Below are 230,686 nucleotides of genomic sequence, written 5' to 3' on the forward strand. Positions count from 1 at the left end.
AAATTGTTCTGGAACTTACAAAGAAAGCCTTTGTGGTAACGCCTGTTCCAGAAAGTAATAAATTGTACCAACATTAGCTGTAACTGTTTATTCAAAAAATAGTTAACTTCTAAAAAAGAGGTGAATCTTGTTGAAGAGTGTAAAAGAAATCCGGAAATCACAAGTAAATAGTATGATTTCAGATCAATATGAGATCTTTCATGTAAAAGATATGGTTAGTCCAGAAAAAACCATCTATCATTACCACGATTTTTATGAAGTCCATTGTACGTTAAAAGGGGTAGCAACGTTCTTTTTAGATGGACATCAATTTGATGTTGAAGCAGGGACCGTTTTACTCATTCATTATCATGATTTACATCGAATTATTAAGCAGAGTACTGATGATTTTGAACGGATGTATATTTTTTTAACACCCGATTTTTTACAACAACGATCTAGTAAACGGACAAACTTGTCTGCTTGTTTTCAACATTTTGGTCAGCGTCGTAGTAAAGTTATCAAAGTGGATGTAGCAAAATTAGCAAACTACTTGACCCCGTTAGATCATTCTCCTTTGCCAGAAGAATATGGTGCGGATGTTCGTTATGAACAACAACTGTTAGACTTTTTAATTTACTTAAATCAATTAGTTCTGAAAGAAGAGAATGAGAGCCAACCAAAACAAATGATTGAAAATGAACGAATTGAAGCAATGATTACCTACATTTCTCAAAATTTGGATCAACCATTAACCTTAGAACAGATGGAAAAAAATTTTTTTGTGACTAAGTATTATGTAACGCGGGAATTTAAGAAACATACAGGATTTACTTTCCATCAATTTGTGCTGAAAAAGAAACTACTTTACGCTAAACAGTTATTAAAAGAATATCGCAGTGCTAGTGATGTTTACCTGAAATGTGGATTTAAATCATATCCACACTTTTTGAAATCTTTTAAAAAAGAGTTTAATATGACACCGAAAGAATTTTTGGTGCAACATAAGAATAATCAGATCATTCATTTTGATCATTACGAAGAATCTATCAAGAAAGTGAGGCTTGAATAAAATGTTGACACTTGCAGTACGTGCCCATGATGTTGGCACCCAAATATCTCCTGTGGAATTGGCTAAAAAAATTGCTGAAACGAACATAACTTCAATTCAATTTGCCTTAGGTATTTCTTATCCAGAATATGCAAGTGCTGCTGTTCTATCTCCAGGACTAGGAAGCCAATTGAAGAATATTTTCGAAGATGAAAAGATTACGATTAGTGTCCTAAGTTGTTATATTAATCTGATTCATCCAGATTTAGAAGAGCGAGAAAAACGACTGCATCAATTTGAAACATACATTCGTTACGCTTCAATGTTTGGGGCAAAAATCGTTGCAACTGAAACAGGCAGTATATATGAAACGATTTATTACACTGAAGATAATTATACAGAAGAAGCCTACGAAGAAGTTTTATTTTCTGTTAGAAGATTATGTCGAGAAGCTGAAAAGTATGGGATAATTGTTGGGATTGAACCAGGAATCAATCATCCAATTCATACAATTGAAAAAATGCAACGATTGATTGACGAGGTTGCTTCAACTAATTTAGGCATTATTTTGGATCCTACCAACTTAATTCGAGTAGATATAGATAAAACGTATTTGGAAATAGTAGAAGAAGCGTTTGAGTGTTTTGGTGAAAAAATCGTTGCTTTTCATTTGAAAGATTTCATTATAAGAAATCAGCAGATATTTCCGGTAGCCATTGGCGAAGGGCAGGTACCTCTTAAAGAAACCATTCAATTTTTGAATAAACATAAGCCCGGACTGTTCACTATTTTTGAGGAAACACCATTTGAAAAAATAGCAAGTGCCTATCAAAAAGTTTCGCAATATCATTCCATTTAGATAAAAATGTGCAACAAAAAACATCTCGATTTTTTGAGATGTTTTTCGTTGCTTAATAAGAAAAAATATAAAATATACTTGCCTTAAAAACTCACATAAAAGAAAGAAGCAATCGCCACAGCAAATGAAATAATAGCAAACACTAAGCTACTCCATAGTCCTAACAGAATAAATGGTGAGGTTCTTTTGCCACCCTCTTTCTTTAAGTAGGAAAATGTCCGTCCAGTAACAATGAATTGCCAGATACTAATCAATAAAAAAATACCGCCAATTAAGTAACGCATGTCCTCGTCCTCCTTCTATTTAGTATACCACTTGATGAAAACGTTATCAAAACGCTGTATAAAAAAGTTGCCTTTCAAAAAAGAGAAAGGCAACTTTTTTGACGGTTTAACGGACGTCACCCATTAAGTTTTGGATTGGTTTTTTCACAATGAATAAGAGAATCCCAGCAACGACAGCTACAAGTCCGACAATCCCAAAATATGCTGACTCTGTTCCAGGTGTATAGAAACGAGCAATTTGAGCGTTAATGGCTTGTGAAGCGGCATCTGCTAATAACCAAATAGCAACGGTTTGAGCTTCGAAAGCTTTCGGTGCTAATTTTGTAGTAATCGATAAGCCAACGGGAGATAAACACATTTCTCCGACAATCATAATGAAGAAACTAAAGAATAACCAAAGTGGACTCACCCGTCCTTCGGTACCATAAAGTAGACCTGGCAACATTAATAAGACGAAGGAAAGACCAGCAAAGACTAGCCCTAGTGAAAACTTCACAACTGTTGATGGTTGACGTTTACCTAGTTTTGTCCATAATGTAACAAAAATAGGGGTCAAAATAACTACGAATACAGGATTTAATGATTGGAACCAGCTAGCGGCAATCGGGAAGCCAAACAAACTCGTTTGCGTCCGTTCATTTGCAAATAGAGCAAGAATAGACGAACCTTGTTCTTCCAATGACCAGAAAACAATTGCTGCTAAGAATAATGGCAAGTAAGCCAGAACTTTTGGTTTTTCTTCAGCAGTGACATCTTTAGACGTTAACATTTTGCTGAAATAATAAACAGGTAACAGGATTCCTAACACGCTGATGGTATTAATAAAGAAATCAATTGTTAAATGTCCTGTGACATAGGCGCCACCAAAAATAAGTAAAGCAACGACAATTGCCAACATAAATGCTTTAGCAAATTTCTTTTGCTCTTCTTTAGACATTGGATTAGTTGGGGCCTGACCAATTCCAGCCAGAGATTTACGTCCTTGGAAATAATATTGTAGTAGCCCGAAGAACATCCCTACTGCGGCAACGGAAAAGCCTAAATGATAATTATATTCTTGTCCTAAAGTTCCGACAACAAGGGGAGCGATTAAGGCTCCGATATTAATCCCCATGTAAAAAATGGAGAAGCCTGCATCTCTACGTAAGTCAGTTTTTGAATAAAGATGGCCAACCATCCCTGAAACGTTTGGTTTTAACATCCCAGTCCCAAATACAATTAACATAATAGAAACGAATAAGGCGGGGACACCAAATGGGGTAGCGAGAACAATATGTCCAGCAATGATTAACAAACCACCAATAAAAACAGTTTTCCTTGAACCTAAGACACGGTCAGAGACCCAACCGCCAATGATACTGGACATGAAAACCATTGATCCATAAATGGACATGATGGCTAAGGCAGTTGCTTTGGGGAGACCTAAACCGCCATTGGCTACGGTATCGTAAATGTAATACATTAGAATAGCACGCATGCCGTAGTAACTGAAACGTTCCCACATTTCTGTGAAGAACAGTGTTGCTAGTCCTTTCGGTTGTCCCAGAAAGGATTTGTCTAATTTCTCAAGTTGTTCTTTGTCACTCATAGATAAAACTCCAATTCTTATAATATTCAGAATATTTGATAATAAAATGACTTAAATGTAGATTCATATATTTTATTACTCATAGATTGGAAAATAGAAAGAGAAAAAACTGATTACGTTTTTAAATAACAAGCATTCGAATGATTATTTATTTTTTATTCGTGAATTATGATAAAAATGAATATTTATTCTGCTTTATTTTCAATACTTTGTTTTCATAGTTGCTTTAGCTGTTCCTTTTTTGAATAAGATTAAAATGAATAAATAACAAGCAAAATATAAGATTTTTTTGTTTAACTCTTTTTGTTTCAATAGGAAGTGCTTAGTGTTTTTTCAGAATCGAAAAATGAATACGACAAAAAATTTATCTATATAATAGAAGGAAAAATAAAAATAGTGAATGATAAAAAAATTCAAAGAAAACACCTGTTCTTTTTAGGCGTGAGTTTTTGAAAAAAACATTCTCATGTCTAGTATATTTAACATTTTGTTACTTTTTGACTGAAACGAATGTAAAAAAACCGACATTTAAGGGCTAATCAAGGGTTAGAAAACGGTTTCTCAAAAATAAAATCCTGTTTTTTTAACTTTTTTTCGCAAAATATAAACAGGATAATATCAAGCTTCCAGCAGCTTTTTATTACAAAATGTAACAAAACCGACATTCTAGTAATAAATTGTCACGAGATATTCACCTACGGCCGGCCATTCGATGATAAAGTATGTGAAGTCGTTTCGATAAAGCGAAGCAGACGTGGTTGTTGCCGAGTGCTAAGAGCAACAATCAAATATTTTTAATTACAAAGGAGAAACATACATGAAATCAATCAAAACGATTTTACTTGGAACAACTTTGGCCGCAGGTTTAGGATTATTCTTAGGAACAGACGCAAACGCAGAAAGCTTATATACAGTTAAAGCAGGAGATACTTTATCAACAATTTCTCATCAATTTGCAGGAGACAATAGCTTAATTCAAAAAATTGCTTCTGATAACAAATTGCCAAACCTTGATTTAATTTTTGAAGGAGAACAATTAGTTATTCGTTCAGAAAAAGAAGTTGCTAATACTCCAGCACCAGCTGTAGAAGTTGCACCAGTGCAACAAGTAGTTGAACAACCTGTTGCACAACCAGTACAACAAGAAGTACAACAACCTGTTGCTCAAGAAGTAGCGCAACCAGCAGCACCTGCCGCAAGCAGTGATGCAAAAGAGTGGATCGCACAACGTGAATCTAGTGGTTCTTACGATGCAACAAACGGTCAGTATATCGGTCGTTACCAATTATCTGCCTCTTATTTAAATGGTGACTATTCACCTGCCAACCAAGAACGCGTGGCAGATCAGTACGTAGCAGGTCGCTATGGTTCATGGGATGCAGCTAAATCATTCTGGTTAGCAAATGGTTGGTACTAAAATTAAATAAACGAAGTAATCTAATTACTTATTAAAAACCATAAACAAAAAAACAGTAACCTGTAAAGATTACTGTTTTTTTTGTCGATTTGTTAAGGTACAACGCCCCACGCTCGTCAATTGGTGGTCTGCGTTATAAATTTTTGCTTCCCAAACTTGAAGGGTCTTTCCCGAGTGATTGGGCGTCGCAATCACGGTAAGGCTACCATCATGGACACTGCGAAGATGATTTACTTGTAAGTCTATGCCGACAGCAAAAGTGTTTTCAGGAACGTTTTCGTTCGCACCTAAACTACAGGCAGTTTCAATTAAGACGCCGTTTAAGCCCCCGTGGACAAGGCCATAGGGTTGTTTATGCACGTCTTTTACCGCTAAAGTAAGCTGACATTTCTCAGCAGAAACCTGTTGAATCGTGATGCCTAAATACTCTAAAAGATGAATAGTAATCAGTCCTTTCTAATAAAAGAGAGAATAAAAGGTTTTTTATTTATTATACAGGAATGAAGAAAATTTGAAATAGCCATGTTTTTTCTTAAAATTCAAGCGACTTTTTCTCTAAAGTGCCGATTCTTGTGTATAATAGAAAAGATGAGATTAATGAAGGAGGTTTCCTAATGAGAAACTGGACAACAATTAAAGAATATGATGAAATTTTATTTGAGCAAGAAGGCAAAGTAGCAAAAATTACTATCAACCGCCCGCATGTTCACAACGCATTCACACCAAAAACAGTCATGGAAATGATTGATGCATTCAACATTAGTCGTGATAAAGAAGATGTCGGGGTTATTATTTTAACAGGCGCAGGTGACCAAGCATTCTGTTCTGGTGGCGATCAAAAAGTTCGAGGTAATGGTGGTTACGTTGGCGAAGACAACATTCCACGTTTGAATGTGTTAGATTTACAACGGTTAATCCGTGTCATTCCCAAACCAGTCATCGCAATGGTGAAAGGCTGGTCCATTGGCGGCGGCAATGTTTTACAATTAGTTTGTGATTTAACAATTGCGGCTGAAAATGCTAAGTTTGGGCAAACAGGACCAAATGTCGGTAGCTTTGATGGTGGATACGGCTCAGGTTACTTGGCGCGCGTTATCGGCCATAAAAAAGCGAAAGAAGTTTGGTTTATGTGTAAACAGTATTCTGCTCAAGAAGCTTTAGATATGGGCTGGATTAATACCGTTGTTCCATTGGATCAAGTAGAAGATGTGACAATGGAGTGGGCAGAAGAAATGTTAACCAAAAGCCCGATTGCTTTACGGATGATTAAAGCCTCTTTAAATGCCGATACAGATGGCTTGGCTGGTGTGCAACAATTAGCTGGTGATGCGACACTTCTTTACTATACAATGGCTGAAGCACAAGAAGGCCGAGATGCATTTAAAGAAAAACGGACACCAGATTTCGATCAATTCCCTAAATTCCCATAAACCAATGACTTGGTTAAATAAACAAGTACAAAAACGTCCCGATCATCCTGCTTTTTATTTTCAGGATGAATCTTGGACGTTTTTAGAAGTGCAACAAGAAGTCAGCCATTGGGTAGCCACATATCAACAGGTGCTTGCACCAGAAGAAAAACGTGTGGCTTTATTCAGTAAGAACAGCAAAGAGTTGTATTTTTCAATTCTAGCCTTATGGGAATTGGGGAAAGAGTTATTATTTTTAAATACGCATTTGACACTTGCTGAACTGACTTTTCAGTTAAAAGATGCGCAAGTTAAAACGATTATTGGTGCGCCTGAAACGCAGGCTTTGTTAGAGGAGATTTCTTTTGTCGACGTTCAGCCAATGGTTAAAAAACAGCATAGTCTTTCACGTCAGGAGTTTCAACAGCCAAGTGACTTAGAGTCGGTGGCTTCTATTATGTATACATCTGGAACTACAGGACAACCTAAAGGGGTCTTGCAACGGTTTAAAAATCATTTGGCCAGTGCTAGAGGCACCCAAGAAAATATGGGGATTACTGCTGAAGATTGTTGGTTGTGTGCAGTCCCATTATTTCACATTAGCGGATTGTCGATTGTTGTTCGACAACTCGTCTTAGGTTGTAGTATTCGCCTTTACGATAAATTTGATGAACAGCAAGTGACACAAGATTTACAAGAAGGCCGTGGAACCGTCATTTCAGTGGTTGCGACAATGTTACAACAATTATTGTCTGTCTATCCTGAGGCTGGCTACAGCGCCAGCTTTAAAGGAATGCTATTGGGCGGCGGACCGATTGCACCGGATAAATTAGCGCAGTGTGAGGAAAAAGGGATTCCAGTCATTCAATCTTACGGGATGACGGAAACGTGTTCGCAAGTTGTTGCCTTGAAATTTGAAGATGCGGCACTGAAAATCGGCTCTGCTGGACAACCGTTAAAAGATATGCAGATCAAAATTGTTGATGAACTAGGACAAGAACAGCCAGAAAAGCAAGTCGGGGAAATTTTACTTAAGGGACCAAACGTTGTTTCAGGTTACCTTAACCAGCGTCAACCTGAAAAATGGACAGCAGATGGTTGGTTTAAAACAGGCGACATGGGCTATTTAGATGCACAAGGTTACCTGTATTTGGTTAGTCGTTTAAGTGAACTCATTATCTCTGGTGGTGAAAATATTTACCCCACTGAGGTTGAACAGGTGTTACAGGCGATAACAGGAATTAAAGCAGCGGCAGTTGTAGGAGAACCAGATGCGCAATGGGGAGCCGTCCCAGTTGCATATGTGATTAGTGACCAAGAAATCACCTTAGCGCAAATTCAAGACCAGTGTTCACGAAAACTGGCAAAATATAAACGACCGAAACGCATTTATTTTTGTCATTCTTTTCCGCAAACAGCAAGTGGAAAGATTGCCAAACATCGTTTCATGACAGAAGAAAGAGAGGCGTTTTTAATCAGATGAAATTGCCTGATGAATTACGACAAGCCTATCAGAAGAATGCCCGTCAGTTCAGTTGGGTTTTTCCATTAGAAACAGAACAAACAGCCTTGGCAATTTTTGCCGCTGGTGAAAAGGCATACCAAGGAGAACGTTTTTTTTGGCAAACGCCGAAAAAAGATTTTGCTTTGGTTGGCTTCGGATATGAAACTATCTTAAAAGGCGCAGAAACAGAAACGCATCAATTGAACAACTTTTTAAAAAAAGAGGCGGCAACTCGTTTTCAAAATATGTCTATTTCTGGTACGGGGGCCCTTCTGTTTGGCGGTTTGCCTTTTGATACAGAACAAACGCCTACTGAGGCCTGGGGAGAGTTAGGGGAAGGTTGGTTTTATCTACCAAGTATTCTATTTACTTTTTCAGGTTCACGTATTTATGGAACGCTGAACTTTTCAGGTTCTAGTGAACAAGAAGTCGAGGAACGTTGGTCGACTTTGGTGGCTCAGTTTGATCGCTTGTTAGCTACCTGTGAGGAGTTGCCAGCTGTAGCGGAAACAAAGATTGACAAGGAAGAAGTTGCCGTGACTGAATGGCTACAAGCTGTCAACGAAACCGTAGCAGTCTTAAGAGAAGATGGCCCTTTAAAAAAAGTGGTTTTGGCTCGACAACTTGCTGTGAGCAGTCCTGAAAAAATTCGAAGTAACCAAGTGCTCGTTAATTTAATGGCACAACAACAAAATACGTATTTGTTTGCTTTAGAAGCCAAAGACACAAGTTTCATTGGTGCAACACCAGAACGACTTCTGTTGGGTACTAAAGAAACGTTTGCGACCGCTTGTATTGCAGGAACCATTAAAACGGGTCAAACACCAGAAGAAACGAAAGCTTTAGGAGCACAACTTTTACAAGACCGCAAAAATACCGGAGAACACCAAATTGTGGTGGAACGTTTAGCGAAAGAGTTGGCAAAGATGACGACTTCTGAAAACAGTATTCAAGCACCCATTATTTTGGAAAATCGAGATGTACAACATCTTTATGTGCCAATCTCGGGTCAACGTAAACCGGGAATTTCGTTTTTGGAAAGTGTGATGCAGCTACACCCAACGCCAGCTTTAGGTGGTGAGCCCAAAGAGTTGGCAGTCGAATGGATTCGACAATATGAGCCAGGGAGTCGTGGGTTATATGGTGCGCCAATCGGTTGGATTTCAGGGAATGATGATAGTGGCGAGTTCGCTGTGGCCTTGCGTTCAGGTGTCTTTGCTGGTCAGCAAGGCGTTCTTTATGCAGGTTGTGGTATTGTTGCGGATTCCCAAGCAGAGCTAGAAAGAGAAGAAACGAAAATAAAATTTCAACCGATGTTACGAGGAATTGGAGGGCAGGTTTAATGAATCATCAAGAAACAATGACCGATTATTTAACGGCCTTTATTGAAGGCTTAAAAAATAGTGGGGTTGAACAAGCAGTCATTAGTCCAGGGTCCCGTTCCACACCACTGGCTTTATTACTTCATCGGGAAACCGCAATCCAAACTTTTGTCGATGTCGATGAACGTTCCGCTGCTTTTTTTGCTTTAGGATTAAGTAAAGCGAGTCAAAAACCAGTGGTCTTACTTTGTACCTCTGGAACAGCAGCTGCAAACTATTATCCAGCAATTTGCGAAGCCAATATTAGCCATGTACCCTTAGTTGTTTTAACAACGGATCGGCCGCATGAGTTACGTCAAGTTGGCGCGCCTCAAGCCATGGACCAATTACAAATGTATCAAAATCACGTGAAATTATTTGTTGAAATGGCTTTGCCAGAAGCAACAGAAGAGATGTTGAATTACGCCTATTGGCAAGGCGCTAAAGGAGCAGCATTCGCGCAACAAACGCCTGCAGCACCTGTTCATTTGAATTTTCCTTTGCGGGAACCATTATTACCTGACTTAGAGAGAAAAACAAAGAGTTCTCAACAAACGGCTTTATTCGCTGGTCAATCAATCCTTTCTACAGAACAAGTGCAACAGTTAGCGGATCAATGGTACCAGAAAAACGGCGTTTTGGTTGTCGGTGGCAGTCATACAGAGGAAGAAGCGGCGTTATTTATTCAATTAGCCGAAGCTTTGCAATGGCCGTTACTAGCGGATCCTTTAGCAAACATTGTGACACATGGGCAAAATAGTGAAGTTGTTATTGCACATAGTGATCTGTTTCTAAATGTGGCGACCTTGCCACAAGAACCAGAAGTGGTAGTGCGCTTTGGTTCGCTGCCAATTTCTAAAAACATCATGTTATGGTTGAAACGCTTAGCAACGACAGAGACTACTTTTTATTTTGTGGACGAAAATGGGCAATGGCAAGAGCAATTGAAAAAATCACAAACCGTTATTCAGGCAAAGGAAACCACGTTTGTAGAACAACTACTAACGGTTGTCAAATCAACAGAAGCGACTTGGTTAGCACAATGGCTCCTGCTGGAAAAAACGGTCTCTGAAGTTCTTCTAGAAACGCTGAACGCGACAGAATTAAATGAAACAACAGCCAGCTTAGCTGTTCACCAAACGATGAAAGAGAACGGTCAGTTATTTGTATCTAATAGTATGGCTATCCGCTACTTAGATCGATTTATGGATAGTCGCCCTTATCGGATGTTTGGAAATCGCGGCATCAACGGGATTGATGGGATTGTTTCAACTGCTTTAGGAATGAGTGCCATAGAACCGACACAGCAAAACGTTCTACTGATTGGTGATTTAGCGCTATATCATGATATGAATGGTTTATTTTTGGCTAAACGTTATCAGTTGCCGTTAACAATTGTTTTATTAAATAACAATGGTGGCGGGATTTTCTCTTTTCTATCTCAACGAACTTTACGTGAGGACGATTTCGAGCCTTTATTTGGAACACCGCTTGATTTAGATTTTTCGTTAGTTGCTGAACTTTACGGTGCTTCGTATCAAGAAGTCAAAACAATCGCGGAGCTCAAGCAAATTTTACAAACAGCGGCTGAAGAACCACAATTTCAAGTGATAGAAGTCAAAGGAAATCGCCAAGAGAATGTTCATTTGTACGAATCAATTTTAGCTGAAATTGGTAGACGAGTAGAAAGACAGGGGATTTCATGGAACGGTTAATTCGGGGGATGCAGTACCATTATCAATGGTTAACACCTTTTGATGCAAAGCGAACGACAGTAGTCTGTTTACACGGTTTCACAGGAACGTTAGCCACGTTTGCAGCCGTTTTTCCCAGTCAAACACCTTATAACGTTTTAGGCATTGATTTACCTGGGCATGGCGCAACTGCTAGTTTGGTAGCACCAGAGCGTTATACCATGAAACAGGTTTGCCATGATCTTGCTGAACTAACCGAATCGCTAAATTTGCCTTGCTTTTGTTTATTAGGCTATTCAATGGGCGCTCGAACAGCTTTAGGTTTTGCATTACATTATCCACAAAAGGTACAGCATCTTTTATTGGAAAGTGGGTCACCAGGTTTGGCCACCGTCGCAGAACGTCAGACTCGTATCTGTCAAGATCATCGTTTGGCGGAACGTCTCTTAGAGGAACCGCTGGTGGATTTTATTGATTTTTGGCAAGAATTACCGTTATTTCAAACGCAAAAAGCTTTGTCTGTGGCACAGCAAATGGCCATTCGTCAGGAACGTTTGAGCCAATCGGCCTTTGGATTGGCTAGTAGTTTGTGGTATATGGGCACAGGAGCGCAAGAGAGTTACTGGGAACGTCTAGCAGAATTGCAGCCGATTCCTACCGATTTATTGGTAGGCGGCGAAGATCAAAAATTTATTGGGATTGCGAAAAAAATGCAGGCACGTCAACCGTTGTTGAGGCTGACAATTTTTCCTGAAGCAGGACATTGTATCCATTTGGAACAACCAACGATTTTCTATGAAAAGGTGACAGCGTTATTGGAAGGAGCTATCTGAATGAACATTCAATCAATTGAAACCTATCAGGTTCGTTTGCCTTTAAAAACGCCGTTTGTCACGAGCTATGGTCGCCTGGAAGAAAAAGCGTTTGATCTATTTGTAATAACGGATGAGCAAGGAAATCAAGGGTTTGGCGAATTAGCGGCTTTTGAGCAACCTGATTATGTGCAAGAAACGTTGGTAACCGAACGCTTCATCATCCAACAGCATTTAATTCCGTTACTTTTAACAGAAGCGATTGAACAGCCGCAAGAGGTTTCAACAATTTTTGAAGAAGTTAAAGGGCATTGGATGGGAAAAGCTGCGTTAGAAACTGCCATCTGGGATTTATATGCCAAACGGCAACAGAAGAGTTTAACTGAATTTTTTGGACCAACGCGGAGGAAAATTCCTGTAGGGATTAGTTTAGGGATTCAAGAAGAGTTACCTCAATTGCTTAAACAAGTTCAGTTAGCTGTAGAAAAAGGGTATCAACGAGTGAAGCTGAAAATTCGTCCCGGTTATGATGTGGAACCCGTTGCTTTGATTCGTCAGCATTTTCCTAACTTGCCTTTAATGGTCGATGCCAATTCAGCGTATACATTGGCTGATTTGCCTCAATTGCAACGTTTAGATCACTATCAATTAGCGATGATTGAACAGCCTTTTGCTGCAGATGATTTTTTAGATCACGCACAATTACAAAGAGAACTGAAAACAAGAATTTGTTTGGATGAAAATATTCGTAGTCTCAAAGACTGCCAAGTGGCGTTAGCATTGGGCAGTTGCCGTAGTATCAATTTGAAGATTCCTCGTGTAGGTGGGATTCACGAGGCGTTGAAGATTGCCACATTTTGCCAAGAAAATGATTTATTGGTTTGGTTAGGTGGCATGTTTGAGTCTGGTGTTGGACGCGCATTGAATTTGCAATTTGCGTCACAGCCTACTTTTTCCTTTCCAGGTGATATTTCAGCAACGGAACGCTATTTTTATGAAGATATCATCACGGAACCTTTTATTTTAGAGCAAGGGACAATGACCGTGCCTCAGGGACTTGGTATTGGTGTTACACTTTCCCAGACGAATTTGCTAAAATACAGTCAGTATCAAAAAATCATGTAATGATAACAAAATTGCGCCTATGACTATGCAGAGAAGCATAATCTAGGCGCAATTTTTTATTTTTCTAATTGACTCGCTGCGGCTTCATCCAAGAGAACCGTTAAATTTGGATGGAGTTGAAGAATAGAAGCAGGATACGTTTCTGTGACAGGTCCTTGGAGCACTTGTTTGACCATCTGAGCTTTTTGTTCACCATTTACAATTAGGACAAGATGCTTAACTTTCATGATGCTGGCTGGCCCCATCGTAACAAAGGTCATGCCTGGCTGCATCATTTCAGGAACAAACCAAGGCTCTGAACCAGTGACGGTCACTTGATAGGTTTCATTTTTAAAATGAGTGGTAGTGGGCATGTTCCCGCAAAAATGACCATCTGCTCCTAAGCCAATTAACATCAAATCTAAGCCGCCTGCGTCAGCAATCCGTTGTTCTTGTTGTTGAAAGTTTTCAACAGTTAATGGATGGATGTTTTGCTCGGATATTTCCGCAGGTGTCAAATACAGCGTCCGCAAATCTGTCAGAGTAATGCCTTCCTTTTGATGAGGAACGGGGATTTCATCAAAGTTATAATAATGAACATTATCAAAGTCAGATGAATTTTTCACAATCGAGGCTAATTTTTGGTAAACAAGTGCTGGCGTTTTACCAGCGGTAATTGATAAATTCACTCGTTTATCTTGGCTCATCGTGCTTAGAAGTAACATTTTTGCCCATTCGCTCATCGTGTCGAAATCTTGTTTAATTAAAATTTTCATACTTGCTCACTCCATTCTTTGAATAAGCTAAGTATAATTTGTGGGAACCATCCCATGTCAAGCTCTTCACAAAAAGGATTTAATTAACGGTAGGCAAAAGAAAGAGGAGCAGCCGTCAAAACGATGGCTGCTCCTCTTTTTAAAACTTAAGATAACCTACAACGAGTTAACTTTTTAGCTTTCTGCTCCACTTGCTCCAACGCTGGTCTAAACGTTCTTTTGACCAACACTGTTTAACAAAGAATTTTATTTTATTGTTCTTTTAACCATTTTTCTAGTTGTAAACGTTGCACTTTCATAGTAGCTGTGTGAGGGATTTCGTCAAAAGCCATAATGATAGGTTCGTTTAAATGTGGTAAATCGGCTACTTGTGTCCACCAAGCGTCCCAATCCATTTCTTCCCCAGGGACAACCGCTAAAATTGGCTGAGGTTCATTTTCTTTGCCACGGACAATAATCACTTCTTCTAAGAAATCTAATGCATCCAATAAATGATCTTCAATAGCTAAATTACTGTCGATGTTTTCAATTAGATCTACTTGGCGATCTTTCAAGAATAAGTGGCCGCGTTCATCTAACATTCCGTAATCACCGCTGTCCCACCATTCGCCGTAGACATTTTCTGCAAAGCGGGCATCTTCTTTGTAATACGTTAAGGCCCGTCCTTTTGATAAGAATTGGATATGGCCATCCGTCATCACAGGTAAAACTTGTCCTTTTTCATCAGTAATTCGAGCTTGTGTTAAATCCTCTAAACCAACGCCCATGTCACGAGCATCTGAATCTTTTAGAGATTCTAAAGTATGCGCTCGTAAGATCATTGGCCCGCATTCACTTTGTCCATAAACTTGTAGGAAAATTGGTTCATTGGCAGCAGATGCTTTTAAGAAAGCCACCATTGTAGCGTTGTTAATTGCATCAAAAGTAGAATGATAATAATGGACACTAGCGAAAGCTTCAGGTTTTTCTTTGGCCAAACGAACCCATTGAACGAAGTTATTGGGGTGTGTTTCTACAGCGATTGGTTGATAGGTGCTGAACATTTCAGCGACTTTTTCGCTCGAAGCATTTGCTAAAGGCATCATAGGGAAGCCCATGGCCATTAAAGAAGACACGCCAATGTTAAAACGAGAATGAACTGGCGAAATATGAAAGCCAACTAATTTCTTTTCAGCAATTTTTGTAAAAATGGTTTTTTGCCATTTTGTACGCCAACCCATAGAGTGATTGGAATGACAGATAAGTTTAGGAATACCTGTTGTTCCAGAGGTGTGGGTCATGTAGGCAATTTCGTCTTTAGTCAGTTCGTCTTGAGGAACTTCCGTAGCATCAGCTTCTAAAAGAGAAGCAACCGAAAGTTTTTTATTGGCAGAGCTATTACGAACAGCTTGAACTTTTTCAGCAGTCACATCATCAAATAAAATATAAGGATCTTCTAAACGATCAACGAATACTTCAATTGTTTCAAAAGGTAAATGGTATGAAACCATTACAGGAACGGCTGCTAGATATGAGGCCGCAACAGCTAGTAAATACGTGTCGAATTTAGGACTTTTATAAATAATAATTTTGTCGCCTTTTTTTACACCTAAAGCGGCTAATTGATATGCCCGTTTCAAAATTTCTTGATGGCTTTCACCATAAGTTGTTTCTAAGCCAAGTGCAGGAAAAGCAGGCAAAGATTCATCAAAAATAATTGGAACAGTTGGTGTTTTTTCTGCGGCTTCTTGATAGTTTGTGTAGAGGTTTAATGGTTGATAATCAAGTAAGTGTGTCAAGGGAAAGTCTCCTTTGTAAAATAGTTTGTGTACAAATGTACAAGTTCACTTTATCCTATCATAGAATGGGTTCTTTTTCTACGTCAAAAATACAACGTTAAATGTTATTTTTTATTATTCACAAGCACAACGTTTGCTGTATCTGACAAAGTTTCCTACAATAATTATGTAAGTAACAAGTTCTCAGAAGTGTAAAACTTTACAAAGGAGAGGAATTTACATGAAAAAAATCTATGAAACAACTATCATTAATACTGGTGGACGTGCAGGAGAAGTTCACTCACCGGATAAATCATTTTCTTATGCGGTTGCTTCGCCAGGTGTCAAGAAAGAAAATACAACAAATCCAGAACAATTATTCGCAGCGGCTTACAGTGCTTGCTTTAACGGTGCATTAGAATTAGTGATGGATCAAGAAAAAGTCGAAGGTAAAAGTACAGTAACTGCACGTGTATCCTTATTCCAAGGAGAAGATGGGTTTAGCGTTGGTGCTGAATTAGAAGTTCACATTGATGGAGTAGATCAAGCTAAAGCAGAAGAACTTGTTAAAAAAGCCCACGAAATTTGCCCATATTCTAAAGCAACAAGAAATAATATAGATGTTAAATTAACAGTGATTTAATTAAAAAAGAAGCGCTTTGTCATATAGACAAAGCGCTTCTTTTTTAGATAACAGTCCACAAATTATACATATTTAACAAAATAACTAAAAAAACAACTAAACTATAAATTTGGGCGACCCGTTGTTGAGATAATTTTTTACTGAAAAGACCGCCGACATAACCACCGAATAAAGCGGCAGGAATAATAGCCCAAAGCATTGTTAAATCAAAAACCGCAAACCCTGTGGTCAAGCCGATATTGCCAAGTTTGGCGAGTTGGGAGAAAAAAATAGTAATGATGGAATAGACAGTTGCTGATTTGATATCCATTCCAAAAAAGAGAATAAGGCAAGCTACATTAATGGGACCGCCACCGATGCCTAAAAAGGTTGATAGAATCCCTAAGCCTAATCCGACAATCAGAAAAATGCTCAATCCGTTGAGGTGTAAGTGCCAGTTGGAAAATTGATTGTAGAGAAGAACCAAAACCAAGGTCACCAACATGATGATATATTGGATTAGTTGTACTTTTTCTTCATTTGGCGCTAGTGCAATCGCCTGATTAAGAAGTAAATCACCTAACATGCCGCCGACTAAGGAACCAAACGAAATACTCGCGGCTTTTTTCCATTCAATTTGGACACCATTTTGATACTGTTTATAAGTCGAAGAAATGGACATGACAAAAACAGCGACACTTGAATAGAACGCAATACTATTTAACGAATGGAACCCAAGAAAATCCAAAACAGGCTTAATAATGACGCCTCCACCCATCCCAGAGAGCGCCCCAACTGTATTGGATAGAAAAATAGTTATGAAATAAATCAGCAAAACCCGCACATAATCACTCCTAAACCGTTTTCTTTTAGTATAGCACAAAAATTATATAAGAAATGTAATTTCATTTAAAAATATTTTTAAAAAGAACTTGAAATAATATTTCTTTAATGGTATTCTACAAATACAAAAAAGAAAACGCATTCAAGGAGGATGAGAAAGCATGACAGTATCGATTGGTATTATTTTGATTTTATGTCTTTACACAGTTGTTGGTGTACTTGACCAAATTTCTATTCAGATTGGTCCATATACACCATTGTTTGCTGCAACGTTTACTGGCCTGGTCTTAGGGGATGTTCAAACAGGTTTGATGATTGGGGCAACGCTTCAATTGATGACATTAGGTGTAGCGACTTATGGAGGAGCAACAGTCCCAGACTTTCTTTCGGGGGCCATTATGGGAACGGCTTATGCAATCATTTCAGGGAAAGGGGCAGAGTATGGTATCGGAGTTGCGGTTCCGATTGGGTTATTATTAACACAACTAGATATTTTAGGCAGAATGGCTAATACGTTTTTCCAACACAAAGCAGATCGCTATGCGGAAGAAGGCAATTATAAAGGGGTCGAGCGCTGCAATGTTTTAGGAATTTTTCCTTGGACGATTTCTCGTGTCATCCCAGTTTTTATTGGCCTAGCTTTTGGTGAACAAGTTGTAAACGCTATCAACAATTGGATTCCTATTTGGGTGATGAATGGGCTAAAAGCAGCAGGCGCTATTTTACCAGCGATGGGGATTGCTATTTTAATGCGTTACTTACCAATTAAAACATACTGGCCCTATTTTATTATTGGGTTCGTGTTACTTGCTTATGGGGCCCAATTCTTCTCAGTTTTAGGTGTCGCACTGGTTGGCTTGGCTTTAGCAGCGATTTATGTGATGAATCATAACAAAGGCGGCGCAGCTACAACAAGTGGCACGGTTATTTACGAAGATGATGAGGAGGTTGAGATTGATGACTAACAAATTAACAAAAAAGGATATTAATAAAGTTTACGTCCGTAATCTTTTTGGCTATCAGTGGGGCTGGAACTATGAAAAAATGCAAGGACTTGGTTACGCTTGGGTGATGATGCCTGCATTAAAGCGACTATACAGTGAAGATCCAGTAGCTATGAAGAAAGCCTTGAAGACACATCTTGGCTTTATGAATACAACGCCAGCCATGTCGCATTTAATTGTCGGAGCTGATATGGCTTTGGAAGAAGAAGTCGGCATTGAAGATGAAACGGCCATTACTGGCTTGAAAACAGGTCTAATGGGTCCGTTTGCTGGTGTTGGTGATACCATTTTTATCGCGATTTATCGTGCGATTGTTTTTTCGATTGCAGCTTACATGGCGCAAGGGGGCCAGGTTGTTGGGTTACTGATCCCGTTAATTGCCGGAGCAGTGGTCCTATGGGTTCGCTATAAATTCACTTGGATTGGTTACCATCAAGGGAAAAAAATTGCGACAGAATTTGCGGATAAAATGAAATTGTTTACGCAAGGTGCAGCTATTTTAGGGTTAACGGTGGTCGGCGGTTTGATTCCTTCGGTAATTACTTACAAATTAGATTTAACTTATAAAATGGGAGATGTAACATTATCTGTTCAAGAAATGTTGGATAAAATTTTACCCGCATTAATTCCTTTAGGGATTGTTCTTTTATCCTATTGGTTACTAGGGAAAAAGAAAATGAATTCAACACGGCTAATCTTTGTTTTAATTTTAATTGGCATGGTTTTAGGCAATTTACAACCAATGTTGGCTTGGGTTGGCGGTTTATTTTAAAAAAATAGTATATAATAGGAGAGATTTATTATGACAATTGTACATGCAAGAGTAGATGAGCGTTTAATTCACGGACAAGTTGCAACCGTTTGGACGAATACGGTTGGCGCACAAAGAATCATGGTAGTAAATGATGCCGCTGTCAAAGATCAATTACAAATTGGTGCCTTAAAAATGGCTAAGCCTGCAGGAGTTAAATTATCCATTTTATCGAAACGTAAAGCGATTGAAAAAATTTTAGCAGGCAATTATGATGAAGAGAAAGTCTTTTTAATTACGAAAGACATTGCAGACATGGCGGCTTTAATTGATGGCGGTGTTCCGTTGCAGAGCTTCAATGTCGGCAATATTTCTCAAAAAGAAGGCAGTCGAGCAATTAAAAAATCTGTTGCATTAACCGATGAAGATATTCAAACCGTTCGTCGTTTAACAGATAATGGGGTGACTATTACCGCACAGATGATCCCTTCTGAACCAAACGAAGTAATTTTAACTTTCATAAAATAGAAATGGAGATGAGAAGATGGAGCCAATCCGTTCAATCAGACAAAAATATAAGGACTTTTCCAAAGTAAATAAGAGAATCGCAGACTATATACTGAAGGATCCGACCCGTCTTCTCTCATTAACAGCAAACGAAATTGCTAGCAATAGCGAAACTTCTCCAGCATCAGTTACCCGTTTTTCTAAACAATTAGGGTTTGACAGCTGGGAAGAGTTAAAACTATCCATTGCAGCTGTACAAGCTGCCAGTAACGGTAAAAAAGATATTGATCCAATTGTAGCGGCGGATGATTCGGTGGATACTATTTGTATGAAAGTGGAATCTTTATTAAATGCTACGATTGAGGATTTATTTTATACAGTGGATAAACAAGCCTTGGAACGAGCAATCGCGCATGTTAAAAAAGCGGAAAAAATTCATTTGGTTGGAATTGGTGCCTCTTCTTTAACGACTTATAATCTTTATCACAAGTTTAACCGCGCTGGTCGCCAAGCGATTTTTAATTATGATAGTCACATGATGTTGGAGTTTTTAAATTATGCAACGGCACAAGACATTTTGATCACGGTCTCCTATAGTGGTTTGACAAAAGAAGCCTTAATCGCCTGTGAAATTGCCAAAAATAGAGGCGCAACGGTTATTTTTATTACCAGTAACGATGGAGAAAACGTGCGATCATTGAGTGATGAAGTTCTTTTAGTCCCCAATAATGAGCACCTCATTCGAGTGGGGGCTATTTCATCGATTGCTTCGTCAATGGCAATTGGCGATGTTCTGTATTTAGGTTCAATTCAAGATGATTTAGACACAGAAATTGAACGTAATATGATTGAAACGAGTCAACTTGTCAGCCGTCTAAAAGAGAAGTAGGGGTGTGCAAGCAAATGAACTTAGAAGGATTAACGACAGAAGCCAGAAATGAAGCGACTAAAAAGATTGACCAAGTGTCAACATTAGAGATGGTGACTTTAATAAATCAAGAAGACCAAAAGGTAGCACAAGCAATTGAAAAGGTGCTTCCGCAGATTGCTGCAGCAATTGATGCAGCGGCAGAACGATTTAAAAAAGGGGGCCGTTTAATCTATTGTGGTGCAGGAACGTCTGGACGTTTAGGTGCTTTGGATGCGATTGAATTAACGCCCACATATAGTGTGTCGCCAGAACGCGCATTTGGTATTTTAGCTGGTGGTGAAAAAGCAATGTATCAAGCAATTGAAGGCGCTGAAGACTCGAAAGAATTAGCCATCGAAGATTTAACGCAACATCAATTGACCGCCCGAGATGTTGTAATTGCGATTGCTGCTAGCGGTCGGACACCATATGCTGTTTCCGCAATTGAATACGGAAAAAAAGTGGGTGCTCTAACCATCTCCGTGACCTGTAATAATCAAAGTCCGATGAATCAATTGGCGGAAATTGGGATTGCGCCAATTGTCGGACCGGAAGTCATTACAGGGTCAACTAGAATGAAAGCGGGTTCAGCACAGAAAATGGTGTTAAATATGTTTTCAACAGGAATTATGGTTAAAGTAGGGAATATCTATCAAAATTTGATGGTCAACGTACAACCAACGAACGAAAAATTAATGCAACGTGCCACGAATATCATTAAAGAAGCAGCAGAAATCGAGGAAGCACAAGCCAAAGAATACTTGGAGGCAGCACAGCTAGAAGTGGCACCAGCCATTGTAATGGCGAAAGCCCACGTTGATTTTCAAAAAGCCAAACAACTATTAGCAGAACATGACGGACGGATTTCAGAAGTTTTAGCATAGAAGTGGTGAACAATGAATCAAATCGCAATTCAAGAAACAATTCAGAGACTGATTAATCAGCAAGTCGTTCCGGGTGTCGCTTGGGGGACGATCACAGAAGATAGCTTATCAGAACAGTATACGGGCTTTTTAGGTAATACTGGTCCATTTGCAAGACAAAAGGTTTCATCAGCTAGCCTGTATGATTTAGCGTCCTTAACGAAAGTTATTGGGACAACAAATCGAATGTTACAATTAATCGATACAAATCAGCTTACTTTTTCAACCACTGTGGGGGAAATCCTACCTGATTATCAAGGACTATCTTGTTCGATTGGGGAGCTTCTACTGCATCAGAGCGGACTGCCAGTTGATGTTGTCGATAAGAAAAATGTCACAAAAAAAAGCTTGCAAGAAATCATTTTAACGCATTCGTTATCTGAACGAGGGAAAACCACTTATTCTGATTTAGGGTATTACTTATTGGGAGAAATTATTCAAGTATTGGATCGCTGCTCATTAGAAGAGAGCTTTCAAACATACTTATTTCAACCAATGAACCTACAGCATACAAGTTTTACGGTCAGCGATTTTGCTCAGGCAGTGCCCACGGAGATTACAAAACAACGCGGCGTTATTCAGGGGGTGGTCCACGATTCGAAAGCCTATCAACTGAAAGCGCCAATTGGCAGTGCAGGGTTATTTGCAACTTTACCAGATTTACTCACTTTTGTTCAGTGTTTTATGAACAATCGCTACCCGTCTGGCAAACCATTATTTTCTGAAAAAATGTTCACTGCTCTCTGGTCTATGAATCAAGAGGGACGTACATTTGGTTGGGAAGTGAAAAAGACGCAAGCTGGGGCAGACTATTTGTATCATACTGGCTTTACTGGAACGGCGATTGGTATGAAAAAAGAAACCAAAGAAGCCCTAATTTTGTTGACGAATCGGATTCATCCCACTCGTGAAGAACGTGGCTTTCTGAAAGCACGAACAAAAATTTATCAGCAGTATTTTTAGGAGGATATGATGAAACCAAAATTAATTTTAATGAGCCATGGACGGATGGCAGAAGAAACCTTAGCTTCTACTCAAATGATTGTCGGGGAATTAGCAGATGCTGCGATTGTGTCAATGACCGCAGAAGATGGCTTGAGCGGCACGCAAGCAAAACTGGCAGCAATCTTAAAAGAAGCTGGCAATGTCCCGACGCTTGTATTAGCTGATTTAAAAGGAGGAACACCTTGTAATGTGGCTATGATGGCCATGGGCACTTATCCGCAATTGCGAGTAGTCGCTGGACTTAATTTAGCAATGGCAATTGAAGCAACCGTCTCACCTGTGGAAAATGTGGATGAATTAGCTGCATATTTAACGCAAATTGGCCAATCTGCGGTGACCACGATTGACTTACCTGAATTAACAGATGAAGAAGAATTTGAAGAATAGAAAGAGGTCGGGACGGAACCGTTTAGCTCCGAGAAATAAGAAGGAATTTCCGAAAATTGCTTTTTAATTTTTGGAGAATTTCGGCTTATTTCCGAAGGAGTTGGTTCTGTTCCCGCCGTTTATCAGGTTTTGAGCCTGGAACAAAAATCCAAAGTGATTTTTGTCCCAGGCTCTTTTTTTAAGAACCAGGGATATTCCGCGGTTCGTTTTTGGTTGTGACAAAGAAAAAGAATAGACTCAGTAAAATAACTAGGATGCCATCGTTAAACATCGGATTTACGAAGTTTAAAATAGCACTTAAGATGACCGGCACGGTAGCACAATACGTAATAATTTTTAAACAATCAATCAAACGTAAAGAATAAAAACGTAATTTTGAATAGAGAGATGCACCGATAGCGGCAATCAGTAAGTCTAAAACTAAACCGATTAGAACAGGGTAGATAGCCACTAAAAAGACAATGAGTTTTGTCCACCAGGGGATCGCTGCTTCACTTAGCGCAGTCTTGATACTCTGAGCGTTAACGCCATCTAAGGTTCCTTTACTATAGGGGAAGATAAATTGGTCGGTGCCTAGAATTGATTCAGTTGCGCCTGAATTTGGTAAGGCGACTACAAATTCATCTTGTAAAAAAGCCAAACCAAACGCATTACCAATTAAATCTTTTTGGACATCAGCGGCTGTACGCTTTCCATCTGGATCAAACGTAAAAATAATCGAGTCGGTTTGATAAATAAAGCCAGATTCTTTGGCCTTTGTTTGCAACGTGCCATTTTCAATAGAAAAGTCAGGCAACTTTTCTGCAATTTTTTGGCCATCTTGTTGCACCTCTTGTAGCACAGAAAAGACTTGTTTGGTAATAGGTAGTGCTAAAATAGCACTTAAAAAAACAGCATAGAGAATTACTTTCCAAAACGCCATTTTTTTCGCATGCCGTAATTCTGAAACTGAAAAAAAGGCCTGCTTAAATAATTGCAATGTATTCATTTATTTACTCCTCACATCATTCTTCTACAGGTCATTCTAGCGAATTTATGAGGGAAACACAAGGTAATCTCCCTCTTTTGTAAAACTTTTCTTTTGGCAAGCAAACTATTTTGTAGAAAGCGGTTCACTCTGTTATCATAATAGTTGTATGAAAGACGTATGTTACATACTAAAAAATAGGGGGATTTAAAAAATGACTTACACATTACCAGAATTACCATATGCTTATGATGCATTAGAACCTTACATTGACGTGGAAACAATGCACTTACACCATGATAAACACCACAACACTTATGTGACTAACTTAAACGCAGCGATTGAAAAACATCCAGAATTAGGCGAAAAATCTGTAGAAGATCTAATTTCAGATATGAATGCTATTCCTGAAGATATCCGCACAGCCGTTCGTAACAATGGTGGCGGCCACGCAAACCATACATTCTTCTGGGAAATTATGGCACCAAATGCTGGTGGACAACCAACTGGCGCTATTAAAGAAGCAATCGATGAAACATTTGGTAGCTTTGATGAAATGAAAGCTGCTTTCAAAACAGCTGCAACTGGCCGCTTTGGTTCAGGTTGGGCTTGGTTAGTTGTGAATAACGGTAAATTAGAAATCACTTCAACACCAAACCAAGATTCACCATTAATGGATGGCCAAACACCTGTTTTAGGTCTTGACGTTTGGGAACATGCGTATTACTTAAAATATAAAAACGTTCGTCCAGATTACATTGAAGCATTCTGGAACGTTGTTAACTGGGATAAAGTAAACGAACTTTTTGCTGCAGCAAAATAAGTTTGCCAATTGTGAAGGAAAGAGTCAAATGACGGCTGTCATTTGACTCTTTCCTTTTACAAATCCAGGGTCGAAATAGTTGTTCGTTTATGGCATACTAAAGTAAGTAGGGAAAGATAACGGATACATAAAGAAGGAGCTAAAAAAATGAATGTTATGATGCAAAAAGTACACGGGTCAGAAAATGATTTCTTTTTATTGGATGAAACACAGTTTGAGCGTTCTTTAACCGCTGAGGAAATTGAGCAATTGCGCATCCAGTTATGTTCGCGGGAAACAGGATTATTGGCGGGAGCAGATGGGTTACTTTTGGTAGGAGAAGGGACTCACGGCACGTCCAATGCTAGAATGCGAGTGATTAACAGCGATGGTAGTGAAGCAAGCATGTGCGGGAACGGCTTGCGTACGGTTGCCCGTTATTTAGCTGAAAAAAACCAAGAAAAATCATTTACAGTTGAAACAATGTTTGCAGATTTGAAAGTACGTCAAGCCCCCAATTTAGCTGAAGAAGTAGCGACTTACCAAGTGGAAATTTCGCCAGTAAGTTTTGAAGCAGTCACTATCCCAATGCATTTAGGGGTCCAAACATTAATTGATGAAATCGTACCAGCCTTATCTAAAACCATTCGCTTTACAGCGGTAGCAGTGCCTAATCCGCACCTTGTAGCATTTGTGGATCACGAAACCTTAAATGGTCCAGAATTTGAACGAATCGCTACCTATGTAAATAATGAAAATCCATATTTTCCGGAAGGGATAAATGTGAGTTTTGTTGAAATTCTTGGCAAAAATCAACTATTTGTTCGAACGTATGAACGTGGTGTAGGTTTTACAAGTGCTTGTGGGACAGCTATGTGCGCAAGTAGTTTACTTTATACGTTATTGAAAGATGGTGTTTTTTATGAAGAAATAACCGTCAAAAATGCTGGAGGTATGGTGAAAACAGTCGTCCACGAAACGTCAGATGGCAGTTATTGGATGGAATTAATTGGGAATGCCACGATTACGCATTTGATTGAAGGATCACTGACTGATTTACTAAATGGTGCATTTGAGAAAATAACTATTACTGAAACGAATGAACAAAAATATTATCAAGAATTTCTGCAAACACTTTCTCAAAAATAACAATTGTTCCTTGGTAAAGCGCTCTTTTATTTTACAATTGTGTTAAGTTCTTGTTCCAAAAAATAAAAAATATTGCTTGAATAAGCAAACTATGAGAAAATAAAGGGCATGAATTAAGAATTATTCTTAGATAAACGAGGAAGTGTCTTATGAAACTATGGAAAAAAGTAGTACTGGGCTTCTTGAGCGTCTTGCTAGTGGCAGTAGCTGGGGTATGTGCTTACGGGATTAAGATGTATTCAGATGCCAATTCAACAATTAATGGGATCTATCAATCAGTTAACCGTAAGTCCAATAAAGGAGCCACGGCCAATATTGATGCGCAAGAACCATTCTCTGTTCTTTTAATGGGGATTGACACAGGCGATTTAGGTCGAACAGAACAAGGTCGTTCAGATACTACAATGGTTGTAACCATCAACCCGAAAGAAAACAAGTCCACAATGATCAGTTTGGATAGAGATATTCTAACAGATATTGTTGGAAATGACACACAAGACAAATTGAACCATGCCTATGCATTTGGTGGCGCCGAAATGGCGATTAATACAGTCCAAGAATTACTGGATATTCCCATCCATCACTATGTATCCATCAATATGAAAGGGTTAAAAGACCTGATTGATGCGGTAGGCGGTATTGAAGTAGATAATACGATTGGTGAATTTACGTTGGACGGTATTACTGTTCCAGCAGGTAAAATCAAGTTAGATGGCACGACAGGTTTGGCTTATGCGCGGATGCGTCACGAAGATCCTGAAGGAGATGTGGGTCGTCAACGCCGCCAACGAGAAGTTGTTGAGAAAATTGTGCGCAAAGTCATGAGTTTTGACGGTGTTTCAAAATATCGAAAAATTCTTGATGCTGTTGAAGCCAACGTAAAAACAGACTTAACTTGGGATGACATGATGGACATCCAATCAAAATATTTATCTGCCTTTAAAACAATTGACTCAGAACAATTACAAGGATACAGTGCAACCATTGATGATATTTATTATCAAGTCCTAGATCCAAATAGCTTATACAAAACACAAACAACGCTTAGAAAACAACTTGGTTTAAAAGAACATGCTTCTGAACGTGAAAAAGATTTAGCCTTTTATAATCAGTTTAGCTATGCTGTTACAGATACTGCACTGATTGGTGAATCTGGTGATTCAAGTGCCAATAGCTCTACTAGTTCGAGTAGCACAGCGGACACCACAGCCGGACAAACAGAATACAACGGCAATACGCAACAAGCAGCAGAAGGAGCCTACGATCCGAATACGTACGTTGACCCAAATGCGTACACAGATCCAAACGCTTATGCTGATCCAAATACGTATGTGGATCCCAACGCACCACAATATTAATCTGTTAAACAAGCTCGAAAACTTCTATTTCTGATGGAAATAGAAGTTTTTTTCTTTTATTCTAGAAATTTTTTTCAGAAGGTGTTATAATTGGACTATACCAAAATAAACCGTAAGGAGCGTGTCAAAATGCAAATTATCCGTGTAGCAAATGCAGAAGAAGGCGGCAAAAAAGCGTTTGAATTAATTAAAGAAGGTATGAACAATGGTGCGAAAGTTTTAGGCTTAGCAACAGGTAGTACACCAGAAACATTATATAAAGAAATGACAGCAAGTGATGTCGACTTTACAGAAATGACTTCTGTAAACTTAGATGAATATGTTGGTTTAGGTGGCGAAGATGAGCAAAGTTACCGTTATTTCATGAACAAACACTTATTTGACAAAAAACCATTTAAAGAAACATTTGTACCAAATGGTAAAGCAGAAGATTTAGATGCTGCTTCCGCAGAATATGAAAAAATTATCGATGCACATCCAGTAGATATCCAAATCTTAGGTATTGGTCAAAATGGACACATTGGTTTCAACGAACCAGGCACACCTCTAGATAGCTTAACACATGTCGTTGAGTTGACTGAATCAACAATCAACGCAAACAAACGTTATTTTGACAAAGTAGAAGATGTCCCAACACGTGCTGTTTCTATGGGGATTGGCTCAATCATGAAAGGTAAAAAAATGATTTTAATGGCTTATGGCGAAGCAAAAGCAGAGGCCATTAAAGGAATGATTGACGGACCAGTAACAACAGACATGCCAGCAAGTGCATTACAAAACCATCAAGATGTTGTTGTAATCATTGATGATGCAGCTGCAAGTAAATTATAATCGTTGATGAAAAAGAACTTGAAACATAAGGATTTCCTTATGTTTCAAGTTCTTTTTTTGTTATACTGGAAGTAATAGAAGAAGAGGTGAAAAGGATGTTACAGCTAACAATTCCAGAAATTATTTTACGGTTAGTCCTAGCGATGGTGATGGGTGGCGCAATTGGTTTTGAAAGACAATATAAGAATCGCCCAGCAGGGATGCGCACTCACATTTTAGTTTGTATGGGCGCGGCTATTATTGCGTTAATTCAGTCGCAAATTGCAATCAATGCATTGAAAGATGCGTTAGCTAATCCGGCTTTGACGGGGGTCATTCGTTCAGACCAAGCAAGGTTGATCGCACAAGTTGTAAGTGGAATCGGCTTTTTAGGTGCTGGAACCATCATTGTAACGAAACAAAGTGTCACCGGATTGACGACAGCAGCATCACTATGGACCGTTGCTGGTTTAGGGATCGCGGTGGGCATGGGCTACTATACGATTGCCTTAACAAGTTTTATCGGTGTATTATTTGCCTTAACCATTGTCAAACGAATTATTCACGTACCAACAATCAAAAAATTAGAAATTCGCTATCAACATAAACAAGAAACCAAAGAATTTATTAATCAGTATTTTGAAGAAAAACATATTGAAATTTATGATGTGAATTTCAATGTTTCTTGGGTGGATGATACAAAAATCTATACGAATATCTATACTATTGATTTGCCTAAAGGCCTAACGTATGCCGATGTTATCGAAGATCTATCTGTTTCAAATAATGTAACAAAATTACGATTGATTAATGTGTAGAAACATCTATTTATAATTAATGACAACCGCTATAAGTTAAAATGCTTATGGCGGTTTTCTTCTAGGACCTAGGACTGATTTTTTAAGTTTAATATTTCAAAAAGATTACAAAAGAGTTATGATTGTATTACGAGTTAGAAAGAAAGGTGATAAGTAAGATGAATAAAAAAAATAAATTTCTTAGTATTATTGTTGTTGTCGTTGTGATTATTGGTGCATTTGTGATGAAAGCTTATAATCAATTGATTACTTTAGATAATAAAGTCGAAGCAGAATGGTCACAAGTAGAGAATGTAATGCAAAGACGTGCTGATTTAATTCCGAATCTTGTCAGTAGTGTTCAAGGCAGTATGACTCAAGAAAAAGAAGTTTTAAAAGAAATAACGGAAGCACGTAAAGCATACGCAGGAGCAAAATCTTCTTCTGAAAAAGGGCAAGCAAATGAGCAAATTGAAAAAGGATTAGGTAATTTTGTTACAGTATTGAATGAAGATTACCCAAAGTTAGCTTCTTCTGAAAATGTCAAAACCTTAATGACTCAATTAGAAGGATCTGAAAATCGAATTTCTGTTGAACGCCGTAACTATATACAAGCTGTTGAAACATATAACCAACAGATTTCAAAATTCCCTGATAAAATAATTGCAAAACTTTTAGGATTTGAGAAGAAAACTAACTATGTTGCGACAGAGCAGGGAAAAGAAGTGCCGCAAGTAAAATTTAAATAAAAAAATTATAGAAAATTTGGGTTAAAAAGAAAGAAGTGAGGAAGGTTGGATAAAAAAGTCGAAAAAATTCAAGAAAAAGTTCGTTTGTTTTATAAAAAGCATCAGCGGAATACAACGATTGTTGTGGTAATTAGTTTAAGTATGATTTTAATATTAGGAATGGCTGCTTGGCATGAAGGAAAGGGAATCTCCTATGAAGCAAAACAAACTGCACTGAGAGAGAAGCAACAAGTCTTACAAAAAAAGAGAGACGATATTTTAGCAGGGAAAATGACTGAAGCGTCAACCCAGACAACAATAAATAACTTTTCTAAACAAGAAATAACTGGTGAAAATGAATTAGTGACAATTACTGGAACGAATGGGCAGTTGAACATTAATGATGCTAATATCTATGTTTCAGATAATGCGGGTATTGTCTCAAATCAACTTAAACAGAAAATGTTTCAATTGAATCAACAATTGTTGGAAAATGCGAATGGCGCACAATTTATGCTTATTACCGTTCCTGCGTTACCTAGTGGGGAATCTGTTGAATCTTACAGCAATAAGATTGCTAATCAATTAGGTGTAGGGGATCGTGAAAAAAATAATGGTGTGGTTTTTCTAATGGCAATTGAGGATCGCGAGTCTCGCTTGGAAGTTGGATATGGCTTAGAGAGTATTTTAACGGATAGCTATGCGGATGATATTATTAATAATGAAGAAGTAAAAGAGGCTTTTAGAGACGAGGATTATAATACAGGTCTCAATAAAATTATTGATCAAGTATCGGCTGCAATCAATTCAAAAACCGCACAAGTGGATAATGAATTAACAAATATACAAACAGAGTTAAACGCTAACACAACGAAAAGAAATGTTCTTTTAATGGCAAGTATTGCTGGGATGCTCATTTGTGCTGTTTATATTTTACAAATTTTAAGAACAAGAAAACTTGTTAAAAAAATGTATCAAGATTATTTGAATTGTTTACCAACAAAGGCTGTCCTAAATAACTCAGAACAGACAAAGGAAGTATTAAATAAGATGAAAAAGACTTCTTTTTATTGTTTATATCTTAATGGAGCAACGTTATTTGCCACAAAAGGGAAAATAAGACGTGCCACTAAGCGTGGTTCTTTACTAAGTATATATCCAAATGCAAAAAAACAATCTTTTGGGCGTTTATTAGTAGGAGATACTTTATATAGTTATGATGGTAGTGTTTTGACGTATGCTTATTTAAACTCACAATACAATCCGTCTAATCATAGTAGTTCTGGTAGCAGCAGTGGTGGTTCATTCGGTGGCGGCTCATTCGGCGGTGGCGGTGCCTCTGGAAGTTGGTAAAATAAAAAGCTAGAAACGTTAATCGTTTCTAGCTTTTTGCTATTTATCTAAACCGTAAAGATAGTCATCATCTTTCATGGCTTCAACTGTTCCTAGTAAATAGCCATTTCCTACTTGAGAGAAGAAGTCATGGTTGCTAGTTCCTGTCGAAATACCATTCATTACAATCGGGTTCACATCATTGGCTGTATCCGCAAATAAGGGATCCATACCTAAGTTCATTAAAGCTTTGTTGGCGTTGTAACGTAAAAAGGTTTTTACTTCTTCGGTCCAACCTAAGTCATCATATAATTCTTCTGTATAACGTTCTTCGTTTTCGTACAATTCGTAAAGTAAATTATACATCCAGTCTTTTAGTTTATCTTGCTCATCTTCTGGTAATTCATTAAATCCTAATTGGAATTTATAGCCAATATACGTGCCGTGCACTGATTCATCACGGATAATCAATTTAATAATTTCAGCGACGTTCGCTAGTTTATTGTTTCCTAAATAGTAAAGGGGAGTGTAGAACCCAGAATAGAATAAAAACGTTTCTAAAAATACACTAGCAATTTTTTTCTCTAACGGAGTACCGTTTTTATAAATTTCGTTAATCCGTTCTGCTTTATATTGCAGATGTTTGTTGGTATTTGTCCACTCAAAAATATCATCAATCTCTTTTTTTGTATTTAATGTACTGAAGATAGAAGAATAACTTTTGGCATGGACAGATTCCATGAATTGGATGTTATTTAAGACGGCTTCTTCATGGGGCGTCCGCACATCATTTCTCAGTTGATCCATGCCGCTTTCTGATTGAACAGTATCTAATAAAGTTAAACCGCCGAAAACGTAGCCGACAGTAGTTTTTTCTAAATCGGAAAGAGTCCGCCAATCATCTAAGTCATTGGATAACGGAATCCGTGTATCTAACCAAAATTGTTCGGTTAATTTTTCCCAAGTGGATTTATCAATGACGTCTTCAATGGCGTTCCAGTTAATTGCTTCATAATACGTTGCCATGGTTATTCCTCCTGTATGCTGGGACAGCAGTCTGTTTGACTAGTTGTCTCGTTTCTTCGCTTAAAACGTTCTACAGAGTCCAAATAGGAGCGTGCAGCCGTTCTTCTTTGTCCAGTATATCTGAAAATGTCCTGTTTAAAAAGAGAACATTCCTAAAAAATAAGACGCTCAAGCAGAACGCCTTATTTAAGTGCTTTTCATTAAATCACGCAAGACTCACATTGATTGCTGCCAATTTCTTCAGCATCATCTGTAAATGTACGAATATAGTAAATTGATTTAATCCCTTTGTTGAACGCATAATGACGTAAAATGTTCAAGTCACGGGTTGTTTGTTTTGGTGTTTCTTTCCATTCATACAAGCCTTCAGGGATTTCTGAACGCATAAACAAGGTTAAACTCATTCCTTGATCAACGTGTTGTTGCGCTGTTGCGTAGACATCAATCACTTTGCGCATATCCATATCGTAAGCAGAAGTATAGTAAGGGATTGTATCATTCGCTAAATAAGGCGCTGGATAGTAAATCTTACCAATTTTCTTCTCTTGACGTTCTTCAATCATGCGAGTAATTGGATGAATGCTGGCACTAGTATCATTAATATATGAAATTGAACCATTTGGCGCTACGGCTAAACGATTTTGATGATAAAGACCATCTTTTTTCACAGCATCGCGTAACGCAGCCCAATCTTCAGCTGTTGGAATCTGAATGTCTTTGAAGATTTCTTTCACTTTATCAAATTTTGGTGTAAAGTTGCCTTCAATATATTTATCGAAGTAAGCACCAGAAGCATAATCTGATTTTTCAAAATTGTGGAAGACTTGGTTACGTTCTCTCGCAATTTGGTTACTTTCCATTAAAGTCCAGTAATTTAATAACATGAAATAAATGTCTGTAAAGTCTAGTGATTCTTCAGAGCCGTATTCCATATGATTTTTAGCGAAGAAGGTGTGTAAGCCCATTGCGCCTAGTCCGATTGTATGGCTTAAACGATTTCCATTTTGGATAGTTGGCACGACATCAATTTCAGAAGCATCTGTTACAAAAGTTAACGCACGCGTCATAGCGCGGACAGATTTTCCAAAGTCAGGACTTTCCATTAAATTAACAATGTTAGTTGAACCTAAGTTACAACTAATATCTGTTCCTAAAACTTCATATTCTTGTTTCCCATTAATAACAGAAGGCGTTTGAACTTGAAGAATTTCAGAACATAAGTTACTCATGATAATCTTGCCATCAATCGGATTGTTTTTGTTAGCTGTATCAATATTGATGATATAAGGATAGCCAGATTCTTGTTGTAATTTAGAAATTTCATTTTCTAAGTCACGGGCTTTAATTTTACGTTTACGTATGTTTGGATTGGCCACTAGGTTATCATATTCTTTGGTGATATCTACATAGGAATAAGGCACACCATATTCGCGTTCCACACTATAAGGACTAAATAAATACATATCTTCGTTGTTACGCGTTAATTCGTAAAATTTATCTGGAACAATAACACCAAGAGACAACGTTTTTACACGGATTTTTTCATCAGCGTTTTCTTTTTTAGCAGATAAGAACATTTCAATATCTGGATGGAAGACGTTTAGATAAACCACACCAGCACCTTGACGTTGACCTAGTTGGTTAGAGTAGCTAAAGCTATCTTCAAATAATTTCATAACAGGGACAACACCACTTGCTGCGCCATCATAACCTTTGATTGGTGCGCCCGCTTCACGTAAGTTTGAAAGAGTAATCCCTACGCCACCGCCGATTCGTGATAATTGAAGGGCAGAATTAATTGAACGCCCAATGCTATTCATATCATCTGTTACTTGAACTAAGAAACAAGAAACCAATTCACCTCGACGTTTACGCCCAGCGTTTAAGAAAGAAGGTGTGGCTGGTTGATACCGTTGATGGATCATTTCATCCGCCAATGTTAAAGCCAACTCTTCATCGCCATCCGCAAAATACAAGGCATTAAAGGCAACCCGATCTTCATATGTTTCTAAATACTCTGTTCCGGCGTTGTTCTTTAAAGCGTATTGAGAATAAAATTTATAAGCCGCCATGAAAGACTTGAATTGGAAATGTTGTTCATCTAAGAAAGCATATAATTTTTCAATAAAGTCCATTGAATATTTTTCGATGAATTCAGTTTCAATAAAATCTTCTTTCATTAAAAAGTTGATTTTTTCTTCAGCAGAGCTGAATTTACGTGTATTCGGTTCTACATTTTCTTTAAAGAAGGCTGCGAGTGCTTCTTTATCTTTATTTAAAGGGATTTGACCATCAACAGGACGGTTAATCTCGTTATTCAGTTTGAAATAGCTGACATCTTTAATTTCTTTTAGACTCAATTTCTTCCACTACTTTCTTAAAGGTCTCCACGTCTTCGTCTGTTCCGCTAAACTCAAAGGAGTATAGAAGCGGAACGTGGTAATCGCGGGCAATATCTTTGGCGGTATAGACAAATAATTCAGCAAAATTACGGTTGCCCCCACCAGCTACACCAACTAACAGTTCTTGGTTACTTTTATAATCAAGAAAGTCATTCACTACCTCTGTAATTTCTGCATCATAGGTAGGAATGACAAGAATAAAAGGCTCATTTATTTCAAAAAAAGGATTCGCTGGCTCAAGTTCATAAGCAGGCAAATCCAATTTTTTAATAAAGCGCCTTGTTTGACCGGTGACTGAAAAATAAACAAGTTTCATCTTAGCTAGCCAATTGTTTTAATTGGTCTGGACGGAAGCCAACAACGGTTGTTGCTTCAGATGTGATTACCGGTACGCTTTGGAACCCTTGTTCTTTTAACCAGTCGATAGCATCTGGTTGTACGTCGATATTGATTTCTTCAAAAGCGATGTTATTTTCACTTAGGAAACGTTTCGCCATTTTACATTGGATACAGTTATTTTTTGAAAAGATTTTTACGTTCATTGAAAGTTCCTCCTCTTTTTTTCTACATAGACTAGTATAAATCTATGTAGAAAAAAGTCAACACTTTAACACTATATATTGTGGTGCGTTTTTCTCATAATACTAGTTTTTGTGTTTTTGAAAGAAAAATGAAAACACGTGAATCCTCGTTTTTGGGAGAAAAAACACATTGGTCAGTGTTTGACAAACAAAAAAATTAAAATTTTGAAAGAGAACATTTAGTGAAAAAACACTAAATATTGTGTTGACATTTGAGTTAGGCACAAGAAGAAAAAATAAGCGGATTTGTTATTGAATGAGTGGAATTTTATAGTAGCTAGTAACATAAAAAACAAGAGCTGACTTTTTTCAAAAATGGTAACCTGAAAAAAGTGTCTCTATATAGAAGGAAAATAGAAGAAAACAGGAGATACATCCAGAAATTCATTGACTTTCCGTGTAAGCAAGCGTATTCTTTTAATTGAGAACGATTCTCATTTTCGTTTGAAACTTTTTCACATGGAGGAAAGTAAATGATTACGTTAGCGCAGGCAGAAGTTGGGAAAGTCTATACAGTCGAAAGCGTCCAAGCAGATGTTCAGACAAAGAAACATCTGAACAATTTAGGTGTCGTTGCAGGCCAAGCAGTTGTCCTTGTCAATTATCAGAATCAAAATGGTATTGTTTTATTACATAATAGTCGAATTGCGCTGACAGATACGATTTTACAAGCGATTCATGTGGAGGAGCGCTCGGCGAATGAGAAAGTTTGGGTCTCCTTAGATACCTTGAAAGTTGGAGAACGCGCTACAATAGTAGGGATCCACGGACAAGGAGCGGTGAAACGTCGGTTGATGGACATGGGCTTAACAAAAGGAACAGTAATTTTTATTCGCAAAGTAGCTCCTTTAGCCGATCCAATTGAAATCAATGTACGTGGTTACGAACTAACGTTACGAAAAAGTGAAGCGGAACTAATCTTGGTTGAAAAGGAGGAAAGCGAATGACTCAGCAAATCGCACTAGCCGGCAACCCTAATAGCGGTAAAACGACAACGTTCAATATGTTAACAGGAGCCAACCAATATGTTGGAAACTGGCCAGGGGTGACTGTGGAACGCAAAGAGGGGGTGGCAAAGAAAGATAAGACACTCATTATTCAAGATTTGCCGGGGATTTACTCTCTTTCTCCTTATACGCCTGAAGAAATTGTGGCACGAGATTATCTTTTGGAGGACCAACCTTCAGTGATTTTGAATATTCTCGATGTGACCAATTTGGAACGGAATCTTTATTTAACAACACAATTAATTGAAACTGGATTACCGGTTGTTTGTGCGTTAAATATGATGGATTTGTTGGAAAAAAACGGCCAAACATTGAATAGTGAAAAGTTAAGTTATGGCTTAGGCGTGCCTGTCGTTGAGATTAGTGCTTTGAAGAATCGTGGGTTGGATCATGCTTTAAAACAAAGTAAGCAGCGAGCGAATGCCATAGAGACAGAGGTTATTTATCCTTCTTATGATAATCGCTTAGAAGCAGCACTTGCTGAAATTGTTGATATTTTAGGGAATACTGTTCCTGAAACGCAACAGCGTTGGTATAGTTTAAAACTTTTTGAACGAGATGTTCGAACCAAAGAGCAATTATTATTGAGTTCTTTTCAAGAAAAAGAAATTGAAGAAGTCATTCAAATTACTGAAAAAATCTTTCAAGATGAAAGTGAAGCGATTATCATCAATGAACGCTATGCCTTTATTGCTCGATTAATTGCTTTGTGTGCGACGAAAAAAACAGAAATGACATTTACTCACAGTGATAAGATTGACCGAGTGGTAACCAATCGGTGGTTGGCGTTGCCAATCTTTGCGTTTGTGATGTGGTTGGTCTATTACTTGTCTATTCAAACGGTTGGTACAATGGGGACAGACTGGTTAAATGATGTCTTTTTTGGGGAATGGGTTCCTCAATTTGTAGGAAATTGGTTGGCGCAATGGCAAGTAGCGCCATGGATGCAAAGTTTAATTTTAGATGGGATCATTGCAGGTGTTGGGGCTGTGTTAGGCTTTTTACCACAACTGGCCGTCCTGTTTTTATGTTTAGGTTTTTTAGAAGATTGTGGCTATATGGCACGGATTGCCTTTGTCATGGATCGCTTGTTTCGGAAATTCGGCCTATCTGGTAAGTCGTTTATTCCAATGTTAATTGCGACAGGTTGTGGGGTCCCAGGCGTGATGGCTAGTCGAACGATTGAAAATGAACGTGATCGGCGAATGACTATTATGGTCACGACTTTTATGCCGTGTTCGGCGAAGTTGCCAATTATCGCTCTGATTGCAGGTGCATTTTTTCCTAACCAAAGTTGGGTCTCGCCCTCTGCTTATTTCTTAGGGGTTGCTTCCATTGTGTTATCAGGAATTGCTTTAAAAAAGACCAAGCATTTTTCGGGAGATCCAGCACCATTTATTATGGAACTTCCCGCCTATCATTTGCCACAGCTTAGAAGTGTGGTTCGGCATGCCTATGAACGATGTCGCTCATTTGTAAAAAAAGCAGGAACGATTATTTTTGTTTCCAGTATTCTCATTTGGTTCATGTCCCATTATTCTGTGACGTTTCAACCCGTTCCAGAAAGTCAAAGTATTCTAGCATTTCTAGGTAAAGGGTTGGCGGTGCTATTTATCCCATTAGGCTGGGGGAATTGGCAAGGGGCAGTTGCCACAATTACAGGATTGATAGCGAAAGAAAATATTATTGGTACCTTAGGCATTTTATTTGGCAATGTGAAAGATGTTTCTGAAAACGGGGTAGAAGTCTGGGGCGCACTGCAACACACCTTTACGCCAGTCGCGGCCTATTCGTTCTTAACTTTTAACTTATTATGTGCACCTTGTTTTGCTGCAATTGGCGCAATTCGTCGTGAAATGGGAGACCTCAAATGGACATTAGGAGCCATTGGTTATCAATGCGGTTTGGCTTATATGGTTAGTTTTGTGATTTATCAATTGGGCCATGTGTTATTCGAAAAAGGCACACTAACTCTGGGGACTTTTTTAGCGATGGGTGTTGTTTTAGCTGGATTTTATTTCCTTATAAGAAAACCAAAGCCAGGCAAAGAAAGTGTCCAAGCAATCACTTCTTTAGAAAGAGGGTAATAACGGATGGCAACAATTATTTTATCCATTTTAATTTTTGGAACAGCAGGAATCATCACCTATCGACGAATCAAAAAAGGGGAAAGTTGTGAAGATTGTCAAACAGCTTGTCCTGTAAAAAAAGAACAATCTTCACAAGAATAACAACTGAAAAAAATTCCCTCTTGTATAAATAATAGCGGAGTGCTACAATATTGAGGTAGCTGAAAAGCTATTTTATACAACGGGGGCATAGCTCAGTTGGTTAGAGCATCTGACTCTTAATCAGAGGGTCTAGGGTTCGAATCCCTATGCCCCCATTGGGTGCCAAACCCACGAGAACGGTATTCTGTCGGCGTCTTAGGACGTTTCGAAGACGGAGTACGCGTTCTCTTTTTTTGCTCTTTGTCAAATAATGTTGGTAAAGAGAAATTGTAGAATCCTGTCGAGTCCAGAGGAGAAAATCCTCTGGATTTTTTTGTATGTATTGAAAACCACCGGCTATGCAGGTGGTTCAGGTACGATTGTTGTATTTTTTGTATGAAGCAGCGAGAATCCCTGCATGCTGAATGGTTGATATTAAATAATAGGCTGAGAGAAACAACAGTTTTTGTTGCATATCTACCTATTTGATAGGTCGTTTTTCTGTTGAGATTACGATAACTATTACAAATATGTTGTTCACGCTCGCTAAGAAAAGCGATAGGGAATAATAAGCTTTTTGGAAACTGGGTTGGACTCCAACTTTAGTGAAAGAATGTGTGAGTTAAGCAACGCTTTGTTTTCTCCTTGCTATTTTATGAACAGGTGTATCTCTAGACAAAATAATTTAAAAAAGTTGTAGGCATTTCATATTACCTGTTATTTTATAACATTTAAAGTGTAAACATTACTAAAAATTTGTCTATGGAGTCATAACAATTTTCCGCTTTTACTTATTTAATTTACATTCCTGTTCCTTTAAACTATATACATGGTATTTCATTATTTGTAAATTTAAAATGATTTTATGAAGCGAGTACTAATATATAAGGAGGAAAAGCATGCAGAATCAGGTGTATTTAATAAACAGTGATCAAGAGCAATTTAAAAAGGAAAATAGTTCGGATGTAGCTGTAGATAAAGTTCCAGGTAGAGGGACTGTTGTGTTGACATTTATGTCTGCTAGAATATGTAATTTCGGTTGTACATATTGCTTTGCTTAAGAAAGAAAAAATTGAAGAAGTAAAAGAATTTTTACATGAAAATAGTACGATTAGCTACGAAAAAATGAGAACCATATTAAGTAAGCATAATTTGTGTACATACCCAAATACAAATAGTCAAAGTAATATCGTGTTTGAGTTGAATAGTCGGAAACTATTTGAAATTCCTTTATTTGCTATTCAAAAAAGAATTGAGAGAGTGGCTAAAGGCATATATTATTTAAATTTATTGCTGATAGCTGTAATGTTAATTGGATTTCCAATTATTATTATTAAATTTCCAGTTCAACTAATAGATTCTTACATAAGCCAGATAAATTTTTCAATTTTAAATGTGACTAAAGTAGATATTATTGTTATTTTATTTGCTGGAAGCGGATCACTTGTCTTTCACGAATTAGGTCATTTATTATCGTCTAATTACTATAATGTTGGATGGAAAAGCTTAAACATTCGTTTGAAATGGGGATTTTCTCCAGTGATATATATTCGTTATTCAGATATGTATACGATCGATAGTTGGAAACGAGTTAAGATATTAGGTTTTGGCATGATAAACAACTGTATACTGATATTTTTCTCATTATGCTTATTTATCATTACAAATAATTGGTGGTTTGGTTATATAGCTCTTCTTAATATAGGGTATCTTTTTAGTAGTTTGTTACCGCTGTCAACGAGTGATGGATACCATATTTTTACAATCATATATGATTGTGAAGGGATAAGGTGGCAGTTATTGTTGCTTCTTGCAGGAGTACTAAAAAAAGATACCTCAATTTTAAAAAAATTTCAAAACAAAAAAATGATTGGATTATTTCTTTATTTTATTCTTTCATATGTTATTGGTATTGCAGGGATTTTTTCTATTATACGTATAACATTGAATTATCTAAACGTATTTGGATTTAGTTCAACAGTATTAAGCATTTTCGTCTATGTAATGGCATTTATAAGTCTAATACAAGTACTTCTTTCTTTTAAGAAAGCATTAAAATCTTTTTAAAGACATTATGAAGGATGTGAGAAATATGTGGATATATATTCGAGAAAATTTAAAAAAAAATAGTAGCAAGTTTCTTTTCATCATATTGATATCTTTTGTAACAATGTTGCTATTGACATTTTCTTTAGGAGTTATTTATACACTAAACTACAGAATTGAAAATGAGTTAGCAGACTATTTATTAAAAAAAGACTTTAAAAATATGAAATTATTTTTACAATTAGGGACGGGAGTTCTTGTAGGTTTTTCTTTATTTATTATTTATAATACGTACTCGATTGTTATTCAAGGGAGAAAGAAAGAATTCCAACTGCTATATAAGTTAGGTATGAAATACAAAAAAATTCAGCAGGTTTTAAGTATTGAAAGCTTTCTGATAAGTTCTGTTACAGCCGTTATGGGACTTTTCACAGGCATAGTGTTTTCAAGAATATTTTTGTCTAATTATCAAGACATGAAGGTCGAACATATTCCAAGTTATATTTATCTAATAGTTATTGCTTCTGCAATTTTATTTTTCATGTGGTGCGGTTCAAAAAATCTAAAAAGTATGAATATCGAAGTAGAAAGTAAACAGAAAGAAGCCAGCACGATCAAGTCTCAACCTACTAGTAAAGAAAAATTTTTATCTAGAATCAAGTTAACTTTAGGTATTATCCTGTTGATTGTTTCAATTGTTAGTGGATACTCAACTATGACAATAATTTTACTATTTACAGGTTTAATCTTGATTTTTGATCCATTAATAGCAGGGACATTGGTATCTCTTCGTTTTTTGTCTCTCCGTTTTAACAGACTTTCTTTGTTCGTTGCTGTGGAAGAAAACTGCTGGAATATTAAAAGAATCAGCTCATTAATATCTACATTGGCCTTTTCGGTTATGCTTCTAGTAGGAATGTTGACCTTTTTTCATTCTGTCAAGGAAGCTGTTGTACAAAAGGTAGATGAGACCTATAGATTTGAACATATACTTGTGATGAATGAATTATCTGAGGTCAAAGAAGAAAAAGTTAAGGCTTATTTGCAGAACTTATATCCACATGCAGCTTTTGAGATTGCTTTAAGTATGGAAATTGAAAAAGAAAATAATGAAAACACTTTGATTTTGACAGGCGTTTCTTCTAAATTCAAAAATATTCAAGTGCTAGAAATGGAAAAAGAGTTTAATATTAAAGATTTTGATTTAAATAATGATAGTTTGAATGTATTATTTCCGTCACAATTAGCTGAAAAATCAAAGATTAAACGTAATCAAGTCATAGATTATTCCTTTGATAAAGACAAATCTATAAAAATTAGTCCGAAAGATTTTTATCAGCCATTGGATTTACAACAAGTGTTTACATCAAAATCGGCTTTAACAGAGTATTTATTTGGAAAAGGTGTTAAAGGAATTTACAACACAATCTATTTGAATCGGCTGAGTGATGAGGAAATAAAAGAATTCACAAAGTATTTATCTGTTAAAAATTATGACTTAATGAACATTGGTGATCTGAAAGAGAAATACAAAAATCAAGCAATTAAACAAACTGAAATGATTGAAGCATTTATTTATGCGCTGATCTTTTTCAGTGGAGCAATCATATTAAATATGTTTATTCTTTCAATTAGTTCTAGACAAAGAATATACAAAGGATTATTAATTATAGGGATGAAAAGAAAAGCTTTGCTTATCAGCATGTTAATAGAAATGTCTATTATCTATATTTTAGGTGTCGTTTTAGGTTGGCTTTTCGGAATTATTTTTGCTGAAGGTGGGATTAAGATGATGGAAGAAGTCATTGTATTCAAACCTGCCATTAATATTCCTTACTTGCAAGTATGTTCAGTATTAGTTGTTATCTATTTGATACTTGTCTTGGGGATTATTTTAATTTCTAGAGTTATTTTAAAAGAAAAAAATAGTAAGTAAGAATCTGAATAGGGAGGTGAAAATATGATTGAACTAAAGTCTATCGAAAAGGAATACGGAATAAATGGGCACTCTCAGCAAGTTCTAAATGGTATAACAATTACTCTAGATAAAGGTAATATTTATGCTTTAGTGGGACCGTCTGGCTCAGGTAAATCTACTTTGCTGAACATTATTGGTGGGTTAATTCATCCTACTAAAGGGGAAGTGAAAATAGGGGATAAGAACATCACAGAATTTAATAGTAATCAATTAGCTGAATTACGTACTAATGATATTGGATTCATTTTCCAAGATTTTAATTTGATTCCCTTTTTAAATGTAAAAGAAAACATTCTTTTCTCGCTTCGTTTAAAAGGTGAAAAGATTGAAAATCATTCAGATAATTATGAACAGCTAGTCAATTGGTTAGGAATTAAGAAGATTGAAGAAAAATATATAAATGAAATTTCTGGTGGTGAGCAACAACGTACGGCAATTGCCCGTTGTTTACTAATGGAACCTAAAATTATTTTGGCTGATGAACCTACTGGAAATTTAGATAAAAAAAATACAGATGCATTCTTGAAACTGATTCGAACGCTTCCATTTATGGAAAACAAGGTTTTCATTATTGTAACACATGATGAATCTGTAGAGCGATTCTGTGATCAAGTTTTTAAATTGGAAGAAGGACAAATCATAACTTAGGATATTTTAATTTTTTATGAGATATCAAAAAAAGAAGGAAGTAGGGATAAAAAATGTTTTTACATGATTTTGATTTCGAAGATTTGGACAGTATTGAAGAAGTTATTACACCAAATAAAGGTTCAGTAACTTGTTGCTAAAAATTTGAATTTTTGCAAGGGCCTAGGAGCGTTCTTCTTGGCCCTTTTAACATTGTCTTTTTAAATAAAAAAAATGAAGTTATAGAAAAATAATCGACGAATAGTCTTTTCAAAGTTTTATCTATTCTTTAGACATAAAACTAAAAAAGATTATTTGTCAACTAATTAGTATTAAATTAATTAGTAATAAGCCTCAGTGTGTGTTAATATGTATAGTATAAATAAGACTTAGATTGAATTGCTAAGATGAATTAGAAATAGAATAATAGTAGAACTTAGCTTACTATGTATTCCTGTTTTATGATTTAGCTTGCAGAACGTTAGTGAGATTCTGGTCATTTTTTCAGGTGCACTACTTTTATCACTTAGATATTAGGATGATGATTTTTGAATAAGTTCGGTCTGATCTCTACTTCAAGTAAGAATAATTATCTTAGTTGAAGTAGAGAATGTTATTATAATTTGATGTAAGCGTTTTTTGGTGTAGAAGATTGGTCAATATGCTAAGTACTTAAAAAATATGTTATATCCGATTATTTTCTTGTAGTTTTTCTTATAATACATATTGCGTTTAGGATCAAATCTCTCCATGGACTTGGTTAGACTTAACTAATTAATGGTGGAGATAACGAGTAACTTGTTTGACTATAGGTGTGTTTCCGTATTCAGAGTTACTTAATTGATTTAGTCGTTAATAAAAACCAGCATATTTCGCTAACTTGGTTTTATCGGAAAAACGGTTAAAGGATCAACTTTTTTATTTGAATTGCGCCAATTTGATTATTTTAAAATGATACTTCTTTTAGCTCAGACAACGCTGGATTGTCTGTCATAAAGTGAATATCTAATTTCTCGGAATGTGCATAGGTACTGTAAGATACCTCGAAATTGTGTTGTTTAACGATATTTTTGCTCGAATTCATTGCGTTTCTCTCATTAAGCTAGCCATCTAATCTCTACTAGAGGTGGACTCAGCTAATTTGTTGGAGGCTATACCAATAATCTAGGCAAACTTTATATCACAGACTAGCTACAAGGAGAACTAACATCTTCTTGTAAGTCTTTTCTAAGACTTACTATTCAGGAATATTACACAGTATCTAAGTAAAAACCGTTATTTTTATTTAAAAAATTGGGGGATAGACCATAAGAATAGAATGAAGGGATAAACATTCTCTCAAAATATATATTACGAGGAGAAGGTACTTGGTGGATAAGCGAAAGAAAGTTGGAATTGGTTTGAAATGGTTGGTTACCATATCATATATTGTTATTTACTCAGCATTTATGGAAAAAGAAATGAGCTTCCTAAGTTTATTATGCAGTATATATATCATTTTTTTAGGAAGTTTTGTCTATATAAAGCTCCCCCAAAAACTATATTCATTATCTTTTTTTTCATTAACTTTCTATTTGGGTTGGACAGTGTTATTGGTTTACTCGGATATATGGGTTCTAAAGCTAGTAGGACTATTTCTTTTATGTTGCCATCCATTAACCCTTTATCTGTTTTTGTATTCCTTTATACATATAGATGATAAGAAAAAACTTAATAAAAATCGTATTCTTCTATGTTGTGTTTCACTATACAGCTATTTGGCTCTTTTACTTGATTTTTATGTAGGACCTACTTTGATCTTGTTAATGATTTCGTTAATTACTGTCAATTATTTAACAATTATTAAAGAAAAGAAATTTTTTTTTAGTGCACTAAAATATAAAGTTTTGATTACTTCATTACTACTCTCTTTTGTACTACTTATCTTATTTTATTTTATATGCCTGCTTTCCCCAGAGTTATCTTTTTATAACTGGGATAAAATTACCATACTAGTTACTATTTTACCAACTGGTGTAGTTTATATTCTCGTTAAGGAAAGAGAGATTATATTATCTGAAAAATTTCTGTTAGCGTTTTGTATCTTAGTATATAGTGCATTTTTCTTCTTAATTCTAGAAGTAATTGGTATTGTTCTCTGGAAAAGTTTCATTTTGACTATTCTTTTTACCCTAGTATGTTATTTGACTCATCTATCAATAAATGCAATACATTCAAATAAAGTAAAACAATTAAAAAATAATTTTAGGAATTTAAACAACGAAAAGTTAGAAGTACTAGATCAAGTTACATACTCGCAATTTCTCAATAATGTATCTGAATTATTGCTCGACAAATTAGAAGAATTAACTGCGAGCCAAAGACTAGCTGTATTTGTTGAATCAAAAGAAGGGTGTTATTTGCTATGTCAAAAAGGCGAAGCAGTTTTTAATTCACTAAAAAAAGAGATTCATTTACTAAAAAAACAAAAACAAAAAATTAAGTTTCGAAAAAAAGAATATACCTGTATACCCATAATAATCTCTGGATATACAGTTTGGATTTTCTTTGAAAACAATGACAATGATATTGATTTGAAATCTATACATAAAACTGTAGAACAACATGGAACCTTGATAATTACCGTAAGATTACTTCACTTAAATAGCAAAAGTTATGTGAAAGATCCAATAGAGGTCTGTCAATTGTTAAGAATCAAGCTATTTAATAGTATGGAGATTGAGAAGAAAAATTACGCTAATTATCTTCACGATAACATACTCCAGTCTGTTATTGGACTTCATACTTTAATATCAAATTTGTCAGGAGATGTCATGGTTATGGATTTAATTAATGAGGAGTTTTCAAAATTAGTTAGTTCCATACGTTCTGAAATCTTTAACACGTATCCATCAACGCTTTACCATCTTACTTTTAAAGAAAACTTACAAATATTAATTGATGATTTTAACAAAAAATATCCGAAGACAGAGTTTATATTGGATTATAGTATTGAGGAAATAATACCACAGCATGTTATTGCTCCACTATATCGGATCGTGAAAGAGTTAAATGAAAATATTGGAAAACATGCAGATGCTGAAATAGGAAAAGTAACAGTTGAAATAGACAACGCTGAGATTCAGTTGATAGTAGAAGACGATGGAGTAGGGGTTGGCAATATTTTAGAGTTTGAAAAATCGTTAATTCAGACGAATGATCACATCGGCCTACTTTCGATAAAAAATGACATTAATTGGTTGAATGGTTCATTTAAGATGTTGTCTTTACCAGGTCCAAATAGCGGTACGAAAGTTTGGGTCACTATTCCTTGTATGAAGGGAGAGCAATATGAAAATATTACTAGTTGATGACCATAAATTGATTGGGAAAAGTCTCGAGATGACTTTAAAAAACTATGCAGGTGTTAAAGAGTTTAGATATATTTCAGATCCAATCACGGTTTTTGAAATGATTGAAACATATCGACCATCGATAATTTTGATGGATATTCACATGGGTATGTTCAATGGCTTGGAATTGGGAGAAGAAGTGTTGAGAAAAACAAAAACAAAATTAGTTTTTTTATCTGGATTTGATTTAGCAGAGTATAGAGATAAAGCAATTGGTATCGGAGCTAATGGCTTTTTAGACAAACATATAGCGGTTGACTCTTTGATTGAGAATTTGAAAAAAATCAGCTATGAAGACAAAAAAATATTTCCTCAAACAAGTAGACATGATTTAAAGCATAACCTAATTACTCCTAGAGAAAAAGAAGTATTAAGAATTTTATCGCAAGGAGTAAAACAATCAGCAATAGCTTCCAAAATGAATATTACTGAGCGAACTCTTCGTAACTATGTTTATTCCATCAATGAAAAATTAGGAACAAATTCTGCAATTGCTTCAGTTGTCAAAGCAATTGAACTGGGTATTATAAATGTACGCCTTCAATAATAAATTTCGTCGGAAGAAATAGAATTTAGTGTGTTATATTCTTATAACCAATTTATTATTGTAATTTCAGATTATCTGTTAGAAGTAGATATTCAGAGAATTACAACTTTAAATTGTACTAATGTAGTAACTTCTTTTTTTATTTTTGAAAGCAAAGTCATTTTTAGCAATTATAGCTTCCTAGTTAGCGAAGCTGAAAGGTTCTTCTTTTTTGGATATTAAAAGAAGCCTATGGAAAGTTCCTCGAGGTAGGGATAGATTTTAACTATATGAAAAATTAATCAATGGAACTTCATTGGAGTTAAAAAATGGGTGAAGCTACCAAAATCAGTTAGTAACTTTATTGCTGATGCCTGAAAAAACTAATAAAAAACTAGTATATTTTGCTTCTGGCAGTTCAGGTAATAAAAAAGTTGAAAAATTTTTCAGGCTAAAAAAGCGAATTTACCAAAAAGCGCACTTTTTGGTTCCTATGAAACGAAAAAGTACGTACTATACAGCATGTACGGCACGGTATATGATGATATCAGAAAACGTTAAAGGAGCGAATCAAATGATTACATCACTAGCAGATACAGTAACATTAAACAACGGCACTAAAATTCCAGGAATGGGTCTCGGGGTATTCCAAATACCAGATGAAGAGACAGCAAAAGTGGTCGAAGAAGGGATTATCAATGGTTATCGTTTAATCGATACAGCGCAAATCTATGGCAATGAATCTGGCACAGGAGCGGGAATTAAAGCAGGCTTAGCGGTAACTGGTTTGAACCGTGAGGACTTATTTGTTACCTCGAAAGTTTGGAACGCGCATATTTCCTATGATGAAACAATTCAAGCTTTCAATGATAGTTTGGAACGTTTAGGTTTAGATTATTTAGATTTGTATTTAATTCATTGGCCAGGAAATAATTCTTACAAAGAATCATGGCAAGCTTTAGAAACTTTATATGCTGAAGGAAAAGTGAAAGCAATTGGTGTCAGCAACTTCCAAGTTCATCATTTAGAAGATTTACTTTCTTATGCAAAAGTTGTTCCGGTAATTAACCAAGTGGAACTACATCCAAAATTGGATCAAAAAGAAGTGCGTGATTTCTGTGAAAAACATGATATCAAAGTCCAAGCTTGGTCACCGTTGATGCAAGGTCAATTATTATCGAATGAAACCATTTTGGCGATTGCTGAGAACCATAATAAATCAGCAGCGCAAGTGATTTTACGTTGGGATATTCAACAAGATATCTTATTAGCCGTGAAATCTGTCCACAAAGAACGGATGATTAGCAATGCAGCGGTCTTTGATTTTGAACTAAGTGCAGAAGAAATGGCACAAATTAACCAATTGAATGAATCGTTACGTGTGGGACCAAATCCAGACACGTTTGATTTCTAAAAATTAACTAGGAGGAGATACAATGAGTGAAGCAGTTAAAGGTTTTTCAGTAGTCAACCACGTGGGGATTACAGTCAGTAATTTGGATGAATCAGTGAAGTTTTATGAAGCATTAACAGGAACAAAAATCGCAAATCGTGATGAAATTGGTGGAAAACGGATGGCCCAAACACAAGGGTTAGATGATACATTAATCAAGTATGCCAATGTGCATCTAGAAAACATCAATATTGATTTATTAGAATATGTTAAACCAAAATCAGAAAAAGCTTCTTATTCCAACGAACAAATTAGTGCAATGCATATGTGTTTCGAAGTGGAAGATATTGATGCAGCTGTTGCACGTTTAAGAGCGATTGGCGTAGAACCTGATGGAGAGCCGATTACATTCCAAGAAGAAGATGGCTTGAAGAGCGGTTTTGGTACAGGTGTCGCTTACTTTACAGATCCAGATGGTACAAATTTAGAATTGATTGCTCCTAAAGGTCCATTTACACGAAATTAAGTTAAAGGACTTTCAAACAAACATCAAAAAGAACCCCTCATTCTAGTATCACTAACTAGAATGGGGGCTCTTTTTATTTTTTGAGACAGAAGTCGCTAAAGAAAAGATATTCCAAATCCGTAATTGATGGTATACTAAAACGTAACAAATAAAGGAGGAAGACAATTGATTCTTAGCGTCTTAACAGTTATTTATTTTATTAATGCAATTATTGCGGGAATTACCATTTTGTTAAAACCTCGAGATGTAGCAGCAATTTGGGCATGGCTACTCGTACTGATTGCTCTACCCGTTTTTGGTTTTTTCTTATATTTATTCTTTGGTCGAGGGTTAACCGACAAAAAGAAATTTTATTTGCAACAAAGTGATTTACGGGAATTAGAGAATTTCCAGAATTTCCAAGAAGAAAGTTTTGAACTTTATAGTCAAAAGATGCCGACGGAGGAGCAACAACAGTTTACAGACTTTTTTTCCTCGTTAAATAGGATGCCCCTGACTAAGAAAAATGATGTTGAAATTTTTACGGATGGTACGGAAAAATTCAATGCGTTGATGGCGGACATAAAAAAAGCTCAGCATTCCATTCATATTGAATATTATGCCTTTGTAACGGATCATATCGGCACCAAAATTTTGAACTTATTAGAAGAAAAGGCGGCTGAAGGGGTTGAAGTGCGGTTGCTTTACGATGCCTTTGGCTCAAAGGGCACCAAGGTTCATCATTTGAATGAATTGAAAAAAAACGGTGGTTTTGTCCAAACGTTTATTACTTCTCAAAAAGCACTTTTGAAGTTTCGTTTGAATTATCATGATCACCGGAAAATTGTTGTTATTGACGGAAAAGTAGGCTACATTGGCGGCTTTAATGTTGCCGATCAATATGCCGGAACGACTAAAAAGTTTGGCTATTGGCGGGATACACATTTACGGATTCAAGGGCCAGCAGCCTCATTACTGCAAATGCGTTTTTTAATGGATTGGAACGTCTCTTCCCCCGAGAAAAATCGTGTGGCGTATCAATTGGATTATTTCTTTAAACTTGAAGCATTGGTGCCAGAGGCAAATACATCCATTCAGATGATTGCCAGTGGTCCTAACAGTGACCGTGAACAAATTAAATTGGCCTTTATTAAATTGATTACTTCTGCCAAGAAAAGAGTCTGGATTCAAACGCCGTATTTAGTTCCTGATGATAGTGTCTTGGCTGCTTTAAAGGTTGCTGCGGCTTCAGGAGTAGATGTTAAAATTATGATTCCAGATAAGCCCGACCATCCGTTTATTTATCGAGCAACACAGTATTATGGCCGCTTATTGATGAAAGAAAATATTGAAATTTTAATTTATAACGGTGGTTTCTTGCATGCGAAAACAATGATTATGGATGATGAAGTCTGCACAGTTGGTTCAGCCAATCAAGATATCCGAAGTTACAAATTAAACTTTGAAGCAAATGCTGTGTTATATGATAAAAAAATCATTGATCAATTAGAAGCAATTTTCTTAGAAGATCGAAAAAAATGTACAACAATGACTCCAGAAGTTGTTCGTGACATGTCAAAATGGTTGATTTTTAAACAACAAATTTCACGATTATTTTCACCAATTCTTTAAAACTGTTTTTCACAAAATGACGAACTTCTGATCCAAAGTTCGTCATTTTTCTTCGGGAATTTTATAAAAGTATAGAAAATCACAAAAAAAGTCAAAAAAATTTTAAAGAATATTTTTTAATTTTATTCGTTATTTTTTTATCTGTAGTTGCTGTTAAAACGAATAAATCTTATTGTTAATTTGTTATTTTATTTTTGTGAAAAAGGGACATCTTTTGTAAAAGTAAAAAAAATTAAGCAAAGAGTGTTGACAAAAAAAACGAAAAGGAATATGCTACATGTACAAGTTAAATACAAAGCAATGACAGAAAAGCAGTAGAGAAATAACCACTGTTACAGAAAGCTAGTGGCGCTGGAAACTAGTACACGTTATTTATCGAATTACATTCTTGAGCTTCTGCCTACAGGGCACGGGTAACAGCGTTATTTGTTAAGAGGTATATAGTATTTTAAATAAATTAAACTATGTATAAATTTGGGTGGTACCACGAGAAATTCGTCCCTAAGTCGTTTTGACGGCTTAGGGATTTTTTGTATTCTTTTTTTGAATACGTGGCAGACCAAAGAAAATTTCGTGAACCCGTGTATACATAGAAATAAACACGGGATATCGTGTAAAAACAAGTGTGTTAATCGTTTATTTCGTTAAATGAACGATTTCCTATAAAGAGATAATTATAAATATGGAGGGTGATAACATGAATATCATTGACGAGCTAGCATGGCGTGATGCAATCAATCAACAAACAAACGAAGAAGGACTAAGAGAACTTACAGAAAATACGAGCATTTCGCTATATTGCGGTGTCGATCCAACTGGAGATAGCATGCATATTGGACATTTAATTCCTTTTATGATGATGAAACGATTCCAATTAGCAGGTCATCACCCATACATTTTAATTGGTGGCGGAACTGGAACAATTGGTGACCCAAGTGGACGAACAACCGAACGTGTCTTACAAACGATGGAAGCTGTGCAACATAATGTGGACAGTCTTTCAAACCAAATGAAAAAATTATTTGGTAAAGATGCTGAGGTAACAATGGTGAACAACTACGATTGGTTATCAGAACTATCTTTATTAGATTTTTTAAGAGATTACGGGAAAAACTTTAATGTCAACACGATGTTGGCAAAAGACATTGTCGCTAGTCGTTTAGAAAGTGGCATTTCCTTTACAGAATTCACATACCAAATTCTTCAATCAATTGACTTTTACACATTGCATAAAAAACATAATATTCAATTGCAAATTGGTGGTGCTGATCAATGGGGCAATATCACTGCAGGATTAGATTTGATTCGTAAAAAAGAAGGACCAGAAGCCAAAGTATTCGGGTTAACTATTCCTTTAATGCTAAAAGCAGATGGTACAAAATTTGGGAAAACAGCGGGTGGCGCTATCTGGTTAGATCCTAAGAAAACCTCACCATTTGAATTCTACCAATTCTGGTTAAACCAAGATGATCGTGATGTCATCAAATACTTGAAATTCTTTACTTTCTTAGATAAAGAAGAAATCGATGCGTTAGCTGAAAAAGTTGAAAAAGAACCAGGTAAACGTGAAGCACAAAGACGCTTAGCTGAAGAAGTGACACGATTTGTTCACGATGATGCAGCATTAGAAGAAGCGCAAAAAATTTCAGAAGCTCTTTTCTCAGGCAATATTAAAGACTTAACGATTGAGGAAATTGAGCAAGGGTTAGAACATGTGCCAACTGTTGAAATTACCAAAGATGCTAAAAACATCGTAGATTGGTTAGTTGACACAGAAATCGAACCATCAAAACGTCAAGCTCGCGAAGATGTGAGCGGAGGAGCTATAAGTATTAACGGTGACCGAGTTACCGATTTAGATTTTGCAGTCGATCCAACACAACATTTCGATGGAAAATTCGTTGTTGTACGGAAAGGGAAGAAAAATTACTTTTTAGCAAAAGTAATGGATTAGAAATTGATAATAATTTCACGAAGAGAAGACGTGTGATTATTTGATCAAAGTTAAAATTCTATTTCTCCTTACAGGTAGTGGTGAAACCGTTAATACACCTAATAAGAGTGGGATTGTACACACAATCCCACTCTTATTTTTTTATATAATGGTTCTGACAAGACACCTTGTGAAAAAATTATAAAATTAAAGAGCTATGATAACCATTGTTATTTTTCTTCTTTACACTTTAGCCGTTTGGGTGTAAGTTGTGAATGCAAAATCTAATTCATTAAAATTTGTAAGGAGGAATTTTCGTATGAAAAACGAAAAATTAGCAAAAGGCGAAATGAACCTTAATGCACTATTCATTGGGGACAAAGCCGAAAACGGACAATTATATAAAGACTTGTTGATCGACTTAGTAGATGAACATTTAGGATGGCGTCAAAACTACATGCCACAAGACATGCCAGTTATCTCTTCTCAAGAACGCACATCTGAAAGCTACGAAAAAACTGTCAACCATATGAAAGATGTATTGAATGAAATCTCTTCTCGCATGCGTACACATTCAGTTCCATGGCATACAGCAGGTAGATATTGGGGACATATGAACTCAGAAACATTAATGCCTTCTCTATTAGCTTACAACTTTGCAATGCTATGGAACGGGAACAACGTTGCCTATGAATCTTCTCCAGCAACTTCTCAAATGGAAGAAGAAGTAGGACATGAATTTGCTCACTTAATGAGCTACAAAAATGGTTGGGGACACATCGTTGCTGATGGTTCTTTAGCTAACTTAGAAGGCTTATGGTATGCCCGTAACATTAAATCATTACCATTTGCTATGAAAGAAGTAAAACCAGAATTAGTTGCTGGCAAATCAGATTGGGAACTATTGAACATGCCAACAAAAGAAATTATGGACTTATTAGAATCAGCTGAAGATGAAATTGATGAAATCAAAGCTCATTCAGCTCGTTCAGGTAAACATTTACAAGCAATCGGTAAATGGTTAGTCCCACAAACTAAACACTATTCTTGGTTAAAAGCTGCTGATATTATCGGTATCGGTTTAGATCAAGTTATCCCAGTACCAGTTGACCATAACTACCGTATGGATATCAACGAATTAGAAAAAATCGTTCGTGGCTTAGCAGAAGAACAAATTCCAGTGCTAGGTGTTGTCGGTGTAGTTGGTTCTACTGAAGAAGGTGCCGTTGACTCAATCGATAAAATTATTGCTTTACGCGATGAATTAATGAAAGACGGTATTTACTATTATGTACACGTTGATGCTGCTTATGGTGGTTATGGACGTGCCATCTTCTTAGACGAAGACAACAACTTCATCCCTTACGAAGATTTACAAGATGTTCATGAAGAATACGGTGTCTTCAAAGAGAAAAAAGAACACATTTCAAGAGAAGTGTATGATGCATATAAAGCAATCGAATTAGCAGAATCAGTAACAATTGACCCTCATAAAATGGGTTATATCCCTTATTCAGCTGGTGGTATCGTTATCCAAGATATCCGTATGCGCGACGTTATTTCTTACTTCGCAACTTACGTATTTGAAAAAGGTGCCGATATTCCTGCGTTACTAGGTGCTTATATCCTTGAAGGTTCAAAAGCTGGTGCAACAGCTGCTTCTGTATGGGCTGCACATCACGTTTTACCTTTAAACGTTGCAGGTTATGGTAAATTAATTGGTGCTTCAATTGAAGGATCACATCATTTCTATAACTTCTTGAATGATTTAACATTCAAAGTTGGCGACAAAGAAATCGAAGTCCACACATTAACTCATCCAGACTTCAACATGGTTGACTATGTGTTTAAAGAAAAAGGCAACGATGATTTAGTAGCAATGAACAAATTAAACCATGATGTATATGACTATGCATCATACGTTAAAGGAAATATTTACAACAACGAATTCATTACTTCACATACTGACTTTGCTATTCCAGATTATGGCAACAGCCCATTAAAATTTGTAAACAGCTTAGGATTTAGTGACGAAGAATGGAACCGTGCAGGTAAAGTAACTGTGTTACGTGCTGCTGTAATGACTCCATACATGAACGATAAAGAAGAATTTGATGTTTACGCTCCTAAGATTCAAGCTGCTTTACAAGAAAAATTAGAACAAATTTACGACGTAAAATAATTGAATCTTAAACGGAAAAAAGAAATGGTAACCGAACGAGGGAACGTTCGTCTGGTTGACTTATTCAATAGATAAATCAACCAGACGGCTAACCTCTTAACCAATTCTTTGTCTGGGTAAGAGGCAGTCGAATGACTGTTTTACTCAGCGTATAACAGTCATTCATGCTCCTTATCCAAAATCTTATAAGGAGTGTACAAAATTGGATAAACAACAAGTTAAAAAAATTGAATTAGGTACTTTTATCGGTTTAACAATGGCATTGTGTGCAACTGTACGTAGTATCCCAACACTTGCTGCTGTTGGTTGGACATTAATTTCTTACACAATTTTCGCGGTCTTATTCTTTGCTGGTCCAATCGCATTGATATCTGGTGAATTATCTACGATGCTTCCTCAAGAAGGTGGCCCTCAACTTTGGGTTAAAACTGCCTTAGGTAGCAAATGGGGTTTTGTTGTCGCTTGGTTACTATGGGTGCAAATGTTCCCAGGAATGGTAATGGTTGCTTCTACATTAGGCCCTTTGCTAGGTAATACATTTGGTAATGTTCACTTAGGTGAAAATCATTGGTTCGTATTAGGTTGTATCTTAGTGATTTACTGGATTATTACAATCTTGAACTTGAAATTTGACATGGCGAAAGTTGGCGGAAATATTGGTGTTTGGCTAGGTGTTTACATCCCAGTATTAGTTATGTTTGTTTTAGGTCTTCTTTCAATGATTAAAGTAGGCTTAACACCTGGCGGCTATTTAGGTGCCTTCTCTTGGTCAAAAGTTTTACCAAACTTAGAAAATATGGACACATTTAAATATCTAGCAGGGATTGCATTTATCTTTGTTGGGATTGAAATGTCTTCTGTTTATATTCCTCGTTTGAAAGATGCAACAAAAAATTATACAAAAGGCGTTTTCATTTCATTAATTGGTTTAGTTTTATTAAACGTTATTAATGCAATGTTTGTTGCTAATATTGTTCCAAATGGCAAAATGGAATTGTCTAACATTACACAACCAATTTTGCTTTATTGTGACGTTTTAGGTTTACCAACAATTATTGGTAATATCTTTAGTTTCATGGTCTTCTTAGGTGTGTTATTACAATTATCTGCTTGGGTTACTGGACCATCAAAAACAATTATTCAAGTTGCTCGTGATGGCTTATTGCCACCAAAATTTGGTTTCCATCGCGAAAATAAATATGGCGTTTCTCGTAACGTTGTGTTAACACAATCTGTGGTTATCTCATTATTCGCTTTACTTTATGGGGTAATGGATGATGTCAACGCTGTATTCTTAACTTTAACAAATGCAACAACAATTATTTATAGTATTGTGTATGTATTGATTGCGATTTCCCTAATTAAATTACGTAAATCTCAACCAGATAGACTACGTCCTTACCGAATTGGTAAAAAAGGTAATGGCTTAGCTTATTTAGTGGCAGCAATGTTAATTTTTAGTGTTATCATTGTTATTTTCGCCACATTAGGTACAACAACCGTGACTGATGCAGTCTTAGTTGCATTAATCACTATTGTTATGTTTGTGATTCCGTTAATCATTAATCGCTTTAAAAAAGCAAGTTGGGCAACGGAAGTAAAAGAAGATTTAGGTGAATAAAAAGGCTAGCAATTATTTTGCTGAGTGCCTCTTCACCTGATGACTATAGTAAATTGTCGTTTGGAAACTGAAGCAAGTTCGATTATTGCTTCAGTTTTCGCTTTCCATAAAAGGAGGTTTTCATATGAAATCAACGAAACCCACTGTTTCGTTCGCTGAAAGTTTAGGCATTTTGATTGCCTTGTTAGCGATTCTCGGGTACTTAATTATTGGTCAAAAATTAACCCCTCACATACCGATTCTTTTTGTATTCATGTTGTTGTTGCTTTATGGCAAATGGAAAGGATTTTCTTGGGATGAGATCCACGAGGGCATTGTGGAAGGGATCAAACCAGGGATCATTCCGATTATTATTTTCTTGCTGATAGGTGTCTTAGTTGCTACTTGGATCTTGTCTGGGACGATTCCAACAATTATGGTCTATGGTTTTAAAATTATCTCAGTGAAGTTCTTCTTACCAACCGTTTTTGTGGTCTGTGCACTAGTTGGTGTGACGGTAGGGAGCTCCTTTACGACTGTTTCAACTATGGGGATTGCCTTTCTAGGTATTGGACATATTCTTGGATTCGACAATGCGATGACAGCTGGTGCAGTTGTTTCAGGTGCCTTTTTGGGGAACAACATTTCACCGTTATCTGATACAACAAACTTAGCTGCTGGAATTGGTGGCGTGAACCTTTTTGAACATATACTAAACATGATGTACACTGTTATTCCGGCGTTTATTATTTCGATTGTCGGCTATATCTTCTTGGGACATCAATCTGGTTCGGCGGATTTACAATCGGTTGATGCAATGGTCCAAACGTTACATCAAGGATTCTGGATTTCACCGATTACATTGTTGCCAGTAGCGGTTTTATTCTTATTCGCCTGGAAAAAGGTACCGGCTATTCCAACGTTACTAGTCGGCTCTACAGTGGCGGTCATCTTAGCTTTTATAAATGATCATCACCTAAGTTTAGCGAAAGTTTCTACCATTTTAATGAGTGGTTATGTGGCAGATACAGGGGACCAAAGTATTGATACACTTTTATCTCGTGGTGGGATTGAAAGCATGTTAGGTTCTGCTGCGTTGATTATTTTGGCATTAGGTTTGGGCGGCTTGTTGATTAAGTTTAACATCGTGGCTACTTTAATTGATAAAATTAAAGGCTATGTGAATAATCCAGCCAAATTAATCGCTTTAACTGCTTTAAGTTCTGTGGGAATTAACTTACTAGTTGGCGAACAATATTTGTCAATTATTTTACCAGGGGAAACATTTAAATCCTCATTTACTCGTTTAGGTATTGATAAAAAATATTTAACTCGTACTTTGGCAGATGCTGGGGCGGCAGTCAACTCGTTAATTCCTTGGGGAGTTAGTGGTACCTTCATTATGGGAACGTTAAAAGTTGGTGCACTAGAATACTTACCGTATGCCTTTTTCCCATTGCTTTGCCCTATTATCACTGTCATTTTGGGGATATTCTTAAAAAAACAACAAGGGGAAAACAAAAAAGCACCAGGGACTAACGTTGAATTGTGAGTTTTTTCAGATAATTAAACAATTGGTTACGATTGAACCTCAGTGTCTCTACTGATTGGTTCAATCGTTTTTTCGTCACAGATTTTTTACAATTCTTCATATAATCTTTGAAGCTCCTTAAAGGCAATTTAATTATTCTAAGTTATGATACAAAGGATCAATCAAATAGGTGGATGAACGTGGTGTTAAACTCATAGAGACTAACAGTAGTTTATTCTTGCTCAATGTTGAGGTGTAGGTTCGAATCCTACCGTCCACTTTCTGTTATTTAAACCAACTAGAACGAAACACAAACAAGTGACGGATACACATGATTAAGGTACAATAAGGGTAGGGAAAACAAGGAGGAATTCTTATGAAAAAGATAGGGCTTATTTCTAGTGCTTTTCTTTTAACCCTTGCTTTAGCAGCATGTGGCGGCGGAAAAAGTACAGAAAATACGGATAGTCGTTCCAGTGCTGCGGAAAGTACCACAGTCGAGAGTACAAAAGCATCTGCTATAAAAGAATCAAGTAGCAAAGCAGCAACAAAATCTAGTGATGCGAAATCGTCAGGAACAACAACAGCTGATTCGAAAGCAACAGCTTCTTCTACGAAGGAAGCGACAAATAATGGCTCAGCAGAGAAGCAATCACCAGCGAAAAATGCGAATCCAGATGACCAAGCCAACCAAGTGCTTAACCAGCTAGCAAACATGTTTCCTGGTCAAGGCTTACCGCAGGCAATTTTAACGAGTCAAACGAATAACTTTTTAACTGCAGCGACAACATCACAAGCGGATCAAAACAATTTCCGTGTTTTATATTATGCAGAAAAAGAAGCGATTCCAGTGAATGATGCACGTGTCAATCAGTTAACGCCAATTAGTTCTTTTGAGAAAAAAACATATGGCTCTGATGCCGAAGCAAAAAATGCAGTGAACCAAATCATTGACAATGGCGGTCAACCAGTAGATTTAGGTTACAATATCACTGGTTATAAACAAGGGGCGGCAGGTTCTAGTTACTTATCTTGGCAAGAAGGCAATTGGAGTTTAGTCGTACGGGCCTCAAATATCAATGGTGAATCGCCTGATGATTTAGCGAAAAATGTTGTCAATATTTTGGAACAAGAAACATTACCAGCACCGAATACCGTTGGTCAAATCACGCTGAACGTGGCAGGAACCACTGACTATAATCGAAACTCAGTAGTTTGGCAAGCCGGTACAGTCGTTTACTCTGTTCATCATTTTGACCCAATTCAAGCAGTGAAGATGGCAACATCGATGTAATTAATAAAAAGAAAGCGTGCGACAACGCCCATTGTCAAACGCTTTCTTTTATTATTTTTGTTCTGTATAACCTTGTGACTCCACCAATTCTTGGCTTTTCTTCATGCTAATTCCCTTAGAAGAATCTCCATCAATCTGGATACCATCTACTTTTTTTGCTTTATCATAATCAAGTTTTTCATAATTAATCGTCAATTTTTCGATGGCTTGTTTGTCCTCATAGGTCAGTTTGTAATCAAGCCCTTTGATGTCCTCATATTGTTTAGAAACGGGTTCCAACGCTGTTTTTGCCTCTTCTTTTGTAATCCCCAATTTGTCATAAGAAACAATGTTTTTAGCCGTTTGCGTTAAGACTTTATCTCCTTGGTACGTATAGGTTAAGGTGGAATCAATCCCATCTTGTGGCGAACCTACAAAGGTTTTTGTCTCTATTTTTGAACCGCAACTTGCAAGAAAAAATACCCCAATAAAAATTAAAAATACACGTAAAAACTTTTTCATTTCTAGATAACCTCCTTTAGCTGTTTATTCTTGACTGTAACATAACACGGCAAATAATTACTGTTAAGTAGAAAGCTTGTGAGAAGTCCAGCAAATAAAACTAAATAAAAAAACTTGCCTCTTCATTTTTATGAGAAGAGGCAAGTTTTTTTATTTAGTAATATCACTTAAATCTGGTTGTGAGTGAGCCAACCGACTGGCAGCCGCAGCCGCAATTGCGCCCACAATATCATCCAAGAATGTGTGGACATGTTCACCATCATGCGCATTTAACTCTTTTAAAATGCCTGGTTTTACCTTGTCGATATACCCATAGTTCGTAAAACCGATAGATCCATAAACATTTACAATGGAGAGCGCCATAATTTCATCAATGCCATAAAGCCCTTCATCTTCCGTTAAAATTTCTTGTAACGGTGAAAGTAGCTTGTTTTCTTCCGCCAGAATATCCAGTTGGACACCTGTAATAATCGCGTTGTGTACTTCACGCTTTGTTAACACGGCATCAACACTTTCTAAACAAGTATCTAATGTTAAATTGTCAATATAATCTTTTTGTAAAAATAACACAAGTTCAGCTAAATCATTCATTGTTACGCCACGTTCTTGCAATAAACGACGTGCGCTATTTTCTAACGTATCTCCTTGGATTACCATTTTTTGTCCTCCTAATTTCTGCTTTAGTTGAAGTTCTTCTTTCATGGTACCAAAAAGAACGATAAAGGGGAATTAGAATCTATTTTGGTAGAGAATAATTTAGTTGAAGTGTTATTTTTAGTTAAAAATTACTAAGCGTTCGGTTGTAACGATGCCATCACTTGTTTTAATTGTGTCACTGATTTTTGGAAGAGTTCTTTTTCAGAAGCATTCAGATTCAATTCAATAATGTCAGTCACACCTTGATTGCCAACGACTGCAGGAATCCCTGTAAATACATCTTGTTGCCCATATTGCCCATCTAAGTAAGCTGAGACAGGTAAAATAGCTTGTTCATTATTTAAAATGGCTTTAACAATGCGTGCAGTACTCATACCAATCCCATAATAGGTCGCTTGTTTGCGATCGATAATTTCATAAGCTGTATTTTTCACTTTATCAGAAATGATTGGTAAATCATCACTAGTTAAGCGCTCTGTCGTATCCACAATTTCTAAAATAGGTTTTGTTCCAATCATGGTATGAGACCAGACAGCCACTTCAGAATCCCCGTGTTCGCCAATAATATAGCCGTGAACATTGCGTGGATCAATCGCTAAACGTTGAGACAGTTCTTTGCGGAAACGAGTTGTGTCCAAAGTTGTACCAGTTCCAATTACTCTTGAAACAGGTAAACCAGAAGCTTGCCAAGCCACATAAGTCAGTACATCGACAGGATTTGAGGCAATCACTAAAATTCCATCAAAACCAGATTTCATGATATTGTTAACAATTGTTTTCATAATTTCTGCATTGATTGAAACCAAATCTAGACGACTTTGCCCAGGTTTTTGATTAGCGCCAGCTGTAATCACGACGATATCGGCATCTTGGCAGTCTTGATAGTCGCCAGCCCAGACGTTTACATTTTCTTGACCCCAAGACACACCATCTAATAAGTCAATTGCTTCGCCTTCAGATTTGGCTTTGTCAATATCAACTAAGATTAATTCATTCGCAATCCCTTGGTTGATCATGGAATAGGCAATACTTGTGCCAACAAAACCAGTACCAATAATTGCGACTTTTTTGTTAAATACTTTCATCGTTCATCTCTTCTTTCTGTAATATTTCTTTCTTAGTGAATTATATCACGAACTTTTTAGGTGTGGTTATACCAATCTGTAATAGTCTTTATTAACAATTTAAATAAGGGAAGCCTGCTTTTTTTGTTATGATAAGAGTAGGAAAATAGAGGAGATAAGGAGGCAAAATGACAACGACAACAGTGTATTATGCAAGCAATAATGAAAAACAGCCGAACCGTTTTCAACTAGTTATCGGTAGCTGTAGCTATGAACTTCCAAAAATAGAAATCTACGAAATCCTGGAATGTGTCGCTTCAGCATATGGCTATCAAAAAGAACCATTCATTGAAGAACAAACAGAATGTTTTGTTAAAGGCAACCGTTGTATACATGTTTCCCAACAAGCGACGACGTTGACTTTTGTTGTGAATGATCTGCGTTTAGTAATGGAAAAACAATGCCGAAATCACGAAGAAGTCTTTCAAGAAGTCAATCATATTTTATTGAATATTTTTGAGGAGACCCCTTGTGTTTTTCTCGAAAAGTAGGAAAGAAGGATTAAGATGAAACAGGTGAAAATAACAACTACCTCAGACTTGATTAATGGCGGCTGCAATGCCTGTCCGAATGTGAAGTGTACGAATTATCTTGTTCATGTAGAAGATGAAACAATTGCGTTAGAAACACTAACCGTTGCAGATTTAGTAACTTTATTAGCACTCAAAGAAGGGTTTCGTCAAAAATTAGTTATGGAAATGTTCGAAGAATATACGGTGTTTGAAAGGGAAACTCATCAAGTTGTATTCAAGGAAGAGGAAACGAGAATTCTTTTTCAATCAAAAAAACAGACCATTCAAAGCACTCTTTTGTCTAAAGAGCCACAACAAGTGTTCCAAGAAACCCAGCAAATTTTACACCAACTATTTGAGTTAGAACCTTTTGAATTTGAATTGGTAGAGGAAACTGATAAATAAAAAACAGGAAAACGATTTAGCGAAAGCTAAGTCGTTCTCCTGTTTTTTAGGCTTGTCGTTCACGAATTTTTTCAACGATTCGGTTATAAACTTCAGAGAAGGAAGTATTGGCATGGTGATCGGTCTGGACAATGAAAATTTTTCGAGAAGCAAAGGACTGATCAATTGGTTGCCAAGGGATCTCATCGGAAATAGATAATCGAGAAACAATTGATTGCCCAATGTTATTTTTTAGCAATTGTAACAGGACTTCGTTGTTGTTTAATTCGATAATTGGTAAGTTGATGCTGTGTTCGTTGAGATAAAGCTCATTGAAAAAACGTAAGCCAGAGTTCTTTTCTCTTAAGAGCCAAAATTTTGAAGCGGCATCTCCTGCTAGAACTAGTTGATCTTCATAAACAATTTCTTTGTGTAGATTTTTGGTTTCAATGGGTTTTTCAATTAGTCCAATGTGGGCATGATTATTTTGAACCATATCCACGACTTCGTTTGAATTCATCAGTTGAATCGAAAAGTTGATGAGTGGAAAAGCGGTAACCAAACTCTCCATAATATCTGGCAATAAATAAATAGCAACTGTATTTGAAGAGGCTATAATGCAGTCTTCTTTAAAATTCTCTTTTTCTGCAGCTTGCGCAAAAGAAGTAGTTAAGCTTTCAATAATCGAGAGCATTTTTGGATATAAAAAATCAGCTTCTTTGGTAGGAATAACCGATTGTTTTCCATTACGATAGAACAGCTTGATCGAAAAGTGTTGCTCTAATTTCTTGATTTGCAAAGAAACAGTTGGCTGAGAAATATACAATTGTTTGGCCGCCGCACTAAAATTTTTGGTTTCATACACAGCAATAAATGTTTTGATCCATTCGAACATAAAATCGCCTCTTTCTATTTACTATCTTAATAGTTGGTATTGCAAATATTTATTTTACAAATATAAATATTTCATTTAGTATAATAACATACTTTTGATTAATATCAATAATAATAAATAAAGACGGAGTGTGACTACATAATGGTAGAAAGTGCGAAAAAATTCTTGCGGAAAGTCCCGATTCCCATTTGTGGACTAATTTTAGGGATGGTTTCTTTGGGGAATTTACTTTATTCCTTGGGATATGCAACAATTGGGACCATTTATTGTGTACTTGGCAGTCTCTTAATGATTTTAGTTATTTTAAAAATTATTTTTACAATGAAACATGCATTAAGCACCTTAGATGATCCAATTATTGCTTCGGTATCACCAACATTTACAATGGCTTTAATGGTTATCTGTGTTTTCTTAGATCGGATATTTACCAATGCTGCTTGGATTAACGTGTTGTGGATTGGCGCAGTGGTTTTACATTTTATTTTAATGATTTATTTTGTAGCGGTGCATATTTTTCCAACAAAAATCGAACTGGAACATATTTATCCAAGCTGGTTTATTACGTTTGTCGGCATTGGCGTTATTCCTAATACTTCTCAATTGTTTATCAATGAGTTGGGAAAAATTGTTTTTTGGGTAGCGTTGTTCTTTTATTTACTCTTGTTACCAATTTTAATCAAGAGAATTACGAAGTCGAAAGAAATGCCTGAATCGACCATTCCTTTATTGACGATTATGACAGCGCCAGGTTCGTTATGTTTAGCTGGCTATATTTCAATGGGTGGTCATTTGTATATGCCATTAGTTGTTTTCTTGCTAATTTTATCTCAATGTATTTATGGGATTGTAGTAGTGAATCTATATAAAATTATGCAAGTGACATTCTATCCAAGTTATGCTGCCTTTACATTCCCATTAGTGATTTCTGCGACAGCATTAGTCAAAGTTAAACCTTTATTTGCAGAAAAGGTAGGCCTAACGAGTCTGCTAAATATTTTGTCTACTTTTGAACTTTTATTAGCTGTGGCTATTGTAAGTTATGTGTTCATTCGATATTGCATTTTTTTATTCCAAAGAGAAAATAACACGAAAAAAGTGGAATTAAATTAAAAAAGAGAGGAAGCAAAGAGGTGAAGAAACTATTAATTACTGGAGGAGCTGGCTTTATTGGTTCTAATTTGGCTAATTTTTATAGTCAACAGTATCAAGTTTTTGTGATTGATGATTTGTCCATGGGGCGAGTGTCAAATTTGCAACAAACTGAGCAGTTGGTTTTTATTAAAGGAAGTGTGACGGATCAGCAATTATTGGACGAAGTACTTTCAAAGCATTCGTTTGAGTATATCTTTCATCTTGCGGCCGTGGCAAGCGTGGCAAGTTCTGTGGCACAGCCTCTAGAGACCCACGAGGTCAATTTTTTAAGTGTATTGAAAATATTGGAATCAATAAAAAAATATCAAAAAGAGCTCAAACGTTTTGTTTTTGCTTCGTCGGCAGCCGTTTACGGTGCAGAGCCAACGTTGCCTAAAAGAGAAACTTCGGTGATTTGCCCTTTGAGTCCCTATGCTATTGATAAGTTTGCTGCTGAACGTTATGTTCTCAATGAATACCATTTACACGGGGTACCCACGAGCGCAGTTCGCTTCTTTAACGTCTATGGTCCCAATCAAAATCCTTCTTCACCCTATTCTGGTGTCCTGTCCATTTTGATGGATCGTTATATCCAGTTAGAACAAGGGCAAGCGAGCCAATTTCAAATATTTGGAGATGGTCAGCAAACACGTGACTTTATCTACATTGAGGATGTCCTAACTGCATTAGATTTAGTAGCAACCAAAAGTGAAGCGTTGGGACACGTTTATAATGTGGGTACCGAAGTTGCCATTTCCCTTAATCAATTAATTGAAGAAATGAACCAATTAGTGGGACTTCCTTTGCCAGTTTCTTATCAAAAGGAACGAGATGGCGATATAAAATATTCTCTTTCAGATAGTTCTGCTTTGAAAGGCTTAGGTTTTTCGCCCGTTTATTCAATTCAAGAAGGACTTCAAAAATATCTTAAGTTTACCCATAATACCCAAAATAGATAAAAAAAGAGCCTGGGACAAAAATCACTTTGGATTTTTGTCCCAGGCTTAAAAATTGATAAACGGCGGGAACAGAAGCAACTCCTTCGGAAATAAGCCGAAATTCTCCAAAAATTATAGAACAATTTTCGGAAATTCCTTCTTATTTCTCGGAGTTAAACACTTCTGTCCCGACCTCTTTTTTGTGCAAATGTTTCGCCCCAATGGCAAAGTGAAGAGAGGGCATCGTAAAGAGCATATCCTTCCGGAGTGAGCGTATATTCCACACGCGGGGGCAGTTCGTTAAAGGATTCTCGATGGACTAGGCCATCTTTTTCCATTTCTCTTAAGCGATCTGTCAGGACGCGCTGAGTGATTCCGTCGAGCGCACGCATCAATTCACCGTTGCGCTTGGTTCCTTGGAATAATTCATCCATTAATGATAATTTCCATTTGCCGTTAATGGTGGAAAGGGCTAAGTTGATACTGGTTTGTTTATCAGTTGTCATAGTTTCTCCTTGTGACACGTAATGGTTACTTTTTTCTTCCTAGGTGAATAAAAAGTGCGTACTTTTTTTCTCCATCATAGTGAGTAATAATAACTATGTCAAGTAAGGCAAGAGGAAGGAAGAAGAAATATGATGTATCAAGATGTTGTTCGCAGCCGCCGCTCAGTTCGGGATTTTATGCCAGATGTTGAGATTCCTAAAGAGGAATTAATGGCCATAATTGAGGAAGCGATGTTCGCGCCAAATAGTACCAATTTAAATTCATGGCGTTTTTTAATTGTCACAGAAAAAGAACAAAAAGAGGCCCTTTACGAAGTTTCGATGCAACAACCAGCAGTTAAAGGGGCAGCGGCGGTGATTATTTTATTAGGTGATTTGACTGCTTATACAGTGGCCAATGCAGATGAAATCAGTGCTAAAGCTGTCGCACAAGGAACGATGACGGAAGAAATTCGTCAAGGAATTAATGAAAATGTTTCTTGGTACTATGATGTTAGCGAAGAACAAAAAAGAGAGTGGCTAATGTTAGACCAAGGCTTAGTTGCGATGCAGCTGATGCTTTCTGCAAAAGATCGAGGCTATGATACTGTGGCGATGTCTGGTTTTGAAACAGAAGCGGTTCGCAAGTTATTTAATATTGAGGATCATTTAGTGAACGGACTGATTATTCCGATTGGCAAAGCTCAAACACCCGGCTTTGAAACAGTCCGACGAGATGTTTCAGAAGTAGTAACTTGGTTAGACTAAAAAGCTAAACAGTTCTGTAATTGCTGTTTATTAGATTTTGAGCGTGGAACAAACATCCAAAGTGATTGTTGTCCCACGTTCGTTTTTTTGTTGATCATCCGCTTTTGAGAATGGCCAGAGAAGACGTTTAGTGAACCAATTTTGAAAGAAAGTGATACACTAGAAGAAAAAGAAGTGGGGCGACCTTATGCGTTATGTCATAATGCAGTCACGAGATATTCGTGAAAATTTAGCAACGGAAGATTATCTATTAAACACTCTCTCTTTTGAAGAGCCCTTAGTGTTGTTTTATATTCAGGAACCCTGTGTTATTTTAGGCCGAAATCAAAATGCTTATGAAGAAATTGACTTAGCTTATGCTAGAGAGAAGGGAATCGTTATTACTCGCCGTTTATCGGGCGGTGGTGCTGTTTATGATGATCTCGGGAATGTCAGCTTTAGTTTTGTTGTTCAGGAAGGACATCAAGCTTTTGGGGATTTTAAAGCGTTCACTAAACCAATTATTGAAGCATTACATAAAATGGGCGCAACGGGGGCCGAGATTAGCGGTCGCAATGATTTATTAATTGATGGGAAAAAATTTTCTGGCAATGCCATGTATACAAAAAAGGGGAAGATGTATACTCATGGTACCTTGATGTATGATGTTGATTTGGCAGAAGTTCAACGTGTCTTAACTGTTTCTAAGAAAAAAATTGAATCAAAAGGGACAAAATCTGTTCGGGGACGCGTAACCAATTTACGGCCGTACTTAGACGAAAAATATCAACAATTAACCATTGAGGAATTTCGCAATCGTTTACTGATGGAGCTCTTTGATGTCGAATCTCTAACTGAAATTGCGGAGAAAGAATATGTCCTAACCAAAGCAGATCAACAGGAAATTAGGAAATTGGTCGCTGAAGTGTATGGCAATGAAGCTTGGATTTTTGGTGAAGCGCCTAAATTTACGATCAAAAAAGAAGAAAAGTTTAAAGGCGGCATTGTGGATGCACGTTTGACTGTTGAAAAAGGTAAAATAATTGAGTTAACGATTTATGGTGATTACTTTGCCAAAAAAGAAACAGCGGAAATCGTTGCGGCTTTATTAGGTGTGGACTATCAGTATTCATCAATTTGGCAAGCATTAGCAGCGTTTAACTTTGAAGACTACTTTGTAAATATCACCAAAGAAGAATTTGTTCATTTATTGGTGGATTAATAAACGTGCTGGGACAAAAGTTAAAGAATCTTTTGTCCCAGCACGTTTATTTAATGATGGTTGGCTCTTGCTAGAAAAATTTCCCATGAACGTCCCAATTGCCAGTATCTTTGGCTTTTTTCAATGTTTGCATTCGACGAAAGCCAACAGGATGATCGGATAAGAAGTTACTCAATTTAAGCCAGATGGTATCATCATGTAAATCAATACTGTGAAAGTATTCTTCTAAATCCACACGACTGCCCATGTATTTTCCTGAAAATAAATAAATCATGCTTAAAGCACCTTCTTCGGCGTAGTATAAACCTGCGCGATCAGCGGTATATTCTTGCGTTCTTGTAAAACTTTTATCTAACGCAACTGGTTTCAAAATAATGGATAACATTAGCCGCCATAAATTAGTGTGTCCACATTTATGGTGTCCTAGCTCGTGTGCCAAAATAAAGCGAATCAGCGAAAAATCGCCTGTATTGTACGCGATATCCAACAAATCACTGTGAATGACAACATAGCGTCTGTGTAAAGAGCATTTTGCCGCAAAAGCGTTTAAGACACCATTCCCGTTGATTAAATAAAGACGTGGCATCCTTAATTTTTTAGTGCCAAAGCCCATTTCTTTTGCTAAATCAATATACAAGGAATAAATTTCTGGTAATTGATTTTCTGTAATTTCCACTCCGTTAGAAGCAGTGTCCATGTACATATAACGAATGGTAAAAAAAGCAATGACTGGCGCAATTGGTGCAATTAAGACAATTAATAACCAGTCAGGAATCGGCAAATCACTCAATATTAATAAGGCAACTAACCCCAATGCGAAAAACAATAAAACAAAACCAATGATAATCATTGGTACTTCAAAACGATAACGTAACTTAGCAACAGAAATTTCTTTCTTTTTTTCCTGCGGTTGACACATAAACATTCCTCCCCAAACATTTCCCAAACACTTTTTCAAATAAAATGACTTACCTGTTACTTCTAATATACCATTGGTTAATCGATAATGACAATGGTGGGAACTTGAATAAAGGTAATTATATCAAGTGATTAATGAAAGGAACTCGTTGTACGCAGGGAATTGGTCTATCTTGATTAAATAAAATTTTAATAATCTAACTGTTTTAGACGTAATAAAGTAGTTTCTGGAGTTAATTTTTTAATAACATACAAACGCAAAATCGCATGTTCAATTTTTTGTTCTTCTGGCGATAGCTCCGAATTTATATAGGATAACTTCTCGATTAAATAGGTTAAAAATGAGCCAGCGCCTTGGCTACCCACTAAAAAGCCCATTTCTTCCGTTTCGGTTAATTGTTGTTTTTTTAAGTGGTATATTTCTTGTGCAAGTGCCCCCGAGATAATGATTTCATCTGTTTGCTTGTTCAAATTTGTTAGTAAGTCGCTTTTTGTTGCTACTGTAACAGTTTCCATTGCACTCATCCTTTGCTTTTATATGATACATCTAGTATAACATGGTCTCACTTTTTTTTATTTTTCCTCTTGCTCTGGTACGCGTTTCATAAGGTAAGCTAGGTGTATCAAAATATTGGAGGGTATGAAAATGAATGTTATAGTGGAGATAAGCGATAGACTTGGTATGGATTACTATTTTGTCTCGGTGACTACGACGGCCAAAAGTCTGCAGTTAAATAGTCCCAAAAAATACTATAAGATTTGGCATCAAGAAATTCCGTACCATCAGATAACGGAGTGGCACTTGACACAGCAGGAGGATATTCAGGAAATTTCTTTTGCTTGGCAGGAGACCTTTTATCGTTTTGTTGATTACGGGACAGGGATTGTGCCTTATTTAACTCAATTTTGTAAAGTAATGAGGTGAAAGTATGACAACAATTCGAGAAATTGCGCGCCTTTCAGGATCTTCAGTTACGACTGTTTCGCGTGTGATTAATCATCATCCGTATGTTTCTGAAGAAAAACGACTGAAAATCCAAGCAATTATCGATGAGTTGGGCTATAAGCCCAATATATTAGCGAGAAATCTTAGCTTTGGGAAAAGTAATACATTAGGTGTCATGGTTCCTTATACGAATCAACCTTATTTTGATGCTATTTTAAGTGGCATTATCCACCAAGCATTTCAACAAGGGATGATGGTCAGTTTATTACCAACGGATTATGATAAAGAAGTTGAAAAAAGTTACTTGGAAAAAATGGCCACGGGTGCGTTTGATGGCATGATTGTTTTGTCAAAGGCAAATCCTTTAAGTGTGTTTGCTCCGTATAAAGAGCAAGTTGTTTTTTGTGAAAAAATAGAAGACCCTAGTTATGCTAGTATCTATATCGATCGTTTAACCGTTTATCGGCGGGTCTTCCAAGCATTGAAACAACAAGGATGTAGTGAAGTGGCAATTACGATTAACCGTGCACCAGAAAAAAGTACAAGCGCACGCTATTTAGTTGACGCATATCAGGAAATTTATGGAGTGATTCCTGAAAATCGGTTATTTAAGGACTGTTTAACCTATGAAGATGGGTGTGAAGTAGGACGACACTGTGGGCAAGATCCAACGCTCCAAGCGGTTGTGACCAACGGTGATGAAATTGCCGCAGGGATTCAAGCCGTTATTGAAAGACCACTCTTTTTAGTGGGACAGGAACAAACTTTATTAAGTGAAATTTTAAATTTTTCAACAATCTGTCATCCATTAATGGAATTAGGGGAAAAAGCCACACATTTATTTCAAGAAAAACGGCCGAAAACGATTCAATTGACTTCTACATTTATTAATCGACAACCAGATTTTTCTTTTTCTTAGAAAAAAGCTGGTTGTTTTTTTCTTTGGTAGAATAAGGTTTTTCGCTAAAAAATAAAAAAACTTACAAAAAGTAAGACAAAAAGCTTTACTTACTTTTAGTAAGGTAGTATAGTAAGCATGTAAACAAAATTAAATGAATTTACTGAGGAAATTCGAAAGGATGAACATATTATGTCAAAATTTACTGAAATGATGAAAAACCGTCGTTCAATCTATGCTTTAGGAGAAAACTTACCAATTTCAAAAGAAGAAGTAACTGCTTTAGTAAAAGAAGTTGTTAGAGAAAGTCCAACAGCTTTTAACTCTCAAACACAACGCGTTGTGTTCTTATTCGGCGATGCTCACAAAAAATTATGGGCAATGACTGAAGATGCCTTAAAACCATTAACTCCAGCAGAAGCATTTCCAAACACACAATCTAAATTACAAGGTTTTGCAGCTGGTGCGGGCACAATTTTATTCTTTGAAGATACAGATATCGTGAAAAACTTACAAGATAGCTTCCCATTATATGCGGATAACTTTCCTGTTTGGTCTGAACAAGCAACTGGTTTAACACAAGCGAACGTTTGGACTGCCTTAGCGCAAGAAAATATCGGCGCAAACTTACAACACTACAACCCAGTCATTGACGAAGCGGTTGCTGCAGAATGGTCAATTCCTGCAAACTGGAATTTACGTGCACAAATGGTTATTGGTTCCATTGAAGCGCCAGCTGGCGAAAAAGAATACATGGAAGATAGTGCTCGTTTTAAAGAATTCAACTAAATCATTGCTTTAGTAAAACGAAGAGGAAAGGAGTGAAAGCAAATGGTTCAAGCATTACCAAGTAATATTGGGATTCAACAAGTCACTTTGAAAGTGGCTGATTTAGATAAAATGGTAAACTTTTATACGAAAACAATTGGCTTAAAACTTTTAAAACAAGGAGAGGGACGTGCTTGGCTAGCGCCACAAGGCACCAACGATGCAATTCTTGTCTTAAAAGAACTAACAGCTGGGGAAGAAAATCAGGGTACCACTGGCTTGTACCATATTGCTTTCCTGCTACCAACCCGCAAAGATTTAGGCAATATGTTGCTGTGGCTTTTGCAGGAAAATGTGCAAATTGGCGCAGCAGATCATGGCTATAGTGAAGCCCTTTACTTAAGTGATCCAGAAAATAATGGCATCGAAATTTATTGGGATAAACCAGAAGAAGTCTGGGATATTCGTCCAAATGGTGAAATTATCGGTGTGACAGAAGAATTAGACGGTGATAGTTTAGCTGCAGAAGCTGACGGTCACTGGCTAGGAATTTCCGAAGGTTCTAAAATTGGGCACATTCATTTGAAAGTGGCCGATTTAGATACCACTGAAACGTTCTATAAAAACTTAGGGTTTGGCTTAAAGTCTAACTTTGGTCAACAAGCGAAGTTTTTTGCAGCGGGTCAGTATCATCATCATATTGGGACAAATACATGGAGCGGCAAACAGCTTCCAACGATTCAAGAAAATCAATTTGGCTTAGAAAATTACACCTTCCGTTTACCAACTGCGGCAGATTTAGAGATCGTCCAAGCCAATGCGGAAGAAGCAAAGTTACATTTTATTGCCAAAGATCATTTACTTGCGTTAGAAGATCCTAGCGGCATGATTATTCAATTTACCTATTAAAACCACTCTCAAACTAGCCCTTCGTTAGAAAATGAAGGACTAGTTTTTTTTGTCTTGTTTGCATTATTTTGCATTTGTTTGCAAAATAATGCAAAAGATGCTATCTTTACTTAGAAGAGGTGAGGAAGCATGTTGATTGAAGAACGTTTAGCCAAGATTCAAAAAATAGTGAATGAACAAAAAAGTATTTCCATGGAAGCGTTAGCGGAGCAAGTCTCCGTTTCAAAAGATACTATTCGACGAGATTTAATTCGTTTAGAAAAGGAAGGACATTTAAAGAGAACGCACGGTGGCGCTATCTCAGTGCAGTCTGAAGCAACTATTTATGATTATGCTCAACGAATAATGAAGCATCCAGAGAAAAAACAAGCGATTGCCCAAAAAGTTTGGGCAAATATTCCCAAACAAGCGTCCATTTTTTTTGATTCATCAACCACGGTGGAAGCAGCTATTCGAGCGATGGAAAATAGTCCGATTCACGCGATCACGAACTCTCTCAGTCATGCGCTACTTCTAGCGCAAATGGATCAGACAAAAATTACAGTACTACCTGGGCAACTGCATAAACAACAACTTTTTTTGTTTGGGGCAGAAACAGTCGCTAAGGTTGGGGAATTTGTCCCCGACTATACATTATTAGGTGTGTTTGCGTTATCTGAACAAGGATTATTTATTCACACAGAAGAAGAAGGTCAAGTCAAACGGCGAATGATTCAACAAGGCAAACAAGTCATTGCCTTAGCCGACCAAACGAAATTAAACAAAACGGGTTTATTTAAAATTTGCGAATTAACAGAAATTGATTGTTTAGTGACAGATACACGACCTGATGAAAAATTCTGTGAGCAGTTAGCGCAAGCAGGCGTAACGTTGATTGTCGCAGATGAATAATGGAGGATAATAATGAAGCGAAAAATTAATTATACACATATTGCTGAACCTACTGTTTTTGAGAATGTTTTTCCAACGTATTTGACGAATGAAACGATGATGGCGCGCAAGCAGAAAGTATTACAACGAATGAAAACAGAAAAATTCGATCAATTGGTCTTCTATGCAGACAAAGAGCATGGCAGTAATTTTGAATACTTAACTGGCTTTATTCCGAGGTTTGAAGAAGGACTCCTTGTGTTAAATAAGGATGGTGCGGCGACACTTATTTTAGGCAATGAAAATTTAAAACTGTGCCAACATGCCCGCATCTCAGCCGATTTAATTCATTATCCAGCTTTTTCACTACCTAATCAACCAATGGCTGGGGAACAAAAGTTGTCGCAGATTTTTGAAACGCTTCTCGATGAAACTGCTCAAAAAATAGGTATCGTTGGGTGGAAAATGTTTACGACACAACAGCAAGAACCTGCTACTATGTTTGATGTGCCACATTTTATTGTCGAAGCACTGAAAAAAGCGCTGCCGAAAGAAGCTCGTTTACTAAATGGGACCCACTTATTGATTGGAGCAAAGGGGGCCCGCACAACAAATAATGCCAACGAATTGGCGCACTATGAATATGGGGCGAATTTGGCTTCTCGCAGTATGTTAAAGGCCTTAAATGCAATTGAAGTAGGACAGCGTGAAACGGACATTGGGGCTTTGTTAAATGATGAAGGTCAAACGCCGACGGTAGTAACCATTGCGGCAACTGGACAACGTTTTGAATATGCAAACATGTATCCGACTGCCAAAGAAATTCAGTTAGGTGATGCCTTATCATTAACTACAGGTTACAAAGGCGGATTGTCTAGCCGAACAGGTTTTGTTATTGAAAACGAGCAGCTATTGCCAGAAGCGCAACGTGATTATTTAGAACGCGTAGCAAAACCCTATTTTCAAGCTGTCGTTCACTGGCTTGAAACCATTCGAATCGGACTGTTAGGGCGAGAAATGTACCAAGCGATTGAAGAACAGTTACCAAAAGAAATCTATCACTGGCATTTGAATCCTGGGCATTTAGTTTCGGATGATGAATGGATGTCGTCGCCTATTTATCCAGATTCAGCCATTCGCTTGGAAAGTGGCATGCTCTTTCAAGTGGATATTATTCCTTCTGTACCTGGTTATACAGGGGTGAGTGCAGAAGAATGTGTGGCTTTGGCTGATGAAACACTGCAAAAAGAGATTCAGCAAACTTATCCAGACATGTGGCAACGGATTACGACACGCAAAGCCTATTTAAAGGAGACATTGAAGATTGACTTACCAACGGAGGTTTTACCAATGTCTAATTTAGTTGGTTACTTACGGCCTTTTTATTTAGCTAAAGACAAAGCTTTGTGTGTAGAAAAACCAGCGCTTAAATGAATAGGCTCCTTTTTTTGAGTTTCTTTTGGGCCTTATTTATAATCAATATAGCGAAGGAAGAATACCAGAAGAGAGGCGTGATGGTAAATGCACTATCCTGAACATCTGAAAAAAGCAGTTTTAGCTAAAGCGAAAGACTTACCATTAGAAGGTTTTGTGGAAGGTCAAGGTCCGCAACAGCCAAAAGTGATGCTGATTGGGGAAGCCCCTGGAAAAGAAGAAATTAAAGAAAACGTACCATTTATAGGGCGTTCAGGTCAATCGTTGATGGAACAATTACAACAAGTTGGCTTAAGTCGTGAAACGGTGTATATCACCAGTGCGGTTAGGAGTCGGCCTTTTTCTGTAAAAACGAAGCAGATTGCAAAAACGGGAGAAAGAGTAACCAAGTTTCCTAATCGAACGCCCACCAAAGAAGAAATCAAAATTTTTGCGCCTTTGCTTGATTGGGAAATCGCTGTTTGCCAACCTGAACTAATTTTGACACTGGGGAATATTGGGTTGCAACGACTTTTAGGACCAAAGCCAACAATCACTGCAGTGCACGGAACGGTCATTCAGTCGCCCATTCAAACATTTGATGAGCAATCACAAAACTATCATTGGACGCAGAAAACCTATCAAATCATTCCACTCTTCCATCCAGCGGCTGTCTTTTATAATTATCGTTTAAAAGAAGTCGTGAAAGAAGATTGGCAAGTGGTTCAAAAACAACTGCAACTGCTTAAGAAAGTTTAAAATGAGAAAAATAGAAGGATGGTTGTTTTTTCGAAGAGAGAATGCTACCCTAGAAGTATCAATAAATAGACAGATTATTTAATCGCTGGGTTGAATAATTGAAGGATTCTGATTTTTGCGTAAGCCTTGAAGCAAAAAGAATGAGTCCTTTTTTTGTTAGAAGGAGATTTGGGTATGGAGCAAACACAGCAAAACCATTTTACTGCGTTGTTTTATAAAAATGTTCTGTTAGGAATTTTAAGTATGGCGGCGCAATCAATTTTTATTTTGGCTGACACATTTTTCATTGCAAATGGGATTGGCACCGAGGCGTTGGCGGGGCTTAACATTGTCTTACCACTCGTTAATATTATTAATGGATTAGGTTGGATGTTTGGGGTTGGCGGCGCTACGTTATTTTCGACCACGGTTGCGCAAAAAGAAATCAAAAAAGCCAATCAGTATTTTAGTTTAACGATTGGGTTAGTTTTCGTTATAGGGAGTCTCTTTACTTTAGTGAGCTTGATTTTTTCCGATCAAATTATTCGGGGACTTCAGGGGACCGGTGTCTTGTTTGGTTTGGCAAAGGAATATTATATGATTTACCTTAGCTGTTCATTATTATTTATTTTAAACAATTGCCTGATTACTTTTTTAAGAAATGACCATAATCCTCGTTTGGCAACGATTGCTTTTGTCAGTGGGGGAATTGTCAATATTATTTTGGATTATGTCTTTATTTATCAATTTGGGTGGGGCATGGCAGGTGCGGCCATTGCAACGGTGATGTCACCTTTAACAAGCTTAATCCTGATTACGTTGCATAAGTGGTCGCCGCAACGAGTTTTACGTTTTGAAAAGTTTAAAGTGAAATTTCAGGATGTTCGAGAAATTATGTCGATTGGTTTTTCTTCCTTTTTAAATGAATTTTCTTCGGCCTTTGTCATGTTTTTATTTAATATTGTTTTGTTAAACTTAGTTGGTCATGTGGCGATTTCAGCTTATGCAATTGTTGCCAATCTCAATATTATTGTGATTGCCATTTTTACAGGGATTGGGCAAGGGGCGCAACCATTACTCAGCCGATACTATGGTTTAGGGGAAACGAAGGTGTTGCGTAAATTTGTTAAACTTAGCTTTATTACGTACTTGGTTGCCGGCTTCCTGTTTTTTTTAATCAGTCAAGTGTTTACGGGACAAATTATTGAGGTCTTTAATAGCGAAGGGAACGACCAGTTGGCGCAAATTGCTAGGACAGCCATCCGCTTATATGCGATTTCCTTCTTGTTTACAGGATTGAATTTTATGGGGATTTATTACTTTTCGGCAGTTCGTAAACCGAAAATGGCGCTAATGATTTCCTCTTTGCGTGGATTCTTTTTAATTGTGCCAGTTTTATTTATTTTGGTGAAATTACTAGGATTAACCGGTGTTTGGCTAGCCATGCCCGTAGTTGAATTTGTTACGTTTGGACTAATGCTTGTGGGCTACCTTGCATATCGAAACTATTTGAAAAAAAGAGAAGCAGTAACCTGATGTTGGTTACTGCTTCTTTTTTGCTTAGTTTACATAGTTTTCAGTTAAAGTCATGAATTGTTCCACATCTTTTAGGACTTGATCAATGCCGGCTTGCCAGAAATCAGGTTTTGTTAAGTCAACATTTAAATGTTTTTTCGCTAATTCTTCGCTTGTCATCGAAGCAGTGTCTCTTAATAACGCAATGTATTGGTCTTCAAAAGAGCTGCCTTGTTGATTGGCATACGCATAGATACCCATGCTGAATAGATAGCCAAAAGTATATGGGAAATTATAGAAAGGCACATCATCAATAAAGAAGTGCAATTTGCTCGCCCAGAAATGAGGATGATAACTGCCAAGACTATCTTTGTAGCTTTCTTTTTGCGCCGCTAACATTAATTCAGTAATATCTTCTTCCGCTACTAAACCTTTTTGGCGCGCTTGATAAAAATTATTTTCAAAGATAAAACGTGCATGAATGTTCATAAACATGGCAATGGCATTTTGCATTTTTGTGTCTAAAAGGTTAATCTTTTCAACGTCTGATTTGGCCTCTTTTAAGGTAGCGTCAGCAACAATCAATTCTGCAAAGGTACTAGCTGTTTCTGCTACGTTCATGGCATACTCTCGATTCAATGAAGGTAAATCCCACATCACGCTACTATGGAAAGCGTGACCTAATTCATGGGCTAAAGTAGCTACTTCGTTGATTGAATTGCCAAAGGTCATGAAAATCCGCGACTCTTGTGTTTCAGGTAATTCTGTACAATAACCCCCAGGACGTTTGCCTGGACGATCTTCAGCTTCAATCCAACTTTTTTCAAAAGCCATTTGGGCAAAATCGGCCATTTTCGGACTGAATTTACGGAAATTTTCTAAAATAAAGGCAGCGGCTTGATCAAAGGAATACGTTTTTTCTTCTAAATCACCTAAAATAATTGGTGCATCTTGGTCTTGCCAATCCATTTTTTCTTTGCCGAATAATTGCGCTTTGCGCGTTAAAAAGTCGACGAATGGTTGTTTATTTTTTTGGATGGTTTCCCACATAACCGTTAATGTTTCTTGACTCATTCGATTATAGTTTAAGGGATTTTCTAAATAATCTGTAGTGCCATGCAATTTGTAATCAGATAAACGGAACCCATCTAAGTGATTTAGGGTGTCTGCTAAAATTGAAGCTTTGCCACTCCAAGCTTTCTCCCATGCTGTAAACAAACGTTGACGAACCTCTTTGTCAGGATCTCCCATCATGCGGTTAAAGGCTTGGCCTGCAGATAGTTCTGTCACAGAGCCATCTTTTTCTTCAAAAGGAATCACGATGGAAGCAACAATCGTATCGTAATGTGTACTCCAAGCATTTAACCCATCTAGAGAAAGCGTATTGATGATATTTTCTTCTTGTTCGGAAAGCAGTTTTTTTCCATCACGGCGTAATTCATTTAAGCGAAAAGCCATTGTTTTAAACGGTTCTTCGGCTAACAGGTCTTGCCAATGTTCTGCTGAAATCTCGGTGATTTTTTTAGTAAAAATGGTTTCAGCTAATTGAATCGCTGGCAACAGATTGTATAAATCGCCTGATAAAATTTTGGCCTTGGTATCATTAGTATTAGCAGAAATTAAAGCAGTTAAAAAACTATTACATTGTGAAAAGCCATTTGAGATTTTCCCTTGTAACGTTAAGATTTCAGCAAATTGTTCTTTGCCTTGGGCACTTTCTGGTGTCCATTTTGTGATTAATTGATGGTACTCTTTTGTTTGTTCGGTTAATTGAGTCATTCGTTGGCTAAGTTCTTTGGACTCGCTCCCATTGGGGAAAATACTGTCTAAATCCCATGTAATAGAATAGGTCATATCCAATCCTTCTTTCATTTTTTTCTTTTCAGTATATCATAAGACCTAAGAGAAGTTGTTTCTTTTTCCCTCGAAACCGACTATAATAAAAAAGAATTTTCCGTGGCAGTCACGGGGCAACTTGAAACCAAGAAAAGAGGATTATATGAAAAATTATTTGAAAGATAGTAATTTATATTTAGTCATTGCGTTTGTTATTATGGCCATTTTATTTTTCAGTTCATCACAGACGTATGAACAGCAATCACAAGTTGGTCTTTTAGATAAACTTCTGAGCAGTCATCCTTTTGAAGAACAATTAAAAAATATTTCTTTTCAATATGCTGGCAGTGAAGTGAGCATTCAAGCTAGTGGTTATAGTAAATTTGTTGAATTTTTTATTCGTAAGGGAGCCCATTTTGGTACGTATTTTCTATTAGGTGGTAGTTGGTTTATTGGATTAGTACCAAGAATCAAAGGTCTGTTTTTAACAGCTGTTGTTTCCTGGCTAGCTGCTACTGGCTATGCAGGTTTAGATGAATTTCATCAAATGATCACAGGCGGAAGGACCCCTCTTTTTCAAGATGTTATGTTGGATGCCATGGGTGCTTTGACAGCCATCGTTATTTGTTTGGTGGTTCATGGTTTGAAGAAAAATAAAAAAAGAAGACGCTAATTTAGAAGAGCTTCGTTTATTCGTCAGAAAGGTGGATAAGCGAGGGTCTTTTTTTGGTAGCGCTTGTTCCTAACTGAAAAGAAGAGTAGAATAAAGGAGAATAGTAACGAAAAGTCAGGAGGAATCAAGGATGTCAGGACACAGCAAATGGAGCAACATTCAAGGGCGTAAAAATGCGCAAGATGCCAAACGTGGGAAAATTTTCCAAAAAGTTTCAAGGGAAATCTATATGGCGGCAAAAGCAGGTGGCCCTGACCCCGCAATGAATCCTGCTTTACGTTTAGCAGTCGATAAAGCTAAGTCAGCCAATATGCCCAATGATAATATTGCGCGCGCCATAAAAAAAGCCAGTAGTGCTGGTGAAGGGGAACATTATGACGAGGTAACTTATGAAGGATACGGGCCAGGTGGCGTGGCAGTTTTAGTTCATGCACTAACAGATAACCGCAACCGAACGGCCACCAATGTTCGCGTCGCGTTTACTCGAAATGGTGGCTCTTTAGGTGAAACGGGTTCGGTTAATTATATGTTTGATCGTAAAGGCTATATTGTCATTAAGCGAGAAGATCATGCAATTGAGGAAGACGACATGCTAGAAGTCGTTTTGGAAGCAGGCGGCGAGGATTTAGAAACATCACCAGAAGTATTTGAAATTTACACAGCACCAGAAGATTTTACAGCGGTTCGCGATGCTTTAGAACAAGCAGGTTATTCATTAGCACAAGCTGAATTAACAATGGTTCCGCAAACCTTACTAACCTTGAACGATGAACAAAAAGCGCAATTAGAGCGCTTGGTTGACAAGTTAGAAGACGATGATGATGTGTCAGAAGTATTTACCTCTGCAGAAAATCTATAAAATAAAGGGATGCTTGGCGTCCTTTTATTCATAAAATGAAAGCGAATACAGAATGGAGGGCATTTTGAAAAAGAGAATTTGTTTACAAGCAATCAGGGAAGAAGCGGAAGCCTATTATCGTAACGGTGATTTTTATTGCTCGGAAGCGATTGTGGCGACCATTCGGCAACACTTCGATGCGGAGATTCCCATTGAAGCTGTGGCCATGGCTTCTGGGTTTCCTGTAGGTGTTGGAGGAGCGAAGTGTATTTGTGGTGCTCTTTCAGGCGGGGTTATGTGTCTGGGCTACTTTTTTGGTCGGACAGAAGCCAAAGGAGAACAAGTAAATAAAACGATGGCTTTAGCCAACGAATTGCATCAAAGTTTTCGACAAAAGCATCGAGTGGTTTGCTGCAGTATTTTGACAAGTAAAATGATGATGGGTTCACCTGAGCATATGGAACAATGCATTGGCTTTACTGGGGAAATCGCTGAAACAACCGCAAAAATTATTGCACGAGAACTTGCTTACGAATTAGTCTAGTAAAAAATGAGAGAGGAGCAACCAGATTCGGTGAATGAATCTGGTTGCTCCTCTCTCATCTAATGCGTAATCAATTAACCAAGCACTTTTTCATAAGCTTCCACTTGAGATAAGACACGTTGGAGCTGTAATTCATTTTCAATATAGTTGATTGAATTACCTAAATCTTCTTGGCGGTTTGTTTCTAAACGATCGACTTCTTTTTTTGCTTCGTTCAATAAGTGTAGAACTTCTTCCTTAGATAACATGTACTCACCTCCTTGCGCAGTTCATCTACTATTAGTGTACTCCTTTTTTTCAAAAAAGGGCAATAATAGGATATTAAAAAACAAAAATAGCGGTTCTAACCGCTATTTTTGTTTACTCATGGCGTTGTTGTGCTAAAATCGCTTCGATTCGTTCTCTTTGATCTGCCAAAAAGTGAGGCAAATAAAGGGGGATTTCATCAAAGTTTGAACTTTGATTTTCATAGGCTTCGGCATCTAGCAGGCCTTTTTGTGTGGCTACTTCAAATAATAAGTGGTTCGGTTCTCTAAAATACAATGATTTGAAAAATTCACGGTCTTTAATTCCTGAGTTTGTAAAATTCTTTTCATCCAACAGGCTATCAACTTGCGTTAATTCTTGCGTATCTTCCACCCCAAAGGCGACGTGATGAACGCCACCAATTCCTTCAATGGCAAGCGGATTGGTTCGGTCATCAATGATGTGTACCTCTTGATAAAACTGTGGATGATGATTTTCCAGAACAGTTACTTCATGTGCAGTTTCAAAAAAAGGTACTGTTTCTTTTTCATGCCAATGTAAATAATCCACTAAAGGTTGTTTGGTAGCTGCGGCATATTGGACGCGTAATTGAATTGCATCAATGCCTAAAATTGCATGTTCTACTGGAATTTCAGCATGCTCAGCTGGAAAATAATCTTCCGCATTTTCAAATTCACGTAACGGAACAAGCGCCATTTGTGTATTATCGGGCGCTTCAAAACGCAAAATTGGGTGTTGGTTAAATGTTTCCACATCATAGTGGCAGATACCCGCTTGCTCAAGACGTTCTGCCCAAAAATCCAAAGAGGCGCGCGTTGGTACTTTTAAAATAGTTCGTTCAATTGTATTTGTCCCAAATGATTGATCTTGGCCATCATTCAATTCAAAAAAAGTTAATTCGGTACCTGTTCGTTGCTCATTATCTGAGAAAAATAAGTGATACATGGTGTGGTCATCTTGGTTGATCGTTTTCATTAGTAATTTTAATCCCAGTGTATTATGATAGAAGTCAAATGTAGGCTTTATCAATCGATTTAAAATAGAGATGTGATGAATTTGTGCATACATAGTAAAATTCCTTTCTTGGAGGTTTATTAAATGAAACAATTTTTTCAAAAAGGGTCGAAACCTAATCAACTAGTTGTCGCTTTCCATGGTACTGGTGGCAATGAATATCAATTATTAACGACCATCGCAACCCTTTATCCAGAAGCGAGTGTTCTAAGTTACTTAGGGACAGAAGGTGTAGGCGAACAGCGACGCTTTTTTGCGCCATTAGTCAATGGAGCCTTACCTCGTGCTAATTTTGATGAGCGAGTGACTGCGTTTCTAGAAGAAGTTTGGCAACCGCAAAAGTTATACGATGAAGTTATTTTTATAGGGTACTCTAACGGTGCCAATTTTATTTTAGGCCTGTTAGAAAAGAACCCGACTATTGCTAACACTGTTATTTTACTGCATCCAAGCAATTTAGGCTATCAATATGTATCTGGTGAGTTTGCGACAAAAGTGATTGTCACAACAGGGGCTCAGGATGAGTTGAGTATTCCGGGACAAGTTCTTTCTTTAGCTAATCAATTAAAGAAACATTTCCCAGTCGACTTTTTGCTCGTTGATGGCGGTCATGGCTTATCAGAAGAAGAAGTAACGAAAATAAAAGAAGTTCTTTAAAAACAAGCTGCAACCTCTGTTGATAAGTGGTTGCAGCTTGTTTTTTTCATGTGTGTTTAAATGATTTAGTTCTTTTTATTAATGAAAGCTTCCGCAAGGGCAAAGTCTCCTGCGTAAGGTTCATCTACGCCGTTTACTTTTTGATAAAGGTCGGCACCTTTACCAGCTAAGACAATCGCATCATCAGCCGTTGTGCTTAAAGATAATGCGTGAGCAATTGCTTCGCCACGATCTAAAACGGTGTAAACAGGCATTTCTTTGGTAATATGGGCTTGAATTTCTTGGCAAATTTTTGCTGGATCTTCACTGGCTGGGTCATCGGTTGTTAGGACTGCAACATCAGCCAATTCAGAAAGAACCGTACCAAAGTCTTTACGGCGAGAAATCGCTTTGTCTCCTGTGCTACCGACAAGAACAATTAAGCGGCCGTCAGGATGTTCTTCACGGACAAAGGTTAAAAGATTCTTCAAACTGTCATAGTTATGAGCGTAATCAACATAGACGGTTGCACCGTTGGTATTCGTTAAAGATTCCATCCGGCCAGGGACGGTGGTTGCTGCGATCCCTTGTTGACACTCTTCTTTTGAAGCTCCCACAAGGACACTAGCAATCGCCGCACTTAACGCATTACCTTTGTTAAAATCACCACCTAAACGAAGGTGATAAGAGCCGGCTAATCCTAACGCATCTGCAGGACTTTCAACGATAAAACGTAAGGAATCCTCTGAAGAAACAGCGAATGAATAGTCTACTTCTGGAGCCGGCTGACTGCCATAGACAATGGCTGGGACTTTTTGCTGTTGTGCAGTTTCTTTAAGTAATGGAAAATAATCAGCTTCGTGATTCAACACAATGACTTTAGAATGTGTAATCAATTGACGTTTGCAATAAAAGTAATCGTCAAAGGTTGGATGTTCAATTGGACTGATATGGTCGGGGGTAATGTTTAAAAAAATGCCGACATCAAAAAACAGCTTGTAGACACGATTAGTTTTGTAGGCTTGGGAAGAAACTTCCATAATAAAATGAGTCATCCCGTTAGCAACAGCGGTTGCCATCATTCGATACAAGTCCAAAGATTCGGGTGTAGTCAATGCAGATTTAAAGAATGTTTTGCCATCTAATGTCGAATTCATGGTAGAAAGCAAGGCTGTTTTTTGTTGTGTAGCAACATCTAAAATATATTTGGTGAAATAAGCCGCTGTTGTTTTACCTTTGGTTCCAGTAAAGCCAATCAGTTTTAATTTATTTTGTGGATAATCATAAAAAGCCATGCTTAACACAGCCATTGCTTTTTTAATGTCAGTCACGATAATTCCTAGTTGCGCCGGAACCTCATAAGGCACCTCAGAAACATAAATTTCTAGGCCGTCTTTTACAGCATTTTCTAAATAGATTTCTTTAAAGTTTAATCCTTTACAAAAAAAGAGTGTTTCTGCTGTTACGTCTCTCGAATCGTAAGAAAGAGCCGTTACTTCTCGTTGACCTAACGTGTCGGAAAGGGTCAAGTGCCAGCCTTCTGGTGAAATAAATTCTTTTAATAAATCTTCTTTTTCTAAGCAATCGCGAATTGCGAATAATGAAATCGTCACTTTTTTTGCCTCCAAACGTTTCAACGAAATTTCAAAACTGATGTCATTATAGCATTATTTTTCTTTTAAAAAAACCATCTCGTTAGCGTGAGAAAATCCATGAGAAATGTTAAAATAGGATAATTCTTCGAGAAAGTCGTTGCATATCCCAAGATGAACAATTAAAATAAAGAAAGCATACTCAAAGAATATTGGAGGACAAAATGATCAATCAACCAAATTCAGTTGATCAACCAATCCTGACGAACCAAGAAAAAATGGTCAAAGGCTCAGCTTGGATGACAGCTAGTAATATTATCTCCCGCATGTTAGGGGCGATTTACATCATCCCCTGGTACGCTTGGATGGGCGAGCACGGAAACGAAGCGAACAGTTTGTTTTCAATGGGGTATACGATTTATGCCTTATTCCTAATGATCTCTACCGCCGGAATTCCAGGTGCGATTGCCAAGCAGACCTCGCATTATAATTCATTGAATGAATATAAAATTAGTCGACAGCTTTTTTATCGTGCCTTACAACTAATGGGTGGCTTAGGTGTGGTTTTTGCTATTGTGATGTATTTGGCATCTCCGGCATTAGCAGCTTTGTCTGGCGGAGGTCCTGAATTAGTTCCAACAATGCGTTCATTAAGTTTAGCCGTTTTAGTTTTCCCAAGCATGAGTGTCATTCGCGGTTATTTCCAAGGAAATCAAGAAATGATGCCCTTTGCTTTATCACAAATTGTTGAACAAGTAGCACGAGTTTTTTACATGTTATTAACCGCCTTTATTATCATGAAAGTCTTTGAAGGTAATTACGTTACAGCGGTGACCCAAGCCACTTTTGCGGCATTTATTGGGATGCTCGCAAGTTTTGCGGTTTTAGGTTATTACATGTACAAACAAAAACCATTATTTGATTATTTAGAAGAACACAGCGCCAATGAACATGAAATTGCTCCAAAAGAGTTATTGATTGAAACTTTTAAAGAGGCGATTCCTTTTATCGTAGTTGGCTCAGGGGTAACGGTCTTTAAACTTGTCGATCAGTTTACTTTCTCAAACTTTATGCGTTTGTTTACGGATTATTCAGATACCCAATTACGAGAGCTTTTCGGTATTTTTAATGCCAATCCGGACAAATTAACCATGATTGTCGTGGCTTTAGCAACTTCGATTTCGGCTACTGGATTACCGTTGATTACAGAAGCGGTCACCTTAAAAAATCACCGTGAGTTAGCGCGTTTGATTAGTAATAATTTACAACTTTTTGTGTTTGTAATGTTGCCAGCAACGTTTGGTATGATTGTTTTAGCGCAACCACTATACACTGTTTTTTACATGCCAGATGCTTTAGGCACTTCTTTATTAGTGCAAGCTTGTTATGCTAGTTTATTCTTGGGCTTGTATATGTTAGTGTCAAATATGTTAATGGGGATGTATGAAAATCGTGACGCAATGCGTTATTTAGGAATTGGTTTAGCAGTGAAATTAATCGTGCAATTCCCCGCAATCCGTTTATTTGAAGTTTACGGTCCGTTATTAGCAACGATGATTGGCTTTACGGTTTCTTGCGTATTGATTCTAAGAAGAATTCGTCAAGTGACACGTTTTAATTACAAATTAACCTTACGGCGAACATTGTTAATGTTCTGTATTACAGTCATCATGATGATTATCGCTTTGATTTTCCGTCAGTTCTTGTATCTATTTTTAGATCCAACTAGACGTTTCCAAGCCTTCATTATCGTTGTAATTGTGGCTGCTGCAGGAGGCGCTTTTTATGGCTATTCGGTCTTGAAGATTCGCTTAGCTGATCGTTTATTAGGGAAAAATGCCGCAAAATTACGTGCAAAATTCAATATTAAATAATAGCTGATTGAACTCCTTTCAGCAGATTCTCTTAAGAGACAAGGCTTGAGACATCGATCGATTCGATTTATGTCCCAAGCTATTTTTTTAAAGGAAAGAGGAATGACGATGCGTTTAGATAAATTTTTAGCCGATGTTGGTATCGGTAGTCGTAAAGAAATCAAACAATTGTTAAAGAAAAAAGTCGTTACGGTGAATGGTGACGTCGTAAAAGAAGCCAAAACACAAGTAAATGAAGAAACAGATCAAATTGCCTTGATGGGAGAAATTCTTACGTATCAGAAATTCTTTTATTACATGTTGCATAAACCACAAGGTGTCATTTCTGCGACGGAAGATCAGCGAGATGAAACGGTAATTGACTTGTTAACTGATCAGGATTACCGTGCCGACTTGTTCCCAGTTGGTCGCTTGGATAAAGATACTGAAGGCTTGCTTCTGTTAACAAATGATGGCCAGTTAGCGCATCAATTATTATCACCCAAAAAGCATGTGGATAAAGAATATTTAGCTGAAGTTGAGGGACTTGTGACAGCGGAAGATTGTCAACTGTTTGCGCAAGGATTTGCCTTGAAAGATGGAGAAATGGTTAAACCAAGTCGCTTAGTCATTGAGACGATCAATGAGGAAGAAGGGACTTCCGTAGTCCGTTTAGTGATTCAAGAGGGAAAATTCCATCAAGTCAAACGGATGTTAGCCACTGTAGGCAAACCTGTGACGTATTTAAAACGATTACGAATGGGCGAACTATGGTTAGATGAAACGTTAGAACTAGGGGAATATCGGCCCTTAACAGAAGCCGAATTGCAACAACTACAACCTAAACAATCATACCTCAATTAAAATAAACAAAAACCCAGCCCTTTCTGCGGAAAAGATAAAAAATTTCTCGAAAAATAGTGTCGGGTTTCTTTCTTTTTCTGCATAAAATGGTATGATTGACTATGTAGAACTTTATGAATAGGAGTGACAACAAATGACAATTGATTGGACAAAAGAAGTCGAAGCACGTAAAGACGACTTATTAGAAGATTTACAAAACTTATTACGGATCAACAGTGAACGTGATGATGCACAAGCAACACCTGAAGCGCCCTTTGGACCTGGGCCAGTTGCTGGCTTAAAACACATGTTAGCGTATGGTGAACGTGATGGCTTTACGGTGAAAAATGTCGACAATTACGCTGGACACATTGAATATGGCGAAGGCGACGAAACGTTAGGGATTTTTGGTCATATGGACGTTGTTCCTGCTGGTGATGGTTGGGAAACAGATCCTTATGAACCAGTCATTAAAGATGGCAAAATTTATGCACGTGGCGCGAGCGATGATAAAGGCCCAAGTATGGCTGCTTATTACGCAATGAAAATTATCAAAGAATTAGGCTTACCCGTGTCTAAAAAAATTCGTTTCGTAGTAGGAAGTGACGAAGAAAGCGGCTGGGGCGATATGGATTACTATTTCCAACATGAAGAAGCGCCAGACTTTGGTTTCTCACCAGATGCTGAGTTCCCAATTATCAATGGGGAAAAAGGAAATGTGACTATTCGTTTAACTTTCCGAGGCGGTAACGGCGCTGATTATAAATTAGAAAGCTTCAAATCTGGCTTACGTGAAAACATGGTTCCGGGAACAGCAGATGCTGTTGTAACGGCTGCTTCAGCAGACGAAGCGGCTTCACTAGCTGCTAGCTTTGAAACATTCATCAAACAAGAAGCAAAAATTTCAGGTAACGCAGAACTTTCAGATAAAACAGTGACTTTCCATGTAGTTGGTAAAGGTGCTCACGGGGCTAGCCCACAATCTGGAATTAACGCAGCGACTTTCTTGGCAACTTTCTTAAATGATTACAGCTTTGCAGAAGGCGCATATAGCTTTATTAATACCATTGCTGAATTTATCCATGAAGATTTTTATGGTGAAAAATTAGGCGTGGCTTTTGAAGACGAAAAAATGGGTAAATTGACAATGAACGCTGGGATTGTTAACTTTGATCCAGAAAACCCTGAAAATAGCTTAGTAACATTAAACTTCCGCTATCCAAAAGGAACTTCAGCAGAAGAATTACAAGCAAAAGTTCAAACAACAGTCGGTGAAACGGTCACTGCAACACAAGGAGATCGCAACCAAGAACCGCATTATGTACCAGTTGATGATCCATTGGTGGCAACGTTACTACAAGTTTACGAAGACCATACAGGCGAAAAAGGCCAAGAACAAATCATTGGTGGCGGTACTTATGGCCGCTTATTAAAACGTGGTGTTGCCTATGGCGCAATGTTCCCTGGCTACACAGACACAATGCACCAAGCCAACGAATTTATGGAATTAGATGACTTATTCCGAGCAGCTGCTATTTATGCAGATGCGATTTATCGTTTAGCGAAGTAAAGTAAAAAAGCTGTTTTCGATTTTCGAAAACAGCTTTTTTTGCAATTTTTGCCTTTTAAAAACCCAAAATCAGAACCGTCAATTTACTGAAAATTTCTTGCAAATCAAAGGATCCCACGATACGATAAATAGGAGAAAACGCAATGAGTGAAACACTTATTGTTAACTATTTAATCAAAGGACGTGTGAAGATGAACGTAGAAGAATTAGTTCAAAAAGCAAAAGATTTAATTGGAGAAGGCAACGTGGAACATGCGCAACAATTCATTGAAGAACATAAAGATGAATTAGGCGAACACTATCATAAAATTACAGCGCTGTTAGCTGATACAACGACCGATGGTTTGTTTGATAAAATTAAAGGATTGTTTCAATAATCGTAATTAAAAAGGCAAAACACAGTTAACCACGCACTGTGTTTTGCCTTTTTTGCCGTGTAAAGTTTGACAACATCAACAAATAGTAAAAGATATTACCATACAATAAATATAGATTCGTTATTTTAAGGAAAGTAAAGAAATTAAGGTAAGAGATTCTTAATTAGATAATGTTATTTTTGTTATATATATAATTCTATTAGTTTACAAAAACTATAAATAACCCTTTTTTTAAGAAAATAAGAATGGTAAACTTTAAGTAGCGGTATTCAGTTTGATTAATTTGAAAGCGATCACTTTCTGATTGTAAATAAAAAAAGCGCCGAAACAGCGCCACTTTACAGTTGATTACGGTTAAAACCTTATTTTAACTTGCTATGTTGTTTAGAATAGTCCCAAAAGAACTTAACTAAATTATAGCATAGAATAAAAATCATTCAAGTAGTAATTTAAAAAAAGGAGTGGAAATAAAATGAAGAAAGACTACGTTATTGGTCTGGATATAGGAACTAATTCTGTCGGCTGGGCAGTTATGACAGAAGACTATCAGTTGGTGAAGAAAAAAATGCCTATTTATGGAAACACTGAAAAAAAGAAAATCAAGAAAAATTTTTGGGGTGTGCGTTTATTTGAAGAAGGGCATACAGCCGAAGATCGCCGATTAAAAAGAACAGCACGACGAAGAATTAGTCGTCGACGGAATCGTTTACGCTACTTACAAGCTTTTTTTGAAGAAGCGATGACAGCTTTGGATGAAAACTTTTTTGCTCGTTTACAAGAGAGTTTCTTGGTGCCTGAAGATAAGAAGTGGCACAGACATCCGATTTTTGCTAAGTTGGAAGATGAAGTAGCTTACCATGAAACGTATCCGACAATCTACCATTTACGCAAAAAATTAGCAGATTCATCTGAGCAAGCAGATTTACGACTAATTTATTTGGCGTTGGCACATATTGTCAAATATCGTGGACATTTTTTAATTGAAGGAAAATTAAGTACAGAAAATATTTCTGTTAAAGAACAATTTCAACAATTTATGATCATTTATAACCAAACCTTTGTGAATGGAGAGAGTCGCTTAGTTAGTGCGCCTTTACCTGAATCTGTCTTGATTGAGGAAGAGTTGACTGAAAAAGCTTCTCGGACTAAAAAATCTGAAAAAGTCTTACAACAATTTCCTCAAGAAAAAGCTAATGGCTTATTTGGTCAGTTCTTAAAGCTAATGGTAGGGAATAAAGCTGACTTTAAAAAAGTTTTTGGTTTGGAAGAAGAAGCCAAAATAACCTACGCTAGTGAAAGCTATGAAGAAGATTTAGAAGGCATTTTAGCAAAGGTTGGGGATGAATATAGTGACGTGTTTTTAGCTGCTAAAAATGTGTACGATGCAGTTGAATTATCAACGATTTTAGCAGATTCGGATAAAAAAAGTCACGCGAAATTATCTTCTAGCATGATTGTCCGTTTTACAGAACATCAAGAAGATTTAAAAAATTTCAAACGATTTATTCGTGAAAATTGTCCAGACGAATATGATAATCTCTTTAAAAATGAACAGAAAGACGGCTATGCAGGCTACATTGCACACGCGGGTAAGGTTTCACAGCTTAAATTTTACCAGTATGTTAAGAAAATCATTCAAGATATTGCTGGAGCAGAATATTTTTTAGAAAAAATTGCGCAAGAAAACTTTTTAAGAAAGCAACGGACCTTTGATAATGGGGTGATTCCTCATCAAATTCATTTGGCTGAGTTACAAGCAATCATTCATCGTCAAGCGGCCTATTATCCATTTTTAAAAGAAAATCAAAAAAAAATTGAACAACTGGTTACATTTCGAATTCCTTATTATGTCGGACCATTATCAAAAGGAGATGCAAGTACCTTCGCTTGGTTAAAACGTCAAAGTGAGGAACCAATTCGTCCTTGGAACCTTCAAGAAACCGTTGATTTGGACCAATCAGCGACAGCCTTTATTGAACGAATGACCAATTTTGATACGTATTTACCTTCTGAAAAAGTTTTACCGAAACATAGTTTGTTATATGAAAAGTTTATGGTATTTAATGAATTGACCAAGATTTCTTATACGGATGATCGAGGAATCAAAGCCAATTTTTCAGGTAAGGAAAAAGAAAAAATCTTTGATTATCTGTTTAAGACGCGTCGAAAAGTTAAGAAAAAGGATATCATTCAATTCTATCGAAACGAATATAATACGGAGATTGTCACGCTTAGTGGACTTGAAGAAGACCAATTTAATGCTAGTTTTAGCACGTATCAGGATTTACTGAAATGTGGTTTGACAAGAGCAGAATTAGACCACCCAGATAATGCCGAAAAATTGGAAGATATCATAAAAATTTTAACTATTTTTGAAGATCGGCAACGAATTCGGACGCAACTTTCCACATTCAAAGGGCAGTTCTCAGAAGAAGTACTAAAAAAATTAGAACGCAAGCACTACACTGGCTGGGGAAGATTGTCGAAGAAATTAATCAATGGTATCTACGATAAAGAATCGGGTAAAACAATTTTGGACTATTTAATTAAAGATGACGGGGTCTCAAAACACTATAATCGCAATTTTATGCAACTGATTAATGATTCACAATTATCTTTTAAAAATGCTATTCAAAAAGCACAGTCCAGTGAACATGAAGAAACATTAAGTGAAACTGTCAATGAATTAGCTGGTAGCCCAGCAATAAAAAAAGGAATTTATCAAAGTTTAAAAATTGTCGATGAACTAGTCGCGATTATGGGTTATGCGCCTAAGCGGATTGTTGTCGAAATGGCACGTGAAAATCAAACGACTAGCACTGGCAAAAGAAGATCCATCCAACGCTTGAAAATAGTTGAAAAAGCAATGGCCGAAATCGGCAGCAATTTATTAAAAGAACAACCAACGACTAATGAACAGTTACGAGATACCCGTCTTTTCCTTTACTATATGCAAAATGGTAAAGATATGTACACGGGAGATGAATTATCGCTTCATCGTTTATCTCACTATGATATTGATCATATTATCCCACAAAGTTTTATGAAAGACGATTCATTGGATAACCTAGTTTTAGTGGGCTCTACTGAAAATCGAGGGAAATCTGATGACGTCCCAAGTAAGGAAGTTGTTAAGAAGATGAAAGCTTATTGGGAGAAATTATATGCTGCTGGCTTAATTAGTCAACGGAAATTCCAACGTCTGACCAAGGGGGAGCAAGGTGGCTTGACTCTCGAAGACAAAGCGCATTTTATCCAACGACAATTAGTAGAAACTCGTCAAATTACCAAAAATGTTGCAGGGATCTTAGATCAACGCTACAATGCCAAGTCAAAAGAGAAAAAAGTCCAAATCATCACCTTGAAAGCTAGTTTAACGAGCCAATTTCGTTCGATTTTTGGCTTGTATAAAGTCCGTGAAGTGAATGATTATCACCATGGACAAGATGCTTATTTAAACTGTGTGGTCGCAACCACGTTATTAAAAGTTTATCCTAATTTAGCACCAGAATTTGTTTACGGAGAATATCCTAAATTCCAGGCCTTTAAAGAAAATAAAGCCACGGCGAAGGCTATAATTTATACAAATTTGCTGCGCTTTTTCACGGAAGATGAACCACGGTTCACGAAGGATGGCGAAATTCTTTGGAGTAACAGTTATTTAAAAACTATCAAAAAAGAATTAAATTACCATCAAATGAATATTGTCAAAAAAGTAGAAGTGCAAAAAGGCGGTTTTTCAAAAGAGTCGATTAAACCCAAAGGACCATCGAATAAATTGATTCCTGTCAAAAATGGTTTGGATCCCCAAAAATATGGCGGTTTTGATAGTCCTGTAGTTGCTTATACAGTGCTATTCACTCATGAAAAAGGTAAAAAACCTCTTATTAAACAGGAGATACTGGGCATTACGATTATGGAAAAAACAAGGTTTGAACAAAATCCTATTCTTTTTTTAGAGGAGAAAGGCTTCCTGCGGCCTCGTGTATTAATGAAATTGCCTAAGTATACACTGTATGAATTTCCAGAGGGGCGCCGGCGCTTATTAGCTAGCGCTAAAGAAGCGCAAAAAGGGAACCAGATGGTTTTACCCGAACATTTACTTACATTACTGTACCATGCGAAACAATGTTTGTTACCAAATCAATCAGAAAGTTTGGCTTATGTAGAACAACATCAACCAGAATTTCAAGAGATTTTAGAGAGAGTGGTTGACTTTGCTGAAGTGCATACATTAGCCAAGTCAAAAGTCCAGCAAATTGTGAAACTTTTTGAAGCAAATCAAACAGCAGATGTGAAAGAGATTGCGGCATCCTTTATCCAACTTATGCAGTTTAATGCGATGGGCGCACCAAGTACGTTTAAATTTTTCCAAAAAGATATTGAGCGAGCACGCTACACGTCAATCAAAGAAATTTTTGATGCCACTATCATTTACCAATCGACTACGGGCCTGTATGAAACACGCAGAAAGGTTGTCGACTAGATGGGCTGGCGAACGGTAGTGGTTAATAAGCATTCAAAATTATCCTATAAAAACAATCATCTTGTTTTTAAAGCAATTGATCACCAAGAATTAATTCATTTGTCTGAAATTGATGTTTTGTTGTTGGAAACAACGGACATTTCGTTAACCACGATGCTATTAAAACGATTAATTGATGAAAAAATATTAGTGTTATTTTGCGATGATAAGCGTTTGCCAATTGGTAAAATTTTGCCCTTTTATGGACGGCATGATAGTAGCTTGCAATTGACACGTCAGTTGGCTTGGACGGAAGAACGAAAAGGTCAAGTTTGGACAGCGATTATTGCACAAAAAATCACCAATCAGAGTTTACACTTAGCGCAACGAGACTATAGCCAAAAGGTTGCTGCTTTGTTAGCTATGCGCGCTGAATTACGTCTGTTTGATCCAGCCAATCGAGAAGGTCATGCAGCTCGAAGTTACTTTAATACTCTCTTCGGCAATGATTTTACACGTGAACAAGAAAATGACATTAATGCTGGTTTAAACTATGGTTATACGTTGTTATTAAGTATTTTTGCTCGAGAGTTAGTCCAGACAGGTTGTTTTACACAACTAGGACTAAAACATGCCAACCAATTTAATGACTTTAACTTAGCAAGTGATCTTATGGAGCCTTTTCGTCCATTGGTAGATCAAATCATTTATGAGAATAGAAAAGAAGCCTTTCCGATAATGAAACGTAAGTTATTTGCTTTGTTTATGAATACGTATATGTACAAGAAAAAACAAATGTTTTTAACCAATATTGCTACCGATTATACAAAACATGTAGTAAAAGTTCTGAATCAAGAGGAGGAAGGAGTTCCAGAGTTTGGGATATGAGTTATCGATATATGCGTCTATTATTAATGTTTGATATGCCAACGGACACAGCCAGTGACCGGAAAGCGTATCGGAAGTTCCGGAAATTTTTGATTAATGAAGGATTTATTATGCATCAATTTTCGGTTTACAGCAAAATTTTGTTGAATGATACTGCTAATAAAGCAATGTTGGCTCGCTTAAAGCAGAATAATCCGCAAAGAGGACTAATTACACTATTAAATGTAACAGAAAAACAATTTTCTCGAATGATTTATTTGCATGGAGAACAAGACGATCGAGTTGCTAATTCAGATGAACGGATTGTCTTTTTAGGAGAAGAATAGATGAGAGTTAATTTTTCTTTATTGGAAGAACCCATTGAAATTGAAAAAGCCACCTTTTTAACGATTAAAAACGTTCAAACCTTTGCCCATCTAGTGAAGTTAATTTATCAATATGATGGGGAAAATGAGTTGAAACTATTTGATGCGCAACAAAAAGGGCTGAAACCAACAGAATTATTTGTTGTTACGGATATTTTAGGCTATGACGTTAATTCGGCTGCCACGCTGAAATTAATCTATGGGGATTTAGAAGCACAATTAAATGATAAACCAGAAGTCAAATCAATGATTGAGAAGTTAACTGGAACAATTAGTCAATTAATTGGCTATGAATTGTTGGAACATGAAATGGATTTGGAAGAAGATGGCATCACCGTGCAGGAACTTTTCAAAGCTCTTGGAATCAAAATCGAAACAACGAGTGATACGATTTTTGAAAAAGTTATGGAAATTACACAAGTACATCGTTATTTATCAAAGAAAAAATTATTGATTTTTATTAATGCGTGTACGTATTTAACAGAGGATGAAGTGCAACAAGTGGTAGAATATATCTCTTTAAATAATGTGGATGTCCTGTTTTTAGAACAAAGGGTGGTCCAGAACAGATTCCAATATATTTTGGACGAAAACTTTTATTTGAGTTATGAAAAAGCTTAAATTGTTATTGATTAGTGGTTCATTCTAAACTGAAATCTAGCTATGGATAAGTGATGCGAGTACGGAACTTTGGAGAAAAAATAATTCTCCGAGGTTTTAGAGTCATGTTGTTTAGAATGGTACCAAAACCCAAACAGCAACCGGGTGCCAACTTATCGAGTTTTAGAGTCATGTTGTTTAGAATGGTACCAAAACAAACTGGAGCTAGAAAGGGGTGAATTTTAAGTTTTAGAGTCATGTTGTTTAGAATGGTACCAAAACTTAAAATTCCACCAGCGGAACTAAGAGATAGTTTTAGAGTCATGTTGTTTAGAATGGTACCAAAACACAGGTAGCTTGATACCATTTTTTGAATCGGTTTTAGAGTCATGTTGTTTAGAATGGTACCAAAACGGTCTCAGCTACATATGAATAAACTAGGTAGTTTTAGAGTCATGTTGTTTAGAATGGTACTAAAACATTAAACAAAGTACAAATCCATATATATCAGTTTTAGAGTCATGTTGTTTAGAATGGTACCAAAACAACCACAACTGTTGTTGTCACTACTGAAGAGTTTTAGAGTCATGTTGTTTAGAATGGTACCAAAACTTGCGGTATTATTCGTAGGTTTGCTTTTTTGTTTTAGAATCATGTTGTTTGGTTTTCGCAGATACGATATGATTGATGTAAAAATATCGTTGATATGTATAAATGTGATTGTTATATAAAAAATATAAGTAATAAATTGAAGCTTTGCTAGAGCAAGTGATGCGATTACGAAATTATTTAATTTTAGAGTCACGTTATTTATTACTTTACGAATAGAGAATACGATTATCTATAAATCAAGAACTAATCCCCAATTTATTGAAAATGACACTCCCTGTTTTATTAATATTTCATGCTTTTGTTGTACTATTTGATGATACAAAAAAGTAAAACTGAGGACCCAATTAAAGTCAAGTTAACCACATTGAAAGATAAACCTTTCAATGTGGTTAAAGATGCTTAATGAGATTCATGAAACATAGAGAGCGGATTAATTTCCTATGTTCTTTATTTGTATATTTTCTTGGGAATCATTATTGATTGTGGATTAAAAAGATAATCCGCTCCCCGTTTCACCACAGGCATATTCGTAATAGCTAAAATGAAGAGGGCTAAGAAGAAAAGTGCCAGGATTCGGAAAGTAAACCATTCTTTAAAGAGTGTGTCTAATTGTAAACCACTTTCCAACAGAATAATTAAGGGCATATGCAAGAGATAAGGGTAGAGGGTATCTTTCCCGAGGGCGCTTAAAGGTAACTTTCGTTTCGGCAATAATGCAAACCAAGAAAGAGACACCAATGCTGCAGCAACGTAAAAGAACAGCTGAATGAAACTACTGTATTCAAAGGCCGGACTAATTTCAGCGTAGGAAGCCCAACCAGTTAAGAAGCCCCAAAATTTCGTTGCCAATGACCATTGACTATTTACAAATAAAAAGGAGCTTAAAATTACGCCTATCGCTGCCCATTTGACTTTGCGATGATCTAAAAAGGTTTGCAGCTTTTGAATATCCATTAAGTAGCCACAATAGAAGAAAGGGAAGAAGCCCAGAGTCCGTCCTAAAGACAAGAAACCTTCCACAGGTAAATAGCCTGAGGCGCAGCCGATAACAACGATAATTGGCAACATGATTTTCGGCTGAACGCGCTGAAGAAAGATGGTAATTAAGTAGAAACTTGCTAAGGAAAGTAAGTACCAAGGAACGCCCGTTTCGTTCAGTAAATCAAAATTCATTTTATTTGCAAAGGCGAAATTAGCAAGCGTAATCAACAACTTCGCTAAGAGATAAAGCCAAACAAAGGAAAGTAAGCGTAGATATTTTCGTTGTTTAATGGCATGTTTACTAAAGAGTCCAGAGACAAAAATAAAGGCTGGCATATGGAATGAATAGATCCAAAAGTTGATCGTTTCCATGAGTCGTGAAGGAGAAGCTTCACGATCTAAAATATGCCCAAAAATCACTAAGAAAATTAAAAAAAGTTTCACGTTGTCCCATTTATAAATTCGCTTGTCGTTTTCCATAACGATCACTCCTTTTAGTAGAAAACAGTTCACTTTTGTTTAAGGCAGAAGAGGACAATTTTTCCATTCATTGAGTAGATAATTGTAGATACGAACTGGCAGCCGTTAAATGAGCCCCCACATACTTGCGCTTAAAACAAAAAATTAGGCAGGATGTTAGTCTTAAATTATACTGAAAGAGTGACGATCCTCCAAAGATTTTGTTTATTAAGAAGTGAAAGATGCGGTGAAAATAAATGATAAAATTTCAAAATGTTTCAAAAGTATATCAAGAAAATGCCGTTTTGTCCGATGTGAATTTAACAATCCAACAAGGCGAATTTTTTGTATTAGTAGGGCCGAGTGGTAGTGGAAAAACGACGACTTTGAAAATGATTAATCGGCTCATTGAGCCAACGACAGGTGAAGTGGCTCTCAATGAGCAAGCGGTAACCAACTACCCTTTACGTGAATTACGACTAAAAATTGGCTATGTTCTTCAGCAAATTGCCTTATTTCCTAACTTAACCGTGGCGGAAAATATTGAGTTGATTCCTGAAATGAAAAAATGGCCCAAAGAGCAACGCAGAGAGCGAACCATTGAACTATTGAAAAAAGTTCAGCTGGATCCTGAGGAATATCTGCATCGTAAGCCAGCAGCGCTTTCAGGAGGCGAACAACAACGTATCGGAATTTTACGCGCCATTGCAGCTGAACCAGAAGTGATTTTAATGGATGAACCTTTTAGCGCGCTAGATCCAATTTCAAGACATCATCTTCAACGTTTGGTGAAAGAACTTCATCAGGAATTAGCGAGTACCATTGTTTTTGTAACCCATGATATGAATGAAGCTTTATTGTTAGGGGAGCGCATCTGTATTATGGACGCTGGCAAAATTATTCAAGTCGATACGCCAGAAGCCATTCAAAAACATCCGAAAAATAATTTTGTCGGTCAATTTTTCAAACAATCTTCGCCAGAACTAGCGAACTATTGTGGCGCTGACTTGACTGCATTTTTAGAAGCCGCAGATGAGACGATTGAGCCAGTGCCGACTGTTTTCATGGAAACCAATTTAAAAGAGATTGTCCAACTCATTAATGCACAAGAGAAAGCAAATTTAGTAGAAAAACAACAAGTTTTAGGGTGTATCACCTCAAAAACGATTACTCGTTTTATGGAACAACTGCTGGAAAGCGAGGGACAGTAGATGCAAGCACTGATTGAAACTTTTTTCGCTCGAAAAGAAGAATATCTGCAAGCGTTAATCGAGCATATGCAATTGTCCTTTATTTCGTTATTATTCGCTGCATTGATTGCAATTCCTTTAGCCATTTATTTAACGAGTCATCGTAAGTTAGCGGAAAGTCTGTTACAAGTGACTGGGATTTTCCAAACCATCCCTTCTTTAGCCTTGCTAGGCTTACTGATTCCGTTAATTGGTATTGGTCGACCACCGGCAATTGTTGCGCTAGTGATTTATGCCTTATTCCCAATTTTACAAAACACCTATACTGGTTTGACGGAAATTGATCCTTCGTTAGAAGAAGCCGCAGAAGCATTTGGGATGAGTAAAAAAGAAAAACTGTTTAAGTTTGAGTTACAAATGGCGTTACCATTTATTATTTCTGGGATTCGAACGGCTACCGTTTTAATTATTGGTACGGCCACGTTGGCGGCGTTAATTGGAGCAGGTGGTTTAGGGACCTTCATTTTATTAGGAATTGATCGAAATAATTTATCGTTGATTTTTATTGGAGCTCTTTCATCAGCTGCACTAGCAGTCTTATTTAATTATGGAATTCATTGGTTGGAAAAAGCGAATGGGCGGCGACTAATCATTGGCGGTACTATTTTAGGCCTTTTGTTAGGTGGTTCATTTTTCTGGAATCAACAAACTTCTTCAAAGGAAAAACAGCTGACAATTGCTGGCAAATTAGGAGCGGAACCAGATATTATTATTAATATGTATAAAGCCTTAATTGAAGAAAATAGCGACATTCAGGTGACGTTAAAGCCAAACTTTGGCAAGACTACTTTTTTATATAATGCCTTGAAATCAGATGAAATCGATCTTTATCCAGAATTTACAGGAACAGTGATCGAGACCTTTTTAAAAAATCCTCCTCAGCTAGACAATCAACCTCAAGTAGTCTATGAAGCGGCACGCGCTGGCTTGAAAAAACAAGAAAACCTTACTTTGCTGAAACCGATGCGCTATGAAAATACGTATGCCGTCGCAGTTAAGCGCTCATTTGCAAAAGCGCATCAATTAAAAACGATTAGTGATTTACAGAAAATTAGCAATCAGTTGAAAGCAGGTTTTACGTTAGAATTTATTGATCGGCAAGATGGTTATAAGGGATTACAAGAAAAATATCATTTAAATCTGAATGTCCAATCGATGGAACCAGCATTACGCTACCAGGCGATTAATAATGGTGAGGTAAATGTGATTGATGCCTATTCAACGGATAGTGAATTGAGACAATACGATTTAGTAACGTTAGAAGATGATCAAGCACTATTTCCGCCTTATCAAGGAGCACCACTTATTAAAACAGCAACGTTGGAAAAATATCCAGAATTAGCAGAAATATTGAATAAATTGGCAGGAAAAATTAGCGAAGAAGAAATGAGTGAAATGAATTATCAAGTCAATGTGGAGGGGCAAGATCCTAGCATAGTGGCGAAAGACTATTTAAAAGAAAAGAATCTTCTTAAATAAGTATTTTTTACTGAAAAAGACTGGTATATAAACATTTATCCAGTCTTTTTCAGATAAATAAAGAGTTTAATGTGAAAAGTACCTGTATTTTTACTCATTTTTGGATATAATAAAAGAAATGAATGGAGAGGAGTGGTCTATATGAAAAAAGCAGAACGTCAACGTTTGATTAAACAATTAATTATGCAACAAGAAATTGAAACACAAGATGAATTAATCACTCGTTTGGAAGAACTTGGCGTCCGAGCCACTCAAGCGACTGTTTCAAGAGATATCCGTGAAATGAGTATTGTTAAAACACATGGTGCAGATGGTCGTGTCAAATATGCAATTTTTTCTCAAGCACAAGGCACAAGCAGTGAAGAGAAATTACGAGAATCAGTGAAAGATTCAGTTGTTCGAATGGAGCGAGTACAATTTATTGTCATCTTGCATACAGAGATGGGAAATGCCGATGTGGTGAGTAACTTTTTAGATGAAGTAGCTTATCCGGAAGTGGCGGGTACAGTGGCTGGTGCGGATACGATTATTGTGATTACACGTTCAGAAGAGGATGCGGAACACTTTATCGAACGCATCGAAAATATGATTTTTTAAAATTGAAAGCATCAATAGAAGGGAGTTTTTTTCTTGGTAGAATTGAAAGCGCTACAAAATGGTTCGGATATTCGGGGAATTGCTTTGGATACGGAAGAACAAACTGCAACATTAACCGTAACAGCAGTAGCCGAGATTGCGGTGGGCGTGGTTCGTTGGTTACAGGACAAAAAACAGCTGCCACGAAAGGCACAACAGCGCCTGACAATTGCAATCGGACATGATAGTCGTCTAACGGCGGAGCCGATTAAGCAAGCATTAGTAGATACGTTTCTTTCATTAGGTATTCAGGTGATTGACGTTGGTTTAGCTACGACGCCTGCTATGTTTATGGCTACTCAATTTCCAACGCTTCAATGTGATGCAGCGATTATGATTACAGCTAGCCATTTGCCTTACTATTTTAATGGCTTGAAGTTCTTCACAGCAGAAGGTGGAGCAGAAAAAGAAGATATTCGGTATATTTTATCTCATACTGATCCGCTGACGGCCAATGAAAATGGCACACTGATGAAGCAAGAGTTACTGCCAATTTATGCGGAGCATTTGGTGGCAAAAATCCGCCAAGGAATTCATTCGCCCGAAGAGAAACCTTTACAGGGCTTTCGAATTATCGTTGATGCGGGTAATGGGGCTGGGGGCTTCTTTGCGGAGCAGGTTCTTCAAGTTTTGGGCGCTGATACGACGGGATCACAGTTTTTAGAACCAGATGGGCATTTTCCTAATCATGTACCTAATCCAGATAATTCTGAAGCAATGAAAAGTATTCAAACAGCTGTTTTAGCTAATCAGGCAGATTTGGGCATTATTTTTGATACAGATGTAGATCGTTCGGCTGTGGTGGACCAATCAGGTGAGGTACTAAACCGAAATAATTTAATTGCTGTTTTAGCGGCAATCGTTTTAAAAGAAGCGCCTGGTAGTTATATTGTGACAAATTCGCCAACCTCAAGTCATTTAAAAACATTTATTGAAGAAAAAGGCGGCCAACAGATTCGTTATATTTCTGGTTACCGAAATGTCATTAATAAAATGATTGAATTGAATCATGGGGGCTTTCAGACACCGTTAGCCATTGAAACCAGTGGTCATGCAGCGTTTCAAGAAAACTACAATCTGGATGATGGTGCATATGTCGTGGCGAAAATTTTAATGTTGTTACCAGAATTGAAACAAAACAATCAAACGTTAGGAGATCTGATTGCTACATTGAAGCAACCGGCAGAAACCAACGAATTTCGCTTCAAAATTACTGCGGAGGATGTTACTTGTTATGGGCAACAAGTCTTGCGAGACTTTGAATTGTTTGTAGAAAATCAAGCAGACTTTGCTGTGGACCGTGAAAACCAAGAAGGTGTTCGGGGAAACGTGTCTGGTCAATATGGCAGTGGGTGGTTTTTGCTACGCTTAAGTCTGCATGAACCGTTGCTTGTTCTTCAGGTAGAGAATGACCAAAGCGATAAAAATGCGTGTGTCATCGAAAAAATTGCCACTTTTTTACAAAAATACGAGGAAATAGATAGTCAGCAAATAGAAAATAATCTAGGAAATTAAAGGTGTTCTTATGGAAAATGTTTTAAAAGGAAAACACATTGGCTTTTCTCATTTTAGAGAAGAATATATCGAACATATTGCAAAACAGCAATGGGATAATGAATTGCTTCGGCATTTGAGCTGGGATGCTTTACATCCGTGGGGGCTTGAAGAATGGAAAGATTTCACGATTAATAAAGGAGAAGATGATCGATTTCTATTTGCTATTTTAGAAAATACGACAGAGGAATTTATTGGTTGGGTTTCGTTGTCTGATGTACAGTTGAAAAATAGAGGGGCCAATTTAGGGATTGCTATTTTACAAAAAGAGCAACGTGGTCAAGGATATGGCTTTGAGGCGGTGTCTTTAATTTGTAAATTTGCTTTTTATGAATTGGGCTTGCACAAAATCAGATTAGCTGTCAATAGTAACAATCAAAAAGCGATTCATGTTTATGAAAAAGTAGGCTTCAAAAAAGAAGGAATTGATAGAGAAGCGTTATTTCAAGATGGCCAATGGCTAGATATCTACAATTACGGAATTTTACAAAAAGAGTGGCTACAAATGATTAAGGCTGAGAGTTAGCTCAGGAACTGTTTAACACCAAGACACTGAGCAAACGCAGATATGCCGTTCTCAGCAGTGAATGTGCGGTAAAATAAAAAAGCAGAAGAAATCGGCGGTTACCGTCCGATTTCTTCTGTTTTTTTACCATAGGCCAGGCGCTGCAGTCACAACGATTTGTTTTTTTGTAAACGGATGGAGTAAATGAAGTTGTGAAGCATGGAGCATTAAACGAGCTGCCTGCGATTTTGGGTTGTATAACGGATCACCAATAATTGGATGCCCTTCGCTAGCTAAATGGACCCGGATTTGGTGCGTCCGACCTGTTTCTAAAACACAGGTAACTGCGGTTTGATTATTAGAAAGAGCTTTGACCACTTGGACATGTGTAATCGCTGAATCCCCTTTTTGAGGATCAATCCGTCGTTTCCGGCGATCATGCCGATCACGACCAATCGGCTGATTGATTGTCTGTTCTTTTTGGTTAAAGTGACCAGCCGCAATCGCTTGATATTGACGGTAAATTTGTTTTGTTTCTAATAAACGCCCTAAAATAGGTAAGACAAAAGGATTTTTAGCAAAGACAATCGCACCACTGGTTTCTTTATCTAATCGATGAACGACATAAGGGACCTGATTTTTCTCAGCTAAATAGGCAGCAACATGATTTAACAAGGTGTTTGTTTCCTGTGGCTGATTTGGATGGGTTTTAATGCCATAAGGTTTATTTACAATCATTAAATGTTCGTCTTCATATAAAACCTTCACACGCGTTGCTTCCCCCAGATGAATAGTGGGACGCACATAATCGGTTTCTTCAAACGTTAAGGTGACACAATCGCCAGCTTGGACTGGAAAATGAAAAGCAGTTGTTTCTCCGTTGATTTTGACATTTTTTCGCGTGCGTAAAAAATGGCGCACTTTTCGAGGGACTAGCCACTCATTTTCTAATAGTTCTTTTACAGTCATTGTTGAAAAATTTTCAGGTAATCTCATTGAATATTCCACCAAATCCCACCTTTCACTGATTCGCTATTTAGTGTAACAAAGCTGCTCAAAAGGTCAAGTCAGAACGGAAAAAAAGCTGAAATTTGTTAGAAAGGCAGTTCCTTGAGAGATTCTTAAACAAATTTACATAAAAAACGAAGAAAAGCATGATAGAATAGAGGCTAAATAAAGACTCGTTTCTAAACGTAAGCAATTATTTACCTCTAGCGAAGGCAACATTTCCTTTGCTACAGCGAAAAGACCATTGAAATTGTTTTTCAAGAATTTTTCATGCTTTAGACCTAGGTCGTACCCACAAGAATATGGTAGACTTAGCCAAGAAACGTAAACAGAGGGAGTACTATGGACAATCTTAAACAATTTTTTAGTAAAGTCGGTGTCGGATTACGTCATTTTTGGACGTGGATAAAGCCTTATTTAATACAATTCCATCAAGCCAGAAAGCGGATTTGGAAAAAGTATCAAATCAATAAAATTTTCTTGTTAATTGGTTTGGTAGTCGCTTTAGGTGCCAGTATTTATTTATTTTACTTAGCCAAGTCCGCAAACGTTGAGACCCTAAAATCGGGGCTAAGTGAATCAACACGCGTTTATGACGAATCAGGAGAGGAAGTCGGAAAATTATTCGGGCAAAAAGGAACTTTTGTGGAACTGGATAATATTTCTCCTTATATTCAAGATGCGGTTATTTCAACTGAAGATCGCGCGTTTTATCAACATAAAGGGTATTCCATCAAAGGGATTGCCCGTGCGGTTGTTGGAAAATTGACCTTCGGGAAAATCGGTGGCGGTGGTGGCGGAAGTACAATTACGCAGCAATTAGCCAAAAATGCTTACTTAACGCAAGAGCAAACGCTAGATAGGAAAGCCAGAGAATTATTCTTAGCGATTGAAATCGAAAAGAAATATTCGAAAAAAGATATCTTAGCAATGTATTTAAATAATTCTTATTTTGGTAATGGTGTCTGGGGCGTGCAAGATGCAGCTCGTAAATATTTTGGCGTGGATGCGTCCCAAGTGACAGTGGGGGAAGCCGCAACGCTAGCGGGCATGTTAAAAGGGCCAGGAATTTATAACCCAATTGATTACATTGACAATGCCACAGCGCGACGGAATACCGTTTTACAACTAATGGTCGACAATAAAAAACTATCTCAAGAAGAAGCCAATCAAGAAGCGAGTGTTAACTTAGCGAGTCTATTAAATGACACCTATGTTGGCGACGAAAATAGTTACAAATATCCATATTATTTTGATGCGGTAATTGATGAAGCGGTCAATCGTTATAAATTTAAAGAAGAAGATATTTTAAATAAAGGCTACAAGATTTACACTTCTTTAAATCAAAAATATCAAGATGCGATGGATGCAACTTATAAAAATGATGCACTATTTCCACCCAATGCAGAAGACGGTGCCATGGTTCAAAGTGGCTCTGTAGCCATTGATCCGAAAACTGGCGGCGTGCAAGCACTGGTGGGCGGTCGAGGGGAACATGTTTATCGAGGCTTTAACTTTGCAACGCAAACAAAACGTTCACCAGGCTCGTCCTTAAAACCAATTTCTGTCTATACACCAGCTTTAGAGGCTGGCTATAAACCAGACTCTGTTTTAGAAGATAAACCACAAGATTATTATCCAGCGCAAAACTATAGCCGCACGTATAGTGGAGAAGTTCCTATGTATCAAGCCTTAGGAGAAAGCTTAAATTTACCAGCGGTGTGGTTATTACATCAAATTGGTTTAGATAAAGGCTATGAAAAAACAGAGAAATTTGGCATTCCGTTATCAGAAAAAGATCGGTACTATGGTTTAGCACTTGGAGGATTACAAACGGGTGTTTCGCCACTAACTATGGCGGGAGCTTATAGTGCCTTTGCCAATGAAGGCTATAAAACTGAAACGCATTTAATTACAAAAATCGTCGACTCAACTGGCGCAATTGTAGTTGATAATACTAAAGTCAAGAAAGAACAAGTCATTACCAAAGATGTTGCAGACGGGATTACAAGTATGTTACTAGGGGTCTTTAGTTCTGGGAGCGGGGTCAACGCACAACCAGCAGGCTACGTAATGGCTGGTAAAACAGGTACGACAGAAACCAACTTCGATAGTAGTAAAACGAACGATCAGTGGGTGATTGGTTATACACCAGAAGTTGTCATTGCTACTTGGCTAGGCTTCCAAGAAACCAGTAAAACCCATTATCTGGAAGGTAGTAGCGCCACATATGCTTCTCAGGTGTTCAACAGTCAAGCCAGTGGCATCTTGCCACAAGTCAAACAAGCACAATTTCCTGTCGCGGATGCTTATGCCACAGGTGGGAAAGTTGTTGATAGCAACGATAGTTTAACTGGTGGTGCCAATTCTAATTGGCGGGATAACTTGAAAGATTTTGGAAACTCTGTTCAAGATGGCGCTAGCAATTTCGGAGATACATTGAATGAAGTTGGGGGACAAATTAAAGACGGCGCGAAAAAAGTCAAAGACAAGATTGAAGGAATTTTCGGAGGCTTATTAGGAAATTAGTTGGGAAAACCTAAGAGAAATGGTACAATAAAGATGAAACTATTGAGAAAAGAGGGATTCCATTGAGTAACATTTATGATACAGCCAATCAGATTGAACGTGAACTACGTGAGTTAGATGAATTTAAAGCATTACAAGCAGCGTATGAAGAAGTAAAAGCAGACGAAGCAGCTTACACATTGTTTAAAGAATTCCAAGGATTCCAACAAGGACTTCAAGAAAAACAAATGCGCGGCGAAGAATTCACGGATGAAGATGCTGAAAAAGCACAAAGCATTGCAACGAAAGTGCAAGAAACAGCAGTTATCAACGAATTAATGCAAAAAGAACAAGCGTTTAGCTTAGTTGTCAATGATTTAAACCGAATTATCATGACTCCTGTGCGTGATATGTATAACGATTAATTTATGTAATTGAACTCTGACAAGTTGTCTATAAGACAATTTGTCAGAGTTTTTCTTTTACTGAAAATAAAAAAACGAACAAATTTTCGTATGTTTTTACTGACCAAGCTGGCAGAAAATGATATGATAAAGGGAGGAGAAAAGGAGGGGAAACGATGAAACTATTGCATACAGCTGATTTACACATGGATCGGTCTTTTGAAGGGTTAACTGGGATCCCGACAGCCTTAGCGAAGCGCTTAAGAGAAGCTAATCAACAATTGTTAATGAATATCGTAACAGTTGCCATTCGAGAAGCGGTGGACTTGGTTATTTTTGCAGGAGATACGTTTCATCAAAGTCAGACCTCTATTTCAATGCAAGCCCAATTGATGGCTGCATTAGAACAGTTGAAACAAGCAGAAATCCCTGTGATTCTAACATTTGGGAATCATGATTACTATAAAAAAGACCGCTATTGGTTTTCTTTTCCAGACAATGTCTTTTTATTTGAAAAAGAAATGGTTGAGACACTGTATTTTGAAACGAAAGCGGGCGAACAAGTGGCTGTTTCAGGGTTTAGTTATGAGCATCCCTGGATTGATGAAAATAAAGCACTAGAATTTCCTATCAAACAAGCAGAATCTGATATTCATATTGGGATTTATCATGGAGACACCAGTCGGAAAGCGCAACAAAATTATGCTCCGTTTACATGGAAGGATTTAAAAGCCACTGGCTATAATTATTGGGCATTGGGCCACATTCATCAGCCGCAAATTGTTAGTGAACAACCGCTAATTGTTTATCCTGGAACACCTCAAGGACACACGAAAAAAGAACAGTCTTTACAAGGGGTTGCAGTGGTCACACTTTCCCAAAATCAAGCGACTGTTCAATTTGAAAAAGTCGCAGAAATAGATTGGACGAATGAAGAAGTATCTCTTGCGCAATGCCGTGACACCCAAAGCGTTTTGTCTTATCTTGAAACCAGTTTGCTGACGAAGTGGCATGCGCATCAGCAACAGCAATTGATGGCGTTGACACTGAAAGAAACGCAACATTTGGATGTGACCGTGGTGCAAGCCATTGTCAATGGTGAACTATTAAGCTACTTACAGCAGCAGCTTTTACAAAAAACGCAAGGTGATTTTTTTGTTTATCGCCTAATACTGCAAGCAGAGGAACCAACGAAAGAACCGATCTATTTAGCCGCTAGTCCCAACTTATTAACGGCATTAGAAAAAACATACTTAGATCCAGTTATTTTTGAAGATACCACCAAGGAATTGTTACGTTATCCAGAATTTGCTGGAATTTTTTCAATGGATGAGCAGTGGCGATTAGAGAGCTTGCGCCTAGCACATGAGCAAATTAATGAAGACTTTACTATTCAGGAGGACCCACTATGAAATTACTCGCAGTAGAGATTGTGGGCTTTGGAAAATGGCAACAACAGAAAATTACATTTGAATCTGGTAATCAATTGCTGTACGGCGCAAATGAAGTTGGGAAGTCCACATTGTATCAATTCATTCAAGCAATGCTGTTTGGGTTTCCCACAAAGGGCAAAAGAAAACGCGATTACGCACCTAAAAATGGTGGCTCGTATGGTGGTCGTTTGTGGTTGGCACATCCTGTGTTTGGGGAAGTTCAAGTCGAGCGTTTTAAAGAAAAAAATAAAGGGCAAGCAATCATTTATTATCAACAACAAATGGGGGATGAAAAAACCTTACAGCAAATGTTACATCCGCTAACGAAAAAGTTATTTCAAGAGGTTTTTACTTTCCAACAAGAACAATTAATTACGAGTGACAAGTTGACAGAAGAGGAACTGCAAACATCCTTGTTAGCCATTGGTGTTTCTGGTAGTCAACAACTTTTGACTTACCGAAATGCGTACTTTAAAGAAGCACAAAAAATCTTTAAAGGTAAAGGACAGCAGCCATTACTCAATCAGAAGTTGGCGGCTTATCAAGAACTAAAAGAGCAAATTCAAGAGAAAGAAGCGCAGCAACAAACTTTTCAACAATTAGAAGAAACGATTCGCGAAACAGAACAACAGCGAGTGACACTGCAACAGCAATTAAAAGAAACGCAACAGGGCTTGTTACAGGTGGCGGAACAGCAACGTCACTTTCCCTTGTACGAAGAATGGCAGTCGCTGCCTGAAGAAACAGAGAACGTTGTTTTAGTAAAAGAAGACCAAGTTCAATTAGAAGAAACCTTTCAAGAATATATGTACCTAGACAAAGAACGACAACGTTTGACCAAAGAGTTATCTCTTCAGTCAGAAGCGCTCGATGTTCCAGAAGGCTATGCTTTTTACCTAGAACAAGAAGCATTGATTCAACAATTGTTGAATCAACGCTATGATATGCAACAATTGATGACGGAATCGGAATGGATGACCCAAACCTTTGATCAAAATCGTCAAGAAATGGTCCTTTTAGAGAACGAATGGTCATGGTCGCCTGAACGACCACCACAGCTTTTTTATGACAACGAAACCGTTCAAAAGTGGCGCCAACAACAAGTTGCGTATACGCAAGCTCTTCAAAAAGGACAAGAACAGAAAGCATTCTTGGCTTCTCAAATTGAAAATCTGGAATACCAGTTAACGGATTTTGAAAAAGCGCATGCCGCATTTTTTGGTGAAGCGACGCGTGCCCAAAAAGCGCAGAAAACAAGTCAACCACTTTGGTTATTGCTAGGAAGTATCCTTGCATTACTCGGTTTCTTTTTGCCAAGCCCTTTAAAATGGGGCCTAGTTCTCGTGGGAGTTAGTCTTATCGCAAAAGAAGTGCTTAGCTACGCCACTAGAAAAGAAGCTTCCTCTGATGAAGTGAAAGAAGAATGGCAGACGAAACTTTCGCAACTAGATTATCTAAATGAACAGTTCCAACAAGCGCTGAATCAAGAACGTGAGGCACAACTGCAAGTGGAACAACTTGAACAAGCAGTAGCGGAGCAAGCCCAAGTCCATCAATTAGGAAAAATGAATCAAATTGATACTTTAATGAATCAGCGGGAATTGATTACGCGCTATTTATTGCTTGTTCAAACAAATGAAGAACTCATGAGTCAATTGAAGGAAAATCAACAAAAACGCCAAGTATTTGAAGAACAAGTCTTCCCATTGATGACGCATTTACCCTTGCAAGGAAAGAGCCTTTCCGAAAAGTTACACTTTTTAGAAGGATTTGCTGAAGAAATGGAGAAAGTTCGCTTTGCTCAAGAGTATCAAGCAGATGGCTATCTCAAACAGCAGTTACGAGAGTTGAAAACTAAACAGCAAGAAGCGTTAACACGAATTCAGCCTTTACTAATTCGTTATCGGATTCTATCAATCGCTGATGTTCCAATGAGGATTCAACAGCTGACCACTCAGCAAGCTCAAGTTGGTCGTGGGCAAGAATTAGCGACACAATTAGGCAATCTGTTTCCAGAAGCGGTAACAGAGGCAACGTTAAAAGACCGTTCTTTACAACTGGCGCAGCAACAAGCACTGGTAGAAAGCCAGTTAAATAAAATACAAGAACAGTATCAAGCGCTGATTTATGAAAAACAACAATTAATGACGGATGGTACCTTAGATGAGTTGTATCAACGCCAAGCGATTTTAAAAGCGGAAATCAAAGAACTAGCTCAACGTTGGTCTGGGTATCAACTGGCGGGGCAACTGTTAATGGACCTATTAACAGAGCTTTCGGAACAACAATTGCCCAGCTTATTACAGTATGCATCAAGCTACTTTGCACTTTTAACAAGCCAGCGTTATCAATCAATCCAAGTAGCCGAAGGTCAACTAGTTGCGGTGACGAAAGAACAAGAAATGTTTTATTTACATGAATTATCAACTGGCACTAAAGATCAATTGATGATGGCTGTTCGTCTTGCCTTTTTAGCAGTCCAAGGCGAGCAACTGATTTGTCCAATTATCATTGATGATGGCTGGTTACACTATGATCATCAAAGAAAAGCCCAATTAGCTGAATTATTTACTAAATTTGGTCAAAAACAGCAAGTCATTTGTTTTTCTTCTGACCAAGAAATGGTAAGCTATTATCAGGACTTACAACAAAGAGTAATTGCGTTAGAAGGAGGAAGCGTCAAGTGAAAAAATTACGTGAATTAACAGTAGAAGAACTTTTTGAATCATTTGTTCTAATTAAAAATGCCGATGTACGTGTAGCTAAAAATGGGAAAAAGTTTATTGCCTTTACCTTTCAAGACACATCTGGCACGATTGACGGAAAATATTGGGACGCCTCTGAGGATGAAATTACACGATTTACTGCGGGAAACGTTGTTTTACTGAATGGGAAACGAGAAGTTTATCAAAACAAACCCCAAGTAAAAATTTTACACATGCGTTTAGCGACAGCAGAGGAACCAAGCCAGCCAAGTTTATATATGGAACGAGCGCCTTTGAAAAAAGAAGAGATGGTCGAGGAAATCAATCAAGTGATTTTTGAAATTACCAATGCTCATTGGAATCGTATTGTGCGCTATCTCATGACGAAATACCAACAAGAATTTTATGAATTTCCTGCAGCCAAACGGAACCATCATGCTTTTGCGAATGGCTTAGCTTACCACACTGTCTCAATGTTGCGCCTAGGCAAAGCAATTGCTAAGGAATATCCTGAAATTAACACGTCACTATTATACGCGGGGATTATTTTACATGACTTAGGAAAAGTTTTAGAGTTATCTGGCGCTATTACGACAGAATATACGGTGGCAGGGAACTTAATTGGTCATTTAGTTTTGGTGGATGAGGAAATTACCAAGGCGTGTTTGGCTTTAAAAATTGATGATCGAGAAGAAGACGTTGTCGTTCTTCGGCACATGGTCTTAGCCCACCATGGATTATTGGAGTATGGCTCACCTGTGCGGCCAAGAATTATGGAAGCGGAAATCTTACATCAAATTGATACCATGGATGCGTCCATTCAAATGATGCTAGGGGCCATTCGTCAAACACAGCCTGGGGAGTATACGGAACGAATCTTTGGTCTAGATAACCGCAGTTTCTATGTTCCAAAAGATAAATAAAAAAAGGGAGTGGTCAATCGACCACTCTCTTTTTTATGCTTATTTAGAAGAAGATTCTGTTGTTTTGCTTGAAGAATCTGTTGCTTTTTCAGAGTCGCTTGTTTTGGTATCACTTGTTTTAGAATCACTTGATTTTGATTCTTTTTTCTCTGAAGAAGAGCTTGAAGATTCAGTTTGCATGTAGCCTGCTAAAGCGTTCTTGAAGGCATCATCTTTAATTTTCACATTGGCCGCTTTTAATTCGTCACTAATAACTTTTGATTGGAATGTTGGGTCGGCTAATTTTGTATCTTCAGCAATTTTCTTGATCTCTTTTTCATAAGGTTTCATGTCATTGCCTTTTGCTTTGTTTTTCGTCATTTTCACTACATAGTAAGTTGTTTGGTACGTTTGTGCGTTTGTTGCAGCAATTGGTTCTGATACTTCGCCATCTTTTAGTTTGAAGGCTGCTTCTTTAACTTCGGCAGGAACAGTTGTTGATTGTGAATCAAATTTGATTTTACCGCCGTCTTTTTTCGTTGCAGCATCGGTTGATTTGTCTTTAGCAATTTTTGCGAAATCGCCGCCGTCAGTGATTTCTTTCTTGACAGCTTTTGCATCATCTTCTGAAGCAACTTGGATAATTTGTGCTTCTACTTCTGGATGGAAGCTTGCCCAAGCTGTTTTTAAGTCTTCATCTGTAATTTTCAAATGATCTTTCAAACCTACTTGCATTGCTTCGGCTTGTTTTAATTGTTTCTTGAATGATTTTTCAGTCAAACCAGCTTGTGTTAGTGCATCAGAGAATTTTCCGCCTTGCGCTTCCACTTGTTTTTTAGCGTCATCAAATTTCTTTTGAATGGCTTTGTCAGTTACTTTGTCGCCATATTTTTCTTCAAAGACTTTATAAATAACCATTTGGCTAAACGCTTGTTGGCTCGTGCTTTGTTCTTTAATTTGGTTATAAAAATCATCAACAGTAATTGTTGAACCTTTCATTGTTGCGATATCTTTTGAACCGCTTGAACACGCTGCTAAACTAAAAACGGCCATTGCGCCCGCTGCAGCTAAGATTAGTTTTTTCTTCATTCTCTTATGCACTCCTGTTTTTTTTAGTTTTATTTCTGTTATAACTATACCATACCTCATTTTGAAAAAGAAAGAGTCTCAGGCATAGTTTCAAACAAAATTCGTATTTACGTCACACTTTTTATTTTTTTAATAACAAAAGAAATAATTAACATCAAAGACTTTACTTTTGCTTGTTGGTTTGTGTGTCAGGTAATTCAGCCGTGATTTTGGCAATTTGTTCTTTAATTTGAGCAATCCGAGGTTCCGCTTGGAATTTGAAATCAGTGATTTCTTGTTGCAGGTCTTTTGAAAATTCAGTTGCCAGAGGAACGTTTTCTTCGACAACTGCCAAATTTCGTTGCACCTGATCCCAGTCATTCGTGACTTGATTTTTCAGTGAACGATAGTCCTCTAGCTCATTGATTAAATGTTGGCGTGTTTCTTTCCCGCTTCTTGGAGCAGCCAACAAGCCGCCAATGGTACCGGCAGCTGCGCCAAAAAAGAGACCTTTAATAAATTTTTTCATTTAGTTCACCTGCTTTGCAATGGTCTCAGCAATTTCTTGCATCGCTTCGGCGGAATAGTCCTCTTGATGGTTGCCAAAATGAATAGAGAAATCATCTTCTTTTGAATAACGGGGAATCAAATGAACGTGGGAATGGAAAACGGATTGATAAGCCACTTCCTTATTGTTATTTAAAATGTTTAATCCTTCCATTTCTGGAAAAGCTTTTTCTAATGCTCGTGCTACTTTAGGAATACGAGCAAAGACGTCACTTGCTAAAACGTCATTATATTCAAAAATATCAGCAACGTGTTGTTTTGGAATCATTAAGGTATGTCCTTTGGTCACTTGTGTGATGTCTAAAAACGCGTAGACTTTCTCGTCTTCATAGACTTTATAACTTGGGATTTCGCCGTTGATAATTTTACAAAAAATACAATCATTCATGAAAAATTCCTCTTTTCTCTAGGTTCTTTCCTTTACTTTACCACAAGTTGATTTCTCTGTGGATGAAAAAGTACGTGAGTTCGCTAAAAAGTTCGTTTCATTTCGTGTATAATAAGAGAAAGAAAAAAATCCATTTAATTAAGGGAGTAATTTTTGAATTCTTGGTTCGCTTAGGGTTTAATAATGGTAGAGAGAAAAGGTTGGAGGCAAAAGAAATGAGCTTAACAATTGAACATTTAACAGGAGGTTACGGCCATATTCCTGTCTTAAAAGATATTAATTTTGACGTCAAGTCTGGTGAAATGGTTGGTTTAATCGGCTTGAATGGTGCGGGGAAAAGTACCACCATCAAAAATATTATTGGGTTACTTACGCCGCAAAAAGGCAAAATTATGATTGACGGGGAAACATTGCAACAAGCCCCTGAAGAATATCGTAAAAAAATCGGGTATATTCCGGAAACACCTTCTTTATATGAAGAATTAACATTGAAAGAGCATATCGAAGTAACGGCCTTGGCTTATGATATTCCATTAGAAGAAGCATTCAAACGAGCAGAACCATTACTAAAAACGTTCCGTTTAGACAATAAATTGGAATGGTTTCCTGCTAATTTTTCAAAAGGCATGAAACAAAAAGTCATGGTACTTTGTGCATTCTTAATTGAACCGAGTTTATATATTATTGATGAACCTTTTCTAGGCTTAGATCCTTTAGCAATTCATGCTTTATTAGAATTAATGGATACGATGCGTAAGCAAGGGGCAGCGATTTTAATGTCCACGCATATTTTAGCAACAGCTGAAAAATATTGTGATCGTTTTGTGGTACTACACGAAGGGAAATTACGGGCAAACGGTACAATGGCTGAATTACGTGCAGAATTTAATTTACCAGAGTCTTCTTTAGATGATATTTATCTTGCCTTGACGAAGGAAGAAAAGGTGGGGTAACATGGGCGAATTTTTTAGTCAACGTTTGTCACGGCATTTCAAAAAAATGTCCAAGTACTTGCGCTATATTTTAAATGATCATTTTGTTTTAGTCTGTATGTTTTTATTAGGCGGATTAGGTCTGTACTATTCCCAGTTGTTAAAAGAATTACCTCGTGATTTTGTTTGGGGCAGACCGTTAATTCTATTGGGCTGGCTGCTACTCATTCAAGTTGGTAAGTTGGCTACTTTGACAGAAGAGCCAGACAAGGTTTTTTTATTACCAAAAGAAAAACAATTCGCTGCTTATCTGAAACGGGCGCTGCGCTACTCTTTAATTTTACCGATTGTGGTCAGCTTTCTAGGAAGTGGCCTATTGATGCCGTTGATTGTAGTCACAACAGGTTGGTCGTTTCAAACCTTCTTTTTATTTTTGGTCATGCTAGTTTGTATGATTTATACACATCTTAGTTTACAAAGCTATGGGCTCTATCATCTTTCGTCAACCACTTACCGTAGTTGGTGGTTCGTTTGGTTGATCAGTAGTCTCTTGATTATGACGGGAGCCATTTACTGGACGCCTTGGGTTGGTGTGATTGGTGGTATCATTCTGGCCGTTTGTTTATCGAGTATTTGGCAAAATAAGATGAAACAGAGTTTCTTGGATTGGGAAAAAATGATCCAAAAAGAACAAAACAGAATGCATAGAATTTATAAATTCATTCAGCTGTTTACAGATATTCCTGAAGTGAGTAGTACAGTGAAACGTCGTAAATACTTAGATCCTCTCCTCGGAGTAGTCAAAAAAACATCTGAGAACACGTATGCTTACTTATTCATTCGGAGCTTTTTACGAGGTAGCGAATATAGCGGCTTATTGTTTCGTTTGATTTTGGTTGGTGGCGTGCTACTCTTCTTTTTACAAGAATTCTGGATTGCGTTGGTAGTTGCTTTATTGTTTGTCTATTTAATCGGGTTCCAGTTGATTCCCATGTACACGCAATTTGATTATATGGTGATGACACAGCTATATCCAATTTCAATAGAAAAAAAACAAGCAGCAATTCGCCGGTTAATTGGCGGCGCATTGTCTGTTGCGGCCATTATTTTTGGTGGGATTGTCTGCCTTCGTTTAGGCAATTTGCAAAATAGCTTGATCATTCTGGGTGCCTTAATTGTAGAAGTTGTGATTTTCACTAAAATGTATGTTCCAATGCGCTTGAATAAGTTATAAAGATGAGAAAACCCAGCAAAATTTACAAAAGAACCACATAGAAGCTTGACGAAGCAAGGTTTGGCGACTAAAATGGTAATTGCTGTAAAAATTGCAATAAAATTGTGTTGAGATAGGAGATAATTTCCATGGAATTTCAGTTGGATAAAGACTGGCGTCTGCAGCCGATAAAGGGCGCAACTGGTCAAACATACATGGGAATAAAAGAAACAGAGAAAGTGTTCATTAAACGAAACACTTCTCCACTTCTTGCAGCATTGTCTAAAGAAGGGTTAGCCCCGAAGATGATTTGGACAAAGCGGACAGCGAATGGCGACGTACTAACAGCCCAAGAATGGCTGGAAGGACGTTTATTACATGCGGACGAAATTGGCAAACGCAATGACGTGATTGACGTGTTATACCAATTGCATCATTCCAATTTGCTGAAAGACATGTTGAAAAAAATTGGTGGCGAAGTTTGTACCCCGCTAACAATGTTGAAAGAGTATAAGCGTCAACTACCTAAAGAATTAAAACGAAACAGTTATTTAAAAGAAGTAATCACTTATTTATATAATCATTTACCAGAATATCCAGAGACTAGTTATGTAGCTGTCCACGGCGATGTGAATCATCGGAATTGGTTAGTCTCGAATAATTATCTCTATTTAGTAGATTGGGATTCTGTGATGGTCGCGGACCCAGCGGTAGATTTAGGAATGATTTTGAGTCATTATGTGCCTCGTTCCGGTTGGAATCAATGGTTACTATCTTATGGTTTAATTCCTAATGAAAGTACAGTTCAACGAATTTATTGGTATGGTTTATTTAGCTTTTTACAAGAGATTGTTCGTCATCACCAAGAGGGCGAAAGAAGAGCAATGACTGCAGAAATTTTACAATTAAAACGAATGTTTAGTAGTTAAACTAATTCATTTAACATCCACACAGGCTGGCGAATTTCACCAGTCTGTTTTTAAAAGAAAGGAATTTTAAATATGCGTGTAAGAAATAGACTCGGAGCAGCAGAATATATGGCAAAATATCCACAATATGTGGTAGAAGGTCCTGAAAAATGGCAAGGGAAATGGCAAGAACGTTTTGGCAATAATCATCCCATCCACATTGAAATTGGTTCAGGTAAAGGTCGTTTTATTTATGAAATGGCTAAAGCACATCCTGAAATTAATTATATTGGTATCGATATGCAATTAAGTATTTTATCGATTGCATTAGATAAGCTAGTGGCCGAGCCGTTACCTAATCTACAGTTATTGCGAGTAGACGGCGAAGCATTAACAGAATATTTTGCTGAAAATGAAGTAGATTTAATCTATTTAAATTTTTCAGATCCTTGGCCAAAGAAAAAACATGAAAAACGTCGTTTAACGTATAAAAACTTTTTAGCGACAGATGAAATTATCTTAAAACCAAATGGAGAAATTCATTTTAAAACGGATAATCAAGGGCTCTTCGAATACTCATTAAGTAGCTTTTCTAAATATGGCATGATTATTGAACGTGTATGGCTAGATTTGCATAATAGCGAGTTTGAAGGCAACATTATGACAGAATACGAAGAAAAATTTTCTAGTCGTGGTCAACGAATTTATCGAGTAGAAGCACGTTTTGTTGCAAAATAAAAACAAGCATTCCTTTATTTTAAGTGAAGGAATGCTTGTTTTTTATTATTTAAGAAAGCCTAAGTTGTCGTTCTTAAAGCATAGGCGTCCAATAAAATTCTGGCCAGAATGGATAGTGGTAACCGTGAACGCACTTCATAATCGGGGAAAAAGGAGCCTTCTGATTTGAAACCTACGAACGGAATTTCAATATATTTCATTAAACTAGAGTGTTTGCTTGCAGTTAAAAGGATAGTCCCAATTTCTGAGTCGTAACAGTTTTTACCAGCGACAACTAATTCTTGGGTTTCTCCATTTAAGGAAACAAAAAGAGCCACATCTTTTTTTGATAACTTTTTACTAATATTTTTAATAATTTCTGGGTCCGTATGCAGCTCACAGTATTTGCCAGCCAATTGAAACTTAACCATCATTTCCTGAGCAATTAATTCTGAAAAACCTCTAGCAAAGATAATAATCCGTCGAGAAGCTTTGATTTTTTGGATTGCATCTTCGATATTACCAATTTCAATCATGTTAATCGTGCGAGTTACTTCTTCTTCATTCTTTAAAATGGCCGTCCGAATTCCTCGGTCTACTTTTTCTAATGCTGAAAAATTTATATTTTGGTTTTCTTTATCTTTCAAGTGATGCTTGAAGGATGTGAAACCTTCATAGCCTTTCTTTTTCATGGTTCTTACAATCGTCGCAGTTGATACGTTGGCTCGTTCGCTTAATTTTACAATGGAATAATCAGGGATTTCTAAAATATGTGTTTCGATAAAATGCCAGAGATATTGCTCTGACTCACTCAATTTTTGTTCCATAATGGCCAGCCCTTCTTTCTTTCGCTAAAAAACATTTATAAGCCTATTTTTAATGAAAAAAAATAAAAAAGCTAGAGAAATTATGAAATTGTAAATGTTTTCTATATTTTTGCGAAAGAATGAAAACCTTTACATAGTATTTTGAGACATAATAAAGAGGAGAAAGGAGGAACTACAGTGACTATTTATACATGTACATTAAATTTAGCCATTGATTTATTTATCGAAACAGAAGAGCTAGTTCCTTTTGTCGTGAATCGCACGAAGGAAGATGATATTCAAGCAAACGGGAAAGGAGTCAATGTTTCCCTAATTTTAAAGATGTTAGGGATTGATAATACCGCTTTGGGAGTCAAAGCTGGTTTCACTGGGAACTATGTCGAGGATTATTTAAAAGAAAAAGAGATAACCACTGATTTTATCGAAGTCGCTGGCACAACGAGAATTAATGTGTTTACAAAAGTTACCCAAGATCAAAAGGAATACAAATTAGTCAATAAAGGACCAAAATTATCTGAAGAACATGTACGACGTTTTTTGAAAAAAATTTCAGAGTTACGTAAAGGGGATTATTTGTGTGTATCAGGAAGTTTACCACAAGGGGTTTCGCCAAGTATTTTGATTGAAATTAGCCGAATTTGTTTTGAAAAACAGGTGTTCTTAATCTTAGACAGTAGTTATGAAGAAATTTTAGATTGTTTGCCTTATCAACCATTTTTATTGAAACCAAATGAAGAAGAACTTCAAGAGTGGTTTCATACAGAAGTGCAGACTAAGGATGATTACATTTTTTACGGACAAGAATTACTGAAGCGGGGAGCCAAAAATATTTTACTTTCTTTAGGTAGTGAAGGGGCTTTATTTATGAACAATGAAAAGGTTCTTTCAGGTAATTCACCAACTGGAATGGTTGTGAATACAGCTTGTTCAGGGGATGCAATGTTAGGTACCTTTTTAGCTGGTTGGCATCAAGGACTTTCATTGGAAAAAAATTTAAAAAGAAGTATTGCAGCAGGTAGTTCAACAGCATTTCGCAAAGGATTGACAGATTTTTCAGATGTTCAGGAGTTAGAGCAACAAATAAAGATTCAAGAGGAGGAATAAACAGATGGCTACGTATCAATTAATAGCTGCTACAGGTTGTCCGACGGGAATAGCGCACACGTATATGGCACAGGAGGCATTGGAACAAGCGGCGAAACGTAAAGGTATTACGATTAAGGTTGAAACACATGGTCAGATTGGTATAGAAAACGAGTTAACACCTGCAGAAATCCAAGGAGCGGAGGCAGTCATTATTGCCGCCGACAAAGACGTTCAAGCAGAACGTTTTGCTGGGAAACGAATCATTGATGTCCCTGTCAGTGTGGGGATTAAAGAAGCAGATCGCTTAATTGAAGAAGCACTCGCAGGCAAAGGATCGATTGCAGCCGAAAACCAAGCAGTGGACGAACTTGAACAGGAGACACAAATTTCTTCAGGAAATGTTGGACATAGTATTTATAAAAACTTAATGAATGGCGTCTCTCACATGTTGCCGTTTGTAGTAGCAGGCGGCGTTTTAATTGCTCTTTCTTTTGCTATTTGGGGCATTTATTCATTTGATCCAGAAAGTAGTCAGTATAATGCTACCGCTGCTATGTTAAAAAGTATTGGTGATGCCTCAATGGGAATGATGGTGCCAATCTTATCTGCGTATATCGCAGAGGGGATTGCGAAACGACCTGGTTTGGTTGTGGGCTTTGTCGGTGGTTTGATTGCTAACACGGGTGGTACTGGCTTTTTAGGAGGGATATTATCTGGTTTCCTTGCTGGGTATTTCATTCTTTTATTACAAAGAGTATTTAAAGGTTTGCCTAAATCATTAGATGGTTTAAAAGCAATTTTCCTTTATCCAGTCATTGGCGTTGCAGTTATTGGTATCACTATGTCTTTATTAGCAGATCCGATGAAAGCTGTTAATGAAGGAATGATGAGCTTTTTAGCTAGTTTCCAAAACTCCAGTCCGTTGGTTTTAGGAATAATTGTGGGTTGTATGTGTGCCTTTGATATGGGAGGTCCAGTTAATAAAGCGGCCTATGTTACTGGGACGGCACTCTTAGCTCAAGGAAATACTTCTTTTATGGCAGGAGTTTCTGCTGCCTGCATAGCGCCACCTTTAATTACAGGCTTTGCTACATTATTCTTTGGAAAATACTTTGACACAAATGAACGCAATGCGGGGCTAGTGAACTTTATTTTAGGCTCCACACATATTACAGAAGGCGCTATTCCGTTTGCGGCAAAAGACCCATTAAAGGTTTTACCAATTATGATGCTCGGATCTTCAATTGCGGCAGTCCTAACGTATATGTTTGGGGTACAAGTGCCAGCACCTCATGGAGGATTTCTTGTTTTACCAGTTGTTACTCACGCTGTTCAATGGGTTCTGGCAATTTTAGCTGGTTCATTGGTAGGCGGTTTATTGCTAGGTTTTGTACAAAAAAGTAGAATCGCCAAACAAGAGCAATCGTTATCAAAAAAATGAAATAACAGGAATTAGGAGTGGATGGAATGGCTTTTATTAAAGAAAATCATATTTTTTTAAATCAACAGTTACAAACGCAAGAGGATGTTTTTCACTTTTTAGCAAAAAAATCAACAGAATTGGAAGTTGCTCAGGACGCACAGGAAGTTTTCAATAAGCTGAACGAGCGAGAACAAGAAGGAACAACGGGGATGATGAATGGGTTTGCGATACCTCATGCAAAAGCAGTAACGATTCAACAAGCGGCCATTATCATCGTTACCTTGGACCAAGGTGTTGAGTGGCAGAGCCTTGACAACCAATTAACGGAGTTTGTGATTGCGCTGTTTATTCCAGATGCCGAAGCTGGCACGACACATTTGAAATTACTCTCTTCTGTTGCGCGCCTCCTATTAAGAGAAGAAGTTACTTCTGGACTGAAACAAGCAAGTTCGCCAGCTGAAATTGCTACGTTACTAAATAATCAATTAGGAGAGGGAACAGAATGAAAAAAATTAGTGAACAAAAACGTAAACATTTAGAAAATCTGGTAGATGATCAAGGGATTATTGGCGCACTAGCCATTGATCAACGTGGGGCCTTAAAACGCATGATGGGAAAATACAAAGAGGTGACTGCGCAAGAAATCAGTGACTTTAAAGTATTAGTATCTCGTTGCTTAACACCAGAGACTTCAGCAATTTTGTTGGATCCAGAATATGGCCTAGCTGCTGCTGAAAATCGAGCACAGACTTCAGGTTTGTTACTTGCGTATGAAAAAACGGGCTACGATGCTTCGACACCAGGACGGTTACCCGATAGTCTTGATGTTTGGTCGGTTAAGCGTTTAAAAGAAGCGGGCGCAGACGCGTGTAAATTTTTACTTTACTACGATGTTGACGAAAGTGAAGCAATCAATGAACGAAAGAAAGCTTATATAGAACGGATTGGTTCAGAGTGTTTAGCCGAAGAAATTCCATTCTTTTTAGAAATTGTCTCTTATGATGCAAACAATTCGGATAGTGCTTCAAAAGAATACGCTAAAGTAAAACCGCACAAAGTAATTGAAGCGATGAAAGAATTTTCAAAGGATCGCTATAATGTTGATGTTTTAAAAGTAGAAGTCCCTGTGAATATGAATTTTGTAGAAGGTTTTGGCACTGAAAGTCTTTATAGCCAAGATGAAGCGCAGGCTTTTTTCAACATGCAAAGTGAAGCAACACAACTTCCATTTATTTTCTTGAGTGCAGGGGTTAGTGCTACGATGTTTCAGGAAACATTGAAATTTGCAAAAAAAGCAGGTTCCTCGTTTAATGGAGTCTTATGTGGTCGCGCAACTTGGGCAGACGGCGTGCTTCCATTTGTTCAACAAGGTGCTGAAGCAGCCGTTGCGTGGCTTGAAACAACTGGTAAAACAAATGTTGACGAATTAAATCAGGTTTTAAGAGAGAGCGCAGTATCAGTCTTTGAAAAAATCCAGTAATTAAGCTGAAAATACTTACTGAATTTGAACTAATTGGTCATCTGAATTAAATTTTTTCAGAAATCGTCTTCTTTAAGTGAACTCAATGTACGCAAACTCAAAAGATATGATATAATTATTTCGATATCGATGTATGAACACCCAAAAAGTAACAGTGCTTTACTTTATTTGGGGAAAGTTGGGGTATTATGGGAATTCCTAAAGAAGGCGAGTTTGTAACCATTCAGAGTTATAAACATGACGGACATTTACATCGAACGTGGCGTGATACGATGGTACTAAAAACGAGCGAGTATTCTTTAATTGGTGTGAACGATCACACGTTAGTAACGGAATCCGACGGACGTCGGTGGGTGACTCGTGAACCAGCCATTGTTTATTTTCACAAGAAATATTGGTTCAATATAATAGCAATGATTAGAGAAAAGGGGGTTTCGTATTACTGCAATCTGGCTTCGCCATATGTTTTAGATGACGAAGCGTTGAAGTATATTGATTATGATTTAGATATCAAGGTTTTTCCAGATGGTGAAAAACGTTTACTAGACGTTGATGAATATGAATTTCATAGCAAACTAATGGATTATCCAGAAGATATTGACTTCATTTTAAAAGAAAATGTCAAGACTTTAGTGGATTGGATTAATAACGAAAAAGGCCCCTTCTCGCCCGAATATGTAGATATCTGGTATCAACGTTATCAACAGCTATCAAAAAAATAGCCGATGTAAACAGCCCACAAAAGGAGCTTGGAGCATTAGCCAAAATGGCTAATGCTCCAAGCTCTAAATTTTCCGATTTAATTGGTGTTATAGTTCTTTATTCATTTCGTAGTGTTCAATGCCAGCATCCATAAAAGGTGCTCCTGTTTTTTGATAACCTAAACGTTCATAGAAGCCTACAGCGGTGACTTGTGCTCCTAGAGTAATCTTGTGGTAGCCTTGTTCTTTGGCAAAATTTTCCGCCGCTTCCATAATCACTCGTCCATAGTCGGCGCCACGGTAAGCTTTTTCAACGGCCATTCGTTGTAATTTCATAACGCCATTTTCTAGTGGAAGCAAGCGACAAGTTGCGACAGCTACATGATCCGTGTACAAAACAAAGTGAATACAATGTGCTTCATATTCATCGATTTCCATCTCTTCTGGTACCCCTTGTTCCGCTACGAATACGCGTTGACGAAGCCGGACAGCATCTAAATAAAGATCACTCATGGTATCTTTTGTTTGAGCTACATGCATAGAAAAACCCCCAAGTTCAGAATCTGTTTCTATTTTATTATACCACGAAAAAGTTCTAGCAATGAAGTATTCTCAATGACTGAGGGGGGAAGGTGTGATAAAATAAAACAGCAACAATTGAATAAAAATAAAGGAGGAGCCGCTGTGATTAATCGATTTAAAGAATCGAAATTATTTTTCTGGTCAGTTGAATTACTTGTCGTGGCCATGCTATTATTTATTGCTTCGAAAATTAATTTCTTATTTGCACCGATTGGGACATTCTTTTCAACGTTGTTTGCCCCAGTCTTAGTAGCAGGCTTTTTGTATTATTTACTAAATCCTGTGGTCAATCTACTAATGAAGACGAAAATGAAACGAATTTATGCCGTCTTACTGGTATTTTTATTACTAATCATCGCATTAGTTCTGATCTTATTAACAATTATCCCTAAGTTGGCAGATCAGCTAGCTAGTTTAGCATCAAGTATGCCGGATTTCTTTAAACAAGTGGAGACCTGGATTTATGAGATTGCGGAGTTACCTATTTTTAAACAAATTGATTTAACAAGCTATATTGAAAAAATGGATATTTCTTATGCAAATATTATCCAACAATTTTTAAGTAGTTTATCAAGTAGCTTAGGTTCAATCGTATCAACGGTGGCGTCAACCACCATTGTTTTGGTCACTGCGCCATTTATTTTATTTTATATGTTAAAAGATGGAGATAAGCTAGTACCAGCGATCCAACGCTTTTTATCTGAGAAAAGAAAAGATGATATTGTGGATCTTTTAGGACAATTGAACCAAACCTTATCCAGTTATATTAGTGGACAAGCGATTGAATGTTTATTTGTCGGTACATTTACGATTATTGGGTATTCATTGCTTGGCGTTCGTTATGCCTTTTTATTTGGTGTCATTGCCGGCTTTACGAATTTAATTCCCTATCTAGGCCCTTATCTAGGATTAGCGCCCGCTGTCTTAGTGACCATCTTTAATGAACCCGTCAAAGCAGCCTTATGTTGTTTAGTGGTGCTAGTGGTTCAACAATTGGACGGAAATATTATTTATCCAAACGTTATCGGAAAATCTCTAAAAATCCATCCATTAACGATTATTTTAATTTTATTGGTAGCAGGAAATTTAGCAGGTTTGCTAGGTATTTTCCTCGGCGTCCCATTTTACGCAATCTGCCGGACCATTATCTACTATGTTATTGATATGGTCAAAGCGGGTCGTAGTGAAAAAGTTACCAATGCCGTTCTTTTAGGGAATGAAACAAATACGAAAGAAAATAACGGTTAATGATTGAATCCGCTAATCTTTCGTGCTATGATTTTATGGATTAGGATAGAAAATAACCTGTCATAATACTGATTGTGTCTGTTTCTAAGCCTAACCATAAAAAGAGGAAGAACGTTAAAAGAGTACGAAAGTACAGCCTCGGAATTATCAACAATTAAGGAGAGAGAGAACATTATGAATAATGCTGACCCTGAGAGTCAGTCGCTAATTGCGCAACTTCTATTATTAGTCGTGTTGACGTTTATCAATGCCTTTTTGGCAGCGGCGGAAATTGCAGTCGTATCTGTTAACAAGAATCGTGTGGAACAAAAAGCGGAAGACGGCGACGCAAAAGCTCAAAAATTGCTTAAGGTATTGCAAGACCCCAATAACTTTTTATCCACAATCCAAGTAGGGATTACTTTGGTTAATATCCTATCTGGTGCTTCATTAGCAGAGACTTTATCTAGTCGTTTGGCCCCTGTATTAGGTGGCGGCGCCGCAGCTAAGAGTCTTGCCAGTATCATTATCTTAGCATTGTTAACGTACGTTTCTATTGTATTTGGTGAATTATACCCTAAACGAATTGCTATGAATAAATCAGAAGAAGTCGCTCAATTGACTTCTGGTGCAGTTCGCTTTTTAGGAGTTATCGCGCGTCCCTTCGTTTGGTTGCTATCGGCTTCGACCGATTTATTATCCAAAATCACACCAATGACTTTCGATGATGCTGATTCGAAGATGACACGAGATGAAATGCGCTATATGCTTGAAACAGAAGGTGTTTTGGAAAACGAAGAACTAGAAATGCTACAAGGTGTCTTTTCATTAGATACAAAAGTGGCACGAGAAGTAATGGTTCCTCGGACAGACGCATTCATGGTTGATATCCAAGATGATGTCCAAGAAAACATCAATTTAATTTTAGGAGAAAATTATTCTCGGATTCCTGTTTATAGTGAAGACAAAGATAAAATTGTTGGTATTTTACATACCAAAACGTTACTAAAAGCTGCACGTAATTTAGGCTTTGAAAACATTGAATTAGGCGCGATTATCCAAGAACCATTATTTGTCCCAGAAACCATTTTTATTGATGATTTACTTTATGAGTTAAAACGAACACAAAACCAAATGGCGATTTTACTAGATGAATATGGCGGTGTTGTCGGTTTAGCAACACTGGAAGATTTACTAGAAGAAATCGTTGGTGAAATTGACGATGAAACAGATGAAGTAGAAAATTTATATACACAAGTGGCTGACAATGAATATTTGGTTCAAGGACGCATGTTAATTGACGAATTTAATGAAGTATTTGAAACAGATTTACACATGAGCGATGTTGATACAATGGCAGGTTACTTAATTACAGCATTAGGAACCATTCCTGATGAAGGGGAAAAACCTTCTTTTGAAGTGGGCAATATTAAGTTAACTGCTGAAGAAATGGAAGGCACACGTTTGCTAGTCTTACGCGTTCATTTCTACGATGAAGAAACTGTCGATGAAGAACCAGAAGAAAATCGTCGTTTTTTCCGTAAAGAAATGGAAGATGACGAACCAAGACGTTAAAAATAACCTGTGACATCAGTCGTTTTGACTAATGTCGCAGGTTTTCCTTTTAAAAAACAGCTAACAGCAGCTCTTTATTCTCAAGGCTTGACATGATATACTAGCAAAGGTTAATCAAAAATTATGCTGAAGAAAATAAATAAATAAACATCACAAGTGATAAGGAGATTTTTATGACGATCAATCAAAAAGAAGCAGTCGATAGTCGCCGTACGTTTGCGATTATTTCCCATCCGGATGCTGGGAAAACAACGATTACTGAACAATTACTATTATTTGGGGGAGCCATCCGCCAAGCTGGAACCGTCAAAGGGAAAAAAACAGGGAACTTTGCCAAATCTGACTGGATGGAAATTGAAAAACAACGGGGAATTTCGGTAACGAGTTCTGTGATGCAATTTGACTATCAAGATAAACGGATTAATATCTTGGACACCCCAGGGCATGAGGATTTCTCAGAGGATACGTATCGGACATTGATGGCCGTAGATAGTGCTGTGATGGTTATTGACAGTGCCAAAGGGATTGAAGCACAAACGAAAAAACTTTTCCAAGTTGTTAAAAAACGTGGTATTCCAATTTTTACTTTTATTAACAAATTGGACCGTGACGGACGGGAACCATTGGAACTTTTAGAAGAATTGGAAGAACTATTGGATATTGAATCTTATCCAATGAACTGGCCAATTGGTATGGGAAAAGGCCTAGAAGGTCTATACGATATTTATAATGAACGTGTGGAATTATATCGTCCAGAAAATAATGGCGGGGAGCGTTTTATTCCTTTAAAAGATGGCGATATCCCAAGCAATTTACCATTGCACAATAACAGCGTTTATCAACAAGTGTTGGAAGATGTTGAGTTATTGGTAGAAGCAGGCGATGAATTTAGCGAGGAAAAAATCGCTCGTGGTGATCAAACGCCAGTCTTCTTCGGTTCTGCTTTGACAAACTTTGGGGTTCAAACATTTTTAGAAACCTTCTTACAATTTGCGCCTGCGCCACATGCGCATAAAACAGAAGAGGGTGGCGAAGTAAGTCCTTATGAAAAAGAATTTTCAGGCTTTGTCTTTAAAATTCAAGCGAATATGAACCCAGCCCATCGTGATCGAATTGCCTTTGTTCGAATTTGTTCAGGTGTTTTTGAAAGAGGCATGGACGTGACCTTAGGTAGAACAGGCAAAAAAGTCAAATTAAGTAACGTGACGCAATTTATGGCGGATGCCCGCGAAAACGTCACAGAAGCTGTTGCAGGCGATATTATCGGTGTGTATGACACAGGAAATTACCAAATTGGCGATACTTTGTATGAAGGGAAAATGAATGTTCAATACGAAGAGTTGCCGTCATTTACCCCTGAATTATTCATGAAAGTGACTGCCAAAAACGTGATGAAACAAAAATCTTTCCATAAAGGAATTTACCAACTGGTTCAAGAAGGAGCCATTCAATTATACAAAACATATTTAACAGAAGAATATATCATTGGCGCAGTAGGTCAATTGCAGTTTGAAGTTTTCCAATACCGAATGTCTAATGAATACAATGCTGAAGTAGTAATGACGCCAATGGGTTCTAAAATTGCCCGCTGGATTAATCCAGAAGATTTAGATGAACGCATGAGCTCTAGCCGAAACATTTTGGCACGGGACCGTTTCGACCAACCATTGTTCTTATTTGAAAACCAATTTGCGGAACGCTGGTTTGCGGATAAGTATCCAGATGTTGAACTGAAAAGTTTGATGTAAAATTAATTTGTAATCAATTAGTAGCTGAATCTTTAGAAGATTGAAGCTCGCATCTTCAGCAAAAATCCATTAAGATGCGTTGGTTTGCAAGAAGTCCTTTTTTATCAAAATTTGATAAGAAGGGACTTTTTTCTATGAATTGGGAGGATATTATTTTAGAATTTTGTATGGATATTACAGTGAGAGGTTTTTCAAAAATAACAATCAAAAATTATAAATCAAAATTGAGAAACACAGCAAATTTTTTCAAATCAATAAATGTTGAACCGCTACAGCTTGAAAGTAATCTAAGCTATAAGCAAGCTATTTTCACTTTGCTAGCATTGGATTCATTGTCTAACGATTGTGTAGGAAATCAGGTATATCGAGATACTGTGCAGAATATTATTCATCAAACAATAGATAGTTCAGAAATGGAATTGACTATTGTTGAAAGTGTTTCAGAAATTGAAGGAAGTCTGTATTGAAGTTGATAAAATTTTGAAGAAATTGAAAACTAGTCTGCTTTAGACTAGTTTTTTTTATATCCCTAATTAAGTTGAAAGCTGTTATAATTAAAATGAATATTTAACGAAGGATGTGTAAAAAATTGTTAGAAAAATTAAGAAAAACTTTTTGGACATCATACTTAATTGTTATAAATCAAATAATTGATTGGTTTAAAGCAAAGTCGAATAAAATTGAAGAAAAAAATAATGCTGGAAAATTTATTCAAAGTAGTTTATCTCCAAAGATTTTAAAAGGTATAGAGTTAGAACGAATAATGCCATATATTAAGCGAATTCATGATGGTGTTAAAAATCCTGATGTAACTAATATTGCTTTAATGGGTAGTTACGGTTCAGGAAAGAGTACGATAATAAAGAATTTTGAAATCCTTTATCCTAATTATAAAGTTTTGAATTTATCATTGGGTTCCTATTCTAAACAAGAATTGGAAAACCAAAATACGAATGTAGAGGAAATTGATAATATTGATGATTTGAACGAAAAATTAGAAAATAGTTTGGTAAAACAAATGATTTATAGAGAAAAAAATTCTAAGTTGCCATATTCACGTTTCAAAAAAATCAATCATATTTCGAGTAGAAAAAAGTTTTTATTATACTTACTATTTTTTGCATCGTTGGTAAGCTTTTTCTATTTAAAAGATTATCTAAATTTCAAAGAAATAATATTAAGTAATGTCGAAGGAATCGCCAGTAAAACAGAGTCTATTGATTTAATTTTGTATTGTGTCCTATTAGCCAGCATTAGTATTTTATTGTTTCAAATCTTTCAGACAGTTTTGAAACAATTCAAACTTTCAAAACTAAACTTTGCTAATGTTTCAATTGAAGAGGACAAAAATAATTTTTCTTATTTTAATAAATATATAGATGAAATTTTATATTATTTTGAAACGAATAAGTTCGATGTGGTGGTTATAGAAGATGTTGACAGATTTAAAAGTATTCGAGTATTCGAGCATTTAAAGGAACTTAATCTACTTCTAAACAATTCAAAACAAATCAGTCGGGAAATTACATTTATATATGCTGTGAAAGAGGATATATTTTCAAATTCAAAAGAAGATATTGAGGAACATGAATCAGAAATTAGAACGAAATTTTTTGAACTGATTATTCCGATAATACCAGTCGTAGATACGTTTAATTCAAGAGAATATCTAATACCTATGATGAAGGAGAAATCAGTGGGTGGTTTAGATGCAAACTTTGAGAAATTTTTAAAAGATATTTCCTTATATATTTCAGATTTGAGATTGTTGACAAATATCGTTAATGAGTTTTTTACTTATTTAGATATACATGGAAATTTATCAGGAAGTATGAATAAAGAATCTTTATTTGCAATAATAGCGTTAAAAAATCTAGTTCCTTCTGTATTTACAGAGTTACAGAAGTCACAAGGCTTTATCTATGAAATAATTGTTCAAGGGAAATTTGATGAGGAATTAATTAAAGGAGTAAACGAAGAGCTAGAAATAATTGACAATGACTTTCAGGAAATCGAGAAACAAATAAATGTTGATAAGTTATCGGAAATAAAGAAGTTCTTATTTGACCAAGGAATCTCGATAAGTGATAGTATATTGCTTGATGGTAAATATAGAAATCTAGAGGGTTTAGATATGACAATTATTGATAGTATTTTACAAAACCGAGAAGAAAATATTAATTTCAATTTGTGGAATCGTGGAGCCTCCAATATTTCAAAATCTAGATTTAAACAGATAGTACAAGAACAAGATTCAATTTTAATAGTAAGAAGAGAGAAGAAACAGGAAAAGTATGATTTAAAGAGAAACGAGTTAAATGCTTTCATCAGGGCATCTTTGAAACAAAAAATAAAAAAGTATCCTGAGTTAGTAAAATTAATATATGCAGAAATGCCAAAAGAAAAATACGACAATAAAGATAAGGATTTTATTCTGTATATTTTATCTAATGGTTATTTAGCCGAAGACTACTCATCGTATTTATCCATTTTTTATGAAAAAAGCATGACTATTGATGATAAAAATCTATTAGTTAAATTGAAGTCTAATCAAAGCGTTGAATTTAAAGAAAAACTTGATAATCCAGAAGGATTTGTTAGTGAACTTTTACCACAAGATTTTGAAAAGCAGGGAATACTTAACATCAATATTTTAAAATACCTATTTTCTAATAGCTATAAAGACCCACTTAAGATTCGTGATGTAGTTTTAGAAAAATTCTTTATTCGAGAAGAAGACATATATTTAGAAAATTTAAAGGTAATTTTAGATGAAAATAAATTGAATATTGCTAATTTAGTTTTTGAATTATTAAGAAAATATACGAATGATTTTATAGAAAAATGCAACGCTTCAGAAAAGAACCGATTGATTGACTTGATTTTTTATGTTTGTTTAGGGGACATAACTCTATATTATGGTGAAGATGATAGAAAGAAACTGTTATTACAGGTATTGAGTGAGCATAAGGCGGTTTATAAAGGTAATGAAGAGTTTGAAGGTAATGAAGATGTAGCTGACTATAAATTCTTAATAAGTGAAAACATTTTAAATAGACCTAATTTCTTTATAGAAATTGAAGAGTTTGTAGAGTCTAATACCATTATGGAAGTCTTATCTGAACATAATGAAGAGGCAATTGAATCTGCAAAAATCTATTTTAATGATATAGAATTAGATAACTTGTCTGAAGAACAATACAATAAATTCATTAAATATGATTTGTATAGATATGATAAAGATATGTTTTCTAAAATTTTAAACTACAAAAATTCAGATGAATTAAAAGCGGTCTCTTACGCAAATATATTAAATTCTAAGATAGATGATTTAATCAGAAATACGAATATGAACTTATATCATTTTGTAGATGAAGTTCTATTTTCATTAGACGAATTACTCGAAACTGAGAAAAGTTTTTTAAGTCTATTAAATTCCCAAAAACTTAATAAACCAGATATTAAGACAAACCTAATAGATAAATCGAATATTACAGTAGAAAAAATAAACCAAGTAACGGATTCTTCGCTTTGGACAACATTACTAGAGAAGAGAAAATGTAGTATCACATGGGAAAATATAGAAGACTATTATGAAAATGTAGAAATTGATTTGTCTGTTATGAACTCAATATTCACTAATCAGGATGAAGTGATTTCTCTTAAAAAACAATATGATAAATCTGATTCAAAAGATAAATTAAAAGCATTGCTTAAAAGGATGGTTGATAATAAAGCGATAGGTATTACAGAGGATAATATTGAACTACTAGAGATTACGACATATGATGCAGGCAATCTTTCAAGTCAAAGCACTCATATTTTAGCTAGAAATAATTTAATTGATTTTAATATAGAAAATGTTAGTAAGTTTAAGGAAGATGGTGTTATTGTAGAGGTAGTACTTAATCATCCTAATGACTTTCTAGAAAATTATTCTGAGATTGACTTGTCAGAAGATGAAATGTTTTCTCTCATAAAGAATTGGAAACTGGAATCAGTTAAAGAGTTACTAGATACTATTGTTGATGAAGAATCAGATGAGTTTTTCGAAAATACTAAATTAGTAGAAATTCTGTTCGAAAGAGGAATTTCTTGTGATGATACACTATTTGTAAAATTGCTTGAGAATATAAATGTTGAATGCTTAAAAGAATATTTTATCTTTAAATTAAAAGAGAGGACATTAAGTAAATCAACAATTGAACAAACGCTTAATTTGTTCTTAGAGAATAATATTACTGATTTTTCAATAGAAGAATATGATTGTATTTTTAACAATTTGTCAAATACGGAACTATTCGTTGACTTACTCAATAATCTTTTCAAAAATAAAAAGTTGAATGAGATTTCTATAAAAAATGTAACATATTGGCTGGGAACACAAAACAAACCAATCTCTGAATTGTATATTGATGAAAATGGAAAAAATAAAGTAGTTGAAATAGAGAATACTCCTCAAAATATTGAGTTATTAAATAATTTACAGGACATTAACATGGTATCTACTTTTAACGAAAAAGGAGATTCTACCATAAAAGTGAATATGCGAAGAAAAGTACCTAAAGAGCTAAAAACAGAATTATTATGACACAATTCAGCATAATGACTGGGAGAAAGAATTTGAATAATAATAAAAATAAAGAAGTAGAGAAGTTCATTGATTCAGGCATGAATGCGGATTTATCTAAAAGAGTAAAAACTTTAGAGGAATTGAAAGAAGTATTCTTGAAAACAGATTGGAGTAGATAAGTTTGAATATCCAGAAAGCTTTAATAGAACTAACAATAGATGAATCGGTCACATGTAAACAACTTGCCGATTTTTATGATACTTTTCATACTGATAAAGAATTTCCAGATGCAGTGGATTTTTTAAGTAGAAGTATTCATGTAGATATGTCTCAAATAAAAGAAGAACTCCGAAATTCCGAAGATAAGGGAAGTTTAGGTGTTTTGGAATATATACAGAAACACTATCCTTCAGCAATGTTGTTCATGAATCTACTCCCTCAAGAAAAACGCAGATTTATCCATTAAAATAGTTTGGATTAGGCACAATTGATAGAATAGAAAAGTCACATTAAATAACATATAATTTTCAACTTTTGTTTTGTGATACTTGTCTAATCAATTTTCCTACTAAAATTATTGATCAAGAAGTAATAGGTATATTGAGAAAAACAAAGGTTGAACATTGCGTTGGTTTGTAGCAGAAATGGATTGCTTTCTAAGATTATTTATTGTATGATGAAGCCTGATAAAAAGGGACTTTTACTTATTTGAAAACCAATTTGCGGAACGCTGGTTTGCGGATAAATATCCAGATGTTGAACTGAAAAGTTTGATGTAAAATTAATTTGTAATCAATCAGTAGCTGAATCTTTAGAAGATTGAAGCTCGGCGCAATCATTCTCAAGATGATTGCGCTGAGCTTTTTCTTCTTATAAGGTATTAAAGCAGGCGTGATTGTTTTTTTTGAGATAGAATACTTACTATAACGAACCTATCAAGGAGTGGACAAGAACATGAATTTTTATGGCATCGAGTATTTAAAAAGCCAATCTAATTTAAATGATTACTTAAAGTATTTTTTTATTTTTGCTTTGTTAATCGGGCTAGTCATTGTGTTTAGTTTTTATGTGCGACATCAAATTCAAACGAAATATCGTGAATTAAGTATTATTATTTTTTTATCATTATTATTTGTTTTAGGGGTTCAATATTCCAATTATCAACTGAACCAAAATCAGCATTCACAATCTTCTCAAATGGTACATTTTGTCGAACAAGTGGCACAGGAAAAAAAGGTTTCTCCAGAAAAAGTTTATGTCAATGGTACACAATTGGCTGACGGAACCATAGTTAAAATTGACGAAGTCTTTTATAAAATGAGTTTAAGTACGGATCAGCAGTCTTATACGTTACAAGAAACGTATTTATTAACACCAACAATTGAAATCATAAAGTAAAGTGAGGGAAAATTAATGCAGTTTTATAGTCCAATTATTATTAAATTTGCTTTAGGTATTATTTGTTTAATTGTCCAAATTAATTTGATGGGAAAAGGCAATTTGGCGCCCACATCGGCCATGGACCAAGTGCAAAACTATGTATTGGGGGGCATTATTGGTGGTGTTATTTATAATGATTCAATTACGGTGCTCCAATTTGTATTAGTGTTAATTTTGTGGACATTATTAGTCCTAATTTTAAAATTTGCAAAAGAACACAATCGCTATGTGAAGCAAATTGTGGATGGTAAACCCATTACTTTAATCAAGGATGGACAGGTTGTGGTGAAGGAATGTTTGAAAAATGGTATTTCTGCAAATGATCTAATGTTTAAATTACGAGCAAATGGTATTTATGAAGTCCAGCTTGTTAAACGGGCGGTTTTAGAACAAAATGGTCAATTAACAATCGTCGAATATGGCGATGAAAGTATTCGTTATCCGATTATTGTGGACGGTCAAGCCAACATGGATGTCCTAGAGTTAATCAAAAAAGATGAGCACTGGCTGTTAACGCAAATCCAAGAACAAGGATTTCAAAGATTACAGGAAATCTATTTAGGTGAGTATTTATCTGGACAGTTAAGTTTATCGCCGTATGAAGAAAAAACGATTTCTTAGCTATACTTTTCATCCTACTTATATTAAAATTAAATGGTAATTCAATGAGTTTCAAAAGGAGGAAAAATGAAAACTAAAAAGATAGTTGTCGGGTTATTTTGTTCAATGATTGTTTTAATGGGGTGCCAACCAGATCAACGAACTGAAAAAATGAAAGAAAGTACTGAAGCAGAAGCAGTCCAAGTAACGAGTGGTGCCTCGGCAGCCACTAATGCCACTTCTGTAAAGCAGGAGGAGCAGACAAACACGGAGGATCAACCGAAGGAGAGTGCTGCCAAAGTGAGTTATGAGCGTAATGGACATACCTTTGAAGTTGATGCTGTTTCTGGCGCTACAGTAGAAGCTAATAATGGACAATCAGGAATTAGTCCAGAAGAAAAAGCCCAGAAGATGTATTGGTCAGGTCGTCCAGAAATCGGAGAAGTTCAAGGGGATTATTATCATCATGAAGTCGTGTTTGATGGCGGCTATACGGCTTTAATTGATGTCGTTGTTAAGGATCAACAAATTCAGTTAGTGGAATTTGATGAACGTGGACCTAAAAACTATTATTCTGAAGAATGGGCAGGAGTGACAAAACGTTTATCCGGCTATGCAAATTTTCAAGCGAACAACGCCCGAACTGATCAATCGTTAGTGACCGTTGTTAATACGATGACTTTTCTAGAAAATCAAATGGTTGCTGAAAATCGCCTAGATGGCGCATTCCAGACAGCCAAAGGTCAATCCAATAGCGCTAATAATGGTTATCTTCCTGCTGCTAGGGCTTTAGCCAAGGAAATCAAAGAACCTTCAAAAGAACATTATACAAGTCTAACAGAAGATTTTGGAGAGGGGCTTTCTGGACGTTTAACGGTTATTACGTTAAAAGATTCAGGGAAAATAACCGATCTTCGTTATGATGAATATTTTGCAGATACAGAAGAAGAGATTAAAGATGCGAAACTGAAGGCTTATTCTCGCCAATCAAAATATTTTTCTAAAGATTATGCTCAAAAATCGGGGGAAAATTTCAAAAAAGAAGTAGATGACTTAAGAAAAAAAGCAATCGAGGAAAATAAATTAGTCAGTCCGACAAATGAGGAAGCCTGGTCGGAAAATTATCAAAGGCTTGTAAAAAAAATAACGTCACAATAAATTGAAAAAACTGCCGAAGTGGGGAAACTTCGGCAGTTTTTTTAGTTTTCCATGAGGGAAACTTTTAATGGAACAGACACTTCGGTCACATGGTTTAACTCAATGATAGAAATTTCATCTGGGTCATAAGCCTCTTTAGGTAATCGTTTTAACAGTTTTGCTAAAATTTCTTTTACTTCTGTCGGACGAATGCGACGATTTTTATTCATAATCAGAACTTCCACATGGTGAGCTGCTTCTGAATAGACAGCGGTCGTGTTTCCTGCTGAGTAGACTTTTACAAAGTAAGCATCCGTGTTTTCCAATTGTTTATTTACTAATTGTTTGTAGCTATTGGTCACATTCACTAATTTCATTTTATCACCTCATTATAGTTGTGTGCTGCAAAAGAGCGTTTCCAATTATGTACAGGAGTTCCAGATTGAATTTTTTCTATGAGGAACAAGTATACGAATATCTTTCTTCTATTATAGTTTTTTTTGATGAAAATAAAAAGTGAAAAGCATAAAAAAATCCGCACGCATTGTTATTAATGCGTGTGGATTTTTGATTATTCTGCTTGGTCAGATGTTGAAGTTTCTGTTTTAGTCACTTCTTGTGCGCCAGTTACGATAATTTTACCTTCGTTATCTAACGCTGCGACTAATTGATGATTTTCAGGATGATCTAGATAGTATTCAGCAATGCCGTCTTCAATTTGTTCTTGAATTGTTCGACGTAAAGGACGAGCGCCCATTGCAGGATCATAACCTAAATCAACGAGTTTTTCTTTGACTTCTGTTGGAACCTCAATGTGTAATTTTTGTTTAGCTAATAAGCCATTTACTTCTTCTAACATCAAGCTGACAATGTTCATCAGGTTTTCTTTGCTTAATGCTTTGAATTCGATAATACCATCGAAACGGTTAAGGAATTCGGGGGTGAAGAAGTTGTTCAATTGACCTAAAACGGATTTAGTCACACCTTCACGGGCAGCACCGAAGCCAACGTTGGCTTCCACAGCTCCTGTTCCAGCATTACTTGTCATGATAATGATGGTGTCTTTAAAGCTGACTGTACGACCTTGTGCATCTGTTAAACGGCCATCGTCGAGAATTTGTAAAAACATGTGTAAAACATCAGGATGCGCTTTTTCAATTTCATCCAATAAAATTAAACTATAAGGATTACGACGGACTTTTTCTGTGAGTTGTCCAGCTTCGTCATACCCAACATAGCCTGGAGGAGAACCAATCAGTTTAGAAACACTGTGTTTTTCCATATACTCACTCATATCAAAACGAACCATCGAATCTTCTGAACCGAATAGCTCAAAAGCTAATTGTTTTGCTAATTCTGTTTTACCAACGCCTGTTGGCCCAACAAATAAGAAGGAACCAATTGGGCGGTTTTGTTTGCCTAGGCCTACACGATTGCGACGAATCGCTTTAGCTACTTTATCGACGGCATCATCTTGTCCGACAACATGAGCTTTTAAGTCAACAGCTAAATTTTTCAATTGGGTTTGTTCTTTTTCTTTTAAGTCACCGACAGGAATGCCAGTTTTTTGTTCCACAATGGCTTCAATATCTTTTTCAGTGATGACGGGTGTTTCTTCATCGCTGATTTGTTTTTCTTTCATTGCTTGTAATTTATTGATTTGATCACGATAATAAGCCGCTTTTTCAAAATCTTCTTCTGCGGAAGCTTGTTGTTTTTGTTGTTCCGCTTCTGCTAATTTTTTATCAATTGTTTTTGGATCGACGAGTTGGATAGTTAGATTCATTTTTGAACCAGATTCATCTAACAAGTCAATCGCTTTATCTGGTAAAAAGCGATCTTGAATGTAACGATTGGATAAGTTTGCTGCTGCGTTAATCGCTTCATCTGTATATTTAACATGATGATAATCTTCATAACGTTTTTGCAAACCATGTAAAATCGTTATGGTTTCGGCAACGGTTGGCTCATCTACTTGGACTGGTTGCATCCGACGTTCTAAGGCAGCATCTTTTTCAATAATACGGTACTCATTTAAAGTTGTGGCACCGACTAATTGTAATTCACCACGTGCTAAGGCTGGTTTTAAAATATTGCCAGCATCCATATTGCCATCACCAGCAGCACCAGCACCCACAATTTCATGGACTTCATCAATAAATAAAATGACATTTTCAGCTTCAGTGATTTCTTCAATCAATTTTTGCATCCGTTCTTCAAATTGTCCGCGAATACCAGTTCCTTGAACAAGTGAAACCACATCTAAACGAATGACTTCTTTGTCCAATAATTTTTGGGGCACATCGCCATCGACAATTTTTTGGGCTAAACCTTCGACAACGGCTGTTTTACCAACACCTGGTTCACCGATTAAAACGGGGTTGTTTTTTGTGCGGCGATTTAAGATTTCAATGACACGCTTAATTTCTTGGTCACGTCCTACCACAGGATCGATATCTCCTTGGCGTGCCGCTTCGGTGATGTTAATCCCATACTCGCCTAGTAAACCTTGACCAGCGCCAGCGCCTCCGCGAGGGGGTTGACCTCCATTACCACCATCACCAAATTGAGTGGGTGGTGTTTGTTGTTCATAAGGATTACCTTGTTGCATTTGGCGAGAAAGAGAACGATATAAATCGTCTAAACTCCCAAAGCCAAAAGGGTCTTGTCCCATATTTTGAGGGGAATTATTTGCTTGATTTTTTAATTTTTGATAGCAGCTTTGGCAATAGTCCAGTTGTTTTCTTTGACCATTCACATTTGCATATAAATGAATTGTTGCTTCATTTTGTTGACAATTTTGACAAATCATTGAATGAAACACATCCTTTCAAAATAACTGAGGCCAGAAAAATAGCTGTTTGCTCTATTATTTCTAGTAAACAGACCATTTTTCCTCAAACCAGCCAAGTACTAGATAGCAGGAATAAATTCTGTCTATAAAACCACTTGACCATTTTTGACCTTTGAGGTTATTATAGCATTTTTTGTAAGAGAATCAAGTAAAAGACCTTGTTTAAAAAAAGGCAAAGATTCGATTTTTTTACAGACAATTGCGCCATTTTCAAGTAAACTATAAGAGTTGATATTTAAGAGAAAGAGTGGTGAAATCAATGGCTGAAAATCCTTTTGTAGAAAAAATTGCTTCATTAAAAGCTGGAGAAATCTCTGAATTAATCGTGGAGCAAAATGAATTTTTCCAATTTCGTGATGCTTGGATTTCTTTACCTGACCGCGCGGAAATTGTTGGAGAAGCGGGGTTAAATGGACGAATCATTTATCGTTACCAAAAAGAGGAAGAATAGTCAGTGCAAAACATCACGAAATTTAAGCAAAAAGTGTTGTGTAAGATAGAAAAAAATGGTAATCTTAGAAACTGAAAGGGTCTTTTTTCGAGTAGACGTTTGATTTTAGCGTATCAAGAAAGGAAAACCCTAACATAAAAATTTTTTATTTACGAAGGAGACCGATTTATATGGAAAAGAAAGAATTTCACATTGTAGCAGAAACAGGAATTCACGCACGTCCAGCTACTTTATTAGTACAAACTGCAAGCAAATTTAACTCAGATATTAACTTAGAATACAAAGGTAAATCTGTTAACTTAAAATCAATCATGGGCGTTATGTCTTTAGGCGTTGGTCAAGGTTCTGACGTAACAATCACTGTTGATGGTGCTGACGAAGCTGAAGGAATGGCAGCAATCGTTGAAACATTACAAAAAGAAGGATTGGCTGAATAATGTCTGAGATGCTAAAAGGGATTGCCGCAAGTGATGGCGTTGCTGTTGCTAAAGCTTACCTGCTAGTTCAACCTGACTTGTCTTTCAACAAAACTTCCGTAGAAGATACTGATGCAGAAGCAACTCGCTTAGACGATGCTTTAGCAAAATCTACTGAAGAGTTGCAAGCAATTCGCGACAAAGCAGCTCAAAGCCTTGGTGAAGCAGAAGCGCAAGTTTTCGATGCTCATTTAATGGTTTTATCTGACCCAGAAATGGTTGGTCAAATCAAACAAAATATCCAAGACAACAAAGTCAATGCAGAAGCTGCCTTGAAAGAAGTTACGGATATGTATATTGGTATGTTTGAAGCAATGGACGATAATGCTTACATGCAAGAGCGTGCAGCAGATATTCGTGACGTTGCCAAACGTATCTTAGCACATTTATTAGGTGTGACTCTTCCAAATCCTTCAATGATTAACGAAGAAGTAATCGTGGTTGCCCATGACTTAACACCTAGTGATACTGCACAATTAGACCGTACGTATGTTAAAGCCTTTGTGACAGACATCGGCGGACGTACTTCTCACTCAGCAATCATGGCTCGTTCGTTAGAAATCCCTGCAATCGTTGGTACAAAAGAAATTACTGACAAAGTAAAAGCAGGCGATATTTTAGCAGTGAACGGAATCATTGGGGATGTTATTATTGACCCAACAGATGCTGAAAAATCTGAATTTGAAGCAGAAGCAAAAGCTTATGCAGATCAAAAAGCAGAATGGGATAAACTAAAAAATGCAGAAACAGTGACAGCTGACGGCAAACATGTTGAGTTAGCTGCAAACATTGGTACACCAAAAGATTTAGAAGGCGTACACAAAAACGGCGGCGAAGCTGTTGGTTTATATCGTACAGAATTCTTATACATGGATTCATCTGACTTTCCAACTGAAGAGGACCAATACCAAGCGTATAAAGCAGTTCTTGAAGGAATGGAAGGAAAACCAGTTGTGGTTCGTACAATGGATATTGGTGGGGACAAAGAGCTTCCTTACCTAACATTACCACACGAAATGAACCCATTCTTAGGTTACCGTGCATTACGTATTAGCTTATCAGAACTAGGTGACGGCATGTTCCGTACACAAATGCGTGCATTATTACGTGCGTCTGTTCATGGTAACTTACGTATCATGTTCCCAATGGTTGCTACTTTGAAAGAATTTAGAGCAGCGAAAGCAATCTTTGAAGACGAAAAACAAAAATTAGTCAACGAAGGTGTTGAAGTTTCAAACGATATCCAAGTAGGTATTATGATTGAAATTCCAGCAGCTGCCGTATTAGCTGATAAATTTGCCAAAGAAGTAGACTTCTTTAGTGTTGGAACCAACGACTTAATCCAATACACAATGGCGGCAGACCGTATGAACGAACGCGTTTCTTACTTATACCAACCATACAACCCATCAATCTTACGTTTAATTAAAAATGTAATTGATGCAGCACACGCTGAAGGTAAATGGGCTGGTATGTGTGGTGAAATGGCGGGCGATCAAACAGCTGTTCCATTACTATTGGGTATGGGCTTAGATGAGTTCTCAATGAGTGCTACATCTATCCTTAAAACACGTAGCTTGATGAAACGTCTAGACACAACTAAAATGGCTGAACTTGCTGACCGCGCATTAAAAGAATGCGACACGATGGAAGAAGTCGTTGCATTAGTTGAAGAATATACAAAATAATTAAGCAACTGCAAAAAAACACCTCAATCTTTGATTGAGGTGTTTTTTAATACCTATTATAAGAAAATTGAATTTTTATTTTTTGATTAAATATATTTGGTGTCAAATATATTTAATCATTTTTTACTGAATACTTGGGAAGAAAATAGCTGTTTTAAAAGCTGTTTTAAAAATGTTTTTTTTAGAAAAATTATTTTATTTAGATGGGTGTTATTATTAAGTTACTTTATCCTGTTGAATATTTTACTTTATAAAAAAAATATTTACAGATAAATTTAAAACAAGTATAATTACTTTAAGGTTAAAGAAAGGAGTGTTTATGATGAAGAAAAAATTAGTTTTGTTGTTTGTTGCAGGAATGTTTTTGATCGGAAGTGCTTCAGCACTAGCAATGTCCTATAATACATTTTTTGGTGGAGTAACAGGAATGCCTAGTCGAGGAACGACCTACGCTCAATATTTACCAAGAGGTAAGCGAGCGTATGTTACAGCTTCTGGTAAAACTAAACTTACTCGTTATACATATTCTGGAGGCAACGCTTCTGCAACAGTCTCTAGAGCATTTAGTGGCAATAAAGCATGGTGGGGCGTTTGGTAGTTTGATTGTAGGTTGATTTAATGAAAGTAGCTAAGGAAGCTTAGCTACTTTCGTTTATTTGAAAAGGATAAACTAATGAAAAAAATATATAGGATACTTTTAATTATTTCTACTGTTTGCTTTTTATATACGTTATCAACTTTTATGATAGAAACGATTGATTTGGTTGTTCCAGATACAAAAACTACTGTTATAGTAGAAAACTGGGATAAAAAACGTACCTCCAATAAGATTTTTAAAGAGATAAAAAGCTATGCTCAGCAAAACCAGATTGATATTCATAAAATTAATTTTAGTGTCAATAACAAAGGTCAAACAGAGAAAAATATTTTTACGTTCTCACAAGGAAAAACAACTGAATTTTATTATGATAGTCAGCGTTTTCCTACCAAAACAAATTTTTATGATAGTAGCAAATTAACGAATGAAAATGTGTTAGGAATATATGTTTTAACAAGCATACCGCCTATTTCTATTAATCAGACCTTTGAAGAACTAGGCTTAGATGTTTCTATAGAACAATCTAATACAATCAAACTTTTATTTGGGATTTTAACAGATAACATAGGAATATTGTCCAGTGTTTTATTTTTATGTACAGCTTTATCAATTTTGGTTTATTATATCACTCAAATGAAAAAGGCAGGAATTTATCTGATTCATGGGCAAAGTATGTGGAAACATTTATTGAACAATTATTTTGTGGATATAGTTCTGACCACTATTGTCGTGAGTTTGTTTGTGATTCTTTATAACGTTCTATGGAAGTACTATTTGTTTGTTTGGCTTTTTATAGCATTGTTTTTATTTTTTATTTTGCTATTTGGCCATCTGTTTATTCAGACATCGTCGACTATTATGGAAAAATTAAAGGGAAAAAAACCATATCATTTGTTGTTAAATAGTAATTATATTTTAAAATTTTTACTTGTCTGTTTATTTGTAATATTGTTATTTACTTTGTTAAATGAACGAGAAACAGTAAAAGAACTACAAACAAGTTTGTCTAGATGGACACAAGTTGATGACTATTATACATTGACGATTGGAGCAGATAGTGACCTTTTACCAGGTAAACTGTTAACGCCAGAAAAGCAAAAACGTAAATCTCAAGAAATTAATCGACGAATGAAGCCTTTTATTGATTTTCTGGAAAATCATCAGGCTATTTTAGTTAATAATAATGAATGGCTACTGAAAGAAGGTTCGGGTGGTTCAGATTTATATCTAGATAAGGTTCCTTTTTTAGTGGTGAATAGTCATTTTCTAGATGTTGTAGAAGTAAAAGGTGACAAACATCAGCCAATTCAAAAATTATCTCAGGATAAAAATTATTTACTTGTCCCAGAGAACAGGAAGAATGAATTAGCTGTGATTCAATCAGAAGCAAAGGAACGAGTAGCTTTTTATCAAAACAAGAAGGTAGATTCGCTAAATGAAATAACAATCGAACAGCTCTTTTTGGCGAATAATCAAAAACTATTTAATTTTAATAGCTTAGAGCCTGAAGATACGTTATCTAAAAATCCAATTATTTTAGTTTTATCGCTTAAACAGTTAGGAGATGAATTGGATGTACTAATTTCGGAAATTTCGCAAGGACATTATCTATTTAAAGAACCTAAGTTAGTGAATCAAGAAATTAATTATCAAGGATTAACAAATGAATTTTCAGGTATTATTGCTTCTAAGGACACGGGCTTAGAAAAATTACAAAAGACTCAGTCGCAGATGCAGATTTTATCACTTTCATTAATAATACTAAGTATAGTCTTTGTTATTGTTGTTTTTTATACAAGTTTTACTTATCTAGAAGTAAATAAAAAGAAATTATTCTTACAGTACATTTTTGGGAAGTCTTTTGTTGAAAGGCATGGGCTTTATTTATTGGGGATGATATTAATTTCTTTTATTGCAATGATGATGATTACTTTTACTAATTTTCAAGTAATAAAAATTATTCCTTTCGTTTTATTTTTTGAATTGCTTTTTTTATTTCTTATTATTACAAGTGTCGAAAAAACAATTCGTCTAACGATTATAAAAAAGGAGAATTAATTTATGGAAATTCAAGCAACTAATATTAGTAAAAGATACAATCAATCTTGGGTTTTTGAATCGTTATCCTTTACAATATTTTCAGGTGAGATGGTCGCAATTGTTGGAGAAAGTGGTAGTGGAAAAACAACATTATTAAATTGTTTAGGTCAACTTGAAGAACTTTCTACCGGTGAACTATTAATTAATCGTGGAAAATTAACTAAGAAAAAGCGCCGTTATTTTTTTCAAAAGGATGCTGGTTTTTTATTTCAAAATTTTGCACTTATTGATAATGAAACAGTAAAAGAAAATTTGTATTTAGTGACGCAAGATGATGTAGCTATCGAAGAAGCATTAGAACAATTTAATATTGCTTCTTTACTCAATGAAAAAGTGTACACACTTAGTGGTGGTGAACAACAGAGAGTGGCTTTGGTTCGCCTTTTATTGAAACAACCTAAGATTATTTTTGCTGATGAACCAACAGCATCTTTAGATAAAGAGAATGGTATTTTAGTGATGAAAGCTTTAAAAGAGTTGAATAAACAAGGTAAGACAGTAATTGTTGTAACCCATGATCAAAATTTGCTAACTTATTTTGATCGTGTCCTTTATTTAACAGAATTAAAAAAACTTTGAGTTAGAAAATTTCAACTTTCAGCGCTTCTTCCCGCCTTAAATATTTACTTTTCCCCACAGATAGTGTACTATTTAAAGGTATGCATAAATAAAGTTTGATGTATAAAATTAAATGTTATTCGGAGGGAAACAAATGTCTGCGAAATGGGAAAAAAAAGGCACTAATGATGGTGTATTAACTTTTTCAATCGAACAAGCAGTAATCGAAAAAGGATTAACGCAAGCGTTCAATAAAGTGAAAAAAAACTTAAACGTACCTGGTTTCCGTAAAGGAAAAGTATCACGTACTGTTTTTAACCGTATGTATGGAGAAGAAGCGTTATACGAAGATGCGTTAAACGCTGTTTTACCAGAAGCATATGAAGCGGCTGTTTTAGAAGCAGGAATTGAACCAGTAGCACAACCAAAAATTGATGTTGAAAGCATGAATAAAGGGGAAGACTGGGTTATCACTGCTGAAGTAACTGTAAAACCTGAAGTAAAATTAGGCGAATACAAAAACTTAACAGTGTCTAAACAAGACCGTGAAGTAACAGATGAAGACGTGGAAGCACGTTTGAAACGCGAACAAGAATCTCAAGCTGAATTAGTAATCAAAGAAGATGCCGCTGCTGAAAATGGCGACACTGTAGTTATCGACTTTGAAGGCTTCTTAGGCGACGAAGCATTTGAAGGCGGCAAAGGCGAAAATTACTCATTAGAATTAGGTTCTAATTCATTTATTCCAGGCTTTGAAGACCAATTAGTTGGCAAAAAAGCTGGCGAAGAAGTAGAAGTAAACGTTACTTTCCCTGAAGATTACCAAGCAGAAGATTTAGCTGGTAAAGAAGCAGTCTTCAAAGTAACTGTTCATGAAGTAAAAGCAAAAGAATTACCAGAATTGGATGATGAATTTGCAAAAGACGTTGACGATTCAGTAGAATCATTAGACGAATTAAAAGAAAAATTCCGTAAAGAATTGACAGAAGCAAAAGAAGCAGCAGCTGAAGAAGCAAAAGACGAAGAAGCAATTCGTTTAGCTGTTGAAAATGCTGAAATCGTTGAATTACCACACGTAATGGTTCACGACGAAGTTCACCGTTCAATGGATGAATTCTTAAACAACATGCAACGCCAAGGAATTTCTCCTGAAATGTACTACCAATTAACTGGTTCTACAGAAGAAGATTTACACAAACAATTTGAAGGCGAAGCAGAAACACGCACAAAAACAAACTTAGTGATTGAAGCAGTTGCCAAAGCTGAAAACATCGAAGTAACACAAGAAGACATCGATGCTGAAGTGAAAGATTTAGCAGAACAATACAACATGCCTGAAGCGCAAGTACGTAAAGTATTAAACAACGACATGTTAGAACACGATATTCGTATGAAACGTGCTGTTGAAACAATTACTGAAACAGCTGTTGAAAAATAAACATTTTTAATAAGCTCTTCATTCGATAGAGTTTTCTAAAACTGTAGATGGAAGGTGTCTTTCATCTACAGTTTTTTTCATATAAAATAACTTTTGAAAGGGTGTGTCAAAATGGATAAAAATTATTCGAAAATTAAATATGGATTAGTGGTGTTTGGCATCTTATGCTTGACGTACAATCTCTGGGAATTTTTTACGGCTAAGTATTCAACAAAACAAGGTGTGACGTTCGTTATCGAATGTTTACTTGGAATTGGTCTAATCTTTTTACCGGATCTTGTCAATAAATTTTTAAAAATTATTATGCCACCGACTATCGTTTATTTTTACTGGTTTTTCTTATTTATTTCAGTATTCCTAGGAACCTCGTTGCATATGATTTCAATCATTTCGTTCTGGGATAAAATTTTACACTTTGTTAGTCCGATGCTTTTAACTGCTGTGGGTTATGGTATTGCTGCTTTCCTATTGAAGAAAACGAAGTACGCCGATGTTTCCCCGTGGTTATTTTTATTATTTGGGTTTGCATTTGCAGGGCTTTGTGGCGTCTTCTGGGAATTCTGGGAATTTATCTGCGATTCATTAGGAAACATGAACTTACAACGCTATAATATGTCCAACGGCCAACCATTTATTGGGCGTGCTGCTTTGATGGATACGATGGGGGATTTATTTACCAATACCCTTGGGGCCTTTGTGATGGGCGTGTACACGTATATCAGAAGCAAAGGAAATCCTGAGTATTTAGAAAATTATGCGATAAAGAGAAAATAATATAGGGAAGTAAAAAAACAAGTTCTTTTAAAAGAGCTTGTTTTTTTGTATTAAATTATTAAGAATATGCGAATTTGCATTTTTAACTAATAAAATAGTTTGGTAAAATTAGAATATAATGGTTATGTAATGATTTTTTTATGTGGATGCACCCCAGTGATATGTTCTAAATACTTATCAAAAGAACAAGTAACTAGAAAGATCAATACTTTGATGACTTATTATTCTTTAATACTATAAAATTGGAAGGGAGGAAGATTAGGGAAAATAACTGCCAAAGACAACGCAACGGGGAAGTGATAAAAAAACAAAATTGGTGTATTTAAGAAAGTGAAAAAAGCAGCATCTTATGAAAAATTGTATCTTAAAAATAATCTATTTGATTACATATACTTTTAATTTTTCAATGAGATACTTTACGAAAAAAAGAAGTGGAGTGTAGGTTGTATATGAAAGAAACTGTGAAAAAAGCAAAACAAGAAATGAAAGATAGAAGTAGACCGTATCAGATGTATGGGTTTTATTTAGCAATTCCAATAATCCTTATGGTCATTTTTATTTTTGGATTTTTAGGAATTGAGACCAATAAATCGTGGGGCTCGGTCTTATTTGTTACTACAGTTATTGCGAACATGGGAGTGAGCAAGTTAGAAAAATTACCTAAAAGAAAATATGTTGCACCTGTACTAGTCTATGTAACGGAGGCGATAGCTGTATTTCTTTTACTTGTTTTCTTTGGTGCAATTATAGCTGGAGGGGCAAATTTTGTGATAATTGAATTAATTTTGTATGTTGTATTAGTATTAAGGATTATTACAATCATTTTTTTCTTTATTACTGCTAATGATATAAGAAAAGTTTATCCAACCATGAAACAAGAGGCCAAAGATTCACGAGCAGAATATCTAAGAGTAAAGAAGTTAGCTCAAAAAAGAATATAGTATAGTTAGTAATTCTATAATAAAAAAGCGATTCAACCATGGTTGAATCGCTTTTTTGCTGTTTTTTTAAGCAGGTACTTCGACAGGTTTTTTCAAAAGTCCGTAGACAATTCCTGAAATAATCGCACCAATTAAGATGAACAATAGATATAGTAATGGATTACTTAATAGGAAGACGACGAAGATTCCTCCATGTGGTGCCAATAATTTGATACCAAACGCACCAACCAACGCACCAGTAAAGGCAGAACCTACCACGAAACTTGGAATCACACGTAATGGGTCAGCTGCTGCAAAAGGAATTGCCCCTTCAGTGACAAAAGAAAGGCCCATTACAATATTGGTTAAGCCGGCATCTTGTTGATCTTTTGTAAATTTATTTTTAAATAAACGAGTTGCTACGAAAATTGCTAATGGAGGAACCATTCCGCCAGCCATTACAGAAGCCATGACCACGCTGCCACCTTCTGCAACAGTACTTGCTAGCGTAGCTGTACCGAAAACATAAGCAGCTTTGTTAACTGGTCCACCTAAGTCGATGGCCATCATACCAGCTAATAAAGCACCAAGTAAAGCTGCATTTGTGCCATCTAAGCCAAGTAGGAAATGATTTAACGCATCATTAATTGCTTTCATTGGGATGTTAATGACTAACATTAATAAGCCCGTAATAATCAAACCAAAAACTGGATAGAATAAAATGGTTTTAATTCCATCTAATGATTTTGGCAAGCCTTTGAAGACTTTACGTAAAAGAACCACTACATAACCAGCTAAGAAACCACCGATTAGGGCCCCAAGGAACCCAGCGCCTCCAGCGTTTGCTAACGCACCAGCGGCGAAACCAGCAACTAAGCCTGGACGATCCCCAATACTAGAAGCAATAAAACCAGCTAAGACAGGTAACATAAAGCCAAATGCTGCGCCACCAATTTGGTTAAACCAGCTAGCTACGTCATTGTAATTCCCTAAATTGGCTAATTGATCTTGAGGAACCCCGATAAATTGATCAATCATAAAGGAAAGAGCAATGGCAATTCCGCCACCAATAACGAAAGGTAACATATGAGAAACACCATTCATTAAATCTTTATAGATACGAGAACCGATTGAACCTTCCGCTGAATCCTCTTGGTCGCTTGCAGCCGAGTCACTGCCATGGAAAGTAGGAGCTTCACCACTAATGGCTAAGTTAATTAGTTCTTCGGTTTTACGAATTCCATCACTGACGGGACGATTGACTAATTTTTTACCATCAAAACGATTCATTTCTACTTTTTTATCGGCTGCGACAATTACGCCATCAGCACGAGCAATATCTTCAGCAGTCAAACGATTTTTAATTCCTTCTGAACCGTTTGTTTCTACTTTAATGTCTACGCCCATTTCTTTTGCTTTTTTCTTCAGTGCATCTTCAGCCATGTAAGTGTGAGCAATTCCTGTAGGACAAGCAGTCACAGCAATAATATATTTACGATTGCTTTCTGGTGCTGGCGTTGTTTGTTCTTGTTCTGCTTTTTCTTCCGCTTCTTTTTGATCTTCTGCTGCTTTGAAAAGAGCTTGTACTGCTTCTGGAGTTTCCGCTTCTTTCAATTTGCCAACAAAGTCTGGATCGATAAGTAATCGAGAAAGGGCCGCAAGCGCTTGGAGATGTGTATCATTGGCGCCTTCTGGAGCAGCAATCATGAAGAATAGATAAGTAGGTTGTCCATCTAGTGCTTCATAATCAACACCTTTTTTACTTTTAGCGAAAAGAACTGTCGGTTCTTTTACGGCACTATTTTTTGCGTGAGGCATAGCGATGCCGTCGCCTAAACCAGTCGATGTTTGTGCTTCGCGTTTTAAAATTCCCTCTTTGTAAGTGTCAATGTCAGAGATGCGGCCACCATCGTATAATTTTTGGACCATTTCATCAATCGCGCCTTTTTTATCAGTAGCTTGTAAATCCATAATCATGACATCTTTTATTAATAAATCATTAATGTTCACTCTATTTTCCTCCCTTAGTGGATTTATTCTGAAATTTTTTCAATTGTTACTTCGTGAATAAGTTCTTGGATAAAATCTTCTGAGGCTAAATCATCAGAAAATGCGGTCGCGCTACCGCAAGCGACACCCCATTTGAAAGCCTCTAAAGGATCTTGTGTTTTTGAAAAGTTGCCAATAAAACCAGCAATCATTGAGTCGCCAGCGCCGACAGAATTTTTCAGTGGACGTTTTAAAACGTTGGAACGATAAACACCTTCTGTTGTGAAAAGTAATGCACCATCACCAGCCATTGAGATAATTACGTGTTGCGCTCCTTCTTCTAGTAACCGATGTCCATAAGGTAAAATGTCTTCAACACTTGTAAAGGTTGTATGATATAATTCTGCCAACTCATGATTATTTGGCTTGACCAATAAAGGCTTTTGTGACAAAGCGTTCATTAAATCTTCACCTGTTGTATCAATAACAAATTCTGCGCCTTTTTCCTTCACAATTTGGATTAACTCTTCGTAAAATCCTTTGCGTAGAGAAGCAGGTGTACTTCCTGAAAGAACAACAATATCACCAGCCTGAACACGACTAACTGCTTGTTTTAGTTCTTGAATTTCTTCGTTTGTTAGAGCAGGTCCTAAGCCGTTAATTTCTGTTTCAGTATCTGATTTCAATTTAATGTTGATTCGTGTATCAGCAGACACGGGAGTGAAATTCGTTTGGATTTCTTCTTTTTTCAACCAATCAGCAATGAATGAGCCTGTAAAACCACCTAAAAAACCTAAGGCAGTGGATTCTGTCTCCATACGTTTTAAAATACGTGAAACGTTGATTCCTTTGCCGCCAGGTAATTTAAAATCATTCGTCATCCGATTTAAATCACCAATTTGTAGATGATCGACATGAACGATAAAGTCGATAGAAGGGTTTAAAGTCACTGTGTAAATCATTTGTTTGCCTCCATTAAAATAGTTTTTTGCTGGAATCCTTGAAGTGATTCAGCAGGGCAGTAGTCAGTTAGTAAAGTAACTGACTCTAATTCTTCCACTTTGGTAAACGTTACTTCATTAAATTTTGTATGATCCAGTAAAACATAGGCTGTTTCTGCTTGATGAATAGCCAAGGCTTTTAGCGCTGCTTCTTCGGGATCAGGCGTTGTTAAACCAAATTCTAAATGTGCGCCGTTAGTTCCTAAAAAAGCTTTGTTAAAACGAAAATGTTGTAGCTGTTCCATACTAGTGGCACCAATGATTGCTTTAGTGGAGAGCTTCAAAGTACCACCGAGCATAATAGTGGGAATTTCCATATCGCTAAGTTTTGCAGCGTGATGCACGGAATTCGTCACTACATGGATTTGTTTCCCAACTAAAAAAGGGATCATTTCTAACGTGGTTGAACCAGCATCTAAATAGATCATATCGCCATCTTGTACACAACTAGCGGCTAAAGAAGCAATCTTTTGCTTTTCGTGCGTGTTTTTGATTGATTTTTCCGTCATGTTTTGTTCAAAGCCTAAATTAAGAATACGCTTAGCGCCGCCATGAATGCGTTCTAACAAATTGGCGTCTTCTAATTCTTGTAAATCGCGGCGGATTGTGGATTCTGAAGCATTGAACAAGCTAGCAAGTTCTTGCGATTTGACGACTGATTTTTGATCTAACAATTGTAAAATTTTTTGATGTCGTTCTTCCGTAAGCATTTTCATCCCTCATTTCATGGATATAATAGCACAAATGAAAACGCTAATCAATCTAAAACGGTCAAAAATATTCAAAAAAATTAAAAAACAGTCATAAGAAAAAAAGAAAGCTGCTGAACTCAGGTTCAGCAGCTTTCTTTAATTCACTAAATCATTCGGTAAAGTTTTTTGATAAATCTCTTTTTTGACTTGGTAAGCGAGTTTTTCATCGGTCAAAATAATGAGCACATCGCCAACATGCATAACAGTATCACCATGTGTTAAAATTTCCGATTCACCACGCCGAATGGAAGTGAGCAACATTTGTTTAGGCCAGACAAAATCACGTACCATCGTATCATCTAAGGAACTTTCTGCAGTGATAGGTAATTCAATAATCGTTTTGTGGCCACGAATATTACTTACTTTAGAAGGAACCAAACGTTCTAATAAGCTTTCATAAATTGGCTTGCCGCCAAGACTATCGATGGTAATATAACTAACTAAAGCGACAACCCCTAAAGACATTAAATGAGAAAAATTGCCGACCATTTCTGTTACTAAAATAATCGCTGTTAACGGTGCTTTACCAATCGCAGTAAAATAACCAGCCATGGCAAAAATTAAAAAGTTTTTCACAAAAATTGGATCCATCCCTACGTATTGGACAAGTAGACTGCCATACAATGTTCCGATAATGGCACCTAAAGTTAGAATAGGCAAGAAAATACCACCAGGGAGATTCGAACCGTAAGAAACCATTGAAAAAACAAAACGTAAAACCAGTAAGCCGACTAAAGCCCAAATCGTGGCCGGTTGATTGCCTAAAGCTAAAACAATTTGATTCCCACCGCCAAGTAAATGTGGAAAGAAATAACCAATCGGTAAAATCAAAATAAAAGGAATAAAACCATAATAATTAGAAGAAAGGCCTTTGATTTTTCCATATACTTTTGGTAAGGACAACAATGTTTTTTGATATATCCAACCTAATAATCCTAGCAAAACGCCCAGCAGGACTAATGTCCAATAGTACTCTAAAGGCAAAGATTTAACCGGACCAATATAAAGAACTGGTTGCAATCCGAAGAAATGCAAAGAAACAAAGTTAGCGGAAATGGCCGCAGAAAAAGAGGTTAACCAAACTAAAGGTGAAAAGGAATGGTGAACCTCTTCTAGAACAAATAAAAGGCCTGCGATTGGTGCATTAAAAGCGGCGGCTAAACCAGCACTGGCACCACTACTGATTAAAATTTTTTCTTCAGACTTGGTGCTTTGCCGCCATTGACTATAGCCTTGTCCAACCACTGCACCTAGTTGAATTGAAGGACCTTCACGTCCCAAAAATAGCCCAGGACTAATCGCTAAGATCCCACCGATAAATTTTTTCCAAAGCACTGGAAACCAGTGAATTTCTAATTGACCTTGAAGTTGTCCTTCCACTTGGGGAATGCCACTGCCTTTAATTGCTGGTTCGCTTTTGATCAGTCGTCCTAATAAATAAGCAAGCACGAGAGAAAATAAGAACCAAGGAATCATCCAAAAGGGTTTTTCGTGAAACGTTTGATACAGATGCACGACTTGTTCGCCAATTTTTTCAATGCCTAAGCGAAATAAGCTGACAACAAAGCCGACCAGGATTCCGACGACGATGCCTTTAAGGATAAAGCCGATTCGGGTACCATCTAATTGTTTAATTTCATGTACATCATTATTCATTTCATTTTTAGCCTCCATCACTACTTACTAATGTACTGCGGTTTGACTTGATTTACAAGAAAATTTCATATAAAAAGAAAAAGATTTTTTGTTCTTTTCTAAAGAACTTCAAAGGGATTTTTGGTATACTGTATAAGATTGAAAAAAGAGAGAGGACGTTTAATATGACACAAAAACATGCCTTGGTTCAGGGAATGAATCCTCGACAAGAAGAAGCCGTTTTGCATACAGAAGGACCACTGTTAGTCATGGCTGGTGCTGGTAGTGGAAAAACGCGGGTTTTAACACACCGAATTGCCTATCTAATTGAGGAAAAAGAAGTAAATCCATGGAATATTTTGGCGATTACGTTTACCAATAAAGCTGCTAAAGAAATGAAAGAGCGTGTAAATAAATTACTGGAAACGGGTGGCGAAGATGTATGGGTCTCCACTTTTCACTCCATGTGTGTAAGAATTTTACGTCGTGATGTGGATCAGATTGGTTACAACCGTAATTTTACAATCATTGACCCATCGGAACAAAAAACATTAATGAAACGCATCTTAAACGACTTAAATATTGATTCAAAAAAATATGATCCTCGCTCAATTTTAGGTACGATTAGCAATGCTAAAAATGAATTACAAACGCCTGAAAAAGTTGCTGAAATGCAAGGTTCCTTATATGAAGAAATTGTCGCAAAATGCTATGAAGCCTATCAAAAAGAATTACGCAAAAACCAATGTATGGATTTTGATGATTTGATTATGAATACGATTCGTTTATTCAATGAACAACCAGATACGTTAGCTTTCTACCAAAATAAATTTCACTATATTCATGTGGATGAATACCAAGATACCAATCATGCACAATATACCTTAGTCAATTTATTGGCTGCACGTTTCAAAAATCTGTGTGTCGTAGGTGATGCCGACCAAAGTATCTATGGTTGGCGCGGGGCGGATATGCAAAATATCTTGGATTTTGAAAAAGATTATCCAGATGCCAGTGTAATTTTGCTAGAACAAAATTATCGATCCACCAAAAACATTTTGGCGGCTGCGAATGATGTCATCAAAAATAACCGTAACCGCCGCGAGAAAGAACTGTGGACAGAAAATATAGACGGTGAAAAGATTGTCTATTATCGTGGAGACACAGAACGGGATGAAACACAATTTATTGTGAGCCAAATCCAAAAAGAAATGCGGGAAAATGACCGAATTTATGGTGATTTTGCGGTATTATATCGGACCAATGCCCAATCCCGTGTAGTGGAAGAAATGCTCTTGAAATCTAATATTCCGTATACCATGGTGGGCGGACATAAATTCTACGACCGTAAAGAAATTAAAGATATTTTGGCTTATTTAAGTTTGATTGCCAATCCAGATGATTCGATTAGTTTTGAACGAATTGTCAATGAACCAAAACGAGGAATCGGTAAAAGTTCAATTGAAAAATTACGACTATTTGCGGATACGCATGGTTGGGCTTTGCTGGAAGCTGCCCAAAATGTTGATTTGGCAAATATTTCAGGAAAAGCGGGTAAAGAGCTTGGTAATTTTGGCATGATGATTCAAGACTTAACGAAAACAGTGCCCTATTTAACGATTACAGAATTGGTGAAAGAAACTTTACAACGTAGTGGTTATCGGGAAGCTTTGATGGCGCAAAATAATTTAGAGTCTCAAGCTCGCTTAGAAAACTTGGACGAATTTTTATCTGTGACACAAGAATTTGATAAACGTTTTGAAGCGCAAAACAACGACGATCCAAATGGCGAAGAAACAAAATTGGCGGATTTTTTAACAGATTTAGCCTTGGTTTCTGATTTAGATAATTTAGAAGAGAGCTCTTCGCAGGTAACCTTAATGACGTTGCATGCGGCCAAAGGGCTGGAATTTCCAGTGGTCTTTTTAATGGGCTTAGAAGAAGGGGTTTTCCCATTATCACGTGCCATGCTAGAAGAAAGTGAACTGGAAGAAGAACGGCGCTTGGCTTATGTTGGTATCACCCGAGCGGAAGAAGCCCTGTTTTTAACGAATGCTTATTCGAGAACATTATATGGTCGCACGCAATATAATCGACCAAGTCGCTTTTTAGAAGAAATTGAGGCGGAGCGTTTAATGAAACAAGGGGCGGCGGCCAATTTACAGAAAGCTCCAGCGCGCACCTTTGATCCTAAAGTATTCAAGCCCAGCGCAAGTAAACCAGCTTATACACAGCCAGCTACAAAATCAGTTAGCAACAAAGTGGCAAGTGGTGGCGAAAAAGTTTCTTGGCAAGCAGGTGATAAGGTCCAACATAAAGCATGGGGCGTTGGTACAGTCGTTCGTGTAGGCGGTTCGGCCAAAGACTTAGAGTTGGACATTGCTTTCCCAGAAAAAGGCATAAAACGGTTGTTAGCGGCATTTGCACCAATTGAAAAAATTTAACATGCAAAATAGGTCAGCGATTTAATGAGAAATCATCATTAGATAAATTCTTTTTATTTTCTATCTTAGTGTAAATGTGTTAAAAAGACGATAAGAGCATTACACTTATGAGGAGGAGTTCTACGATGGAACAACAACCATTAACATTAACGGCGGCGACAACTCGTGCGCAAGAATTAAGAAAACAACTCAATCAATATTCCCATGAATATTATGTCAAAGATCAACCATCCGTAGAAGATTATGTTTACGATCGTTTGTATAAAGAGTTAGTCGATATTGAAACGGAGTTTCCTGATTTAATCACGCCAGATTCGCCGACACAACGTGTAGGTGGCAAAGTTTTATCTGGTTTTGAAAAAGCTCCGCATGACATTCCAATGTATAGTTTAAATGATGGGTTTAGCAAGGAAGACATTTTTGCTTTTGATGAACGTGTTCGTAAGGCGATTGGTAAACCCGTTGCTTACTGTTGTGAGTTAAAAATTGATGGGTTAGCAATTTCATTACGTTATGAAAACGGGGTGTTTGTACGCGGAGCAACACGAGGCGATGGAACGGTTGGTGAAAACATTACAGAGAACTTACGAACGGTTCGCTCTGTGCCAATGCGTTTAACGGAGCCCATTTCAGTGGAAGTTCGTGGCGAGTGCTACATGCCTAAACAATCCTTTGTCGCATTGAATGAAGAACGTGAAGAAAATGGCCAAGATATTTTTGCCAATCCTCGGAATGCAGCGGCGGGCAGCTTGCGCCAATTAGATACAAAAATTGTGGCGAAACGGAACTTAAATACGTTTTTATACACAGTTGCTGACTTTGGACCAATGAAAGCGAAGACGCAGTTTGAGGCATTAGAAGAGCTTTCTGCAATTGGTTTTAGAACCAATCCCGAACGGCAATTATGTCAGTCAATTGATGAAGTCTGGGCCTACATTGAAGAATACCATGAAAAGCGGAGCACTTTGCCATACGAAATCGATGGAATTGTGATTAAAGTGAACGAATTTGCGTTGCAAGATGAATTAGGTTTCACTGTCAAAGCACCTCGCTGGGCGATTGCCTACAAATTTCCACCAGAAGAAGCAGAAACAGTAGTGGAAGATATTGAATGGACAATTGGGCGCACGGGGGTGGTCACTCCTACTGCGGTCATGTCTCCTGTACGAGTCGCGGGAACCACGGTTAGTCGGGCAAGTTTGCATAATGCAGATTTTATTCAAATGAAAGATATCCGTTTAAATGATCATGTTATTATTTACAAAGCCGGCGATATTATCCCAGAAGTAGCGCAAGTCCTAGTTGAAAAACGTGCAGCCGATAGTCAGCCTTATGAAATGCCGACACATTGTCCAATTTGTCATAGTGAGTTGGTGCATTTAGATGAGGAAGTGGCGTTACGTTGTATTAATCCAAAATGCCCTGCGCAAATTAAAGAAGGGCTGAATCACTTTGTCTCACGAAACGCAATGAACATTGATGGCTTGGGGCCACGAGTGTTAGCACAAATGTATGACAAAGGATTAGTGAAAGACGTAGCGGATCTGTATTTCTTAACAGAAGAACAGTTAATGACTTTGGATAAAATCAAAGAAAAATCAGCAAACAACATTTATACTGCCATTCAAGGGAGTAAAGAAAACTCTGTCGAACGTTTGATTTTTGGCTTAGGGATTCGCCATGTGGGTGCGAAAGCGGCGAAAATTTTAGCGGAGCATTTTGGTGATTTATCAACCTTAAGTCGAGCAACTGCGGAAGAAATTGTGGCTTTGGATTCAATTGGCGAAACAATCGCCGACAGCGTTGTGACGTATTTTGAAAATGAGGAAGTTCATGAATTAATGGCTGAACTGGAAAAAGCCCAAGTGAACTTGACATATAAAGGTCTCCGGACAGAACAATTAGCAGAAGTGGAGTCACCTTTCAAAGACAAAACAGTTGTTTTAACAGGAAAATTAACGCAGTACACTCGCGAAGAAGCCAAAGAAAAAATTGAAAATCTTGGTGGAAAAGTTACAGGGAGTGTTTCGAAAAAAACTGACATTGTGGTTGCTGGCGAAGATGCTGGCAGTAAATTAACCAAAGCTGAAAGCTTAGGCGTGACCGTTTGGAATGAACAAGAAATGGTCGATGCGTTAGATGCAAGTCATTTTTAAGAAGAAAAATTAACGTTGTCAGATTTTATGTAGTAATTTGATGGTATGCTTATTTTAGTCATAAAAGTTATATGAACGAGGACTTTCTGAGTTGAGAAAGGAGGTTGATGCTTATGCGCAATTCTTCTTACTTTAACGAAAGGAGCAATGTTTTTGTCCGTTGAAGCAGCGCTAGGACTGATGATTGGTTTTGCAACACTTGTTGTGACCATTATCTTCGGTATCTTAGCGCTTGTCTTAGACAACAAAAATAACCGTTCATAAGCTTTGAGGAGCTGAACGGTTAAGCGTTTGAAATAAAACCAATAACTCAGTAAGCCGCTAGTTCTTATAACTAGTAGTGGCTACTAGAGAGGTATGTTCCTGCATATCTCTCTTTTCATTTTCATAATAACATGTTTCCATCATTTTTGCGAGCGACAAATTATCAATGAAATTCAAGGTTTCATCTAAAATATCCGACCATTTTATGGTAGAATAGGAACAGAGTGAACAGCTGTGCTAAGCTGTTTAAAGAAATACAATCCAATTGATTAATCTGAAAATGAAAATTTCAGTAAATGATAGAAAGAAGGGTATCTATGGCAATTACAGAAGAACAAGTCAAACATGTCGCTAAATTATCAAAATTATCTTTCTCCGAAGAAGAATTAGCGGACTTTACCAATCAACTAGATAAAATTATTGATATGGTGGAATTACTAGAAGAAGTAGATACAACAGGGGTTCCTTTTACTTCAAATGTGAATGAATCAATCAATGTCATGCGTGAAGACGTAGCGACACCAGGAATGGACCGTAAAGAATTAATGCGGAATGTTCCGGAATCAGAGAATGGTTACATTAAAGTGCCTGCAATTATGGATAACGGGGAGGCAGGAGCCTAATGGAAAAATTATACGACAAATCGTTAACAGAGTTACATGATTTATTGGTTTCAAAAGAAATCACAGCAGTTGATTTAACCGAAGAAACATTAAATCGTATTCAAGATACAGAAGAACAACTAGGTTCTTTTATCACAGTTAGTGAAGAAAAAGCAATGGCATTAGCCAAAGCGATTGACTTAAAAGGCATCACTGAAAGTAATCCATTAGCTGGGATTCCAATTGGGATTAAAGACAACATTGTCACAAAAGATATTTTAACAACAGCTGGCTCAAAAATGTTACACAATTTTGACCCAATTTATGATGCGACCGTGATGGATAAAGTCTATCAAGCAGATATGATTCCAGTCGGAAAATTGAACATGGATGAATTTGCCATGGGCGGAAGTACGGAAACGTCTTACTTCAAGAAAACAAAAAATGCTTGGGATCAAACCAAAGTTCCTGGCGGTTCTTCTGGTGGTTCAGCTTCTGCTGTCGCAGCCGGACAAGTCCCAGTTTCTTTAGGGAGCGATACAGGTGGTAGTATCCGCCAACCAGCCGCATTCAATGGTATTGTGGGCTTGAAACCAACGTATGGACGTGTGTCTCGTTTTGGTTTGATTGCTTTTGCTTCAAGTTTAGACCAAATTGGTCCATTGACACGAAATGTTAAAGACAATGCCTTAGCTTTAAATGCAATTAGTGGTTATGACGAAAAAGACGGCACTTCTGCAGGCGTTTCTGTTCCTGATTTTACGGCAGATTTAACTGGCGACATCAAAGGCATGAAAATTGCTTTACCAAAAGAATACTTAGGTGAAGGGGTACAACCTGATGTTCGTGAAGCGGTATTAAAAGCAGCAGAAACATTTAAATCTTTAGGAGCAACGGTGGAAGAAGTTAGTTTGCCACATTCTAAGTACGGCGTAGCGGTTTATTATATTATTGCCTCTTCAGAAGCAAGTTCAAACTTACAACGCTTTGATGGCATTCGTTATGGTTACCGTTCCGAAAATGTCCAAAATCTAGAAGATGTCTATGTTAATTCACGTTCTGAAGGTTTCGGAACAGAAGTTAAACGTCGGATTATGTTAGGAACATTCTCTTTAAGTGCTGGTTATTATGATGCGCACTTTAAAAAGGCTGGTCAAGTCCGTACACTAATCAAACAAGATTTTGAGAATGTCTTTGCGGATTATGACTTAATCATTGGCCCATCCACACCAACAGTTGCCTTTGGTCTAGGGGAAAACATCAATGATCCAATCACAATGTATATGAATGATATTTTAACCATTCCTGTCAACTTAGCAGGACTACCAGGCATGTCCATTCCAGCAGGATTCTCAGAAGGCTTGCCAGTTGGTTTACAAATTATTGGAAAACATTTTGACGAACATACAATGTATAAAGCAGCCTATGCTTTTGAACAAGCGACAGATTTCCATACGAAAAAACCAGTCATTTTAGGGGGGAACGATTAATGAACTTTGAAACTGTCATTGGATTAGAAGTCCACGTAGAATTGAAAACCAACTCTAAAATTTTCTCCTCTGCGCCAGCGCATTTCGGAGCAGAACCAAACAGCAACACAAATGTGGTTGACTGGAGTTACCCAGGTGTTTTGCCTGTCATGAATAAAGGTGCCTTAGAATTTGGCATGAAAGCAGCTCTTGCTTTGAACTGTGAAATTTCAAAAGAAACTCATTTTGATCGTAAAAACTATTTTTACCCAGATAACCCGAAAGCATACCAAATTTCTCAATTTGATCAACCAATCGGACATGATGGTTGGATTGAAATTGAAGTCGAAGGCAAAAAGAAAAAAATTCGCATTGAACGTGTACATTTAGAAGAAGATGCTGGGAAAAATATTCACGGCACAGATGGCTATTCTTATGTAGACTTGAATCGTCAAGGCACGCCTTTAATTGAAATCGTTTCTGAAGCAGACATGCGTTCACCAGAAGAAGCGTATGCTTATTTAGAAGCGTTGCGTTCAATTATCCAATTTACAGAAGTTTCTGATGTGAAAATGGAAGAAGGTTCTATGCGATGTGATGCCAATATTTCTTTACGTCCGTATGGTCAAGAAGAATTTGGTACTAAAGCGGAATTAAAGAACTTGAACTCTATGAACTTTGTAAAAAAAGGTTTAGCTTATGAAGAAAAACGCCAAGCCAAAGTCCTATTATCTGGTGGCGAAATTCAACAAGAAACACGCCGCTTTGATGAAGCAACTAGTACAACGTTGCTTATGCGTGTTAAAGAAGGCTCAAGTGACTACCGTTACTTCCCAGAGCCAGATGTTCCTCGTTTTTCAATTGATGATGAATGGATTGAAAAAGTTCGCGCTAGTTTGCCAGAAATGCCAGCCTCACGTCGTGCCCGTTATATCAGTGAATTAGGGTTACCTGAATACGACGCAATGGTCTTGACTTTAACGAAAGAAATGTCAGATTTCTTTGAAGCAACCTTAGCAAACGGTGCAGATGCGAAACAAGCATCAAACTGGTTAATGGGCGAAGTTTCTGCTTACTTAAACAGTGAAAAAGTTGAATTAGCCGATACTAAACTGACACCAGAAAATCTAGCGGGTATGATTACTTTGATTAACGATGGCACAATCAGCTCGAAAATTGCGAAGAAAGTGTTCAAAGAGTTAATTGAAAATGGTGGAGATGCTAAAGAAGTTGTCGAAGCAAAAGGCCTTGTTCAATTATCTGATCCAGCGCAATTATTACCAATGATTAACGAAGTTTTAGACAACAACCAACAATCAATTGATGACTTTAAAAACGGAAAAGACCGTGCAGTTGGTTTCCTTGTTGGACAAATTATGAAAGCAACTCGTGGACAAGCAAACCCAGGTGTGGTTAACAAGTTATTGCAAGAAGAGCTTTCAAAACGATAAGAAAGTAGCAGGCAAACCATGAAAAAAGCTAGAGTGATTTATAATCCAACGTCAGGAAAAGAGTTAATCAAAAAGAACTTAGCCGATATTTTATCTATTTTAGAAGAATGTGGTTATGAAGCCAGTGCATTTGCGACCACACCAGAAGAAAATTCAGCACGCAATGAAGCACATCGTGCTGCGCGTGCAGGATTTGATTTACTAGTAGCAGCAGGTGGAGATGGGACCATTAATGAAGTCGTGAATGGGATTGCTCCGTTGAAGCGGCGCCCTAAAATGGCCATTATTCCTGCTGGAACGACGAATGACTATGCACGGGCCTTGAAGATTCCTCGTGATAATATCGTTAAGGCAGCAGAAGTGATTAAAAAAAATCAAACTGTCAAAATGGATATTGGTCAAGCCGGCAAAAATTACTTTATCAATATTGCGGCGGGTGGTCATTTAACGGAACTGACTTATGAAGTTCCGTCAGAGTTGAAAAGTATTTTTGGTTACTTAGCGTACTTAGCCAAAGGAGCCGAAATGTTGCCGCGAGTGAAGCCGATTAAAATGCGCATGACGTATGATGAAGGTGTGTACGAAGGCAACGCATCAATGTTTTTCCTAGGGCTGACTAACTCGGTGGGTGGTTTCGAGCAAATCGTACCAGACGCTAAATTAGATGATGGTAAGTTTTCATTAATCATTGTAAAAACAGCCAATATTTTTGAGATTCTTCATTTAGTTGCGTTAATGTTAAATGGTGGAAAGCATGTTGAAGATCATCGACTAATCTATACAAAGACCAGCTATTTACATGCAGAAACGTTAGAAAAGAACAATAAAATGATGATTAATTTAGATGGTGAATATGGAGGCGATGCTCCAATGACCTTTAAAAATATGCATCAACACATTGAAATTTTTGCAAATGGTGATGCACTGCCGTCCAATGCAATTATGGGTTCTGTCTTAACTGGTAGCGATGAGATTGTCGTAGAATCAGAAGACGAAGAGGAAGAAGCATATAACGAAGCCAGCAAAGAATTTGTCAAAGAAGTTGAACGACTAACAGACGAAGATATTGATGGCGATGGAAAGATTGCCGAAAAAGAAAAGCACTAGGTAGTCCGTGAATAGCTAATGAAAGATTTAGTTGATAAGATCTTTCATTGGCTATTTTTTGACTAAGGGAAAGGGTCTCATTCTTTTATTTGCCTAAAAAGCTCAAACGGAAGTGCTAAATCGCCATGAAAATTCGTTGTTGCTTTTCTTAGGTATTTTCATTAGAATGAGTGAAGTGTATAAAAAGAAGGAGCGACTTATGAAAAATTATCCAGTAAAGAAAAATGACGTCATTGAAGTAGAAATCGTTGACTTGACGCATGAAGGTTTAGGCGTGGCAAAAGTGGACCATTATCCATTGTTTATTGAAAATGCCTTACCAGGTGAAAAACTTGAAATCAAAGTCTTAAAAACAGGCAAAAGTTTTGGTTACGGGAAAGTATTGACTGTCCTAAAAAGCAGTGAACAGCGTGTTCCCGTGAAAGATGAAAACTTTACAAAAGTCGGGATTAGTCCGTTGCAACATTTAGCGTACGGCGCCCAACTATCATTTAAAACGCAACAAGTCGAAAATGTTATGCAACGTGTCGCTAAATTGCCAGAAGTCCCTGTTTTACCAACAATTGGGATGAACGATCCGTGGCATTACCGGAACAAAGCACAAATTCCCGTGCGTAAAATTGACAACCAACTACAAACAGGTTTTTTCCGGAAAAATAGCCATGATTTAATTCCAATGGAACATTTTTATATTCAAGACCCAGAAATTGATACAGCAATTGTTAAAATCCGTGACATTATGCGTAAATATAGCGTAAAACCTTATAACGAATCTGATAATACAGGGAACTTACGCCATATTGTCGTTCGTCGTGGCTACCATACTGGGGAGATGATGGTTGTTCTAATTACGAGAACACCGAAATTATTCCCAATTAGTAAAATTGTGCCAGATATTTTGGAAGCTATTCCGGAAGTAGTCAGCATTGTACAAAATGTAAATCCAAAACGAACCAATGTCATTTTTGGCGACGAAACCATCTTATTACATGGGTCTGAAAAAATTACAGATACTATTTTTGATTTGAAATTTGAAATTTCCGCGCGTTCATTTTATCAAGTAAATCCACAACAAACAGAAGTGATGTATCAAAAAGTTAAAGAGTATGCGGCTTTAACAGGCAATGAAATTGTGGTGGATGCCTATTGCGGGATTGGAACGATTGGCTTAACTTTAGCCCAAGATGCAAAGCAAGTTTACGGTATTGAAGTAATTGAAGAAGCGGTCAAAGATGCAGAAAATAATGCTAAATTAAACAACATTGAGAATGCCACTTTCACGGCTGGTTTAGCGGAAGAATTATTGCCAAAATTAGTTGAAAATGGCTTGCAACCAGATGTTGTGGTGGTGGATCCACCACGGAAAGGGTTAGACGGTCAATTAGTAAACACATTAATTGAAACGCAACCTGAACGAATTGTTTATGTCAGCTGTAATCCAGCCACACTCGCTCGCGACATTGCATTATTAACAGAAGGTGGCTATGAAGCAAAAGAAATTCAACCGGTGGATAATTTCCCACAAACGACCCACATTGAATCTGTCACGTTATTAACAAAGGCGGTGGATTAAATGAATGAAAAAGAAAAAATGTTAGAATTAATTAAAAAGAAACAAGGTGGTGGCCGTTCTAAAAAAATGGAAACTCCCAAAAATGATCGTAAAAACATGCGCAAAGGGCCTAAAATTTTTAATAAATAAGCGGTTATCAGTAAAAAGTTGAGGTCGGGACAGAAGCGTTTAACTCCGAGAAATAAGAAGGAATTTCCGAAAATTGTTCTGTAATTTTTGGAGAATTCCGGCTTATTTCCGAAGGAGTTGCTTTTGTTCCCGCCGTTTATCAGTTTTTGAGCGTGGAGCAAAAATCCAAAGTGATTTTTGTCCCACGCTCAACTTTTTTGTTAAAGCATTCCTAGCCAAACAAATAAGTTGTTATTTTGCTAGTAAATCTGTTATTTTAGACAAAAGACAAGGAGGGCTATTCAGTGGAATATGTAACAACATTAGAAGAATTAGAAGAAAAAATTACAGACAATCGTCTACAAGCCGTCTTTTTGACAGCAAAAAATTGTAGTGTTTGTACAGTTGATAAACCGATTGTCGAAAAAATTGCAACAAAATATGAATTTCCTACATACATTGCAGAAGCTGATAAAAGTCCAGAAATAATTGGACAATTAAATGCTTTTTCTGCACCGACCATTATCTTATACTATGAAGGAAAAGAAATTCATCGCCAAGCTAAAATTATTAACTTTCAAGAAATTGAAAAGAGAGTTCGACAAGTACAAGAAAATAGTTAATCAAAAAGGAAGCCACCGATCACGGAGAGGCTTCCTTTTTAATTATCTCGCTAAATGTTCAGTTTGTTGTTGAGAAAAAAGTTGATAACTGACAAAAACTTCTGCTCTTTTGTTTACTTCTAATTTAACGAAAATATTGTGGATATGTGTTTTTACTGTCCCGATTGATAGGAATAGTTCGTTGGCTATATCTTGATTTGTTTTGCACTCTAAAAGTAACGAAAGCACTTCTCGTTCTCGCTGCGTTAATTGATAGGCATCACAAAAAGGCGCCAAAAGTACGGGTTCATCTGATTGATTTTCTTCCAATTTAGCAGCGTCTTTTTCAAGCACCGACAGAGGAAAATCACGATTACAGAAGTAGATAATGGCGATGGAGAGAATGATTGTATAAATATCTTCAGAAACGTTTCGGTTGTTAATTTTAAAGACAATATCAGAATATTGGTCAATGTTAAAAATAACGAAGGTATCTTCCAAAAGAATCGCCACACCGAAACCAATGCTTAGCCAACCAATAAAACGAAGATATTTTTTCGCAAGGGCTGATAAAGGATCTATTCGTAGTTGATAGAGCGCATAGCATCCAAGGTAAATTAAAAATAGCTGATTGGGTAAATAGTACAACCAAACTTTTAAGGCGGAATTTTGTGAAAATGGAATAGCTAGCATCCATAAACCAATTAAAAATAACCAGACAAATTGATAATTTTTAAAAGGACGACCACTAATAGTATTGATAATAGCCAGATAGGCAAAATTACAACAAATAAAAATGATGGTCTTTAAAAAAGGTGCGGTCATAAAGGTCTGATTATATTCGGTTGCAAACGAATTAATGAACTCAGTCATATAAACAATCACATTGTCACAAATAAAAATAACCATTAAAAAGAGAAGCAATAAAAAAATCGGTTGTTTATTTTTCAAGTAAAGATTTAAGGTAAAGGTTGAAGTAAACGAATATAAAATAATCAACAAGATGTTATAAATAAAAACAAATGTCACGATTGGAAACCCCTTTCATCTTTTATTTTAAGTGAATGATTTTTCAAAATAATTATACCATTTTCAAATCTATGATTGGTCAGAAATTAGAGAGAAATCCGCCTAAACTTTTATAAACCCCTGGTGTACCAACGGTTTATAACCATAAATAAACTTTTTTTAATGAAAAATCACGCCAAAAAAGAAAGCGTTTTCTAACTTTTGGCGGATAGTAAACTCTTCGCTAAACTTGGTAAAGTCAATGTGTAAACAAAAACAACTTTTAGGAGGAACACATCATGAAAAGAGATTACGTTACAACAGAAACATATACGAAAGAGGAAATGCACTACTTAGTCGATTTATCATTAAAAATTAAAGAAGCGATTAAAAATGGGTATTATCCGCAACTGTTAAAAAACAAATCTTTAGGAATGATTTTCCAACAATCTTCAACTCGAACACGAGTATCTTTTGAAACTGCAATGGAACAATTAGGTGGACATGGCGAATATTTAGCACCTGGTCAAATTCAATTAGGGGGACATGAAACGATTGAAGATACCAGCCGCGTATTGTCACGTTTAGTAGATATTTTGATGGCTCGTGTGGAACGTCACCATAGTATTGTTGATTTAGCTAATTGTGCTACCATCCCAGTCATTAACGGTATGTCTGATTACAATCATCCAACCCAAGAATTAGGTGATTTGTGTACCATGGTTGAGCATTTACCAGAAGGCAAAAAATTAGAAGATTGTAAAGTTGTCTTTGTCGGAGATGCGACACAAGTTTGTTTTTCTTTAGGATTAATCACAACAAAAATGGGCATGAATTTTGTTCACTTCGGTCCAGAAGGCTTCCAATTAAATGAAGAGCATCAAGCGAAATTAGCAAAAAATTGTGAAGTTTCAGGCGGTAGCTTTTTGGTCACAGATGATGCAAGTTCTGTTGAAGGCGCTGATTTCTTGTACACGGATGTTTGGTATGGCTTGTACGAAGCGGAATTATCTGAAGAAGAACGTATGAAGGTTTTCTATCCAAAATATCAAGTGAATCAAGAAATGATGGATCGAGCAGGCGCCAATTGTAAATTCATGCACTGTTTACCAGCAACACGTGGGGAAGAAGTAACTGATGAAGTAATTGACGGTAAAAATTCTATTTGTTTCGATGAAGCAGAAAACCGTTTAACATCTATTCGTGGCTTATTAGTATATCTTATGAATGATTATGAAGCAAAAAATCCTTATGATTTAATCAAACAAGCAGAAGCGAAAAAAGAACTAGAAGTTTTCTTAGACACTCAAAGCATTTAACGGCCAACTGTCCACTGATTGAAAAAATGAATCAGTGGACAGTTTATAAAGAGAGGAAGAGTCTTCATGGAGGGGAAAAAGAAATTTAGTTTAACGAGTGCCATTTTATCAGTCATCTGTGTGGTTTTCGTTGCTGAAGCAGCGGCGCCTGTTGCTGCAATTGGTAATTCTCAGTTTTTTTGGTGGATTTTCTTATTAATTGCATTCCTATTGCCATATGGGTTAATTTCATCAGAATTAGGAACAACTTATATTGGTGAAGGGGGCATCTATGATTGGGTGACCAAAGCATATGGTCATCGTTGGGGTGCCAGAGTTTCTTGGTATTATTGGATTAATTATCCATTGTGGCTAGCTTCATTAGCCGTTATGACGCCAGAACTATTAACGACAATTACAGGTATTAAGTTTTCAACACCGATGATGATTATTGTTGAATTAATTTTTACTTGGATTGTGGTTTGGATTAGTTTTTATCCAGTCAGCGACAGTATCTGGATTCTAAATGGAGCTGCCGTAATCAAGATGGTTTTAGCTGTCTTAATTGGTGGGCTAGGATTGTATGTAGCCTTGACGAAAGGTGTTGCCAATGAATTTACCTTGAAATCAATGCTACCAACGTTTGACTTAAGGAGTTTATCTTTTATTTCTGTAATCATTTTTAATTTGTTAGGGTTTGAAGTCATCTGTACGTTTGCAGATGATATGGAAAATCCTAAGAAGCAAATTCCACAAGCTATTGTAGCAGCGGGGTTAGTCATTGCGGCCATTTATATTTTTTCAGCCTTTGGAATTGGGGTAGCGATTCCCACCGATCAAATTAGTACCGGCAGTGGTATGATGGATAGCTTTAAACTATTGACAGGCTCGACAGAAGGTTGGTTCATTATGTTGATGGCTTTCCTATTCCTTCTTACGTTGTTCGGCAACATGATTTCTTGGTCATTAGGAGTCAATAATACAGCTTGTTATGCTGCTGAAAATGGTGACATGCCTAAATTTTTTGAAAAACGTAGTAAGAAAAATGACATGCCAATTGGGGCTGCTTTGATGAATGGCATTGTGGCATCGGTGGTCATTGTATTAGCACCAATTTTACCTAATCAAGATTTATTCTGGGCCTTTTTCTCCTTGAATGTCGTCCTATTCTTGTTATCGTATATCCCAGTTTTCCCAGCTTTTTATAAGCTTAGAAAAATTGATCCCGATACACCACGTCCGTTTAAAGTTAACGGAAAACCAGGATTTTTAAAAGTTTTAGTGGTTTTACCAATGATTATGATTATTATTTCACTGATTTTCACAGCAGTACCTTTAGACTTTAGTCCCGCAGCATTAAATGAAAAATTACCAATCACAATTGGGGCAATCATTTTTATTCTGTTTGGTGAAGTAATTATTTACGTGAAAAAAATTAAGAAGGGAACGAAAGAAAATGGCTAAACGAATTGTAGGAAGTACCCCTAAACAAGATGGCTTTAGAATGCCAGGAGAATTTGAACCACAAGAGAAAGTTTGGATGATTTGGCCAGAAAGACCGGATAATTGGCGTGATGGTGGTAAACCTGTCCAAGAAGCTTTTACTAATGTGGCCAAAGCAATTAGTCAGTTTACACCGATGAATGTGGTGGTTTCTCAACAACAATTTCAAAATTGCCGTCGCCAATTGCCGCCAGAAATTACGGTTTACGAAATGTCAAACAATGATGCCTGGGTCCGTGATTGTGGACCATCATTTGTCATTAACGACCATGGAGAAATCCGTGGTGTGGATTGGACATTCAATGCTTGGGGGGGATTAGTAGATGGATTATATTTCCCTTGGGATCAAGACGATTTGGTTGCACAAAAAATTTGTGAAATTGAGCATGTAGATTCTTATCGTACAGATGATTTTGTTTTAGAAGGCGGTTCATTCCACGTAGATGGACAAGGAACAGTCTTGACTACAGAAATGTGCTTATTAAGTGAAGGTCGAAATCCACAACTTTCAAAAGAAGCAATCGAACAAAAATTATGCGACTATTTAAATGTTGAAAAAGTTCTTTGGCTAGGTGATGGAATTGACCCAGAAGAAACCAATGGTCACGTGGATGATGTAGCTTGTTTTATTGCACCTGGTGAAGTGGCTTGTATTTACACTGAAGATCAAAATAGCCCATTTTATGCAGCGGCACAAGATGCGTATCAACGTTTGCTTAAAATGACTGATGCTAAAGGACGCCAATTAAAAGTCCACAAATTATGCTGTCCTGTCAAAAATGTAACCATTAAAGGCTCCTTCAAAATTGATTTCGTGGAAGGAACCATGCCACGAGAAGATGGCGATATTTGTATCGCATCCTATATGAACTTTTTAATTACAAATGATGGCGTGATTGTGCCACAGTATGGTGATGAAAATGATCGTTTGGCTTTAGAGCAAGTTCAAACGATGTTCCCAGATAAAAAAATTGTCGGCGTTAATACGGTAGAAGTTGTTTATGGGGGCGGCAATATTCACTGTATCACACAACAAGAACCAAAGCGCTAGGAGGGAAACAGATGTCAAAAATAGTGATTGCATTAGGTGGAAATGCGTTAGGAAATTCTTCGAAAGAACAATTGGCAAAAGCACAAACCGCTGCAAAATCGATTGTTGATTTAATTGAACAAGGCCATCAAGTGGTGATTGCTCATGGCAACGGGCCACAAGTTGGCAAAATTCGCTTAGCTTTTGAGGAAACGAGTCAATCTCCAGAAGATGTCGTGCCGTTTCCTGAATGCACAGCAATGAGCCAAGGCTATATTGGCTATCATTTACAACAAGCAATTGATGAAGAACTAGTAGCCAGAAATTTAGGGGAACAACCAGTTGTTACGTTAATTACACAAGTCGTGGTGGATCCAAAAGACCCAGCGTTTACAAAACCAACAAAACCAATTGGTGGTTATTATGACGAAGAAACAGCCAAGCAGTTGATGGCGAAAACTGGGAACGTCTATCAAGAAGATGCGGGTCGAGGCTGGCGACGGGTAGTTCCTTCGCCAAAACCAGTTGATATTTACGAAAAAGTTAGCTTGCGAACACTTGTTGATGCAGGACAAATCGTAATTGCTTGTGGTGGTGGCGGGGTTCCTATTGCCTATGATGGTCCAGTCTATCATGGTGTAGATGCAGTCATTGATAAAGACTTTGCGGCAGCAAAAATGGCTGAACTCATTGAAGCAGATGTTTTTGTGGTATTAACTGCAGTGGAACATGTTTTTGTTAACTTTGGTCAAGCAAATCAACAAGCTTTGACCGATGTTACGGTTACGGCAATGCAACAATATATAGAAGAAAATCAATTTGCGCCAGGTAGTATGTTACCTAAGGTGGAAGCGGCCATCAGTTTTGCAGAAAGTAAACCAAACCGCCAGGCGATTATCGGGCTTTTAGAATTAGCTTCGGAAGCAATCAAAGGAGAAAGTGGTACACGAATTACACAATAAATTCTCAGTATTTAACTTTCACAAAAGACTAAAACATACGCATTTAGCGGACTAACTTAATCGTTAGAGAGTAGGACATCGGTCGTTTTGACGGATGTCCTACTCTCTATTTTGTCTTTTTAACGAACAAAACTGTTAGTTGTCATGCAAAAATAAACATAGTAAGATAATCTTTAAATGGTATAGGAGGATAAAAATGTCTAAATTTTTAAAAGTAATCGGAATAATTGCTGTTTTGTTAGTCATAATAGGCGCTGCAGCGTATTGGTTTATACTCAAAAAGTTCACTCCTGAGGCAGAAACCCCAGCAATGTACAATCAAGAGAGAATCGTTAAAACGATTGAAGACCAATTAAAAGAAACGGATGTACAAAAAGCTCGGACCAAAGCACCGTTGATTATTGAAAAAAATATCACTGAATTACAGCAAGCGATTGCCAACGGAGCATTGACCTATGAAGAACTTACGGCGTTTTATTTGGACCGTATTTTACAGTTCGATCAAATAGATAATGGCATGAACAGCATCTCTGAAATCAATCCGCAAGCAATTAAGGAAGCAAAGGCATTTGACCAACAAGCCTCTCAAACACCGAAGAAGCCTTTGTATGGTATTCCTGTGACTTTGAAAGAAAATATAAATACGACCAACATGATTTCGAGTGCAGGAGCTTATGCCTTACGCACGTTCAAGCCTAAGGAAGATGCGGAAGTAGTTAAGAAGTTAACAGAGGCGCAAGCTTTGATTTTAGGAAAAGTAAACTTATCTGAACTAGCGAATTATATGTCAATGAAAGCACCAAGTGGCTATAGTTCCAAACATGGACAAACACTTAATCCTTATGGGCCACTCAAAATAACACCTTCAGGTTCAAGTTCTGGGAGTGCGGCTAGTGTGACGATGAATATCGGCGCCTTCTCTTTAGGCACTGAGACGATGGGATCGATTGTTTCCCCCGCTTCTCATCAATCAGTGGTTGGTTTTAAACCGACCCACAGTTCAGTAAGTGGCGAAGGTGTTTTACCATTGGCACCATCATTAGATACAGTTGGCCCGATTGCCCGAAGTGTCGTTGATGCTGCACAAGGCTATAATGCGTTTAAGAAAGACACGGTTCCGAGCATTGATTCAACGAAATTTACTAAAAATAACTTACAAGGTCAACGCATTGGGTTGCTAGAAATGCCAAGTGCTGAAGAAGAATTTGCGACTGCTAAAAAGGCCCTCCAAAAAGCTGGAGCAGAAGTGATTCCGGTAACGCCAGACATGGAAGGGATTGATGGCGGGGCAGTTATTTCCAATGAATTTAAGTTTGCATTGGAAGAATTTGCGAAACGTTATGACTTACCATTTAAAACACTGGAGGAACTAATTGCGTATAATCAACAAGATAAAAAGGTTCGTGCCAAGTATGGGCAAGATTTATTAGAAGCAGATGTTAAAAAGAAACAACCAGATAAAGAAATCATTCAAACAACTATTAAAAAAGCACAACAAACGTTTGATGCGTTGCTAAAAAAACAACAATTAGACGGATATGCCTTTATTGATTCTGAAGGTACGGGTTTAAGTGCTGTGGCAGGATATCCTGAATTGACGGTTCCTTTGGCGAAAAACAGTGAAGGACAACCTTATGGGCTGACTTTTACACAAACTGCCAATAAAGAGCAAACGTTATTTGAGCAAGCTTACAGCTTTGAACAAAGTACAAAAGGACGGATAGTACTTTCAGACAACGAGCTGTTGGCAAACAGTAAAAAAATAAATAGAGATGAGCAGTAAAGGGAAACTAGGAATGGCGAAACATCCGTATCAAACCTAATAAAGATAATCGACCTACAAATGAAAGGAATTGTTTGTAGGTCGATTATTTAGGTTAGTCATTTTTTTTGCTTTTTTAGGCGAATGTTTTCATGTAATAAGTTAATAAGTGGCCAGATTCGAGAAATACGGCCATCAATTTTTAAGCATTTCAATAAAAAGAGTGAACGATGGCTGTGTTTGAAGCATGAATATGTGTGGTTGCTTCCGCTTTCGCAACATTAATTTGGAGCGCTACCGTCGTAAAGGGTTCTGCCGCAGGAATCATTAGATGGAAACAAATCCATGAATACATAGAAGATTAAAGCAAGATGAAGAAAATATTGTGGCAATAAAGGATATCAGAATGCTTGTAGAATGACTATATGTAGTGTCTTTTTGTTTTTTTAATCAATATATAGTATTAAAATCTTCTTTTTATTCCGAAATCTGATTGACTTGTTTTTTAAAACGGAGTACTCTTATTGAGACGTCAACAGAGAAAAGTTTGGTTTTAGGAAGGTCGGAAATTTGTCGTGAATAAGAATTTTTTGGTGAATGATTTTAAAGGTTGGGAAACGAGAAGTTACTTGTTTTTAGCTTTGATGGTGGGGGTACAGTTGATTGCATTTGCTATCAATCCATCGAATTGGATTACGTTAGTAGGTGGTTTAGCCGGCATCATTTGTGTGAATTTAATTGCCCAAGGAAAAGTCAGCAATTACATTTTTGGGTTAATCAGTGCAGTGATTATTGGCTATTTTGGGTTAGTGACACGGGTATATGCCGAAGTTCTTTTACAAAGCTTCTATATTATTATGGACATTACAGGGCTTTATGCTTGGCTTCGGGCTAGCGAGGATGGCTCGGGTCAAGTAACCGACGTAAAAGTTTTAAAAGGTATTCAGTGGTTGTATGCCTTTTTCACGTGGCTGCTCATTGGCGTAGCTGCATATATTTTGTTAGGTTTTGTAAATGATGCGCAACAAACATTAGATGCAATCACGTTCAGTGTTTCAGCGACAGGGATGTTATTGATGATTAAACGTTATCAATCGCAATTCGTGTTTTGGCTACTAGGAAATATTTTTTCAATTTTGTTATGGTTCCGAGCAGGGACGCACGCTGGTGGTGATTATGCGATATTTGTTATGTATTGTATGTATACTTTTAACTCAATTTTTGGTATGTTTAATTGGTTGAAGATAAAAAATAAAATGGAAAAAAATAGGTAGGGAGTTCGATGGCAGTGATTGTTTTAGCAGGTACGATTGGCGCTGGTAAATCTAGTTTAACAGCTTTAATTGCAAACCGTTTAGGTTCAGAAGCCTTTTACGAATCAGTTGATGATAATGAGGTATTACCTTTATTTTATGCGGAACCGGAAAAGTACGCATTTTTATTACAAATTTATTTTTTAAATAAACGTTTTGATAGTATTAAACAAGCATTAACGCATGAAAATAATGTATTGGATCGCTCGATTTATGAAGATTCATTACTTTTTCATTTAAATGCAGATTTAGGTCGTGCCAACGAAACAGAGGTCAAAGTGTACGATGACTTATTACAAAACATGCTCCAAGAATTGCCTTATGCTGCGCATAAAAAAAGACCTGATTTGTTAGTTCACATTCGTATTTCATTTCCCAAAATGTTAGAACGCATCAAAAAACGTGGCCGTCCTTATGAACAAATTGAGACAGATCCAACGTTGTATGATTACTATCAAATGTTGAACGAGCGTTATGATCAATGGTACGAAGACTATGATGAAAGTCCTAAAATTCAAATTGATGGCGATAAATATGATTTTGTCGAAGATCCTGAAGCGTGTCAATATGTCTTGGCATTAATTGAGAAGAAAATTGAAGAATTAGAAAGATAAATAAAAAGAAGCAAGTCCGGACTTGCTTCTTTTTGACTTAAAATGTGGATAGATAGGCTAAAGTTGCTACTAAATAAAGGAGTGTAGTGCTAAATTATAGAATCGGATTTTAACCTTCCCCTAAGTTAAAATCGGATAATCTATCTATCGACAGTTTAAGTTTGTATAAAATAGCGGTAGCTATTATCAACGAAGTCATTCATCGGTTGACCTGACTTCTCTAGAAGTATACCATCGAAAATAACCGACAGTTGTTCAAAATTTGGACTTAGTAAGTGTAAATTTTGATTGAAAGTTTCTGTAAATCAATCATTTATTCAAAAAATAATGCTCGAAAGAAGGAAGATAAATGAGCCAAATTTGGTTTGAACGCATTCTACGTTGGCGCAAAAAAGCGCAACGATTTTTACAAGGACGTTATGCCCGGTTCGATGAATTGAATCGAACGCTGTTGCTAACAAGTGTCGTGCTGGCGCTTATCAATATTTTTACTGGCTATCTTTGGGTTCGGTTATTGATTTTAATCACAGTCGCCTACGTGTATTATCGCTTTTTTTCAAAACATATTCACCCGCGATTGAATGAAAATCAACGGTTTATTCTTCGAAAACAACGCCTAATGCAAAAGGTTCATGCTTTTCGCAAGCGACACATGACTCAGAAAGGATATCGTTATTTTAAATGTCCAAAATGTCAGCAGTCATTACGTGCGCCGAAAGGACGAGGAACAATCAAAGTCACTTGTTCAAACTGCCAAAATCAAGTTATCAAAAAAGTCTGATCTTCTGTGTTTTTTGGTCTAGGCAACTTTTGGACTTGTGGTATACTTGAGAAAAGAAACCATTGGATATTCTAAAAGGGGAATATCTTGTTAAAAAAGGAGAGAAAAAACAATGGAAATTAAACGCCAACAAGAAATTGTTGAAGCGTATCACTATGATATGCGAGTACCTGATTCAGAAGTAGAGACAGATTTACGTGTCAGTTTTTCACCAATTGAAGTAGAAGAAGAAAATTATCCAGAAAATAGCTCAGCACTTGTTGCTCGCTTAGAATTTCGAATTGTCTTTGACGAATTTGTTTTATCAGGGGCGATTAGCCAAATTAATCACATTATTGATCGTAAAATTGAAAAACAAGAAGATATTTCGCAAGAAGAAGTCGATGAACTTGTGCGTCCTTTATTTAGCATCGTCGAACGTTTATCTTATGAAGTAACTGAAATTGCTCTGGATCGTCCAGGTGTTCAATTGAATTTTCAACAATCAGAAGAAGCTTAAACTTTAAAAACAGCGTTTATAACGGATTCCGTTACAAACGCTGTTTTTATTCTTGTGAAGATTTAGCAACCAAAGCTTTTTTAAACTGTTCATAATTTTTTGTAGCGATATCCACATAAGCAATCGGCTGACCAACTTTGGTGATTTTTTCGGGAAGATAGGGAGCGAGCATTTCATTGTACAAAATGAACGCAGCTTCTGGTACTTCCTCTGAAAGAACATCATAACTGATAAAGTCAATTTCATAGGTTGGTTGAAAAAAGGCTTTGATGTTTTGCTGCTCTTTATTTGAAAAGAGCCAAGGACCCGCATTTGCAGGGCTTCCCACAAATAACGTCGCTCCATCACGGTTGACAGAAAGGATCCAACAAATTTTTTGCATACGCTTACACCTCCTAGAACTAAGTATACCACGTCAGCTTAAAAGAAAGAGGACAAAAAACAAATTATTTTTACAGTGACTAGTAAAACAACACTTGGTGATAGTTTTAAACTATCACAACGGTTATTTTCTATCAAAAAGTAAGCAAATTATCCCACTATTTGTTATAAAATAAGGTACAATAGAACTATCACTGGAAACAGTTTGCTGTTTTCAGGGTATTTACTGGAGAGTGAGTACCGGGAACCTTTACTTCCTTTGATGTACTTGTCATTAAAAACATAGGGAGGAACTAAAATGACAACATTCATCACTGTATTAGTGATCCTTGCATTTATTGCTGTGTTATTCGGTTTCTACCAAATGCAAAAGAAACATTTAAAATTCTCAACACGTGTCTTTTCAGCATTGGGCGTGGGGATTGTTTTAGGTGCAATTATTCAATTTGCTTTTGGTACAGACAGTAAAATTACTACGCAATCAATGGAATGGATCGGGATTGTAGGTAATGGTTATGTAGCGTTTCTACAAATGCTCGTAATTCCGTTAGTATTTGTATCTATCGTAGGTGCATTTACAAAAATGAAAGAATCCAATAAATTAGGAAAAATTAGCTTTAATGTGTTAGCCACCTTACTAGGAACAACAGCAGTAGCTGCCTTGGTGGGGATTGGAACAACCTTAGCGTTTGGTCTTCAAGGGGCAAAATTCACGCAAGGTGCTGCAGAAACGTCAAGAATTGCCGAGTTAGCGACGCGTCAAGATGCGATTCAAGATTTGACGATTCCCCAACAAATCGTTTCATTTATTCCTAAAAATGTCTTTGCTGACTTTGCGGGAACACGACCAATGAGTACCATTGGGGTGGTAATCTTTGCTGCGTTTGTTGGTGTCGCTTATTTAGGCGTTCGTCGTAAAGCGCCAAAAGAAGCTGAATTTTTTGCAAATTTAATTGATAGTTTATATAAAATTACCATGCGAATTGTTACCTTAGTTTTACGCTTAACCCCTTATGGCGTGTTAGCGTTAATGATTAATGTTGTAGCAACAAGTGATTTTGTTGCGATTATTAACTTAGGTAAATTTGTGTTGGCATCGTATGTGGCCTTAATTATTGTTTTTGCCATTCATATGTTGATTTTAATTACTTTAAAAGTCAATCCAGTTACGTATCTAAAAAAAGTTTTTCCAGTCTTGAGCTTTGCTTTTACTTCTCGTTCAAGTGCAGGAGCTTTACCATTAAATATTGAAACACAAACCAAAGCACTAGGTGTCGATGATGCCACAGCAAACTTTGCTGGTAGTTTCGGTTTATCTATTGGACAAAATGGTTGTGCCGGCGTTTATCCAGCTATGTTAGCAACCATCGTTGCACCAACTGTTGGAATTGATGTCTTTAGTTTACAATTTATTTTAATGTTAGTAGCAGTTGTCACAATCAGTTCATTTGGCGTAGCCGGTGTCGGCGGCGGAGCAACCTTTGCTTCTCTAATCGTTTTAGGCGCAATGAACTTGCCGGTTGCAATTGTTGGTTTAGTAATTTCGGTTGAACCACTTATTGACATGGCGCGGACAGCTGTTAACGTTAACGATAGTATGGTTGCAGGCGTGTTAACAAGTGCTCGTATTCATGAATTAGATCGTGATGTCTTAAATGATCGCGACGTTGTCTTAGATGCAAATATCTAAATCAATAAAACGAAAAGTGTTTGAGCAATGTCTTGCTCAAACACTTTTATTTTGATTTTAAGCGAAAGTGCAGTAATTATTTAAAAGAACGTATATAATAAGTTATTAACTAAATTCAAAAGGACGTGAAGGAATGTTTTCAAACCAAGTAAAGATTATGTTATATGTGAATAATGTTGAGGAATCTAGTCAATTTTGGCAAACGTTTGGCTTTGTTGAAAAGGAAAGAGAGGAAGTTGACGGCACATTGGTGGTAGAAATTGCGCCAAGTGAATCAGCAGAGACGATTATTGTTTTATATGATTTGGCCTTTATTCAAAAACATTCACCAGAAGTGGCGGGGAATACCCCTTCTCTAATGTTTGCTAGCGATGATATCATTGGTCTCTATAAAAAAATGCAAGAGGCTGGGGTTACTGTTGGTGAAATGGTTCAATTGCCAACAGGCTTAGTTTTTAATTTTGCAGATAACGATGATAATTACTTTGCTGTGATGGGGCAAGAAAGTAAATAAAAAACAGCTTGGCACCAGAATCTAGATTGATTCTGGTGCCAAGCTGTTTTTTATAAAAGTTGAAAGTTTTATAAATTTTACTAAAAACTGTAATTTTCATGAAAATATAGCGTATGATAATGCTGTTAATAGAATAGGCGGAGGTAAGCGGTATGCGTAAACGACATGCAAAGAAAAGACATGGAGGAGTGAATTGGCTTTTTATAGTATGTTTGTTGGTGGTGATTGGTGGTAGTGGTTATTTAATAAAAACGTTCTTTTTCACTAGAGATTCACAAGTTAGTCAAGAATCGAAAGTGGTCTTGGAAGAAGATCGCCGAAGTGATAATTATGCGAATTTAACGAAAGAAATAGTTGCACCAGATAGTGGCGAACTTGATCAAAAAATTCAAGAAACAAATTATATTGGTTCGGCTTTGATCATTAAAGATGATCAGGTTTTAGTAAATAAAGGATATGGCTTTGCCAATTTTGAAAAGCAACAAGCCAACACGCCAAACACAAGGTTTCAGATTGGCTCAATTCAAAAATCTTTTACCACAACCTTGATCTTAAAAGCAATTGAAGAAGGTAAACTTACATTAGATACAAAACTCGCTACGTTTTATCCGCAAGTACAAGGTGCTGAGGACATTACGATTAGCGATATGTTGAATATGACAAGCGGTTTAAAGTTATCAGCAATGCCTAATAATATCGTTACCGATGAAGAAATTATTCAATTTGTTAAACAAAATACCATTCAAGTCAATAAAGGAAAATACAATTATTCCCCAGTAAATTTTGTCCTTTTAGCAGGAATGTTAGAGAAAATGTATCAACGTACCTATCAAGAATTATTTAATAATCTTTATCACAAAACGGCTGGTTTAAAGAATTTTGGCTTCTATGAAACCTTATTGGAACAACCCAATAATTCAACAAGTTATAAATGGACAGAAGACAATTCGTATAATCAAGTGCTCTCAATTCCCGCAGCTAGTTTTGCCCATGAATTTGGGACTGGGAATGTGGATATGACGACAGGTGATTTGTATTGGTACTTACATCAATTAATGAGTGGACACTTAGTTTCCACCGCACTTTTGCAAAAATTATGGACGTCTTCTCAGCAAAGTTCTTATCATGGCGGCATCTATGTTCATGATAATTATTTACGCTTACACGGCGTTGAAGCGGGTCAACAAGCCCTGGTTTTATTTTCAAAAGATATGAAAACCGGGGTCATATTGCTAACTAATTGTGTGAATCCAGCGAAATACAAAGAATTAATTGGTTCGTTGTTCCATGATGTAACCAATTTAACTGTTAAATTTTAAAGCAGAAGCAACAACGATCACTCCAAAGCCTTTTTAGGTTTCTTCTGAGAGACTTTATATTAAAATAAAGGGAAGAACGATCAAAGGGAGTGACGAAGATGAAGCGATCAAAAAATAAACAAGTTGTTATTGGTGAATCAACGGAAAAAAACATTTATCTTCAAGATATAGAACAGGAAACGCAAGCTTTTATTCTCCAAAACAATCCACAATTGACAGCTGAATCGATGATTACATTGGCGGAGTTACTTAATTATCGTTTGGATTACATGAAACAATTGGTCGCAAATGATTCTGAAAAAATCCAACAACTGAATGAATTGGTGGTTCAACATATCAAAGAAGATAAGCTGATTTCCAATAATATGAATGAAAAGATGGAAAAGAAATTAACCTTTGGCCAACGAGCAGCGGATACCATTGCTAAATTTGGCGGTAGCTGGGTGTTTATTGGCTTCTTTTGCTTCGTGTTGATTGCTTGGATCGTGATTAACTCTACCACTTTATTGGGACAACCATTTGACAAATATCCTTATATTTTGCTAAATCTCGCCTTATCTTGTTTAGCAGCTATCCAAGCACCGATTATTATGATGAGTCAAAACAGACAAGAAGCCCGTGATAGAGAACAAGCGAATAATGATTATAAAATTAACTTAAAAGCAGAAGTAGAAATTAATTTATTACATGAGAAAATGGATTATATTATCAATAATCAACTAGAAAATTTGGTAAAAATCCAAAATATTCAAATTGAACTTTTAGGTGAATTGCAAGAACAACTCGCCGCGACTTCTGAAAAGGAGTAGTATATAGAAGAGGTCAGGACAGAACCGTTTAGCTCCGAGAACCAAGTAGGTACTGTTCAACATCTATTTGCTTTGCAAATAGTGTTTCTCAGCAATAAGAAGAAATTTCCGAAAATTGTCATAAAACACAACGAGGTACGAGTTGATGTTGCATGATACCTACCCGGTGCTCTTTAATTTTTGGAGACCAAGTAGGTATTGTTCATCATCGAATCACTACGTTCTTCGTGATTCTCAACACTTGGAAGGATTAAGATACACCGAACACTTGTGTGAGAAAGTCAATTTCGGCTTATTTCCGAAGGACCTTCACCAAGTAGGTACGATGATTTCATCTGTTCATGCTTCACAGTGAAACATCGCAACTCTTAGAGCTGTAGCTCTTTTGAAGGCTGTACTGTGACGAGACGCATGTCGAGAAAACACCTTAGAAGTTGTTGAGATCGGAGCAACGCGTAGTGTTGGTTCTGTTCCCGCCGTTTATCAGGCTTTTTTTATTGTGTGTAAATACACAAGCAAAATAATCGCTTTCCCTTTTTTATTCACCGTATAATGGGATAGAATGACTTTATACAAAAGGGGAAAACAAGATGAAATACCAAGTATTACTTTATTACAAATATACAACAATTGAAGATCCAGAAGCTTTTGCGAAAGAGCATCTAGCTTTTTGCAAATCATTAAATTTAAAAGGCCGTATTTTAGTAGCGACAGAAGGGATTAACGGAACGTTATCTGGTACTGTCGAAGAAACAGAAAAGTACATGGAAGCAATGCAAGCAGATGAGCGCTTTAAGGATACATTCTTTAAAATTGATCCAGCAGAAGAAATGGCGTTCCGCAAAATGTTTGTTCGCCCACGTTCTGAATTAGTGGCGTTGAACTTAGAAGAAGACGTTGATCCATTAGAAACGACGGGGAAATATTTGGAACCTGCAGAATTTAAAGAAGCCTTACTAGACGAAGACACTGTTGTAATCGATGCTCGTAACGATTATGAATATGATTTAGGTCATTTCCGTGGTGCCGTGCGCCCAGATATCCGTAGCTTCCGTGAGTTACCACAATGGATTCGCGAGAACAAAGAACAATTTATGGATAAAAAAATTGTTACCTATTGTACTGGCGGGATTCGCTGTGAAAAATTTTCTGGCTGGTTATTAAAAGAAGGATTTGAAGATGTTGCTCAATTGCATGGTGGTATCGCCAACTATGGAAAAAATCCAGAAACACGTGGCGAACTTTGGGACGGCAAAATGTATGTCTTTGATGACCGAATCAGTGTCGAAATTAATCATGTTGATAAAAAAGTTATTGGGAAAGACTGGTTTGATGGGACACCTTGCGAACGCTACATTAACTGTGCAAACCCAGAATGTAATCGTCAAATCTTAACTTCAGAAGAAAATGAATATAAACATTTAGGCGGCTGCTCATTAGAATGTAGCCAGCATCCTGCCAACCGTTATGTAAAAAAATATAATTTAACAGAAGCAGAAGTTGCTGAACGTTTAGCTTTGTTAGAAGCGGTTGAAGTATAAAAATAATAAAAAAATAAACAAAAAAAACTTCGAAAATTATTTTTTGAAGTTTTTTTGTTTATTTTTTTGTCTTTAAAAGTATTGATTTTAAAGCTTTCTTAGCTGAAACCATTTTATTTTTTAAAAGCGTCTGAAAAAAATAAAAAAATCTAATAAATATTTCTTTTATATAATGTTTATTGGCTGGGCCAGTCAATGTTGAAAATGGGGAAGGAGGAATTCAGATGAAAATCATAAAAAGGTTTAGTTTGGTATGTTTAGGGCTATTGATCATTGGGTTGCAAACAAAAAGCGTTATGGCTGAAGAAAATAATTATGAATCAAATGGTCAAGCGAGCTTCTATGGTACCTACGTTTATGAGAATGAAAAAGAGTCAAATGACGTAGCGTATACCCAACAATCAGAAGAACAGGGAAGAAACAATTTAGCTGCTTCTGGACAAGCAGTTTTACCTAAAACAGGCGAGTCTGAAAATCCACTGTATTCCTTGATAGGAGTTAGTTTGTTGGGGGTAGTCATTTATTTAATTAATAAAATGAAACGAGAGAAGGAGCTTATTTAATGAAAAAAACTGTTTTACTTACATCGGCAACCATACTTTTAGGCGTAGGGTTTCAAGCAATAAACGCATCAGCAGCAGAAACTTTTCCGAAAGAATACAATACGGAAGGCACAATTACTTTTGAAGCAGGCGATAACGAAATCACACCGCCAGTTGATCCAGAAAATCCCGATCCTACTGATCCAGTAGACCCAATTGATCCTCCAGGGCCAGGAACGGGTGGTGCCTTATCAATTGATTATGGGTCAAAATTTAAATTTGGTACACAAAAGATTTCTACGGCAGATCAAACGTATTATGCTGCGCCAGATGAAATGAAAGATGGTTCAAAAAAACCAACCTATGTACAAGTAACTGATAAAAGAGGAACGTTAGCAGGATGGAAACTAACGCTTTCCCAACCTGAACAATTTAAAACAGCTACTGGAGAGGAACTAGTCGGCGCTCAATTAACGTTTACAAAGGCAGAAGCTGCCTCAATGGTGGATGAAAAATATAAACCTACTGAAGTCAGTAGTACTATTTCCTTAACACCTGGTGTAAATAATAATCTAGCGATGAACGCTAAAAAAGAAACAGGTGTTGGGACTTGGGTTTATCGCTTTGGTTCAAATGAAGCAACAAATAAAGAAGCTGTCCAATTATTCGTTCCCGGAAAATCTGTAAAGCTTGCACAACAATATTCAACGAAGTTAGTTTGGGCATTAGAAGATACTCCCGTTAATAATTAAATAAAGGAGAAAAGCAATGAAAAAACAATTCACAGGAATCGTTCTATGCAGTACATTTGCAGTTGCTGGTTGGTCCTTACAAGCGAAGGCAGAGGAGCCAAAAGAGTATCGTTCGAATGGTTTAGTAGAATTTATTCCGAACGTAGATCCGACAGAGCCGGTTGATCCAGAAAATCCCGATCCAGAAAAGCCAGTCAAACCAATTGATCCAACAGACCCAGAAGGTCCCAATCCTGGTACCCAAGGACCACTGTCTATTGATTATGCTTCAAGTTTTGTCTTTGGGAAAAATCGTATTTCGAATAAAGACCAAGTATATTTTGCAAGAGCACAGCAATATCAAGAAAATCAAAAAGATACACCAAATTTTGTGCAAATTTCTGATAATAGAGGAACCAATAGTGGTTGGTCTTTAACGGTTACGCAAAAGGAGCAATTTAAAGCAACAAAGGCTACTTTAAATAGTCAGTTGACAGGTGCGCAAATTTCTTTAACTAACCCGACTGTTAATAGTAATGCGCAAAATGTTGTGAAACCAGAGGCAACAAATAAGATTGCCCTTGTTCCAGGGACCGCATCGCTAGTGGCAGCTGCGAAGCAAGGAACTGGTGCGGGAACTTGGGCTACTTATTGGGGCAAAGTAGAAGTGGTTGCAGAACGCGATGAAACCAATACGGTACACAATGTTAATGTTACAAAAGATGTCGCGCTATCAGTACCAGGGTCAACCCCTAAAGATGCCGTGAAATATCAAACAAAATTATTGTGGACGTTGACGGATGTACCAGGAATTTAAAAAGTAGAGGTGAAGAGAGATGCGAAACAAACAAAGCCTAGTCTTTTTGGCAAGTAGTTTATTCTTACTACTCCTTGCGCCTATTACTAGCGAAGCGATTAGTAATCCTTCGACAAATATCAACGAAGTCAATCGGGAAATAGTGGAGGAATCGGCCAATGATCAGGCAACTAGCGCTCCTTCTCACTCGGAAACATTAGAGCAAGAACCTTCCCTAGAAACGACAACAACAACCGATAATCATCCAGCAGAAACAGACCAATCAACGGCTACTTTAGAACCTAGCAAACAACAAAAGGATGACGATAACAGTGTAACGGAATCGGCGATAGTTGAACCACAGCCGCGCATGTTGGCTGCGCCATATGCTACTTCATTGCCTGATGATCCTAATATCATTCCAATCGACAAGGTATTTCAAGAGCCAATTGGAAATGCAACAAGTATTTTAGAAGGTGGGAAGTTATTACAACTAAACCCAGCTGTTAAATCACAAAAAGGAGCTATTTGGTCAAAAAAACCAATCAGTTTATTGTCGGATTTTACCTTTAAAAGTTATTTGTATTTAGGAAACGAGTATGCAAATGCTGGTGATGGTATGACCTTTACCTTAACGAATGATCCTAGAATGTCCACAACGCCTCAAGAAGTCATTGGTTCACCTGGGATGGGAATCGGTGCATACTCCACGAAAGCTGGTCAACCTTATGTTAGAAATGCCTTATCGATTGAGTTTGATACCTATAAAAATACTGGTAGTTCCAACCGAATGGACCGAGAAATTTCACAAGATAAGGGAAATGGGCATTTAGCTTTTGTCACTCCGAAAGCTAATAACAACAGCTATACAGGGGAGCATTCAGGCGTCACTGTTGCGCCAACCTATCTATCTAATGGAACCTGGCGCATGTTGACTGTTCATTGGAATGCCGCAACCAAAGCATTAACATATGATTTAGAAGGTGTGGGCACGAATACGTATGTAGTTTCAGATTTAAATGCACAATTTGGCGCAACAACGGTTTATTGGGGCTTTACATCTTCCACAGGTGGCAAATACCAAGAGAATGCTTTAGCAATGACACAAATTCCTACCAACGTTACGTCACAAGCAGCCCTTAGCGTGAACGGTCAGGAGTTTAGCTCAGCTGTTGAAGCAGTGAAAAATGATCAGGTGATACTACGGAATACATTGAATATTGACAATGACTTTATCGAAGATCGTCAACCGCAAGTAAGCATTGACTTACCTGATGAATTAGCATATGAAGAAAATTCATTAACGATTGATGGTAAAAAGGTAGCAGCCAAAGATCTGACACAAACAGGGAATCACTTAACAATTGCTTTAAATGACTACCTAGTTTTAAAGAAGGACATGATGATTGAATTAAAAACAACCCTTCAAGATAATACGCCCGAAAAAGTTTTAACTATGAACTTTGACTATTATGAAGAAGGAACCTTACTGCAAAAGTCAAATAATGTAACGATTACTATTCCTAAACCAACAGAAAAAACAGTAACCGTTTTTTATAAAGACGCGGAAGGTAAAGATATTGCCCCACCTAAAAGTGTTACAGGGAAAATTGGTGCACCCTATCAAGAAAAACCCCTAGATATTTCTGGCTATGTTTTTACAAAAGACTCGGGCAATACGGAAGGAATAATGACAGAGGAAACAAAAGATATTTATTTTTACTATCGTTTAGGGGAACTATATTTTAAAGAGGCACCAAAACAGATTACTTTTGGTACGGAAAAGATACGTAATCAACCACTAATTAAACTTGGGCATCCCACCGAAGGACTCAAAGTCGTGGATGAACGTAACGCAAATAATTGGCGCTTGCAACTAAAGCAAACGCAACCGTTAACAAATGATTCAATTGTAATGCCAGATGTTTTTTCTTTCGTTTCAACTGTTGGAAGCTCTCAGATTACAAATGAGGCAGTTACGCTTTTAGAAAGTAATCAGAAAGGTGAAACAGATTTAACAGCATTACTTGATGAATCAAAACAACAAGGAATTCAAATCAATGTTCCTGTAGCTTATCAAAGAGTTGGAACATTTAAAGCTCGTTTATCTTGGGCGTTAGAAGACGTACCAGGAAATTAAAGAAAAGAATGGAGAAAAGAAAATGAAAAAAGTAACAACAGTATGTTTATCCACATTTATTTTAGGGAGCTTAGGCATGACTTCTCAAGCCTTTGCAGAAGATGGCGGTAGTTATACATCTAATGGTATCGTAGAATTTACACCAAGTGAAGATCCAACTAATCCGGTTGACCCAACGGATCCAACTAATCCAGTTGATCCTATTGACCCAACAGATCCTGAAGGTCCTAATCCAGGAACAAACGGTCCGTTGTCAATTGATTATGCGTCAAGTCTAGACTTCGGTGTTCAAAAAATCACGTCGAAGGATCAGACTTATTTTGCTGCTACCCAAAAATACAAGACGGTAGGCGCAACCGATGAAGTCAAAGAAGGGCCTAACTATGTCCAAGTAACAGATAACCGTGGAACCGAAGCTGGCTGGTCATTAAAAGTGAAACAAGAAGGACAATTTAAATCAACTTCTGGTAAAGAATTGACTGGGGCAGCTATCACGTTTAAAAACGGAAATGTAGTGACTGCTTCAGATTCAGGTAAACCAACAGGCCCAGCCACAATCACGTTGAATTCAGATGGTAGTCAATCAGATGTAATGAGTGCAGCAAAAGGAAACGGTGCAGGAACTTATTTATTTGATTGGGGAACAGATGCAACTACAGCTGCTAAAAGTATTGAGTTAACTGTTCCAGGTTCTACAACCAAATACGCTGAAAAATACGCCACAAAATTAACATGGACGTTGACAGACGCTCCAGGAAATTAAACGAATTTTAAAAAGAAGAATAGCGGGGAACATGGTTACCTGCTATTCACTACATATAGAAAAGGAGTAAATAATTTGAACAGAAAAAAACAACGATTTCTTTTTTTTCCGATACTACTAATTCTTTTAGCGTTAGTACCTAGCAATGGTTTTGCCAGTGAATTTAATTTTGCGGTTACGCCTATTCCATCAGAAAAACAAGTAGATAAAGAAAAAACTTACTTTGATTTATTACTAGCACCAAATGAAGAAACTGAGTTGAAAGTGAACTTACGCAATGATACAGATAAAGAAGTAAAGGTAGGTATTTCCATCAATAGTGCCATTACCAATTCAAATGTAATCGTGGAGTATGGTGAAAATAAGGGAAAAAAAGATCAAAGTTTAGCGTTTGATATAAAAGACTATGTTCAATACCCTAGCTCAGTTCGTTTAAAACCGAAAAGTGAACAAACGGTTTCTATTAACGTCAAAATGCCTAATACACCCTTTGATGGAGTGTTAGCTAGTGGTATCACTTTTAAAGAAGAAATGTCGGATGAAGGCAAACGTCAAGACGATAAAAGTCAGGGGTTATCCATTAAAAATGAGTATTCGTATGTCGTCGCATTATTGATGCAACAAAACAAAAAAAAGGTTGAGCCAAATTTACTTTTGAAAAAAGTCTCACCAGGACAGATTAATGCTAGAAATGTGATTTTAGTCAATCTACAAAATGATCAAAAAACATATATTAACCAAGTTGCCTTTTCGGCAGAGATTACCAAAAAGGGGCATGAAGAAGTTTTATATAAAGAGGAAAAAGCAAACATGCAAATTGCACCAAATACCAATTTTTCTGTTCCCATTGCGCTAAAAGGGCAACCGCTTAAGCCAGGAGATTATCATTTGTCTATGACCGTTGTTGGGAATAAAGATGCTGCAGGCTCATTTAAAAAATCAATAAACAATGAATCGATATCTTTTAGAAATCAATGGCAATTTGAAAAAGACTTTACAATTAATGGCGAAGTTGCCAAAGAATTAAATGAAAAAGATGTGACCTTAAAAGAAAATCATTCAAATTTATATTTGCTGATTGGCTTACTACTATTATTGATAGTGATTTTAATCATTGCCTGGTTGATTTGGCGAAAAAAGAAACAGGAAAAAAACGAAAGAGAAATATAAAGAGTAGTTAATTTTTGATTTGATCATCGGCAACGTTTTTGTTTGTTTTTACTTATCAAACATGCAGTTTATTCAACAAACCTAACTCAAAAAAAGAAATAATAAGAAGGAGTATTGTTAAATATCGTCTGATACCACTTTACTAGTTATATTTTTTGTTTTGTTATGTAGCTAAAGTATTTGGCAATATATGTGAGAAAAATGGATAAATACAAACATTTACTATTATGGAGTACATTGTTACTCTCGTTTTTTCAAGTAACCACTGTGCAAGCAGCAGAAGAACGGAATCCAATTTATAATCCGACCAATCCAACAGAAGAAATTTATCCGATTGAGAATACTGGCACACCAGAAAAAATGGAAGAAACAAATGAAAGTACTATTACTAGCGAAACGCAAGCGGAAGAAAGTAGCGAAGACGTTAGTAAAAAAGAAGTGACAACCAATAATCCAAAAACAAATGAAGAAAGGCCTTCTTCCAAGAAAAGTCAGCATCAAGTATTTTTCACGGATGAATTATTTGATGCTAGCCATATCACCATTGTACCAAATAGCACAGGCGGTGCTGGAACGGAGGGGCAAAACACTTTTTACTTGAATTTCATACGGGAATTAGTAGGAACGGCTATTTATGGGAGAAAGAACTGATAAATGATGAATTATGAAATTTTTTTAAATAAAGAAGATCAACGAAGTTATTCCTTGCTAAGGCATTTAGAAGAAAGTCCCACGCTATCAGGTACTTTTATTGCACTTCGCGAAGAATTATCAATGTCGAATTTTTTAGTCAAAAAAACATTAGAAAAATTAAAAGCAGATATTGACAATCTAAAGTTAAGCGACAGCTTAACTTTAGTCGTTTCTGATGTAGATGTTACACTTGAAATTGATGGAAACTATTCAAGTAAACTTTTGCTCACGAAATACTTAACAGAATCGCTCTCTTTTAAATTAGTGTTGTCTTACTTTAGAGGAAATTATAGTTTGACAAAGTTTGCTGAATGTAATCATGTCAGCACCTCTGTGGCGTATAGTACCTTACAGCGGCTAAAAAAAGCCTTAAAGGAGTATCAGATCTATTTTAGTAAGCGGGAAATTGTCGGCAATCAAAAAGCAATTTCATTTTTTTTGTATAAATTGTTCACGCTTTCCAATCAACCGATTTCCGAATTATATTCGGTAAAAGTCTATAATGAAGCGAAACGTGTATTACAGTCTGTTGAGTTAAACTATACTTTCACCACCTATGAGCGACGCAATTTTTTCCATTATTTAGCTATTATGATTAACAACGAAGGACGTGCGGTGGAAGGGATCGATACGCGTGCACTGAATACATTTTCAGAGGAACTAATAAAAAAATCGCAAGTGGCATGGGCATTGGCCTCAAAATCATTAACGTATACGATTGTTTTTTTCTTGTATTTGCATGGCAAACTAGAGAAAAAATATGTTATTCACGAAGATCCTACGATTGAAAGCCTAACTCGTGTTTTCATTGGAAGTTTTGAAAAAGCATTTAATTGTTTAGAGGAGTCAACAAGGAATACTCTAGAAGAAGGGTTAGCAATTATTCATTTCAATGTTATTTACTTTCCGATTAATATGTTTGACGATTTTGAAATGGATTTACAGTTTTTTAAGCAAACATATCCGGAATTTTATTTTTATTTAATTGAATATATTCGTTGGTTAACAGCAAAACATAAAAAAATTGCGAAAGCCAATCACTGTTTGTTTTTTAACTATCTATTGTTGCTAATTAATCATGTTCCGGTTCATTTAATTGCAGAGCCAGCCAAGGTCCTAATTGATTTTTCTTATGGAAAAGAGTATAACCAATTCATCAAAAAAAATTTATCCGTCTATGTGAATTTAAATGTAGAAATTATTGACCCGTTATCAGATACCTTACCAGATGTGGTGATTACCAATTTAAATAACTTGTATCAAGAAGAACAGAGTAAAGTTATGGTTTGGCTGGATCCACCTCGTTCGATTGATTGGGTCAATTTAACGCAATCATTATTGACTATTCAAGAAGAAAAATATCAACAACAAAAAGAATCGACAAAGACAAGCGGTGATCCTATCGAATAGAATCATCGCTTGTCTTTGTGTTTAAGTCTTTACAAAACCACCCAAGTGTTTTATAATATGAATATACATTCATATGAATAGAAAAACATTAATGAGGAGGCGCATAACAATGTCAAAACAGACAGGTGCACACACACATGAAGAAAAAGGTAAAAACGTTCCAGTTATTCTCTTTTTTACAGGATTGGCTCTTTTCTTTATCGGTTTATTTTTAGGGAACATGCTCTTAATGAAAAATATTCTTTTCTCATTAGCTGCTATTTTAGCTGGTTATCATATTATTGGGGAAGGCTTTGGAGATACGTATCGGGATACGAAAAACAATCGAAAGTTTTCGCCTAATATTCATTTGTTAATGACCTTAGCTGCAGTTGGTTCAGCATTAATGGGAAGTTTTGAAGAATCAGCATTGTTGATTTTGATTTTTGCGGCGGCGCATTTCCTTGAAGATTATGCCCAAGGCAAAAGTCAACGTGAAATTACAAAACTATTAAATTTAAATCCAACAGAAGCTCGCCTGATAACAGACGACGGCTCAATTCAAACTGTGTCAGTTGAACAATTGAAGATTGGTGACCGCGTGCAAGTCCTCAATGGTGCGCAAATTCCGACAGATGGCGTCGTGATTGAAGGAAGTACCGCTGTGGATGAATCATCTATTAATGGGGAAAGTATTCCCAAAGAAAAAAATAGTGGGGACCCAGTTTTTGGTAGTACCATGAACGGTTCAGGCACAATTGTTGTTGAAGTAACGAAAGATAGTTCAGAAACAGTTTTTGCGAAAATCGTACAGCTCGTGAACCAATCACAAGAAAATCAATCGGAAATTGCAAGCAAAATTAAACGATTTGAACCAAAATATGTCACACTAGTTTTAGCAGTTTTTCCACTAATTGTTTTAGGTGGCGCATTACTTTTCCAATTGACTTGGGCTGAAAGTTTTTACAGAGGCTTGGTCTTCTTAATTGCTGCCTCCCCTTGTGCTTTAGCAGCGAGTGCCGTTCCGGCAACTTTATCAGGAATTTCCAATTTAGCGAAACAAGGCGTTTTGTTTAAAGGTGGCTCATTCTTATCAAATTTAGCTGAAGTGAAAGCACTCGCTTTTGATAAAACAGGCACACTAACAAAAGGCAAACCTGAGGTCACAGATTATCTTTTTGTTGATGGCTTAGAAGCTCGCCAAGACGAATTAGTAGCTGTTTTAACAAATATGGAGAAAAAATCCAATCATCCATTGGCGACGGCGATTGTTAATCGCTTTGAAGCAGAAACAACGGCTTTAAATTTAGAAGTAGAAAATATTGTCGGGGTGGGTTTAGTAACGACCATTGCAGACACAACTTTTAGAATTGGTAAACCATCTAGTTTCGAACAAGTGCCAACAATCATTGAGAAACAAACAACGAAATTAGCGAGTGAAGGCAAAACGGTAGTGTACTTTGCCGAAAATGAACAAGTGATTGGTTTGGTGGCATTGATGGATGTTCCTAATGAAGAAGCAATGAACGCCATTCACTATTTCAAGTCACAAAATATTGAAACAACAATGATTACAGGAGATGCAAAACTTACGGGTGAAGCAGTTGGTCGCTTAGTAGGCGTGGACCAAGTTTTTGCTAATGTTTTACCTGAGGAAAAATCAGCGATTGTTGATCAATTAAAACGCGAAGTAGGAATGACTGGGATGGTTGGTGATGGCATTAACGATGCGCCCGCTTTAGTGAATGCTGATATCGGAGTGGCGATGGGGGATGGTACAGACATTGCTATCGATGTTGCAGACGTGGTAGTGATGAAAAATGATCTTTCTAAATTAGGCTATGCTCACCGTGTCTCAAAACGCTTGAATAAAATTGTGCAGCAAAATATTATTTTTTCAATGTTAGTGGTAGCAACGTTAATTATCTTGAACTTTTTAGGTATTGCGAATATCGCATTTAGCGTACTTATTCATGAAGGAAGTACCTTAGTGGTCATTTTTAATGGCTTGCGTTTATTAGTTAATACAAAATAAGTCAAATAGTCATTTGCAAGAAAGGAGAGAAAGCGATGAATTCTTTAAAAATGATTGAACTTTCTCTCACCGACGTTGTCATTCGGATGGCTCTAGCCGTGGTTTTTGGAGCTTTGATTGGGTTAGAAAGAAGTATTAAAAGAAAAGGCTTCGGTATCAGTAGTAATGCCATTTTATGTTTGGCCTCCTGTACGATTTCCATTTTACAGATTCAATCGGTGGATATTTTAGTCGATGTGGTGAAACAAAATAGCGCCTTGGCATCCATTATTTCTATGGATATTACACGATATGGCGCCCAAGTGATTAGTGGTGTAGGCTTTCTCGGTGCGGGGATTATCGTTTTTAGAGAAAGGAAAGTTTCTGGGTTAACGACAGCAGTAATGATGTGGAATGTTACTATTATTGGTTTAGTCATTGGGATGGGCTTTTTAACCATTGCATTTATCAATCTCGTGGCAACTTTGCTAGTATTAGCTCTGGCCCATTTTAAACGAAAAACTCCTTTAAAACGATTGCAGCTTATCGTAAAAATGAAGGAACCCATGATTAAAGAAAGCCGACTGCATGAACAACTTCAAGCTTCTTTAGAAAAAGGGGAGCGCTTAGTAGAATTGACTTTGGAATCCGAACAAGAGGCAGTGACAGCAAAGATTTCTTATGTAGGCAAAGAAGATTTCTGGCATTCCAACTTGCACCATCTCTTAAAAGAAAAAGGGCACGTTCAATCTGTCTCTGTCACGGAAACAATTTAACCATAAAATAAAGCACTTGGGCGCTAGCGCGCGCCAAGTGCTTTTGTTTAAATATTTAATACTTTATCTAAGAAATCTTTTGTTCGAGGGTTTTGAGGATTTTCAAAGACTTGCTCTGGCGAACCATCTTCTAGGAAGTTACCGCCATCAATGAACATTACTCGGTTAGCCACTTCTTTTGCAAAGCCCATTTCGTGAGTAACTATGACCATTGTCATTCCTTGTTTTGCTAAATCTTTCATTACACCAAGAACATCGCCAACCATTTCTGGATCAAGAGCTGATGTTGGCTCATCGAAAAGCATAATATCAGGATTCATCGCTAACGCACGTGCAATTGCGACACGTTGTTTTTGACCACCAGATAAAGAATCTGGATAGGCATCTTTTTTATCTGCCAACCCAACACGTTCTAAAAGTTCTAACGCTTTTTTCTCCGCTTCGTCTTTTGACAAGCGACCTAAATCGGTTGGTGCTAAAACAATATTTTCTAAAATAGATAAATGTGGAAACAAATTGAAATGTTGGAAAACCATGCCGATATGTTGACGGACTTGGTTGATGTCCGTATTTTTATCTGTCAAGTTCGCACCATCAATAATAATGTCTCCGCTAGAAGCTTCTTCTAATTGATTCAAGCAACGTAAAAAAGTACTTTTACCAGAACCAGAAGGACCGATGACGCAGACTACGTCGCCTTCGTTAATAGAAACATTAATGTCGTTTAAGACCGTGTTGTCACCATATTTTTTTACTAAATGTTCAACTAAGATTTTTTCAGTCATATTAGTTCACCTTCTTTTCAAGGTTTTTCGCTAATTTAGTTAAGCTAGTAATTAAAATTAAGTAGATTAACGCAATAACGAAGTAAACCATTGTACTTTGTAATGTCCGAGCAACAATAATTTTTCCTGTTTGTAGTAGTTCGATTAAGCCAATTGCTGAAAGGATAGTTGTATCTTTCAATGAAATAACAAATTGGTTAATGAATGAAGGAATCATAATGCGAATCGCTTGTGGTAAAATAATTTTTTGCATTGTCCGATTATAGGAAAGACCTAAACTTCTTGAAGCTTCCATTTGGCCAACTGGAACAGCTTTGATTCCGCCGCGCACAATTTCAGAAATATAGGCACTGGCATTTAAAGTTAATGTGATAATCCCAGCAATGAAGACCGGGATATTAAAGCCAAGCACACCAGGTAATCCGAAATAGATGAAGAACGCTAAGACCATTAAAGGAATTCCGCGAATTAAATCAACATAAATGGTTGAAAGTACACGTAATGCTTTGATTGGTGAAACGCTGAATAGCCCAAAAATAACGCCGACAATTAAAGCAAGTACGAAGGAAATCAACGTTAATAGAATCGTCATCCATAAACCGTGTAACAATTGTTTCCAGTTGTTTTGCATGAAGCCAACAAATGTAGATTCGTCAGCTGTTTCTTCTTTGGCTTCGTTGCCATCTTTCACGTAAGTGCCGATAATTTTATCGTATTCACCTGTACGTTTCATTTCTTTTAAGCCTTCGTTAAACATTTCAAGTAGTTCAGGATTTTGCCCTTTTTTGACAGCAAAACCGTAAGAACCACCTTTTTCACGAGGAATTGGTGTCGCTAGTGGTTGATTTTGCGCAACCCCATAGCCAATGACAGGATAATCATCCATCATGGCATCAACTTCGCCAATTTCTAATGCACTGTATAATGCATCAGTTGTGTCTAAATACTTAATTGAGTAATCATATTTCTTTTTATTTTTTTCTAAGAAATCAGCACTTTCAGTACCAATTTTTACACCGACTTTTTTGCCTTTTAAATCATCATACGATTTAATTTTGTCATTGCCTTTTTTGACCGCAATTTGAATACCGCTATCAAAGTAAGGAACAGAGAAGTTGAAGGCTTTTTTACGATCATCCGTAATCGTCATGCCTGCAACCATCCCGTCTGCTTGACCAGATTCAACAGCTTGGACAGCAGAACTAAAGCCAATAAATTTAAATTCAACAGTAAAACCTTGCAATTCAGCTGCGCGTTTGACTAAATCTACATCAATTCCGACATAATCGCCTTGGGCATTTTGAAACTCAAACGGAGCAAATGTAGAATCACTAGCAATCACATATTTCTCTTTTTTAGGAGTGATTTTTTTCATCTGTTCGCCAGCGTCTTGTGTGTTTGTTTCATCGCCTGTCGCTAAGTAGTTGTTTAAAATTTTATCATAAGTACCATTGTCTTTAAGATTTTTCAAACCAGCGTTGAACTTTTTGATTAATTCAGGGTTTTGACCTTTTTTCACTGCGAAACCATAAGAACTGCCTGTTTCTTTATCGCCAACTAATTGTAATTTTTGACCATTTTTCACTGCGTAGCCCAATACAGGATAATCATCAACGATTGCATCCGCTTCGCCGTTTTCTAAGGCTTTATAAAGACCCGTTGCATCGTCAAAATTTTTGATGGTGTAGTCATATTTCTCTTTATTTTTTTCAAGGAAATTGGCACTTTCAGTTCCAACTTTAGCCGCAACCGTTTTGCCTTTTAAATCATCATATGATTTAATTTTGTCGTTTCCTTTTTTTACCGCTAATTGTAAACCGCTATCGAAGTATGGATCTGAAAAATCAAAGGATTTTTTTCGCTCATCCGTAATACTCATTCCAGCAATCATGCCATCAATTTGTTTAGACTGAATCGCTTGGACTGCACTATCGAAGCCTAATGGTTTTAAATCCACTTCAAAACCTTGATCTTTGGCAATCGCATCTAATAAATCAACGTCAATACCAATGTATTTTCCTTTTGAGTCTTGGAATTCAAAAGGGGCGAATGTTAAATCCGTTCCAATTGTATATTTCTTTCCTTCTGCATGTGCTGAAGTGCCACTAATGAATGTTAGCAGAGTTACCATCATCACAAAGAAAGAAAGTAAAAAGTGTTTCCTTTTCATAAAATACCTCCTAGTTTTGCATATTGAACAATTATATAGTAAGAAATAGGAAGCTGACAAGTATTTGAACGCTAAAAAGAGAAAAAAACTCTAATTTCCTTACATTACATGTTATAAAATGTGACATAGAAATTAAGAACAAAAGATTAAGATCAGTTGAAGTTCGAAACAGCAAAAGTGGCGAAAATATGTTCGGTATGTTAAACTAATAAGTGGACATTCTGCCAGAATGGGCCGATAATTTAAGAGAAATTAGACACTTTGAGGGGGAGTTATAAATGATCGAAAGAGAAACTTCCAATACCTTTCATTTGGCTTCTAAATATGAGCCTGCCGGAGATCAGCCAGCCGCTATTGCTGAACTAGTTGACGGTGTCAAAGGTGGAGAAAAAGCTCAAATTTTACTTGGAGCGACCGGAACAGGTAAAACATTTACAATCTCTAATGTGATTCAAGAAGTGAACAAACCAACATTAGTGATTGCACATAATAAAACACTAGCTGGACAATTATACGGGGAATTTAAAGAATTTTTCCCAGATAATGCGGTCGAGTATTTCGTCAGTTACTATGATTATTATCAACCAGAAGCATATGTACCCTCAAGTGATACATATATTGAAAAAGATTCCAGTATTAATGATGAAATTGATAAACTACGCCATTCAGCGACAAGTTCTTTATTGGAACGAAACGATGTCATCGTGGTAGCATCAGTTTCTTGTATTTTTGGTTTAGGGGATCCGCGGGAATACAGCCAACAAGTTGTTTCATTACGTGTGGGAATGGAAATGGATCGTAATGAGTTACTAAAAAGTTTAGTCGATATTCAATTCGAACGAAATGATATTGATTTTCAACGGGGGCGTTTTCGTGTCCGCGGTGATGTGGTTGAGATATTCCCAGCTTCACGGGATGAGCATGCGCTACGTGTTGAATTTTTCGGAGACGAAATTGATCGAATTCGTGAAGTAGATGCGTTAACTGGTGAAATTGTCGGCGAAACAGAGCATGTCGCTATTTTTCCGGCAACACACTTTGTGACGAACGAAGAACATATGGAACATGCCATATCGCAGATCCAAGAAGAATTAGAAGCACGTTTGAAAGTGCTTCGCAGTGAAAACAAATTATTGGAAGCCCAACGTTTGGAACAGCGAACCAACTATGATATTGAGATGATGAGAGAGATGGGCTATACGTCAGGGATTGAGAATTACTCTCGACATATGGATGGTCGCCAAGAAGGGGAGCCGCCATATACGCTGTTGGACTTTTTCCCAGATGACTTCTTACTTGTAATCGATGAGTCTCATGTAACAATGCCGCAAATTAGAGGAATGTATAATGGCGACCGAGCACGGAAACAAATGTTAGTGGACTATGGTTTCCGTTTACCAAGTGCACTTGATAACCGACCGCTTCGTTTAGAAGAATTTGAACAACATGTAAACCAAATTGTTTATGTATCGGCAACACCAGGCCCTTATGAAATGGAACAAACAGAGACGGTTGTTCAACAAATCATTCGACCAACAGGTTTACTAGATCCAGAAGTAGAAATCCGCCCAATTATGGGTCAAATTGATGACTTGGTGGGCGAAATTCATGAACGGATCGAAAAAGATCAGCGAGTGTTTGTCACAACCTTAACGAAGAAAATGGCCGAAGATTTAACCGACTATTTCAAAGAATTAGGCTTAAAAGTTAAATATTTGCATAGTGATATAAAAACACTGGAAAGAACGGAGATCATTCGCGATTTACGATTAGGCGAATTTGATATTCTAATAGGTATTAACTTATTACGTGAAGGAATCGATGTGCCAGAAGTTTCCTTAATTGCGATTCTAGATGCGGATAAAGAAGGCTTCTTACGTAGTGAACGCTCGTTAGTGCAAACGATGGGACGGGCTGCCCGGAACGCCGAAGGAAAAGTCATTATGTATGCAGATAAAATCACCGATTCGATGCAACGAGCTATGGATGAAACGGCACGACGTCGGGCAATCCAAGAAGCATATAATGAAGAACATGGCATTGAACCAAAAACAATTATTAAAGAAATTCGTGATTTGATTTCTATTTCCAAAACAGCTGATAAAGATGAAACAGTGGTTCAATTGGATAAATCATATGAAGATTTATCAAGACAAGAAAAAGCTGATTTATTAATGAAACTTGAAAGAGAAATGAAAGATGCGGCCAAAGCATTAGACTTCGAAACTGCAGCCACATTACGAGATACCATTCTTGAATTGAAAGCTGCCAAATAAGTCAACCAACGGATTAAGTAAAAGATACGATGAACCATCGTATCTTTTACTAATCTTTTCTCTATAGAATGACTTGAAATGATTTGACGTAAGAGATTTAGTAAAAGGAGAACATATATGGCAAATGATAAAATTGTGATTCATGGTGCACGCGCCCATAACTTAAAAAATATTGATGTCACGATTCCTCGTGACAAAATGGTTGTTGTAACTGGACTATCTGGTTCTGGTAAAAGTTCATTAGCATTTGATACGCTTTACGCAGAAGGGCAACGACGTTATGTAGAGAGTCTCTCTGCTTATGCGCGACAATTTTTGGGACAGATGGATAAACCAGATGTTGACAGCATCGATGGTTTAAGTCCAGCTATTTCAATTGATCAAAAGACGACAAGTAAGAACCCACGCTCAACAGTAGGGACGGTCACAGAAATCAATGATTATTTACGATTGTTATTTGCTCGGGTAGGTCATCCAATTTGTCCTAACGATCATATTGAAATTACCAGTCAGTCTGTTGAACAGATGGTTGATAAAGTCTTAGAGCTACCAGAGCGAACAAAAATTCAAATTTTGGCGCCTGTTGTGGTCAAGAAAAAAGGCCAACATAAAAAAGTGTTTGAAATGATCCAACGTGAAGGGTATGTCAGAATGCGGGTGGATGGTGAAACCTATGATGTTAGTGAGGCACCAGAACTTGAAAAAAATAAAAAACATGATATTGCGATTGTGATTGACCGTATCGTTGTGAAAGAAGGCATTCGCTCTCGCTTGTTTGATTCGTTTGAAGCGGCTTTGCGTTTAGCTGAAGGTTACGCAATTGTTGATGTGATTGGTCAAGAAGAAATGTTGTTTAGTGAACATTATGCTTGTCCTTATTGTGGGTTCACAGTCGGTGAATTGGAGCCGCGCTTGTTTTCATTTAATGCACCATTTGGCGCTTGTCCCGATTGTGATGGTTTAGGTGTTAAATTAGAAGTGGACAAAGACTTAGTGATTCCAGATCCCACTAAAACCTTGAGAGAAGGAGCCATTGTTCCGTGGAACCCTATTAGTTCCCAATATTATCCACAAATGTTGGAGCAAGCAGCCACCAGTTTTGGGATTGATATGGATACGCCGTTTGAAGAATTACCTGCAGAGCAACAAGAAATTATTTTAAATGGTTCTGGCGAGAAAAACTTTCATTTTCATTATGAAAATGACTTTGGTGGTGTTCGTGATGTGGAAGTGCCATTTGAAGGGATTTTAAAAAATATTAAACGACGTTACCATGAAACAAATAGCGATTTTACACGAGATCAAATGCGGTTATACATGACAGAATTGACTTGTCGAAGCTGTCATGGGTATCGTTTGAATCCGCAAGCTTTAGCTGTAAAAATCAATGGCACGCACATTGGTGAAGTCAGTGAATTAGCAATAAAAAATGCGGTCCAATTTTTTGAAGGTGTGTCTTTATCTGAACAAGAAACAACGATTGCTCGGCCAATTTTAAAAGAAGTCGAAGATCGGTTAACCTTCTTAAAAAATGTCGGGTTAGATTACTTAACCTTAAGTCGAGCTGCTGGTACACTTTCTGGCGGAGAAGCACAAAGAATTCGCTTAGCAACACAAATTGGATCAAACTTATCAGGCGTCCTTTACATTTTAGATGAACCATCAATTGGTTTGCATCAACGAGATAACGACCGCTTGATTGACTCATTGAAAAAAATGCGGGACTTAGGCAATACATTAATTGTGGTGGAACATGATGAAGATACAATGATGGCTTCGGATTACTTGATTGATGTGGGACCTGGCGCTGGACATCTGGGCGGTGAAATTGTAGCCGCTGGTACGCCGGAAGAGGTTGCTAAAAATCCGCATTCATTGACTGGACAATATCTTTCTGGGAAAAAAGTGATTCCTGTGCCAAAAGAACGTCGCAAAGGCAATGGCAAAGCGATCAAAGTCACTGGTGCCAGTGAAAATAATTTAAAAAATGTCAGTGTTGAATTTCCGCTAGGTGAATTTGTTGCTGTCACAGGTGTTTCAGGTTCAGGGAAAAGTACTTTAGTCAATCAAATTTTGAAAAAAGCGCTGGCCCAAAAATTAAATCGTAATTCCAATAAACCTGGGAAACACAAAAGTATCACTGGTTATGAAGCCATTGAAAAGATTGTTGACATTGATCAAAGTCCGATTGGTCGAACACCAAGAAGTAATCCAGCGACTTATACTAGTGTTTTTGATGACATTCGCGATTTGTTTGCCCAAACAAATGAAGCCAAGGTTCGTGGTTATAAAAAAGGCCGCTTTAGTTTTAACGTCAAAGGTGGCCGTTGTGAAGCTTGTCGCGGGGATGGTATCATCAAAATTGAAATGCACTTTTTACCTGATGTCTATGTGCCTTGCGAAGTTTGTCATGGCAAACGTTATAATTCTGAGACGTTAGAAGTTCATTATAAAGGCAAAAACATTTCTGATATTTTAGATATGACGGTGGAAGATGCCGTAGAATTTTTCAAACATATCCCTAAAATTCATCGTAAATTGCAAACAATTGTGGATGTAGGCTTAGGCTATGTGACATTGGGGCAGCCAGCAACTACTTTATCTGGTGGAGAAGCACAGCGGATGAAGCTAGCGAGTGAACTTCATAAAAATTCTAATGGGAAAAACTTTTATATTCTGGATGAACCAACAACAGGCTTGCATACCGATGATATTGCGCGATTGCTTCTAGTATTAGAGCGTTTAGTGGAAGCGGGCAATACCGTTTTAGTGATTGAACATAACTTGGATGTCATCAAATCTGCGGATCATGTGATTGATCTAGGGCCAGAAGGTGGCGACGGTGGTGGGACGATCGTGGCGACAGGAACACCAGAAGAAGTTGCTAAAGTCAAAGACAGTTACACAGGATATTATTTAAAACGTGTTCTGAAATAAACATTAATGATTAGATAAAGAACCTTGTTTTTATGGGAAACAAGGTTCTTTTATTATAAAATAACAAATATTTTTTAATTAAAATTAAAAATAAATGTTGACTTAATGTGTAATTAAAAGATATACTATGTTTGTTAACAAAATAACAATGAACACGAAGGGAAGTCTTAAATGAAAAACAAAAAAATAACAACAAGTTTATTAACAGCAGGAATGGTCTTAGCTATCGGAATCACACCTTTTGTACATAGTAACACAATGGAAGCAGCTACTTTAATTTCACAATCAGACCATGAAAAAGTAATGAGTTTTACCAAGAAAGACTTAAAAGAAGCAACGGGCATTCAATTGGAGCCGGCGACAGTACAAGCCGTTCATCAGGAATTAAAGCAACAAATCACCTGGGAAACATTAGGCTATTCCACAATTGATGCGCAAAATATTGCGACACGTTTTACACAAAATACATATCAGGCTCTGGGGATTTTAACAGATATCGCCAACCATTCAGACCTTCAATTGAAAGTCATTACCATTAATAATCCATATCTAGCAACAGCTAAAATTGGTACCTTTAAGTGGGAAACCGTAACTCCTGAAGTTGGCGGGGACCATGAAACAGCAGACAATGAACTAACCACACCGACACCGACTGTTGCCAGTCTTCAAGAGATTGACGTAGAAATCGAATACGATGAAAATGAAATTGAGTTCACCTATGAAATAAAATCGAACGGAACAATTGAAGCAACGTATGAAGATGAATTTGCTGATTTAGAATTAGAAGGTAAGGCAGCACAAGACAAAATCATGACTCTTTTAGATGGATTGTCAATCAAAACAGCTACAAATGAACAAATTAAAGAACACATTACGAAAAAGTTAGCCGTGAATGAACAAGTAAAACAATTTGATTTTGAAGCTAATTTTACTGATAAAACAGAAATTGAGTTTGTATTAAAATAACACAGAATTATATAGTATAATTCAGCAATTAAAACAGCATTGACAAAAATGTCAATGCTGTTTTTCTATGAAAGAATAGAAATCTTTATAAGAATGATTGAAAAGCTTTCTTTGATACGCCCGGGGTGTTATAATATAGTGATGCAAGTGAAGGGAGTGTTGAATATGCCAGAAAATTTACAACTGGTTATTATTACAGGAATGAGTGGCGCTGGAAAAACAGTCGCTGTTCAAAGCTTTGAAGACATGGGCTATTTCTGTATCGACAATTTACCACCAAGCTTAATCCCAAAATTTTGGGAATTAATTAAAGAATCTGGAAAAGTTACCAAGATTGCGTTAGTGATCGATTTACGTTCACGGACCTTCTTTAGAGAAATTCAGGATATGTTAGTCGAACTTGAAAATACTAATTTTATTGATACAACGATTTTATTTTTAGATGCCACCGATGAAGAGTTGGTTTCTCGTTATAAAGAGACCCGGCGTGCGCATCCAATGGCGATGGATGGTTTAGTGACAGAAGGTATTCGTAAAGAACGTGCAATGCTGGAAGAAATCAAGGCGGATGCTCAGTTGGTCATTGACACCACGGACTTGTCCCCTCGTCAATTGCGGGAACGTTTGAATAAAGAACTAGCAACGAGAGAGACACACGAATTTCGAGTGGAAATGGTGTCCTTCGGCTTTAAATATGGGTTGCCGATTGATGCAGATATCGTTATGGATGTTCGCTTTTTACCTAACCCCCATTATATTGATGAACTACGACCGTTAACTGGAATGGATCAACCTGTTTATGATTATGTGATGGGCTTCCCAGAAACAGATGAATTTTATACCAAATTTATCGATTTACTGCGAACAGTCTTACCTGGATATAAAAAAGAAGGTAAAAGTAGCGTCACCATTGCAATTGGCTGTACTGGCGGACAACATCGCTCTGTTGCATTGACAGAACGTGTTGGTGCTGAATTAAAAGAGGAAGATTACCATGTAAATATTACCCACCGCGACCGCTTAAAAAGAAAAGAAACGGTTAATCGCTCTTAATGAAAACCTATCGAATTCGTAAACCGAAGATCGTGGTTGTTGGTGGTGGAACAGGCTTGCCAGTAATTTTGAAAAGTTTAAGAAATCAAAGTGTTGATATTACTGCCGTCGTAACGGTCGCTGATGATGGCGGTAGTAGTGGCGAGCTTCGTTCCTCTATTAATAACATGACACCTCCGGGAGATTTAAGAAATGTTTTAGTGGCATTGTCAGATATGCCACAATTATATGAAGATATTTTTCAATATCGTTTTGATAAATCAGATAGTCATTTTGCCAATCATGCAATCGGTAATTTAATCATTGCTGCTGTCTCAGAAATGAGAGGAAGTACGTATGAAGCGATTCAATTGCTTTCAAAAATGATGCATGTTGATGGACGGATTTATCCATCATCAGAACGGCCATTAACGTTACATGCCGTATTTAAGGATGGCTCAGTGGCGGTGGGAGAATCAAAAATTGCACTGGATCGCAAGACGATTGACCATGTGTTTGTAACAAATACACACGGAGAAGAACAGCCAAGAGCTGCGCGTAAAGTCGTCAAAGCAATTGAAGAAGCAGACATGGTCGTGTTAGGGCCAGGGAGTCTTTTTACAAGTATTTTACCTAATTTAGTTATTACAGAAATTGGTGAAGCCATCAAACAAACGGCAGCCGAAGTAGTCTATATTTGTAACATCATGACCCAAAAAGGGGAAACGGAACATTTTACGGATGCCGATCATGTTCGTGTCTTAAACGAGCATCTACAAGCGCAGTTTGTTGATACAGTACTGGTTAACACAGAAAAAGTACCAGAAAATTACATGGATCCTGAAATTTATGATGAATATTTAGTTCAAGTAAAGCATGATTTTCAAGGATTACGTGAAGAAGGATGCCGAGTCATTTCGACAGACTTTTTAGAATTAAGAGATGGCGGAGTTTTTCATGATGGGGAAAAAGTTGTTGAAGAACTTTTCCGTATCGTATTTGGAACGAAATATTAATTAATCAAAAGAATCAAGAGAGGAGGAGCTTAGATGTCTTTTGCCTCGGATGTCAAAAAAGAGTTAACTGGTTTAGAAGTCCATCGAGAACACGCGAAAGCAGAATTAGCAGCATTAATTCGGATGAACGGCTCACTTAGCTTAGTTAATCAACAGTTTGTCTTGAATGTACAAACGGAAAATGCTGCAATTGCTCGTCGAATGTATTCATTGCTGAAAGATCATTACCATGCACAAGCAGAATTATTAGTTCGTAAAAAAATGAAACTAAAGAAAAATAATGTTTACATTGTGCGTCTAAAACAAGATACACAAAAAATTCTAGCTGATTTGGATATTATGGATGGGGTCGTTTTTAATGGCAATGTGTCAAATGAAATCATGGGTAACGCGCAAAAAATGCGTTCCTATTTACGCGGGGCCTTTATGGCTTCTGGCTCAGTTAATAATCCGGAAACAAGTCGCTATCATTTAGAAATTTTTTCAATTTATGAAGAACACAATAATGATATTTGTAAGATGTTGAATTACTATGACTTAAACGCTCGAACATTGGGACGCCGAAATGGATATATTTGTTATTTAAAAGGTGCTGAAAAAATTGCCGACTTTTTAACGTTAATTGGTGCCACGAACTCTATGTTGAAATTTGAAGATGTCCGGATTGTCCGTGATATGCGGAATTCAGTAAATCGTTTAGTGAATTGCGAAACAGCGAATTTAAATAAAACTATTGATGCGGCTTCAAAACAAATTGAAAATATTCAATTTATTGAAAGTACAGTAGGGCTGACGTCATTACCGGAGAAACTTCAGGAAATCGCAGAATTACGGTTAGAGTATCCGGAAGTTAGTCTCAAAGAACTAGGGGAAATGATTCCTTCAGGAGCTATTTCTAAGTCAGGTATTAATCATCGTATTCGAAAAATTAATGAATTTGCAGAAAAATTACGAGAAAAAAGTGCGTAACTTTTCTGCTCCAGAAGTGAAGAATAACATTTCCGTTTGAAGTGCTATCCTTCACTTTTTCTTTAAGCGTGTAAAAAAAATTAAAGTGTGCAAAAAGTGTGTAGCACTGAAATGTAGTGTTGACCTGTGGTTTAAAGAAACGACGTTGGCACGAATGTTGCATGTAATAAAATGCAAGCGATTACTTATTGCTGTTTTTAACTAAAAGATTAAAAACTATTGGAGGGGTCAAAATGGTTCAACGATTAATTAGTGCAAATGCATCAGAAATCAAACGGATGTCAAAAGAAGAGCTGTTTCAGAGTATTAAAGCGAGCGAAGGGCGCGTAATTTTATCGGAAAATGTGGTAGTTCATCCATCCGTAGCAGGTGATATCACTTGTGCGGAAATGTCAAAAGCATATGGCGCAGACATGATTTTATTGAATGTTTTCGATGTTAATCAACCGATTGTAGTAGCCGCTTATGAAGGGCAATATACTGCGGAAACATGTGTCCCTAATGATGAGGTTGTTCATCGTTTGAAAGAACTAGTCGGTTTACCGATTGGCATGAATGTCGAACCTGTTGATGAAAATTTAGACTTAGCTTCAACGAGAGTTTCGATTGAACCAGGTAGAAAAGCATCAGCAGCTACTTTCAAAAAAGCCAATGAACTGGGTTTGGATTTTATCTTATTGACAGGTAATCCAGGAACTGGCGTGACCAACGACTTGATTGCTGAGAACGTGGCCTTAGCCAAAAAACATTTTGATGGCATCATTATTGCCGGAAAAATGCACAGTTCAGGCGTAGATGAACCAGTGGTCAGTTTAAAATCAGCTGAACAATTTATTGAAGCGGGCGCTGATATTGTCTTAGTCCCAGCAGTCGGCACGGTTTGGGGCATTGATGATCAACAAGTCAAAGAAGTTGTGGATTTTGCACATTCAAAAGGAAAATTAGTTATGAGTGCCATTGGAACTTCACAAGAAAGTGCTCAACCTGAAGTTATCCAAGCAATCGGCATTAGAAATAAAATTTTAGGCGTAGATATTCAACATATTGGCGATGCCAATATGGGCTTAGTTGGTATTGAAAATATTAAAGAGCTTTCTGATGCGATACGTGGGAAAAGACATACTGTTGCTAGAATGGCTCGTTCGATTAATCGTTAAAAAAGTGAACAGAGGCACGAATTCAGAAAATTTGAATTCGTGTCTTATGATTTTTTTATTGAAAAACGGTATACTAAAAGAGAAATAAAGGTTTGAAAGGATGAGGTTTTTTATGGATATTTCAGTAATTGATGCAACAAAAGTTAACACAGAAACAGGGCTTCATATTGGTGAGCGCAATGCCCCTGTCAAAATGATAGAATTTATCAATGTTCGCTGTCCTTATTGCAGAAAATGGTTTGAAGAGTCTGAGGAACTGTTAGCACAATTTGTCAAAAGTGGTAAAGTTGAACGTATCATTAAGCTGTTTGATAAAGAAAAAGAAAGTTTACAACGCGGCAATGTGATGCATCACTACATTGACTATTCAGCGCCTGAACAAGCACTGTCAGCATTGCATAAAATGTTTGCTACGCAAGATGAATGGGGAAACTTAACCTTAGAAGAAGTAGCGACGTATGCTGAAAAAAATCTGGGCTTAAAAGAACAAACAGATGCAACGCTTGTTTCCGCCGTGATTGCTGAAGCCAATGCGGCGCACATTCAATTTGTACCAACGATCATCATTGGTGAGCATATCTTTGACGAAAGTGTCACTGAAGAAGAATTACGAGGATACATTGAAAAATAAAAAAATGGAAACAGCGACCGTCGCTGTTTCCATTTTTTATTTTTAATTTAAGGCGCTACTATTTTCCATTACTTCATCGATTAAACCATATTCTTTTGCTTGTTCGGCAGTCATATAGTTATCACGATCGGTATCACGTTCAATCACTTCAATTGGTTGGCCAGTTCGTTCAGCTAAAATTGAATTTAAACGTTGACGAGTGTCTAAAATGTGACGAGCAGCAATTTCAATTTCTGTTGCTTGCCCTTGAGCGCCACCAAGTGGTTGGTGAATCATGATTTCCGCATTTGGTAAAGCGAAACGTTTGCCTTTTTGACCAGCTGTTAATAAGAAGCTACCCATAGAAGCCGCCATTCCTAATACGATCGTTTGGACATCCGCTTTAACGAAATTCATGGTATCGAAAATCGCTAAACCTGCAGAAACGCTACCACCAGGAGAGTTAATGTACAAGTAAATGTCTTTTTCTGAATCTTGGGCATCTAAGAATAATAACTGTGCAATCACTGAGTTTGCCACGTTATCATCGATAGGGCCGCTTAGCATAATGATGCGGTCTTTTAATAAACGAGAATAAATGTCATAAGCACGTTCACCGCGAGATGATTGTTCAATAACTGTTGGAATTAAATTCATAAGTAAATCCTCCTATATAAAGAAACTTTTAAAGTCATTCTATCACAAAGCACTTTGAATGCCTATGAAAAGTATACCTCTTTGGTCAACAAAGGTCAACGAAGTCGCTTGAAAAATTTTGTATCATTTTTTATCCGAAACTTTTGGATTATGTTATACTAAAATGGAAAATTAGAAAAGAGCGAGGGGAAAAATATGTTTGTTTTTATCGCCGGAATGGTAGGTGTAATCGTCGGTGCGCTAATAGTCACAGCAAGTGCCGCCTTACATTCATCTTACAAAGAGCGAAAAGAAGTACGTTATCGTGAACTAGAACATTTGGTTAAAGAAATTGAATCATTGAATTTATTAAATAAAAAAGTCAAAGAAATTTTACAAAAGCGTGAATTATATATAGACAGATCAATTGAATACTTATCGATGGATGATTGTTTCATCAGCATCGATGATTTTATTTATTTGGAATCATTTTCTGCTCAAAATAATTTTTACTTACCGACGTACTTAATTGAAGAATTTTTCAAAAAAATTGCGCATCGTAAAGTCATTTTGACGGCCAGCGAAGTTGCTGAAATGGGTGGTCACACCTATAAAGGCGGCCGTGTTATTTTAGAAAATTTTTCAGACGAGATTTTAGCAATTATTGAAGATAAAAAACGTAAAATGCAGCGTTTGTCTAACGAACCACTTCATTATTTTAAAGCGATTAAATAAAAAAAGAACCAGCGTACCCGCTAATTTTTTGGGGTATCTGGTTCTTTTTCTTGTTGTTCCATATCGGTCATAGTGTCTTCAATTTCTTTATGTAAGAAATAAGAAATAACTGTACGGATGATCACCAAGGTTGCCAATTTCAAAATATCTTGAAAAGTTGGTTTGACAATGGATTCAATAATATCAGCAGCAATTAAAATTTCTAAACTTAACAGAATGTAGCTGCCAAGGAAGTTTTTGATGAACGTATTCATTTTGGTTAAGGTAAAGCGGCTTTGATTTTGTCGTTCACTTTTAATGAAGTCTTTTCCTGCTAAACAAACACCCCAAACTAAAACAATAATCGAAAAAACATTCAGTCCTAAAATACATAGCTCAAAAAGTGGGGTTAAAAGCGTCATTAACTGATGGGGCCACTCATTCATCGTATTCACTCCTACCAAAAAGCCTTTTCTTTAACTATAACGAAACGGCTGACTAACGTCAAATATTGTTGAAATAAACGGGCTAAACTATTTAGCTTATAGAACAAAACTAAGAAAATTATGAATAGCATCTAACAATTAAGTAAAAGGACTGTAAAGGTTCTTTTACTTTTTTTGTGTAAAAAAAGACTTTTAAAAGGAATCAGGTGTCAAAAAGTAAGTGAAAACCAACTTTGTCAGTGGATAGTCTTTTCATTAATTTTTAAAAGACAAATTTTACGTTTTCAAGAGCCGAATACTGCCAAGTTTTAGCCTATAAAGGTGATAGAATCAGAAATTGAGTAAGAGATGTGTCACAAAAACAAGGGGACACATCGACTTGATGAAAGATTTAAGGAGCTGTAGTTGAAGTAAAGAGAAGCAAGTGTCCCAAACACTAGCGAAAGAAAATAGGGAGGATTAAAATGTTTAAGAAAGCAACGAAATTATTATCGACAATGGTGATTGTCGCTGGAACAGTTGTGGGAAATTTCAGTCCCACAATGGCTTTAGCCGAAGGAGTGGTTAAAGCAGGAGATACAGAAGGAATGACCAATACGGTGAAAGTGAAAGACGACAGTCTAGCTGATTGTAAACGGATATTGGAGGGACAAGCTACTTTCCCAGTTCAAGCGGGTGAAACGGAACCGGTTGATTTAGTGGTTGTTGAAGATGCCAGTGGTAGTTTTTCAGATAATTTTCCACATGTAAGACAAGCGATTGATGAAGTGGTTCAAGGTTTATCTGATCAAGACCGCGTGATGCTGGCTTCGTATCGTGGCGGAAAACAATTTATATTTCCTGATGGAAAAGTAAAAATTAATTCAGCTGATTATGATATGAATGTGCGTGTTGATACTCAATTAACCCATGATAAAAGCCAATTTGTTTCTGGCTTTGGAGATGTTCGGACGTATGGTGGTACACCAACTGCCTCAGGATTGAAACTTGCTTTAGATACGTACAATCAAACACACGGAGATTTAACGAATCGAAAAACATATTTCTTATTAGTGACAGATGGGGTCGCTAATACACGTTTAGATGGTTACTTGCATAAAACCAACACCAATGATTCAATCAATGAATATCCAGATCCAAGACATCCTTTTCAAGTTTCTGTTGAGTATAGTAATGACTATCAAGGTGCAGCAGCAGAAGTTTTAGCGTTAAACCAAGAAATTACTAACCAAGGCTATGAAATGATTAATGCGTATTGGGAAAGTGTTGAATCTTTAAGTTCAGTAAATTCATATTTTGATAAATATAAAACAGAAGTGGGTCCTTTTGTAAAACAAGAGTTGCAACAAGGATCTAGCACACCAGAAGATTTTATTACAAGCCAATCTATTGATGATTTTACAACCCAATTAAAACAAATTGTCAAAGATCGTCTGGCGCAATCGACACCAGCAACAGCTTCATTAACGATTGCCAATCAATTTGACATTCAATCGGCGACCGCTACGGACGATGCTGGAAATGATGTGCCTGTTCAAATTAACGGACAAACCATTTCAGCAACTAGTACAGAAGGTTACGTAGGAAACATCACGATTCACTACGAAGTCAAAGAAAATACAGCGATTGATGCAGCAACCCTTGTAAGTAGTGGGACAATGAATCAAGGAACAATTGCTAAGGAATTTCCAGAAGCGACGATTCCTAAAAATGACAATGCGCATGCGTGTGACGTGACGCCAGAAGATCCAACGATTACAAAAGATATCGAAAATCAAGAGCACTTAGATTTAACCAATCGTGAAGATAGTTTCGATTGGCATGTCAAAACAGCCTTTGGTAACGAAACAAGTACTTGGCAACAAGCCAGTTTAGTAGATGATATTAACCAATTATTAGATATCCAAAAAGTCGTTGTCACAGATGAAAATGGTAAAGATGTTACAGCTAACGGCAAAGTAACACAAGAAAATAACAAAGTAACTTTTGAAATGAACAAACAAGCAGACAGCTATGACTATTTAAGTGGTCATACGTATACAATGACTATCACCACTAAAATTAAAGCTGACGCAACGGACGAAGAATTAGCGCCTTATATTGAACAAGGCGGGATTCCCAACCAAGCTGACTTGAACTTTGGTAACGAAGGGGACGTGTTGCATTCCAACAAGCCAACAGTGACACCGCCGCCAGTAGATCCAAACATCACTAAAGACGTAGAAGGTCAAGAACATTTAGATTTAACCAACCGCGATCAAGAATTTAAATGGAACGTCAAAACAGCTTTCGGTAACGAAACAAGCACTTGGACCCAAGCCAGCATGGTGGATGACATTAATAAAGTGTTAGACATCACAGACGTGAAAGTCACAGATGAAAATGGCAAAGATGTTACAGCTAACGGCACAGTAACACAAGAAAATAACAAAGTAACTTTTGAAATGAACAAAAAAGATGACAGCTATGACTATTTAAGTGGTCATACGTATACAATGACTATCACCACTAAAATTAAAGCTGATGCAACGGACGAAGAATTAGCGCCTTATATTGAACAAGGCGGGATTCCCAACCAAGCGGACTTGAACTTTGGCAACGAAGGGGACGTGTTACATTCCAACAAGCCAACCGTAACACCGCCTGCACCAACGCCAGAAGATCCAACGATTACAAAAGATATCGAAGGCCAAGAACATTTAGATTTAACCAACCGTGACCAAGAATTTAAATGGAATGTTAAAACAGCCTTTGGTAACGAAACAAGCACTTGGACCCAAGCTAGTTTAGTGGATAACGTCAACCAATTATTAGATATCCAAAAAGTCGTTATCACTGATGAAAATGGTAAAGATGTTACAGCTAACGGCACAGTAACACAAGAAAATAACAAAGTAACCTTTACTATGAACAAAAAAGATGACAGCTACTCTTACTTAGCTGGTCATACATACACAATGACTATTACCACTAAAATTAAAGACGGCGCAACCGATGAAGAATTAGCACCTTATATTGAACAAGGTGGCATTCCCAACCAAGCCGACTTAAACTTTGGCAATGAAGGTGACGTGTTACATTCCAACAAACCAACCGTAACACCGCCACCTGTAGATCCAAACATCACTAAAGACGTAGAAGGTCAAGAACATTTAGATTTAACCAACCGCGACCAAGAATTTAAATGGAACGTCAAAACAGCTTTCGGTAACGAAACAAGCACTTGGACCCAAGCTAGCATGGTGGATGACATTAATAAAGTGTTAGACATCACAGACGTGAAAGTCACAGATGAAAATGGCAAAGATGTTACAGCTAACGGCACAGTAACACAAGAAAATAACAAAGTAACTTTTGAAATGAACAAAAAAGATGACAGCTACTCTTACTTAGCTGGTCATACATACACAATGACTATTACCACTAAAATTAAAGACGGCGCAACCGATGAAGAATTAGCACCTTATATTGAACAAGGCGGCATTCCCAACCAAGCGGACTTAAACTTTGGCAACGAAGGGGACGTGTTGCATTCCAACAAGCCAACCGTAACACCGCCTGCACCAACGCCAGAAGATCCAAAAAAACCTGAACCTAAACAACCGCTAAAACCGAAAAAACCGTTGACGCCTACAAATCATCAAGCACCAACGAACCCAGTCAATTTTGGGAAATCAGCAAGTAAAGGAATTCATTTACCAATGACTAATACAACAGTAAATCCATTTTACATGATCGCAGGTTTAATTATCCTTATAGTGGCTATTAGCTTTGGTATAACAAAAAATAAAAAAAGAAAAAATTAGACAAACTAAAAAGGAAGAAAAAACATGAATAAAAAAATTTCGTTCAGTCTGTTAATTTTGTTACTTAGTTTGTTGGTAGGTTTTACATTTATTCCGCATAAAAAGGAATTAAGTTTCAATGAGTATCAAGAAAAAAAACACTCTGGCGAAACATTTTATGTTGTTTTAAAAAAGAAAAACTGTTCAGATTGTCAGGATTTCGAGAAACTATTACAAGCACCTAAACAGGTTTACTATGTAGAATTAACCAACAAAGAGACCATGAAGGAATGGTCAACATTTATCCGAGAAAATAAAGTTTTACATGTGCCATCTATGTTTAAAATAGATAACGGCCATCTCAAGAAAATTGATGGAGAAGGAGATGCGAATCAATTATTCGCAAACTATCAAAAAATAACGAAGTAAAAAGAATAAAAAGACAAGCCAAGTTTCCTAAATAAAGGAAACTTGGCTTGTCTTTTTTCTAGTAATAGTCGTTTATTAAATAACATGTGAAATATTTTACAAATCCATTTTGGTTTGATAAAATAAACGCGAACATATGAATTTGTTTTCATTTGTTTTGGAAGGAGGAACGAATGATTGAATTGATTTTACTTTTGTCGGTGATTCTTTTAGGTTTATTGATTGGAAATAAAAGAGTTGATAAGTGGCTTTTTCTTAAGGCATTACTTTTGTTTTCTGTTATGCTAAGTGTGAGCATCTTAATTTCGGTAGCTATGTATTTATTATTAACAATAGGCGTTGCAAACGTAATAGGAGAGCAGTTAGAGTCGTTATTTCTTTTAGGGATAGTCGTTATCATCAGTACGAGTCTTTTATTATATTTTTTATTGAATTTAACGACGAAAAAAATTGTTTTACCCATCGCTTTAATGAAAATAATTGAATATTATATTCAATGGGTATTGATTTATGTTACTATTTATCAAGTGATTTTTGATCAGTTTATTGTTTCTTCAGAAGTAAAAAATACGTTAAAAGGAACTATTAATGAGCCAGTCGCAATCATTATTGTTATTTTGCCATCATTTATTTCAATTTGGATTGCCGTTGTTTTATTTAGGATTCGTATGGAAGAACTTTAATCAGATACTTTTAGAATGGAGGAGTTTGTATGTCTGCTTGGCAAACATTTAAAAATGGAACAAGGCAATTTTTTAAAGACATCTTGCAGTATTTATGGTTATTTTTTACTTTAAATGTCTTATTATTATTGGTGGGTGGGGCTTTTAGTTGGGCTACTTCCAACGCACTAAAAACTCAAGGTATTCCTTATCTTTCGTTTAATAACCTGAATTTATTGTTAGAAAAGCCGCTTGCTCTGGTGTTATTAATTCTCTTGTTGTTACTTTTTTTAGGTGCAGTTTTTTATCAGTTTACCTTTTTATTATTAGGGATTTTTCAAATACGGCAAGACCATCGCTTTCATTTTAAAGGAGTTACCAAGGCATCTTTTAAGGTTCTTAAAAAGCAAGGTGCCCGTTCGTGGTTATTCTTTTTCGGTTATTTTGTTGTCATTGTCCCTTTTGGTAACCTGATTTTCCAAAGTAATCTATTGACGAAATTTGTGATTCCAGATTTTATTGTTGAATTTTTGTCCCAACGAATTCCTTACTTGGTTGGGTTACTGGCCTTTGGGTTATTAGTCTGGTATTTAGCTATTCGTTTCATTTACACGCTTCCATTAATGATTCTGGAGAGAAAAAAAGCGGGCGAGGCAGTTAAGGCTAGTTGGTCAATGACAAACAAACGATTATGGTTCATTATTCGTAATATTGCATTTGTGACGATCGCGGTATTTGTTTCAACGTATGTTATTTATGTGTTACTTTATCTTCTACAGTTGAAGTTAGATACCTTGAGCGATACCATTAGCTTACTAGGTGGTATTTTAAATTTAACCGTTGTCCAATTTTTACAGTTTGTCTCTAATGCTTGGCTTTCAGTATTACTGATTAATTTCTTATATACACAATTAAATGTTCAAGCAGAAACGACGACAAAAGTTGCCTTTGACAAAGAAACGAAACGTAATAAATTAGTGACTATCGGAATGGGCCTAGGACTATTCACCATTTTTGGCGGCTATATAATTTTCAACGCTGTTTACTTAACAGGGCTATTAGAATCAAAACCTTTGATTATTTCGCATCGAGGGGTCACCAATAGTAATGGCGTACAAAATACCATTCCTGCTATGGAAAGAACCATTAAATTTAAACCAGATTATATTGAAATTGATGTTCAAGAAACCAAAGACCATCAATTTGTTGTGATGCATGATGCCAACCTTCAAGAACTCGCCGGCGTTGATGGCACGCCGCAAGAGTTTACGTTGGCTGAATTAACAAAAATGACCGTTAAAGAAAATGGCCAAGAAGCACCAATTGCCAGTTTTGATGATTATTTAGCGAAGGCAAACCAAGCCAAACAAAAATTACTAGTAGAAATTAAAACGTCTAAACAAGATAGTCAAGGTGCGCTTTCTAACTTTATTGAAAAATATGAACGTCCTTTGATAAAGAATAACCATCAGGTTCAATCTCTCGACTACAATGTGATCAAAGCGTTTAAAAAAGCCAAATCAAAAGTAAAAGTTAGTTTTATTTTGCCCTATAATTTCACTTTTCCAGAAACACAAGCTGATTTGTATACAATGGAAGCTACCACGTTGAACGATACCTTCATTTTAAAAGCTGACCAACAGAAAAAAGCAGTTTATGCTTGGACAGTTAATGACTCAGAGGTATTAAGTAAAATGCTCTTTATGGACGTTGCTGGAGTGATTACCGATGATTTGGAGTTAGTCAATGAAGAAGTCAATGACTTTGAAAAAAATCCATCGTACGCGGATCGTATTTTGCATTATATTTTTATGCTACCAAGTGTGGCTTCTCAATAAAAAATGAAGAAGAGGGTTAAACGAAATGAAAAAAGAATTTTCGCGAGTACTTCTTAAAAATCAATCTGATGAAATTCTTATCTTAAAAGATCGGCCAGACACATGGAATTTCCCTGGCGGAAAACAAGAACTTGGTGAATCAGCGCTGGAATGTGCGATTCGTGAAATGAAAGAAGAGTTAGCAGTGGAAATTACTGAACTTGAAGAAATTTTTACTGGACCACTCGTTTTTGATTCAATCGTTTGGCAAGGACATTTTTATTTTGCCAAACAAGCCCAAGGAAAAGTTACGCTGAACGAACCAAATAAAATTAAAGGCGTACAATTTATTAAGCGGTTTGAGGAAGTAAATTTTTCACCAGGATTAGCTCCGCTATTTGATTATTTGGCGCGTAGCGATTATTTAAAGTTAAACAAAACTAACTGGAAATAGAAAGAATAGGAGTGTTTTTTGCTAGGGCTTTGTCAAGCGCATCTTTGATTATTTTAGAAAGTCCAAGGAAAAGTCGTGGGCATTGTTTATTTCTAATAAATATGTTATAGTAATTAAGTAATCAATTTTGATAAGTAATTTGAGTTATATATTTAAAAACTATACTTCTCCTTTTGCCACTCAACATTTTTTGCAATAACTTGCATATTTTTATGCACTAGGAGGAAATATATATGAACAACGGTACAGTAAAATGGTTTAACGCAGACAAAGGTTTTGGATTTATTACAGGTGAAGATGGCAATGATGTATTTGCACATTTTTCAGCTATTCAATCAGATGGATTTAAAACTTTAGACGAAGGCCAAGCAGTAACTTTTGATACTGAAGAAGGTCCACGCGGCTTACAAGCAACGAACATCGTAAAAGCTTAATAATGAATGAAAACGGACCACGTGTTGGTCCGTTTTTTTTGATAGCTGTTGTCTGATCTCGCCATTAATTACATAGCAAAACAAAGCAGAGGCCATTTAAAGGAGGAGAATCTGAAGACGACCTTAACTGAGCTGTTACTTGTAAGTGGATTATTTTGGCTAGTAATCATAATTGGTGTGATTGCGGGTAGCATATTTCTAATTAAGTATTTTAGAGGTCGGAGCTGAAAGGTTCTGTTCCCGCCAATTATCAGGTTTTAAGCCTGGGACAAAAATCCAAAGTGATTTTTGCCCTAGGTTCTTTATTTAATTAGGGTATCAAGTTTTAGGTAAAATAATTAACAAATTAAAAGCAATTTACTATATAATCAGAAAGGGATCTTTAAGAGAGAAGCAGGTGTTTGCTTGTCGTAATACTTTGTTTAGCAGATAGAAAAAGGAAACGTTATGCGTTACAATAGGAACGGAGGAATTTTAACCTTATTGGATTTGTAGCTGAATCAGAACAAATGTTGTCGCGTTAAGTGCGATTGAGCTTGCCACAAGCAACATTTGAAAAAACTACGGATAGAAAAATCATTCCTAAACAAGAAAAAAACACTCTTTAGATGAATAAAGAGTGTCCAGAAACGTTGATAAATCAACATATTTAAATAACGCGCCCTGAGGGAATCGAACCCCCGTCTCAAGAACCGGAATCTTACGTGATATCCACTACACTAAGGGCGCGGCACGAATACTAGTTTAGCTGATATTGACAAAAATTACAAGAGGGAGGACGAAAATAATGAAATTTGAGCAACGAATGTCCCAACAACAAAAACAAGTCCAGAAGTTGGCCATGACCCAACAGCTTCAACAATCCATTCAAATTTTACAATTTAATACGGAAGAACTGGCTGCCTTTGTTGAAGCGAAAGCACTAGAGAATCCATTAATTGATTTACAAGTAGACACGCAGTACACCACAGATTTTCCGATAACTAGTCGTTCTTACACCAACCAAGACGAAGAAAATAATTATATGAATCAAATTCCAGACTATCATTTATCATTATTTGAGTCTTTAATTGATCAAATTCATTTGAATTACCGCGATACATACTTGCGAACATTGGTATTGTTTTTAGTAGAATATATAGACGTGAATGGTTATTTAACGATTTCGTTAGAAGAAGCGGCAGAGAAAACCGAAGCAAGCGCCATTCAAATGCTAGATGCATTAACTTTGTTACAACAGCTAGATCCAGCAGGTGTGGGGGCACGCAATTTACAAGAATGTTTGATGCTACAAACAGAACGAGACGATACCGCGCCTAATTTAGCGTATATTTTATTGGAGGAAGAGTTTGATGCCTTAGTGAGTCGTAAATGGGGCCCGTTAGCTAAAAAATTTGGGATTGAATTAGCAGAAATTCAATTGATTTTTGATTATATACAAACGTTATCGCCAGCGCCAGGGAATATTTTTGATGCGACCGAGGAATTGTATATTCGACCAGATTTAACTGTCCGAATCAAGGAAGATCGAATAGTGGTGATTTCCAACAAAGCTGGTCGACCGACATTAAATTTTCAAGAAAATTATTTCAAACGAATGCAAGAGACTGACGACAAAGAAGTCCAAGAATATATTAAGGATAAGAAAAACGAATTTGAATGGTTAGAGCGCGCAGTGAATCAGCGGGGGGATACAATTTTACGTGTAGGGCAAGAAATTGTGCGCCGTCAAGAAGCCTTCTTTTTAGAAGCAGATCGGCCATTAAAACCAATGACTTTAAAAGAAATTGCGGATGCTTTGTCTATTCATGAATCGACAGTTAGTCGTGCGGTTAATGGAAAATATCTAGAAACCACGTTTGGTGTCTTTGAATTGCGCTCATTCTTCTCCACAAGTATTCTTTCATCAGAAGAAGATGGCGAGGATGTCTCAACAACGATGGTTAAAAAGCAACTACAAAAATTAATTGATGAAGAAGTAAAAAGTAAACCGTTATCTGATCAAAAATTAGTCGAGCGATTAAAAGATTCAGGCATGGAAATATCCCGGCGAACGGTGGCAAAGTATCGTGAAGCCTTAGGGATTCCATCTTCATCTAAACGAAAACGATATGAGTAAACAACCAAAGCTTATGAGTGATTTTCATAAGCTTTGGTTGTTTTTTTGTGATTTAAAAAATGTTGGTTTTTTGAATTGTAAAAAAAGCCTAAAGGAGGCAAAGTTTGCTTGCCATTTCCTAGGAAAAAACGTATATTAAAGTTACTTGCTTCTTTAAATAAAGGAAAAGAATAATTTTATAGAAAAGTTGGAAAGCACAAATGAATCAGACAGCAAATAGCAAGAAAAAACGCTATATTACAGGTTTTGATGGCATTCGGACGATCGCTGTAATTGGCGTGATTTTGTATCACCTTTTTCCCCAAGTCATGCGAGGTGGCTACTTAGGTGTTCCGATTTTCTTTGTTGTTTCAGGTTATCTTATTAACGACTTGTTGCGGCAAGAATGGGCAGAAAATCAGACCATTGATTTAAAAGGATTTTATGTGCGAAGGATGAAACGGCTGTATCCAGCATTAATTGTGATGCTTTTAAGTGCAGTTAGTTATATTACACTCTTTCAGCAGGATTTATTAAACAATATTCGCAGCGTTGTCGCTAGTAGTGTTTTTTATTACAACAACTGGTGGCAAATTTTTAAAGGGTTTTCTTATTTTGATGGATTTGCGACACAATCGCCATTTGTACATATTTGGTCATTGGCAGTTGAAGCGCAAAATTATTTAATTTGGCCATTACTTTTTATTCTTCTGGAACGCTTTGTTCGTAAGCGCGGTCGAATTTTCAGTTTAGTTTTAATCGGCGCCTTAATTTCGGTGACGCTGATGGCCGTTTTATATGTTCCTGGCGCAGATCCTACACGTGTCTATTATGGAACAGACACACGTGTTTTTTCTATTTTACTAGGTAGTGCATTGGCGTATGTTTGGCCAAGCACACGTTTGAAAGAAGAAATTCCAGAAGCCTCTAAAAAAATCTTAAATGGTGCTGGTTTAAGTGCCTTAGTTCTTTTAGTATTAGCCTTTTTAACATTATCAGATCATACAAATTTTGTTTATTACGGCGGCATGTTTTTAATTAGTTTGGCAGCCACTGTCTTAGTGGCCGTCACTGCACATCCAGGGGCAGATATGAATCGTTGGTTAACGAATCCAGTCTTTACGTGGATAGGTAAACGGAGTTATGGCATTTACTTGTATCAATTCCCAATCATGATTTTTTATGAGGCCAAAATTAAGACCTTATCGGACCATGTTTTTCTACATTCATTGGTTGAAATAGCATTAATTTTAGTAGTGAGCGAATTGTCATATCGTTTTATCGAACATCCACTGACACGATTGTCTTATAAGGATGTCTGGACTCAATTCACTGAATTCTTACGGAAACCGTGGGACCTTCGTGAAAAAGGGACAATGGCCTTTATGACAGTGATTAGCGTGATTGCAGTATTCGGTTTAATTGTGGCTCCAGCAAACGCTAAAAGTGCGCAACAAGAGCAACTAGAAAAAAATATTGCGAAAAATCAGCAAAAAATTGAAGAACGTAAAAAAGAAGTCCAAGAAAGTGGCACGAAAAATAGTAGCACGTCCACAGAAAGTAGTACAAAACCGAGTGAAAGCCAAGACGTTCTACCCACACAACTCACACCAGAGCAAGTAAAAAAAGCGCAGAATTTAGAAATCACAACTATTGGTGATTCTGTTATTCTAGATGGTGCTAGCGGGTTACAAGATATTTTCCCTAAAATGATTATCGATGGGGAAGTGGGCCGTCAATTGTATAGTAGCATTTCACTAATTGGTGAACTAGACAAAAAGAAAATGCTCAAAGATACTGTTTTAGTGAGTTTAGGTACAAATGGTCCTTTTACAGAGGCACAATTTGATGAATTTATGAAAGCGTTAGGTAATCGAAAAGTTTATTGGATTAATGTTCGCGTCCCAACTAGAAGATGGCAAAATCAAGTGAATAGTTTACTTAGTCAAATGGACAAAAAATACGATAACTTAACGGTCATTGACTGGTTTAATTATAGTAACGCCCATGATGATTGGTTTTATGATGACCGAGTTCATCCAAATGTGGCAGGTGGCGAGCAATATACACACTTTATAGCAGAGAAAATTTTACAGTAGCAAGAAACTTCCAGCTCAGATGAAAGGGGCTGGAAGTTTTTTGTTATAGGAAAAGCAAATATAGGTAATTTAATGATTTTCTTGAAAACCTAAGCTTTTTTTTTAGATATCTGGTATACTGTTTTTGTTACAAGTTCCCGAAAGGATTTAGCAAGTAATTGTCGTTACTTACTAAAGATGCCTTGTAACCGAAACTATTTAGGGGGAATAACATTATGACAGAAAGACATTTATTTACATCAGAATCCGTTTCAGAAGGACATCCAGATAAGGTAGCTGACCAAGTCAGTGATGCAATTTTAGATGCGATTTTGGAGAAAGATCCGATGGCCCGCGTGGCATGTGAAACATCCGTAACAACTGGTTTAGTCCTAGTATTTGGAGAAATTTCTACAACAGCTTATGTAGATATCCAAAAAATTGTTCGTCAAACTGTGAAAGATATTGGTTATACACGAGCAAAATATGGATTTGATGGAGAGACTGTCGCAGTTCTTGTAGCAATCGATGAGCAATCACCTGATATCGCTCAAGGGGTTGACGCAGCCTTAGAAGTGCGTGATCAAGATGAAAAAGACGATATTGGCGCTGGTGACCAAGGCTTAATGTTTGGTTTTGCCGTTGACGAAACACCAGAATTAATGCCATTACCGATTGCGTTAAGTCATCGTTTGGTTCGCCGTTTAGCAGAATTGCGGAAGGAAAAAGTCTTACCTTACTTACGTCCTGATGCAAAATCTCAAGTAACAGTGGAATATGATGATCAAGGTCAACCACAACGTGTGGATACGATCGTCATCAGTACACAACATGATGATGAAACAACCTTAGAACAAATCGAAAAAGACATTAAAGAACAAGTAATCAATGAGGTGATTCCTCATGAACTTTTAGATGATGAAACAAAATACTTTATCAACCCAACTGGTCGCTTTGTAATCGGTGGCCCTCAAGGAGATGCCGGCTTAACTGGTCGTAAAATTATCGTTGATACTTATGGCGGTTATGCTCGTCATGGCGGCGGCGCTTTTTCTGGAAAAGATGCAACCAAAGTTGACCGCTCTGCTAGTTATGCTGCGCGTTATATCGCGAAAAACATTGTTGCTGCTGGTTTGGCGAAAAAAGTAGAAGTCCAATTAGCTTATGCAATTGGTGTGGCGCAACCAGTGTCTATTTCTATTAATACGTTTGGTACGAGTGCTCTTCCAGAAAGTAAATTAATCGAAGCAGTTCGTAAAAACTTTGATTTACGTCCAGCAGGTATTATTGAAATGCTAGATTTACGTCGCCCAATTTATAAACAAACTGCGGCTTATGGTCATTTTGGTCGAACAGATATTGATTTACCTTGGGAACAAACAGATAAAGTTGAAGCGTTAAAAGCTAGTTTAGCTGAATAATTAAATAAAAAAATAAGAAGTCAGCCAATACTTGGCTGACTTCTTGTTTTTTGGGAATAATTTTTTTATGAAAAAGCATTTTTTTAAGACATTTTGTTCTTTTTTGTATAGAATAGCTATGGAGCAATTTAGAAAATTGACAATTGAATAGAAAAGGATGTGAACAAATGGCAAAAGAAACAAATGTTAAGTTAGTCACGGTGAGTGTTTTTGTGGCAACATTTATGACAGCCATTGAAGGGACCATTGTGTCTACTGCGATGCCAACGATTGTCGGCTCGTTACATGGCATGGAAATTATGAACTGGGTATTTTCAATTTATTTATTAACGAATGCGATGTTAACACCGATTTATGGGAAACTTGCGGATAAAATTGGTCGTAAACCTGTCTTCATGATTGGCATTATTATTTTTATTTTGGGCTCCTCGTTGTGTGGCTTTGCCCAAGATATGTTGACTTTAATTATTGCCCGCGCAATTCAAGGTGTGGGGGCAGGCGCAATTTTACCAGTTGCGTTAACCATTATTGCCGACATGTATACATTGGACAAGCGAGCGAAAATTTTAGGTTTAAACAGTGCCGCCTGGGGAATTGCTAGTATTTTTGGTCCGTTAGCAGGTGGTTTTATTGTAGATACAGTCGGTTGGCATTGGATTTTCTTCATTAATGTTCCTATTGGACTTGTTTTATTGGGCTTGATTAGTATTTTCTTAGTTGAACCAAAGCGGGAACGGACCAAGATGCCAATGGATATTTTGGGCAGCGTTACTTTGATGGCCGTTCTGCTAACGTTATTGCTAGGTTTTCAAATGATTAGCGATAATGGTTTTACATTAGTAACATTTGGTTGTTTGAGTTTGAGTGTGCTCTTTTTTGTAGCGTTTGTGATGATAGAAAAACGCGCGCAAGACCCAGTGATTGATTTGCATTTATTTAATCAACCAACGTTTGTTTTAGTAAATCTTATTGCAGCGCTTATTAGCGGTTTCTTAATGGGGATTGATGTCTACATTCCGATGTGGATGCAAGGTGTCTTAGGAAAAAGTGCAGGAATTGGTGGCTTAGTTTTAGCGCCTATGTCGTTACTTTGGATGGCTGGATCATTTATAGCAAGTAGCTTTATGGAAAAATATGCTATGAAAAAAGTCTTAACGATTGGGTTATCGATTCTATTAGTCGGGGCCATCTTTTTAGTGGTAATGCCAATGGCCGTTCCGTTTTGGCTTTTCTTTGTAGTGTCTTCTGTCTTAGGAGTTGGTTTTGGGATTACTATCACAACGACTACGGTGACAGCACAAAGTACAGTGGAGCCTGAAAAAATGGGGGTTGCAACATCGTTTAATACGTTGGTGCGTACAATTGGGCAGACTGTGATGGTGTCAATTTTTGGTGTGATTTTAAATGCAGGAATGTTTGCGAAATTGGAAGCGAGCGCGTTAAACGTCGATGCAGATGTCATGAATCAATTAGTGAATCCACATACTGCAAATTTAATTCCAGCTGCGTTGTTAAAACCATTACGCGGTATCCTCTATGCAGGTCTGCATAATGTTTACTTAGTGGGTGCGGGCTTAGTTGTTGTTGCTCTTTTGTTAAATATTTTCGCAAAAGCGCAACGAGCGAAGGTTTAGTGGTACACTAATAGAAAGAGTATTGGAGGGAAAAGTAGATGGCCTTTTTACAAGCAAATATTTATTCAAATGTATTGGAAATGGAAGTGAATGTGAACGTAATTTTACCACAAGAAACGGTAAAAAAAGTGGGCACAAGTACCCAAGCAGCATTAACAGATATTCCCGTGTTGTATTTATTACATGGGATGGGAGGGAATCACAGTGTCTGGGCTCGCAGAACCTCTATTGAGCGGTATGTCACTGATTTGGGGATTGCTGTCATTATGCCGTCCACGGATTTAGCTTGGTATACGGACACACAATACGATATGAACTATTGGACGTTTATCTCAGAAGAATTACCGATAATTTGTCATCAACTCTTTCCACAGTTAAGTACAAAACGAGAAAAAACCTTTGCCGCTGGTTTGTCAATGGGTGGTTATGGCGCCTTGAAATTAGGATTAGCGAAACCAGAATCTTTTGCAGCCGTTGCTTCTTTGTCTGGGGCAGTCAGTTTATCATCCACTAGTTTTGGGGAATTATTAAAAGTCCGTAAGCGAAGCTATTGGGAAGGTATTTTTGGCCCGTTAGATCAAATTGAAGGTTCTATTCACGATCCGCTGTATTTACTACAACAATTAGTAGAAAGCCAAACAGAAATGCCCCAATTTTACCTTTGTTGTGGGGAGCAAGATATGTTACTTTCTGCTAATCAACAGATGGCTCAAGCGTTGGAACAGGCACAGGCAAGTTACACTTTTGAAACTGGACCAGGAGAACATGACTGGGTGTTCTGGGATGAATGGATTCAAAAAGCCTTGGCTTGGCTACCAATACCAAAATAGAGAAAGTAGTTTTCAAGATTTATTTTAAAAGTTAACCCTTGGTCCGTCAGTCGAAATGACTGACGGACCAAGGGCTTTTTTTATTTAGATGAAGATGTGTTGTCTGCTTGCAACCCATCTAAGTAGGTTTTAACGGCTTGAATAAAGGCGGATTTTTGGTGGATGGAGTGTCGAAATTGAATGCTTTCCTCCATGTACGTTAACTCATTGTCGGAGACATATTGTTTCATGTGCAGCACTTGTTCTTTTAAATAGTCATCTCCGTTCAACACTTGCGAAACGAGCTGTTTTTCCTCCGTTGCGTCCATAATCATCCCAAATAAAAGATGTTGTAAAGACGTTACTGCTAAATGAGTCATTTCTGGTGAAAAACCTGCTTCTCTTAAAATGCCCATCATTTGATTCAAATGGCGTAATCGTTGGGGATAGGCAGGGACGGTTTGGATTTCGATGGCTACGGCACAGGGAAATTGTTGATAGAGATCATAATAGTTTTCCATGAAGGCCAGTAAGTCAGAATACCATTCACCACATAATGCAGGTTCTTGAAAGTGCTCTTCAATCGCTTCAGCCATACTTTGAAGTAAGGCTTGCTTATTTTTAAAATACCAATAAATTGCGGGCGCCTGTACACCAAGCTGTTTGGCGACTTTACGCATAGAAAGTTGTTCTAAAGTAGGACTTTTTTCTAACAAAGAAAATGCGGCTGCAATAATCGTGTCTTTTGATAATTTCGGTTCCATGATTTTAGCTCCTATTAAACGTTATCTTCGTAAGTTTATCAAAAAGAAGGTACACTTTATGATAGGAAAAACTTGTGAAAAATTAACTTGTTCGCTTGTATTTTACCACTAAAAATGGTAAATTATGAATCGGCCTTATTTTACAGTGTTAAATTGGTGAAGTCAATGAGCAAATTGATTTTTTTGTAATGGGGAAGAATTCGCAGACCAACACTGAAGAAGCAGGGAACTATTTTAAGAAAGTAGGGATAAGATGGACCTTATTATTCAACACGCCAAAAAATACAAAGGCTCGGTAGTTATTGCCTTGTTGGCGGTGATCGTAATGGTTGTCTCAGCACTTTGGCAACCAAAATTGTTACAACAAGTGTTGGAAGCAATTATGAATGACGATAGCGACAAAATGAAAAACTTAGGGATTCAATTAATTGCCATTGCAGGATTAGGACTCGTTGCAGGGGTTATTAATACAATTTTTTCTGCCAAAGTTGCCCAAGGTGTCAGTGCTGACATTCGTGAAGCAACTTTCCGCAAAATCCAAACTTTTTCATTTGGCAATATCGAAAAATTTTCAGCAGGTAACTTAGTTGTTCGTTTAACAAATGACGTTACTCAAATTCAAAATGTCATTATGATTGCGTTGCAGACACTTTTTAGAATTCCTTTTTTATTTATCGGGAGTTTTATTTTAGCGATGCTAACCTTGCCACAACTATGGTGGGTGATTGTTGCACTTGTCATCGCAGTTATTTTGATTTCTATGCTGTCCTTTTCGCAAATGGGCAAGCATTTCATGATTATTCAAAACTTGATTGATAAGATTAATGGTATCGCAAAAGAAAATTTGTTAGGCATTCGTGTCGTCAAATCATTTGTTCAAGAAAAAAATCAATTGTCACGTTTTACAAAAGTGAGTGAAGAATTAACCACCCATAACTTAATCGTAGGTAGCTTATTTGCTGTGATGATTCCAGCGTTTATGTTGGTGGCGAACTTAGCCGTTGTAGGCTCGATTTTCTTTGTGAGTAACTTAGTCAAGGACGATCCAACTTTAATCGGTGGTGTCGCTTCCTTTATGAACTATTTAATGCAAATCATGATGGCGATTATTATCGGCGGAATGATGATGATGATGACTTCTCGTGCCGCTGTTTCCATTAAGCGGATTAAAGAAGTGATGGAAACAGAACCAGATGTTACCTACAAAAAAGTCCCAGAACAAGAGTTAATTGGTAGTGTTGAGTTTGATCACGTATCTTTCCGTTATCCTGGGGATGAAGAAGATACCTTGAAAGACATCACTTTCTCTATTCAGCCAGGTGAAATGATTGGGATTGTGGGCGCAACTGGCGCTGGTAAATCTACATTGGCACAATTAATTCCACGTTTGTTTGATCCGACAGAAGGAAAGATTGAAGTTGGTGGTGTCGATTTACGAGAAGTGAACGAACACAGTTTACGAAAAACAGTTTCCTTTGTGTTGCAAAAAGCAATCCTGTTCTCTGGAACGATTGCGCAAAATCTACGCCATGGTAAACGTGACGCTTCTGAAGCGGACATGGAACGGGCTTCAGGCATCGCCCAAGCCAAGGAATTTATTGAAAAATTAGCAGAAGGTTATGATGCACCCGTCGAAGAACGGAGTAATAACTTTTCTGGTGGACAAAAACAACGGTTATCAATTACAAGAGGTGTGATTGGTGAGCCTAAAATTTTGATTTTAGATGATAGTACCAGCGCGTTGGATGCTCGTTCGGAGCGGTTAGTCCGAGAAGCGTTGGATAAAGAGTTAAAAGAGACTACCACGATCGTTATTGCCCAAAAAATTTCTTCTGTTGTCCATGCAGATCGTATTTTAGTATTGGATAATGGACGTTTAGTCGGGGAAGGCACGCATGAAGAATTAGCAGCTACGAACCCCGTGTATCAAGAAATTTACGAAACTCAAAAAGGAAAGGAGGAAGCTTAATGACTGATTTAATAAAAGCTAGTAAATTTTTCTATCATTATTTAAAACGTTACAAAGTTTCTTTCCTCTTTATTTTCTTAGCAATTTTCGCAGCGACTTATTTACAAGTCAAAGCGCCGCAATTCGTTGGGGAAGCTATTCAGGAATTAGCGAAATATGCGGTTAATGTGATGCAAGGAAAAGACGATAAAAGTGCGTTCGTTTCTGTCATTTGGAAACTGCTCATTTTTTATGTCTTAACTAGTGCCGCTAGTTTCATTTATAGTATTCTCTTTACACAAGTCGTGGGAAAATCGACAAACCGCATGCGGATTGGTTTGTTTAATAAATTAGAAAAATTGACGATTCGTTTCTTTGATTCTCATCAAGATGGTGAAATTTTAAGTCGTTTTACTAGTGACTTAGACAACATCCAAAACAGTTTAAACCAAGCGTTGCTACAAGTATTAACCAATATTGCCTTATTGGTTGGTGTCTTAATCATGATGTTCCGTCAAAATGTGGAACTGGCATGGGCCACAATTGCTTCTACGCCGATTGCGATTTTAATTGCGGTCTTTGTGATTAGCAAGGCGCGTAAATATGTCGATTTACAACAAGATGAAGTGGGTAAATTAAATGGCTATATGGATGAAAAAATTAGTGGGCAACGTGTGATTATCACTAATGGCTTACAAGAAGAAACCATTGACGGCTTTTTAGAGCAAAATGAAAAAGTCCGTGCAGCTACGTATAAAGGTCAAGTGTATTCAGGATTACTTTTCCCAATGATGCAAGGAATGTCATTAGTCAATACGGCAATTGTTATTTTCTTTGGTGGTTGGTTAGCAATCAATGGCTCTGTTGATCGTGCCGCTGCGTTAGGTTTAGTCGTTATGTTTGTCCAATATTCTCAACAATATTATCAACCATTGATGCAAATTTCTTCAGGTTATAGCATGATTCAATTAGCTGTTACAGGCGCTCGTCGTTTAAATGAGATGTTTGATGAACCAGATGAAATTCGTCCCGAAAATGGCGAAAAATTAGAAGAGATTAACAAAGCTGTGGCTTTAAATCATGTTGTTTTTGGCTATAATCCAGAAACGCCTGTGTTGAAAGATGTTTCTATTCATGTGGATAAAGGTGAAATGGTCGCTTTAGTCGGACCGACAGGCTCAGGAAAAACAACGATTATGAATTTAATGAATCGCTTTTATGATGTGAATGAAGGCGCCGTGACGTTTGATGGTGTGGACATTCGTGAAATGGATTTAGATAGCTTGCGTTCACATGTAGGCATTGTTTTGCAAGAGTCCGTTCTATTTTCAGGAACAATTCGTGAGAATATTGCTTTTGGTAAGCCAGAGGCCACGGATGAAGAAATTGTTCAAGCAGCGAAACAAGCGAATATCCATGAATTTATTGTAAATCTTGAGCAAGGCTACGATACTGAGATTACGGAAGAGAATAACCTTTTCAGTACGGGACAAAAGCAATTAGTAAGTATTGCACGAACGATTATTACCAATCCAGAATTATTAATTTTGGATGAAGCAACAAGTAATGTTGATACAGTAACAGAAGCTAAAATCCAAAAAGCGATGGACGAAGCAATTAAAGGGCGCACCAGTTTTGTGATTGCCCATCGTTTGAAAACGATTCTAAATGCGGATCGGATTATTGTTTTACGAGACGGTGAAGTCATTGAAGAAGGCAACCACCATGAACTAGTTGAACAAGATGGATTCTATGCGGAACTTTATAAAAATCAATTTGTTTTTGAATAAGTTGAAAGAGGTCGGGACAGAAGTGTTTAACTCCGAGAAATAAGAAGGAATTTCCGAAAATTGTTCTATAATTTTTGGAGAATTTTGACTTATTTCCGAAGGAGTTGCTTCTGTTCCCGCCGTTTATCAATTTTTAAGCCTGGAACAAAAATTCAAAGTGATTTTTGTCCCAGGCTCTTTTTGCTATGCTAAATAGAAAAAGGAGAAATATCAATGGAAAAATGAGGAATGTACGGCAATTACGGCGCACGTTTTTGGTGCTAAATCCTTTGTTTGTACTGAGTGTATTCAGAGAGAATCGATGGATAAAATCGGCACTACTTTTTTGGTTGTTGGCTAATAGTTTTTTATCTGGAATGCAGTGGTTGATTTATCTTGGGGGCGAAAAAGGCTGGTTGACACATTTGCAGCGGTGGTATTATTGCGCGATTCTTCTCCAAATAGCAGGCACATTGATTGTATATTTTTCGTTTTTTGTATAAAGGTCTCTCGTTTCTTGCCGGAGAATATGCTAAAATAAAAAGCAGCAGGGGGCGAGAAAACCATGGAAAAGCCAAATAAACGCAAAGCTGATTTAGAACGTACACGGCAAATTATTTTGTCTGTCGCTTCTGAATTATTCATGACAAAGGGGTTCAAAAATACCTCCACTCGTGAAATTGCTTTAAAAGCGAACATTACCCAACCGAATCTCTATCACCATTTTAAAAATAAAAAAGAACTGTATTTAGCTGTGATTGAAGAATTAACGTCCCGTGTTCAGGAAGAATTAGTCCCAATTGTTTCTGGAAATGCATCAGTAGAAGAAAAACTTTATCAATTAATCAAAGTTTTGTTAGATGAACATCCGACCAATCTTTTCTTAATGTTGAACGACATGTTTCAAGAAATGAGCCCTGATTACAATCGTACGCTGTATCAAATTTTCAAAAAAACCTATATCAATAATATTGCGGCTATTTTTGAAAGTGAACCTGAAACCAATTGCTTACAAGAGGGCATCAGTGTAGATGATGCAACTCGGTTTATTTTATATAACGTTAGTGCATTATTAAGTATTGAAAAAACGTACCAGCGAAAAACAGTGGATGACGATGTCAAAAAATTTATTCAATTTATGCTACATGGCGTTCTGAAAAGTCACAAATAAAAAATAGAGAAGCCCTGTTGAAAAACAGACTTCTCTATTTTTTTGTAAAATTCACTTATCAATCGATAAATAATTATTGATTTATCGATTGATAAGTGATATAGTTTATTTCGAAAAGAAGAAAGAGGTGAACCATTCATGTTTTTAGGATTTAATGAAATGAAGTATTCAAAAGGACGGTACGTCCTTGTAGTCTTAGTAATGGTCTTGATTGCTTGGTTAATTTTTATTTTGTCAGGTTTAGCGAACGGTTTAGCTCAAGGAAATCGTTTAGCGGTAGATCAATGGCAAGCGAATCAAGTGGTTTTATCAAAAGAGGCCAATAGTAATTTAAATGTATCAGTGTTAGATGAGAACGTGAAAGAAACGATTTCAGGAGGCAAAATTGCACCGATTGGTCAACAGTCGTTAGCCATCCGCCCAGCAGATGACAAAAAGGCTGAATTAACGAATGTTAGCTTATTTGGGATTGAAAAAGAAAGTTTTTTAATGCCAAAAGTGATTGAAGGAAACGCATTTACTGATAAAAATCAAGTGATTGCTTCAGAAACATTGAAAAATCAAGGATTTAAAATTGGCGACAAATTAACTGCAGGGAAATATGATGAGCAATTAGAAATTGTCGGCTTTATTTCTAAAAGTAGCTATAACATTGTGCCGGTTATTTACACTTCTCTGGATACTTGGCGGTCAATTAAATATGGTGACAATCCAGCAATGGCCAAAATGGTTAATGGTTTCATTGTTCGCAGCAAGGACAACACGGAAGTTAAAACGACTAATAAAGACAGCCAAGTTCTTTCAATTTCAGATTTTATTGAAAAACTGCCAGGATACAGCGCTCAAAACTTGACCTTGGATGGCATGATTTATTTCTTGATTGTGATTGCAGCGTTCATTATCGGTATTTTTATCTTTGTGATGACTTTACAGAAAACAGCAATGTTCGGTGTCTTAAAAGTTCAAGGGGTGCCGACTAGTTTCTTAGCAAAGGCAGTCATGCTACAAACCGCTTTATTGGCTGTTCTAGGAGTGGCGATTGGTCTTGCTTTAACGGGAATTACCGTGCTCTTTTTACCAGAAGCGATGCCTTATGCAACTAATGGACCACGCATGATTTTGTTTAGTGTACTATTGATTTTATCTGCATTAATTGGCGGGGCATTTTCAATTCGAACGATTGCTAAAATTGATCCGTTAATCGCGATTGGAGGTTAGAGACATGGCAAATGTTTTAGAAATGAAAAATATTTATAAAAAATATGGTGAAAAACATACAGAAGTGATCGCGTTAAAAGAATTATCTTTTGCGGTTCAGCCAGGTGAATTTGTCGCAGTAATTGGTCCTTCTGGTTCTGGTAAAAGTACCTTTTTAACGATTGCAGCTGGCTTACAGGCACCGACAAGTGGTGAAGTCATTGTTGGCGGGCAATCACTAAATAAGTTAACGAAAAAGCAACGTTTGGCGCAACGTTTTCAAAAAATCGGCTTTATTTTACAAAGCTCTAATTTGGTGCCATTTTTAACAGTGGAAGATCAATTTCACTTAATTGAAAAAGTTGATAAGTCACGTAAAAATAGGGAATTAAAAGAGCAATTGTTAGAGACGTTGGGGTTAAAAGAATTACGAAATAGTTATCCTCGTGATCTCTCTGGTGGGGAAAGACAACGGGTAGCCATTGCGTGTGCATTGTATCATGAGCCAGACGTAATTTTGGCAGATGAACCTACGGCTA

206 protein-coding genes, 2 tRNA genes, 1 pseudogene, 1 CRISPR repeat array, 1 riboswitch and 1 other annotated feature (1 of these 212 only partly in view) are annotated in these 230,686 nt (G+C 36.9%); of the genes and pseudogenes, 165 read left to right on the forward strand and 44 right to left on the reverse strand.

Annotated elements, in window-relative coordinates; translation table 11 throughout:
* Positions 1-172: 172 nt before the first annotated feature.
* A complete protein-coding gene (locus IGL93_RS01730; protein ID WP_002358417.1) occupies positions 173-1,051 on the forward strand; it encodes an AraC family transcriptional regulator in 879 nt (292 codons plus the stop codon).
* A 1-nt stretch (position 1,052) separates the two neighbouring features.
* Positions 1,053-1,889: a sugar phosphate isomerase/epimerase family protein gene (locus tag IGL93_RS01735; protein WP_010713575.1), complete on the forward strand. Its 837-nt coding sequence runs from the start codon at positions 1,053-1,055 to the stop codon at positions 1,887-1,889.
* A gap of 83 nt (positions 1,890-1,972) precedes the next feature.
* Here IGL93_RS01735 and IGL93_RS01740 read toward each other — a convergent pair whose 3' ends face one another.
* Both IGL93_RS01740 and IGL93_RS01745 read right to left on the reverse strand, forming a co-directional pair.
* On the reverse strand, positions 1,973-2,173 hold the full coding sequence (locus tag IGL93_RS01740) for a hypothetical protein (protein ID WP_002355314.1): 201 nt from the start codon (positions 2,171-2,173) through the stop codon (positions 1,973-1,975).
* A 106-nt stretch (positions 2,174-2,279) separates the two neighbouring features.
* Positions 2,280-3,761: a peptide MFS transporter gene (locus IGL93_RS01745; protein WP_002355315.1), complete on the reverse strand. Its 1,482-nt coding sequence runs from the start codon at positions 3,759-3,761 to the stop codon at positions 2,280-2,282.
* Between the two features lie 817 nt (positions 3,762-4,578).
* Here IGL93_RS01745 and IGL93_RS01750 point away from each other — a divergent pair.
* Positions 4,579-5,178: a LysM peptidoglycan-binding domain-containing protein gene (locus IGL93_RS01750; protein WP_002355317.1), complete on the forward strand. Its 600-nt coding sequence runs from the start codon at positions 4,579-4,581 to the stop codon at positions 5,176-5,178.
* 69 nt (positions 5,179-5,247) lie between these two features.
* On the opposite strand, the gene IGL93_RS01755 is transcribed toward IGL93_RS01750, so the two are convergent.
* Positions 5,248-5,628 carry a PaaI family thioesterase gene (locus tag IGL93_RS01755; protein WP_002366104.1) on the reverse strand — a complete coding sequence of 127 codons (381 nt, stop codon included), beginning with the start codon at positions 5,626-5,628 and terminating at the stop codon, positions 5,248-5,250.
* 110 nt (positions 5,629-5,738) lie between these two features.
* On the opposite strand from IGL93_RS01755, the gene menB reads away from it, so the two are divergent.
* The 6 genes from menB to menC are packed head-to-tail and all read left to right on the forward strand — an operon-like array spanning position 5,739 to position 13,083.
* Positions 5,739-6,608 carry a 1,4-dihydroxy-2-naphthoyl-CoA synthase gene (gene menB / locus IGL93_RS01760; RefSeq protein ID WP_002383695.1) on the forward strand — a complete coding sequence of 290 codons (870 nt, stop codon included), beginning with the start codon at positions 5,739-5,741 and terminating at the stop codon, positions 6,606-6,608.
* 4 nt (positions 6,609-6,612) lie between these two features.
* Positions 6,613-8,070, forward strand: coding sequence for an o-succinylbenzoate--CoA ligase (locus tag IGL93_RS01765; protein WP_014524729.1), 1,458 nt, complete (start codon positions 6,613-6,615; stop codon positions 8,068-8,070).
* Complete coding sequence (locus tag IGL93_RS01770) at positions 8,067-9,434, forward strand: isochorismate synthase (RefSeq protein WP_002407297.1); 1,368 nt, start codon at positions 8,067-8,069, stop codon at positions 9,432-9,434. Before IGL93_RS01765 ends, IGL93_RS01770 begins: the two co-directional genes overlap by 4 nt.
* On the forward strand, positions 9,434-11,167 hold the full coding sequence (menD, locus tag IGL93_RS01775) for a 2-succinyl-5-enolpyruvyl-6-hydroxy-3-cyclohexene-1-carboxylic-acid synthase (protein ID WP_010775537.1): 1,734 nt from the start codon (positions 9,434-9,436) through the stop codon (positions 11,165-11,167). Before IGL93_RS01770 ends, menD begins: the two co-directional genes overlap by 1 nt.
* Entirely contained in the window at positions 11,155-11,979 is an 825-nt protein-coding gene (gene menH, locus IGL93_RS01780; protein WP_002379074.1) for a 2-succinyl-6-hydroxy-2,4-cyclohexadiene-1-carboxylate synthase, read from the forward strand. The genes menD and menH overlap by 13 nt, the downstream gene beginning before the upstream one ends.
* A complete protein-coding gene (gene menC / locus IGL93_RS01785) occupies positions 11,980-13,083 on the forward strand; it encodes an o-succinylbenzoate synthase (protein ID WP_010775538.1) in 1,104 nt (367 codons plus the stop codon).
* 56 nt (positions 13,084-13,139) lie between these two features.
* Here the strand turns inward: menC and IGL93_RS01790 are convergent, their stop codons facing one another.
* Together IGL93_RS01790 and IGL93_RS01795 are read right to left on the reverse strand one after the other, a co-directional pair.
* Positions 13,140-13,838 (reverse strand): glucosamine-6-phosphate deaminase, encoded by a 699-nt coding sequence (locus IGL93_RS01790; RefSeq protein ID WP_002355326.1) that lies wholly within the window; start codon positions 13,836-13,838, stop codon positions 13,140-13,142.
* 251 nt (positions 13,839-14,089) lie between these two features.
* Positions 14,090-15,616, reverse strand: coding sequence for an AMP-binding protein (locus IGL93_RS01795; protein ID WP_010775539.1), 1,527 nt, complete (start codon positions 15,614-15,616; stop codon positions 14,090-14,092).
* Between the two features lie 220 nt (positions 15,617-15,836).
* On the opposite strand from IGL93_RS01795, the gene IGL93_RS01800 reads away from it, so the two are divergent.
* Positions 15,837-16,238 carry an organic hydroperoxide resistance protein gene (locus IGL93_RS01800; protein WP_002355332.1) on the forward strand — a complete coding sequence of 134 codons (402 nt, stop codon included), beginning with the start codon at positions 15,837-15,839 and terminating at the stop codon, positions 16,236-16,238.
* A 43-nt stretch (positions 16,239-16,281) separates the two neighbouring features.
* Here IGL93_RS01800 and IGL93_RS01805 read toward each other — a convergent pair whose 3' ends face one another.
* A complete protein-coding gene (locus tag IGL93_RS01805; RefSeq protein ID WP_189656411.1) occupies positions 16,282-17,052 on the reverse strand; it encodes a sulfite exporter TauE/SafE family protein in 771 nt (256 codons plus the stop codon).
* 169 nt (positions 17,053-17,221) lie between these two features.
* Between IGL93_RS01805 and IGL93_RS01810 the strand changes: the two genes are divergently transcribed.
* The 7 genes from IGL93_RS01810 to IGL93_RS01840 are packed head-to-tail and all read left to right on the forward strand — an operon-like array spanning position 17,222 to position 22,547.
* Positions 17,222-18,025 carry a PTS mannose/fructose/sorbose/N-acetylgalactosamine transporter subunit IIC gene (locus IGL93_RS01810; RefSeq protein WP_002358431.1) on the forward strand — a complete coding sequence of 268 codons (804 nt, stop codon included), beginning with the start codon at positions 17,222-17,224 and terminating at the stop codon, positions 18,023-18,025.
* Positions 18,018-18,836, forward strand: a complete 819-nt coding sequence (locus IGL93_RS01815) for a PTS system mannose/fructose/sorbose family transporter subunit IID (RefSeq protein WP_002355336.1) — start codon at positions 18,018-18,020, stop codon at positions 18,834-18,836. The genes IGL93_RS01810 and IGL93_RS01815 overlap by 8 nt, the downstream gene beginning before the upstream one ends.
* A gap of 30 nt (positions 18,837-18,866) precedes the next feature.
* Entirely contained in the window at positions 18,867-19,343 is a 477-nt protein-coding gene (locus IGL93_RS01820) for a PTS system mannose/fructose/N-acetylgalactosamine-transporter subunit IIB (RefSeq protein WP_010775540.1), read from the forward strand.
* Between the two features lie 16 nt (positions 19,344-19,359).
* The gene (locus IGL93_RS01825) at positions 19,360-20,211 is read left to right on the forward strand and encodes a MurR/RpiR family transcriptional regulator (RefSeq protein ID WP_002355339.1); all 852 of its coding nucleotides are present in this window, start codon (positions 19,360-19,362) and stop codon (positions 20,209-20,211) included.
* A 14-nt stretch (positions 20,212-20,225) separates the two neighbouring features.
* The gene (murQ, locus tag IGL93_RS01830) at positions 20,226-21,116 is read left to right on the forward strand and encodes an N-acetylmuramic acid 6-phosphate etherase (RefSeq protein WP_010775542.1); all 891 of its coding nucleotides are present in this window, start codon (positions 20,226-20,228) and stop codon (positions 21,114-21,116) included.
* Between the two features lie 12 nt (positions 21,117-21,128).
* The gene (locus IGL93_RS01835; RefSeq protein ID WP_010775543.1) at positions 21,129-22,118 is read left to right on the forward strand and encodes a serine hydrolase domain-containing protein; all 990 of its coding nucleotides are present in this window, start codon (positions 21,129-21,131) and stop codon (positions 22,116-22,118) included.
* A 9-nt stretch (positions 22,119-22,127) separates the two neighbouring features.
* Entirely contained in the window at positions 22,128-22,547 is a 420-nt protein-coding gene (locus IGL93_RS01840; protein ID WP_284954688.1) for a PTS sugar transporter subunit IIA, read from the forward strand.
* A gap of 178 nt (positions 22,548-22,725) precedes the next feature.
* Here IGL93_RS01840 and IGL93_RS01845 read toward each other — a convergent pair whose 3' ends face one another.
* Positions 22,726-23,535: a DUF1189 domain-containing protein gene (locus IGL93_RS01845; RefSeq protein WP_002355344.1), complete on the reverse strand. Its 810-nt coding sequence runs from the start codon at positions 23,533-23,535 to the stop codon at positions 22,726-22,728.
* Positions 23,536-23,728: 193 nt separating this feature from the next.
* Between IGL93_RS01845 and IGL93_RS01850 the strand changes: the two genes are divergently transcribed.
* From IGL93_RS01850 to IGL93_RS01880, 7 genes are all read left to right on the forward strand, one after another.
* A complete protein-coding gene (locus IGL93_RS01850; protein ID WP_002361201.1) occupies positions 23,729-24,337 on the forward strand; it encodes a superoxide dismutase in 609 nt (202 codons plus the stop codon).
* Between the two features lie 147 nt (positions 24,338-24,484).
* Positions 24,485-25,465: a diaminopimelate epimerase gene (gene dapF, locus IGL93_RS01855; protein ID WP_010775544.1), complete on the forward strand. Its 981-nt coding sequence runs from the start codon at positions 24,485-24,487 to the stop codon at positions 25,463-25,465.
* A 149-nt stretch (positions 25,466-25,614) separates the two neighbouring features.
* On the forward strand, positions 25,615-26,823 hold the full coding sequence (locus tag IGL93_RS01860; RefSeq protein WP_010775545.1) for an LCP family protein: 1,209 nt from the start codon (positions 25,615-25,617) through the stop codon (positions 26,821-26,823).
* 129 nt (positions 26,824-26,952) lie between these two features.
* On the forward strand, positions 26,953-27,654 hold the full coding sequence (gene nagB / locus IGL93_RS01865) for a glucosamine-6-phosphate deaminase (protein WP_002355352.1): 702 nt from the start codon (positions 26,953-26,955) through the stop codon (positions 27,652-27,654).
* A gap of 95 nt (positions 27,655-27,749) precedes the next feature.
* Positions 27,750-28,451, forward strand: a complete 702-nt coding sequence (locus tag IGL93_RS01870; protein ID WP_002355354.1) for an MgtC/SapB family protein — start codon at positions 27,750-27,752, stop codon at positions 28,449-28,451.
* Between the two features lie 158 nt (positions 28,452-28,609).
* Positions 28,610-29,179 carry a LemA family protein gene (locus IGL93_RS01875; protein ID WP_002385314.1) on the forward strand — a complete coding sequence of 190 codons (570 nt, stop codon included), beginning with the start codon at positions 28,610-28,612 and terminating at the stop codon, positions 29,177-29,179.
* Between the two features lie 45 nt (positions 29,180-29,224).
* Positions 29,225-30,511, forward strand: coding sequence for a TPM domain-containing protein (locus IGL93_RS01880; protein WP_010775547.1), 1,287 nt, complete (start codon positions 29,225-29,227; stop codon positions 30,509-30,511).
* A 39-nt stretch (positions 30,512-30,550) separates the two neighbouring features.
* On the opposite strand, the gene nrdF is transcribed toward IGL93_RS01880, so the two are convergent.
* From nrdF to nrdH, 4 genes are all read right to left on the reverse strand, one after another.
* Positions 30,551-31,516: a class 1b ribonucleoside-diphosphate reductase subunit beta gene (nrdF, locus tag IGL93_RS01885; protein WP_002355357.1), complete on the reverse strand. Its 966-nt coding sequence runs from the start codon at positions 31,514-31,516 to the stop codon at positions 30,551-30,553.
* Positions 31,517-31,716: 200 nt separating this feature from the next.
* Positions 31,717-33,876, reverse strand: a complete 2,160-nt coding sequence (gene nrdE / locus IGL93_RS01890; RefSeq protein WP_010775548.1) for a class 1b ribonucleoside-diphosphate reductase subunit alpha — start codon at positions 33,874-33,876, stop codon at positions 31,717-31,719.
* Entirely contained in the window at positions 33,857-34,234 is a 378-nt protein-coding gene (gene nrdI, locus IGL93_RS01895; RefSeq protein ID WP_002355359.1) for a class Ib ribonucleoside-diphosphate reductase assembly flavoprotein NrdI, read from the reverse strand. The genes nrdE and nrdI overlap by 20 nt, the downstream gene beginning before the upstream one ends.
* Position 34,235: 1 nt before the next feature.
* Positions 34,236-34,460 carry a glutaredoxin-like protein NrdH gene (gene nrdH / locus IGL93_RS01900; protein ID WP_010775549.1) on the reverse strand — a complete coding sequence of 75 codons (225 nt, stop codon included), beginning with the start codon at positions 34,458-34,460 and terminating at the stop codon, positions 34,236-34,238.
* Positions 34,461-34,972: 512 nt separating this feature from the next.
* On the opposite strand from nrdH, the gene IGL93_RS01905 reads away from it, so the two are divergent.
* From IGL93_RS01905 to IGL93_RS01990, 18 genes are all read left to right on the forward strand, one after another.
* Entirely contained in the window at positions 34,973-35,446 is a 474-nt protein-coding gene (locus IGL93_RS01905) for a ferrous iron transport protein A (RefSeq protein ID WP_002355361.1), read from the forward strand.
* Positions 35,443-37,593, forward strand: coding sequence for a ferrous iron transport protein B (gene feoB, locus IGL93_RS01910; protein WP_002364927.1), 2,151 nt, complete (start codon positions 35,443-35,445; stop codon positions 37,591-37,593). Before IGL93_RS01905 ends, feoB begins: the two co-directional genes overlap by 4 nt.
* 6 nt (positions 37,594-37,599) lie before the next feature.
* Complete coding sequence (locus IGL93_RS01915) at positions 37,600-37,737, forward strand: hypothetical protein (RefSeq protein WP_002355364.1); 138 nt, start codon at positions 37,600-37,602, stop codon at positions 37,735-37,737.
* Between the two features lie 81 nt (positions 37,738-37,818).
* Positions 37,819-37,892: transfer RNA gene (locus tag IGL93_RS01920), tRNA-Lys, on the forward strand.
* A gap of 723 nt (positions 37,893-38,615) precedes the next feature.
* On the forward strand, positions 38,616-38,777 hold the full coding sequence (locus tag IGL93_RS01925; RefSeq protein ID WP_002366123.1) for a hypothetical protein: 162 nt from the start codon (positions 38,616-38,618) through the stop codon (positions 38,775-38,777).
* On the forward strand, positions 38,770-39,783 hold the full coding sequence (locus IGL93_RS01930) for a hypothetical protein (protein WP_033789170.1): 1,014 nt from the start codon (positions 38,770-38,772) through the stop codon (positions 39,781-39,783). The genes IGL93_RS01925 and IGL93_RS01930 overlap by 8 nt, the downstream gene beginning before the upstream one ends.
* A 7-nt stretch (positions 39,784-39,790) precedes the next feature.
* On the forward strand, positions 39,791-41,698 hold the full coding sequence (locus IGL93_RS01935) for an FtsX-like permease family protein (RefSeq protein WP_025192643.1): 1,908 nt from the start codon (positions 39,791-39,793) through the stop codon (positions 41,696-41,698).
* 24 nt (positions 41,699-41,722) lie between these two features.
* Positions 41,723-42,388 carry an ABC transporter ATP-binding protein gene (locus tag IGL93_RS01940; protein WP_010775565.1) on the forward strand — a complete coding sequence of 222 codons (666 nt, stop codon included), beginning with the start codon at positions 41,723-41,725 and terminating at the stop codon, positions 42,386-42,388.
* Positions 42,389-43,737: 1,349 nt separating this feature from the next.
* The gene (locus tag IGL93_RS01945) at positions 43,738-45,717 is read left to right on the forward strand and encodes a sensor histidine kinase (RefSeq protein ID WP_010775566.1); all 1,980 of its coding nucleotides are present in this window, start codon (positions 43,738-43,740) and stop codon (positions 45,715-45,717) included.
* A complete protein-coding gene (locus tag IGL93_RS01950; RefSeq protein WP_010775567.1) occupies positions 45,698-46,306 on the forward strand; it encodes a response regulator transcription factor in 609 nt (202 codons plus the stop codon). The genes IGL93_RS01945 and IGL93_RS01950 overlap by 20 nt, the downstream gene beginning before the upstream one ends.
* 517 nt (positions 46,307-46,823) lie before the next feature.
* Positions 46,824-47,699: an aldo/keto reductase gene (locus IGL93_RS01955; RefSeq protein ID WP_025192645.1), complete on the forward strand. Its 876-nt coding sequence runs from the start codon at positions 46,824-46,826 to the stop codon at positions 47,697-47,699.
* A 22-nt stretch (positions 47,700-47,721) separates the two neighbouring features.
* Positions 47,722-48,204 carry a VOC family protein gene (locus IGL93_RS01960; protein ID WP_002355441.1) on the forward strand — a complete coding sequence of 161 codons (483 nt, stop codon included), beginning with the start codon at positions 47,722-47,724 and terminating at the stop codon, positions 48,202-48,204.
* Positions 48,205-48,369: 165 nt separating this feature from the next.
* Complete coding sequence (gene cls, locus IGL93_RS01965) at positions 48,370-49,815, forward strand: cardiolipin synthase (RefSeq protein ID WP_002361214.1); 1,446 nt, start codon at positions 48,370-48,372, stop codon at positions 49,813-49,815.
* A gap of 291 nt (positions 49,816-50,106) precedes the next feature.
* Positions 50,107-50,321: a binding site (T-box leader), on the forward strand.
* A gap of 191 nt (positions 50,322-50,512) precedes the next feature.
* Entirely contained in the window at positions 50,513-51,769 is a 1,257-nt protein-coding gene (gene tyrS, locus IGL93_RS01970; RefSeq protein WP_002355444.1) for a tyrosine--tRNA ligase, read from the forward strand.
* Positions 51,770-52,067: 298 nt separating this feature from the next.
* Positions 52,068-53,930: a tyrosine decarboxylase gene (tdc, locus tag IGL93_RS01975; RefSeq protein ID WP_002355450.1), complete on the forward strand. Its 1,863-nt coding sequence runs from the start codon at positions 52,068-52,070 to the stop codon at positions 53,928-53,930.
* Between the two features lie 202 nt (positions 53,931-54,132).
* Positions 54,133-55,551: a tyrosine-tyramine antiporter gene (tyrP, locus tag IGL93_RS01980; protein ID WP_010775569.1), complete on the forward strand. Its 1,419-nt coding sequence runs from the start codon at positions 54,133-54,135 to the stop codon at positions 55,549-55,551.
* A 124-nt stretch (positions 55,552-55,675) separates the two neighbouring features.
* Positions 55,676-57,082, forward strand: a complete 1,407-nt coding sequence (gene nhaC / locus IGL93_RS01985; RefSeq protein WP_002363118.1) for a Na+/H+ antiporter NhaC — start codon at positions 55,676-55,678, stop codon at positions 57,080-57,082.
* A gap of 355 nt (positions 57,083-57,437) precedes the next feature.
* Complete coding sequence (locus IGL93_RS01990) at positions 57,438-58,355, forward strand: hypothetical protein (RefSeq protein ID WP_010775570.1); 918 nt, start codon at positions 57,438-57,440, stop codon at positions 58,353-58,355.
* Between the two features lie 51 nt (positions 58,356-58,406).
* On the opposite strand, the gene IGL93_RS01995 is transcribed toward IGL93_RS01990, so the two are convergent.
* The 3 genes from IGL93_RS01995 to IGL93_RS02005 all read right to left on the reverse strand — a co-directional run bounded on the left by IGL93_RS01995 (position 58,407) and on the right by IGL93_RS02005 (position 60,598).
* Complete coding sequence (locus tag IGL93_RS01995; protein ID WP_002355456.1) at positions 58,407-58,856, reverse strand: YehR family lipoprotein; 450 nt, start codon at positions 58,854-58,856, stop codon at positions 58,407-58,409.
* Between the two features lie 150 nt (positions 58,857-59,006).
* The gene (locus IGL93_RS02000; RefSeq protein ID WP_002355457.1) at positions 59,007-59,513 is read right to left on the reverse strand and encodes a phosphatidylglycerophosphatase A family protein; all 507 of its coding nucleotides are present in this window, start codon (positions 59,511-59,513) and stop codon (positions 59,007-59,009) included.
* Positions 59,514-59,644: 131 nt separating this feature from the next.
* Positions 59,645-60,598: an L-lactate dehydrogenase gene (locus tag IGL93_RS02005; protein WP_002355458.1), complete on the reverse strand. Its 954-nt coding sequence runs from the start codon at positions 60,596-60,598 to the stop codon at positions 59,645-59,647.
* A gap of 167 nt (positions 60,599-60,765) precedes the next feature.
* Between IGL93_RS02005 and IGL93_RS02010 the strand changes: the two genes are divergently transcribed.
* Positions 60,766-61,128, forward strand: a complete 363-nt coding sequence (locus tag IGL93_RS02010; protein ID WP_002363122.1) for a DUF4809 family protein — start codon at positions 60,766-60,768, stop codon at positions 61,126-61,128.
* Positions 61,129-61,143: 15 nt separating this feature from the next.
* Entirely contained in the window at positions 61,144-61,554 is a 411-nt protein-coding gene (locus IGL93_RS02015) for a DUF4809 family protein (RefSeq protein ID WP_010775571.1), read from the forward strand.
* A 46-nt stretch (positions 61,555-61,600) separates the two neighbouring features.
* Here the strand turns inward: IGL93_RS02015 and IGL93_RS02020 are convergent, their stop codons facing one another.
* Positions 61,601-62,428 carry a LysR family transcriptional regulator gene (locus IGL93_RS02020; protein WP_002355461.1) on the reverse strand — a complete coding sequence of 276 codons (828 nt, stop codon included), beginning with the start codon at positions 62,426-62,428 and terminating at the stop codon, positions 61,601-61,603.
* Positions 62,429-62,569: 141 nt separating this feature from the next.
* On the opposite strand from IGL93_RS02020, the gene IGL93_RS02025 reads away from it, so the two are divergent.
* Positions 62,570-63,538, forward strand: coding sequence for a TDT family transporter (locus IGL93_RS02025; protein WP_010775572.1), 969 nt, complete (start codon positions 62,570-62,572; stop codon positions 63,536-63,538).
* Positions 63,539-63,558: 20 nt separating this feature from the next.
* Positions 63,559-64,518: a GDP-mannose 4,6-dehydratase gene (locus tag IGL93_RS02030; RefSeq protein ID WP_010775573.1), complete on the forward strand. Its 960-nt coding sequence runs from the start codon at positions 63,559-63,561 to the stop codon at positions 64,516-64,518.
* Between the two features lie 152 nt (positions 64,519-64,670).
* Here the strand turns inward: IGL93_RS02030 and IGL93_RS02035 are convergent, their stop codons facing one another.
* On the reverse strand, positions 64,671-65,021 hold the full coding sequence (locus tag IGL93_RS02035; protein ID WP_002409129.1) for a winged helix-turn-helix transcriptional regulator: 351 nt from the start codon (positions 65,019-65,021) through the stop codon (positions 64,671-64,673).
* Positions 65,022-65,132: 111 nt separating this feature from the next.
* On the opposite strand from IGL93_RS02035, the gene IGL93_RS02040 reads away from it, so the two are divergent.
* Entirely contained in the window at positions 65,133-65,750 is a 618-nt protein-coding gene (locus IGL93_RS02040; RefSeq protein ID WP_002355466.1) for a nitroreductase family protein, read from the forward strand.
* Between the two features lie 187 nt (positions 65,751-65,937).
* Entirely contained in the window at positions 65,938-66,951 is a 1,014-nt protein-coding gene (locus tag IGL93_RS02045; protein ID WP_002389569.1) for a lipoate--protein ligase, read from the forward strand.
* A 70-nt stretch (positions 66,952-67,021) separates the two neighbouring features.
* On the opposite strand, the gene IGL93_RS02050 is transcribed toward IGL93_RS02045, so the two are convergent.
* Entirely contained in the window at positions 67,022-67,876 is an 855-nt protein-coding gene (locus IGL93_RS02050) for a M48 family metallopeptidase (protein ID WP_002382951.1), read from the reverse strand.
* 182 nt (positions 67,877-68,058) lie between these two features.
* Positions 68,059-68,394 carry a hypothetical protein gene (locus tag IGL93_RS02055; RefSeq protein WP_002355470.1) on the reverse strand — a complete coding sequence of 112 codons (336 nt, stop codon included), beginning with the start codon at positions 68,392-68,394 and terminating at the stop codon, positions 68,059-68,061.
* A gap of 115 nt (positions 68,395-68,509) precedes the next feature.
* Here IGL93_RS02055 and IGL93_RS02060 point away from each other — a divergent pair, with 115 nt between their 5' ends.
* From IGL93_RS02060 to IGL93_RS02095, 8 genes are all read left to right on the forward strand, one after another.
* Positions 68,510-68,794, forward strand: coding sequence for a hypothetical protein (locus IGL93_RS02060; protein ID WP_002366136.1), 285 nt, complete (start codon positions 68,510-68,512; stop codon positions 68,792-68,794).
* A 4-nt stretch (positions 68,795-68,798) separates the two neighbouring features.
* Positions 68,799-69,734 carry a LacI family DNA-binding transcriptional regulator gene (locus IGL93_RS02065; protein WP_002355472.1) on the forward strand — a complete coding sequence of 312 codons (936 nt, stop codon included), beginning with the start codon at positions 68,799-68,801 and terminating at the stop codon, positions 69,732-69,734.
* A 171-nt stretch (positions 69,735-69,905) separates the two neighbouring features.
* Complete coding sequence (locus IGL93_RS02070; RefSeq protein ID WP_010775574.1) at positions 69,906-70,502, forward strand: nitroreductase family protein; 597 nt, start codon at positions 69,906-69,908, stop codon at positions 70,500-70,502.
* Positions 70,503-70,544: 42 nt separating this feature from the next.
* Positions 70,545-71,390: a VOC family protein gene (locus IGL93_RS02075; RefSeq protein WP_002355476.1), complete on the forward strand. Its 846-nt coding sequence runs from the start codon at positions 70,545-70,547 to the stop codon at positions 71,388-71,390.
* A 129-nt stretch (positions 71,391-71,519) separates the two neighbouring features.
* Complete coding sequence (locus tag IGL93_RS02080; protein WP_002377996.1) at positions 71,520-72,281, forward strand: DeoR/GlpR family DNA-binding transcription regulator; 762 nt, start codon at positions 71,520-71,522, stop codon at positions 72,279-72,281.
* A 12-nt stretch (positions 72,282-72,293) separates the two neighbouring features.
* Positions 72,294-73,694, forward strand: coding sequence for a M24 family metallopeptidase (locus tag IGL93_RS02085; RefSeq protein ID WP_010775575.1), 1,401 nt, complete (start codon positions 72,294-72,296; stop codon positions 73,692-73,694).
* Positions 73,695-73,781: 87 nt separating this feature from the next.
* A complete protein-coding gene (locus IGL93_RS02090; RefSeq protein WP_010775576.1) occupies positions 73,782-74,432 on the forward strand; it encodes a uracil-DNA glycosylase in 651 nt (216 codons plus the stop codon).
* Between the two features lie 174 nt (positions 74,433-74,606).
* Complete coding sequence (locus IGL93_RS02095) at positions 74,607-75,947, forward strand: MATE family efflux transporter (protein ID WP_002366141.1); 1,341 nt, start codon at positions 74,607-74,609, stop codon at positions 75,945-75,947.
* A 24-nt stretch (positions 75,948-75,971) separates the two neighbouring features.
* Here the strand turns inward: IGL93_RS02095 and IGL93_RS02100 are convergent, their stop codons facing one another.
* A complete protein-coding gene (locus IGL93_RS02100; RefSeq protein ID WP_025192646.1) occupies positions 75,972-77,798 on the reverse strand; it encodes a M3 family oligoendopeptidase in 1,827 nt (608 codons plus the stop codon).
* A gap of 127 nt (positions 77,799-77,925) precedes the next feature.
* Between IGL93_RS02100 and IGL93_RS02105 the strand changes: the two genes are divergently transcribed.
* The 3 genes from IGL93_RS02105 (at position 77,926) to IGL93_RS02115 (ending at position 79,817) form a co-directional block, all read left to right on the forward strand.
* Positions 77,926-78,435, forward strand: coding sequence for a VanZ family protein (locus IGL93_RS02105; RefSeq protein ID WP_002366143.1), 510 nt, complete (start codon positions 77,926-77,928; stop codon positions 78,433-78,435).
* 130 nt (positions 78,436-78,565) lie between these two features.
* Complete coding sequence (locus IGL93_RS02110; RefSeq protein WP_002361233.1) at positions 78,566-79,294, forward strand: YebC/PmpR family DNA-binding transcriptional regulator; 729 nt, start codon at positions 78,566-78,568, stop codon at positions 79,292-79,294.
* A gap of 52 nt (positions 79,295-79,346) precedes the next feature.
* Positions 79,347-79,817 (forward strand): C-GCAxxG-C-C family protein, encoded by a 471-nt coding sequence (locus tag IGL93_RS02115; protein ID WP_002382959.1) that lies wholly within the window; start codon positions 79,347-79,349, stop codon positions 79,815-79,817.
* A 74-nt stretch (positions 79,818-79,891) separates the two neighbouring features.
* On the opposite strand, the gene IGL93_RS02120 is transcribed toward IGL93_RS02115, so the two are convergent.
* Entirely contained in the window at positions 79,892-80,065 is a 174-nt protein-coding gene (locus IGL93_RS02120) for a hypothetical protein (protein WP_002355495.1), read from the reverse strand.
* Between the two features lie 112 nt (positions 80,066-80,177).
* The gene (locus tag IGL93_RS02125; RefSeq protein ID WP_010775578.1) at positions 80,178-81,152 is read right to left on the reverse strand and encodes a ring-cleaving dioxygenase; all 975 of its coding nucleotides are present in this window, start codon (positions 81,150-81,152) and stop codon (positions 80,178-80,180) included.
* 30 nt (positions 81,153-81,182) lie between these two features.
* On the opposite strand from IGL93_RS02125, the gene IGL93_RS02130 reads away from it, so the two are divergent.
* On the forward strand, positions 81,183-81,755 hold the full coding sequence (locus IGL93_RS02130; RefSeq protein ID WP_002358653.1) for an alpha/beta hydrolase: 573 nt from the start codon (positions 81,183-81,185) through the stop codon (positions 81,753-81,755).
* 65 nt (positions 81,756-81,820) lie between these two features.
* On the opposite strand, the gene IGL93_RS02135 is transcribed toward IGL93_RS02130, so the two are convergent.
* Complete coding sequence (locus tag IGL93_RS02135) at positions 81,821-83,347, reverse strand: UDP-N-acetylmuramoyl-L-alanyl-D-glutamate--L-lysine ligase (protein ID WP_010775579.1); 1,527 nt, start codon at positions 83,345-83,347, stop codon at positions 81,821-81,823.
* Between the two features lie 203 nt (positions 83,348-83,550).
* Here IGL93_RS02135 and IGL93_RS02140 point away from each other — a divergent pair, with 203 nt between their 5' ends.
* The 8 genes from IGL93_RS02140 (at position 83,551) to csn2 (ending at position 94,308) form a co-directional block, all read left to right on the forward strand.
* Positions 83,551-85,200 carry a putative polysaccharide biosynthesis protein gene (locus IGL93_RS02140; RefSeq protein ID WP_002364837.1) on the forward strand — a complete coding sequence of 550 codons (1,650 nt, stop codon included), beginning with the start codon at positions 83,551-83,553 and terminating at the stop codon, positions 85,198-85,200.
* A 108-nt stretch (positions 85,201-85,308) separates the two neighbouring features.
* The gene (locus IGL93_RS02145) at positions 85,309-86,043 is read left to right on the forward strand and encodes a pseudouridine synthase (protein ID WP_002355501.1); all 735 of its coding nucleotides are present in this window, start codon (positions 85,309-85,311) and stop codon (positions 86,041-86,043) included.
* A 133-nt stretch (positions 86,044-86,176) separates the two neighbouring features.
* Positions 86,177-87,592, forward strand: a complete 1,416-nt coding sequence (gene pepV, locus IGL93_RS02150) for a dipeptidase PepV (RefSeq protein ID WP_002371462.1) — start codon at positions 86,177-86,179, stop codon at positions 87,590-87,592.
* Positions 87,593-87,735: 143 nt separating this feature from the next.
* The gene (locus IGL93_RS02155; protein ID WP_002373309.1) at positions 87,736-87,969 is read left to right on the forward strand and encodes a hypothetical protein; all 234 of its coding nucleotides are present in this window, start codon (positions 87,736-87,738) and stop codon (positions 87,967-87,969) included.
* A 472-nt stretch (positions 87,970-88,441) separates the two neighbouring features.
* The gene (gene cas9, locus IGL93_RS02160) at positions 88,442-92,455 is read left to right on the forward strand and encodes a type II CRISPR RNA-guided endonuclease Cas9 (RefSeq protein WP_033789179.1); all 4,014 of its coding nucleotides are present in this window, start codon (positions 88,442-88,444) and stop codon (positions 92,453-92,455) included.
* The gene (gene cas1, locus IGL93_RS02165; RefSeq protein ID WP_010775581.1) at positions 92,456-93,322 is read left to right on the forward strand and encodes a type II CRISPR-associated endonuclease Cas1; all 867 of its coding nucleotides are present in this window, start codon (positions 92,456-92,458) and stop codon (positions 93,320-93,322) included.
* Positions 93,319-93,648, forward strand: coding sequence for a CRISPR-associated endonuclease Cas2 (gene cas2, locus IGL93_RS02170; protein ID WP_010775582.1), 330 nt, complete (start codon positions 93,319-93,321; stop codon positions 93,646-93,648). The genes cas1 and cas2 overlap by 4 nt, the downstream gene beginning before the upstream one ends.
* Complete coding sequence (gene csn2, locus IGL93_RS02175; RefSeq protein ID WP_010713905.1) at positions 93,649-94,308, forward strand: type II-A CRISPR-associated protein Csn2; 660 nt, start codon at positions 93,649-93,651, stop codon at positions 94,306-94,308.
* Between the two features lie 93 nt (positions 94,309-94,401).
* Positions 94,402-94,899: a CRISPR direct-repeat array (repeat unit 36 nt; unit sequence GTTTTAGAGTCATGTTGTTTAGAATGGTACCAAAAC).
* Positions 94,900-95,346: 447 nt separating this feature from the next.
* On the opposite strand, the gene IGL93_RS02180 is transcribed toward csn2, so the two are convergent.
* Entirely contained in the window at positions 95,347-96,360 is a 1,014-nt protein-coding gene (locus tag IGL93_RS02180; RefSeq protein WP_010713903.1) for an acyltransferase family protein, read from the reverse strand.
* Positions 96,361-96,596: 236 nt separating this feature from the next.
* Between IGL93_RS02180 and IGL93_RS02185 the strand changes: the two genes are divergently transcribed.
* The 5 genes from IGL93_RS02185 (at position 96,597) to IGL93_RS02205 (ending at position 101,784) form a co-directional block, all read left to right on the forward strand.
* A complete protein-coding gene (locus tag IGL93_RS02185; protein ID WP_002363150.1) occupies positions 96,597-97,550 on the forward strand; it encodes an ABC transporter ATP-binding protein in 954 nt (317 codons plus the stop codon).
* Complete coding sequence (locus IGL93_RS02190) at positions 97,551-99,068, forward strand: ABC transporter permease/substrate-binding protein (protein ID WP_002355507.1); 1,518 nt, start codon at positions 97,551-97,553, stop codon at positions 99,066-99,068. It begins immediately after the preceding gene.
* 141 nt (positions 99,069-99,209) lie between these two features.
* Entirely contained in the window at positions 99,210-99,665 is a 456-nt protein-coding gene (argR, locus tag IGL93_RS02195; protein WP_002355509.1) for an arginine repressor, read from the forward strand.
* A gap of 33 nt (positions 99,666-99,698) precedes the next feature.
* Complete coding sequence (locus tag IGL93_RS02200; RefSeq protein WP_002419970.1) at positions 99,699-101,219, forward strand: phosphoglucomutase; 1,521 nt, start codon at positions 99,699-99,701, stop codon at positions 101,217-101,219.
* 10 nt (positions 101,220-101,229) lie between these two features.
* Positions 101,230-101,784 carry a GNAT family N-acetyltransferase gene (locus IGL93_RS02205; protein ID WP_002367997.1) on the forward strand — a complete coding sequence of 185 codons (555 nt, stop codon included), beginning with the start codon at positions 101,230-101,232 and terminating at the stop codon, positions 101,782-101,784.
* Positions 101,785-101,907: 123 nt separating this feature from the next.
* On the opposite strand, the gene IGL93_RS02210 is transcribed toward IGL93_RS02205, so the two are convergent.
* A complete protein-coding gene (locus tag IGL93_RS02210) occupies positions 101,908-102,771 on the reverse strand; it encodes an RluA family pseudouridine synthase (protein ID WP_033624159.1) in 864 nt (287 codons plus the stop codon).
* A gap of 342 nt (positions 102,772-103,113) precedes the next feature.
* Between IGL93_RS02210 and IGL93_RS02215 the strand changes: the two genes are divergently transcribed.
* From IGL93_RS02215 to IGL93_RS02235, 5 genes are all read left to right on the forward strand, one after another.
* The gene (locus tag IGL93_RS02215; protein ID WP_002382970.1) at positions 103,114-105,300 is read left to right on the forward strand and encodes a PBP1A family penicillin-binding protein; all 2,187 of its coding nucleotides are present in this window, start codon (positions 103,114-103,116) and stop codon (positions 105,298-105,300) included.
* Positions 105,301-105,362: 62 nt separating this feature from the next.
* Positions 105,363-105,704, forward strand: coding sequence for a YlbF family regulator (locus tag IGL93_RS02220; protein ID WP_002355518.1), 342 nt, complete (start codon positions 105,363-105,365; stop codon positions 105,702-105,704).
* Between the two features lie 155 nt (positions 105,705-105,859).
* On the forward strand, positions 105,860-107,095 hold the full coding sequence (locus tag IGL93_RS02225; RefSeq protein ID WP_002355519.1) for a DNA repair exonuclease: 1,236 nt from the start codon (positions 105,860-105,862) through the stop codon (positions 107,093-107,095).
* Positions 107,092-109,803, forward strand: a complete 2,712-nt coding sequence (locus IGL93_RS02230) for an ATP-binding protein (RefSeq protein ID WP_010775584.1) — start codon at positions 107,092-107,094, stop codon at positions 109,801-109,803. Before IGL93_RS02225 ends, IGL93_RS02230 begins: the two co-directional genes overlap by 4 nt.
* Entirely contained in the window at positions 109,800-110,744 is a 945-nt protein-coding gene (locus IGL93_RS02235; protein ID WP_002355522.1) for a 3'-5' exoribonuclease YhaM family protein, read from the forward strand. The genes IGL93_RS02230 and IGL93_RS02235 overlap by 4 nt, the downstream gene beginning before the upstream one ends.
* Positions 110,745-110,783: 39 nt before the next feature.
* Here the strand turns inward: IGL93_RS02235 and IGL93_RS02240 are convergent, their stop codons facing one another.
* The 3 genes from IGL93_RS02240 to IGL93_RS02250 all read right to left on the reverse strand — a co-directional run bounded on the left by IGL93_RS02240 (position 110,784) and on the right by IGL93_RS02250 (position 112,746).
* Positions 110,784-111,812: a peptidylprolyl isomerase gene (locus IGL93_RS02240; protein WP_010713893.1), complete on the reverse strand. Its 1,029-nt coding sequence runs from the start codon at positions 111,810-111,812 to the stop codon at positions 110,784-110,786.
* A 163-nt stretch (positions 111,813-111,975) separates the two neighbouring features.
* Positions 111,976-112,320, reverse strand: coding sequence for a YtxH domain-containing protein (locus IGL93_RS02245; RefSeq protein WP_002355526.1), 345 nt, complete (start codon positions 112,318-112,320; stop codon positions 111,976-111,978).
* A complete protein-coding gene (locus tag IGL93_RS02250; protein ID WP_002355527.1) occupies positions 112,321-112,746 on the reverse strand; it encodes an HIT family protein in 426 nt (141 codons plus the stop codon). It lies immediately after the preceding gene.
* A 215-nt stretch (positions 112,747-112,961) separates the two neighbouring features.
* On the opposite strand from IGL93_RS02250, the gene IGL93_RS02255 reads away from it, so the two are divergent.
* The 4 genes from IGL93_RS02255 to trmB all read left to right on the forward strand — a co-directional run bounded on the left by IGL93_RS02255 (position 112,962) and on the right by trmB (position 116,537).
* On the forward strand, positions 112,962-113,699 hold the full coding sequence (locus IGL93_RS02255) for an ABC transporter ATP-binding protein (RefSeq protein ID WP_002363160.1): 738 nt from the start codon (positions 112,962-112,964) through the stop codon (positions 113,697-113,699).
* Position 113,700: 1 nt separating this feature from the next.
* Positions 113,701-114,912, forward strand: a complete 1,212-nt coding sequence (locus IGL93_RS02260; RefSeq protein WP_010775585.1) for an ABC transporter permease — start codon at positions 113,701-113,703, stop codon at positions 114,910-114,912.
* A gap of 128 nt (positions 114,913-115,040) precedes the next feature.
* The gene (locus tag IGL93_RS02265; RefSeq protein ID WP_002355531.1) at positions 115,041-115,820 is read left to right on the forward strand and encodes a phosphotransferase family protein; all 780 of its coding nucleotides are present in this window, start codon (positions 115,041-115,043) and stop codon (positions 115,818-115,820) included.
* Between the two features lie 72 nt (positions 115,821-115,892).
* Positions 115,893-116,537, forward strand: a complete 645-nt coding sequence (gene trmB / locus IGL93_RS02270; protein WP_430600020.1) for a tRNA (guanosine(46)-N7)-methyltransferase TrmB — start codon at positions 115,893-115,895, stop codon at positions 116,535-116,537.
* A gap of 59 nt (positions 116,538-116,596) precedes the next feature.
* Here trmB and IGL93_RS02275 read toward each other — a convergent pair whose 3' ends face one another.
* The gene (locus IGL93_RS02275) at positions 116,597-117,343 is read right to left on the reverse strand and encodes a MurR/RpiR family transcriptional regulator (RefSeq protein WP_002363162.1); all 747 of its coding nucleotides are present in this window, start codon (positions 117,341-117,343) and stop codon (positions 116,597-116,599) included.
* Positions 117,344-117,520: 177 nt separating this feature from the next.
* On the opposite strand from IGL93_RS02275, the gene pfkB (IGL93_RS02280) reads away from it, so the two are divergent.
* The 5 genes from pfkB (IGL93_RS02280) to bph all read left to right on the forward strand — a co-directional run bounded on the left by pfkB (IGL93_RS02280) (position 117,521) and on the right by bph (position 122,054).
* Positions 117,521-118,447 (forward strand): 1-phosphofructokinase, encoded by a 927-nt coding sequence (gene pfkB / locus IGL93_RS02280; RefSeq protein WP_010775586.1) that lies wholly within the window; start codon positions 117,521-117,523, stop codon positions 118,445-118,447.
* Between the two features lie 4 nt (positions 118,448-118,451).
* Entirely contained in the window at positions 118,452-119,870 is a 1,419-nt protein-coding gene (locus tag IGL93_RS02285) for a PTS fructose transporter subunit IIC (RefSeq protein WP_002355535.1), read from the forward strand.
* A gap of 26 nt (positions 119,871-119,896) precedes the next feature.
* Positions 119,897-120,358, forward strand: coding sequence for a fructose PTS transporter subunit IIA (locus tag IGL93_RS02290; RefSeq protein ID WP_010775587.1), 462 nt, complete (start codon positions 119,897-119,899; stop codon positions 120,356-120,358).
* The gene (gene lacD, locus IGL93_RS02295) at positions 120,355-121,332 is read left to right on the forward strand and encodes a tagatose-bisphosphate aldolase (RefSeq protein WP_002375930.1); all 978 of its coding nucleotides are present in this window, start codon (positions 120,355-120,357) and stop codon (positions 121,330-121,332) included. The genes IGL93_RS02290 and lacD overlap by 4 nt, the downstream gene beginning before the upstream one ends.
* Before the next feature lie 188 nt (positions 121,333-121,520).
* Positions 121,521-122,054: a biofilm phosphatase Bph gene (gene bph, locus IGL93_RS02300; RefSeq protein WP_002355538.1), complete on the forward strand. Its 534-nt coding sequence runs from the start codon at positions 121,521-121,523 to the stop codon at positions 122,052-122,054.
* An 87-nt stretch (positions 122,055-122,141) separates the two neighbouring features.
* Here bph and IGL93_RS02305 read toward each other — a convergent pair whose 3' ends face one another.
* Complete coding sequence (locus IGL93_RS02305; protein WP_002373345.1) at positions 122,142-122,573, reverse strand: GNAT family N-acetyltransferase; 432 nt, start codon at positions 122,571-122,573, stop codon at positions 122,142-122,144.
* 75 nt (positions 122,574-122,648) lie between these two features.
* Between IGL93_RS02305 and IGL93_RS02310 the strand changes: the two genes are divergently transcribed.
* The 10 genes and pseudogenes from IGL93_RS02310 (at position 122,649) to IGL93_RS02355 (ending at position 134,936) form a co-directional block, all read left to right on the forward strand.
* Positions 122,649-123,863: an AI-2E family transporter gene (locus IGL93_RS02310; RefSeq protein WP_024041599.1), complete on the forward strand. Its 1,215-nt coding sequence runs from the start codon at positions 122,649-122,651 to the stop codon at positions 123,861-123,863.
* 174 nt (positions 123,864-124,037) lie between these two features.
* Positions 124,038-125,417 (forward strand): hemolysin family protein, encoded by a 1,380-nt coding sequence (locus IGL93_RS02315; protein ID WP_002363168.1) that lies wholly within the window; start codon positions 124,038-124,040, stop codon positions 125,415-125,417.
* 173 nt (positions 125,418-125,590) lie between these two features.
* Complete coding sequence (locus IGL93_RS02320; protein WP_010775589.1) at positions 125,591-127,165, forward strand: peptide chain release factor 3; 1,575 nt, start codon at positions 125,591-125,593, stop codon at positions 127,163-127,165.
* Between the two features lie 74 nt (positions 127,166-127,239).
* Positions 127,240-127,446 (forward strand): annotated as a pseudogene (locus tag IGL93_RS02325) (tyrosine-type recombinase/integrase); the annotation flags it as partial.
* 308 nt (positions 127,447-127,754) lie between these two features.
* On the forward strand, positions 127,755-131,756 hold the full coding sequence (locus IGL93_RS02330; protein WP_010775591.1) for a hypothetical protein: 4,002 nt from the start codon (positions 127,755-127,757) through the stop codon (positions 131,754-131,756).
* A gap of 32 nt (positions 131,757-131,788) precedes the next feature.
* Positions 131,789-131,917 (forward strand): hypothetical protein, encoded by a 129-nt coding sequence (locus IGL93_RS02335; RefSeq protein ID WP_258078073.1) that lies wholly within the window; start codon positions 131,789-131,791, stop codon positions 131,915-131,917.
* 2 nt (positions 131,918-131,919) lie between these two features.
* Positions 131,920-132,204 (forward strand): hypothetical protein, encoded by a 285-nt coding sequence (locus tag IGL93_RS02340; RefSeq protein ID WP_010775593.1) that lies wholly within the window; start codon positions 131,920-131,922, stop codon positions 132,202-132,204.
* A 488-nt stretch (positions 132,205-132,692) separates the two neighbouring features.
* Complete coding sequence (locus IGL93_RS02345) at positions 132,693-133,136, forward strand: DUF3290 domain-containing protein (protein ID WP_002355544.1); 444 nt, start codon at positions 132,693-132,695, stop codon at positions 133,134-133,136.
* A 15-nt stretch (positions 133,137-133,151) separates the two neighbouring features.
* Positions 133,152-133,799, forward strand: coding sequence for a DUF421 domain-containing protein (locus IGL93_RS02350; RefSeq protein ID WP_002355545.1), 648 nt, complete (start codon positions 133,152-133,154; stop codon positions 133,797-133,799).
* A gap of 66 nt (positions 133,800-133,865) precedes the next feature.
* Complete coding sequence (locus tag IGL93_RS02355) at positions 133,866-134,936, forward strand: hypothetical protein (RefSeq protein ID WP_010775594.1); 1,071 nt, start codon at positions 133,866-133,868, stop codon at positions 134,934-134,936.
* A gap of 41 nt (positions 134,937-134,977) precedes the next feature.
* Here IGL93_RS02355 and IGL93_RS02360 read toward each other — a convergent pair whose 3' ends face one another.
* Positions 134,978-135,292 (reverse strand): DUF1827 family protein, encoded by a 315-nt coding sequence (locus IGL93_RS02360; RefSeq protein WP_002355547.1) that lies wholly within the window; start codon positions 135,290-135,292, stop codon positions 134,978-134,980.
* A 194-nt stretch (positions 135,293-135,486) separates the two neighbouring features.
* Entirely contained in the window at positions 135,487-137,727 is a 2,241-nt protein-coding gene (locus IGL93_RS02365) for an ATP-dependent Clp protease ATP-binding subunit (protein ID WP_002386935.1), read from the reverse strand.
* Positions 137,728-138,028: 301 nt separating this feature from the next.
* Here IGL93_RS02365 and IGL93_RS02370 point away from each other — a divergent pair, with 301 nt between their 5' ends.
* The 9 genes from IGL93_RS02370 (at position 138,029) to IGL93_RS02410 (ending at position 146,793) form a co-directional block, all read left to right on the forward strand.
* The gene (locus IGL93_RS02370) at positions 138,029-138,220 is read left to right on the forward strand and encodes a hypothetical protein (protein WP_002366170.1); all 192 of its coding nucleotides are present in this window, start codon (positions 138,029-138,031) and stop codon (positions 138,218-138,220) included.
* Between the two features lie 170 nt (positions 138,221-138,390).
* Positions 138,391-138,657: a phosphocarrier protein HPr gene (locus tag IGL93_RS02375; RefSeq protein WP_002355551.1), complete on the forward strand. Its 267-nt coding sequence runs from the start codon at positions 138,391-138,393 to the stop codon at positions 138,655-138,657.
* A complete protein-coding gene (ptsP, locus tag IGL93_RS02380; protein WP_002361251.1) occupies positions 138,657-140,384 on the forward strand; it encodes a phosphoenolpyruvate--protein phosphotransferase in 1,728 nt (575 codons plus the stop codon). The genes IGL93_RS02375 and ptsP overlap by 1 nt, the downstream gene beginning before the upstream one ends.
* A 322-nt stretch (positions 140,385-140,706) precedes the next feature.
* Positions 140,707-140,982 (forward strand): hypothetical protein, encoded by a 276-nt coding sequence (locus tag IGL93_RS02385; protein WP_025192652.1) that lies wholly within the window; start codon positions 140,707-140,709, stop codon positions 140,980-140,982.
* 75 nt (positions 140,983-141,057) lie between these two features.
* Positions 141,058-143,040: a DUF1430 domain-containing protein gene (locus IGL93_RS02390; RefSeq protein WP_010713886.1), complete on the forward strand. Its 1,983-nt coding sequence runs from the start codon at positions 141,058-141,060 to the stop codon at positions 143,038-143,040.
* 3 nt (positions 143,041-143,043) lie between these two features.
* The gene (locus tag IGL93_RS02395; protein WP_002396972.1) at positions 143,044-143,661 is read left to right on the forward strand and encodes an ABC transporter ATP-binding protein; all 618 of its coding nucleotides are present in this window, start codon (positions 143,044-143,046) and stop codon (positions 143,659-143,661) included.
* Between the two features lie 133 nt (positions 143,662-143,794).
* Positions 143,795-145,078 (forward strand): trigger factor, encoded by a 1,284-nt coding sequence (gene tig / locus IGL93_RS02400; RefSeq protein ID WP_002355556.1) that lies wholly within the window; start codon positions 143,795-143,797, stop codon positions 145,076-145,078.
* A 111-nt stretch (positions 145,079-145,189) separates the two neighbouring features.
* Complete coding sequence (locus IGL93_RS02405) at positions 145,190-145,852, forward strand: hypothetical protein (RefSeq protein ID WP_002355557.1); 663 nt, start codon at positions 145,190-145,192, stop codon at positions 145,850-145,852.
* Positions 145,853-146,301: 449 nt separating this feature from the next.
* A complete protein-coding gene (locus IGL93_RS02410; RefSeq protein ID WP_002394638.1) occupies positions 146,302-146,793 on the forward strand; it encodes a hypothetical protein in 492 nt (163 codons plus the stop codon).
* Positions 146,794-146,859: 66 nt separating this feature from the next.
* On the opposite strand, the gene IGL93_RS02415 is transcribed toward IGL93_RS02410, so the two are convergent.
* The 4 genes from IGL93_RS02415 to IGL93_RS02430 form a co-directional block, all read right to left on the reverse strand.
* On the reverse strand, positions 146,860-148,782 hold the full coding sequence (locus IGL93_RS02415) for a PTS fructose transporter subunit IIABC (RefSeq protein ID WP_002373391.1): 1,923 nt from the start codon (positions 148,780-148,782) through the stop codon (positions 146,860-146,862).
* A 23-nt stretch (positions 148,783-148,805) separates the two neighbouring features.
* Positions 148,806-149,723, reverse strand: coding sequence for a 1-phosphofructokinase (gene pfkB, locus IGL93_RS02420; RefSeq protein WP_002363177.1), 918 nt, complete (start codon positions 149,721-149,723; stop codon positions 148,806-148,808).
* A complete protein-coding gene (locus IGL93_RS02425; protein ID WP_002381250.1) occupies positions 149,720-150,472 on the reverse strand; it encodes a DeoR/GlpR family DNA-binding transcription regulator in 753 nt (250 codons plus the stop codon). The genes pfkB (IGL93_RS02420) and IGL93_RS02425 overlap by 4 nt, the downstream gene beginning before the upstream one ends.
* A gap of 138 nt (positions 150,473-150,610) precedes the next feature.
* The gene (locus IGL93_RS02430; protein ID WP_002368023.1) at positions 150,611-152,170 is read right to left on the reverse strand and encodes a ClC family H(+)/Cl(-) exchange transporter; all 1,560 of its coding nucleotides are present in this window, start codon (positions 152,168-152,170) and stop codon (positions 150,611-150,613) included.
* A gap of 164 nt (positions 152,171-152,334) precedes the next feature.
* Between IGL93_RS02430 and pcrA the strand changes: the two genes are divergently transcribed.
* Together pcrA and ligA are read left to right on the forward strand one after the other, a co-directional pair.
* The gene (gene pcrA / locus IGL93_RS02435) at positions 152,335-154,593 is read left to right on the forward strand and encodes a DNA helicase PcrA (protein ID WP_002363179.1); all 2,259 of its coding nucleotides are present in this window, start codon (positions 152,335-152,337) and stop codon (positions 154,591-154,593) included.
* Between the two features lie 125 nt (positions 154,594-154,718).
* Positions 154,719-156,749, forward strand: a complete 2,031-nt coding sequence (gene ligA, locus IGL93_RS02440) for an NAD-dependent DNA ligase LigA (RefSeq protein ID WP_010775596.1) — start codon at positions 154,719-154,721, stop codon at positions 156,747-156,749.
* On the opposite strand, the gene IGL93_RS02445 is transcribed toward ligA, so the two are convergent.
* Positions 156,746-156,961: a hypothetical protein gene (locus IGL93_RS02445; protein ID WP_002382998.1), complete on the reverse strand. Its 216-nt coding sequence runs from the start codon at positions 156,959-156,961 to the stop codon at positions 156,746-156,748. The genes ligA and IGL93_RS02445 overlap by 4 nt on opposite strands.
* Here IGL93_RS02445 and IGL93_RS02450 point away from each other — a divergent pair.
* From IGL93_RS02450 to IGL93_RS02485, 8 genes are all read left to right on the forward strand, one after another.
* Complete coding sequence (locus tag IGL93_RS02450; RefSeq protein ID WP_306173767.1) at positions 156,927-157,013, forward strand: hypothetical protein; 87 nt, start codon at positions 156,927-156,929, stop codon at positions 157,011-157,013. The two genes, IGL93_RS02445 and IGL93_RS02450, sit on opposite strands and share 35 nt — an antisense overlap.
* Before the next feature lie 317 nt (positions 157,014-157,330).
* Entirely contained in the window at positions 157,331-157,636 is a 306-nt protein-coding gene (gene gatC, locus IGL93_RS02455; protein ID WP_002355569.1) for an Asp-tRNA(Asn)/Glu-tRNA(Gln) amidotransferase subunit GatC, read from the forward strand.
* Positions 157,636-159,105, forward strand: coding sequence for an Asp-tRNA(Asn)/Glu-tRNA(Gln) amidotransferase subunit GatA (gene gatA / locus IGL93_RS02460; protein ID WP_002368026.1), 1,470 nt, complete (start codon positions 157,636-157,638; stop codon positions 159,103-159,105). The genes gatC and gatA overlap by 1 nt, the downstream gene beginning before the upstream one ends.
* A complete protein-coding gene (gene gatB, locus IGL93_RS02465) occupies positions 159,105-160,535 on the forward strand; it encodes an Asp-tRNA(Asn)/Glu-tRNA(Gln) amidotransferase subunit GatB (RefSeq protein ID WP_002358703.1) in 1,431 nt (476 codons plus the stop codon). The genes gatA and gatB overlap by 1 nt, the downstream gene beginning before the upstream one ends.
* Before the next feature lie 18 nt (positions 160,536-160,553).
* The gene (locus IGL93_RS02470) at positions 160,554-161,642 is read left to right on the forward strand and encodes a diacylglycerol kinase (RefSeq protein WP_002355572.1); all 1,089 of its coding nucleotides are present in this window, start codon (positions 160,554-160,556) and stop codon (positions 161,640-161,642) included.
* Between the two features lie 199 nt (positions 161,643-161,841).
* Positions 161,842-163,215 carry a 23S rRNA (uracil(1939)-C(5))-methyltransferase RlmD gene (gene rlmD / locus IGL93_RS02475; protein ID WP_024041604.1) on the forward strand — a complete coding sequence of 458 codons (1,374 nt, stop codon included), beginning with the start codon at positions 161,842-161,844 and terminating at the stop codon, positions 163,213-163,215.
* A complete protein-coding gene (locus tag IGL93_RS02480; RefSeq protein ID WP_002355577.1) occupies positions 163,216-163,344 on the forward strand; it encodes a hypothetical protein in 129 nt (42 codons plus the stop codon).
* Positions 163,345-163,628: 284 nt separating this feature from the next.
* Positions 163,629-163,946 (forward strand): thioredoxin family protein, encoded by a 318-nt coding sequence (locus tag IGL93_RS02485; protein ID WP_002355583.1) that lies wholly within the window; start codon positions 163,629-163,631, stop codon positions 163,944-163,946.
* 42 nt (positions 163,947-163,988) lie between these two features.
* Here the strand turns inward: IGL93_RS02485 and IGL93_RS02490 are convergent, their stop codons facing one another.
* A complete protein-coding gene (locus tag IGL93_RS02490; protein WP_002392183.1) occupies positions 163,989-164,834 on the reverse strand; it encodes a helix-turn-helix domain-containing protein in 846 nt (281 codons plus the stop codon).
* A 398-nt stretch (positions 164,835-165,232) separates the two neighbouring features.
* On the opposite strand from IGL93_RS02490, the gene ptcA reads away from it, so the two are divergent.
* From ptcA to IGL93_RS02535, 9 genes are all read left to right on the forward strand, one after another.
* Positions 165,233-166,252, forward strand: coding sequence for a putrescine carbamoyltransferase (gene ptcA, locus IGL93_RS02495; protein ID WP_002355587.1), 1,020 nt, complete (start codon positions 165,233-165,235; stop codon positions 166,250-166,252).
* A gap of 66 nt (positions 166,253-166,318) precedes the next feature.
* Entirely contained in the window at positions 166,319-167,695 is a 1,377-nt protein-coding gene (locus IGL93_RS02500) for an APC family permease (protein WP_002355588.1), read from the forward strand.
* On the forward strand, positions 167,688-168,785 hold the full coding sequence (gene aguA, locus IGL93_RS02505) for an agmatine deiminase (protein WP_002425494.1): 1,098 nt from the start codon (positions 167,688-167,690) through the stop codon (positions 168,783-168,785). The genes IGL93_RS02500 and aguA overlap by 8 nt, the downstream gene beginning before the upstream one ends.
* A gap of 11 nt (positions 168,786-168,796) precedes the next feature.
* On the forward strand, positions 168,797-169,726 hold the full coding sequence (arcC, locus tag IGL93_RS02510; protein ID WP_002373405.1) for a carbamate kinase: 930 nt from the start codon (positions 168,797-168,799) through the stop codon (positions 169,724-169,726).
* Positions 169,727-169,922: 196 nt separating this feature from the next.
* The gene (locus IGL93_RS02515) at positions 169,923-171,509 is read left to right on the forward strand and encodes an amidase family protein (RefSeq protein ID WP_010713879.1); all 1,587 of its coding nucleotides are present in this window, start codon (positions 169,923-169,925) and stop codon (positions 171,507-171,509) included.
* Positions 171,510-172,063: 554 nt separating this feature from the next.
* Entirely contained in the window at positions 172,064-172,762 is a 699-nt protein-coding gene (gene pnuC, locus IGL93_RS02520; RefSeq protein ID WP_002408018.1) for a nicotinamide riboside transporter PnuC, read from the forward strand.
* An 8-nt stretch (positions 172,763-172,770) separates the two neighbouring features.
* Positions 172,771-173,415, forward strand: a complete 645-nt coding sequence (locus IGL93_RS02525; RefSeq protein ID WP_002355594.1) for a deoxynucleoside kinase — start codon at positions 172,771-172,773, stop codon at positions 173,413-173,415.
* A gap of 349 nt (positions 173,416-173,764) precedes the next feature.
* Positions 173,765-174,196: a hypothetical protein gene (locus IGL93_RS02530; RefSeq protein ID WP_010775621.1), complete on the forward strand. Its 432-nt coding sequence runs from the start codon at positions 173,765-173,767 to the stop codon at positions 174,194-174,196.
* Positions 174,197-174,308: 112 nt separating this feature from the next.
* Positions 174,309-174,695 (forward strand): DUF1149 family protein, encoded by a 387-nt coding sequence (locus IGL93_RS02535; protein WP_002358717.1) that lies wholly within the window; start codon positions 174,309-174,311, stop codon positions 174,693-174,695.
* Between the two features lie 46 nt (positions 174,696-174,741).
* On the opposite strand, the gene IGL93_RS02540 is transcribed toward IGL93_RS02535, so the two are convergent.
* The gene (locus tag IGL93_RS02540; RefSeq protein WP_002366186.1) at positions 174,742-175,077 is read right to left on the reverse strand and encodes a hypothetical protein; all 336 of its coding nucleotides are present in this window, start codon (positions 175,075-175,077) and stop codon (positions 174,742-174,744) included.
* 297 nt (positions 175,078-175,374) lie between these two features.
* Between IGL93_RS02540 and IGL93_RS02545 the strand changes: the two genes are divergently transcribed.
* The 15 genes from IGL93_RS02545 (at position 175,375) to IGL93_RS02615 (ending at position 191,963) form a co-directional block, all read left to right on the forward strand.
* Entirely contained in the window at positions 175,375-176,766 is a 1,392-nt protein-coding gene (locus tag IGL93_RS02545; protein WP_002355598.1) for an L-cystine transporter, read from the forward strand.
* Positions 176,767-176,899: 133 nt separating this feature from the next.
* Positions 176,900-177,280 (forward strand): VOC family protein, encoded by a 381-nt coding sequence (locus tag IGL93_RS02550; RefSeq protein WP_002363195.1) that lies wholly within the window; start codon positions 176,900-176,902, stop codon positions 177,278-177,280.
* A gap of 152 nt (positions 177,281-177,432) precedes the next feature.
* Positions 177,433-178,599 (forward strand): serine hydrolase domain-containing protein, encoded by a 1,167-nt coding sequence (locus IGL93_RS02555; protein ID WP_002398113.1) that lies wholly within the window; start codon positions 177,433-177,435, stop codon positions 178,597-178,599.
* 98 nt (positions 178,600-178,697) lie between these two features.
* Positions 178,698-179,408 carry a DUF1003 domain-containing protein gene (locus tag IGL93_RS02560; RefSeq protein ID WP_010775623.1) on the forward strand — a complete coding sequence of 237 codons (711 nt, stop codon included), beginning with the start codon at positions 178,698-178,700 and terminating at the stop codon, positions 179,406-179,408.
* Between the two features lie 590 nt (positions 179,409-179,998).
* Positions 179,999-180,949, forward strand: coding sequence for a rhodanese-related sulfurtransferase (locus IGL93_RS02565; protein WP_010775624.1), 951 nt, complete (start codon positions 179,999-180,001; stop codon positions 180,947-180,949).
* A 179-nt stretch (positions 180,950-181,128) separates the two neighbouring features.
* Positions 181,129-181,512, forward strand: a complete 384-nt coding sequence (locus IGL93_RS02570) for an LPXTG cell wall anchor domain-containing protein (RefSeq protein WP_002355604.1) — start codon at positions 181,129-181,131, stop codon at positions 181,510-181,512.
* Positions 181,512-182,243, forward strand: a complete 732-nt coding sequence (locus tag IGL93_RS02575; protein WP_010713875.1) for a WxL domain-containing protein — start codon at positions 181,512-181,514, stop codon at positions 182,241-182,243. Before IGL93_RS02570 ends, IGL93_RS02575 begins: the two co-directional genes overlap by 1 nt.
* A 16-nt stretch (positions 182,244-182,259) precedes the next feature.
* Entirely contained in the window at positions 182,260-183,039 is a 780-nt protein-coding gene (locus tag IGL93_RS02580) for a WxL domain-containing protein (RefSeq protein WP_010775625.1), read from the forward strand.
* Between the two features lie 19 nt (positions 183,040-183,058).
* A complete protein-coding gene (locus IGL93_RS02585) occupies positions 183,059-185,158 on the forward strand; it encodes a lectin-like domain-containing protein (protein ID WP_284954690.1) in 2,100 nt (699 codons plus the stop codon).
* Positions 185,159-185,180: 22 nt separating this feature from the next.
* On the forward strand, positions 185,181-185,921 hold the full coding sequence (locus IGL93_RS02590) for a WxL domain-containing protein (RefSeq protein ID WP_002375974.1): 741 nt from the start codon (positions 185,181-185,183) through the stop codon (positions 185,919-185,921).
* Between the two features lie 75 nt (positions 185,922-185,996).
* Positions 185,997-187,091, forward strand: a complete 1,095-nt coding sequence (locus tag IGL93_RS02595; protein ID WP_033789197.1) for a DUF916 and DUF3324 domain-containing protein — start codon at positions 185,997-185,999, stop codon at positions 187,089-187,091.
* Positions 187,092-187,292: 201 nt separating this feature from the next.
* Complete coding sequence (locus IGL93_RS02600; protein ID WP_010775629.1) at positions 187,293-187,742, forward strand: hypothetical protein; 450 nt, start codon at positions 187,293-187,295, stop codon at positions 187,740-187,742.
* Between the two features lie 3 nt (positions 187,743-187,745).
* Complete coding sequence (locus IGL93_RS02605; RefSeq protein ID WP_002358731.1) at positions 187,746-189,194, forward strand: helix-turn-helix domain-containing protein; 1,449 nt, start codon at positions 187,746-187,748, stop codon at positions 189,192-189,194.
* A 109-nt stretch (positions 189,195-189,303) separates the two neighbouring features.
* Positions 189,304-191,208 (forward strand): heavy metal translocating P-type ATPase, encoded by a 1,905-nt coding sequence (locus tag IGL93_RS02610; protein WP_010775630.1) that lies wholly within the window; start codon positions 189,304-189,306, stop codon positions 191,206-191,208.
* 35 nt (positions 191,209-191,243) lie between these two features.
* A complete protein-coding gene (locus IGL93_RS02615; protein ID WP_002361276.1) occupies positions 191,244-191,963 on the forward strand; it encodes an MgtC/SapB family protein in 720 nt (239 codons plus the stop codon).
* Positions 191,964-192,010: 47 nt separating this feature from the next.
* Here IGL93_RS02615 and IGL93_RS02620 read toward each other — a convergent pair whose 3' ends face one another.
* The gene (locus IGL93_RS02620; protein WP_002355616.1) at positions 192,011-192,748 is read right to left on the reverse strand and encodes an amino acid ABC transporter ATP-binding protein; all 738 of its coding nucleotides are present in this window, start codon (positions 192,746-192,748) and stop codon (positions 192,011-192,013) included.
* Between the two features lies 1 nt (position 192,749).
* On the reverse strand, positions 192,750-194,918 hold the full coding sequence (locus tag IGL93_RS02625) for an amino acid ABC transporter substrate-binding protein/permease (protein ID WP_010775631.1): 2,169 nt from the start codon (positions 194,916-194,918) through the stop codon (positions 192,750-192,752).
* Between the two features lie 278 nt (positions 194,919-195,196).
* Here IGL93_RS02625 and uvrB point away from each other — a divergent pair, with 278 nt between their 5' ends.
* The 8 genes from uvrB to IGL93_RS02665 all read left to right on the forward strand — a co-directional run bounded on the left by uvrB (position 195,197) and on the right by IGL93_RS02665 (position 205,902).
* Complete coding sequence (gene uvrB / locus IGL93_RS02630; RefSeq protein WP_002355618.1) at positions 195,197-197,194, forward strand: excinuclease ABC subunit UvrB; 1,998 nt, start codon at positions 195,197-195,199, stop codon at positions 197,192-197,194.
* Between the two features lie 117 nt (positions 197,195-197,311).
* Complete coding sequence (gene uvrA, locus IGL93_RS02635) at positions 197,312-200,131, forward strand: excinuclease ABC subunit UvrA (protein ID WP_002366198.1); 2,820 nt, start codon at positions 197,312-197,314, stop codon at positions 200,129-200,131.
* 171 nt (positions 200,132-200,302) lie between these two features.
* The gene (locus tag IGL93_RS02640) at positions 200,303-201,097 is read left to right on the forward strand and encodes a YusW family protein (protein WP_010775632.1); all 795 of its coding nucleotides are present in this window, start codon (positions 200,303-200,305) and stop codon (positions 201,095-201,097) included.
* A 165-nt stretch (positions 201,098-201,262) separates the two neighbouring features.
* Positions 201,263-202,150, forward strand: a complete 888-nt coding sequence (gene rapZ, locus IGL93_RS02645) for an RNase adapter RapZ (RefSeq protein ID WP_002355625.1) — start codon at positions 201,263-201,265, stop codon at positions 202,148-202,150.
* The gene (locus IGL93_RS02650; RefSeq protein WP_002355627.1) at positions 202,150-203,145 is read left to right on the forward strand and encodes a gluconeogenesis factor YvcK family protein; all 996 of its coding nucleotides are present in this window, start codon (positions 202,150-202,152) and stop codon (positions 203,143-203,145) included. Before rapZ ends, IGL93_RS02650 begins: the two co-directional genes overlap by 1 nt.
* Positions 203,146-203,178: 33 nt before the next feature.
* Entirely contained in the window at positions 203,179-204,114 is a 936-nt protein-coding gene (gene whiA, locus IGL93_RS02655; protein WP_002358736.1) for a DNA-binding protein WhiA, read from the forward strand.
* 233 nt (positions 204,115-204,347) lie between these two features.
* Positions 204,348-205,271, forward strand: coding sequence for a PEP phosphonomutase (locus tag IGL93_RS02660; protein ID WP_002366202.1), 924 nt, complete (start codon positions 204,348-204,350; stop codon positions 205,269-205,271).
* Between the two features lie 112 nt (positions 205,272-205,383).
* Entirely contained in the window at positions 205,384-205,902 is a 519-nt protein-coding gene (locus tag IGL93_RS02665) for a DsbA family protein (protein ID WP_010775633.1), read from the forward strand.
* 42 nt (positions 205,903-205,944) lie between these two features.
* On the opposite strand, the gene clpP is transcribed toward IGL93_RS02665, so the two are convergent.
* Complete coding sequence (gene clpP / locus IGL93_RS02670) at positions 205,945-206,538, reverse strand: ATP-dependent Clp endopeptidase proteolytic subunit ClpP (RefSeq protein WP_002355633.1); 594 nt, start codon at positions 206,536-206,538, stop codon at positions 205,945-205,947.
* Positions 206,539-206,733: 195 nt separating this feature from the next.
* Between clpP and IGL93_RS02675 the strand changes: the two genes are divergently transcribed.
* A complete protein-coding gene (locus IGL93_RS02675; protein ID WP_002355635.1) occupies positions 206,734-207,252 on the forward strand; it encodes a hypothetical protein in 519 nt (172 codons plus the stop codon).
* 20 nt (positions 207,253-207,272) lie between these two features.
* On the opposite strand, the gene IGL93_RS02680 is transcribed toward IGL93_RS02675, so the two are convergent.
* Complete coding sequence (locus IGL93_RS02680) at positions 207,273-207,677, reverse strand: DUF1622 domain-containing protein (RefSeq protein WP_002383026.1); 405 nt, start codon at positions 207,675-207,677, stop codon at positions 207,273-207,275.
* Positions 207,678-208,141: 464 nt separating this feature from the next.
* On the opposite strand from IGL93_RS02680, the gene IGL93_RS02685 reads away from it, so the two are divergent.
* The 6 genes from IGL93_RS02685 to IGL93_RS02710 all read left to right on the forward strand — a co-directional run bounded on the left by IGL93_RS02685 (position 208,142) and on the right by IGL93_RS02710 (position 215,258).
* Positions 208,142-211,483, forward strand: coding sequence for an isopeptide-forming domain-containing fimbrial protein (locus IGL93_RS02685; protein ID WP_024041612.1), 3,342 nt, complete (start codon positions 208,142-208,144; stop codon positions 211,481-211,483).
* Between the two features lie 24 nt (positions 211,484-211,507).
* On the forward strand, positions 211,508-211,891 hold the full coding sequence (locus IGL93_RS02690) for a bacteriocin (protein ID WP_002358745.1): 384 nt from the start codon (positions 211,508-211,510) through the stop codon (positions 211,889-211,891).
* Between the two features lie 173 nt (positions 211,892-212,064).
* A complete protein-coding gene (locus tag IGL93_RS02695) occupies positions 212,065-212,574 on the forward strand; it encodes an SA1002 family membrane protein (protein ID WP_010775636.1) in 510 nt (169 codons plus the stop codon).
* Between the two features lie 29 nt (positions 212,575-212,603).
* Complete coding sequence (locus tag IGL93_RS02700) at positions 212,604-214,391, forward strand: glycerophosphoryl diester phosphodiesterase membrane domain-containing protein (RefSeq protein ID WP_002363211.1); 1,788 nt, start codon at positions 212,604-212,606, stop codon at positions 214,389-214,391.
* A gap of 25 nt (positions 214,392-214,416) precedes the next feature.
* Positions 214,417-214,824, forward strand: coding sequence for an NUDIX hydrolase (locus tag IGL93_RS02705; protein ID WP_002361287.1), 408 nt, complete (start codon positions 214,417-214,419; stop codon positions 214,822-214,824).
* 233 nt (positions 214,825-215,057) lie between these two features.
* Positions 215,058-215,258, forward strand: a complete 201-nt coding sequence (locus IGL93_RS02710; protein ID WP_002355647.1) for a cold-shock protein — start codon at positions 215,058-215,060, stop codon at positions 215,256-215,258.
* A 657-nt stretch (positions 215,259-215,915) separates the two neighbouring features.
* Here IGL93_RS02710 and IGL93_RS02715 read toward each other — a convergent pair.
* A tRNA-Arg gene (locus tag IGL93_RS02715) sits at positions 215,916-215,987 on the reverse strand.
* Positions 215,988-216,045: 58 nt separating this feature from the next.
* Between IGL93_RS02715 and rpoN the strand changes: the two genes are divergently transcribed.
* The 5 genes from rpoN (at position 216,046) to IGL93_RS02740 (ending at position 223,319) form a co-directional block, all read left to right on the forward strand.
* Entirely contained in the window at positions 216,046-217,377 is a 1,332-nt protein-coding gene (gene rpoN, locus IGL93_RS02720) for an RNA polymerase factor sigma-54 (RefSeq protein ID WP_002366210.1), read from the forward strand.
* A 200-nt stretch (positions 217,378-217,577) separates the two neighbouring features.
* On the forward strand, positions 217,578-219,455 hold the full coding sequence (locus tag IGL93_RS02725; protein ID WP_002373449.1) for an acyltransferase family protein: 1,878 nt from the start codon (positions 217,578-217,580) through the stop codon (positions 219,453-219,455).
* Positions 219,456-219,577: 122 nt separating this feature from the next.
* A riboswitch (SMK box riboswitch) is annotated at positions 219,578-219,673 on the forward strand.
* Complete coding sequence (gene metK, locus IGL93_RS02730) at positions 219,671-220,855, forward strand: methionine adenosyltransferase (protein ID WP_002376004.1); 1,185 nt, start codon at positions 219,671-219,673, stop codon at positions 220,853-220,855. Its footprint overlaps the riboswitch before it by 3 nt.
* Positions 220,856-221,022: 167 nt before the next feature.
* Positions 221,023-222,489, forward strand: coding sequence for an MDR family MFS transporter (locus IGL93_RS02735; protein WP_002355658.1), 1,467 nt, complete (start codon positions 221,023-221,025; stop codon positions 222,487-222,489).
* A 38-nt stretch (positions 222,490-222,527) separates the two neighbouring features.
* A complete protein-coding gene (locus IGL93_RS02740; protein ID WP_010713864.1) occupies positions 222,528-223,319 on the forward strand; it encodes an alpha/beta hydrolase in 792 nt (263 codons plus the stop codon).
* A gap of 80 nt (positions 223,320-223,399) precedes the next feature.
* On the opposite strand, the gene IGL93_RS02745 is transcribed toward IGL93_RS02740, so the two are convergent.
* On the reverse strand, positions 223,400-224,062 hold the full coding sequence (locus tag IGL93_RS02745) for a TetR/AcrR family transcriptional regulator (protein ID WP_002358755.1): 663 nt from the start codon (positions 224,060-224,062) through the stop codon (positions 223,400-223,402).
* 253 nt (positions 224,063-224,315) lie between these two features.
* On the opposite strand from IGL93_RS02745, the gene erfC reads away from it, so the two are divergent.
* From erfC to IGL93_RS02770, 5 genes are all read left to right on the forward strand, one after another.
* On the forward strand, positions 224,316-226,031 hold the full coding sequence (gene erfC, locus IGL93_RS02750; protein WP_002368063.1) for a multidrug ABC transporter ATP-binding protein/permease ErfC: 1,716 nt from the start codon (positions 224,316-224,318) through the stop codon (positions 226,029-226,031).
* On the forward strand, positions 226,031-227,800 hold the full coding sequence (erfD, locus tag IGL93_RS02755; protein WP_002358756.1) for a multidrug ABC transporter ATP-binding protein/permease ErfD: 1,770 nt from the start codon (positions 226,031-226,033) through the stop codon (positions 227,798-227,800). The genes erfC and erfD overlap by 1 nt, the downstream gene beginning before the upstream one ends.
* Positions 227,801-228,344: 544 nt before the next feature.
* On the forward strand, positions 228,345-228,950 hold the full coding sequence (locus tag IGL93_RS02760; protein ID WP_010775637.1) for a TetR/AcrR family transcriptional regulator: 606 nt from the start codon (positions 228,345-228,347) through the stop codon (positions 228,948-228,950).
* Positions 228,951-229,088: 138 nt separating this feature from the next.
* Positions 229,089-230,168 carry an ABC transporter permease gene (locus IGL93_RS02765; RefSeq protein ID WP_002373458.1) on the forward strand — a complete coding sequence of 360 codons (1,080 nt, stop codon included), beginning with the start codon at positions 229,089-229,091 and terminating at the stop codon, positions 230,166-230,168.
* A 4-nt stretch (positions 230,169-230,172) separates the two neighbouring features.
* Positions 230,173-230,686: the 5' portion of an ABC transporter ATP-binding protein gene (locus IGL93_RS02770; RefSeq protein ID WP_010775638.1), read on the forward strand. The gene runs 155 nt beyond the window's last position; the window shows 514 of its 669 coding nt (coding positions 1-514); its start codon is at positions 230,173-230,175; its stop codon lies off the right edge, out of view.

Source organism: Enterococcus sp. DIV1328a (genome assembly GCF_050536905.1).
Lineage (GTDB): Bacteria > Bacillota > Bacilli > Lactobacillales > Enterococcaceae > Enterococcus > Enterococcus faecalis.

Excerpts from the sequence above, each read along its gene's own strand:
- IGL93_RS02155 (WP_002373309.1), top strand. The coding sequence starts at position 87,736 with ATGAGTGAAACACTTATTGTTAACTATTTAATCAAAGGACGTGTGAAG.
- pepV (WP_002371462.1), top strand. The coding sequence starts at position 86,177 with ATGACAATTGATTGGACAAAAGAAGTCGAAGCACGTAAAGACGACTTA.
- IGL93_RS01815 (WP_002355336.1), top strand. The coding sequence starts at position 18,018 with ATGACTAACAAATTAACAAAAAAGGATATTAATAAAGTTTACGTCCGT.
- IGL93_RS02480 (WP_002355577.1), top strand. The coding sequence starts at position 163,216 with ATGAATGAAAAAGAAAAAATGTTAGAATTAATTAAAAAGAAACAAGGT.
- IGL93_RS02090 (WP_010775576.1), top strand. The coding sequence starts at position 73,782 with ATGCACTATCCTGAACATCTGAAAAAAGCAGTTTTAGCTAAAGCGAAA.
- IGL93_RS02055 (WP_002355470.1), bottom strand. The coding sequence starts at position 68,394 with ATGAGTGCAATGGAAACTGTTACAGTAGCAACAAAAAGCGACTTACTA.
- IGL93_RS02700 (WP_002363211.1), top strand. The coding sequence starts at position 212,604 with ATGTCTGCTTGGCAAACATTTAAAAATGGAACAAGGCAATTTTTTAAA.
- IGL93_RS02665 (WP_010775633.1), top strand. The coding sequence starts at position 205,384 with ATGGATATTTCAGTAATTGATGCAACAAAAGTTAACACAGAAACAGGG.
- ligA (WP_010775596.1), top strand. The coding sequence starts at position 154,719 with ATGGAACAACAACCATTAACATTAACGGCGGCGACAACTCGTGCGCAA.
- dapF (WP_010775544.1), top strand. The coding sequence starts at position 24,485 with ATGAATGTTATGATGCAAAAAGTACACGGGTCAGAAAATGATTTCTTT.
- IGL93_RS02370 (WP_002366170.1), top strand. The coding sequence starts at position 138,029 with ATGGCTGAAAATCCTTTTGTAGAAAAAATTGCTTCATTAAAAGCTGGA.
- cas9 (WP_033789179.1), top strand. The coding sequence starts at position 88,442 with ATGAAGAAAGACTACGTTATTGGTCTGGATATAGGAACTAATTCTGTC.
- IGL93_RS01765 (WP_014524729.1), top strand. The coding sequence starts at position 6,613 with ATGACTTGGTTAAATAAACAAGTACAAAAACGTCCCGATCATCCTGCT.
- clpP (WP_002355633.1), bottom strand. The coding sequence starts at position 206,538 with ATGAATTTAATTCCAACAGTTATTGAACAATCATCTCGCGGTGAACGT.
- IGL93_RS02025 (WP_010775572.1), top strand. The coding sequence starts at position 62,570 with ATGGTAGAAAGTGCGAAAAAATTCTTGCGGAAAGTCCCGATTCCCATT.
- IGL93_RS02545 (WP_002355598.1), top strand. The coding sequence starts at position 175,375 with ATGACAACATTCATCACTGTATTAGTGATCCTTGCATTTATTGCTGTG.
- gatC (WP_002355569.1), top strand. The coding sequence starts at position 157,331 with ATGGCAATTACAGAAGAACAAGTCAAACATGTCGCTAAATTATCAAAA.
- IGL93_RS02360 (WP_002355547.1), bottom strand. The coding sequence starts at position 135,292 with ATGAAATTAGTGAATGTGACCAATAGCTACAAACAATTAGTAAATAAA.
- IGL93_RS02350 (WP_002355545.1), top strand. The coding sequence starts at position 133,152 with ATGCAGTTTTATAGTCCAATTATTATTAAATTTGCTTTAGGTATTATT.
- nagB (WP_002355352.1), top strand. The coding sequence starts at position 26,953 with ATGCAAATTATCCGTGTAGCAAATGCAGAAGAAGGCGGCAAAAAAGCG.
- IGL93_RS02540 (WP_002366186.1), bottom strand. The coding sequence starts at position 175,077 with ATGCAAAAAATTTGTTGGATCCTTTCTGTCAACCGTGATGGAGCGACG.
- IGL93_RS02650 (WP_002355627.1), top strand. The coding sequence starts at position 202,150 with ATGAAAACCTATCGAATTCGTAAACCGAAGATCGTGGTTGTTGGTGGT.
- IGL93_RS01845 (WP_002355344.1), bottom strand. The coding sequence starts at position 23,535 with ATGAATACATTGCAATTATTTAAGCAGGCCTTTTTTTCAGTTTCAGAA.
- IGL93_RS02230 (WP_010775584.1), top strand. The coding sequence starts at position 107,092 with ATGAAATTACTCGCAGTAGAGATTGTGGGCTTTGGAAAATGGCAACAA.
- IGL93_RS02605 (WP_002358731.1), top strand. The coding sequence starts at position 187,746 with ATGATGAATTATGAAATTTTTTTAAATAAAGAAGATCAACGAAGTTAT.
- IGL93_RS02705 (WP_002361287.1), top strand. The coding sequence starts at position 214,417 with ATGAAAAAAGAATTTTCGCGAGTACTTCTTAAAAATCAATCTGATGAA.
- IGL93_RS02080 (WP_002377996.1), top strand. The coding sequence starts at position 71,520 with ATGTTGATTGAAGAACGTTTAGCCAAGATTCAAAAAATAGTGAATGAA.
- IGL93_RS01860 (WP_010775545.1), top strand. The coding sequence starts at position 25,615 with ATGAAACTATGGAAAAAAGTAGTACTGGGCTTCTTGAGCGTCTTGCTA.
- IGL93_RS02445 (WP_002382998.1), bottom strand. The coding sequence starts at position 156,961 with ATGGTCACAACAAGTGTTGCAAAACCAATCATCAGTCCTAGCGCTGCT.
- whiA (WP_002358736.1), top strand. The coding sequence starts at position 203,179 with ATGTCTTTTGCCTCGGATGTCAAAAAAGAGTTAACTGGTTTAGAAGTC.
- rapZ (WP_002355625.1), top strand. The coding sequence starts at position 201,263 with ATGCCAGAAAATTTACAACTGGTTATTATTACAGGAATGAGTGGCGCT.
- IGL93_RS02040 (WP_002355466.1), top strand. The coding sequence starts at position 65,133 with ATGATGTATCAAGATGTTGTTCGCAGCCGCCGCTCAGTTCGGGATTTT.
- erfD (WP_002358756.1), top strand. The coding sequence starts at position 226,031 with ATGACTGATTTAATAAAAGCTAGTAAATTTTTCTATCATTATTTAAAA.
- IGL93_RS02115 (WP_002382959.1), top strand. The coding sequence starts at position 79,347 with ATGGAGGGCATTTTGAAAAAGAGAATTTGTTTACAAGCAATCAGGGAA.
- IGL93_RS02515 (WP_010713879.1), top strand. The coding sequence starts at position 169,923 with ATGTCTAAATTTTTAAAAGTAATCGGAATAATTGCTGTTTTGTTAGTC.
- rpoN (WP_002366210.1), top strand. The coding sequence starts at position 216,046 with ATGAAATTTGAGCAACGAATGTCCCAACAACAAAAACAAGTCCAGAAG.
- tdc (WP_002355450.1), top strand. The coding sequence starts at position 52,068 with ATGAAAAACGAAAAATTAGCAAAAGGCGAAATGAACCTTAATGCACTA.
- IGL93_RS02240 (WP_010713893.1), bottom strand. The coding sequence starts at position 111,812 with ATGAAGAAAAAACTAATCTTAGCTGCAGCGGGCGCAATGGCCGTTTTT.
- IGL93_RS02125 (WP_010775578.1), bottom strand. The coding sequence starts at position 81,152 with ATGTATGCACAAATTCATCACATCTCTATTTTAAATCGATTGATAAAG.
- IGL93_RS02065 (WP_002355472.1), top strand. The coding sequence starts at position 68,799 with ATGACAACAATTCGAGAAATTGCGCGCCTTTCAGGATCTTCAGTTACG.
- feoB (WP_002364927.1), top strand. The coding sequence starts at position 35,443 with ATGACTCAGCAAATCGCACTAGCCGGCAACCCTAATAGCGGTAAAACG.
- aguA (WP_002425494.1), top strand. The coding sequence starts at position 167,688 with ATGGCTAAACGAATTGTAGGAAGTACCCCTAAACAAGATGGCTTTAGA.
- nrdI (WP_002355359.1), bottom strand. The coding sequence starts at position 34,234 with ATGAAACTTGTTTATTTTTCAGTCACCGGTCAAACAAGGCGCTTTATT.
- IGL93_RS01935 (WP_025192643.1), top strand. The coding sequence starts at position 39,791 with ATGAAGGATGTGAGAAATATGTGGATATATATTCGAGAAAATTTAAAA.
- IGL93_RS02765 (WP_002373458.1), top strand. The coding sequence starts at position 229,089 with ATGTTTTTAGGATTTAATGAAATGAAGTATTCAAAAGGACGGTACGTC.
- IGL93_RS02145 (WP_002355501.1), top strand. The coding sequence starts at position 85,309 with ATGCGTTTAGATAAATTTTTAGCCGATGTTGGTATCGGTAGTCGTAAA.
- IGL93_RS02390 (WP_010713886.1), top strand. The coding sequence starts at position 141,058 with ATGAAAAAAATATATAGGATACTTTTAATTATTTCTACTGTTTGCTTT.
- IGL93_RS02560 (WP_010775623.1), top strand. The coding sequence starts at position 178,698 with ATGAAGCGATCAAAAAATAAACAAGTTGTTATTGGTGAATCAACGGAA.
- IGL93_RS02725 (WP_002373449.1), top strand. The coding sequence starts at position 217,578 with ATGAATCAGACAGCAAATAGCAAGAAAAAACGCTATATTACAGGTTTT.
- IGL93_RS02005 (WP_002355458.1), bottom strand. The coding sequence starts at position 60,598 with ATGAAAGTATTTAACAAAAAAGTCGCAATTATTGGTACTGGTTTTGTT.
- IGL93_RS02275 (WP_002363162.1), bottom strand. The coding sequence starts at position 117,343 with ATGGAACAAAAATTGAGTGAGTCAGAGCAATATCTCTGGCATTTTATC.
- IGL93_RS02000 (WP_002355457.1), bottom strand. The coding sequence starts at position 59,513 with ATGGTAATCCAAGGAGATACGTTAGAAAATAGCGCACGTCGTTTATTG.
- IGL93_RS02345 (WP_002355544.1), top strand. The coding sequence starts at position 132,693 with ATGAATTTTTATGGCATCGAGTATTTAAAAAGCCAATCTAATTTAAAT.
- rlmD (WP_024041604.1), top strand. The coding sequence starts at position 161,842 with ATGAAAAATTATCCAGTAAAGAAAAATGACGTCATTGAAGTAGAAATC.
- gatA (WP_002368026.1), top strand. The coding sequence starts at position 157,636 with ATGGAAAAATTATACGACAAATCGTTAACAGAGTTACATGATTTATTG.
- IGL93_RS02260 (WP_010775585.1), top strand. The coding sequence starts at position 113,701 with ATGGGCGAATTTTTTAGTCAACGTTTGTCACGGCATTTCAAAAAAATG.
- nrdH (WP_010775549.1), bottom strand. The coding sequence starts at position 34,460 with ATGAACGTAAAAATCTTTTCAAAAAATAACTGTATCCAATGTAAAATG.
- IGL93_RS01825 (WP_002355339.1), top strand. The coding sequence starts at position 19,360 with ATGGAGCCAATCCGTTCAATCAGACAAAAATATAAGGACTTTTCCAAA.
- menC (WP_010775538.1), top strand. The coding sequence starts at position 11,980 with ATGAACATTCAATCAATTGAAACCTATCAGGTTCGTTTGCCTTTAAAA.
- IGL93_RS02105 (WP_002366143.1), top strand. The coding sequence starts at position 77,926 with ATGAAAAATTATTTGAAAGATAGTAATTTATATTTAGTCATTGCGTTT.
- argR (WP_002355509.1), top strand. The coding sequence starts at position 99,210 with ATGAAAAAAGCAGAACGTCAACGTTTGATTAAACAATTAATTATGCAA.
- IGL93_RS02740 (WP_010713864.1), top strand. The coding sequence starts at position 222,528 with ATGGCCTTTTTACAAGCAAATATTTATTCAAATGTATTGGAAATGGAA.
- IGL93_RS02625 (WP_010775631.1), bottom strand. The coding sequence starts at position 194,918 with ATGAAAAGGAAACACTTTTTACTTTCTTTCTTTGTGATGATGGTAACT.
- IGL93_RS02140 (WP_002364837.1), top strand. The coding sequence starts at position 83,551 with ATGATCAATCAACCAAATTCAGTTGATCAACCAATCCTGACGAACCAA.
- IGL93_RS02365 (WP_002386935.1), bottom strand. The coding sequence starts at position 137,727 with ATGATTTGTCAAAATTGTCAACAAAATGAAGCAACAATTCATTTATAT.
- IGL93_RS02315 (WP_002363168.1), top strand. The coding sequence starts at position 124,038 with ATGAATAATGCTGACCCTGAGAGTCAGTCGCTAATTGCGCAACTTCTA.
- IGL93_RS01915 (WP_002355364.1), top strand. The coding sequence starts at position 37,600 with ATGGCAACAATTATTTTATCCATTTTAATTTTTGGAACAGCAGGAATC.
- IGL93_RS01950 (WP_010775567.1), top strand. The coding sequence starts at position 45,698 with ATGAAAATATTACTAGTTGATGACCATAAATTGATTGGGAAAAGTCTC.
- lacD (WP_002375930.1), top strand. The coding sequence starts at position 120,355 with ATGAAAAAAATTAGTGAACAAAAACGTAAACATTTAGAAAATCTGGTA.
- IGL93_RS02575 (WP_010713875.1), top strand. The coding sequence starts at position 181,512 with ATGAAAAAAACTGTTTTACTTACATCGGCAACCATACTTTTAGGCGTA.
- pfkB (WP_002363177.1), bottom strand. The coding sequence starts at position 149,723 with ATGATTTACACAGTGACTTTAAACCCTTCTATCGACTTTATCGTTCAT.
- IGL93_RS02690 (WP_002358745.1), top strand. The coding sequence starts at position 211,508 with ATGAATAAAAAAATTTCGTTCAGTCTGTTAATTTTGTTACTTAGTTTG.
- IGL93_RS02615 (WP_002361276.1), top strand. The coding sequence starts at position 191,244 with ATGAATTCTTTAAAAATGATTGAACTTTCTCTCACCGACGTTGTCATT.
- IGL93_RS02580 (WP_010775625.1), top strand. The coding sequence starts at position 182,260 with ATGAAAAAACAATTCACAGGAATCGTTCTATGCAGTACATTTGCAGTT.
- murQ (WP_010775542.1), top strand. The coding sequence starts at position 20,226 with ATGAACTTAGAAGGATTAACGACAGAAGCCAGAAATGAAGCGACTAAA.
- IGL93_RS02710 (WP_002355647.1), top strand. The coding sequence starts at position 215,058 with ATGAACAACGGTACAGTAAAATGGTTTAACGCAGACAAAGGTTTTGGA.
- IGL93_RS02760 (WP_010775637.1), top strand. The coding sequence starts at position 228,345 with ATGGAAAAGCCAAATAAACGCAAAGCTGATTTAGAACGTACACGGCAA.
- IGL93_RS02045 (WP_002389569.1), top strand. The coding sequence starts at position 65,938 with ATGCGTTATGTCATAATGCAGTCACGAGATATTCGTGAAAATTTAGCA.
- IGL93_RS02430 (WP_002368023.1), bottom strand. The coding sequence starts at position 152,170 with ATGAATAATGATGTACATGAAATTAAACAATTAGATGGTACCCGAATC.
- IGL93_RS01810 (WP_002358431.1), top strand. The coding sequence starts at position 17,222 with ATGACAGTATCGATTGGTATTATTTTGATTTTATGTCTTTACACAGTT.
- IGL93_RS01835 (WP_010775543.1), top strand. The coding sequence starts at position 21,129 with ATGAATCAAATCGCAATTCAAGAAACAATTCAGAGACTGATTAATCAG.
- IGL93_RS01995 (WP_002355456.1), bottom strand. The coding sequence starts at position 58,856 with ATGAAAAAGTTTTTACGTGTATTTTTAATTTTTATTGGGGTATTTTTT.
- erfC (WP_002368063.1), top strand. The coding sequence starts at position 224,316 with ATGGACCTTATTATTCAACACGCCAAAAAATACAAAGGCTCGGTAGTT.
- IGL93_RS01850 (WP_002361201.1), top strand. The coding sequence starts at position 23,729 with ATGACTTACACATTACCAGAATTACCATATGCTTATGATGCATTAGAA.
- IGL93_RS02610 (WP_010775630.1), top strand. The coding sequence starts at position 189,304 with ATGTCAAAACAGACAGGTGCACACACACATGAAGAAAAAGGTAAAAAC.
- tyrS (WP_002355444.1), top strand. The coding sequence starts at position 50,513 with ATGAATATCATTGACGAGCTAGCATGGCGTGATGCAATCAATCAACAA.
- IGL93_RS02180 (WP_010713903.1), bottom strand. The coding sequence starts at position 96,360 with ATGGAAAACGACAAGCGAATTTATAAATGGGACAACGTGAAACTTTTT.
- IGL93_RS02060 (WP_002366136.1), top strand. The coding sequence starts at position 68,510 with ATGAAAATGAATGTTATAGTGGAGATAAGCGATAGACTTGGTATGGAT.
- IGL93_RS02185 (WP_002363150.1), top strand. The coding sequence starts at position 96,597 with ATGATAAAATTTCAAAATGTTTCAAAAGTATATCAAGAAAATGCCGTT.
- cas1 (WP_010775581.1), top strand. The coding sequence starts at position 92,456 with ATGGGCTGGCGAACGGTAGTGGTTAATAAGCATTCAAAATTATCCTAT.
- menH (WP_002379074.1), top strand. The coding sequence starts at position 11,155 with ATGGAACGGTTAATTCGGGGGATGCAGTACCATTATCAATGGTTAACA.
- IGL93_RS01955 (WP_025192645.1), top strand. The coding sequence starts at position 46,824 with ATGATGATATCAGAAAACGTTAAAGGAGCGAATCAAATGATTACATCA.
- IGL93_RS01790 (WP_002355326.1), bottom strand. The coding sequence starts at position 13,838 with ATGAAAATTTTAATTAAACAAGATTTCGACACGATGAGCGAATGGGCA.
- pcrA (WP_002363179.1), top strand. The coding sequence starts at position 152,335 with ATGACACAAAAACATGCCTTGGTTCAGGGAATGAATCCTCGACAAGAA.
- IGL93_RS02565 (WP_010775624.1), top strand. The coding sequence starts at position 179,999 with ATGAAATACCAAGTATTACTTTATTACAAATATACAACAATTGAAGAT.
- IGL93_RS01730 (WP_002358417.1), top strand. The coding sequence starts at position 173 with ATGATTTCAGATCAATATGAGATCTTTCATGTAAAAGATATGGTTAGT.
- menD (WP_010775537.1), top strand. The coding sequence starts at position 9,434 with ATGAATCATCAAGAAACAATGACCGATTATTTAACGGCCTTTATTGAA.
- IGL93_RS02395 (WP_002396972.1), top strand. The coding sequence starts at position 143,044 with ATGGAAATTCAAGCAACTAATATTAGTAAAAGATACAATCAATCTTGG.
- IGL93_RS01960 (WP_002355441.1), top strand. The coding sequence starts at position 47,722 with ATGAGTGAAGCAGTTAAAGGTTTTTCAGTAGTCAACCACGTGGGGATT.
- IGL93_RS02695 (WP_010775636.1), top strand. The coding sequence starts at position 212,065 with ATGATTGAATTGATTTTACTTTTGTCGGTGATTCTTTTAGGTTTATTG.
- IGL93_RS02255 (WP_002363160.1), top strand. The coding sequence starts at position 112,962 with ATGAGCTTAACAATTGAACATTTAACAGGAGGTTACGGCCATATTCCT.
- IGL93_RS02070 (WP_010775574.1), top strand. The coding sequence starts at position 69,906 with ATGTCAAAATTTACTGAAATGATGAAAAACCGTCGTTCAATCTATGCT.
- IGL93_RS02735 (WP_002355658.1), top strand. The coding sequence starts at position 221,023 with ATGGCAAAAGAAACAAATGTTAAGTTAGTCACGGTGAGTGTTTTTGTG.
- IGL93_RS02020 (WP_002355461.1), bottom strand. The coding sequence starts at position 62,428 with ATGTTCGAATGGATCAAAACATTTATTGCTGTGTATGAAACCAAAAAT.
- cas2 (WP_010775582.1), top strand. The coding sequence starts at position 93,319 with ATGAGTTATCGATATATGCGTCTATTATTAATGTTTGATATGCCAACG.
- IGL93_RS02405 (WP_002355557.1), top strand. The coding sequence starts at position 145,190 with ATGGATAAAAATTATTCGAAAATTAAATATGGATTAGTGGTGTTTGGC.
- IGL93_RS01875 (WP_002385314.1), top strand. The coding sequence starts at position 28,610 with ATGAATAAAAAAAATAAATTTCTTAGTATTATTGTTGTTGTCGTTGTG.
- IGL93_RS02285 (WP_002355535.1), top strand. The coding sequence starts at position 118,452 with ATGGCTACGTATCAATTAATAGCTGCTACAGGTTGTCCGACGGGAATA.
- IGL93_RS02205 (WP_002367997.1), top strand. The coding sequence starts at position 101,230 with ATGGAAAATGTTTTAAAAGGAAAACACATTGGCTTTTCTCATTTTAGA.
- IGL93_RS02640 (WP_010775632.1), top strand. The coding sequence starts at position 200,303 with ATGAAAAACAAAAAAATAACAACAAGTTTATTAACAGCAGGAATGGTC.
- IGL93_RS02075 (WP_002355476.1), top strand. The coding sequence starts at position 70,545 with ATGGTTCAAGCATTACCAAGTAATATTGGGATTCAACAAGTCACTTTG.
- IGL93_RS02660 (WP_002366202.1), top strand. The coding sequence starts at position 204,348 with ATGGTTCAACGATTAATTAGTGCAAATGCATCAGAAATCAAACGGATG.
- IGL93_RS02355 (WP_010775594.1), top strand. The coding sequence starts at position 133,866 with ATGAAAACTAAAAAGATAGTTGTCGGGTTATTTTGTTCAATGATTGTT.
- IGL93_RS01820 (WP_010775540.1), top strand. The coding sequence starts at position 18,867 with ATGACAATTGTACATGCAAGAGTAGATGAGCGTTTAATTCACGGACAA.
- IGL93_RS01990 (WP_010775570.1), top strand. The coding sequence starts at position 57,438 with ATGAAAAAGATAGGGCTTATTTCTAGTGCTTTTCTTTTAACCCTTGCT.
- tig (WP_002355556.1), top strand. The coding sequence starts at position 143,795 with ATGTCTGCGAAATGGGAAAAAAAAGGCACTAATGATGGTGTATTAACT.
- IGL93_RS02085 (WP_010775575.1), top strand. The coding sequence starts at position 72,294 with ATGAAGCGAAAAATTAATTATACACATATTGCTGAACCTACTGTTTTT.
- IGL93_RS02010 (WP_002363122.1), top strand. The coding sequence starts at position 60,766 with ATGACAACGACAACAGTGTATTATGCAAGCAATAATGAAAAACAGCCG.
- IGL93_RS01870 (WP_002355354.1), top strand. The coding sequence starts at position 27,750 with ATGTTACAGCTAACAATTCCAGAAATTATTTTACGGTTAGTCCTAGCG.
- IGL93_RS01840 (WP_284954688.1), top strand. The coding sequence starts at position 22,128 with ATGAAACCAAAATTAATTTTAATGAGCCATGGACGGATGGCAGAAGAA.
- trmB (WP_430600020.1), top strand. The coding sequence starts at position 115,893 with ATGCGTGTAAGAAATAGACTCGGAGCAGCAGAATATATGGCAAAATAT.
- IGL93_RS02320 (WP_010775589.1), top strand. The coding sequence starts at position 125,591 with ATGACGATCAATCAAAAAGAAGCAGTCGATAGTCGCCGTACGTTTGCG.
- IGL93_RS02470 (WP_002355572.1), top strand. The coding sequence starts at position 160,554 with ATGAAAAAAGCTAGAGTGATTTATAATCCAACGTCAGGAAAAGAGTTA.
- IGL93_RS02290 (WP_010775587.1), top strand. The coding sequence starts at position 119,897 with ATGGCTTTTATTAAAGAAAATCATATTTTTTTAAATCAACAGTTACAA.
- IGL93_RS02535 (WP_002358717.1), top strand. The coding sequence starts at position 174,309 with ATGGAAATTAAACGCCAACAAGAAATTGTTGAAGCGTATCACTATGAT.
- IGL93_RS01750 (WP_002355317.1), top strand. The coding sequence starts at position 4,579 with ATGAAATCAATCAAAACGATTTTACTTGGAACAACTTTGGCCGCAGGT.
- nhaC (WP_002363118.1), top strand. The coding sequence starts at position 55,676 with ATGAAATCAACGAAACCCACTGTTTCGTTCGCTGAAAGTTTAGGCATT.
- IGL93_RS02375 (WP_002355551.1), top strand. The coding sequence starts at position 138,391 with ATGGAAAAGAAAGAATTTCACATTGTAGCAGAAACAGGAATTCACGCA.
- IGL93_RS01745 (WP_002355315.1), bottom strand. The coding sequence starts at position 3,761 with ATGAGTGACAAAGAACAACTTGAGAAATTAGACAAATCCTTTCTGGGA.
- IGL93_RS02620 (WP_002355616.1), bottom strand. The coding sequence starts at position 192,748 with ATGACTGAAAAAATCTTAGTTGAACATTTAGTAAAAAAATATGGTGAC.
- IGL93_RS02385 (WP_025192652.1), top strand. The coding sequence starts at position 140,707 with ATGAAGAAAAAATTAGTTTTGTTGTTTGTTGCAGGAATGTTTTTGATC.
- IGL93_RS01770 (WP_002407297.1), top strand. The coding sequence starts at position 8,067 with ATGAAATTGCCTGATGAATTACGACAAGCCTATCAGAAGAATGCCCGT.
- IGL93_RS01740 (WP_002355314.1), bottom strand. The coding sequence starts at position 2,173 with ATGCGTTACTTAATTGGCGGTATTTTTTTATTGATTAGTATCTGGCAA.
- IGL93_RS02585 (WP_284954690.1), top strand. The coding sequence starts at position 183,059 with ATGCGAAACAAACAAAGCCTAGTCTTTTTGGCAAGTAGTTTATTCTTA.
- IGL93_RS02550 (WP_002363195.1), top strand. The coding sequence starts at position 176,900 with ATGTTTTCAAACCAAGTAAAGATTATGTTATATGTGAATAATGTTGAG.
- metK (WP_002376004.1), top strand. The coding sequence starts at position 219,671 with ATGACAGAAAGACATTTATTTACATCAGAATCCGTTTCAGAAGGACAT.
- nrdF (WP_002355357.1), bottom strand. The coding sequence starts at position 31,516 with ATGGCAACGTATTATGAAGCAATTAACTGGAACGCCATTGAAGACGTC.
- bph (WP_002355538.1), top strand. The coding sequence starts at position 121,521 with ATGGGAATTCCTAAAGAAGGCGAGTTTGTAACCATTCAGAGTTATAAA.
- IGL93_RS02265 (WP_002355531.1), top strand. The coding sequence starts at position 115,041 with ATGGAATTTCAGTTGGATAAAGACTGGCGTCTGCAGCCGATAAAGGGC.
- IGL93_RS02530 (WP_010775621.1), top strand. The coding sequence starts at position 173,765 with ATGAGCCAAATTTGGTTTGAACGCATTCTACGTTGGCGCAAAAAAGCG.
- IGL93_RS02425 (WP_002381250.1), bottom strand. The coding sequence starts at position 150,472 with ATGCTTACGGAAGAACGACATCAAAAAATTTTACAATTGTTAGATCAA.
- ptsP (WP_002361251.1), top strand. The coding sequence starts at position 138,657 with ATGTCTGAGATGCTAAAAGGGATTGCCGCAAGTGATGGCGTTGCTGTT.
- IGL93_RS02015 (WP_010775571.1), top strand. The coding sequence starts at position 61,144 with ATGAAACAGGTGAAAATAACAACTACCTCAGACTTGATTAATGGCGGC.
- IGL93_RS02680 (WP_002383026.1), bottom strand. The coding sequence starts at position 207,677 with ATGAATGAGTGGCCCCATCAGTTAATGACGCTTTTAACCCCACTTTTT.
- IGL93_RS01905 (WP_002355361.1), top strand. The coding sequence starts at position 34,973 with ATGATTACGTTAGCGCAGGCAGAAGTTGGGAAAGTCTATACAGTCGAA.
- gatB (WP_002358703.1), top strand. The coding sequence starts at position 159,105 with ATGAACTTTGAAACTGTCATTGGATTAGAAGTCCACGTAGAATTGAAA.
- IGL93_RS02675 (WP_002355635.1), top strand. The coding sequence starts at position 206,734 with ATGTTTGTTTTTATCGCCGGAATGGTAGGTGTAATCGTCGGTGCGCTA.
- IGL93_RS02245 (WP_002355526.1), bottom strand. The coding sequence starts at position 112,320 with ATGAAAAAATTTATTAAAGGTCTCTTTTTTGGCGCAGCTGCCGGTACC.
- IGL93_RS02525 (WP_002355594.1), top strand. The coding sequence starts at position 172,771 with ATGGCAGTGATTGTTTTAGCAGGTACGATTGGCGCTGGTAAATCTAGT.
- IGL93_RS02600 (WP_010775629.1), top strand. The coding sequence starts at position 187,293 with ATGGATAAATACAAACATTTACTATTATGGAGTACATTGTTACTCTCG.
- IGL93_RS02120 (WP_002355495.1), bottom strand. The coding sequence starts at position 80,065 with ATGTTATCTAAGGAAGAAGTTCTACACTTATTGAACGAAGCAAAAAAA.
- ptcA (WP_002355587.1), top strand. The coding sequence starts at position 165,233 with ATGAAAAGAGATTACGTTACAACAGAAACATATACGAAAGAGGAAATG.
- IGL93_RS02555 (WP_002398113.1), top strand. The coding sequence starts at position 177,433 with ATGCGTAAACGACATGCAAAGAAAAGACATGGAGGAGTGAATTGGCTT.
- IGL93_RS01735 (WP_010713575.1), top strand. The coding sequence starts at position 1,053 with ATGTTGACACTTGCAGTACGTGCCCATGATGTTGGCACCCAAATATCT.
- IGL93_RS02590 (WP_002375974.1), top strand. The coding sequence starts at position 185,181 with ATGAAAAAAGTAACAACAGTATGTTTATCCACATTTATTTTAGGGAGC.
- IGL93_RS02685 (WP_024041612.1), top strand. The coding sequence starts at position 208,142 with ATGTTTAAGAAAGCAACGAAATTATTATCGACAATGGTGATTGTCGCT.
- IGL93_RS02190 (WP_002355507.1), top strand. The coding sequence starts at position 97,551 with ATGCAAGCACTGATTGAAACTTTTTTCGCTCGAAAAGAAGAATATCTG.
- uvrB (WP_002355618.1), top strand. The coding sequence starts at position 195,197 with ATGATCGAAAGAGAAACTTCCAATACCTTTCATTTGGCTTCTAAATAT.
- IGL93_RS01925 (WP_002366123.1), top strand. The coding sequence starts at position 38,616 with ATGCAGAATCAGGTGTATTTAATAAACAGTGATCAAGAGCAATTTAAA.
- IGL93_RS02490 (WP_002392183.1), bottom strand. The coding sequence starts at position 164,834 with ATGGTTATTTTTATTTGTGACAATGTGATTGTTTATATGACTGAGTTC.
- IGL93_RS02745 (WP_002358755.1), bottom strand. The coding sequence starts at position 224,062 with ATGGAACCGAAATTATCAAAAGACACGATTATTGCAGCCGCATTTTCT.
- csn2 (WP_010713905.1), top strand. The coding sequence starts at position 93,649 with ATGAGAGTTAATTTTTCTTTATTGGAAGAACCCATTGAAATTGAAAAA.
- IGL93_RS02410 (WP_002394638.1), top strand. The coding sequence starts at position 146,302 with ATGAAAGAAACTGTGAAAAAAGCAAAACAAGAAATGAAAGATAGAAGT.
- arcC (WP_002373405.1), top strand. The coding sequence starts at position 168,797 with ATGTCAAAAATAGTGATTGCATTAGGTGGAAATGCGTTAGGAAATTCT.
- uvrA (WP_002366198.1), top strand. The coding sequence starts at position 197,312 with ATGGCAAATGATAAAATTGTGATTCATGGTGCACGCGCCCATAACTTA.
- IGL93_RS02305 (WP_002373345.1), bottom strand. The coding sequence starts at position 122,573 with ATGCATGTAGCTCAAACAAAAGATACCATGAGTGATCTTTATTTAGAT.
- IGL93_RS02310 (WP_024041599.1), top strand. The coding sequence starts at position 122,649 with ATGACTGAGGGGGGAAGGTGTGATAAAATAAAACAGCAACAATTGAAT.
- IGL93_RS02500 (WP_002355588.1), top strand. The coding sequence starts at position 166,319 with ATGGAGGGGAAAAAGAAATTTAGTTTAACGAGTGCCATTTTATCAGTC.
- IGL93_RS01940 (WP_010775565.1), top strand. The coding sequence starts at position 41,723 with ATGATTGAACTAAAGTCTATCGAAAAGGAATACGGAATAAATGGGCAC.
- IGL93_RS02050 (WP_002382951.1), bottom strand. The coding sequence starts at position 67,876 with ATGTTTATGTGTCAACCGCAGGAAAAAAAGAAAGAAATTTCTGTTGCT.
- IGL93_RS02095 (WP_002366141.1), top strand. The coding sequence starts at position 74,607 with ATGGAGCAAACACAGCAAAACCATTTTACTGCGTTGTTTTATAAAAAT.
- IGL93_RS02100 (WP_025192646.1), bottom strand. The coding sequence starts at position 77,798 with ATGAAAGAAGGATTGGATATGACCTATTCTATTACATGGGATTTAGAC.
- IGL93_RS01800 (WP_002355332.1), top strand. The coding sequence starts at position 15,837 with ATGAAAAAAATCTATGAAACAACTATCATTAATACTGGTGGACGTGCA.
- IGL93_RS02225 (WP_002355519.1), top strand. The coding sequence starts at position 105,860 with ATGAAACTATTGCATACAGCTGATTTACACATGGATCGGTCTTTTGAA.
- IGL93_RS02110 (WP_002361233.1), top strand. The coding sequence starts at position 78,566 with ATGTCAGGACACAGCAAATGGAGCAACATTCAAGGGCGTAAAAATGCG.
- IGL93_RS02130 (WP_002358653.1), top strand. The coding sequence starts at position 81,183 with ATGAAACAATTTTTTCAAAAAGGGTCGAAACCTAATCAACTAGTTGTC.
- IGL93_RS02250 (WP_002355527.1), bottom strand. The coding sequence starts at position 112,746 with ATGAATGATTGTATTTTTTGTAAAATTATCAACGGCGAAATCCCAAGT.
- IGL93_RS02215 (WP_002382970.1), top strand. The coding sequence starts at position 103,114 with ATGGACAATCTTAAACAATTTTTTAGTAAAGTCGGTGTCGGATTACGT.